The organism is Agromyces cucurbitae, assembly GCF_058349945.1.
The window spans coordinates 825,052-1,053,102 of the sequence record NZ_JBYRES010000001.1; the positions used below are offsets into that span (position 1 = coordinate 825,052).

At 71.7% G+C, this 228,051-nt stretch carries 190 protein-coding genes, 1 tRNA gene and 2 pseudogenes (2 of these 193 cut by a window edge); 103 read left to right on the forward strand and 90 right to left on the reverse strand.

Annotated features, from left to right (window positions below; translation table 11 throughout):
• Together AC3RJ6_RS03950 and AC3RJ6_RS03955 are read left to right on the forward strand one after the other, a co-directional pair.
• A protein-coding gene (locus AC3RJ6_RS03950) for a carboxylesterase/lipase family protein (protein WP_491425566.1) crosses the window boundary here: on the forward strand, window positions 1-1,267 show its 3' portion. 320 nt of this gene lie to the left of the window's left edge; the window shows 1,267 of its 1,587 coding nt (coding positions 321-1,587); its start codon lies off the left edge, out of view; the stop codon is at window positions 1,265-1,267.
• Between the two features lie 493 nt (window positions 1,268-1,760).
• The gene (locus tag AC3RJ6_RS03955) at window positions 1,761-2,177 is read left to right on the forward strand and encodes a DUF7882 family protein (protein ID WP_491425567.1); all 417 of its coding nucleotides are present in this window, start codon (window positions 1,761-1,763) and stop codon (window positions 2,175-2,177) included.
• A 55-nt stretch (window positions 2,178-2,232) separates the two neighbouring features.
• On the opposite strand, the gene AC3RJ6_RS03960 is transcribed toward AC3RJ6_RS03955, so the two are convergent.
• A complete protein-coding gene (locus AC3RJ6_RS03960; protein WP_491425568.1) occupies window positions 2,233-2,817 on the reverse strand; it encodes a dihydrofolate reductase family protein in 585 nt (194 codons plus the stop codon).
• A 194-nt stretch (window positions 2,818-3,011) separates the two neighbouring features.
• A complete protein-coding gene (locus AC3RJ6_RS03965; RefSeq protein WP_491425569.1) occupies window positions 3,012-3,605 on the reverse strand; it encodes a dihydrofolate reductase family protein in 594 nt (197 codons plus the stop codon).
• 198 nt (window positions 3,606-3,803) lie between these two features.
• On the opposite strand from AC3RJ6_RS03965, the gene AC3RJ6_RS03970 reads away from it, so the two are divergent.
• Window positions 3,804-4,037, forward strand: coding sequence for a hypothetical protein (locus AC3RJ6_RS03970; protein WP_491425570.1), 234 nt, complete (start codon window positions 3,804-3,806; stop codon window positions 4,035-4,037).
• A gap of 45 nt (window positions 4,038-4,082) precedes the next feature.
• On the opposite strand, the gene AC3RJ6_RS03975 is transcribed toward AC3RJ6_RS03970, so the two are convergent.
• A complete protein-coding gene (locus tag AC3RJ6_RS03975) occupies window positions 4,083-6,977 on the reverse strand; it encodes an immunoglobulin-like domain-containing protein (RefSeq protein WP_491425571.1) in 2,895 nt (964 codons plus the stop codon).
• Between the two features lie 88 nt (window positions 6,978-7,065).
• Complete coding sequence (locus AC3RJ6_RS03980) at window positions 7,066-10,068, reverse strand: immunoglobulin-like domain-containing protein (protein WP_491425572.1); 3,003 nt, start codon at window positions 10,066-10,068, stop codon at window positions 7,066-7,068.
• A gap of 233 nt (window positions 10,069-10,301) precedes the next feature.
• Between AC3RJ6_RS03980 and AC3RJ6_RS03985 the strand changes: the two genes are divergently transcribed.
• The 24 genes from AC3RJ6_RS03985 (at window position 10,302) to AC3RJ6_RS04100 (ending at window position 43,406) form a co-directional block, all read left to right on the forward strand.
• On the forward strand, window positions 10,302-10,487 hold the full coding sequence (locus AC3RJ6_RS03985; RefSeq protein WP_491425573.1) for a hypothetical protein: 186 nt from the start codon (window positions 10,302-10,304) through the stop codon (window positions 10,485-10,487).
• A gap of 117 nt (window positions 10,488-10,604) precedes the next feature.
• Window positions 10,605-11,243 (forward strand): hypothetical protein, encoded by a 639-nt coding sequence (locus AC3RJ6_RS03990; RefSeq protein WP_491425574.1) that lies wholly within the window; start codon window positions 10,605-10,607, stop codon window positions 11,241-11,243.
• Window positions 11,244-11,367: 124 nt separating this feature from the next.
• Window positions 11,368-14,223 carry a carbohydrate binding domain-containing protein gene (locus AC3RJ6_RS03995; protein ID WP_491425575.1) on the forward strand — a complete coding sequence of 952 codons (2,856 nt, stop codon included), beginning with the start codon at window positions 11,368-11,370 and terminating at the stop codon, window positions 14,221-14,223.
• 119 nt (window positions 14,224-14,342) lie between these two features.
• Entirely contained in the window at window positions 14,343-17,273 is a 2,931-nt protein-coding gene (locus tag AC3RJ6_RS04000; RefSeq protein ID WP_491425576.1) for a family 43 glycosylhydrolase, read from the forward strand.
• Between the two features lie 106 nt (window positions 17,274-17,379).
• The gene (locus AC3RJ6_RS04005; protein ID WP_491425577.1) at window positions 17,380-18,474 is read left to right on the forward strand and encodes a hypothetical protein; all 1,095 of its coding nucleotides are present in this window, start codon (window positions 17,380-17,382) and stop codon (window positions 18,472-18,474) included.
• A gap of 111 nt (window positions 18,475-18,585) precedes the next feature.
• Entirely contained in the window at window positions 18,586-21,231 is a 2,646-nt protein-coding gene (locus tag AC3RJ6_RS04010; protein ID WP_491425578.1) for an immunoglobulin-like domain-containing protein, read from the forward strand.
• Window positions 21,228-21,581, forward strand: a complete 354-nt coding sequence (locus tag AC3RJ6_RS04015) for a hypothetical protein (RefSeq protein ID WP_491425579.1) — start codon at window positions 21,228-21,230, stop codon at window positions 21,579-21,581. The genes AC3RJ6_RS04010 and AC3RJ6_RS04015 overlap by 4 nt, the downstream gene beginning before the upstream one ends.
• Window positions 21,582-21,591: 10 nt before the next feature.
• Window positions 21,592-22,620, forward strand: a complete 1,029-nt coding sequence (locus AC3RJ6_RS04020; RefSeq protein ID WP_491425580.1) for a LacI family DNA-binding transcriptional regulator — start codon at window positions 21,592-21,594, stop codon at window positions 22,618-22,620.
• Window positions 22,617-24,179 (forward strand): sugar ABC transporter ATP-binding protein, encoded by a 1,563-nt coding sequence (locus AC3RJ6_RS04025; protein ID WP_491425581.1) that lies wholly within the window; start codon window positions 22,617-22,619, stop codon window positions 24,177-24,179. The genes AC3RJ6_RS04020 and AC3RJ6_RS04025 overlap by 4 nt, the downstream gene beginning before the upstream one ends.
• 250 nt (window positions 24,180-24,429) lie before the next feature.
• Window positions 24,430-25,428: an ABC transporter substrate-binding protein gene (locus tag AC3RJ6_RS04030; RefSeq protein WP_491425582.1), complete on the forward strand. Its 999-nt coding sequence runs from the start codon at window positions 24,430-24,432 to the stop codon at window positions 25,426-25,428.
• 134 nt (window positions 25,429-25,562) lie between these two features.
• Window positions 25,563-27,191, forward strand: coding sequence for a sugar ABC transporter ATP-binding protein (locus AC3RJ6_RS04035; protein WP_491425583.1), 1,629 nt, complete (start codon window positions 25,563-25,565; stop codon window positions 27,189-27,191).
• Window positions 27,188-28,282, forward strand: a complete 1,095-nt coding sequence (locus AC3RJ6_RS04040; RefSeq protein WP_491425584.1) for an ABC transporter permease — start codon at window positions 27,188-27,190, stop codon at window positions 28,280-28,282. Before AC3RJ6_RS04035 ends, AC3RJ6_RS04040 begins: the two co-directional genes overlap by 4 nt.
• The gene (locus AC3RJ6_RS04045) at window positions 28,279-29,340 is read left to right on the forward strand and encodes an ABC transporter permease (RefSeq protein ID WP_491425585.1); all 1,062 of its coding nucleotides are present in this window, start codon (window positions 28,279-28,281) and stop codon (window positions 29,338-29,340) included. The genes AC3RJ6_RS04040 and AC3RJ6_RS04045 overlap by 4 nt, the downstream gene beginning before the upstream one ends.
• Before the next feature lie 160 nt (window positions 29,341-29,500).
• The gene (locus AC3RJ6_RS04050; RefSeq protein WP_491425586.1) at window positions 29,501-30,550 is read left to right on the forward strand and encodes a LacI family DNA-binding transcriptional regulator; all 1,050 of its coding nucleotides are present in this window, start codon (window positions 29,501-29,503) and stop codon (window positions 30,548-30,550) included.
• A 174-nt stretch (window positions 30,551-30,724) separates the two neighbouring features.
• Window positions 30,725-32,056: an ABC transporter substrate-binding protein gene (locus tag AC3RJ6_RS04055; protein WP_491425587.1), complete on the forward strand. Its 1,332-nt coding sequence runs from the start codon at window positions 30,725-30,727 to the stop codon at window positions 32,054-32,056.
• Window positions 32,057-32,137: 81 nt separating this feature from the next.
• Window positions 32,138-33,085 carry a carbohydrate ABC transporter permease gene (locus AC3RJ6_RS04060; RefSeq protein ID WP_491425588.1) on the forward strand — a complete coding sequence of 316 codons (948 nt, stop codon included), beginning with the start codon at window positions 32,138-32,140 and terminating at the stop codon, window positions 33,083-33,085.
• Window positions 33,085-34,038: a carbohydrate ABC transporter permease gene (locus tag AC3RJ6_RS04065; RefSeq protein WP_491425589.1), complete on the forward strand. Its 954-nt coding sequence runs from the start codon at window positions 33,085-33,087 to the stop codon at window positions 34,036-34,038. The genes AC3RJ6_RS04060 and AC3RJ6_RS04065 overlap by 1 nt, the downstream gene beginning before the upstream one ends.
• Window positions 34,039-34,107: 69 nt before the next feature.
• Window positions 34,108-35,619 (forward strand): arabinosylfuranosidase ArfA, encoded by a 1,512-nt coding sequence (gene arfA / locus AC3RJ6_RS04070; protein ID WP_491425590.1) that lies wholly within the window; start codon window positions 34,108-34,110, stop codon window positions 35,617-35,619.
• Window positions 35,620-35,629: 10 nt separating this feature from the next.
• Window positions 35,630-36,901, forward strand: coding sequence for a D-arabinono-1,4-lactone oxidase (locus tag AC3RJ6_RS04075; RefSeq protein WP_491425591.1), 1,272 nt, complete (start codon window positions 35,630-35,632; stop codon window positions 36,899-36,901).
• 59 nt (window positions 36,902-36,960) lie between these two features.
• The gene (locus AC3RJ6_RS04080; RefSeq protein WP_491425592.1) at window positions 36,961-38,028 is read left to right on the forward strand and encodes a LacI family DNA-binding transcriptional regulator; all 1,068 of its coding nucleotides are present in this window, start codon (window positions 36,961-36,963) and stop codon (window positions 38,026-38,028) included.
• A 257-nt stretch (window positions 38,029-38,285) separates the two neighbouring features.
• A complete protein-coding gene (locus AC3RJ6_RS04085; RefSeq protein WP_491426223.1) occupies window positions 38,286-39,035 on the forward strand; it encodes an L-ribulose-5-phosphate 4-epimerase in 750 nt (249 codons plus the stop codon).
• Window positions 39,032-40,744 carry a xylulokinase gene (locus AC3RJ6_RS04090; RefSeq protein ID WP_491425593.1) on the forward strand — a complete coding sequence of 571 codons (1,713 nt, stop codon included), beginning with the start codon at window positions 39,032-39,034 and terminating at the stop codon, window positions 40,742-40,744. Before AC3RJ6_RS04085 ends, AC3RJ6_RS04090 begins: the two co-directional genes overlap by 4 nt.
• A 161-nt stretch (window positions 40,745-40,905) precedes the next feature.
• Complete coding sequence (gene araA / locus AC3RJ6_RS04095; protein ID WP_491425594.1) at window positions 40,906-42,429, forward strand: L-arabinose isomerase; 1,524 nt, start codon at window positions 40,906-40,908, stop codon at window positions 42,427-42,429.
• 5 nt (window positions 42,430-42,434) lie between these two features.
• Window positions 42,435-43,406 carry an aldose 1-epimerase family protein gene (locus AC3RJ6_RS04100; protein WP_491426224.1) on the forward strand — a complete coding sequence of 324 codons (972 nt, stop codon included), beginning with the start codon at window positions 42,435-42,437 and terminating at the stop codon, window positions 43,404-43,406.
• Window positions 43,407-43,433: 27 nt separating this feature from the next.
• On the opposite strand, the gene AC3RJ6_RS04105 is transcribed toward AC3RJ6_RS04100, so the two are convergent.
• The 4 genes from AC3RJ6_RS04105 to AC3RJ6_RS04120 form a co-directional block, all read right to left on the reverse strand.
• Window positions 43,434-43,865 (reverse strand): DUF1761 domain-containing protein, encoded by a 432-nt coding sequence (locus AC3RJ6_RS04105; protein ID WP_491425595.1) that lies wholly within the window; start codon window positions 43,863-43,865, stop codon window positions 43,434-43,436.
• Between the two features lie 161 nt (window positions 43,866-44,026).
• Window positions 44,027-46,954 carry a GH32 C-terminal domain-containing protein gene (locus tag AC3RJ6_RS04110; protein WP_491425596.1) on the reverse strand — a complete coding sequence of 976 codons (2,928 nt, stop codon included), beginning with the start codon at window positions 46,952-46,954 and terminating at the stop codon, window positions 44,027-44,029.
• Between the two features lie 548 nt (window positions 46,955-47,502).
• Complete coding sequence (locus AC3RJ6_RS04115) at window positions 47,503-48,546, reverse strand: PfkB family carbohydrate kinase (protein WP_491425597.1); 1,044 nt, start codon at window positions 48,544-48,546, stop codon at window positions 47,503-47,505.
• 3 nt (window positions 48,547-48,549) lie between these two features.
• Entirely contained in the window at window positions 48,550-49,551 is a 1,002-nt protein-coding gene (locus tag AC3RJ6_RS04120; RefSeq protein WP_491425598.1) for a LacI family DNA-binding transcriptional regulator, read from the reverse strand.
• A 171-nt stretch (window positions 49,552-49,722) separates the two neighbouring features.
• Here AC3RJ6_RS04120 and AC3RJ6_RS04125 point away from each other — a divergent pair, with 171 nt between their 5' ends.
• From AC3RJ6_RS04125 to AC3RJ6_RS04140, 4 genes are all read left to right on the forward strand, one after another.
• On the forward strand, window positions 49,723-50,817 hold the full coding sequence (locus AC3RJ6_RS04125) for a substrate-binding domain-containing protein (RefSeq protein WP_491425599.1): 1,095 nt from the start codon (window positions 49,723-49,725) through the stop codon (window positions 50,815-50,817).
• Between the two features lie 151 nt (window positions 50,818-50,968).
• Complete coding sequence (locus tag AC3RJ6_RS04130; protein ID WP_491425600.1) at window positions 50,969-52,045, forward strand: ABC transporter permease; 1,077 nt, start codon at window positions 50,969-50,971, stop codon at window positions 52,043-52,045.
• Complete coding sequence (locus AC3RJ6_RS04135; protein WP_491425601.1) at window positions 52,042-52,836, forward strand: ATP-binding cassette domain-containing protein; 795 nt, start codon at window positions 52,042-52,044, stop codon at window positions 52,834-52,836. The genes AC3RJ6_RS04130 and AC3RJ6_RS04135 overlap by 4 nt, the downstream gene beginning before the upstream one ends.
• A gap of 29 nt (window positions 52,837-52,865) precedes the next feature.
• A complete protein-coding gene (locus tag AC3RJ6_RS04140; RefSeq protein ID WP_491425602.1) occupies window positions 52,866-53,207 on the forward strand; it encodes a putative quinol monooxygenase in 342 nt (113 codons plus the stop codon).
• 147 nt (window positions 53,208-53,354) lie between these two features.
• Here the strand turns inward: AC3RJ6_RS04140 and AC3RJ6_RS04145 are convergent.
• Window positions 53,355-53,654, reverse strand: a pseudogene (locus tag AC3RJ6_RS04145) (DUF7882 family protein); the annotation flags it as partial.
• Window positions 53,655-53,772: 118 nt separating this feature from the next.
• On the opposite strand from AC3RJ6_RS04145, the gene AC3RJ6_RS04150 reads away from it, so the two are divergent.
• Window positions 53,773-54,819 carry an aldo/keto reductase gene (locus AC3RJ6_RS04150; protein WP_491425603.1) on the forward strand — a complete coding sequence of 349 codons (1,047 nt, stop codon included), beginning with the start codon at window positions 53,773-53,775 and terminating at the stop codon, window positions 54,817-54,819.
• 196 nt (window positions 54,820-55,015) lie between these two features.
• Here the strand turns inward: AC3RJ6_RS04150 and AC3RJ6_RS04155 are convergent, their stop codons facing one another.
• The 6 genes from AC3RJ6_RS04155 to AC3RJ6_RS04180 form a co-directional block, all read right to left on the reverse strand.
• A complete protein-coding gene (locus AC3RJ6_RS04155) occupies window positions 55,016-55,531 on the reverse strand; it encodes a hypothetical protein (RefSeq protein ID WP_491425604.1) in 516 nt (171 codons plus the stop codon).
• Between the two features lie 156 nt (window positions 55,532-55,687).
• Window positions 55,688-57,214, reverse strand: coding sequence for an aldehyde dehydrogenase family protein (locus AC3RJ6_RS04160; protein WP_491425605.1), 1,527 nt, complete (start codon window positions 57,212-57,214; stop codon window positions 55,688-55,690).
• Window positions 57,211-58,380 (reverse strand): M20 family metallopeptidase, encoded by a 1,170-nt coding sequence (locus AC3RJ6_RS04165; RefSeq protein WP_491426225.1) that lies wholly within the window; start codon window positions 58,378-58,380, stop codon window positions 57,211-57,213. The genes AC3RJ6_RS04160 and AC3RJ6_RS04165 overlap by 4 nt, the downstream gene beginning before the upstream one ends.
• A 49-nt stretch (window positions 58,381-58,429) precedes the next feature.
• Entirely contained in the window at window positions 58,430-59,116 is a 687-nt protein-coding gene (locus AC3RJ6_RS04170) for a DUF1028 domain-containing protein (RefSeq protein WP_491425606.1), read from the reverse strand.
• Window positions 59,113-59,577: a RidA family protein gene (locus AC3RJ6_RS04175; protein WP_491425607.1), complete on the reverse strand. Its 465-nt coding sequence runs from the start codon at window positions 59,575-59,577 to the stop codon at window positions 59,113-59,115. The genes AC3RJ6_RS04170 and AC3RJ6_RS04175 overlap by 4 nt, the downstream gene beginning before the upstream one ends.
• Window positions 59,574-60,965 carry a flavin-containing monooxygenase gene (locus AC3RJ6_RS04180; protein WP_491425608.1) on the reverse strand — a complete coding sequence of 464 codons (1,392 nt, stop codon included), beginning with the start codon at window positions 60,963-60,965 and terminating at the stop codon, window positions 59,574-59,576. The genes AC3RJ6_RS04175 and AC3RJ6_RS04180 overlap by 4 nt, the downstream gene beginning before the upstream one ends.
• A 118-nt stretch (window positions 60,966-61,083) precedes the next feature.
• Here AC3RJ6_RS04180 and AC3RJ6_RS04185 point away from each other — a divergent pair, with 118 nt between their 5' ends.
• Complete coding sequence (locus AC3RJ6_RS04185) at window positions 61,084-62,007, forward strand: LysR substrate-binding domain-containing protein (RefSeq protein ID WP_491425609.1); 924 nt, start codon at window positions 61,084-61,086, stop codon at window positions 62,005-62,007.
• 260 nt (window positions 62,008-62,267) lie between these two features.
• Here the strand turns inward: AC3RJ6_RS04185 and AC3RJ6_RS04190 are convergent, their stop codons facing one another.
• Both AC3RJ6_RS04190 and AC3RJ6_RS04195 read right to left on the reverse strand, forming a co-directional pair.
• Entirely contained in the window at window positions 62,268-64,301 is a 2,034-nt protein-coding gene (locus tag AC3RJ6_RS04190; protein ID WP_491425610.1) for a primary-amine oxidase, read from the reverse strand.
• Entirely contained in the window at window positions 64,298-65,809 is a 1,512-nt protein-coding gene (locus tag AC3RJ6_RS04195; RefSeq protein ID WP_491425611.1) for an APC family permease, read from the reverse strand. The genes AC3RJ6_RS04190 and AC3RJ6_RS04195 overlap by 4 nt, the downstream gene beginning before the upstream one ends.
• A gap of 313 nt (window positions 65,810-66,122) precedes the next feature.
• Here AC3RJ6_RS04195 and AC3RJ6_RS04200 point away from each other — a divergent pair, with 313 nt between their 5' ends.
• The 3 genes from AC3RJ6_RS04200 to AC3RJ6_RS04210 are packed head-to-tail and all read left to right on the forward strand — an operon-like array spanning window position 66,123 to window position 69,471.
• Window positions 66,123-67,625, forward strand: a complete 1,503-nt coding sequence (locus tag AC3RJ6_RS04200) for an APC family permease (RefSeq protein ID WP_491425612.1) — start codon at window positions 66,123-66,125, stop codon at window positions 67,623-67,625.
• Window positions 67,625-68,302, forward strand: a complete 678-nt coding sequence (locus AC3RJ6_RS04205; protein WP_491425613.1) for a TetR/AcrR family transcriptional regulator — start codon at window positions 67,625-67,627, stop codon at window positions 68,300-68,302. The genes AC3RJ6_RS04200 and AC3RJ6_RS04205 overlap by 1 nt, the downstream gene beginning before the upstream one ends.
• On the forward strand, window positions 68,299-69,471 hold the full coding sequence (locus tag AC3RJ6_RS04210) for a DmpA family aminopeptidase (RefSeq protein WP_491425614.1): 1,173 nt from the start codon (window positions 68,299-68,301) through the stop codon (window positions 69,469-69,471). The genes AC3RJ6_RS04205 and AC3RJ6_RS04210 overlap by 4 nt, the downstream gene beginning before the upstream one ends.
• Before the next feature lie 141 nt (window positions 69,472-69,612).
• Here AC3RJ6_RS04210 and poxB read toward each other — a convergent pair whose 3' ends face one another.
• From poxB to AC3RJ6_RS04255, 9 genes are all read right to left on the reverse strand, one after another.
• On the reverse strand, window positions 69,613-71,337 hold the full coding sequence (gene poxB / locus AC3RJ6_RS04215) for a ubiquinone-dependent pyruvate dehydrogenase (protein WP_491425615.1): 1,725 nt from the start codon (window positions 71,335-71,337) through the stop codon (window positions 69,613-69,615).
• A gap of 114 nt (window positions 71,338-71,451) precedes the next feature.
• Window positions 71,452-72,909 carry a rhamnulokinase gene (locus AC3RJ6_RS04220; RefSeq protein WP_491425616.1) on the reverse strand — a complete coding sequence of 486 codons (1,458 nt, stop codon included), beginning with the start codon at window positions 72,907-72,909 and terminating at the stop codon, window positions 71,452-71,454.
• On the reverse strand, window positions 72,906-74,960 hold the full coding sequence (locus tag AC3RJ6_RS04225) for a bifunctional aldolase/short-chain dehydrogenase (RefSeq protein ID WP_491425617.1): 2,055 nt from the start codon (window positions 74,958-74,960) through the stop codon (window positions 72,906-72,908). Before AC3RJ6_RS04225 ends, AC3RJ6_RS04220 begins: the two co-directional genes overlap by 4 nt.
• A 2-nt stretch (window positions 74,961-74,962) precedes the next feature.
• Window positions 74,963-76,129, reverse strand: coding sequence for an L-rhamnose isomerase (gene rhaI, locus AC3RJ6_RS04230; RefSeq protein WP_491425618.1), 1,167 nt, complete (start codon window positions 76,127-76,129; stop codon window positions 74,963-74,965).
• A gap of 53 nt (window positions 76,130-76,182) precedes the next feature.
• Window positions 76,183-76,572: an L-rhamnose mutarotase gene (locus AC3RJ6_RS04235; protein WP_491425619.1), complete on the reverse strand. Its 390-nt coding sequence runs from the start codon at window positions 76,570-76,572 to the stop codon at window positions 76,183-76,185.
• A 126-nt stretch (window positions 76,573-76,698) separates the two neighbouring features.
• On the reverse strand, window positions 76,699-77,736 hold the full coding sequence (gene rhaS / locus AC3RJ6_RS04240) for a rhamnose ABC transporter substrate-binding protein (protein WP_491425620.1): 1,038 nt from the start codon (window positions 77,734-77,736) through the stop codon (window positions 76,699-76,701).
• Between the two features lie 65 nt (window positions 77,737-77,801).
• The gene (locus tag AC3RJ6_RS04245; protein ID WP_491425621.1) at window positions 77,802-78,860 is read right to left on the reverse strand and encodes an ABC transporter permease; all 1,059 of its coding nucleotides are present in this window, start codon (window positions 78,858-78,860) and stop codon (window positions 77,802-77,804) included.
• Window positions 78,857-79,879 (reverse strand): ABC transporter permease, encoded by a 1,023-nt coding sequence (locus tag AC3RJ6_RS04250; RefSeq protein WP_491425622.1) that lies wholly within the window; start codon window positions 79,877-79,879, stop codon window positions 78,857-78,859. The genes AC3RJ6_RS04245 and AC3RJ6_RS04250 overlap by 4 nt, the downstream gene beginning before the upstream one ends.
• On the reverse strand, window positions 79,876-81,363 hold the full coding sequence (locus AC3RJ6_RS04255) for a sugar ABC transporter ATP-binding protein (protein WP_491426227.1): 1,488 nt from the start codon (window positions 81,361-81,363) through the stop codon (window positions 79,876-79,878). The genes AC3RJ6_RS04250 and AC3RJ6_RS04255 overlap by 4 nt, the downstream gene beginning before the upstream one ends.
• A gap of 276 nt (window positions 81,364-81,639) precedes the next feature.
• On the opposite strand from AC3RJ6_RS04255, the gene AC3RJ6_RS04260 reads away from it, so the two are divergent.
• A complete protein-coding gene (locus AC3RJ6_RS04260) occupies window positions 81,640-82,647 on the forward strand; it encodes a LacI family DNA-binding transcriptional regulator (RefSeq protein ID WP_491425623.1) in 1,008 nt (335 codons plus the stop codon).
• A 3-nt stretch (window positions 82,648-82,650) separates the two neighbouring features.
• On the opposite strand, the gene AC3RJ6_RS04265 is transcribed toward AC3RJ6_RS04260, so the two are convergent.
• The 5 genes from AC3RJ6_RS04265 to AC3RJ6_RS04285 all read right to left on the reverse strand — a co-directional run bounded on the left by AC3RJ6_RS04265 (window position 82,651) and on the right by AC3RJ6_RS04285 (window position 88,300).
• Window positions 82,651-82,782: a hypothetical protein gene (locus AC3RJ6_RS04265; protein ID WP_491425624.1), complete on the reverse strand. Its 132-nt coding sequence runs from the start codon at window positions 82,780-82,782 to the stop codon at window positions 82,651-82,653.
• A complete protein-coding gene (locus AC3RJ6_RS04270; RefSeq protein ID WP_491425625.1) occupies window positions 82,782-83,921 on the reverse strand; it encodes a LacI family DNA-binding transcriptional regulator in 1,140 nt (379 codons plus the stop codon). The genes AC3RJ6_RS04265 and AC3RJ6_RS04270 overlap by 1 nt, the downstream gene beginning before the upstream one ends.
• Window positions 83,918-84,952: a DUF2804 domain-containing protein gene (locus AC3RJ6_RS04275; RefSeq protein WP_491425626.1), complete on the reverse strand. Its 1,035-nt coding sequence runs from the start codon at window positions 84,950-84,952 to the stop codon at window positions 83,918-83,920. The genes AC3RJ6_RS04270 and AC3RJ6_RS04275 overlap by 4 nt, the downstream gene beginning before the upstream one ends.
• Window positions 84,927-86,801, reverse strand: a complete 1,875-nt coding sequence (locus tag AC3RJ6_RS04280) for a glycoside hydrolase family 2 protein (RefSeq protein WP_491425627.1) — start codon at window positions 86,799-86,801, stop codon at window positions 84,927-84,929. The genes AC3RJ6_RS04275 and AC3RJ6_RS04280 overlap by 26 nt, the downstream gene beginning before the upstream one ends.
• A 167-nt stretch (window positions 86,802-86,968) precedes the next feature.
• The gene (locus tag AC3RJ6_RS04285) at window positions 86,969-88,300 is read right to left on the reverse strand and encodes an MFS transporter (protein WP_491425628.1); all 1,332 of its coding nucleotides are present in this window, start codon (window positions 88,298-88,300) and stop codon (window positions 86,969-86,971) included.
• A 100-nt stretch (window positions 88,301-88,400) separates the two neighbouring features.
• On the opposite strand from AC3RJ6_RS04285, the gene AC3RJ6_RS04290 reads away from it, so the two are divergent.
• The 3 genes from AC3RJ6_RS04290 (at window position 88,401) to AC3RJ6_RS04300 (ending at window position 91,833) form a co-directional block, all read left to right on the forward strand.
• Window positions 88,401-88,808 (forward strand): hypothetical protein, encoded by a 408-nt coding sequence (locus AC3RJ6_RS04290; RefSeq protein WP_491425629.1) that lies wholly within the window; start codon window positions 88,401-88,403, stop codon window positions 88,806-88,808.
• A 224-nt stretch (window positions 88,809-89,032) separates the two neighbouring features.
• Window positions 89,033-89,680 carry a hypothetical protein gene (locus AC3RJ6_RS04295; RefSeq protein ID WP_491425630.1) on the forward strand — a complete coding sequence of 216 codons (648 nt, stop codon included), beginning with the start codon at window positions 89,033-89,035 and terminating at the stop codon, window positions 89,678-89,680.
• 116 nt (window positions 89,681-89,796) lie between these two features.
• The gene (locus AC3RJ6_RS04300) at window positions 89,797-91,833 is read left to right on the forward strand and encodes a DEAD/DEAH box helicase (protein WP_491425631.1); all 2,037 of its coding nucleotides are present in this window, start codon (window positions 89,797-89,799) and stop codon (window positions 91,831-91,833) included.
• Window positions 91,834-91,853: 20 nt separating this feature from the next.
• On the opposite strand, the gene AC3RJ6_RS04305 is transcribed toward AC3RJ6_RS04300, so the two are convergent.
• Window positions 91,854-92,924 carry an alpha/beta hydrolase gene (locus tag AC3RJ6_RS04305; RefSeq protein ID WP_491425632.1) on the reverse strand — a complete coding sequence of 357 codons (1,071 nt, stop codon included), beginning with the start codon at window positions 92,922-92,924 and terminating at the stop codon, window positions 91,854-91,856.
• 207 nt (window positions 92,925-93,131) lie between these two features.
• Here AC3RJ6_RS04305 and AC3RJ6_RS04310 point away from each other — a divergent pair, with 207 nt between their 5' ends.
• The 5 genes from AC3RJ6_RS04310 (at window position 93,132) to AC3RJ6_RS04330 (ending at window position 98,060) form a co-directional block, all read left to right on the forward strand.
• Complete coding sequence (locus AC3RJ6_RS04310) at window positions 93,132-94,184, forward strand: putative FMN-dependent luciferase-like monooxygenase (protein ID WP_491425633.1); 1,053 nt, start codon at window positions 93,132-93,134, stop codon at window positions 94,182-94,184.
• 221 nt (window positions 94,185-94,405) lie between these two features.
• The gene (locus AC3RJ6_RS04315) at window positions 94,406-94,921 is read left to right on the forward strand and encodes a GNAT family N-acetyltransferase (RefSeq protein ID WP_491425634.1); all 516 of its coding nucleotides are present in this window, start codon (window positions 94,406-94,408) and stop codon (window positions 94,919-94,921) included.
• The gene (locus AC3RJ6_RS04320) at window positions 94,918-96,057 is read left to right on the forward strand and encodes an amino acid ABC transporter permease (protein ID WP_491425635.1); all 1,140 of its coding nucleotides are present in this window, start codon (window positions 94,918-94,920) and stop codon (window positions 96,055-96,057) included. Before AC3RJ6_RS04315 ends, AC3RJ6_RS04320 begins: the two co-directional genes overlap by 4 nt.
• Window positions 96,054-96,935 (forward strand): amino acid ABC transporter ATP-binding protein, encoded by an 882-nt coding sequence (locus AC3RJ6_RS04325; protein ID WP_491425636.1) that lies wholly within the window; start codon window positions 96,054-96,056, stop codon window positions 96,933-96,935. The genes AC3RJ6_RS04320 and AC3RJ6_RS04325 overlap by 4 nt, the downstream gene beginning before the upstream one ends.
• Before the next feature lie 111 nt (window positions 96,936-97,046).
• Entirely contained in the window at window positions 97,047-98,060 is a 1,014-nt protein-coding gene (locus tag AC3RJ6_RS04330) for an ABC transporter substrate-binding protein (RefSeq protein ID WP_491425637.1), read from the forward strand.
• Window positions 98,061-98,164: 104 nt separating this feature from the next.
• On the opposite strand, the gene AC3RJ6_RS04335 is transcribed toward AC3RJ6_RS04330, so the two are convergent.
• The 7 genes and pseudogenes from AC3RJ6_RS04335 to AC3RJ6_RS04365 all read right to left on the reverse strand — a co-directional run bounded on the left by AC3RJ6_RS04335 (window position 98,165) and on the right by AC3RJ6_RS04365 (window position 105,542).
• Entirely contained in the window at window positions 98,165-99,349 is a 1,185-nt protein-coding gene (locus AC3RJ6_RS04335; RefSeq protein WP_491425638.1) for an LLM class flavin-dependent oxidoreductase, read from the reverse strand.
• A gap of 2 nt (window positions 99,350-99,351) precedes the next feature.
• Window positions 99,352-100,200 carry a DUF1684 domain-containing protein gene (locus tag AC3RJ6_RS04340; RefSeq protein ID WP_491425639.1) on the reverse strand — a complete coding sequence of 283 codons (849 nt, stop codon included), beginning with the start codon at window positions 100,198-100,200 and terminating at the stop codon, window positions 99,352-99,354.
• A gap of 64 nt (window positions 100,201-100,264) precedes the next feature.
• Complete coding sequence (locus AC3RJ6_RS04345) at window positions 100,265-101,683, reverse strand: M20 family metallopeptidase (RefSeq protein WP_491425640.1); 1,419 nt, start codon at window positions 101,681-101,683, stop codon at window positions 100,265-100,267.
• Window positions 101,680-102,462 carry an LLM class flavin-dependent oxidoreductase gene (locus AC3RJ6_RS04350; RefSeq protein WP_491426246.1) on the reverse strand — a complete coding sequence of 261 codons (783 nt, stop codon included), beginning with the start codon at window positions 102,460-102,462 and terminating at the stop codon, window positions 101,680-101,682. The genes AC3RJ6_RS04345 and AC3RJ6_RS04350 overlap by 4 nt, the downstream gene beginning before the upstream one ends.
• Window positions 102,463-102,632: 170 nt before the next feature.
• Window positions 102,633-102,953 (reverse strand): annotated as a pseudogene (locus tag AC3RJ6_RS04355) (LLM class flavin-dependent oxidoreductase); the annotation flags it as partial.
• Window positions 102,943-104,334: an NtaA/DmoA family FMN-dependent monooxygenase gene (locus AC3RJ6_RS04360; RefSeq protein ID WP_491425641.1), complete on the reverse strand. Its 1,392-nt coding sequence runs from the start codon at window positions 104,332-104,334 to the stop codon at window positions 102,943-102,945. The gene AC3RJ6_RS04360 and the pseudogene AC3RJ6_RS04355, both read right to left, overlap by 11 nt.
• Complete coding sequence (locus tag AC3RJ6_RS04365) at window positions 104,334-105,542, reverse strand: LLM class flavin-dependent oxidoreductase (protein WP_491425642.1); 1,209 nt, start codon at window positions 105,540-105,542, stop codon at window positions 104,334-104,336. Before AC3RJ6_RS04365 ends, AC3RJ6_RS04360 begins: the two co-directional genes overlap by 1 nt.
• Window positions 105,543-105,768: 226 nt before the next feature.
• Here AC3RJ6_RS04365 and AC3RJ6_RS04370 point away from each other — a divergent pair, with 226 nt between their 5' ends.
• From AC3RJ6_RS04370 to AC3RJ6_RS04395, 6 genes are all read left to right on the forward strand, one after another.
• Window positions 105,769-107,181: a M20/M25/M40 family metallo-hydrolase gene (locus AC3RJ6_RS04370; RefSeq protein WP_491425643.1), complete on the forward strand. Its 1,413-nt coding sequence runs from the start codon at window positions 105,769-105,771 to the stop codon at window positions 107,179-107,181.
• 119 nt (window positions 107,182-107,300) lie between these two features.
• On the forward strand, window positions 107,301-107,894 hold the full coding sequence (msuE, locus tag AC3RJ6_RS04375) for an FMN reductase (RefSeq protein WP_491425644.1): 594 nt from the start codon (window positions 107,301-107,303) through the stop codon (window positions 107,892-107,894).
• A 183-nt stretch (window positions 107,895-108,077) separates the two neighbouring features.
• Complete coding sequence (locus AC3RJ6_RS04380) at window positions 108,078-109,502, forward strand: NtaA/DmoA family FMN-dependent monooxygenase (protein WP_491425645.1); 1,425 nt, start codon at window positions 108,078-108,080, stop codon at window positions 109,500-109,502.
• A gap of 109 nt (window positions 109,503-109,611) precedes the next feature.
• Window positions 109,612-110,976: an aminotransferase class V-fold PLP-dependent enzyme gene (locus AC3RJ6_RS04385; RefSeq protein WP_491425646.1), complete on the forward strand. Its 1,365-nt coding sequence runs from the start codon at window positions 109,612-109,614 to the stop codon at window positions 110,974-110,976.
• A gap of 91 nt (window positions 110,977-111,067) precedes the next feature.
• The gene (locus AC3RJ6_RS04390; RefSeq protein WP_491425647.1) at window positions 111,068-111,883 is read left to right on the forward strand and encodes a hypothetical protein; all 816 of its coding nucleotides are present in this window, start codon (window positions 111,068-111,070) and stop codon (window positions 111,881-111,883) included.
• Window positions 111,884-111,911: 28 nt separating this feature from the next.
• Window positions 111,912-112,406: an FBP domain-containing protein gene (locus tag AC3RJ6_RS04395; protein ID WP_491425648.1), complete on the forward strand. Its 495-nt coding sequence runs from the start codon at window positions 111,912-111,914 to the stop codon at window positions 112,404-112,406.
• Between the two features lie 144 nt (window positions 112,407-112,550).
• Here the strand turns inward: AC3RJ6_RS04395 and AC3RJ6_RS04400 are convergent, their stop codons facing one another.
• The 3 genes from AC3RJ6_RS04400 to AC3RJ6_RS04410 form a co-directional block, all read right to left on the reverse strand.
• Window positions 112,551-114,065: a hypothetical protein gene (locus AC3RJ6_RS04400; RefSeq protein WP_491425649.1), complete on the reverse strand. Its 1,515-nt coding sequence runs from the start codon at window positions 114,063-114,065 to the stop codon at window positions 112,551-112,553.
• A 405-nt stretch (window positions 114,066-114,470) separates the two neighbouring features.
• Window positions 114,471-115,232, reverse strand: coding sequence for an SGNH/GDSL hydrolase family protein (locus tag AC3RJ6_RS04405; RefSeq protein WP_491425650.1), 762 nt, complete (start codon window positions 115,230-115,232; stop codon window positions 114,471-114,473).
• 81 nt (window positions 115,233-115,313) lie between these two features.
• On the reverse strand, window positions 115,314-115,502 hold the full coding sequence (locus tag AC3RJ6_RS04410) for a DUF1918 domain-containing protein (protein WP_491425651.1): 189 nt from the start codon (window positions 115,500-115,502) through the stop codon (window positions 115,314-115,316).
• A gap of 145 nt (window positions 115,503-115,647) precedes the next feature.
• Here AC3RJ6_RS04410 and AC3RJ6_RS04415 point away from each other — a divergent pair, with 145 nt between their 5' ends.
• Window positions 115,648-117,042, forward strand: coding sequence for a GH1 family beta-glucosidase (locus AC3RJ6_RS04415; protein WP_491425652.1), 1,395 nt, complete (start codon window positions 115,648-115,650; stop codon window positions 117,040-117,042).
• 167 nt (window positions 117,043-117,209) lie between these two features.
• Here AC3RJ6_RS04415 and AC3RJ6_RS04420 read toward each other — a convergent pair whose 3' ends face one another.
• The 11 genes from AC3RJ6_RS04420 to AC3RJ6_RS04470 form a co-directional block, all read right to left on the reverse strand.
• Entirely contained in the window at window positions 117,210-121,550 is a 4,341-nt protein-coding gene (locus AC3RJ6_RS04420) for an alpha-L-fucosidase (protein WP_491425653.1), read from the reverse strand.
• A 208-nt stretch (window positions 121,551-121,758) separates the two neighbouring features.
• Complete coding sequence (locus AC3RJ6_RS04425; RefSeq protein WP_491425654.1) at window positions 121,759-123,318, reverse strand: PucR family transcriptional regulator; 1,560 nt, start codon at window positions 123,316-123,318, stop codon at window positions 121,759-121,761.
• A gap of 233 nt (window positions 123,319-123,551) precedes the next feature.
• Window positions 123,552-124,937 carry a kynureninase gene (locus AC3RJ6_RS04430; RefSeq protein ID WP_491425655.1) on the reverse strand — a complete coding sequence of 462 codons (1,386 nt, stop codon included), beginning with the start codon at window positions 124,935-124,937 and terminating at the stop codon, window positions 123,552-123,554.
• Window positions 124,938-125,146: 209 nt separating this feature from the next.
• Window positions 125,147-126,139, reverse strand: coding sequence for an amidohydrolase family protein (locus AC3RJ6_RS04435; RefSeq protein ID WP_491425656.1), 993 nt, complete (start codon window positions 126,137-126,139; stop codon window positions 125,147-125,149).
• A 5-nt stretch (window positions 126,140-126,144) separates the two neighbouring features.
• Window positions 126,145-126,684 (reverse strand): 3-hydroxyanthranilate 3,4-dioxygenase, encoded by a 540-nt coding sequence (locus AC3RJ6_RS04440; RefSeq protein ID WP_491425657.1) that lies wholly within the window; start codon window positions 126,682-126,684, stop codon window positions 126,145-126,147.
• The gene (locus AC3RJ6_RS04445) at window positions 126,681-127,196 is read right to left on the reverse strand and encodes a RidA family protein (RefSeq protein ID WP_491425658.1); all 516 of its coding nucleotides are present in this window, start codon (window positions 127,194-127,196) and stop codon (window positions 126,681-126,683) included. Before AC3RJ6_RS04445 ends, AC3RJ6_RS04440 begins: the two co-directional genes overlap by 4 nt.
• On the reverse strand, window positions 127,193-128,008 hold the full coding sequence (locus AC3RJ6_RS04450; RefSeq protein ID WP_491425659.1) for a 2-keto-4-pentenoate hydratase: 816 nt from the start codon (window positions 128,006-128,008) through the stop codon (window positions 127,193-127,195). Before AC3RJ6_RS04450 ends, AC3RJ6_RS04445 begins: the two co-directional genes overlap by 4 nt.
• The gene (dmpG, locus tag AC3RJ6_RS04455) at window positions 128,005-129,120 is read right to left on the reverse strand and encodes a 4-hydroxy-2-oxovalerate aldolase (RefSeq protein ID WP_491425660.1); all 1,116 of its coding nucleotides are present in this window, start codon (window positions 129,118-129,120) and stop codon (window positions 128,005-128,007) included. The genes AC3RJ6_RS04450 and dmpG overlap by 4 nt, the downstream gene beginning before the upstream one ends.
• A complete protein-coding gene (locus tag AC3RJ6_RS04460; protein WP_491425661.1) occupies window positions 129,117-130,088 on the reverse strand; it encodes an acetaldehyde dehydrogenase (acetylating) in 972 nt (323 codons plus the stop codon). The genes dmpG and AC3RJ6_RS04460 overlap by 4 nt, the downstream gene beginning before the upstream one ends.
• Window positions 130,085-131,014 carry a 2-keto-4-pentenoate hydratase gene (locus AC3RJ6_RS04465; RefSeq protein ID WP_491425662.1) on the reverse strand — a complete coding sequence of 310 codons (930 nt, stop codon included), beginning with the start codon at window positions 131,012-131,014 and terminating at the stop codon, window positions 130,085-130,087. Before AC3RJ6_RS04465 ends, AC3RJ6_RS04460 begins: the two co-directional genes overlap by 4 nt.
• Complete coding sequence (locus AC3RJ6_RS04470) at window positions 131,011-132,519, reverse strand: 2-hydroxymuconic semialdehyde dehydrogenase (RefSeq protein ID WP_491425663.1); 1,509 nt, start codon at window positions 132,517-132,519, stop codon at window positions 131,011-131,013. The genes AC3RJ6_RS04465 and AC3RJ6_RS04470 overlap by 4 nt, the downstream gene beginning before the upstream one ends.
• An 83-nt stretch (window positions 132,520-132,602) precedes the next feature.
• Here AC3RJ6_RS04470 and AC3RJ6_RS04475 point away from each other — a divergent pair, with 83 nt between their 5' ends.
• The 11 genes from AC3RJ6_RS04475 to AC3RJ6_RS04525 all read left to right on the forward strand — a co-directional run bounded on the left by AC3RJ6_RS04475 (window position 132,603) and on the right by AC3RJ6_RS04525 (window position 148,216).
• Entirely contained in the window at window positions 132,603-133,547 is a 945-nt protein-coding gene (locus AC3RJ6_RS04475; protein ID WP_491425664.1) for a LysR substrate-binding domain-containing protein, read from the forward strand.
• A 237-nt stretch (window positions 133,548-133,784) separates the two neighbouring features.
• On the forward strand, window positions 133,785-135,401 hold the full coding sequence (locus tag AC3RJ6_RS04480) for an LVIVD repeat-containing protein (RefSeq protein ID WP_491425665.1): 1,617 nt from the start codon (window positions 133,785-133,787) through the stop codon (window positions 135,399-135,401).
• An 8-nt stretch (window positions 135,402-135,409) separates the two neighbouring features.
• Entirely contained in the window at window positions 135,410-136,552 is a 1,143-nt protein-coding gene (locus AC3RJ6_RS04485; protein WP_491425666.1) for an ABC transporter ATP-binding protein, read from the forward strand.
• Window positions 136,553-136,653: 101 nt separating this feature from the next.
• Entirely contained in the window at window positions 136,654-137,817 is a 1,164-nt protein-coding gene (locus AC3RJ6_RS04490) for a hypothetical protein (RefSeq protein WP_491425667.1), read from the forward strand.
• A gap of 24 nt (window positions 137,818-137,841) precedes the next feature.
• Window positions 137,842-139,722 carry an ABC transporter permease gene (locus AC3RJ6_RS04495; RefSeq protein ID WP_491425668.1) on the forward strand — a complete coding sequence of 627 codons (1,881 nt, stop codon included), beginning with the start codon at window positions 137,842-137,844 and terminating at the stop codon, window positions 139,720-139,722.
• A gap of 313 nt (window positions 139,723-140,035) precedes the next feature.
• Entirely contained in the window at window positions 140,036-141,394 is a 1,359-nt protein-coding gene (gene gabT / locus AC3RJ6_RS04500; protein WP_491425669.1) for a 4-aminobutyrate--2-oxoglutarate transaminase, read from the forward strand.
• Window positions 141,391-142,689 carry a Glu/Leu/Phe/Val family dehydrogenase gene (locus tag AC3RJ6_RS04505; RefSeq protein ID WP_491425670.1) on the forward strand — a complete coding sequence of 433 codons (1,299 nt, stop codon included), beginning with the start codon at window positions 141,391-141,393 and terminating at the stop codon, window positions 142,687-142,689. The genes gabT and AC3RJ6_RS04505 overlap by 4 nt, the downstream gene beginning before the upstream one ends.
• A 47-nt stretch (window positions 142,690-142,736) precedes the next feature.
• Window positions 142,737-144,206: an NAD-dependent succinate-semialdehyde dehydrogenase gene (locus AC3RJ6_RS04510; RefSeq protein WP_491425671.1), complete on the forward strand. Its 1,470-nt coding sequence runs from the start codon at window positions 142,737-142,739 to the stop codon at window positions 144,204-144,206.
• Window positions 144,207-144,280: 74 nt separating this feature from the next.
• A complete protein-coding gene (locus AC3RJ6_RS04515; RefSeq protein WP_491425672.1) occupies window positions 144,281-145,642 on the forward strand; it encodes a flavin monoamine oxidase family protein in 1,362 nt (453 codons plus the stop codon).
• A gap of 108 nt (window positions 145,643-145,750) precedes the next feature.
• The gene (locus AC3RJ6_RS04520; protein ID WP_491425673.1) at window positions 145,751-146,626 is read left to right on the forward strand and encodes a universal stress protein; all 876 of its coding nucleotides are present in this window, start codon (window positions 145,751-145,753) and stop codon (window positions 146,624-146,626) included.
• A gap of 69 nt (window positions 146,627-146,695) precedes the next feature.
• On the forward strand, window positions 146,696-148,216 hold the full coding sequence (locus AC3RJ6_RS04525; protein ID WP_491426228.1) for an APC family permease: 1,521 nt from the start codon (window positions 146,696-146,698) through the stop codon (window positions 148,214-148,216).
• 387 nt (window positions 148,217-148,603) lie between these two features.
• Here the strand turns inward: AC3RJ6_RS04525 and AC3RJ6_RS04530 are convergent, their stop codons facing one another.
• Both AC3RJ6_RS04530 and AC3RJ6_RS04535 read right to left on the reverse strand, forming a co-directional pair.
• Window positions 148,604-150,241 (reverse strand): amidohydrolase, encoded by a 1,638-nt coding sequence (locus tag AC3RJ6_RS04530; RefSeq protein WP_491425674.1) that lies wholly within the window; start codon window positions 150,239-150,241, stop codon window positions 148,604-148,606.
• Window positions 150,238-151,533, reverse strand: coding sequence for an MFS transporter (locus AC3RJ6_RS04535; protein ID WP_491425675.1), 1,296 nt, complete (start codon window positions 151,531-151,533; stop codon window positions 150,238-150,240). Before AC3RJ6_RS04535 ends, AC3RJ6_RS04530 begins: the two co-directional genes overlap by 4 nt.
• Before the next feature lie 196 nt (window positions 151,534-151,729).
• On the opposite strand from AC3RJ6_RS04535, the gene AC3RJ6_RS04540 reads away from it, so the two are divergent.
• The 5 genes from AC3RJ6_RS04540 (at window position 151,730) to AC3RJ6_RS04560 (ending at window position 155,045) form a co-directional block, all read left to right on the forward strand.
• The gene (locus AC3RJ6_RS04540) at window positions 151,730-152,347 is read left to right on the forward strand and encodes a TetR/AcrR family transcriptional regulator (protein ID WP_491425677.1); all 618 of its coding nucleotides are present in this window, start codon (window positions 151,730-151,732) and stop codon (window positions 152,345-152,347) included.
• Between the two features lie 42 nt (window positions 152,348-152,389).
• On the forward strand, window positions 152,390-152,836 hold the full coding sequence (locus AC3RJ6_RS04545; RefSeq protein WP_491425678.1) for an FAS1-like dehydratase domain-containing protein: 447 nt from the start codon (window positions 152,390-152,392) through the stop codon (window positions 152,834-152,836).
• Entirely contained in the window at window positions 152,836-153,261 is a 426-nt protein-coding gene (locus tag AC3RJ6_RS04550; protein WP_491425679.1) for a MaoC family dehydratase, read from the forward strand. The genes AC3RJ6_RS04545 and AC3RJ6_RS04550 overlap by 1 nt, the downstream gene beginning before the upstream one ends.
• Before the next feature lies 1 nt (window position 153,262).
• Window positions 153,263-154,501 carry a UDP-N-acetylmuramate dehydrogenase gene (locus AC3RJ6_RS04555; RefSeq protein ID WP_491425680.1) on the forward strand — a complete coding sequence of 413 codons (1,239 nt, stop codon included), beginning with the start codon at window positions 153,263-153,265 and terminating at the stop codon, window positions 154,499-154,501.
• Between the two features lie 175 nt (window positions 154,502-154,676).
• Window positions 154,677-155,045: a hypothetical protein gene (locus AC3RJ6_RS04560; protein ID WP_491425681.1), complete on the forward strand. Its 369-nt coding sequence runs from the start codon at window positions 154,677-154,679 to the stop codon at window positions 155,043-155,045.
• A gap of 31 nt (window positions 155,046-155,076) precedes the next feature.
• Here the strand turns inward: AC3RJ6_RS04560 and AC3RJ6_RS04565 are convergent, their stop codons facing one another.
• Both AC3RJ6_RS04565 and AC3RJ6_RS04570 read right to left on the reverse strand, forming a co-directional pair.
• Window positions 155,077-155,517 (reverse strand): hypothetical protein, encoded by a 441-nt coding sequence (locus AC3RJ6_RS04565; protein WP_491425682.1) that lies wholly within the window; start codon window positions 155,515-155,517, stop codon window positions 155,077-155,079.
• A 2-nt stretch (window positions 155,518-155,519) separates the two neighbouring features.
• Window positions 155,520-157,253, reverse strand: coding sequence for a PspC domain-containing protein (locus tag AC3RJ6_RS04570; protein WP_491425683.1), 1,734 nt, complete (start codon window positions 157,251-157,253; stop codon window positions 155,520-155,522).
• Window positions 157,254-157,384: 131 nt separating this feature from the next.
• On the opposite strand from AC3RJ6_RS04570, the gene AC3RJ6_RS04575 reads away from it, so the two are divergent.
• Window positions 157,385-158,626 (forward strand): PspC domain-containing protein, encoded by a 1,242-nt coding sequence (locus tag AC3RJ6_RS04575; RefSeq protein ID WP_491425684.1) that lies wholly within the window; start codon window positions 157,385-157,387, stop codon window positions 158,624-158,626.
• Window positions 158,619-159,287 (forward strand): LuxR C-terminal-related transcriptional regulator, encoded by a 669-nt coding sequence (locus AC3RJ6_RS04580; protein ID WP_491425685.1) that lies wholly within the window; start codon window positions 158,619-158,621, stop codon window positions 159,285-159,287. Before AC3RJ6_RS04575 ends, AC3RJ6_RS04580 begins: the two co-directional genes overlap by 8 nt.
• On the opposite strand, the gene AC3RJ6_RS04585 is transcribed toward AC3RJ6_RS04580, so the two are convergent.
• The 9 genes from AC3RJ6_RS04585 to AC3RJ6_RS04625 all read right to left on the reverse strand — a co-directional run bounded on the left by AC3RJ6_RS04585 (window position 159,253) and on the right by AC3RJ6_RS04625 (window position 169,119).
• A complete protein-coding gene (locus AC3RJ6_RS04585; RefSeq protein ID WP_491425687.1) occupies window positions 159,253-160,869 on the reverse strand; it encodes a bifunctional phosphatase PAP2/diacylglycerol kinase family protein in 1,617 nt (538 codons plus the stop codon). The genes AC3RJ6_RS04580 and AC3RJ6_RS04585 overlap by 35 nt on opposite strands.
• A gap of 68 nt (window positions 160,870-160,937) precedes the next feature.
• Window positions 160,938-161,582: a response regulator gene (locus tag AC3RJ6_RS04590; protein ID WP_491425688.1), complete on the reverse strand. Its 645-nt coding sequence runs from the start codon at window positions 161,580-161,582 to the stop codon at window positions 160,938-160,940.
• Complete coding sequence (locus AC3RJ6_RS04595) at window positions 161,579-162,742, reverse strand: sensor histidine kinase (RefSeq protein ID WP_491425690.1); 1,164 nt, start codon at window positions 162,740-162,742, stop codon at window positions 161,579-161,581. The genes AC3RJ6_RS04590 and AC3RJ6_RS04595 overlap by 4 nt, the downstream gene beginning before the upstream one ends.
• A 73-nt stretch (window positions 162,743-162,815) precedes the next feature.
• A complete protein-coding gene (locus AC3RJ6_RS04600) occupies window positions 162,816-163,619 on the reverse strand; it encodes an ABC transporter permease (protein WP_491425691.1) in 804 nt (267 codons plus the stop codon).
• Complete coding sequence (locus AC3RJ6_RS04605; protein WP_491425693.1) at window positions 163,616-164,599, reverse strand: ABC transporter ATP-binding protein; 984 nt, start codon at window positions 164,597-164,599, stop codon at window positions 163,616-163,618. Before AC3RJ6_RS04605 ends, AC3RJ6_RS04600 begins: the two co-directional genes overlap by 4 nt.
• A gap of 177 nt (window positions 164,600-164,776) precedes the next feature.
• Window positions 164,777-166,051 carry an RNA polymerase sigma factor gene (locus AC3RJ6_RS04610; protein WP_491425694.1) on the reverse strand — a complete coding sequence of 425 codons (1,275 nt, stop codon included), beginning with the start codon at window positions 166,049-166,051 and terminating at the stop codon, window positions 164,777-164,779.
• Window positions 166,052-166,149: 98 nt separating this feature from the next.
• Window positions 166,150-166,977 (reverse strand): YciI family protein, encoded by an 828-nt coding sequence (locus tag AC3RJ6_RS04615; RefSeq protein WP_491425695.1) that lies wholly within the window; start codon window positions 166,975-166,977, stop codon window positions 166,150-166,152.
• Between the two features lie 107 nt (window positions 166,978-167,084).
• The gene (locus AC3RJ6_RS04620; protein ID WP_491425696.1) at window positions 167,085-168,089 is read right to left on the reverse strand and encodes an isopenicillin N synthase family dioxygenase; all 1,005 of its coding nucleotides are present in this window, start codon (window positions 168,087-168,089) and stop codon (window positions 167,085-167,087) included.
• Window positions 168,090-168,393: 304 nt separating this feature from the next.
• Window positions 168,394-169,119, reverse strand: a complete 726-nt coding sequence (locus AC3RJ6_RS04625) for a LysE/ArgO family amino acid transporter (RefSeq protein ID WP_491425697.1) — start codon at window positions 169,117-169,119, stop codon at window positions 168,394-168,396.
• A gap of 72 nt (window positions 169,120-169,191) precedes the next feature.
• Between AC3RJ6_RS04625 and AC3RJ6_RS04630 the strand changes: the two genes are divergently transcribed.
• A complete protein-coding gene (locus AC3RJ6_RS04630) occupies window positions 169,192-170,133 on the forward strand; it encodes a LysR family transcriptional regulator ArgP (RefSeq protein ID WP_491425699.1) in 942 nt (313 codons plus the stop codon).
• A 131-nt stretch (window positions 170,134-170,264) separates the two neighbouring features.
• Window positions 170,265-170,699 (forward strand): hypothetical protein, encoded by a 435-nt coding sequence (locus AC3RJ6_RS04635; RefSeq protein WP_491425700.1) that lies wholly within the window; start codon window positions 170,265-170,267, stop codon window positions 170,697-170,699.
• On the opposite strand, the gene AC3RJ6_RS04640 is transcribed toward AC3RJ6_RS04635, so the two are convergent.
• From AC3RJ6_RS04640 to dgt, 4 genes are all read right to left on the reverse strand, one after another.
• A complete protein-coding gene (locus tag AC3RJ6_RS04640; RefSeq protein ID WP_491425701.1) occupies window positions 170,675-171,442 on the reverse strand; it encodes a hypothetical protein in 768 nt (255 codons plus the stop codon). The two genes, AC3RJ6_RS04635 and AC3RJ6_RS04640, sit on opposite strands and share 25 nt — an antisense overlap.
• Window positions 171,443-171,447: 5 nt before the next feature.
• Window positions 171,448-172,674, reverse strand: coding sequence for a pyridoxal phosphate-dependent aminotransferase (locus tag AC3RJ6_RS04645; protein ID WP_491425702.1), 1,227 nt, complete (start codon window positions 172,672-172,674; stop codon window positions 171,448-171,450).
• A gap of 269 nt (window positions 172,675-172,943) precedes the next feature.
• Window positions 172,944-175,199, reverse strand: coding sequence for an esterase-like activity of phytase family protein (locus AC3RJ6_RS04650; RefSeq protein ID WP_491425703.1), 2,256 nt, complete (start codon window positions 175,197-175,199; stop codon window positions 172,944-172,946).
• A 221-nt stretch (window positions 175,200-175,420) separates the two neighbouring features.
• Window positions 175,421-176,938 carry a dGTP triphosphohydrolase gene (gene dgt / locus AC3RJ6_RS04655; RefSeq protein WP_491425704.1) on the reverse strand — a complete coding sequence of 506 codons (1,518 nt, stop codon included), beginning with the start codon at window positions 176,936-176,938 and terminating at the stop codon, window positions 175,421-175,423.
• Window positions 176,939-177,102: 164 nt separating this feature from the next.
• On the opposite strand from dgt, the gene AC3RJ6_RS04660 reads away from it, so the two are divergent.
• From AC3RJ6_RS04660 to rplA, 5 genes are all read left to right on the forward strand, one after another.
• A tRNA-Trp gene (locus AC3RJ6_RS04660) sits at window positions 177,103-177,175 on the forward strand.
• A 40-nt stretch (window positions 177,176-177,215) separates the two neighbouring features.
• Window positions 177,216-177,491 carry a preprotein translocase subunit SecE gene (secE, locus tag AC3RJ6_RS04665; RefSeq protein ID WP_491425705.1) on the forward strand — a complete coding sequence of 92 codons (276 nt, stop codon included), beginning with the start codon at window positions 177,216-177,218 and terminating at the stop codon, window positions 177,489-177,491.
• A 61-nt stretch (window positions 177,492-177,552) separates the two neighbouring features.
• Window positions 177,553-178,479, forward strand: coding sequence for a transcription termination/antitermination protein NusG (gene nusG, locus AC3RJ6_RS04670; RefSeq protein ID WP_491425706.1), 927 nt, complete (start codon window positions 177,553-177,555; stop codon window positions 178,477-178,479).
• Window positions 178,480-178,678: 199 nt separating this feature from the next.
• Window positions 178,679-179,107 (forward strand): 50S ribosomal protein L11, encoded by a 429-nt coding sequence (rplK, locus tag AC3RJ6_RS04675; RefSeq protein ID WP_491425707.1) that lies wholly within the window; start codon window positions 178,679-178,681, stop codon window positions 179,105-179,107.
• Window positions 179,108-179,254: 147 nt separating this feature from the next.
• Window positions 179,255-179,944 carry a 50S ribosomal protein L1 gene (gene rplA / locus AC3RJ6_RS04680; RefSeq protein ID WP_491425708.1) on the forward strand — a complete coding sequence of 230 codons (690 nt, stop codon included), beginning with the start codon at window positions 179,255-179,257 and terminating at the stop codon, window positions 179,942-179,944.
• A gap of 76 nt (window positions 179,945-180,020) precedes the next feature.
• Here rplA and AC3RJ6_RS04685 read toward each other — a convergent pair whose 3' ends face one another.
• From AC3RJ6_RS04685 to AC3RJ6_RS04695, 3 genes are all read right to left on the reverse strand, one after another.
• Window positions 180,021-180,380, reverse strand: a complete 360-nt coding sequence (locus AC3RJ6_RS04685) for an SPW repeat domain-containing protein (protein ID WP_491425709.1) — start codon at window positions 180,378-180,380, stop codon at window positions 180,021-180,023.
• 240 nt (window positions 180,381-180,620) lie between these two features.
• Entirely contained in the window at window positions 180,621-180,893 is a 273-nt protein-coding gene (locus AC3RJ6_RS04690) for an acylphosphatase (RefSeq protein ID WP_491425711.1), read from the reverse strand.
• A gap of 168 nt (window positions 180,894-181,061) precedes the next feature.
• A complete protein-coding gene (locus tag AC3RJ6_RS04695; RefSeq protein ID WP_491425712.1) occupies window positions 181,062-182,588 on the reverse strand; it encodes an APC family permease in 1,527 nt (508 codons plus the stop codon).
• A gap of 147 nt (window positions 182,589-182,735) precedes the next feature.
• On the opposite strand from AC3RJ6_RS04695, the gene AC3RJ6_RS04700 reads away from it, so the two are divergent.
• The 4 genes from AC3RJ6_RS04700 to AC3RJ6_RS04715 all read left to right on the forward strand — a co-directional run bounded on the left by AC3RJ6_RS04700 (window position 182,736) and on the right by AC3RJ6_RS04715 (window position 186,471).
• Window positions 182,736-183,107 carry an iron chaperone gene (locus tag AC3RJ6_RS04700; protein ID WP_491425713.1) on the forward strand — a complete coding sequence of 124 codons (372 nt, stop codon included), beginning with the start codon at window positions 182,736-182,738 and terminating at the stop codon, window positions 183,105-183,107.
• 156 nt (window positions 183,108-183,263) lie between these two features.
• Window positions 183,264-183,581: a hypothetical protein gene (locus AC3RJ6_RS04705; protein WP_491425714.1), complete on the forward strand. Its 318-nt coding sequence runs from the start codon at window positions 183,264-183,266 to the stop codon at window positions 183,579-183,581.
• Between the two features lie 68 nt (window positions 183,582-183,649).
• Complete coding sequence (locus AC3RJ6_RS04710; RefSeq protein ID WP_491425715.1) at window positions 183,650-185,266, forward strand: LuxR C-terminal-related transcriptional regulator; 1,617 nt, start codon at window positions 183,650-183,652, stop codon at window positions 185,264-185,266.
• Window positions 185,267-185,325: 59 nt separating this feature from the next.
• A complete protein-coding gene (locus tag AC3RJ6_RS04715; RefSeq protein WP_491425716.1) occupies window positions 185,326-186,471 on the forward strand; it encodes a flavin-containing monooxygenase in 1,146 nt (381 codons plus the stop codon).
• 57 nt (window positions 186,472-186,528) lie between these two features.
• Here the strand turns inward: AC3RJ6_RS04715 and AC3RJ6_RS04720 are convergent, their stop codons facing one another.
• The 3 genes from AC3RJ6_RS04720 to AC3RJ6_RS04730 all read right to left on the reverse strand — a co-directional run bounded on the left by AC3RJ6_RS04720 (window position 186,529) and on the right by AC3RJ6_RS04730 (window position 189,607).
• Window positions 186,529-187,320: a tyrosine-protein phosphatase gene (locus AC3RJ6_RS04720; RefSeq protein WP_491425717.1), complete on the reverse strand. Its 792-nt coding sequence runs from the start codon at window positions 187,318-187,320 to the stop codon at window positions 186,529-186,531.
• A gap of 136 nt (window positions 187,321-187,456) precedes the next feature.
• Complete coding sequence (locus AC3RJ6_RS04725; RefSeq protein ID WP_491425718.1) at window positions 187,457-188,821, reverse strand: NAD-dependent succinate-semialdehyde dehydrogenase; 1,365 nt, start codon at window positions 188,819-188,821, stop codon at window positions 187,457-187,459.
• 138 nt (window positions 188,822-188,959) lie between these two features.
• Window positions 188,960-189,607: a M15 family metallopeptidase gene (locus AC3RJ6_RS04730; protein WP_491425719.1), complete on the reverse strand. Its 648-nt coding sequence runs from the start codon at window positions 189,605-189,607 to the stop codon at window positions 188,960-188,962.
• 86 nt (window positions 189,608-189,693) lie between these two features.
• On the opposite strand from AC3RJ6_RS04730, the gene AC3RJ6_RS04735 reads away from it, so the two are divergent.
• Both AC3RJ6_RS04735 and AC3RJ6_RS04740 read left to right on the forward strand, forming a co-directional pair.
• Window positions 189,694-190,383, forward strand: a complete 690-nt coding sequence (locus AC3RJ6_RS04735) for a response regulator transcription factor (RefSeq protein WP_491425720.1) — start codon at window positions 189,694-189,696, stop codon at window positions 190,381-190,383.
• Complete coding sequence (locus AC3RJ6_RS04740) at window positions 190,380-191,492, forward strand: sensor histidine kinase (protein WP_491425721.1); 1,113 nt, start codon at window positions 190,380-190,382, stop codon at window positions 191,490-191,492. Before AC3RJ6_RS04735 ends, AC3RJ6_RS04740 begins: the two co-directional genes overlap by 4 nt.
• 2 nt (window positions 191,493-191,494) lie before the next feature.
• Here AC3RJ6_RS04740 and AC3RJ6_RS04745 read toward each other — a convergent pair whose 3' ends face one another.
• Both AC3RJ6_RS04745 and AC3RJ6_RS04750 read right to left on the reverse strand, forming a co-directional pair.
• Window positions 191,495-192,283 carry a cache domain-containing protein gene (locus AC3RJ6_RS04745; protein ID WP_491425723.1) on the reverse strand — a complete coding sequence of 263 codons (789 nt, stop codon included), beginning with the start codon at window positions 192,281-192,283 and terminating at the stop codon, window positions 191,495-191,497.
• The gene (locus AC3RJ6_RS04750; RefSeq protein WP_491425724.1) at window positions 192,273-193,034 is read right to left on the reverse strand and encodes a FadR/GntR family transcriptional regulator; all 762 of its coding nucleotides are present in this window, start codon (window positions 193,032-193,034) and stop codon (window positions 192,273-192,275) included. Before AC3RJ6_RS04750 ends, AC3RJ6_RS04745 begins: the two co-directional genes overlap by 11 nt.
• 114 nt (window positions 193,035-193,148) lie before the next feature.
• On the opposite strand from AC3RJ6_RS04750, the gene AC3RJ6_RS04755 reads away from it, so the two are divergent.
• The 7 genes from AC3RJ6_RS04755 (at window position 193,149) to AC3RJ6_RS04785 (ending at window position 200,659) form a co-directional block, all read left to right on the forward strand.
• The gene (locus AC3RJ6_RS04755) at window positions 193,149-194,339 is read left to right on the forward strand and encodes a CaiB/BaiF CoA transferase family protein (RefSeq protein ID WP_491425726.1); all 1,191 of its coding nucleotides are present in this window, start codon (window positions 193,149-193,151) and stop codon (window positions 194,337-194,339) included.
• A 43-nt stretch (window positions 194,340-194,382) separates the two neighbouring features.
• Window positions 194,383-195,579 carry an acyl-CoA dehydrogenase family protein gene (locus AC3RJ6_RS04760; RefSeq protein ID WP_491425727.1) on the forward strand — a complete coding sequence of 399 codons (1,197 nt, stop codon included), beginning with the start codon at window positions 194,383-194,385 and terminating at the stop codon, window positions 195,577-195,579.
• 39 nt (window positions 195,580-195,618) lie between these two features.
• A complete protein-coding gene (locus AC3RJ6_RS04765) occupies window positions 195,619-197,136 on the forward strand; it encodes an aldehyde dehydrogenase (NADP(+)) (protein ID WP_491425728.1) in 1,518 nt (505 codons plus the stop codon).
• Window positions 197,137-197,368: 232 nt separating this feature from the next.
• A complete protein-coding gene (locus AC3RJ6_RS04770) occupies window positions 197,369-198,193 on the forward strand; it encodes an amino acid ABC transporter substrate-binding protein (protein WP_491425729.1) in 825 nt (274 codons plus the stop codon).
• 106 nt (window positions 198,194-198,299) lie between these two features.
• The gene (locus AC3RJ6_RS04775; protein WP_491426229.1) at window positions 198,300-198,959 is read left to right on the forward strand and encodes an amino acid ABC transporter permease; all 660 of its coding nucleotides are present in this window, start codon (window positions 198,300-198,302) and stop codon (window positions 198,957-198,959) included.
• On the forward strand, window positions 198,946-199,746 hold the full coding sequence (locus AC3RJ6_RS04780) for an amino acid ABC transporter ATP-binding protein (protein ID WP_491425730.1): 801 nt from the start codon (window positions 198,946-198,948) through the stop codon (window positions 199,744-199,746). Before AC3RJ6_RS04775 ends, AC3RJ6_RS04780 begins: the two co-directional genes overlap by 14 nt.
• A 118-nt stretch (window positions 199,747-199,864) precedes the next feature.
• Window positions 199,865-200,659 carry a Pr6Pr family membrane protein gene (locus tag AC3RJ6_RS04785; protein WP_491425731.1) on the forward strand — a complete coding sequence of 265 codons (795 nt, stop codon included), beginning with the start codon at window positions 199,865-199,867 and terminating at the stop codon, window positions 200,657-200,659.
• Here AC3RJ6_RS04785 and AC3RJ6_RS04790 read toward each other — a convergent pair.
• From AC3RJ6_RS04790 to AC3RJ6_RS04800, 3 genes are all read right to left on the reverse strand, one after another.
• Window positions 200,544-202,112, reverse strand: coding sequence for a flavin monoamine oxidase family protein (locus tag AC3RJ6_RS04790; protein ID WP_491425732.1), 1,569 nt, complete (start codon window positions 202,110-202,112; stop codon window positions 200,544-200,546). The two genes, AC3RJ6_RS04785 and AC3RJ6_RS04790, sit on opposite strands and share 116 nt — an antisense overlap.
• Window positions 202,113-202,360: 248 nt before the next feature.
• Window positions 202,361-203,770, reverse strand: a complete 1,410-nt coding sequence (locus AC3RJ6_RS04795) for an aspartate aminotransferase family protein (RefSeq protein ID WP_491425733.1) — start codon at window positions 203,768-203,770, stop codon at window positions 202,361-202,363.
• A 32-nt stretch (window positions 203,771-203,802) separates the two neighbouring features.
• Window positions 203,803-205,353, reverse strand: a complete 1,551-nt coding sequence (locus tag AC3RJ6_RS04800) for a CoA-acylating methylmalonate-semialdehyde dehydrogenase (protein WP_491425734.1) — start codon at window positions 205,351-205,353, stop codon at window positions 203,803-203,805.
• A 166-nt stretch (window positions 205,354-205,519) separates the two neighbouring features.
• Between AC3RJ6_RS04800 and AC3RJ6_RS04805 the strand changes: the two genes are divergently transcribed.
• The 5 genes from AC3RJ6_RS04805 to AC3RJ6_RS04825 all read left to right on the forward strand — a co-directional run bounded on the left by AC3RJ6_RS04805 (window position 205,520) and on the right by AC3RJ6_RS04825 (window position 210,043).
• A complete protein-coding gene (locus tag AC3RJ6_RS04805; protein ID WP_491425736.1) occupies window positions 205,520-207,103 on the forward strand; it encodes a PucR family transcriptional regulator in 1,584 nt (527 codons plus the stop codon).
• 103 nt (window positions 207,104-207,206) lie between these two features.
• Window positions 207,207-207,662, forward strand: coding sequence for a VOC family protein (locus AC3RJ6_RS04810; RefSeq protein WP_491425737.1), 456 nt, complete (start codon window positions 207,207-207,209; stop codon window positions 207,660-207,662).
• A 10-nt stretch (window positions 207,663-207,672) separates the two neighbouring features.
• Window positions 207,673-208,419 carry a winged helix-turn-helix transcriptional regulator gene (locus tag AC3RJ6_RS04815; protein ID WP_491425738.1) on the forward strand — a complete coding sequence of 249 codons (747 nt, stop codon included), beginning with the start codon at window positions 207,673-207,675 and terminating at the stop codon, window positions 208,417-208,419.
• 104 nt (window positions 208,420-208,523) lie between these two features.
• On the forward strand, window positions 208,524-209,180 hold the full coding sequence (locus AC3RJ6_RS04820; RefSeq protein ID WP_491425739.1) for a hypothetical protein: 657 nt from the start codon (window positions 208,524-208,526) through the stop codon (window positions 209,178-209,180).
• Window positions 209,181-209,182: 2 nt separating this feature from the next.
• Window positions 209,183-210,043 carry a hypothetical protein gene (locus AC3RJ6_RS04825; protein WP_491425740.1) on the forward strand — a complete coding sequence of 287 codons (861 nt, stop codon included), beginning with the start codon at window positions 209,183-209,185 and terminating at the stop codon, window positions 210,041-210,043.
• Window positions 210,044-210,140: 97 nt separating this feature from the next.
• Here the strand turns inward: AC3RJ6_RS04825 and AC3RJ6_RS04830 are convergent, their stop codons facing one another.
• Both AC3RJ6_RS04830 and AC3RJ6_RS04835 read right to left on the reverse strand, forming a co-directional pair.
• Window positions 210,141-211,355 (reverse strand): hypothetical protein, encoded by a 1,215-nt coding sequence (locus tag AC3RJ6_RS04830; RefSeq protein WP_491425741.1) that lies wholly within the window; start codon window positions 211,353-211,355, stop codon window positions 210,141-210,143.
• 55 nt (window positions 211,356-211,410) lie between these two features.
• Window positions 211,411-212,796: a sulfatase-like hydrolase/transferase gene (locus AC3RJ6_RS04835; RefSeq protein WP_491425743.1), complete on the reverse strand. Its 1,386-nt coding sequence runs from the start codon at window positions 212,794-212,796 to the stop codon at window positions 211,411-211,413.
• A gap of 297 nt (window positions 212,797-213,093) precedes the next feature.
• Between AC3RJ6_RS04835 and AC3RJ6_RS04840 the strand changes: the two genes are divergently transcribed.
• A complete protein-coding gene (locus tag AC3RJ6_RS04840) occupies window positions 213,094-213,621 on the forward strand; it encodes a hypothetical protein (protein WP_491425744.1) in 528 nt (175 codons plus the stop codon).
• Window positions 213,622-213,805: 184 nt separating this feature from the next.
• On the opposite strand, the gene AC3RJ6_RS04845 is transcribed toward AC3RJ6_RS04840, so the two are convergent.
• The 3 genes from AC3RJ6_RS04845 to AC3RJ6_RS04855 are packed head-to-tail and all read right to left on the reverse strand — an operon-like array spanning window position 213,806 to window position 217,061.
• The gene (locus tag AC3RJ6_RS04845; RefSeq protein WP_491425745.1) at window positions 213,806-215,182 is read right to left on the reverse strand and encodes an NAD-dependent succinate-semialdehyde dehydrogenase; all 1,377 of its coding nucleotides are present in this window, start codon (window positions 215,180-215,182) and stop codon (window positions 213,806-213,808) included.
• A gap of 44 nt (window positions 215,183-215,226) precedes the next feature.
• A complete protein-coding gene (locus tag AC3RJ6_RS04850; protein ID WP_491425746.1) occupies window positions 215,227-215,592 on the reverse strand; it encodes a cupin domain-containing protein in 366 nt (121 codons plus the stop codon).
• A gap of 17 nt (window positions 215,593-215,609) precedes the next feature.
• Window positions 215,610-217,061, reverse strand: coding sequence for an NAD(P)/FAD-dependent oxidoreductase (locus AC3RJ6_RS04855; protein ID WP_491425747.1), 1,452 nt, complete (start codon window positions 217,059-217,061; stop codon window positions 215,610-215,612).
• Between the two features lie 241 nt (window positions 217,062-217,302).
• Here AC3RJ6_RS04855 and AC3RJ6_RS04860 point away from each other — a divergent pair, with 241 nt between their 5' ends.
• Window positions 217,303-219,579 (forward strand): winged helix-turn-helix domain-containing protein, encoded by a 2,277-nt coding sequence (locus AC3RJ6_RS04860; RefSeq protein WP_491425748.1) that lies wholly within the window; start codon window positions 217,303-217,305, stop codon window positions 219,577-219,579.
• Window positions 219,580-219,582: 3 nt separating this feature from the next.
• Here AC3RJ6_RS04860 and AC3RJ6_RS04865 read toward each other — a convergent pair whose 3' ends face one another.
• Window positions 219,583-219,912: a carboxymuconolactone decarboxylase family protein gene (locus AC3RJ6_RS04865; RefSeq protein WP_491425749.1), complete on the reverse strand. Its 330-nt coding sequence runs from the start codon at window positions 219,910-219,912 to the stop codon at window positions 219,583-219,585.
• 209 nt (window positions 219,913-220,121) lie between these two features.
• On the opposite strand from AC3RJ6_RS04865, the gene AC3RJ6_RS04870 reads away from it, so the two are divergent.
• The 5 genes from AC3RJ6_RS04870 (at window position 220,122) to AC3RJ6_RS04890 (ending at window position 224,595) form a co-directional block, all read left to right on the forward strand.
• Window positions 220,122-220,544, forward strand: a complete 423-nt coding sequence (locus AC3RJ6_RS04870; protein ID WP_491425750.1) for a DUF6325 family protein — start codon at window positions 220,122-220,124, stop codon at window positions 220,542-220,544.
• A 30-nt stretch (window positions 220,545-220,574) separates the two neighbouring features.
• The gene (locus AC3RJ6_RS04875; RefSeq protein ID WP_491426230.1) at window positions 220,575-220,904 is read left to right on the forward strand and encodes an SHOCT domain-containing protein; all 330 of its coding nucleotides are present in this window, start codon (window positions 220,575-220,577) and stop codon (window positions 220,902-220,904) included.
• A gap of 29 nt (window positions 220,905-220,933) precedes the next feature.
• Window positions 220,934-223,288, forward strand: a complete 2,355-nt coding sequence (locus tag AC3RJ6_RS04880; protein WP_491425751.1) for an arylsulfatase — start codon at window positions 220,934-220,936, stop codon at window positions 223,286-223,288.
• A 78-nt stretch (window positions 223,289-223,366) separates the two neighbouring features.
• A complete protein-coding gene (locus AC3RJ6_RS04885) occupies window positions 223,367-224,044 on the forward strand; it encodes a GAP family protein (protein WP_491425752.1) in 678 nt (225 codons plus the stop codon).
• A 146-nt stretch (window positions 224,045-224,190) separates the two neighbouring features.
• Window positions 224,191-224,595 carry a DUF7144 family membrane protein gene (locus tag AC3RJ6_RS04890; RefSeq protein ID WP_491425753.1) on the forward strand — a complete coding sequence of 135 codons (405 nt, stop codon included), beginning with the start codon at window positions 224,191-224,193 and terminating at the stop codon, window positions 224,593-224,595.
• A 61-nt stretch (window positions 224,596-224,656) separates the two neighbouring features.
• Here AC3RJ6_RS04890 and AC3RJ6_RS04895 read toward each other — a convergent pair whose 3' ends face one another.
• From AC3RJ6_RS04895 to AC3RJ6_RS04905, 3 genes are all read right to left on the reverse strand, one after another.
• Entirely contained in the window at window positions 224,657-226,162 is a 1,506-nt protein-coding gene (locus AC3RJ6_RS04895) for a helix-turn-helix domain-containing protein (protein ID WP_491425754.1), read from the reverse strand.
• A 134-nt stretch (window positions 226,163-226,296) separates the two neighbouring features.
• A complete protein-coding gene (locus tag AC3RJ6_RS04900; RefSeq protein ID WP_491425755.1) occupies window positions 226,297-226,851 on the reverse strand; it encodes a cysteine hydrolase family protein in 555 nt (184 codons plus the stop codon).
• A 25-nt stretch (window positions 226,852-226,876) separates the two neighbouring features.
• Window positions 226,877-227,272 carry a winged helix-turn-helix transcriptional regulator gene (locus AC3RJ6_RS04905; protein ID WP_491425756.1) on the reverse strand — a complete coding sequence of 132 codons (396 nt, stop codon included), beginning with the start codon at window positions 227,270-227,272 and terminating at the stop codon, window positions 226,877-226,879.
• Window positions 227,273-227,351: 79 nt separating this feature from the next.
• On the opposite strand from AC3RJ6_RS04905, the gene AC3RJ6_RS04910 reads away from it, so the two are divergent.
• Window positions 227,352-228,051: the 5' portion of an NAD-dependent epimerase/dehydratase family protein gene (locus AC3RJ6_RS04910; protein ID WP_491425757.1), read on the forward strand. It continues 173 nt past the right edge of the window; only the first 700 of its 873 coding nucleotides appear in the window; its start codon is at window positions 227,352-227,354; its stop codon lies beyond the right edge, outside the window.

Below are 228,051 nucleotides of genomic sequence, written 5' to 3' on the forward strand. Positions count from 1 at the left end.
CGGCGACTCCGACGGCTCGCTCAGCGAGAACTGCCTCTACCTCAACGTGTACACGCCTGCCCAGCCGAAATCCGAGAAGCTTCCGGTGATCGTATTCCTCCATGGCGGCGGTCATGTCGGTGGGACCCCGAACATCTACGATGGACGCGATTTCGCCTCGACGGGTGACTCGCTCGTCGTCATCCCGGCCTTCCGCGTGGGGTATTTCGGGTTCTTCGGCACCCCTGGCACGTCTGAGGAAGGTGAGTTCGGCGCCCAAGGCAACTGGGGGATGCTCGACCAGCAACAGGCTCTGCGCTGGGTTCAGGACAACATCGCGGACTTCGGGGGAGACCCGGGCAACGTCACGATCGTCGGTGAGTCAGCCGGTGGTTGGTCAGTCTGCTTTCAGCTCGCTTCTCCCACCGCGAAGGGACTCTTCCAGAAGGCCGTCATCCAATCGAGCGGGTGCAAGGGACCCGAAGGTTCGATGGACACCGCGGCCATCGCGAAGTCCTGGGGATGCGACCCGGCCGACATGCGTTGCCTCCGCAATCTGAGCGCGGCGACGATCGTCGCGTCGTCGTCGGGGTTCCTCTTCGCCCACCCCGTCGCAGGCGGGCTCGACCAGCCGCGAGAGCCACTGGCCGCCGCAGCGGCGGGAGAGCTCGCGGATGTGCCGGTCGTCATCGGTGTCACTCGGGATGAGTGGATCGGGTTCGAAGCTGCGAACTACCCGCTGGACCCGGCGGAGTACGAAGCCCGGGTAGCCGATGAGTTCGGGGCGGACGCGCCCGAGGTCCTCGACCTCTACCCGGCGGATGCGGGCCCCGACCCGGTCTTCGCAGCGGGGTGGCTCCGCGGAGATCTCATGTTCGCATGTCCCTCCGTGTCGACCGCTGATGCGTTCGACCTGGCCGGTCAGGACGTGTTCTTCTACGAGTTCGCGGACCGAACGACACCGGGATGGCGAAACCTCGGCGATCCGTTCCCGCCGTCCTCTCTCGAGCTCGGAGCGACACACACCACAGAGCTTCAATACCTCTTCAACTACGCGGCCGCCCAACGGCCGTTGGACGCCGATCAACGTGCGCTCGCCGAGCTGATGGTCGGAATGTGGTCGGAGTTCGCAACCACCGGCGACCCGTCGGTATCCGACGGTCCCGAATGGACGCGATTCGCCGAGAACCGCGAAGTGCTCGAGATCGTCCCGATCGCAGACGGTGGCCCCAGCATGAGCGCGGAGTTCGAAGACCACCACAACTGCGCCTACTGGAACGCCAAGTAGGAGATGAACGGGCGACGCAAGGTCGTATACGACGAGTTGCAGGAAGCGCAGCGCTGGTCACGATGAACCTGAACTCTTCGAAGGGGTGGCGGTTGCCACCCCTTCGAAGAGCGACATGATGCGCGCACGGTTATTCAACGAATATCGATCCGAGCTCACTCCGATGGCTCCCAGCTGTTCCGAGTAAAGTCGCCTCCGTAGCATCCGTACTCGCAAGGAATCCCGGGCCAGCCCGAGAGGATCCGAGATTTCCGGATCGCGAGCAGAAGGCTCGAGTAAGACCCCGTCGTCTCCGTGGTGTCGCGGGTTCGAGTCCCGCCCTCGCTACCATCGGCCCGGTCTTCTGCGGAAGTGCCGGGCCTTTCGCGTCTCTCGGGCAGGTCGTCGCCACGGGTGGGTGGCGTGTCGGCCGTCCGAGCCACGGCGCGTTCTCATCAAGGTCCATTCGTCCCCCGTTCGGGGCACGCCGATGCGATCGGCGTAGCGTCAGGAAATGGGAACTCTCTATTACGGCGATTCGCAGACCCCGATCGGGATCGAGGATCGCGCGCTGGCCCACCTCAAGGTGGCACTCATCACGAAACTGCGGCGCGGCGAGAGCTTCACCATGTCTTGGAAGCATCCCGATGATCAGCCACGCGGGCGCTCCACCATCTGGATGAACCCCGCCCTGCCCCTGAGATTCGTGTTCGACGTCCCCGATCGCCCGGAGTTGAACCGCGCGTGGATCAACGACCTGATGCGGTCGGCGAACTCCACCGGCGGCGTCGAGCTCGTCGCCGAGAACCTCGACACCTCACCGATCGCGACGGAGCCCGATCAGCCCACGAGCGTCGGCGTCGACGTGCAGCCGCTCGTCGGCAAGACGAATCTCGCGCGTCGGCCGAAACGCGCGAAACAGGGCGCGTGAGCCACGCGGGGTCCGGGTCGAACCGGATTCCCGGTTGAACGCCGGTCGAGCCGGCTTACGCGTGCGAGACATGCAGGGCGGGCCGGTAGACGAGCTCCTGGGTGCGGCCATCGAGCAGCGTGCTCTCGAGCAGCTCGAGGTCGAAGTCGGCCGCGCCCGCGAAGATCGGTTCTGTTCCGGTCCGACCGGTGATCACGGGGAAGAACGTCACCTGGACCCGATCGACGAGACCGGCGGCCATCAACGCCCGGTTCAGTGACAGGCTGCCGTGCGACCGCAGCGGTACGTCGGATTCTTCCTTGAGACGGGCGACGACGTCGACGGCGTCGCCGCTCACGATGGTTGCATCCGGCCAGTCGAGCGGTCCATGCAGGCTGCTCGACACGACGATCGCCGGCAGGTGCACCATGCGGGTCACCCACGGGTCGTGCACCGACTCGTCGGAGGTCGACGCCAGCAGCCCCACGAACGCCCGATACGTGTCGGCCCCGAGAACCATGCGCTGGGGAATGCCATACAGGGCACGGCGACGCTCGAGCAGCTCCGGGCCCTGCTTGCCCCAGTAGCCCGTCCAGTCGCCGGTGGCGGTGCCGAAGCCGTCGATGCTGGAAAAGACGTCCCACGTGTAGGTGACCGTCATGATCCTCTCCTCAGGTGCGTTGTGCGTTCAGCCGATGGCGATACTGCGGTCGCCCCTTTGGCAGCCGCTCACTCACGCAACGAACGCAACCGTCGCGATCGGACAGCTCCGGACGCAATTCTGCGACTCACGCCGGAATCTCGCGGCTGGGGCGAGAGTGGACGGACGCCCCGTCCATCGGCGACGGGCCCGACTCAGCGGCTGACCGTGTAGTGCAGGTGGAGCACGCGGTCGCCCTGCACGATGACGTCGGGATCGTCGAGCAGCACGGTGTCGGTGCCGCTGCCGAAGAATCGCACGCCCTCGCCGAGGACGACCGGGGCGACGTCCATCGCCACCTCGTCGACGAGTCCCGCCGAGAACGCCTGTCCGCCGACATCGCCCGCCGTGACGCAGACGAGCCCGTCACCCGCGAGCTCCTTGGCGGTCGCGATCGCGGCCTCGACGGAGTCGGCCGTGCGGAACGGTGCATCGGGGAACCGCTCGATCCACTCCGACGGCAGCGGGCGATGGGTGACGACGACGAGCTCGTCGCCCGCCGCGGGCACTCCGGCCCAGCCGTCGGTCGTGTCGAACAGGTGGCGGCCGATCACCGTGACCCTGATGGCGTCCCAGAAGGGCTGGACGTACTCCGCGGACGCGCGGCTCACGTGGAACGTCCACTGGTCGTTGGCGTGCACCGGCACGTCGCCGTTCTCGTACCAGTCGAACAGCGGCCCCACCGAGTCGTCGGGAGCGGCGATGTAGCCGTCGACCGACACCACGGCCTGCATGATCACCCTGGCCATCGCCCGCTCCTCTCACGCGCCGGGGCGCACGCCGGAACGCGGTCCGCTCCAAGGTGCGTCGAGGCCGACGCTATCAAGTCGGACGATGCCCCCACAGGGGGTTGCCCGATCGGGGCGGTGCCGTCTCGGGCCGCCCGCCGGGGTGTGTTCGCACCCCGACGGGCGGCCGAGTGCACCGCTCGCGGCTAGGCTGACGTGGTGCAAATCGGCCTGGTCTTCGCCCTCGCGTGGGCGGTGCTCGCCCTTGTCGCCGGTGTCGCGCTCGTCGCCCGTCGCCGGTGGCTCGCCGAGACGATCGCGGCGGAGCGGCAGTCGCGCCCCGGCCGCGCGGCGGCGCGCGCCCCGAGCCGTACCGTCTTCATGGTCATCGGCCTGGTCTTCATCGCGATGGGGCTCTTCATCATCGGCTGGTGGGTCGCGGCCTCCCTGTGATCCGGGACGCGTGGCACACGGCAAGGATGCCGCGGCCCGCGCCCGTCAGCATGAGCGACCCGCGTACGAAGCGGTGGTCGCGATGCCCTCGACCGTCGCCGTGACGGTGCCGGCGGGCACGGCCTGGAGACGGCTCGAGAAGCTCGCCGACTGCGTCGCCCCGGCCGCGAGCTCGAGCACGCGCTCGCCGTAGGCCGACGCGACCGTGACGGTCGTGGACTCGGACGAGCGGTTGGTCGCCGTCGCGACGAGCGCGACCCCGCCGGCGACGCAGCGGGTCGCGGCCGTGACGTCGACGCCGGGCGTGACGGTCACGGTCGCCGTCACGGGCATCCGCGAGTCGTCCTGGGCGATGCCCGAGACGGTGAAGGTGCCGGGCGCCGCATAGTCGGCCGCGTCGACCTCGCCCCACTCGACGTCGACCTGCTTCGTCGCGCCGTCGGCCGTGGTGAGCGAGGCCCCGGGCAGCGCAGGTGCGACGCCGGCGCGCGTGGTGACCTCGATCGGCGCGACGTCGGCGACCGCGACCGCGGGGGCGAAGGCCTCGAGCAGCACCTGGTACTCGGCGCGGGTCACCGGCAGCACGGTGCCGTGGCGGGGCTTGCCGCCGTCGCTGTTCTGCGGCAGGTTCGCGCGCAGCGTCGCGCCGAGCGGCTGCCACGACGACCCGTCGTCGAGGTCGTTCGACCCGAACGGGATGTAGTGGTTCGGCCCGCCGTGGTAGTCGGGCTGGTCGATGAACAGGTACCAGTCGTAGCCGTTCACGTCACCGGGGTTGGCGGGGAAGACGTTCGGCCCCTCGCCGCTCGTGAAGGTGCCGCCGGGCTCGCCGTTGGGCAGGCCGGTCGCGATCTTCTCCTTCACGAGCGTCCACTCGTCGGCGGCGCCCGTCGTGCCGGGCAGCGAGCCGGTGATCCTGTCGAGCAGGTCGGTCGACTTCTCCTCGCGGATCGTCATCGAGGCCTCGTCCTTCGTGAAGCGGTAGTAGGTGTCGTCGACCTTCGCGACCGTCGAGTCGATGAGGCCCTTGCCGGTGCCGCGCTGCACGTCCGACCAGATCTGCGGCTCCGAGAACGTGACGAAGTCGTCGGTCGTCGCGTACATCATGCGGTTGTAGGTGACCGCGGTGCGCGACGAGGCGTCGGTCGTCGGGTACAGGTTCGACGCCCAGAACACGACGTAGCGACCGAGCTCGTCGTCCCAGTAGGCCTCGGGCGCCCACGTGTTGCCGGCGTACGGCGTCGAGACCTGCACGTGGCGCTGCTCCGACCAGTTCACGAGGTCGGTCGACTCCCACACCTCGATGCCGAGCGACCCCGACAGCTGCGCCGTCGTGAACCCGCCCGCGAGGCCGGCGACCTTGAGGTCGGTGGCGAGCATGTAGAACTTGTCGCCCTCGTGCGAGCGGATGATGAACGGGTCGCGCAGGCCCGTCGTGCCCTGCGTCGACGTGAAGATCGGTTCGCCGCCGTTGAGCGTGTTCCAGCGCAGCGCGTCGTCGCCCTTGGAGGCGGCGAGGCTGACGCGCTCGGCGCCCGCACCCTCGCCCGTGAAGAACGCCCAGACGTACGCCTCGGGGTCGGCCTGCTCGGCCGGCGCGGCCGGCACCGTCAGGTCGAAGGCGCGCGCCGCGGTGGCGCTGCCGCTCGTCGCGGTCGCGGTGAGCACGAGGGCGGCGGATGCCTCGGGGCGGGTGATCCGCACGGTCGCGGTGCCCGTCTTCACGCCGTCGACGAGCTCGGCGACGCCCGCGCCGTTCGTCACCGCCCACGCGATCGCCGAGCCGTTCGCGCCGACGGTCGGCACCGAGAAGCTCGTGCGCACGTCGGCCGGGTCGATCGGGAGGGCGATGGCCGCGGCATCCGCATCGGCCTTCGCCTGGTCGCCGAGCTGTGCCGGAACCGTGACCGGGTAGCTGCGGGTCGTGGTCTGGCCGCCCGCGGTGAAGGTCGCGGTGAGCACGACCTCGGCGTCGGGGGAGCCGGCGGCCGGCCGGGTCACGGTCGCGGTGCCTCCCGACACGGCGATCGCCGGGCCGTCGCTCGCCCAGCCGATCGCGGCGCCGTGGTTCGACGTCGGCAGTGCGAAGTCGGCCGTCGCGCTCGCGGGCACGGTGACCGCGGCGGTCGCGCCGGCGATCGCCTGCTCGGCGAAGAGCTGCTGCACGGTGGCGGCGTCGAGCGCCGAGGCGTAGACCGCGTAGTCGTCGATCGATCCGCTCCAGCCGGGGTCGTTGTAGGTCGAGCGGCCGAGGTACGCGACGAGGTTCGCGCCGAACGACGACACGTTGCGGGCGATCGCGACCTGGCTGATCGGGCTGCCGTTCAGGTAGGTCGTGAGCGTTCCGGCGACGCCGTCGATGACGGTCGTGTAGAGCGACATGCCCGACGGGGTCTTCGCGCCCGACGTCGGTGCGCTCGACGAGCCCGCGCCCACCTCGGTCGTCCAGGGGGAGCTCGCGCTCACCGTGTTCGTCACGACGGACTTCACGTAGCCGCTCGGGTTGGCCGGGTTGAGCAGCCAGTAGCCGCTCGAGTACGAGGCGCCCGCGGCGACGGGCGCGCCGATGAAGGCGGCCGCGACGTTCGCGGGCCCCGTGCGGTTCTCGATCCAGGTCGAGACGGTCAGCTGCGTCGTGCCGGCGAGCCCGGCGGTCGGCACCTCGAGGTAGCCGGCGGTCGCACGGGCGCCGCCCGGCAGCGAGAGGATGCCGCCCGAGACGGTCGCCCCCGTCTGCCTGAGCGTGCCGTCGTAGCCGTTGCCCGAGTCGTCGGCGACGACGCCCGACGCGGCGGCGTCGAAGCCGTAGTGGATCAGCGGTGCGGGCGCCGTCGCGGCGCCGGCGGCCTGCGGGGCGATGGCCCCCGCTGCGGCGATCACGGCGGTCGTCGCGAGCGCCGCGGCGCCCGTTCGTACCCGTCGCATGAGCGTGTCGCGCATGTCACTCCTTCGTGTGCGGTGGTCCAGGTGGTCGAGCGAGGGGCGGCACGGATGCCTCGGCGCTGCGCCGAGGCATCCGTACCGGGGGTCAGCCGCAGTTCGCGGCGGGGGTGGCGAGCGCGCCCTCGTACTCGGCGCCGGCCGAGCCGGTGCCCGTGACGGTGACGGTGCCCGCCGCGATCGCGGCGGCGCGGGTCGCGGTGACGGCCGAGCCGGTCGCGCCGGCGGCGAGCGACAGCGTGCGAGTGCCGTAGGGGCCGGCGATCACGACGTCGGCGCGCTGGGCGTCGCCGTTGTGCACGGTGACGACGAGCTGCACCTTGCCGGCGACGCAGCGGGTCGTCGCGGTCGCGGTGAGCTCGAGGTCGCCCGTCACGGCCGCGGCCTCCGAGGTCGACGCCGCGACGAGGCCGTCGGTGTAGCCGTCGTAGCTCGCGGTCACGCTCGTGACGCCCGCGGGCACGGTCGCGCTCGCGACGCCGTCGGCGAGAGCGACGGTCTTGCTCCACGAGCCGCCCGAGAAGGTGACCGTGCCCGCGACGTCGCCGTCGTCGGCCGCGTCGACGCGGGCGGTGACCTCGCGACCGTCGACCGCGAGCGTCGTGGTCGAGTCGACCGCGGTGATCCCGGTCCAGTCGTGCATGGCGGTGAGCACGGTCTGCGGCACGCTCACGAACGCGCCGTGGCGCGGGCTCGCGGGCAGGCCGCCGGCGGGTCGAACGTTCCAGTCGGCGCGCTGCGAGAGCCGGTCGGCCTGGGTGCTCGAGGCGATCGCGCTCGCGCTCGTCACGAAGGCGCGGTAGCCGCCGGCGCCGTAGTTGTCGACGAGGAAGACGTAGCCGTCACCCGTCGTGTTGTTCGGGTCGCCCTCGTTGAGCTCGATGATCTCGGGGCCCTCGCCCGACTGGCCGGTCTCGAGGCTCGTCATGCGGGTGTCGGTGAGCTGCCAGGTGGCGGCGGGGTCGGCGTTCCAGTTCGACGAGGTCGTGGGGGCCGTGAGCACCTTCGACCGCTCGAGGAAGATGTCCTTGCCGGCCTCGAGGGGGCCGGCCGCGCCGCTCTCCTCGTTCTTCGTGAACCGGTAGTAGTAGTCGCCGATCTTCGTGACGGTCGAGTCGATGCGCGCGTAGCCGGTGTCCTGCCAGCTCGCCGGCGGGGCCGTGAAGGTCGTGAAGTCGCGGGTCAGCACCTGGAACATGCGCGCGTAGAGCTTGTCGCTGTTCGTGTGCGACGCGTCGGAGTAGAGGCGCGAGGCGAAGAACACGACGTACGACTGCAGCTCGTCGTCCCAGTACGCCTCGGGCGCCCAGGTCATGCCGGCGGCCGGCTGGTTGACGGTGATGCCCGAGTCGCCGTCGTTGGTGCGGGTCCAGTGCACGAGGTCGGTCGACTCCCACACCTCGATCTTGAGGCTGCCCGCCGACTGCGCGGGGCCCCAGCCGGTGCCGCAGCCGATGCAGAGGTCGGTCGCGAGCAGGTAGTACTTGTCGCCGTCGTGCGAGCGCAGGATGAACGGGTCGCGCAGGCCCTTGGTGTCGGTCGTCGAGGTGATCACGGCGGCCCCGCCGTTGACGGGCGAGAAGGTGAAGAAGTCGTTGCCCGAGGTCGCGGCCTGGTAGATCTTCTCATCGCTGTCGCTCTTGAAGTAGGCGGCGGCGTACCCGGCGTCGGGCGCCCGGCGCCCCTGCTCGGCGACGGTGACGGTGAACGACCGCTCGACCTCGAGCTCGCCGAGCACGGCGTGCGCGGTGAGGGTGACCTCCTCGTCGCCGGCGCCGTAGGCGGGCCGGTCGACGATACCGCCGCCCGCGAACGGATCGGCCGAGCCGACGGCGGGGGCGGTGTAGTCGGGGTCGGTGGGCGTCACGAGCGCGGGGTCCGAGCTCGTCCACGTGATGCGGGATCCGTCGACCGTGCCCGTCGTGACGAGCGGCAGGTTCTCGGTCGTGCGGTCGTCGAGGGTGATCGCGTCGAGGTCGGCCGACGGGTTCGCGGCGAGCACGGTGAACGCGAACGTGATCACGGCGCCGCTCGGCGTCGTCGCGGTGACGGTCACGGGGGTGTCGGCGGTGACGGCGCGCGAGACGACGCCCGTGTTCGAGATGACCGCGGGGTCGCTCGAGGCCCACGTGAGCGCGACGCCGTTCGACGTCGCCGGGAAGTTCAGGTTCTTCGAGACCTGGTCGGCCGAGGGGTTCGCGCCGAGCACGGTCGGCAGCAGGTCGGCGCGCAGCAGTGCCTCGGTCGACGCGGCCTTCGCGGCGGACGTCGGCATCGACTCGGCGAGCTGCGGCTGGGTGAGCGCGACGTCCCACAACTTGACGTCGGTGACGTCGGCCTGCAGCAGCGGGTCGGGCGAGTACAGCGACCGACCGAGGTAACCGAGGGTCGTGCCGCTCGGGATGATCGAGGAGAGCGAGTACGTGTGCGTCGTCGTCGCGATCTGCGCGCCGTCGCGGTAGAGCGTCAGCGTGTTGCCGCTGCCCACCATCGTGAGCGTCGTGAAGCCGGGGTTCAGCCCGCCGCCGTTGGGCAGGCGCACCTCGCCGTTGCTCGTGCCGGTCTTCACGCGGATGCCCGCGAGCATCGCGTTCGCATACGCCGACTCGCCCGAGCGCGGGTTCACGAAGACGTAGTTGCCGAGGGCGGTGGTGTTCCAGGCGCCGATGCCGTCGCCGATGACCCAGCCGAACTGGTTGGCGGCGGTCTGGGTCTGCACGGTGTACTCGACGGTGAAGTCGTTGTCGGCGCCCGTGACGAGCCCCTTCGGCAGGGCGGCGTAGCCGTCCTTCTTGAAGCGCAGCACGGCGTCGCCGTCGGCGTCGGCGAACGACGCGTCGGTCAGGCCCGTGAGGGTGGCGTTGCGGCCGTTGCCCGAGATGTCGAGCAGCTGGTCGCCCGCGTGGGTCATGTCGTAGTGGGCGGTGACCGCAGGCAGGTCGGCGGCGGCTCCACCGCTTGCGGATGCCTCGTCGGAGGCCGTCGCGGTGAGGGGGGTCGCGAGGCACAGACCGGCGGTGAGTGCGCCGGCGAGGCCGGCTGAGAGCAGTCGTCGCGAGCGGTTCGCGGGGGTGTCGGCGGGGGATCGCATGAGGGCTCCTTGCAGTCGCCGTTGACGGGTGGGGGAGCGAGCCACTGGGGCGCGTGCGCTGAATGTTACCGGACACATCGTTGAGAATCCAAGGATCGACCATTCGTGGTCAAGCGAGCGAAATTCGCTGGCGGTGATTCTCGGGCTTGTGCTACGTTCTGCTGTTACCGGGAACAAGCGCCGACCAACCACCCGGACCGACCGCCACGAAGTCGTAGGCACAGGAGCTCTCAATGTCGAAGCACCCCGCCGTCTCCCGCGCGCTCCGCGCACCCTCGCCCGGGTCCCGCACCGCGCTCACGGCGCGCTCCGCCTCGATCGATGCGCTGTCGCTGACGGTCACCGCGGTCGGCGCTGACGACGGCGCACGGGCCACGACCGAGGTCGAGTCCGACCATCCCGCGCTCAGCCGCGGCTGACCGAGACCCGGCGGCCGTCACCGTGCCCGGTGGCGGTCGCCGACCCACCTGAGAACGTGCCAGCTGCTTGCTGGACGACGGATCGGTTCGGTGGATGCCGACCGAGGAACTGGAGAGATGATGATGAGCAAAGGTGCTGCATTGCGTGCGGCCACTGGTGTACTCGGCGGGCTGATGCTCGTCGGCGTCGGGAGTGCGGCGTTCGCCGAGTACCCCGATCCCTCGAGCGGCTCCGACGTCGACGTGAACGTCGACATCGCCGCCGTCGAGAACGGCGCGTTGAGCCTGACCGTCGACAGCGGCGCGACGTCGCTGACGGAGACCGGATCGACCGCGGAGTTCCGGCAGTTCACCGGCACCCTGCCGAACGTCACGGTGACCGACACGCGCACGAACGTGCCCGAGGGCGTGTTCTGGTACGTGACCGGTCAGGCGTCGAGCTTCGTCGGTGCAGCCGGTCAGCCCGACATCACGCCCGACCACCTGGGATGGTCGCCCGCGCTCGTGAACCCCGCGAACGGCGACGACGTCGTCGAGGGCGACGTCGTCGACACGTCGCTCGACCCGACCGGGCCGAACAACGTGGGTCTCGTCGGCGAGGAACTGCTCGCGCTGAACCTGACGGACTCGCAGAGCGCAGCCACGACCGGCCAGTGGACGGCGAACGCGGGCCTCATGCTGAAGACGCCGGTCGACGTCGCGCCCGGCGCGTACACCTCGACGCTGACGCTCTCGCTCTTCGAAGACGCGCTCTGAGCGCTTCGCCTCGGCGGTTCGACCTGTCGCGTGCCGCACGAAATGACCGAAGGAGATCATGATGGCAGCAACACCTGACGTGCGCAGGCGCGCACGATATCGCACCAGAACGTTGGCGGCGACCGTGAGCGGTGCGCTCGCGCTGTCGGCGCTCATCGCCCTCCCGGGCCTCCCGGCGGCGGCCGCAGGGGCCAACCTCGTGGTGAATCCCGGCTTCGAAGCCGGCGCCACGGGGTGGTCCGCGAGCGGAGGAACGCTCAGCCTGAGCGGAGACGCCGCTTCGGGAGCATCGAGCGGCTCGCTGTCGAGCCGCGCGAACTTCTGGGACGGGGTTCGCGGCAGCCTGCTCGAGCCCCTCGCCCACGACGGACAGTACCGCGTCACGGCGAAGATCAAGCACACCGCCGGGAACGCCACCGAACCGTTCGGGTTCGCGTTCTGCCCGCCCTCGGGCGGCTGCGTCGCCGCCGCCGGCGCGATCAAGAACCTGGCGAAGGACGGCTGGCAGACGTACACCCTGGACTTCGTGCCGAAGGAATCGTCGTACTACACGGCGGCGAGCGCTTCGCTCGTGTTCGACCATTTCCAGTTCGAGACCCCCTGGTCGTCGACGGTGCCGTTCCAGATCGACGACGTCACCGTGGAGCGGCTCGACTCGCCGACGGGGATCCTGCCCGACGGCGCGTTCGAGGACGGGAACTTCGACGGCTGGTACGTCGTCGACGACGGCCGCACCGGCCAGCTCGCGCTGAGCACGCCGGGTGCCGACTCCGAGCACGCGTTGAAGATCACCGGGCGGGAGCAGACCAACACCGGCCCGGCGACCGACGTCGCCGGCAAGCTCGAGCCGGGCGCCACCTATCAGCTGGCCGCCAAGCTGAAGTACACGGGCGGCGACGCCACCCAGCAGTTCGCGTTCACCCTGTGCGACGACGCGTTCTCCTACGGCGTGTGCCAGAACGCCGTCGTGAAGACGGCGAGCCAGGGTGAGTGGACCGACTTCTCGGGCGAGTTCGTCGCGAACACGCAGTCGGCCGCGCAGTGGACGAACGCGTTCTTCGAGACCGCGTGGAAGGCCGACCCCGTGGCATCCGATCTCGTCGACTTCGAGATCGACGACGTCTCGCTGATCAAGACGAAGGATGCCCCGGACGACGCCGTACAGTCGGATGTCGAGAACATCCAGACCAAGCCGGTGGGCGACCACAACCCGCTCATGGGGCACAAGTTCGGCGCCGACCCGCACCACGTGATCTTCAACGATCGCCTGTACATCTACTCCACGAGCGACGACCAGCAGTACCGCACGGCGGAGAAGAAGGAGAACGGGCTGCCGGTGCGCGACGGCGGGTACGACCGCATCACGCACCTGAACGTCATCTCCACCGACGACATGGTCAACTGGGTCGACCACGGCGAGGTGCCCGTCGCGGGTCTCGACGGCGTCGCGAAGTGGGCCGGCAACTCGTGGGCGCCTGCGGCGGTCTCGGCCGACTTCGACGGCGACGGCGAAGAAGAGGTCTACCTCTACTTCTGCAACGGCGGTGCGGGAACGGGCGTCATCGTCGGCGACTCGCCGGTGAGCGGCTGGGAGGACCCGAACGGCAAGATGCTGATCTCGCAGGGCAACCCCATCCAGTTCCCGTCGGGCATGTGGCTGTTCGACCCCGAGATCTTCGTCGACGACGACGACCAGCCGTACCTCTACTTCGGCGGCAACTGGGACTTCGCGCAGGACCCGTACCACCCGAAGTCCACGCGCGTCGTCAAGCTCGACAAGAACGACCCGACGAAGCTCGCCGACCCGACCGGCGCCGGCATCACGACCATCGACGCACCCGGCATCTTCGAGGCATCCTCGATGTTCAAGCGCGACGGCAAGTACTACTACTCGTACTCGTCGAACTTCGCCCTGAACAACACCCAGTACGCCGCGAAGAAGATCGAGGGCCAGGCCTACCCGGGCAACGGTGAGATCGCGTACATGATGACCGACGACCCGATGGACCTCACCCGTTCGAAGTTCGCCGGCACGGCCTTCGCCTCGCATGGCAAGTGGTTCCCGGGTTCGGGCGGCAACAACCACTCCGACATGTTCGAGTACCAGGGCAAGACGTACTTCACGTACCACACCCAGGTCGCGGGCCTCGAGTGGGGCCGCGCGCTCAACGACGGACGAGTGGTGAACTACCGCAGCGTGCACCTCGACGAACTGCGGTTCAACGAGGACGGAACGATCAAGGAGGTCGAGGGCACCAACGCCGGCGTCGACCAGATCAAGGAGTTCGACCCGTACCGCACGTTCGAGGCCGAGACCCTGGCCTGGCAGCTCGGGGTGCGCACCGAGGCGGTCGACACCGCCGCGGTGGAGTTCCCGAAGCACAACGGCGACGGCAACACCGTGCTGACGAACATCGACGACGGCGACTTCACCGGCATCTCGCAGGTCGACTTCGCCGCGGGGGCCGCGACGGTGACCGCCCGGGTCAAGCCGCTCGTCGAGGGCGGCTCGATCGAGGTGCGGCTCGACTCGGAGACCGGCCCGGTCGTCGCCACCGTCGACGTCGACACCCCCGCCGGTGAATGGGGCGAGGTCAGCGCCGAGGTCGCCGGGGCGACCGGCGTGCACGACCTGTTCTTCGTCTTCCACGGACCCGAGGGCCAGCGACTCGTGCAGGTCGACAACTGGTCGTTCGAGCAGGGCGCCGACGCGCCCGTGGTCGAGGTCGCTGCGACCACCCGCTGCGTGGCAGGCAAGGAGGTGCTCGTGACCACCGTCACGAACGTCTCCGACGCACCGGCCGTCGTGAAGGTCGAGACCGCGTTCGGGTCGAAGGCGAACGTGTCGATCGCGGCCGGCAAGTCCGCCTCGCAGTCGTTCACGACGCGCCAGGTCGGCATCGCCGCGGGCGAGGTGACCGCGACACCCGCCGAGGGTGCCGCCGCGACCGCCCAGTACGCGGCGGCCAGCTGCGGCTGACCCGCACTGCGGGGCGGCGGACGAACTCCGCCGCCCCGCACCCCGGTCGGCCCGCCGGGCCGGCGGCGCCGCATCTCGGCGACCCACGTTCCATCACGAGTTCCACGGAGGACAGCAACATGAGCAGATCCGGCAGTTTCCGCCGTCGTGCGGCGACGCTCCTGACCGTCGGCGCACTACTCGGAACCGGGCTCGTCGCCGGTGCCACCGCGGCGAGCGGGGCCGAGCCGGCGATCCCGAAGAGTTCGTACACGTCGACCGACGCGGGCGACGGAACCTACACCGTTCCGCTCCTGAACTCCGACGTCCCCGACGTCAGCGTCACCATGGTTCCGGCCTCGGAGAACGACGAGGGCCGCGACCTCTACTACATGATCTCGACGACCATGCACCTGAGCCCCGGTGCACCCGTTATGAAGTCGTACGACCTCGTCAACTGGGAGATCGTCAACTACGTCTACGACCGGATCGGCATCGGCGACGCGTCCTCGCTCCGCAACGGCAAGGAGTCGTACGGCCAGGGCCAGTGGGCATCGTCGATCCGGTACCACGAGGGTCGCTTCTACGTGCTGTTCAACACGAACAACCTCGGCGGCTCGTACCTCTACACGACCGACGACATCGACGACGGGGTGTGGACCCGGACCGGGTACGGCCGTGCCTTCCACGACCCGTCGCTCTTCTTCGACACCGACGGCACCGCGTACATCTTCTACGGATCGGGCGCGACGAGCGCGGTCGAGCTGAGCGCCGACCTGACGACCGTCGTGGCCGAGTACCCGAACATCTTCACCGCCGCGAACTACGCCGGGCAGCCGTTCATCGGCGGGCTGTTCGAGGGCGCGCAGGTCTACAAGATCGGCGACTACTACTACGTGTTCATCATCACGTGGCCGTCGGGCAAGAACCGGCAGGAAGTGGTCTTCCGATCGCCGCACCTGCTCGGCAAGTACGAGTCGGTCGACGGCTCGAACACCTACGAGGCGCGCAGCGCGCTCGACTCCAACGGTTTCGCCCAGGGCGGGCTCGTCGAGATCACGCACGAGGAGGCCGATTCCGACTGGTACGGGTTCTTCTTCCGCGACACCTACCCCGTCGGCCGCATCCCCGCCCTCATCCCTGCGGAGTGGAACGACGGCTGGCCGACGTTCGGCGACGACGGCGTCGTGCCGTACGGCGGCACGTTCGAGAAACCGATCCGCCTGACGCCGGAGCAGGAGAACCTCGAGCGGCAGAAGTCGATCGTCGCCTCCGACGACTTCGACAACGATGCACCGCATCGCGCCTACAGCGATACCGAGTGGGAGATCCCGGACGCACCGGGCCTCGACGAGTCGAAGCTCGGCGTCGAACTCTTCGCCAACGCCGGATTCGAGAACGGAACGACGTCGTGGACCGTCAACGACACGGCGACGCTGACCGCGACGACCGATGCCCGTACCGGGGCGGGTGCGGTCCGGGTGACCGGCCGCGCCACGACGGGGTCGGGGCCGTCGCAGGATGTCACCACGAAGGTGCAGCACGGCGCGACGTACGACATCTCGGCCTGGGTCAAGTACGAGAATGCGAGCAGCCCGGCGAACAAGCAGTTCTTCATCACCGCGCGGTACGGCAACGGCCAGTTCACGAATCTCGGCACCGCCACGGTGCCCCGGGGCTCGTGGGGCAAGCTCACCGGGAGCTTCACGATCCCCGATTCGCAGCCGATCGACTCCGTGCGGATCTTCGTCGAGACGCCGTGGACCTCGAACCCGTCCGCCGATCCGAACACCCACCTGATGGATTTCACCGTCGACGACGTCTCGCTCGTCGGGCATGCCGCCCCGGGCGGCGGCACGTCGACGCTCGAACAGCCGACGGCCGAGGAGGTCGCGTTCAACGGTTCGAACCTCGATCTGGCGTGGGAGTGGAATCACAACCCCGACAACCGGTACTGGTCGCTCACCGACCGCCCCGGCTGGATGCGGCTGACCGCCGGCAAGGTCGTCACGGGCGCCTACACGTACGCCAAGCTCTCGACGCATGACGAGCTGACCTGGCTCGAGGAGGCGCGCAACACCCTGTCGCAGCGATCGTTCGGGCCGAAGCAGTCGGCCGAGACGATGCTCGACGTGTCCGCGATGAAGGACGGCGACGTCGCGGGTATCGCCGTCTACGGCCGCAGCTTCACCTACGCGGCCGTCAAGAAGGTCGACGGGCAGTACACGCTCGGCGTCGTCTACCGCGGACAGCCCTTCACGGCAGCCGTCGACCAGGCGGCGGTCGAGTCGTTCGTGCCCGGTTCCACCATCGCGATGGACGACCACCGCGAGGTGCACCTGAAGGCCGACCTCGACTTCGCATCGAACAACGGCCAGCTCTGGCTGCGCTACTACTACAGCTTCGACGGCGCGAACTGGTCGCAGCTGGGTGAGCGCACCGGCCCCATGACGATGGACTGGAGCCTGTCGCACTTCATGGGCTACCGCGTGGGCCTGTTCGACTACGCGACCGAGTCGGCCGGCGGATCGGTCGATTTCGACCGGTACTACCTCAGCGATGTGCTCACCGCCGACGCCGAGCCGCTCACGACGGCGACGCTCGACGCCGCGCTCGAGCAGGCGGCGACCCTCGAGGAGTCCGACTATCCGGCGGCAGCGTGGGCGTCGTTCATCGATGCCCGCGACAAGGCGCTCGAGGCGAAGGACGCCGGGTTCTCGACGCAGAACCAGATCGACGCGCCGACCCGCGCCCTCGAGCGGCAGCTCGCCGAACTGGCGGTGATCGCGGCCGGCGAGGCGGAGCCCGCCCTCACGGTCGCGACGACGACGCGGTGCGTCGCGGGCAAGGTGGTGCTCGTGACGACGCTCGCGAACGCGTCGGATGAGCCGGTGGTCGCGACCGTCGAGACGCCGTTCGGCACGAAGGCGAACGTGTCCCTGCCAGCCGGCGAGTCCGCGTCGCAGTCGTTCACGACGCGTCGCGCGAGCATCCCCGCGGGGGAGGTGACGGCGACGCCGGACTCCGGTGACGCGGTCACCGTGCAGTACGCAGCGGCGGGCTGCGGGTAGGGCGCGGGTGCGGGCGGGGACCCACCCCGCCCGCACCCGCCTTCGCACCGGCCGCCCGCCGGACGACGGATCGGCCGATGCCGGCCGAGGAACTGGAGAGAAGCAGATGAGCACAGGTGCCGCCTCGACGACGCGCGTCCGTATCGTGGACCGGTCGCGCCTCCTCCGTGCGCTCGTCGTCGTCGCCGCCGTCTCGATGGGCGCCGGCGGTGCGTTCGCGACCGCGGGCACGGCCGCCGCGCAGGAAGCGGCACCCGTGTCGTGGTCGGTCACGCCGGCCGACGCGAGCGGTCCCGACGGCCGATTCTCGATCGAGCACGAGCTCGACCCGGCGGCGAGTGTCGACGACCACCTCGCGGTGCGCAACCTCGGCGCTGAGGAGGTCACGTTCGCGCTCTCCGCCGCCGACGGCTTCTACAACGACGACGGCCGGTTCGACATGCTGCCCTCGGGCCAGGAGTCGGTCGACTCGGGCACCTGGATCGCGTTGCCGGAATCGGTCACGGTGCCGGCCGGCGGCACGGCCGTCGTGCCGTTCACCGTGACCGTGCCCGGCAACGCCGAACCGGGCGACCATGCCGCGGGCATCGCGGCGTCGGTCATGTCGACGAACTCGGGCGACGGCGCCACCGTCGGCGTCGAGAGCCGTGTCGGCTTCCGGGTGATGACCCGGGTCACCGGCGAACTCGAGCCCGACTTCTCGGTGCGGCAGGTGAGCGCCGACTACCGCACCTCGTGGAACCCACTCCGTCCGGGCGACCTCATCGTCTCGTTCGATGTCGTCAACGAGGGCAACACCCGGCTCTCGGTCGCCGGAGTCGTCGAGGTCGCCGGCCGGTCGGTCGCCGTCCCGGCGGCGACCGACCACCCCCAGGACATCCTGCCCGGGGAACGCCACGCGTTCACGGTCGAGGTCGACCGGGTCTGGCCGCTCTTCGGGTTCCCCGGGGAGATCGTCGTCTCGCCGAGCTCGACCACTGCCGCGGGCGAGCCGACGGCGGTCGCGCCGAGCTCGACCGCGCTCTTCGTCTGGGCGATGCCCTGGCCCCAGTTGCTCGTGCTCGCCGGGCTCGTGCTCATCATCGCGGCGCTCGCGTGGCGCCGCGGGCGCTCGAAGCGCCGCCTCGACACGCTGCTCGCCGAGGCCCGCGAGGAGGGGCGCCGGAACGCGACACGGGAAGGGGCCGACACCGTCGCATGAGGCGCCACCCGTTCGAACACGCGGTACCACGCAGGGGCCGATGGCCGGCCTCGTGGCGTTCGCTCTCGCATGCCTGCCCGGCGTGCCCCCCTCGGATCGGAAGGAAGTCAGATGGTTGAGGAAACACCGACTCGGAACGAGCCCCGCGCGCGTCGCTCGCGGCGATGGCTCGCGGGCGCGACCGGCGCCCTGCTCGCGGCGGGCGGTCTCGCGCTCGCCGGCCCCGGCGCGGCGTCGGCCGTCACGGACGGCTCGCTGCTCGTGTCGTACGACTTCGCCGAGACGTCGGGCACGACCGTGCACGACCTGTCGGGCACGGGGCACGACGGCACGGTCGTCGGCGGTGAAGCCTGGCACAACGGCTACCTGCAGCTCAACGGGGCGAACTACGTGAAGCTGCCCGACGGGCTGCTCGCGGGTGAGTCGGCGGCGACGATCGTGGTCGAGACGAACCCGACCGCGCTGAGCGGTGCCAAGTTCCTCTGGAACATCGGCGGTTCGGGCGAGGGTGCGACGGGGCAGTTCTTCATCCAGCCGGTCGCGCCGCGTGTCGCGATCACCAAGACGAACTGGTCGGCCGAGCAGTCGGTCACCTCGACCACCAAGATCGCCCAGGGCCGCTGGCAGTCGGTCGCGGCGACGATCGCGAAGAACGCCGACGGGGTGACGTCGACGTTGCGGCTCTTCATCGACGGGGCGCTCGTCGCCGAGAAGACCGACTCGACGACGAACCTCAGCGACCTCGCCACCCACACGATGAACTTCCTCGGCAAGAGCGCGTACGCCGCCGACTCGCTGTACCAGGGCGGGGTCTCGGCGTTCCGGGTCTACGACGAGGCGCTCACCGCCGCCGAACTCGGTGCCCTCGCCGAGACCGACGCACAGGCCTCGGCCGATGAGACGGCCGCCGCGCTCGACCTCGACGCCGTCAACGACCAGGACCTGGCGAAGGTCGACACCGACCTCGTGCTGCCGACGAGCGGAGGCGTGACGTGGTCGTCGTCGCCCGCGGGAATCATCGCCGCCGACGGAACCGTCACGCTCCCGGCATCCCCGACCGAGGTGACCCTCACGGCCACCGCGACCGTGCGCGGCACGACCGCGACCAAGCAGTTCACGGTGACCGTGCTCGCCGCCCCGACCCCGACCGAGGCCGCCGAGCGCGACCTCGCGGCGATCGCGCTCGCGAACGCCGGCGACGTGCGCGGCGACCTCACGCTGCCGGCGACCGGCTCGCGGTTCGGCTCCACGTTGAGCTGGAGCTCGTCGGCGCCCGAGATCGTCGACGTCACGGGCACGGCGACCGTCGCCCCCGGCGTCGTCACCCGCCCCGCCGACGGCGACACGACCGTCGTGCTCACCGTGACGGCGACGAACGGCGGCGCGACGGCGACGCGCGAGATCCCCCTCACGGTGCGCAGGGCGCACGCACTCGCGACGACCACCGACTACCTCTTCGCGCACTTCACGGGCACCGAGGGCAGCGCGAGCGACGAGCAGATCTACTTCGCCACGAGCCGCGACGCGGCGACGTTCACCGACACCCGCGCCAACGGAAGCCCCGTGCTCTCGCTCAGCAAGGGGCAGGGCGACGGCGGCGTGCGCGACCCCTTCGTCGTGCGCTCGCCCGAAGGCGACCGGTTCTTCGTGATCGCGACCGACCTGAGCATCTACTACCGGGGCGGCTGGGGCAACGCGAACGCGACCGTCACCGGGTCGAAGGACCTCGTCGTGTGGGAGTCGACCGACCTCGTGAACTGGAGCGAGCCGCGCTTCGTCGACGTGGCGAGCGCGATTCCGAACGCCGGCATGGCGTGGGCGCCCGAGGCGATCTGGGACGAGACGACCCAGCAGTACTTCGTCTACTGGGCCACGCGCGCCGACGGCAACACCGAGCTCGGCGACAGCGTCGACGTGTACCTGTCGACGACGCGCGACTTCCGCACCTTCTCGACCCCGGTCAAGTGGATCGACCGCCAGGGGTCGATCATCGACACCACCGTGATCAAGGTCGGCGACTGGTTCTACCGCGCCTCGGGCGACGGGCAGATCACGATCGAACGCTCGAAGCGGCTCGACGCGGTCACGACCTCCGCCACGGCGAAGACCACCGGCACCGACGACGAGTGGGTGCTCGTCGGCACGCTGCAGTCGATCCTCAGCGGCAGCGGCACCTGCTCGGGCGGCACGAACTACACGGGCGCCTGCCTCGAGGGTCCCGAGTTCTTCGAGTACAACGACGACGACCGCGGCGCGGCCGAACAGCTGTGGGGCCTGCTCGCCGACCAGTACGCCGCGGGTCGCGGCTACCTGCCCTTCCGCACGACCGACCTCGGCTCGGCGTCGGCGTCGGCCTGGTCGAAGGCGAGCGGCGTGAACCTCGGCACGCTCAAGAAGCGCCACGGCGGGATCCTGCCGATCACGGCGCAGGAGTACCAGCGCGTCATGTTCCACTACGCGGGCGTCGGAACCGACCCCGACCTCGCGATCGAGGCGAGCACGACCTCGCGCTGCGTCGCGGGCAAGGTGACGCTCGTCGTCTCGGCGAAGAACGCCGACACCCGGGCCGCCGACGTCACGATGACCACGCCGTTCGGTGCGAAGACCTTCGCGGCCGTGCATCCGGGCAAGACGGTCTCGCAGGCGTTCGCCACGAGGCTCGCGGCGATCGGCGCGGGATTCGCCGACGTCTCCGCCTCGGCGAACGGCGCGAGCGCCGACGTCAATGCGGCGTACGGCGCACGGGACTGCGGATGATCGCACTGCGCCCGGTGGTGATCGCGCTGCTGCTCGTCGTGAGCGGCGGCGCGATCGCCGCGCCCGCGGGTCCCGCCGCAGCGGTCGCCGCCCCCGCCGCGGTGAGCGCCGCCCCCGCCGCTGCGGCCGACGAGGGCGGTGCTTCCGGCGCGGTCTCGATCGGCGTCACGATCGCCCCGCGCGACCTCTGCGCCGGCATCCGGCCGCCGTGCAGATGCGCCGACGGCATGCCGACCCTGCCGCCCGGGCTCGTCAAGAAGGGCGGCGAGACGGGCCCGCCCGGCCTGCTGCAGAAGCCCGGCAAGCCGAAGCCCGATTGGTGCGGGACTGCCGCCGCCCCGAACGAATAGGCTGTTGCCCGTGAGTGACCTCGAGACGGGCGAGCGCCCCGAGAAGCTCGGCATCCGCGAGGTCGCCGCGCTCGCCGGTGTGTCGCACATGACCGTCTCGCGCGTGCTCAACGGGCACCCGAACATCCGCCCGGCGACCCGCCAGCGGGTGCTCGACGTCATCAACGAGCTCGACTTCAAGCCCAACAGCGCCGCGCGGGCGCTCGCGACCCAGCGCACGCAGCGCATCGGCGTCATCGTCGACAGTGCGGTCGAGTTCGGGCCGACGAGCACCCTGCGGGGGCTCGAGCTCGCGGCACGATCGGCGGGGTACTCGGTGACGTCGGTCGCCATGCAGGACGACGCCGAGCTGACGCCCGAGAGCGCCGTCAGCCACCTCATCGCCGAGGGCGTCGACGCGCTCTGCATCGTCGCGCCGCGGTCGTCGTCGGTCTCGGCGCTGCGCCGCATCTCGATCGACGTCCCGGTGCTCGTCGTCAAGGCGGCCAAAGACCCGAGCTTCCTCACCGTGAGCGTCGACCAGCAGCTCGGCACGACGCTCGCCGTCGACCACCTGGTCGCGCTCGGGCACCGCGACATCCTCCACATCTCGGGGCCGCTCGACTGGCTCGAGGCACGCGGCCGCGAACGCGCGTTCCACGCCCGCATCGAACAGTGGGGCCTCAAGGAGCGCCCCGTCGTCGTCGGCGACTGGACGGCCGACTTCGGCTACGACTACGCGGCAGGGCTCAAGGGCGTTCCCGAGTACACGGCGGTGTTCGCGGCGAACGACGAGATGGCGATCGGGGTCATCCACGGGTTGCACGATCGCGGCATCCGCGTACCCGATGACGTGAGCATCGTCGGCTTCGACGACCTGCCGCTCGCGCGGCACGTCATCCCGCCGCTCACGACGGTGCGACAAGACTTCCACGCGCTCGGCGCGAAGGCGATGGAGGTGCTGCGCGCGGCCCTCGAGGGGCGCGAGATCCCGCAGCGTTCGAAGATCCCGTCGGAGCTCGTCGTGCGGGCGTCGACGGCGGCGCCGAGGTCGTCATGACCGAGCAGGATGCCGCGGCGCAGACGGCTCCCGAGCGCGAGCCGGTCGTCGAGATGACCGGCATCACGGTCGAGATCGACGGCACGCAGGTGCTGCACGGGGTCGACCTGCGGCTCTACGCCGGCGAGGTGCACGCGCTCATGGGCGGCAACGGCGCGGGCAAGTCGTCGATGGTGAAGGCCCTCACGGGCGCCTACCGCATCGACGGCGGCGAGGTGCGCATCTCGGGGGAGCGGGTGGTGCTCTCGGGGCCGGCGGCTGCCGAGGCGGCGGGCGTGGCGGCGGCCTTCCAGGACGTCGACCTGTGCGGCAACCTCTCCATCGCCGAGAACATCATGATCGGGCACGAGGAGCGCCGCTGGTACGGCATCTCGTGGCGAGCCACCCGCCGCAGGGCGGTGGCCGTGCTCGACGAGCTCGGCCTCGGCGACCTCGACCCGCGCCAGTCGGTGTCGGCGCTGGCCCCGCCCATCCAGCAGCTCGTCGCCATCGCCCGGGCGATGGTCACCCACCCCAAGGTGCTCGTGCTCGACGAACCCACGTCGAGCCTCGACGCCGACGAGGTCGCGACCCTGTTCCGGGCGCTGCGGCGGTTGCGCGAGCACGGCGTCGCCATCCTCTTCGTCTCGCACTTCCTCGAGCAGGTGTACGCGATCAGCGACCGGATCACGGTGCTGCGCGACGGCTCCGGGCAGGGCGAGTACCGCACGCGCGAGCTCGATCGGGCCGAGCTGATCTCGAAGATGATCGGCAAAGACCTGGCCGAGCTGCGACGCATCGGCTCCGAGCGCCGCGCGCATCGCGCCGACCCGACCGGCGAGCCGGTCTACCGGGCGACCGGCGTCGGCCGCCGCGGCGAGTTCGAGGCGACCGATTTCGAGCTGCATCGCGGCGAGGTGGTCGGTCTCGGCGGGCTGCGCGGCTCGGGTCGCAGCGAGCTCGGGCAGCTGCTCGCCGGCGTCGCTCGCCGCGACACCGGCACGATCGAGGTCGACGGCCGGCCGGTCGCGCTGCCCAATCCGGCGGCGGCGCTCCGACGCCGCATCGCCTTCGCGAGCGAGGACCGCCGCGACGGCGGCATCATCGAGGAGCTCAGCGTGCGCGAGAACATCGTGCTCGCGCTGCAGGCGATCCGCGGCTGGGCCCGCCCCATCTCGCGCGCGGAGCGCGACGCCCTCGTCGACCGCTACATGGAGTCGCTCGCCATCGTCGCCCCGGGTCCCGACGCACCGGCCCGCCAGCTCTCGGGCGGCAACCAGCAGAAGGTGCTGCTCGCTCGGTGGCTCGCGACCCGACCGCACGTGCTCGTGCTCGACGAGCCGACGAGGGGCGTCGACATCGCGGCCAAGGTCGAGATCCAGGCGCGCGTCGCCGAGATGGCGAGAGAGGGCGTCGCCGTCGTGTTCATCTCGTCGGAGCTCGACGAGGTCGTGCGGCTCAGCGACCGCATCGCGATCCTCAAGGACCGGCGCAAGATCGGCGAGGTCAGCAACGGTCCGGGCCTCAGCGTCGACACGATCATCGAGATGATCGCGGCCGACGACGAGGACGACGCCTGAGCGCAGACCCTCATCCGACCTGATCCTCCGCCCCGCCGAGCCGCGCAGACGTGCGCGTGACCCGTTCGGGGGCGGCGTGCGGCCACGTGTCCCGAATGTTATGTTTCCGGGAACAATTCGCTTGCGTTCCAGATTTTGTTCCCGGTAACATCACTCGTGCGACACGCATCGAGCGTCGTTGCAATCACCCGAAGCCCCCCACCCGGGCAGTAACCGGCGCATGATCGCCGGGTCTCAAGGAGGAGATCACATGTCAGTTCAGAGGCGATTCGCGAAGGTCCTCGGCCTGGCGGCCGTCGGCGCGATCAGCATCAGCCTCGCCGCGTGCTCGAGCGGCGGCAGCGGCGACAGCGCATCGGGCAGCGAGGGCGACCTCACGACCGTCGGCTTCGTCGCGGTCGGCCCCGAGGGCGCCTGGCGCGAGGCGAACGAGAAGAACATCCAGGAGACGTTCACCGAGGACGCCGGCTTCGAGCTGAAGTACGCGCCCGCGACGAACCTCGACCAGAAGTCGCAGATCGACGCGTTCACGTCGTTCGTCGACGAGGGCGTCGACGTCATCCTGCTGTCAGCCACCGAGGCCTCCGGCTGGGAGGACTCGCTGAAGCGCGCGCAGGAGGCGGAGATCCCCGTGATCCTGCTCGACCGCGGCATCGAGCCCGACGACACGAGCCTCTACGTGACCCGCATCGCGCCCGACAACGTCGAGGTCGCGAAGGAGGTCGGCGCCTGGGCCGTCGAGCAGTTCCCCGACGGGGGCAACTACATCACCCTCGAGGGCCCCGCGGGCGTCGGCGTCGTGAACGAGCGCAACGAGGGCTGGGACGCCTCGGTCGACGGCTCGAAGCTCGTCGAGGTCGCCGCGCAGACCGCGAACTGGTCGGCCGAAGAGGGCAAGAGCGTGACCGAGACGCTGCTCAAGGCGAACAACAACGACGTGCAGCTCATCTTCGCGCAGAACGACGAGATGGGCCTCGGCGCGGCGCAGGCCGTCGAAGAGGCGGGCCTGAAGCCCGGCACCGATGTCAAGATCGCCACGATCGACGGCACCGCTGCCGCGATGGAGGCGCTCGCCAACGGCCAGCTCAGCTACGTGCACGAGTACAACCCGCTCTTCGGCGAGACCGCCCTCGACGTCGTGAACAAGACGCTCGACGGCGAGTCGGTCGACTCGTACATCATCGTGCCGAGCGAGGCGTTCGACTCGCCCGAGGCCGCCCAGGCCGTGCTCGCCGACCGCAAGTACTGATCGGTCGAGCCCACCTCCGGCTGGAGTACGCACGAGTACGGCGGTGCGGGTCTGCTTCCACAGCGGCCCCGCACCGCTCCGGTTCCCACGAAACGGGTCGTGACGACGCGACCCAGTCACAGGATGCGATTCTCATGAGTGAAGCACTGCCCATCGTCGAGATGCGCGACATCTCGATCGAGTTCCCGGGCGTCAAGGCGCTGGACGGTGTGGACTTCCGCCTCTTCCAGGGCGAGGTCCACGCGCTGATGGGCGAGAACGGCGCCGGCAAGTCGACGCTCATCAAGGCGCTCACGGGCGTCTACCGCATCGACGGCGGCTCGATCGTCGTCGCGGGCCAGGAGCGCCAGTTCCACGGCACGGCCGACGCGCAGAATGCGCGGATCTCGACCGTGTACCAGGAGGTGAACCTGGTCACCAACCTCTCGATCGGCGAGAACGTGATGCTCGGGCACGAGGTGCGCGGCGCGTTCGGCGTCAACTGGAAGGCCACCCACAAGGCCGCCACCGAAGCGCTCGCCCGGCTCGGGCTCGAGCACCTCGACACCCACAAGCCCCTCTCGACGCTGTCCATCGCCATGCAGCAGCTCGTCGCGATCAGCCGGGCGATGGCGATCAAGGCGAAGGTCCTCATCCTCGACGAGCCGACCTCGAGCCTCGACGCGGCCGAGGTCGAGGGCCTCTTCCGCGTCATGAGGACCCTGCGCGACGAGGGCGTCGCCATCCTCTTCGTCTCCCACTTCCTCGACCAGATCTACGCGATCAGCGATCGCATCACGATCCTGCGCAACGGCCGCTACGAGGGCGAGTACCTCACGCGCGACCTCGACCGGCACGCGCTCATCTCGAAGATGATCGGCAAGGACCTGAACGTGCTGTCCTCGTTGGGCGGCAACCGCCGCGTCGAGGAGCGCGACTACTCGGCCGAGGAACCCCTGCTCACCGCGAAGGGGATCGGCCGTCGCGGCTCGATCGAGCCCACCGATCTCGACATCCACCCCGGCGAGGTCGTGGGCTTCGCAGGCCTCCTCGGCTCGGGGCGCACCGAGCTCGCCCGCCTGCTCTACGGCGCGGACCGCGTCGACGAGGGCGCCATCACGCTGCGCGGCAAGCGTGCCGAGATCAAGGATCCCGCCGACGGACTCGCCAAGCGCATCGCGTTCTCGACCGAGAACCGGCGCGACGAGGGCATCATCGGCGACCTCACGATCCGAGAGAACATGATCCTCGCGGTGCAGGCCGAGCGCGGTTGGGCGCGCCCGATGTCGCGCAAGGAGCAGGACGAGATCGTCGACCGGTACATCACCGCGCTCAACGTGCGCCCCGCCGACCCGAACCGGCTCATCAAGAACCTCTCCGGCGGCAACCAGCAGAAGGTGCTGCTCGGCCGCTGGCTCGCCACGAAGCCCGACCTGCTCATCCTCGACGAGCCGACCCGCGGCATCGACGTCGGTGCGAAGGCCGAGATCCAGGAGGCGGTCGCCCGGCTCGCCGAAGACGGCGTCTCGGTCGTGTTCATCTCCTCCGAGCTCGAAGAGGTCGTGCGGCTGAGCGAACGCATCGTGGTCCTCAAGGACCACCAGAAGATCGGCGAGATCGTGAACGGCCCCGGGGTGACGGCGCAGCAGGTCGTCGACGTCATCGCCGCGCACGGTGTGGAAGCCGCCGCCCGCAGTGGCATCATCGATGCCGAGGACGACCTGCACCCGACCGCCTCGACCATCAACGGGCTCGAGCCCGAGCTGACGGAGGAACACTCATGAGCACCGCCGCTCGATCCACCTGGCTGCACGACCTCGTGCGCAAGCCGTTCTTCTGGGGCGTGGTCGCGATCATCGCGCTCCTGCTGCTCAACGTCGTGAAGGACCCGACCTACCTGGCGATCTCGGTCAACCCCGACAACGGCAACCTCGTCGGCAACCTCGTCGACATCCTCCGCGCCTCGGCGCCGATCCTCATGATCGCCGTCGGCATGTCGCTCGTGATCGCCACCGGCGGCATCGATCTCTCGGTCGGCTCGGTGATGGCGGTGTCGGGCGCGGTCGCGATGGTGTTCATGAAGGACGCCGGACAGTCCGGTTCGCTCGGCGTTGCCCTCGCCGCCATCGGGCTCGCGCTCGCCGTGAGCGCCGTGCTCGGCGTCGTGAACGGCGTGCTCGTCGCCTACATCGGCCTGCAGCCCTTCATCTCGACGCTCATCATGATGCTCGCGGGGCGCGGCATCGCGAAGGTCATCACCGAGGGGCAGAACACCTCGGCGACGAACGATCCGTTCCGCTGGCTCGCCAACGGCTTCATCGTCGGCCTTCCCGTCGTGTTCCTCCTCGCGCTCGCGATCGTCGGCATCGTCGGGCTCGTGGTCCGCCGCAGCGCCCTCGGCCTCATGATCGAGGCGATCGGCATCAACCCGAAGGCGAGCCGCATGGCCGGCATCCGGCCGAGCGGGCTGCTGCTGACGGTCTACGTGCTGAGCGCCGTGCTGGCGGGCATCGCGGGCATCATGTCGGTCGGCACCGTGATGACGGTCGACGTCTCCCGCACCGGCTACCAGATGGAGCTCGACGCGATCCTCGCGGTCGTCATCGGCGGCACGTCGCTGTCGGGCGGCAAGTTCTCGATCGGCGGCGCCGTGGTCGGCGCCCTGCTCATCGCGACGCTCGACAAGACCGTGGTGTTCCTCGGCATCTCGTCGTCGGCGACGCCCGCGTTCAAGGCGATCGTCATCGTCGTGCTCTGCCTGCTGCAGTCCGACCGGGTGCGCAGCTGGTTCGTGCAACGTCGGAAGCCGCCGAGGGAGCGACCCGTCCCGAGCGTCGTCGCCACCGAGGGCGCGAAAGAGGAGGTGCCGGCATGACCGCGCTGCAGTCCCCCCGTCTCGAGACCCCGGCCGAGGCATCCCCGCTCTCGCGCCTGTGGGAGCGCGTGAAGCGCGTGATCGCGTCGAACCCCTCGGTGCTTCCGACCGCGGCGGCGATCGTGATCTTCATCGGCATGGTGATCTACGGCGAGGTGGCCTACGGCCGCATCGTGCAGTACAACACCCTGTCGAACCTGCTGATCAACAACGCGCACCTCATCATCCTCGCGGTGGCGATGACGTTCGTGATCCTGACGGGCGGCATCGACCTGTCGGTGGGGTCGGTCATCGCGCTGTCGAGCGTCGCGGGGGTCATGCTCTCGAACGCGGGATGGAACCCGTGGGTCGTGATCGTGCTGATGATCCTCATCGGCACGGCGTTCGGCCTCGCGAGCGGCATCCTCATCCAGTACTTCAACGTGCAGCCGTTCATCGCGACGCTCGCCATGATGTTCCTGGGCCGTGGTCTCGCCGCGCTGCTCAGCACGCGGCCCGAGCGGCTCGCCGACGACTCGCCGATCCTGTGGCTCGGCGAGCAGTTCAAGGTCATCGACGGCGAGAAGGTGAACGACGTCGTCATCACGCCGGGCGTCGTCATCGCCGTGCTGGTCGTCGCCGTCGCGTTCTTCGTGCTCCACCGCACCCGCACGGGCCGCACCGTCTACGCGATCGGCGGCTCCGAGAGCTCGTCGTCGCTCATGGGGCTCGCGGTGCCGCGCACCAAGGTGCTCGTGTACGTCATCAGCGGCACGCTCGCGGGCGTCTCGGCGGTCGTGTACACCTCGCGGCTCGGCATCGCGCAGAACATCACCGGCATCGGCTGGGAGCTCGACGCGATCGCCGCGACCGTCATCGGCGGCACGCTGCTCACGGGCGGCTACGGCTACGTGCTCGGGTCGGTCGTCGGCGCCCTCGTGCTCGGGCTCATGAACGTGCTCATCACCCGCGACGGCGGCATCCCGCCCGAGATGACGACGATCATCACCGGCGGCATCCTGCTCGTGTTCGTGCTGCTGCAGCGGGCGGTGACGTCGAAGCGGCGCACGACGACCTAGCGCGGTTCCTCGACGTCCCCGGCGCGTTCGCGACGGCGAGGGCGGATGCCTCGCGGCATGCGCCCTCGCCGCCCGACGTCGCGGAGACTGACGCCGCGCGCCGGCACCGGATCACAACGTTGTACAGTGACTCCATCCGAGTTCGGCGAGGGAGGGCGCGATGGCGGTCACGCTGCACGACGTCGCCCGGCTCGCCGGGGTGTCGATCAAGACGGTCTCGAACGTCATCAACGACTACCCGCACATCCGGCCCGCGACGCGCGAGAAGGTCGAGCGGGCGATCGCCGAGCTCGGCTACACGCCGAACCTGACGGCGCGCAGCCTGCGCTCGGGCCGCAGCGGTGCGATCGCCCTCGCCGTGCCCGACCTCGCCCTCGCCTACTTCGCGGAGCTGGCCGCCTCGGTCATCGCCGCGGCCGAGGCGTCGGGGCTCGTCGTGCTGGTGGAGCAGACGGGCGGCGACCGCGATCGCGAGCTCGAGCTGCTGCGCAGCCCGCGCCTGAAGATGACCGACGGGCTCATCTTCAGCGCGCTCGGCCTCGGGCAGGACGACGCCGACGTGCTCGACGTGCCGTACCCGCTCGTGCTGCTCGGCGAGCGCATCTTCGATGGTCCGACCGACCACGTCACGATGCAGAACGTCGCGGCGGCCAGGGCCGCGACCGAGCACCTCATCGCCGGCGGGCGGCGCCGCATCGCGGTCGTCGGCGTGCACGAGGGCGAGGTGATCGGCTCCGCCGGGCTGCGCCTGCGCGGCTATCACGAGGCGCTCGAGGCGAGCGGCATCGCGTTCGACGAGGCGCTCGTCGGACCCTCGATGGCCTGGCACCGCGAGAGCGGCGCGCGCGCGATGCGCGAGATCCTCGCCCGCGGTGTGCCGTTCGACGGGGTGTTCGCGATGAACGACACCCTGGCGCTCGGCGCGATGCGCGCCCTGCTCGAGGCGGGGCGCCGCGTGCCCGACGACGTCGCTGTGATCGGCTTCGACAACATCGACGAGGCGCAGTACACGGTGCCGTCGCTGTCGACGATCGACCCCGGACGGGAGTGGATCGCGAAGACCGCCGTCGGCACGCTGCTCGAGCGCATCGAGCTCGGGGCGGGGGCCGGCGGTCCGCGCACCCGCCTCGCCGACTTCTCGGTGATCGCGCGCGAGTCGGCGCCCGTGGGCGCGCCCGCGCAGGCGGCGATCGCGTCCGTCGCCGGCTGACCGTCGCGCCGAGCGTCCCGGTGAGGTTGACACGTCGCCGACCGCCGGGCATCATGTCCGTTACAACGTTTACGTACAACGTTGTAAATCCAGCGGATCCCCCCGACCGCGCCGATGTGGGCGCGGCGGCCCCAGAGACACCGGTGTCCCCACCGCGAGAGGAAGCACAGCACAATGAAGTCGAAGTTCCTGGCCGTGGGCGGCGTCGTCGCCGTCAGCGCGGCCGCGCTCACCGGCTGCTCGGCCGGCGGCGCCGAAGAGGCGTCCTGCACCAACAAGATCGTCAACGCCGACGCGACGCAGGTCAGCGTCTGGGCCTGGTACCCGGCCTTCGAAGACGTCGTCGACCTGTTCAACGAGAACCACGACGACGTGCAGATCTGCTGGACGAACGCCGGCCAGGGCAACGACGAGTACACGAAGTTCTCGACGGCCATCGAAGCCGGGTCGGGCGCGCCCGACGTCATCATGCTCGAGAGCGAGGTGCTCTCGAGCTTCTCCATCCGCGACGCGCTCGTCGACCTCACCGAGTACGGCGCGAACGACGTGAAGGCCGACTACACCGACGGCGCCTGGAAGGACGTCTCGAGCGGCGAGGCGGTCTTCGGCATCCCCGTCGACGGCGGCCCCATGGGCATGCTCTACCGCAAGGACATCCTCGACCAGTACGGCATCGCCGCCCCCACCACGTGGGACGAGTTCAAGGCCGCCGCCCAGCAGCTGAAGGACGCGGGCGCGCCCGGGGTGCTCGCCGACTTCCCGACGAACGGCCGCGCGTACAACCAGGCGCTGTTCGCCCAGGCCGGTTCGGTGCCCTACGTCTACGACAGCGCGAACCCGACCGAGATCGGCATCGACGTGAACGACGACGGCTCGAAGCAGGTGCTCGCCTACTGGGACGAGCTCGTGAAGGGCGGACTCGTCGCCACCGACGACGCGTTCACCGCCGACTACAACACCAAGCTCGTCGACGGCTCGTACGCGATCTACGTCGCCGCGGCCTGGGGCCCCGGCTACCTGCAGGGCCTCTCCGACGCCGACAGCGACGCCGAGTGGCGTGCGGCGCCGGTGCCGCAGTGGGACCCGGCGAACCCCGTGCAGATCAACTGGGGCGGCTCGACCTTCGCGGTGACGAGCCAGGCGAAGGACAAGGAGGCCGCAGCAGTGGTCGCCAAGGAGATCTTCGGCACCGAGGAGGCGTGGAAGATCGGCATCGAGCAGGCCGCGCTCTTCCCGCTGTGGAAGCCGATCCTGGAGTCCGACTACTTCCGCGACCTCGAGTACCCGTTCTTCGGCGGCCAGCAGATCAACAAGGACGTCTTCCTCGAGGCGGCGGCCGGCTACCAGGGCTTCACGTTCAGCCCCTTCCAGAACTACGCCTACGACCAGCTCACCGAGCAGCAGTTCGCGATGGTGCAGGGCGAGAAGACCTCCGACCAGGCGCTCGACGACCTGCAGGCCTCGCTCGAGAAGTACGCCACCGAGCAGGGCTTCACCCTCCAGTGATCCGGCGGGGTGGATGCCGCGGGCTCGCGCCGCGGCATCCACCCACCGGCCGACCGACCGTCTCGACGAGGAGAACGAGCCATGACCACCCAGACCAGCGTCGCCGCACCCGCGGTGCCGCGTCGCCGGGCGCCGCGCGCCGGCGGATCCACCCTCCTGCGCCGACGGCAGCGCTGGGGCTGGCTCTTCGTCTCGCCGTTCCTCGCCGTCTTCGCGCTGCTGCTCGTGTTCCCGCTGGCGTACGCGTTCGGCATGAGCCTGTTCACCTCGACGCTCGCCACGGGCACCGAGTTCACGGGCGTCGGCAACTACGTGAAGGCGTTCACCGACCCGCTGTTCCTCGAGGGCATGCTTCGGGTGCTCGCGTTCGCGGTCGTCATGATCCCCGCCCAGCTGATCGTCGCGATCGCCGCGGCGCTCGTGCTCGACACGCTCGCGACGAAGCTCTCGAAGCTCTCGCGACTGCTCATCTTCGCGCCCTACGCCATCCCCGGCGTCATCGGGGCGCTCATGTGGAGCTTCCTCTACAGCCCCCGCTTCGGCCCCGCCGGTACGCTCTTCGAACTCGTCGGGCTGCCGACGCCCGACTTCCTCGCACCGGGCACGATCTTCGGCAGCCTCGTGAACATCGTCACGTGGCAGTGGGCCGGCTACTACATGGTCGTGATCTACGCCGCGCTGCGCGCGATCGACCCGTCGATCTACGAGGCGGCGCGCATCGACGGCGCGAACGGCTGGCAGACCGCGCTGCGCATCAAGGTGCCGATGATCGGGTCGTCGATGGTCATGATCATCATGTTCGCGCTCATCGGCACCCTGCAGTTCTTCACCGAGCCGGTCGTGCTGCGCAACGTCGCCCAGGGGGCGATCGACGCGGCCTACACGCCGAACATGTACGCGTACTCGCTGGCCTTCTCGTACAGCCAGTTCAACTACGCCTCGGCGATCGCCTTCTCGCTCGGCGCACTCGTCTTCGCCGGGTCGTTCGTGTTCCTGTTCCTCACCCGCAAGCAGAGCGGACTGAAGTGATGTCGATCCTCACCCAGCGCACCGACGCGGCCGAGCCGCTCACCACCGCGACCGGCGTGCCGTCGCACGTCGACCGCAGCGTCCACGGCCGGCGCGGCCGCGGCGGCCGGTCGGGCGGCCGGCGCATCGGCTCGCACGTGTTCCTCGTGATCCTCGCGATCTACTTCGTGGTTCCGATCTGGTGGCTCGTCGTGGCCGCCACGAAGGACACGGCGGGACTGTTCTCGAGCCCCGCGTTCTGGTTCTCGGGCGACTTCGCGCTGTTCTCGAACATCGCCGAGCTGTTCACCCACCAGGGCGGCATCTACTGGCGCTGGCTCGGCAACTCGTTCGTGTACGCCTTCGCGGGCGGCATCGGCGCGACCGTGCTCGCGATCCTCGCCGGGTACGGCTTCGCGAAGTACGACTTCCGCGGCCGCGGCGCCGTGTTCACCGTCGTGCTCGGCTCGGTCATGGTGCCGCTCACGGCGCTCGTGATCCCGACGTTCATGCTGCTCAGCCAGTACGGCATCATCAACACGCCGTGGGCCGTCATCCTGCCGAGCCTCCTGAGCCCGTTCGGCGTCTACCTCATGCGGGTCTACACGCAGGACGCCGTGCCCGACGAGATGCTCGAGGCCGCCCGCATCGACGGGGCGGGCGAGCTGCGCACCTTCTTCCAGGTCGCGCTGCCGCTGCTGCGCCCGGCGATCGTGACCGTGCTGCTGCTGTCGGTCGTGGGCACCTGGAACAACTTCTTCCTGCCGCTCGCCGTGCTCACCGACCCGCAGCTGCTGCCCGTCACCGTGGGCCTCAACCGCTGGACCGCGCTCTCGAACGCGGGCGCCGGCGGCGAGCAGGTCTGGAACCTCATCACCTCGGGCGCGTTCATCTCGGTGCTGCCGCTCATCCTCTCCTTCCTCTTCCTCCAGCGGTACTGGCAGGGCGGCCTCTCGGTCGGCTCGATCAAGTAGCGCAGCGGGCGGGATGCCTCTGCCGAGGCATCCGCCCCCTCGAACCACCTCGAAACAGAAAGCACCCGCATGCCCAGCGCACATCTCACCATCGACCCGCACTTCACGGTCGGTCGCATCGACCGCCGCGTCTTCGGCGGCTTCGTCGAGCACCTCGGCCGGCACGTCTACGACGGCATCCACGAGCCGGGCCACCCGACGGCCGACGCCGAGGGCTTCCGCGCCGACGTCGTCGAGCTCGTGCAGGAGCTCGGGGTCTCGACCATCCGGTACCCCGGCGGCAACTTCGTGTCGGGCTTCCGCTGGGAGGACTCGGTCGGCCCCCGCGACGAGCGCCCGCGCCGACTCGACCTCGCGTGGCACTCGACCGAGACCAACGAGGTCGGCCTGCACGAGTTCTCGTCGTGGCTCGACAAGGTCGGCTCGGAGCTCATGCTCGCCGTCAACCTCGGCACGCGCGGCACGCTCGAGGCGCTCGACCTGCTCGAGTACGCCAACCTCGCGGGCGGCACGGCGCTGTCGCAGCGTCGCATCGACAACGGCCGCACCGACGCGTTCGGCGTGAAGATGTGGTGCCTCGGCAACGAGATGGACGGCCCCTGGCAGCTCGGGCACCGGTCGGCCGACGACTACGGCAAGCTCGCGTCGCAGACCGCGAAGGCGATGCGCCAGCTCGACCCGTCGATCGAGCTCGTCGTCTGCGGGTCGTCGAGCGCGCACATGCCGACGTTCGGCGAGTGGGAGCGGGTCGTGCTGACGCATGCCTACGACGACGTCGACTACATCTCGTGCCACGCCTACTACGAGGAGAAGGACGGCGACCTCGGCTCGTTCCTCGCCTCGGCCGTCGACATGGACGGCTTCATCGAGACGGTCGTCGCGACGGCCGACCACGTGAAGGCCGTGCGCGGCAGCTCGAAGACCGTGAACATCTCGTTCGACGAGTGGAACGTGTGGTACCTCTCGCGGTTCCAGAACGTCGACAAGATCGAGGGCCTCGACAACTGGCCGGTCGCGCCGCGCCTGCTCGAGGACGTCTACTCGGTCGCCGACGCGGTCGTGTTCGGCAACCTCCTGATCTCGCTGCTGAAGCACGCCGATCGCGTGACCTCGGCGAGCCTCGCGCAGCTCGTCAACGTGATCGCGCCGATCATGACCGAGCCGGGCGGGCCGGCCTGGCGGCAGACCACGTTCTTCCCGTTCGCGCTCACCTCGCGACTCGCACAGGGCGCGGCCCTCGAGCTCAAGCTCGACGCCCCCACCTACGAGACGAAGGAGTACGGCGTCGTGCCGCTCGTCGACGCCGTCGCGACCCACGACGAAACGACGGGCCGCTCGGCGGTGTTCCTCGTCAATCGCTCGACGACCGAGCCGCTCGAGGTGACCGTCGACCTCGCCGCCCTCGGCGACGTCTCGCTGCTCGAGTCGCACACGCTCGCCGACGACGACGTGTACGCGAAGAACACGCTCGCCGAGCCCGAGCGGGTCGCGCCGCGCGCCAACGAGTCGGTGCGCATCGAGGGCGGGGCGCTCACCGTGACCCTGCCGCCGGTGTCGTGGACGGCGCTGTCACTCGGGTGATGATGGCTGCATGAGCGAGCGCAATTGGGCCGGCAATCTCGAATACCGTGCCGCGCGAGTCGTGCGCCCGAAATCGGTCGACGAGCTCCGCGAGCTCGTCGCCGGCTCGAACGGCCCGTTCCGCGCGCTCGGATCGCGGCACAGCTTCAACGACCTCGCCGATACGGCGGGCACCCATATCGAGACCGACGGCCTGCCGGCCGTCGTCGACTCGGGCAGCGCGCCCGGGGCGGTGCGCATCTCGGGCGGGCTGCGCTACGGCGCGCTCGCGGCGGGGCTGCACGCGCGCGGACTCGCCCTCGCGAACCTCGCCTCGCTGCCGCACATCTCGGTGGCGGGGGCCGTCGCGACGGGCACCCACGGCTCGGGCGACCGGCTCGGCTCGCTCGCGAGTGCGGTGCGCTCGATCGGGATCATCGGCGGCGACGGCGAGGCCAGGAGCCTCACGCGCGGCGACGCCGACTTCGACGGCGCGGTCGTGAACCTCGGCGCCCTCGGCGTGGTCGTCGCCCTCGAGCTCGAGGTCGAGCCGACGTACGACGTCGCCCAGCGGGTGTTCGACGGCCCCCGCTGGGACGCCGTGCTCGCCGACCTCGACCGGGTCACCTCGCTCGCGACGAGCGTGAGCGTCTTCACCACCTGGCAGGGCACCGAACGGGCCGACCTGCTCTGGCTCAAACAGCGAACGGATGCCTCGGGGCCGGGCGCCGACGGCGAGGCATCCGCCTTCGTCGTCGACGTGCTCGGCGCGACGGCCGCGGCCGAGCCGAGGCATCCCGTGCCGGGCGGCGAGACCCGGGCGACGACGGAGCAGCTCGGCGCGCCGGGGCCGTGGCACGAGCGGCTGCCGCACTTCCGGCTTGCCTTCACGCCCTCCGCGGGGGAGGAGCTGCAGTCGGAGTATCTCGTGCCGCGCGACGACGCGATCGCGGCGATCGAGGCGGTGCGCTCGCTCGCCCACATGATCTCGCCGCTCCTCCTCGTGTGCGAGATCCGCACCGTCGCCGCCGACCGGCTGTGGCTGAGCTCGTCGTACGGGGCCGACGCCGTCGGCATCCACTTCACGTGGCGGCGCGAGCAGGCCGCGGTCGAGGCGCTCCTGCCGAGGATCGAGGCGGCGCTCCCGGCGACCGCGCGTCCGCACTGGGGCAAGCTCTTCGCCCTGCCCGGCGAAGAGGTGCGCCGGCGCTACCCGCGGTGGCACGACTTCGCCGCGCTGCGGGAGCGCTTCGATCCCGAGCGCCGCTTCGCGAACGCCTATCTCGAGCGACTCGGGTTGTGACGGATCCTGCCGCCTGACCGGTCACGGTGGTCGTACACTCGGGCGATGGAGGTGACGGGGTGAGCGACGTCGAGCACGAGACGCCTGAGACGCCCGCGGCGGCCACGGGTGATCGCCGGCCGGCGCGCGCCGTCGGCGTACGCGAGGTCGCGGCGCTCGCCGGCGTCTCGCGGCAGACCGTCTCGCGCGTGCTCAACGACCACCCCGAGGTCGCAACGGCGACGAAGGAGCGCGTGCTCGCGGCGATGCACGAGCTCGACTACCGCATGAACAACGCGGCGCGCGCGCTCGGCACGAAGCGGTCGCACACGCTCGGGCTGCTGGCCTCCGACGCGTTGCAGTACGGGCCGTCGCGCAGCATCGCCGCCGTCGAGTCGGCGGCGCGGGCCGCCGGCTACTGGGTCAGCGCGGCCTTCGCCGACTCGGGGGATGCCGCGTCGGTCGCGGCCGCCGTCGTGCACCTGCAGGCGCAGGGGGTCGAGGGGCTCGTCGTCGTCGCGCCGCACGCGCGAACGATCGAGGCGCTGTCGGCGCTCGAGATCGGCGTGCCGGTCGTCACGCTGCACTCGGCCGGCCACGGCGCGAACAGCTTCTCGGTCGATCAGGTCGCCGGTGCCAGGGCCGCGGTCGGCTGCCTCGCCGACGCGGGCCACCGCCGCATCGCGCACCTCGGCGGGCCGGCCGACTGGCTCGAGGCCGAGGCGCGTCGCACGGGCTACCTCGCCGAGCTGGCCGCGCGCGGCATCGAACCGGGTGCGATCTTCGCCGGCGACTGGACCGCCCGCTCCGGTCACGAGGCGACCGCCGCCGTGATCGACTCGGGAGCGACCGCGGTGTTCGTCGCGAACGACCAGATGGCGCTGGGGCTGCTCGGCGGCCTCCGCGAGGCGGGCGTCGACGTGCCGGGGCGGGTCAGCCTCGTCGGGTTCGACGACATCCCCGACGCCGCCTACCTGTGGCCTCCGCTGACGACCGTGCGGCAGGACTTCGAGGAGCTCGCCCACCGCGCCGTCGACGCGGTGCTCGCCGCGGCGAGCAGTGGGGCGGTCACTGCGGGCGAGCCCGGCGCCGAGCGCATCGTGCCCGAACTCGTCGAGCGCGCGTCGGTCACTCCGCCGCATCCCTGATCGAAGTGCCGCCGTTCGCCGTCGACGCGGCGCGCGCCCGCTCGCGAGTGGCGTCGTGCCCGCTCGCGATGTCGTGGAGCCCGGTTCGCGAGCGTCGGACGAATCGCTCGACACGCCGTGCCGGAGCCGACGACGCGCCGCGCACAGGTCGGAAGTTCCTCCACTTCGCCGCCGACCCGGCTTGACGCACCCGCGCGGCCATGGTTCCATGTTCCGTGACCGGTCACAGTGACCGGTCACGGAACCAAAGGTCGCACATCGTGAGCAATGAAGCCCAGACGCCCGCCGGGTCGCCGTCGGAACCGCCGTTCACCCCCGACGTCGAGGCCGCGATCGCCCGAGTGCGCGCCGACGTCGCCCGACTGCACGGCGAGCTCACCCGCAACGGCCTCGTGGTGTGGACGGGGGGCAACGTGTCGGGCCGGGTGCCGGGCGCCGAGCTCTTCGTGATCAAGCCGTCGGGCGTGGTCTACGACGACCTCGCGCCCGAGAACATGATCCTCTGCACGCTCGACGGCGAGGTCGTGCCGGGCACGCCGGGCAGTGACCGCAGCCCGTCGAGCGACACCGCCGCGCACGCCTACGTCTACCGCAACATGCCCGAGGTCGGGGGAGTGGTGCACACCCACTCGACCTTCGCCGTCGCCTGGGCGGCGCGCGGCGAGGAGATCCCGTGCGTGATCACGGCGATGGCCGACGAGTTCGGCGGGCCGATCCCCGTGGGCCCCTTCGCGATCATCGGCGACGACTCGATCGGCCGCGGCATCGTCGAGACCCTGGCCGGTCACCGCTCGCGGGCGGTGCTCATGCAGAACCACGGACCGTTCACGATCGGCACCGACGCGAAGGACGCCGTGAAGGCGGCGGTCATGGTCGAGGACGTCGCGCGCACCGTGCACTACGCCCGCGAGGCCGGCGAGCTGATGCCCATTCCGCAGGAGGCGATCGACCGGCTCTACGACCGGTACCAGAACGTCTACGGACAGGCGGGGGACGCGCGGCGATGAGCGAGTCCACCGGCACCGCGACCACCGGCACGGATGCCTCCGCGCAGGCGATTCTCGACGGGCGCACGGCGCTCGGCATCGAGCTCGGCTCGACCCGCATCAAGGCCTGCCTCGTCGACGCCGACGACCCGACCCGGGTGCTCGCGGTCGGCAGCCACGAGTGGGAGAACGAGTTCACCGACGATCGCCGCTGGACCTACCCGCTCGACGCGGTCTGGTCGGGGCTGCAGGCCGCCTACGCGGAGCTCGTCGACGACGCCGAACGCCGCCACGGTGCCCGGCCGACGACGTACGGCGTGATCGGCGTCTCGGCGATGATGCACGGCTACCTCGCGTTCGACGCGCAGGGCGAGCTGCTCGTGCCGTTCCGCACCTGGCGCAACACGTCGACGGGCCGGGCGGCGGCCGAGCTGAGCGCGGCGTTCGGGCTCAACATCCCGCTGCGCTGGTCGATCGCGCACCTGCACCAGGCGGTGCTCGACGCCGAGCCGCACGTCGACCGCATCGACTTCTGCACCACCCTGGCCGGTTACGTGCACTGGCGTCTCACCGGCCGCAGAGTGCTGGGAATCGGGGACGCCTCGGGCATGTTCCCGATCGATTTCGCCACGGGCGGTTACGACGCCGGGCTGCTCGCGCGCTACGACGACCTCGCCGTCGAGCCGGCCGGGCGCGCCGGTCGCGGTCGCGGGATGCGGGTCGCCGAGCTGCTGCCCGAGGTGCTCGCCGCGGGCGAGCCTGCGGGCGCCCTCACCGCCGAAGGAGCCCGCCTGCTCGACCCGACCGGCGCCCTCGTGCCCGGTATCCCGCTGTGCCCGCCCGAGGGCGACGCCGGCACGGGCATGGTCGCGACGAACTCGGTCGCACCCCGCACGGGCAACGTGAGCGCGGGCACGAGTATCTTCGCGATGGTCGTGCTCGAACGCCCGCTCGCGAGCGCGCACCACGAGGTCGACCTCGTCACGACGCCCGCGGGCGACCCCGTCGCGATGGTGCACTGCAACAACGGCGCCTCCGAGCTCGCCGCCTGGGCGGGCCTGTTCGAGCGGTTCGCGGTCGCGGTCGGCGCGACCCGCGACGGGGCGCCGGTCGACCGCGACGAGGTGTTCGGGGCGCTCTTCCGCGAGGCGCTCGACGGCGAGCCCGACGCGGGCGGCCTGCTCGCCTACAACACGCTCGCCGGCGAGCCGATCGCCGGGCTCGACGAAGGTCGGCCGATGGTCGTGCGCACGCCCGACAGCCGGTTCACGCTCGCGAACTTCATGCGCGCCCAGCTCTACGGCGTCTTCGGCACGCTCGCGCTCGGCATGCGCGTGCTCGACGGCGAGGGCGTCGAGATCGACCGCATGTTCGCGCACGGCGGCATCTTCCGTACGGCGGGCGTCGCGCAGCGCTTCCTCGCCGGCGCGCTCGACGCCCCGGTCGCGGTCGGCGAGACCGCTGCCGAGGGCGGGGCGTGGGGCATCGCGGTGCTCGCCGCCCACCTCCGCGAGCGGGCGGCGGGCGGGGATGCCCCGCTCGGCGCCTACCTCGACGACCGCGTGTTCGCGGACTCGGCGGTCGAGATCGTCGAGCCCGAGGCATCCGACGTCGCCGGGTTCACCGCCCATCTCGAGCGCTACCGCGCGGGCCTCGCCGCCGAGGCGGCCGCGGTGCGCGCGCTCGCGCCGACCCAGACCCCTCCAGACGAGTCGACGAAACGTAAGTAGTCGGCTTCGGTGGCCGCGGCGCGCCACCACCGTTCCGGCGGGGGCCCCGCGCCCCCGCCGGACTCGGACCCGGAGCCGCCGGATCGAGTAGGCGCCCTGCGCCGTATCGAGATCATCCGAACCAGATCGACCGCATCAGCAGACCAGCAGAAGGAACGCGCATGACCCGCACGAAGCTCACCACCTCGCTCGACGGCTACGAGGTCTGGTTCCTCACGGGCAGCCAGCACCTCTACGGCCCCGAAACCCTCGCGCAGGTCGCCGAGCAGTCGCGCGCGATCGCCGAGCAGCTCGACGCGGCCGCCGACGTGCCCGTCAGGATCGACTGGAAGCCGGTGCTCACCGACTCGGCCGCGATCAAGCGCACCGCGCTCGAGGCGAACGCCGACGACCGGGTCATCGGCCTCGTCGCCTGGATGCACACGTTCAGCCCGGCCAAGATGTGGATCGCCGGACTCGACGCGCTGCAGAAGCCGCTCGCGCACCTGCACACGCAGGCGAACGTCGAGCTGCCGTGGAGCGACATCGACTTCGACTTCATGAACCTCAACCAGGCCGCGCACGGCGACCGCGAGTTCGGGTACATCCAGACCCGGCTCGGCGTGCCGCGCAAGACGATCGTCGGGCACGCCTCCGACCCGCTCGTGCAGCGCGAGCTCGGCACCTGGCAGCGCGCCGCCGCCGGCCTCGCCGCGTCGCGCGACCTGAAGCTCGCCCGGTTCGGCGACAACATGCGCTACGTCGCCGTCACCGAGGGCGACAAGACCGAGGCCGAACTGCGGCTCGGCGTGCAGGTCAACACGTGGGGCGTCAATGAGCTCGCCGCCGCCGTCGCCGAGGCGTCCCAAGCCGACATCGACGCGCTCGTCGCGGTCTACGAGGCCGAATACGACGTCGCCCCCGAGCTGCGCCGCGGCGGCGACCGGCACCAGTCGCTGCGCGACGGCGCGGCGATCGAGCTCGGCCTGCGCTCCTTCCTCGAGGAGGGCGGCTTCGGCGCGTTCACGACCTCGTTCGAAGACCTCGGCGAGCTGAAGCAGCTGCCGGGCCTCGCCGTTCAGCGGCTCATGGCCGAGGGCTACGGCTTCGGCGCCGAGGGCGACTGGAAGACCGCCGTGCTCGTGCGCATCGCGAACGTGATGGGCGCGGGCCTGCCCGGCGGGGCGAGCCTCATGGAGGACTACACCTACGACCTCACCCCGGGCGACGAGCTCATCCTCGGCGCGCACATGCTCGAGGTCTCGCCCTCGCTCACGACGGCGAAGCCGACGCTCGAGGTGCACCCGCTCGGCATCGGCGGCAAGGACGACCCGGTGCGCCTCGTCTTCACCGCCGACCCCGGCCCCGCCGTGGTCGTCGCGATGAGCGACCTGCGCGACCGGTTCCGCCTCACGGCGAACGTCGTCGAGAACGTCGCCCCGCGCGAGGCGCTGCCGAAGCTGCCGGTCGGCCGCGCCGTCTGGAAGCCCGCGCCCGACTTCAAGACCAGCGCTGCGGCCTGGCTCACCGCCGGCGCCGCGCACCATACCGTCATGACGAACGCCGTCGGCGTCGACGTCTTCCGCGACTTCGCCGAGATGGCCGGCCTCGAGCTGCTCGTCATCGACGACGACACGACGACCGCCGAGTTCGGCCGCCAGGTGCGCTGGAACCAGGCGTACTACCGGCTCGCGCAGGGCCTGTGACGGCGATGACGACGACGGATGCCTCGGGGCGGTCGACCCCCTCCGTTGTCGTGCCCCGCTCGGGCCGGCAGTTCACGCTGACGGCCCACGGGTACACCGCCGACATCGCGAGCATCGGCGCGAGCCTGCGCGCGCTGCGCTTCGAGGGGCGCGACCTCGTCGTGCCCTTCGACGCCGACGACGTGCGACCCGGCTATCGGGGCGTGACGCTCGCGCCGTGGCCGAACCGCGTCGTCGACGGGCGATACGACTTCGCAGGGGGCGCGCATCAGCTGCCCCTCACCGAGCCCGCCCGCGGGCACGCGCTGCACGGACTCGCCGCGTGGCTCGACTTCGCGCCGCGCCTCATCGAGACCGACCGGGTCGTGCTCGGCGCGGTCGTCGAGCCGCAGGCCGGCTACCCCTTCCGCGTCGGCGTCGAGGTCGAGTACCGGCTCGACGCCGACGGGCTCGGCCAGACGGTGACCGGTCGCAACCTCGGTGCCGACGCCGCGCCGTGGGGCGCCGGCCCCCACCCGTACCTCGTCGCGGGGCCCGGCCGCGTCGACGACTGGACGCTCGAGCTGCCGGCCGCCGAGGTGCTGACCGTCACACCCGACCGGCTGAGCCCAGTCGCCGTCGAAACCGTCGCGGCGCACCCCGAGTTCGACTTCCGAACGCCGCGCGCGATCGAGGGCACGTTCATCGACCATGCCTTCACCGGCCTCGCGGCCTCGGCGACCTCCGATGCGGCATCCGCGCACCGGGTCGTGCTCACCGCGCCCGGCGGCACCGGCGTCGAAATGGCGTGGGATGCCGCCTGCCCGTGGGTGCAGGTGCACACCGCCGACACCCCGGGCGACGAGGCGACCCATCGCATCGGGCTCGCGGTCGAGCCGATGACGTGCCCGCCCGACGCGTTCAACTCGGGCGTCGACCTCGTCGTGCTCGAGCCGGGTGCCGCGCACGCGAGCGGGTGGCGGATCGCGGCCCGCTGAGACGGGGTCGCTCGCGCTGCTCGACCCTCAGACCGTGCCCTCGGGCGGCCAGACGCCGATGATGAGCGCCATCACGACGACGGTGACGAGCTCGTGCGCGATGTTCATCGTCGTGAGCGCGGAGGGTCGTCCCTCGAAGGCGTCGTGCGTGATGAAACGTGCGGCCGTGAAGCCGGCCCACAGTGCGATCGCAGTCACGATCGCCGACAGCAGGAACCCGCCGCCGTAGAAGTGCCAGGCGATCGCGACGCTGCCCGCGAGCACCCACGCCGTGATGAAGCTCACGAGCACGGTGACGACGATCGGCCCGACCGCGCTCGCGCCCGGGCGGTCCATGTCGACCTCGGCGAGCTTGGCCCACCTCGTGCCGAAGACCCCGCGGGCGTACCAGATCGAGCCGACGACCATGCTCGAGACGGTCGCGAGCAGGACGGCCCAGTAGTTGATCTCGGGAACCATGAGTTCACCCTTTCGTCGGAATGCGGCGGTGCATGACGAGCTTCTTGGCCAGAGCATAGGGGTGGCGCGGCGCGCCCGTCGAGCAGACCGCCGCCCGCGCGCGGGCGGGCACGACGGAGGGGCGGGGCGCCCGGTCAGCACGACGGGCGCCCCACCCGGTCTCATCCGGCGACGCGCACCGTGATCGCGCCGCCGTCGGTGACGCCCGCGGAGTTCTCGAGCTCGACCGCGTAGCGGTGCTCGCCCGGTGCGGCATCCTCGATCGTGAACTCCACGACCCGCTCGGCGTCGCCGCCGCGGTAGGCCCGGTCGATCACGCGTCCGCCCTCGAGCAGCCGCACGACCGTGGTCGGCTGGCCCTTGCCGGTCTTCACCTTGACGTCGAAGTCGCCGTCGGCATCGGGGCCGCGGCGCGGCCCGGTGAGCGCCGTCACCTCGGCGGCGGGCGGAGCCGCGGTCGCGTCGTCGGCCCCGGCCTCCTTCCACATCGCGCCGTTGAGGGGCGTCACCGTGAGCGACTCGAGCGTCGCGTCGCCGCCGTCGGCGAAGAGTCCGATGCGGTCGGCCCCGGCGTTCGGGAAGACCTGGTCGGTGATCGTCGTGCGCCCGTCGCCCGTGAACACCTCGACCGAAGCGCGGTCGACCCAGACGGTGAGCGCGATGCGTCCATCGGCGAGCGGCACGGCGACGTCGTCGATCGACGCGAAGCCCGGGTGGAACCCGGTGACTCCCGAGTCGCGGCGGTCGACGAAGAGCCGGTCCGATCGCGTGTCGTAGCCGATGCGCGTCGCCGACTCGTCGTCGCCGAGCACCGTCAGCCCCGCGGCATCCGCGTCGCCCGGATCGATGACGGCGTCGATGCGCACCCGGTCGCCGGCGATCGGCAGGGTCTCGTCGCCCGAGCCGATCGCCCGGCCGCCGGCGGCACCCGCGGGGTCGGTGTAGACGCGGTCGGCCTGCTCGAGCTGCGCGAACTCGGGCACCACCTGCTGCGTCAGGCGCGGACCCTTCGGGGTGCTGACGAGCGCGACCTCGCGGGGGAGCGCCATGGCGCTGCGCCATGAACCCGTGGGGATGTCCTGCGCGTAGTCCCAGTCGTTCATCCAGCCGAGCATCACGCGACGCCCGTCGGGGGCGCCGTTGAACGACACCGTCGCGTAGTAGTCGCGACCCCAGTCGAGCCAGTCGTACCCCTCGATGCGCGGCGTGGCCGCGGCATCCGAGAACATCACCTGGTCGACGAGCACGTGGCCCCAGCCCGACCGGTTGTTGTCCACGACGCGAATGGATGCCTCGTGGCCGGCGAACTCCGAGACGTCCCAGCTGCGCCAGTCGAGGCCCTCGCTGTTCGTGCCGGTCGCCGAGCGCACGACCTCGCCGTCGACGATGAGGTTGACCGTCGTCTCATCCGAGCGCACGATCGCGGGTTCGGCGCCGAGCACGAAGTGGTCGGCCGTGAGGTGCCCCCAGCCGCCGGTGGCGGCGTCGTGCACGCGCAGCCTCGCTTCGCGGCCGGCGAACTCGGCGACGTCCCAGCTGCGCCAGTTCAGCGCGCCCGCCTCGGGGCCGGTCGCCGACCGCACGACCTCGCCGTCGACGACGAGCTGCACCTCGAGCGACCCGTCGGTGCGCTTGCCGCCGCCGAGCAGGAAGCTCAGGTGGTCGTCTCCCGGCTCGATCGTGAACGCGGGGGAGGTGAGGTCGCCGACGTTGTCGTCGCCCTTCGGGCCGCCCTCCCACGTGTTGACGCGCTTCGCGCCGAGGAAGTACTCGCCGCCCGCCGTCGACGGGTTGCGGGCCGGGTCGATCGCGAAGTCGCCCGTGACCTGCCAGCCGCTGTCGGCGAGCGTCGTGCCGTCGGGCAGCTCGAAGTCGAAGAGCGTGCGGCCGGCGGGCGGCTCGTTGCCGAGCTGGGCACCGTCGACGTGCGGGTGGTTGCCGCCGCCGACGAGCAGGTTCACGTAGTCGCTCTCGACGGTGAACGTCGGCGACTCGAGGGTGCCGACCGGCCAGTCGCCGTCGTTGAAGCCGTTGACGAGGCCCGCGCCGATGGAGCCCGACACCGGGTTCTGCCCCGGCAGGGTGCCGGCCGCGGGCGCATCGCCCCACGGGCCGTTCTTCCAGTTGCCGGGTTCGTTGCCCACCGTCCAGTCGCCGTAGGTGCCCCCGTCGAAGCCCGCGAAGAGCGTGCCCTCGGGCAGCTGGTCGGCACTCACCGTGCTCTCGGAGGTGAAGGTCGTGCCGTCGAAGTCGCCGACGAAGTACTGGCCGCCCGAGCCGCCGTTCGGTGCTCCGGGGTTGAGGTTCACGACGAGCACCCACTTGGTGTTCGCGGGGTCGCCGTCGACGGCGAGCGGGAAGAGGTCGGGGCACTCCCAGATGCCGCCCGTGGCGTTCGCGGGGCCGAAGGTGCTGAGCTGCGTCCAGGTCTTGAGGTCGTCGCTGCGCGAGAGGATCACCTGGTAGCTCGTCGCCTCGACGGCGGCCATCACCCAGTACGACTCGCCCGAGTCGGGGTTCGTGTAGCGGAACACCTTCGGGTCGCGGAAGTTCGCCGAGTCGCGGTCGTAGACCGGGTTGCCCTCGTACTTCGTCCAGGTCTGCCCGTGGTCGAGCGAGTAGGCGAGCGACTGCGCCTGCTCGCCCGCGTGGGTCGGGTGGGCGCCCGTGTAGGCGCTCGTGTAGATCGCGACGAGCGGCGGGTTGTCGGCCGTGCCGAACCCGGTCGTGTTCTGCTCGTCGACGACGACCGAACCCGAGAAGATGTCCTCGATCGCGGTGCCCGACTCGTCGAAGGTCTGGGGGATGGCGAGCGGCTGCTCCTCCCAGTGCACGAGGTCGCTGCTCGTCGCGTGGCCCCAGCTCATGTTGCCCCAGCGGGTGCCCTTCGGGTTGTGCTGGAAGAACAGGTGCCAGGTGCCGTTCTCGTAGACGAGGCCGTTGGGGTCGTTCATCCAGTTGCGTTCGGGCGAGAAGTGCAGGTACGGCCGGTACTGCTCGCTCGCGGGGTCGGGTGCCTCATCGGCCAGTGCCGGCGCGGCGGCGGCGAGCGTGCAGCCCGCCGCAGTCACGGCCGCGACTGCGGCCAAACGGAGTCTTGATACCGTCGTCATCGATCGAATCGCCCTTCATTGCGCGGAATTCGTCACCGAAGTGACATCGTTGTCAGGTTCGACGCGGGCGATGCTACGCAGTGTCGACCGGACAATGCAAGCGCGTGTGGACACGTGCCGTGGTGGGTAGCCCGCTCACCCCGCGTCGCGCGAGACCGCCCGGGGCACGGCGCCGTCGCAGAAGTGAGGCTCGCGGCGATCATCGCACCCTGCATCTCGCCGGGGACATGCGGTGTACCCGCGCCGTGGGTCTCGAACGACTACTCGGAGTTCCTCGCCCCGGCGGAGCGAGCGGAGGCAGGGCCAGCGCCCGTCCTGTTCCGCGCCATCGACCGTATTACAGGAACATAGGGGGCCGATGCCCCTGCGTGCGGTGGGCATCGGCCCTATGTTCCTGCAATACTCGCGGGTGCTGCCGCTCGGCTCCTCCCGTTTCGCGTGGTGGGAGTGGCGACGCGTGCGGTGGCGGGCGACCTGCGCGGTGGGGCGTGTCGGTTCCTTGAGACCGGGGGAGGAGGTGCGGCTCAGCTGCCGAACGAGTCGGCCGCGCCGACCGTGTGCGGCACGCGCAGCAGCGCACCCTCGTGGCGCACCGTCGCGGCCGCGATCGTCATCGCGGCATTGAGCGCGAGCGACCAGGATGCCTCGTCGCGGGGCAGTCCGCGCGTGCCGATGTGGTGCGCGACGGCCGAGAGTGTCGCGTCGCCGGCGCCCATCGTGTCGACGACGGGGCCCGGCAGCGGCACGATGCCGGCGTGCACGTGCAGGTCGCCGTGGTGCACAGCGGCCCCGTCTCGGCCGGCGGTCGCGAGCACGGCGAGGGGGCGCAGGCGTCGGCGCCCGGCATCGGGATCGCCGGTTGCCGGGACTGCGTCGGCATCGGGATCGCCGGGCGCCGGGGTCGCGTCGGCTCCACCCGCCGACGGGCGCGGGGGCGCGCCGCGCAGCCGGTCGACGAACGCGTCGAGGCTCGTGCCGAGCAGGAGGTCGGCGTCTTCGTCGCCGACCTTCACGAGGAGCGCGCGAGCGGCGACCGCCTCGAACGCCGCGGTGAAGCCGGCGCGGTCGCGCAGCATGCCGGCGCGCGGGTTGCCGTCGACGACGAGCCGCTGCTCGGGGCGGCCGATCGCGTCGACGAGCGACGCGACCTGCCCGGCGTCGTCGAACGGGAAGCAGCTCACGACCACGAGGTCGGCGTCGTCGATCGCGGCGAGCGTCGCCGGGTCGAAGCGCAGCGCGCGGTGCCGGGCGGCCTCGTTGAACTCGTAGCGGGGCTCGCCGTCGCGCCGGTCGGAGATCGCTCGCGACGAGCCGTGCGGCGACGGGCTCGCCACGAGTCGCACGCCGTAGTCGTCGAGGTAGGCGCGGATGCGCCGCCCCGGCTCGTCGTCGCCGACCATGGCGACGAGGGTGACCTCGTCGCCGAGCAGCGCGAGCCCGACGGCCACGTTGAGGGCGGCTCCGCCGACGAACTCGCGCGCGCCGGTCGGGTCGCGCAGCTCGTCGATGAGCGCGTCGCCGATGACGGCCACGCGCGTGCGATGCGCCTCGGGGCGCTGCGTCGGCACGGGTCAGCCCTCTCTCGGCGCGATCTCGCCGCTGCCGCGCTCGATGAGCTCGGTCGCGACGACGGTGCGCGCCGCGGGGGAGTCGTCGCCGTCGAGGCGCGCGAAGATGCGCTCCGCCGCGACCCGGCCGATCGCGTACGGCTGCTGCGCGACGACGGTCACGCCCGGCTCCAGCAGGTCGGCGAGCGGCACGTCGTCGAAGCCGACGAGCGCGGTGTCGCGGTGCCGGCCGAGCTCGCGCAGCGCGCGGATCACGCCGATCGTGACGAGGTTCTGGCTCGAGAAGATCGCCGTCGGCGGGTCGGGCTGCGCGAAGAGGGCGAGCGTCGCGGCGCGCGCCGACGCCTCGTCGTGCAGCTCGTCGACCATGGGCAGGTCGCGCGTGGCGACGCCCGCGCGGCCGAGCTCCTCGAGGTAGCCGCGACGTCGTTCGCGCGCCGTCTGGATGCGCGTGCGGTCACCGAGGTAGGCGATGCGGCGGTGGCCGCGCTCGATGAGGTGCCGGGTCGCGGCGGCGGCGCCGTCGGCGTTGTCGCTCACGACGACGTCGGAGGAGAGGCCGGCCGGCTCGCGGTCGACGAAGACGATCGGGGTGCCGCGGCGCTGCTCGGGCGCGAGGTACGCCTGGCTGTCGGAGACCGTCGTGAGGATCAGCCCGTCGACCCGTCGCCGCAGGAACGCCGACACGGTGGCCTGCTCGCGATCGGGGTCGTCGTCGAGGCTCGACGCGAAGACCGCGACGCCGCGGCCGAGCGCGACGTCTTCGACGGCGCGGTGCACGGCTCCCGAGAACGGGTTGTCGACGCTGCCGACGAGGAGGCCGAGCGTGCGGGTGCGGCCGTCGGCGCGACGCAGGTTGCCGGCGTGCAGATCGGGCTGGTAGTCGAGCGTTCGGGCGGCTTCGCGCACCTTCGCGATCGTCGCGGGGCTCACGTTCGGTTCGCCGTTGATGACCCGCGAGACGGTCTTGATGCCGACGCCCGCGAGGGCGGCGACGTGGCGCATGGTGGGCCTGGAGCGCGGGCCCGCTTCACTCGACGGCTCTGACAACGGTGTCACGATTCTGTCTCCAATGTGCTCGTTGGACTTGACTATACACAGGGTGATCGACTAGACCTACCTTTGACATCGTTGTCAGGAGGACAACGGGTCCCCCACACCAGAGGAGATTCATCGATGAATCACGCAGCAACCGGCGGGCTCCGCCGACGACTGATCGCCGGCGTCTCGATCACCGCCGCAGCCGCACTCGCCCTCACGGGCTGCGCGTCGGGCAACGGCTCGAGCGCGACGGGCGCCGACGACGAGATCGGCGTCTCGCTCATCGTGAAGACGACGACGAACCCGTTCTTCGTCGCCATGCAGGACGGCGCGAAGACCGCCGCCGACAAGCTCGGCGTCGACCTCACGCTCGCCGCGGGCAAGGAGGACGGCGACGAGGACACCCAGATCCAGGCGATCGAGAACGCGATCTCGAAGGGCGACGCCGGCATCCTGATCACCCCGAACGGTCCCGGCGTCGAGGACGCGCTCGTGAAGGCCCGCGACGCCGGCCTCTACGTGATCGCGCTCGACACTCCGCCCGCCGACCCCGAGGCCGCCGACATCACGTTCGCGACCGACAACTTCCTCGCCGGCCAGGAGATCGGCGAGTGGACCGCTGCGAAGCTCGACGGCGAGAAGGCGACGATCGCCATGATCGACCTCTTCGACGACAAGGTCGTCTCGGTCGACTGGGCCCGCGACCAGGGCTTCCTCGACGGCATGGGCATCGACCTCGCCGACGACCAGACGAACGGCGACGAGGACCCGACCGGCAGCTACTCGGGCGGCGACTACGAGATCGTCGGCAACGAGGCATCCCAGGGCGCCGAGGACGGCGGCCGCACCGCGGCCGAGACGCTGCTCTCGAAGAACCCCGACATCAACGTCGTCTACACGATCAACGAGCCCGCCGCGTACGGCGCGTACCAGGCGTTCAAGGCCGCCGGTGCGACCGACGACCTGATCGTCGTCTCGGTCGACGGCGGCTGCGCCGGCGTGCAGAACGTCGCCGACGGCGTGATCGGCGCGACGAGCCAGCAGTACCCGGTGAAGATGGCCGACCTCGGCGTGCAGGCGATCTTCGACCTCGTGAAGACCGGCGAGAAGCCCGAGACCACCGACGGCCTCGACTTCTTCAACACCGGCGTGGCCCTCGTCACCGACGACCCCCAGGACGGCGTCGAGTCGATCGACACCTCCGAGGCCGGCGAGATCTGCTGGGGCTGATCGCGCCAGCCGCCTGAACCCGGTGCGGGTCGGGTGACGGATGCTGCGGCATCCCGCTCCTCCCCGGCCCGCACCGACCGCCCGGGCGACGCCGCTCCGCGGCATCCCGCCCCTCGCACCACCGCACCGACCGACACGACGGAGTCTCAACGTGAGTCAGCACACCACCGAACCGGCGCCCGCGGCGCCGGCCCAGCCCACCAGCGGGCCGCCGACCTCGGCGCTCGACCTGGCCGAGGAGTTCCTCGACCGCTCCACGCCCCTCAGCCGCATCCGCAACGTCCTGCACCGATACCCGGCGATCAGCCCGGCGATCGTGCTCGTCATCGCGGTGATCGTCTTCGGACTGCTCAACGACCGGTTCCTGAACCCCGCGAACCTCTCGCTCATCACCCAGCAGGTCGCCGTCGTCGGCACCCTCGCCGTCGCGCAGACGCTCGTCATCCTCACCGCGGGCATCGACCTCTCGGTCGGTGCGGCCATGGTGCTGAGCTCGATGGTGATCGCGCAGACCAGCGTCAACCAGGGCGTGCCCGCCGTGATCGCGCTGGTGCTCGGCCTCGTCGTCGGGCTCGCCGCCGGCGCGCTCAACGGCGCGCTCGTCACCCGGCTCAAGCTGCCGCCCTTCATCGTCACACTCGGCACGCTCAGCATCTTCGTCGCGCTCACGCTGCTCTACTCGGGCGGCGCCACGGTGCGCGGCGGCGAGATGCCCGAGCTCCTCACCTGGACGGGCTCGACATTCGACATCGGCGGCGTCAACTTCACCGTCGGCGTGCTGCTCATGCTGCTGCTCTACGTGGTCGTCGCGCTCATCCTGTCGAAGACCGCCTGGGGCCGCCACGTCTACGCGGTCGGCGACGACCCCGAGGCCGCGCGCCTCGCCGGCATCAGCGTGAGCCGCGTGCTCATGAGCGTCTACCTCGCGGCCGGGGCGATCCTCGCGCTCGCCGCGTGGATCCAGATCGGACGCACCAACGCCGCCTCGCCGAACGCGGGCGCCGAGCTCAACCTCGACTCGATCACGGCCGTCGTCATCGGCGGCACGAGCCTCTTCGGCGGTCGCGGCACCGTGTGGGGCACCCTGCTCGGCGCGCTCATCGTCGGCGTGTTCCGCAACGGGCTCTCGCTCGCCGGGCTCGACGTGCTCTGGCAGACCTTCGCCGTCGGCGTGCTCATCATCGTGGCCGTCTCGGTCGACCAGTGGATTCGGAAGGTACGCAAATGACCACCGCAACGCCCGCCTCGTCGGGAACCCAGACGCGCACCCCGGTGCTGCAGGCCCGCCGCCTCGTGAAGACGTTCGGCCGGGTCGTCGGACTCGACGGCGTCAGCCTCGAGCTCTACCCCGGCGAGGTGCTCGCCGTCATCGGCGACAACGGCGCCGGCAAGTCGACGCTCATCAAGTGCCTCACGGGCGCCTACGTGCCCGACGAGGGCGAGCTGCTGCTCGACGGACAGCCCGTGCACTTCAAGCGCCCGCAGGACGCGCGCGCCGCCGGCATCGAGACGGTCTACCAGAACCTCGCCGTCTCGCCCGCGCTCGACGTCGCGTCGAACCTGTTCCTCGGTCGCGAGGTGCGCAAGAAGGGCATCCTCGGTTCGGTGTTCCGGGTCGTCGACCAGAAGGGCATGCGGCAGCAGGCGCGCGCGCAGCTCACCTCGCTCGGCATCTCGACCCTGCAGGACGTCACCGTGCCGGTCGAGAACCTCTCGGGCGGCCAGCGCCAGGCCGTCGCCGTCGCTCGCGCCGCGGCGTTCGGGTCGAAGGTCGTCGTGCTCGACGAGCCGACCGCCGCGCTCGGCGTGCGCGAGTCGAACCAGGTGCTCGAGCTCGTCAAGCGGCTGCGCGACCAGGGCATCCCCGTCATCCTCATCTCGCACAACATGCCGCACGTGTTCGAGGTGGCCGACCGCATCCACATCCAGCGGCTCGGCAAGCGCGCCGCGACGATCACGCCCGAGTCGCACTCGATGACCGATGCGGTCGCGATCATGACGGGGGCATCGCAGGGATGACGCGGGCGGATGCCGCTCGGGAGCGGCCGGTGCGGCTCATCGCCGAGTTCACCGCCCTGCCCGGGCGCGAGGAGGAGGTCGAGCGCCTCCTTCTCGCGCTCACCGACGACGTGCGACGCGAACCCGGATGCCTCGAGTTCACGCCGCACCGGGTCGCCGTGCCGCCCGTGCTCGACGCAGGCGCGACGGTCGCGGTGACGCCCGGCCCGGCGCCGGCGGGTCGCCGCTTCATCGTGACCGAGGCGTACCGGGATGCCGCGGCGTTCGCCGACCACCTCGCGGCGCCGTACGGGGCGGTGTTCAATGCCGCACTCGGCCCGCTCATCGAGGAGGACGGCTCGCAGCTCACGTTCGTGACGCAGCTCGCCTGACCCCGGTCGTCGAGAGTCGTGCGACGTGGGTCACGAGGCGGGCGAGGCGTCTTCTCTCGCGCGGTCGAGCTGCACCGAGCCGACGAGCTGGTGCACGTCGACGTCCGTACCCGGGGGCCGGTCGGGCACGACGGCGATCGACGATGTGTCGAGATGCTCGGGCACGAGCAGCACGCCGCCGGTCGAATTGGCCGACAGCATGAGGTCGTTGATCCACTCCTTGTTGAGCTCGGGGCGCTCGGGCGTCTCGAAGACGAACCGCAGCGGAATGGTCGGGTGCATCCAGACGGTCGACCGGCCGCGGGGCTGATCGTCGGGGTGCTGCCACGAGAGCGTGAAGCTCTCGCCACGGCGCAGCTTGGTGATGAGTGCAACCTTCAGATGGGCGAGTGCGCGATCCTCGATGCCGATAGGAGTCTGCGAGTCGCCGTAATACAGAGTTCCCATGCCGGGATGATAAACGGGAATCGGCACGAAATGCACCCCCTTCGGGGGGTGGTGCGAGGTCATGGCGTGGGCGGCCTCCAGTAGCGTCTCGGTGAACCCCATCATGCCGAGGAGCCCCATGCCCATCCCCGCCGACGACCCCCGACTCGTGACGCCGCACACGGCGGCTGCGACCCGCTACGACGACGTGCCGTTCCGCCGGGCGGGCGCGAGCGGCGTGCGACTTCCGCGCGTCTCGCTCGGGCTCTGGCAGAACTTCGGCCGCGATCGCTCGATCGCGAGCCAGCGGCGAATCATGCTGCACGCCTTCGACCGCGGCGTCGTGCACATCGACCTCGCGAACAACTACGGGCCGCCGTACGGCGCGGCCGAGACGACGTTCGGCAACGTGCTGGAGACCGACCTCGGGCGCTACCGCGACGAGCTCTTCGTCTCGACCAAGGCGGGCTACGACATGTGGCCGGGGCCGTACGGCGACGGCGGCTCGCGCAAGTACCTCGTCCGCTCGCTCGAGCAGAGCCTCACCCGCATGCGCACCGACCATGTCGACGTGTTCTACTCGCACCGCCCCGACCCCGAGACCCCGCTCGAAGAGACGATGCAGGCGCTCGTCGACATCGTGCGCAGCGGCAAGGCGCTGTACGTCGGCATCTCGAACTACCCGGCGCCGCTCGCGCGGCAGGCGTACGACCTGCTCGCGGGTGAGGGCGTGCGGATGCTGCTGCACCAGCCGCGCTATTCGCTGTTCGACCGTGCACCCGAGGCCGAGCTGTTTCCGCTGCTCACCGAGCTCGGGGTCGGCAGCGCCGTCTTCTCGCCGCTCGCGCAGGGCCTGCTGACCGCGAAGTACCTCGACGGCACGGTGCCCGCCGACTCGCGGGCGGCGAACAGCCGGTTCCTCGACGGCTCGGCGCTGACCGACGACTACCTGCGTCGCATCCGGGGCATCGACGGCGTCGCGAAGCAGGCCGGCCTCTCGATCCCGCAGCTCGCGGTCGCGTGGGTGCTGCACAACCCCGCCGTCACCACGGCGATCGTCGGCGCGTCGCGGCCCGAGCAGGTCGACGACGCGGTCGCCGCGAGCAAGGTCGAGCTCGCGCGCGAGGTCGTCGAGGCGCTCGAGGCGTTCGCGGCGCCGCCAGGGGAGACCACCGACGCGGACTGAGGCCGGCCGTCGGGTCGGAGACGAGCGGCGAGTCGATCGGGCCGCGGTGCCGCGGAATCTCCACGACGTCGGGGAGCCGCGGGTAGCCGGAGATACTCAATTGCTCCGATGCCGGTTGCGCCTCATCGATGAGGCGCAACCGGCAGAGGTCGGAACGACGACCCCGAGCCGCGACACCGCCCCGCCCGGAGCCCGCTCAGCGATGGCTGCGGCGCGCGGCGCGGCGTCGAACACCGCCGATCGCGAGCGCGAGCATCGCGACGCCGAACTCGGCCGCCGCGATCACGCCCGCGACCTCGTGCACGCCGGCCGTCGCCGACCCCGTGCCGACCCCGGCCGAGGCATCCGCGCCGATGGCCACCGCCGGCGCACCGTGGTGCCCGCCGACGCCCGCGCCCGAGAGGTGGATGACGAGCATCATGAGCGCCGCCACCGCCATGAGGCCCCATTCGCCCGTCGAGGGCAGGGCCGTGCGGCCGCGATGCAGCAGGCACGCAGCGCAGGCCGCGGCGAGCCCGAGCATGGCGAGCGAGCGCCAGTCGGGCGCGGCGACGGCGAGCCACAGGTGCATGCCGACGCAGAGCACCGCCACCGCGGTGATCGCCGCTCGCGCGGCCCACGCGGCCGGCGAGGTGGTCGTCCGCCGGGTGCGCGGCGCCGATACGTGCGCGTGGGCGGCGCGCGCTTCGGCGATGGCTGCGATGGTCGTCATGGGCGGCTCACGTCGTCGGATCAGGGAATCGGTGCAGTGGGCAGGCAGCCAGCCTCGCACCCGACGTCGCCGCGGTCTTGCCGGTGCCCGCGGCGACCTTGTTCGTTCCTGCACGAAGCGGGCGCACCGGCTCGGCGCGAGCGACGCGGCTCACGCTCACCCCCACTGGAACCACGTCGTCTTCCAGTCGGTGTAGTTGTCGAGCGCGTGGCGCGAGAGGTCGCGGCCGAAGCCCGACTGGCGGAACCCTCCGAACGGCGTCGTCAGCCCGAGCGCGTCGACCGTGTTGACCGAGACGGTGCCGGCGACGAGCCGCTCCGAGACGCGGTGCGCGCGGGCGAGGTCGGTGGTCCACAGCGACGCGGCGAGGCCGTAGTCGGTCGCGTTCGCGAGTCGCACCGCTTCGTCTTCGTCGTCGAACGGCAGCACCGCGACGAGCGGCCCGAAGACCTCGACCCGGTGCAGCTCGTGGTCGGCGCCGAGGCCGGTCACGATCGCCGGGCGCAGGTACGCGTCGGACCCCGTGATCGTCACGCGCTCGCCGCCTGACACGAGCGTGCCGTCGCCGGCTGCGAGGGCGATCGCCGCGCCGACCTCGTCGGCGTGCGCGCGGCTGATGAGGCTGCCGTTGCCGTCGGCACCCGCGAGCGGGTCGCTCGGCTCGTACGCGCGGGATGCCTCGGCCAGAAGTTGCACGAACGCGTCGTGCGCGCTGCGCTCGACGAGGATGCGCGAGTTCGCCGAGCACACCTGGCCCTGGTTGTAGAACGCGCCGAAGGCGGCCTTCGCGGCGGCGAGCTCGAGGTCGGCGTCGGCGAAGACGAGGTTCGAGCTCTTGCCCCCCGCCTCGAGCGCGACGCGCTTCATGTTCGAGGTGCCGGCGTCGACCATGAGCTGCTTGGCGACCGCGGTCGAGCCCGTGAACGCGAGCACGTCGATGCCGGGATGCCGCGCGATGCGCCCGCCGACGGTCGAGCCGCGACCCGGGACGACGTTGAGCACGCCCGCGGGGATGCCCGCCTCGAGCGCGAGGTCGGCGAGCCGCAGGGCAGTGAGCGAGGTCTCGGTCGCGGGCTTCAGCACGACCGAGTTGCCCGAGGCGAGGGCCGGGGCGAGCTTCCACCCGGCGATCTCGAGCGGGTAGTTCCACGGCACGATCGCGCCCACGACGCCGAGCGGCACCCGGCGCACGAGCGCGGTCGATCCGGGCGGGGTCGACGGGATCTCGTCGAACCGCTTGTCGGCCAGCTCGCCGTACCAGCGGAACGTCGCCGCGGCGCCCGGCACGTCGACGACCCGGGTCTGCGCGATCGGCTTGCCCGAGTCGAGCGTCTCGAGCAGGGCGAGCTCGTCGAGGTGCTCCATCATGAGGTCGGCGAGGCGCACGAGCACGCGCCCACGTTCGGCCGCGTCGGCGCGGCTCCAGCGGCCGTCGTCGAAGGCCCGGCGGGCGTGGTCGACCGCCACGTCGACGTCGCGCTCGGTGCCTGCGGCGAGCTCGCCCAGCTGCGTGAGCGAGCCCGGGCTGATCACGGGAAGGGTGCCGCCCTCCGCGGCATCCACCCGGCGGCCGTCGATGACGGCGCGGCCGTCGATGGCGAGTTCGCGGCTGCGTGCCGCCCAGTCGGTCGTGCCGCCCTCGGCGTCGGCGCGGTCGGAGGTGATGCTGTCGGTGGTGGTCATGATGCGTGCTCCCGGGTGTTCGAGGCGGGGGTGTTCGGGCTGGCGGCGTTCGCGGCGACGACGTCGATCGTGGTCCACGCCATGAGCACGGCCGCGTCGACGAGGGCGCGTTCGGCGGCGGCGCCGACGCACGCTGCCGCGAACTCCTTCTGGTGGTTGGTGTGCGGCAGCGAATCGACCCCGACGTAGGGGTGGATCGCCGGCACGACCTGCGACACGTTGCCCATGTCGGTCGAGGCGCGGTTCATGCGTCCGGCCACGAGCGGGTCGGCGAAGACGCGCCCGCGGTCGAGGGCGTTCGCCCGGTACGCCGCGAGCGCCCGCTCGTCGGTGCGGAACTCGGCGTACGGCTTCGACTCGGGGGTGATCGTGAGGCTCGCCCCCGACGCGAGCGCGCCCGCCTCGAAGCAGCGACGCACCCGCTCCTCGAGCACCTCGAGCTCGGCGAGCGTGTTCGCCCGCGTGTACCAGCGGCCCTCGGTGCGTTCGGGGATCGCGTTGGGCGCGAACCCGCCGAGGGTCTGGATGCCGTGCACCCTCGTGTCGGTGGGCAGCTGCTGGCGCAGCATCCCGATCGCGACCTGCGCGATGACGAACGCGTCGTTCGCGTTGACGCCCTCGTCGGGGTAGGCCGCCGCGTGCGCCGAGGCGCCGTCGTAGGCGACGTGGCTGTGCGAGACCGCGAACGGGCGCGCCTCGGCGACGTCGACGGGGCCGGGGTGCACCATCATCGCGAGGTCGAGGTCGCCGAACGCACCCGCCTCGATGAGCTCGATCTTGCCGCCGCCGCCCTCTTCGGCCGGCGTGCCGTACACCCGCACCGTGAGCCCGAGCTCGTCGGCCACCCGCGCGAGCGCGAGGCCGGCGCCGACCGCGCTCGCCGCGATGAGGTTGTGCCCGCACGCGTGCCCGAGGCCGGGCAGCGCGTCGTACTCGGCCATGATGCCGATCGTCACCGGGCCCGAGCCCGCCTCGGCGAGCAGCGCCGTCTCGAAGCCGAGGTAGGCGGGCGTCACCCGGAACCCGGCCGCGTCGAGCGCGTCGCCGACCCAGCCGGCGGCGCGGTGCTCCTGCCAGGCCGTCTCGGGGTGCGCGTGCAGCGTCTCCGAGAGGGCGATGAGCGAGGGGGATGCCTCGGCCACCGCCGCGTCGGCCGCGAGCTTCATCGCGGCGACGCGCCGGCTCGTCTCGGCGCGGAGGTCCTCGAGCACCGGCTCACTCATCTCCCGGCACTCCGTACGACGGCGCGGCCGACGGGTCGAGGGCGCGCGTGACGTAGTCGTCGCGCTGCGGCAGCCACACCTCGACGAGTCGCTCGAGCTCGCCGATCGGGTCGTCGTCGACCCAGTCGACGCGCAGGTCGGTGACCCGCCAGCCGTCGCCGCGCACGACCGAGAGACCGGCCGAATGGACGGGACCGGCTTCGCCGCCCGCGTCGATCGCTGCCCGCATCGCGGCGACGAGGCGCACCTCGAGGTCGCCCTCGCTCGCGAGGAACGCGTCGACCATCACCTGCGGGACCTCGGCCGAGGCGAGCATGTTGCCGCCCGCGGCGACCCCTTCGCCATGCGCTCCGGCGGCCTGCGCGTCGGCGAAGACGCCGAGCGCGCGCTGCCCCGAGTGCACCGCGGTGCGGCCCTCGGCGTCGACGACGAGCAGCTGCCGGAACTCGACGTGCTCGCGACCGTCGACGACCGCGGCGAGCGCCTCGGCGGCCGAGTCTCCGGCGGCGAGCCGCTCGAGCACGGCGGGCCCGAGCCGCGGGTCGGTCACGTTCTGCGAGTTGACGCCGCCGACCCCGTCGGCGAGGTGCACGCACCGGGCCGCGACCGCGGGCGACGACGAGCTGATCGCGGAGCCGATGGCACCCGAGGCATCCCTCGCGACGATCGAGAAGGTCATGCCGCGCCGCCCTCGGTGGCGGCATCCGTGCCGTCGGCCGCGGTGCGCGTGCCGCTGATGACGGCGGTCGCGTCGATCTCGACGAGCCATTCGGGGCGCGCGAGCGCGCTCACGACGAGCCCCGTCGACACCGGGAAGACGCCCTTGAGCCACCTGCCCATGACCCGGTAGACGGGCTCGCGGTAGCGCGGGTCGATGAGGTAGACGACGACCTTCACGATGTCGTCGAGCGACGACCCGGCCTCCTCGAGCAGCATCGCGATGTTCGCCATGGCCCGCTCGGCCTGCGCCTCGACGTCGCCGATGCCGACCGACTCGCGCGTCTCGAGGTCCTGCCCGATCTGGCCGCGCAGGTACACGACGCCGCCCGCGACGACGGCCTGGCAGAGGTCGTTGTCGAGGTTCTGCTCGGGGTAGGTGACCTTCGTGTTGAAGGGCCGGATGCGGGTGTGGGTGGTCAACGGAGGGCTCCTGTCGTGGTGAGGGCGTCGGCGGGTGCGGCGTCGGCGGTCGGCGCGGCTTCGGCGGCGGCATCCGCTTCGACGGTGCCTGCGGGTTCTGGGGCGGATGCCGCGTCGCCGGCGCTCGCAGCTGCCGACGCCGCCTCGTCGTAGGCGCGGTAGCTCTGCTGGATGCCGATCTGGTCGGCGAGGTACTTGGCGTCGTGCCACACGCCCCAGATGAAGCTCGAGCCGCGCCGCGACTGCCACGGCAGCCCGAGGAAGTAGACGCCCGGCTCGACCGAGACGCCGCGCTGGTGGCGGGGGCGACCCCGCTCGTCGAACGCGTCGACCTCGAGCCAGCCGTAGTCGACCGCGAAGCCGGTCGCCCACACGATCGAGGTGATGCCGGCCGCGGCGAGGTCGAGCTCGAGCACGGGGTCGGTCACGCACGCGGGGTCGGGGCCGAGCACGCGGGCCTCGGGCTCCTCGGGCAGGTCGAGCCCGTTGCGCTCGACGTAGGCGTCGGCCTCGTCGAGGAGCGACAGCAGGTTCGCGTCGCCCCGGGCGATGTTGGCCGCGAGGTCGGGGGCGAACCGCATGACGCCGTCGTCGTACGCCGCCGCGCGGCCCACGAGCGTGATGCCGTCGGCGGCGAGCTTGCGGAAGTCGACCGTGTGCCCGCCGTGCGCCCCGCTCACGGCGATCGTGACGTGCTCGGCGCCGGCCGCGGGCGCCGCGGCATCCCACTTGCCCAGCACGCCCAGCCACCAGCAGAAGTCGCGGTCGCGGTAGGCGCGCGGCGGGCGGTCGTGCGGGCCGACCGCGAGGTGCACCCGGCGGCCCGAGGCGCGCAGCTCGTCGGCGATCTGCACGCCCGACGAGCCGGCGCCGATCACGAGCACGCCGCCGTCGGGCAGCTGCTGCGGGTTGCGGTACCCGCTCGAGTGCAGCTGGTGCACCGGACTCGTCGCGGGCACGAGCTCGGGGATGACGGGCTTCTGGAAGGGGCCCGTCGCGGCGACGACGAAGCGGGCGCGGTACGAGCCGTCGGTCGTGTCGACGTCGAAGCCGGGCGCGCCCTCGCGTCGGCGCACCGAGCGCACCTCGACGCCCGTGCGCACGGGGGCGGCGATCATGCGCGCGTACTCGGTGAAGTACTCGGCGACGCGGTCCTTCGCCGCGAACGCGTCGGGGGAGAGACCCTCGAACTCGAGCCCCGGAAACCGGTCGTGCCAGGCCGGGCCGTTCGCGACGAGCGAGTCCCAGCGCCCGGTGCGCCAGCGTTCGGCGATGCGATCGCGCTCCAGCACCACGTGCGAGATTCCTCGCGCGCCCAGGTGCTCGCTCATCGCGATCCCCGCCTGGCCTGCGCCGACGACGACCACGTCGACCTCGTGACTCGACATCCCGAAACTCCATTCCGACCGGCGCCTTCACCGGTGGAATCAGGCTAGGAAAGGCCGTAGCATCTGTAAACCAGACAATGCTGAGGCAGTGCATCAGATCGATTGATACACTCGTCGCATGGCTCGACTCGGCCGATCAGACCTGACCCTCGTGCAGCTGCGGTACTTCGTCGCGGCCGCGACGAAGCGCTCGATGACCGAGGCCTCGGTCGACCTGCACGTCGCGCAGTCGGCCGTCTCGACCGCGATCGCGCAGCTCGAGCGCACGCTCGGCGTGCAGCTCTTCGTGCGCCAGCGCAGCAAGGGTCTCGCCCTCACCGAGGCCGGCGAGCAGCTGCTGCGCGACGCCCACTCGCTGCTCGCGCAGGTCGACGAGATGGCCGAAGCGGTGCGGGGTCACCACTACGACGTGCGCGGCACGCTGCGGCTCGCGTGCTTCGTGACCATCGCCCCGTTCGTGCTGCCCACGCTCATCTCGCGTGTCGAGGCCGAGCACCCGCACCTGCGCATCGAGGTCATCGAGGCCGACGCCGACGGCACCGTCGCGATGCTGCTCAACGGCTCGGTCGAGGCGGCGATCGCGTACGACTTCGGGCAGTTGCACGACCTCGCGTTCGACCACCTCTACTCGGCGCCGCCGCACGTGATCCTGCCGGCCGGGCACCCGCTCGCCGCACGCGAGCGCATCGAGCTCGCCGAGCTCGCCGGGCTCGACCTCGTGCTGCTCGACATGCCGCACTCGCGCGAGTACTTCCTCGGCATGCTGGCCGCGGCCGGGGTCGAACCGCAGATCCGCTACAGCTCGCGCAGCTACGAGACCGTGCGCTCGCTCGTCGCCCGCGGGCAGGGGTACTCGATCCTCAACCAGGTGCCGCGCTCGCCGCAGACCTACGACGGCGGAGAGCTCGCCGCCGTGCCGATCGCCGACGAGGTGCCACCGCTCGACGTGTGCCTCGTGCGGGTCGCCGGGGTGCGGCCGACGGCGCGGGCGCGGGTCGTCGCAAGCCTCGCGCGGGAGCTGTTCGGTGCGCCGCGGGCGTAGGACTCGACGTGGTCGGGTCGTCGAGGGTGCCGCGCGCGCACCGTTCGCCGGCGGGCGCTGGTGGCGGCATCCCGAGGCATCTGGGCGGATTCCCGTGCGCGGGTGGCGGCATCCCGAACGTATTACAGGAGCATGGGGCCGATGCCCCCGAATAGCGACCCCATCGGCCCCATGCTGCTGCAATTCGCAACGGCGTGGCGGGCCGGCGGGGGTGTACGCACCCCGCCGACCCACCGCTCGTGGCCCTCAGCCGTCGGCCGTCAGCAGTGGCAGGCGTCGCCCTCCGCACCGCAGTGCCCGGCGGCGGGCTGCGACGGCGGCACGTCGAGCGCCGGGTTCTGGTCGAAGAATCCCGTGGGCTTCAGCGTGAAGCCCGTGTAGTCGACGGGCATGATCGGCCAGTCCTCGACGCGCGGGTAGTGGGTGAGGCCGAAGCTGTGCCAGAGCACGACGTCTTCGCCGTCGATCGAGCGGTCGGCCGCGACGTACTCGGGCAGGCCCGGCGAGCCGATGCTCTGGTTCACGAAGTCGCCCGCGGGGTAGCGCTCGTCCTCGGCGAAGCGGGTGACCCACAGGTGCTCGGTCGCGAACGCCGCGCGGCGGCTGATCGACGAGTCGTCGGCCGCGGCGAGCGTCGGCTGGCCTTCGGGGAAGAGCGTGTACGCGACGGGCTCGCCGACGACGTTCGTCTTCTCGGTGTTGACGATCTCCCACACCCGGCCCACCGAGCCGTCGGCCTTGCGGCGCCCGTCGGCCTCGCTCGCGAGCACGCGCCGCGAACGGGTGAACGCGTTGCCGTGCGGGTTGCCCTCGCCCTTCGGCACGCGCTGCAGGTCGAGCTCGTGCACGGCGTTCGCGTCGCCGTCGACGGCCATGTCGAGCCGCGCGCAGAACAGGTGCTGGTGGTACGGCGCGGCGAGTCCGGGCGCGATCTGCGACGCGTACGGGTAGCCCTCGCCCGGGTAGCGCGCGGTGAACACGATGCCCGTCGCCTTCGCCTCGAACTCGATGGTGCCGTCGAGGTAGAAGTACCAGTAGAACCCGTAGTCGTAGTTGCCGACGGTCGTGAAGAAGCTCACGACGAGGCGGCGCTGGCGGCGGGTCGACTTGTGGCCGGCCCAGCCGTCGGTGTGCTTCCAGAGCAGGCCGAAATCCTCCTCGTGGATGCAGATCGCCTGCGGGATCTCGCGCGGGTTGCCGCAGTCGTCGGCGACGACGGGCGTCAGGTAGGTGATCTCGCCGAGGCAGTCGCAGCCGAGCTCGAGCGAGTTCGCGTCGCGGCCGACGAGGTACTCGCCCGTGTCGAAGTAGTTCTGCCACGACCGGTACGGCGCGGGGTCGCCGTACGGCACGACCATCTCGGCGATCGACGCGCGGTCGATGATCGAGCGGCGGCGCCCCCGGTCGTCGAACCCGATGCGGCTGAGCACGAGGCCCTCGCGCGCGTCGAAGCCGACGTGCAGGTCCCACTTCTGCCAGCTGAGCACGTTGCCGTCGAGCGTGAAGCTCGGCCCCTCGGGCTGGGTGATGACGAGCGGCTTGAGGTCGGTGCGCAGCGGGCCCGTGAGCTCGGGGTCCTCGAAGTTGCCGTTGTCGAGCGGGATCTCGGCGGGCCCGTCGTCGATGATGCGCACGACGCGGCGCTCGATCATGTCGACGAAGGCGACGAGCTGGTCGACCGGGTGGCCCCAGGCGTAGTCGCCGGGCTCGCGCTCGACGAACGCGAGGCCGCGCAGCAGGCGCTTGCCCTCCTCGCCGGGGTAGTCGAAGATGCCGGCCGAGAGCGGCGCGACGCGCACCCGCTCGGGCGTGAGTCCGCGCGAGGCGAGGGCGGCGATCCAGCCCTCGTCGGCGGCGAGGATCTCCTCGATCGCGTCGAACTCCTCGAGCAGCACGGGTGCCTGCCCCGCGACGGCCGGGTCGACCGCGACCGACGCGGTGATCGCGCCGGCGGTGAGGTCGAGCACGAGATCAGTGGTCTCGCCCGTCGCGGTGTCGAGCAGGATGACGCGGGCCTCGCGGTGCGGCGCCTCGCCATGCGGCGCGGTCCCGCTCGCGGCATCCCCGCTCGCCGCAAGCGCCGCCGCGACGAGTCGCTTCGCGGGCTCCTTGAGCGAGAGGTACGCGACGCGCACCGTCGCACCGAGCCGACCCTCGGCGACGAGCAGGTCGCGCGCGGCGAGGATCTCGTCGGCGCCGAGCGGGTCGAGCGGGTGCACCCGCCGCAGGGTCGGGGTGGCGAGGTCGGTCACTGTGTTCTCCGTATCCAGGTCGATCAGTGTGTTCGAGTTCATGAGGCGGTCTTCTCGAGGGCGTCGAGCTCGTCGATCACGTCGAGGTCGGCGGCCCGGTCGCGGCTGCGCTGCCACAGGTAGCCGACGATCGCGAGCAGGGCGATGACGACGAGGGTGCCGATCGTGAAGAGCTCGAAGGTCAGCCGGTCGACGCCCCAGACGTCGACGAAGTCGTAGTCGATGCCGAGGAGGGGTTCGAGCGTACCCGGGAAGACGGCGACCCACGAGCCCAGCAGCACCCACGCGTAGATGACCGCGAAGCACACCCACAGGCCGGCCTTGCCGCCCGGCACCCGGAACGGGCGCTCGACGTCGGCGTACTTGCGGCGCAGCACGACGACGGTCGGGAAGATCACGAGGTACGAGAGCAGCAGGGTCGAGATCGCGACGATGAGCACGATCGTGAAGATCGTCGCGGCGCTGCCCTCGAGCAGCACGGTCGCCGCGAGGCAGAAGACGGTCGCGACGATGCCGCTGAGCAGGTTCATGCGCACGGGGGTGCCGAGGCGCTCGGAGAACTTGCCGAAGTAGCGGAAGAACGCGCCGTCGGCGCCGGCGGCGGCCTGCACGCGGTCGGAGGCGATCATCCAGGCGCTCGCCTGCGTGAAGGCGATGAAGACGAAGAGCAGCGCGGCGACGGCCATCACCGGCTCGGATGCTCCGCCGTAGACCCGGAACACCTCGCGAAGGGCCTCGAGGAAGCCGCCGGCGCCCTCGATCTTGTCGGCCGGCACGACCGCGAGCAGCGCGAAGATCGGCACGAGGTAGCAGAGCATCGAGATCGTGCCCGAGGCGGCGATCGCGCGCGGCACGTCGCGCTGCGGGTTGCGCATCTCCTCGGCGGCGCCGTTCGGCGCCTCGAAGCCCACGACGGCGAAGAGGATGACGGGGGTCACGGCGAGGAAACCGGCCGTCGTCGGCGAGAAGTCGCCCGCGGCGAAGCCGTTGATGCCGTACTGCATGCCGTAGAGCACGACCGTGACGACGAAGATCGCCAGCAGGCCGACCTTGACGATCGCGCCGGCCGCGAGGATGTGCTTGCCGTAGTTCAGGCCGATCACGGCCGTCGCGATCGCGAGCCAGATGAACGCGATCTTGAACACGTAGTCGCCGATGCTGCCGGGGGCGAGCGGAGCGATGTACGCGTCCCAGGCCGCCGCCGAGATGAAGACGAGCGAACCGCCCATCCACAGCGGGTTGGTGATCCAGTAGAACATCGTCGCGACGGCCGCCGTCGCCTTGCCGAAGGCGAGGCGCACCCACACGAACGGGCCGCCCTCCTCGTGGAAGGCGCTGCCGAGCTCGGCGATGACGAGCGCGTACGGGAACAGGAAGGTGATGCCGATCACGAGCGTCCACGTGAACGCCTCGGCGCCGGCGCCCGCGATGAGGGCGATCGTGTCGATGGCGATGATCGCGCTGATCGACATCAGCACGATGTCGGCGCGGCCCAGCGTCTTGCGGAAGTGCTGGGCGCGGAAGTTCGAGGTCTCCAGTTGCACGCTCATCGAGGACTCCTCTGTCCGTCATGGCTCGGGGGATTCGCGGGCCGGCGACGCATCGTCGCGCCGGGTCGACCGATCGCGAGACGAGTCAAGCGCAGCGCGCTCGATCGCGCCAATACATGTCTTCGGTCCAGCAGATCAATTCATTTGATGCGGATGCCGCGAGCGGGGGAAACGCTCGAGGCGAGGTTGACTCTGCACAATCGTATAGATCTCGATGAGGCATTCATATCAAGCAGTGCTTGACACAGGATTCGAAAACGATACGGTTGTTCAGTCCTCATCTCACAACGCTGTGCCAAGGAGGTTCCCCCGCATGACCACCACTCCCGCCGACGCCACCCAGAACGGCGCCCTCGCCACGGGCAGGCTCGGCACCTTCGACATCGTCTTCTTCGTCGTCTCCGCAGCCGCGCCCCTCACCGTCGCGGTGAGCTCGGCGCCGCTCGCCTTCCTCGTCGGCGGCGTCGGCGCACCGGGCGCGATGCTCGCGAGCGGCGTCGTGCTCATCCTGTTCGCGATCGGGTTCACCGCGATGTCGCGCTTCGTGCGCAACACCGGCGCCTTCTACGCGTACGCGGCCGCCGGCCTCGGCAAGCCCGTGGGCATCGGAGTCGCCTTCACGACGATCGTCGCCTACGCGTTCCTGTGCATCTGCTTCTACGCCCTGCTCGGCTTCTACGCGAACCTCACGTTCACGAACCTCTTCGGGTTCGACCTGCCGTGGGGCGTCTGGTCGGTCGTCTCGGTGCTCGTCATCGGCTACCTCGGCTACCGCCGCATCGACGTCGGCGCCAAGGTGCTCGCGGTGCTGCTGAGCGCCGAGATCGCCATCCTGCTCATCATCGCGGTCGCGATCATCGTGCAGAACGGCGGCACCATCGGCGAGGCGACGGCGGCGTCGTTCGATCCGAAGAACGTGTTCTTCGCGGCGGGTGCGAGCGCGCTCTTCGTGTTCGGCTTCGGGGCGTTCCTCGGCTTCGAAGGCACCGTCATCTACGCCGAGGAGGCGAAGGACCCCGACCGCACGGTGCCGCGGGCGACGTACATCGCGATCGCGTTCCTCGGCATCTTCTACGCCTTCACCTTCTGGGCGCTCACGGTCGCCTTCGGTGCCGACGGCGTCATCGCGCTCGCCAACTCCGAGAACTTCGAGGAGATGCAGTTCATCGCCGGCGAGAACGCGCTCGGCGCCTGGGCCGGGGTCGTGCTCGAGGTGCTCATCGTCACGAGCTTCTTCGCCTGCACCCTCGCGTTCCACAACGCGTGCTCTCGGTACCTGTTCTCGCTCGGGCGCGAGCGCCTGCTGCCCGCACCGCTCGCCCGCACCCACCCGCGCATGCGGTCGCCGCACGTCGCGAGCATCACGCTCACGGTGATCTGCCTGATCGCGGTGCTCGCCGGTGCGCTGTCCGGCGCCGACCCGTTCCTCGGGCTCGGCCTGTGGACCTACGCCATCGGCGTGGCGGGCCTCATCTTCGCCCAGGGCGTCGCCGCGGTCTCGGTGATCGGCTTCTTCTGGAAGGACCGCCGCGGCTACGGCGTGTGGCGGGTGCTCGTCGCGCCCGTGCTCGGCGCCGTCGGACTGCTCGTCGCGTTCATCGTGATCATCGCCAACTTCGACCTCGTCTCGGGCTTCACCGATCCCGTCGTGAACTGGGCGCTCATCGGGTGCGTGCCGGCCGTCTTCGTCGTCGGCATCGTGGTCGGCCTCGTCATGCAGCGGCGGGCGCCCGAGCGCTACGCCGCCCTCACCCAGTCGGTTACCGTCGTAGAGCCGGAACGCAGCGTCGACCCGGAGAACGCGGAGGTCCAGTAGTGGCGGCAGAGAAGGTGCAGCAGCGCAAACGCGACCTGCTCCGCGCGGCGAGCCAGGTCATCAGCGAGCGCGGCATCGCCGGTGCGAGCGTGCGGTCGGTCGCCGAGCGGGCCGAGGTGAGCTCCGGCAGCGTGCTCTATCACTTCGACAGCTTCGACCACCTCGTCGAGACCGCCGTGCGCGGCGCGATCGACGAGTTCATCGAGCGGCGTCACGCACTCGTCGACGGCATCACCGACCCGGTCGAGCGTCTGCGCGCGACCATCGAGGCCGGCATCCCCGAGGTCATCAGCGACGACCTGCGTATCACCTACGAGGCATCCGCCACCCTGCGCGACCACCCGCAGTACCGGCTGCACATGGCGGTGCTGCTCGAGCGCCAGGTCGCGCTGTACCGCACGAACATCGAGGTCGGCGTCGCGCTCGGCGCGTTCCGCCCGCGCATGCCGGCCGACATGATCGCCTCGAACCTCGTCGCCCTCGAGGACGCGTACGACCTCTACCTGCTGAACCCCGACAACTGGGAGCGCGGCCGCTACCTCGAGTGCACGGTGCGGTACGCCGAGCTCGCGCTCGACTGCGACCTCGGCGGGGATGCCGCCGGCGAGGCCGGCGACGCCCGCCGCGAGGCCGATGCAGCCGCCGACCACGACGAATCACCGAAGGACCCGCAGTGATCGACCGCCCCACCGCAGCACCCCGCGCCCGCGACCTCGGCATCCCCTTCGACGGCGAGCCGGGGCGATGGAACGCGATCACCGATGTGCCCGGCCTCGAGGTCGGGTACGCGACGATCGTCGGCGACGAACCGGTCGTCGCGCGCACCGGCGTGACGGCGATCCTCCCGCGCGGCGCGGCGGCGCCCGGCGTGCCCTGCGCGGCCGGCGTGGCGGTGCTCAACGGCAACGGCGAGCTCACCGGCCGCAGCTGGATCGAGGAGGCCGGCCAGTTCCAGACGCCGATCGCGATCACGAACTCGCACGCGGTCGGCGCCGTGCACCGCGGCATCGACCGGTGGATGGCCGAGCACGACCCGGCGACGGCCGCGCAGTGGATGCTGCCCGTCATCGGCGAGACGTGGGACGGCTACCTCAACTCGATCAACGCCGACACGGTGACCCCCGAGCATGCGATCGAGGCGCTGGATGCCGCGGCCGCCGGCCCGATCGCCGAGGGGAACGTCGGCGGCGGGACGGGCATGAACTGCTACGGATTCAAGGGTGGCACGGGCACGGCCTCGCGCATCGTGCGATCGGGTGACCGCAGCTGGACGGTCGGCGTGCTGCTGCAGGCGAACTTCGGGTCGCGCAGGGAGCTGCGCGTCGCCGGGCGCACGCTCGGACGCGACTCGCAGGCGCCGAACCCGATTGAGACGACCGACTGGTTCGAGCGCGACCTGGTGAACGCGGGTGCCGCGGATGCCCCCGGCGTCGGCGGCGCGGCAGCCCCGCGGGCGGTGCCGGGCGCCGGCAGCGTCATCGTCGTCGTCGCGACCGACGCGCCACTGCTGCCCGACCAGTGCCGCGCCCTCGCGCGCCGCGTGCCGCTCGGCCTCGCCCGCACGGGCACGACCGGCAGCCATTTCTCGGGCGACATCTTCCTCGCCTTCTCGACGGCGAACCACGGGGCGCTGACCTCGCGCATGCGGAACGGCGGCATCGGCGTCGAGCAGCTCGAGCACGTCGCATGGGGGAGCATCGACCCGTTCTACGCGGCGGTCGTCGAGGCGACCGAGGAGGCGGTGCTCAACGCCCTCGTCGCCGCGCGCGACACGGTCGGGCGCGAGGGCCACGCGAGCCACGCGCTGCCGCACGACGAGGTGCGCGCGGCATTCGCGGGCGCCTGAGGCGGCGACCTTCGCGAGACTCCGTCACTGCTCCGCCCAGCGGAGCAGTGACGGAGTCGCGCGCGGCCACCGCTGTCGCGGCATCCGGGCCATCGCCTCGCAGCCCGAGCCGTGGCGCGCCGCGCCGGCCGACCGTCCGGCTCAGAACAGCTGGCGCGCGTTCGCCTTGGCGAGGTCGACGAGCTCGTCGCCGCGCCCCGAGAGGACGGTGCGGAGCGCATAGAGCGTGAAGCCCTTGATCTGCTCGGCCGTGATGGTCGGCGGCATCGACAGCTCCTGGCGCTCGGTGACCACGTCGAGGAGGGCCGGACCGTCGTGCGCGATGACGTCGGCGAGGGCCTCGGGGAGGTCTTCGGAGCGCTCGACGCGGCGCGCGTAGACGCCGAGCGCGCGCGCCACCTCGGCGAAGTCCGGGTTCACGAGGTCGGTGCCGTAGTTGACGAAGCCCGCCGCCTTCATCTCGAGCTCGACGAAGTTGAGCGAGGAGTTGTTGAAGACCACGATCTTCGCGGGCAGCTCGTTCTGCGTGAGCGTGATGAGCTCGCCGAGCAGCATGGTCAGGCCGCCGTCGCCCGCGAGGGCGATGACCTGTCGATCCGGATGCGCGGCCTGTGCGCCGATCGCGTGCGGCAGCGCATTGGCCATCGAGCCGTGCGCGAAGGAGCCGATCATCCGTCGGCGTCCGTTCATCGTGAGGTAACGGGCGGCCCAGACGACCGGGGAGCCGACATCGGGGATCAGGATCGCATCGTCGTCGGCGGCCTCGTCGATGAGCCGGGCGAGGTACTGGGGGTGGATCGGCTTGCCTCGTTTCGAGGGCGTGGCGAGGTCGTCGAGCTTGGCCCTGGTGCGTCGATAGTGGTCTCGCGACTCGTCGAGGTGGCGTCGATCCGTCTTGCGGGTGAGCAGCGGGAGCAGCGCGGCGGCGGTGTCCTTCACGCTGCCGACCAACCCGAGGTCGACCGGGTGCCGACGCCCGAGCTGTTCGCCGCGGATGTCGACCTGGATCGTCGTCGCGTTCTCGGGATAGAACTGGCGGTACGGGAAGTCGGTTCCCAGCATCAGCAGCGTGTCCGCGCGCTCCATGGCCCGGTAGCCGGAGGCGAAGCCGAGCAGCCCGGTCATGCCGACGTCGAACGGGTTGTCGTACTCGATGTACTCCTTGCCGCGCATCGCGTGGACGATCGGCGCACCCAGCGCGTCGGCGAGCGCGACCACCTCGTCGTGCGCGCCCGCGGTCCCCGCGCCGGCGAGGATGGTCACGCGGCGCCCGGCATCGAGCAGTTCGGCCGCACGGACGATCTCGCCCTGCGCGGGCACGACGTGCGAGATGCTCGGCGTGATGGTCGATGCCCGGTCGGTCATCGACGGGGCCAGTGCCACGTCTCCGGGGATCACGACGACCGCGACGCCCCGCTTCTCGATCGCGGTGCGCATCGCGACCTCGAGCACGTGCGGCATCTGGCTCGGGCTCGCCACGTACTCGGCGTACACGGACGCCTCACGGAAGAGCTCCTGCGGATGCGTCTCCTGGAAGTACGCGGTGCCGATCTCGGCGGTGGGCACGTGGGCGGCGATCGCGAGCACGGGTACCCGTGAGCGGTTCGCGTCGAAGAGGCCGTTGATCAGATGGAGATTGCCCGGTCCAGCGCTCCCGACCGTGACGGCCAGCTCGCCCGTGGTGGCGGCGTCGGCCGCGGCCGCGAACGCGCCTGCCTCCTCGTGCCGCACGTGCACCCACTCGATGGTGCCGTCCTTGCGCAGGGCGTCGGTGAAGCCGTTGAGCGAATCACCCGGGATGCCGTAGATACGGCGCACGCCGCTCGCTGAGAGTGTGGCGACCATCTGTTCTGCCACCGTCGACATCGGGATCCTCCTCGGAACATCAATCCATGCAAACGAATCAATATTGCGAACGGTCGAGGACCGCGTTTCATTCCGCGGCGGGCACCTGCCCCGCCCCGGATCCGGATCGTCGACTCAGGCGTCGTGCCGGGTCGCGCGCGGTTCGTACCGCACGGGCGCGAAGGCGCGGGCGACGAGTGCCCGCAGGTCGTCGAGCTCGCCCGTCGCGGACCCCTGCGCGCGCGCCTGCACGAGCACGTTGCCGATCGCCGTCGCCTCGACCGGGCCCGCGAGCACCGGGATGCCCGCGCGATCGGCCGTGCGCCGGCAGAGCAGCTCGTTGAGAGCGCCGCCCCCGACGATGTGGATCGTGGACACGTCGACGCCCGACAGGATCGACGCCTCGCGCACGGCGTCGGCGAAGGCCTGGGCGAGGCTCTCGACGATCGAGCGGGCGAACTCGGCGCGGGACCGCGGCGGCGCGACCCCGTACTCCGCGCACCACTCGACGATGCGGCCGGGCAGGTCGCCGGGCGCGAGGAACCGGGGGTCGTTCGCATCGAACAGCGCGACCGGCCGGTCGACGGCGGCCGCGGCATCCAGCAGCTCTGAGAGGACCACGGTCGAACCGTCTCGCTCCCACCAGCGCACCGACTCGCTGAGCAGCCACAGCCCCATGACGTTGTGCAGGAACCGCACGCGCCCGTCGACGCCGCCCTCGTTCGTGAAGTTCGCGGCGCGGGCCGCGTCGCTCGTGACGGGCCGTTCGAGCTCGACGCCGACGAGTCCCCACGTGCCGCACGAGATGTAGGCGGCCGACTCGGCTCGCATCGGCACGGCGACGACGGCCGAGGCCGTGTCGTGGGAGCCGACGGCGATGACGTCGACGCCGTCGGACGCCCCGAGCTCGGTGGCGACGGCGGGGCGCAACGGCCCGATGAGGGCACCCGGCGACACGAGTTCGGGCAGCAGGGATGCCTCGAGCCCGAGCCGCTCGACGAGCTCGAGGTCCCACTCGCCGGTCGTGACGGCGAGGAGGCCCGTGGTCGACGCGTTCGTGCGCTCGGCGACGCTCGCGCCGGTGAGCTGGTAGGCGACGAGGTCGGGGATGAGGAGCAGCTCGTCGGCGAGGCCGAGCCAGCCGCCGGCCCGCTCGGCCGCGAGCTGGTAGACGGTGTTGAACGGCAGGAACTGCAGCCCGCTGCGATGGTACAGCTCGGCGAACGGCACGAGGGCGTGCACGTCGTCGACCGCGTTCGCGTTGCGCTCGTCGCGATAGTGGAACGGTTCGCCGAGCAGGCGCCCGTCGCGCAGCAGCCCGTAGTCGACCGCCCACGAGTCGACGCCGATCGACGTGATCGCGGGCTCGCGGCGGAACGCCTCGGCGAGTCCCAGCGACAGGTCGCGGTAGAGACCCGTGAAGTCCCAGTGCAGTCCGGAGGCGAGTCGCACGGGCCCGTTCGGAAAGCGGGCGACCTGCTCGAGGTCGAGGCGCCCCGCCGCCTGGTCGACGTGGCCGACGACGACGCGTCCGCTCGTCGCGCCGAGGTCGACGGCGGCGACGGCGCCCGCGTCCGACGAGCCCGGGGTCATCGCAGGAAGGCGGCGGCGACGCCGGAGTCGACGGGGATGTGGAGCCCGGTGGTGCGGCTGAGCTCGGGGCCGGTGAGCACGTACACGGCGTCGGCGACGTTCTCGGGCACGACCTCGCGCTTGAGGATCGTGCGGTTCGCGTAGAACTGGCCGAGGTCCTCCTCCTTCACCCCGTAGGTCGCGGCGCGGTTCGCACCCCAGCCCGAGGCGAAGATGCCCGAGCCGCGCACGACGCCGTCGGGGTTGATGCCGTTGACGCGCACGCCGTGCTCGCCGAGCTCGACCGCGAGCAGTCGTACCTGGTGGGCCTGGTCGGCCTTCGTCGCCGAGTAGGCGATGTTGTTGGGGCCGGCGAAGACGGAGTTCTTCGAGGAGATGTAGATGATGTCGCCGCCGAGCTGCTGGTCGATGAGCACGCGGGCGGCGGCCTTGGACACGAGGAACGAGCCCTTGGCCATGACGTCGTGCTGCAGGTTCCAGTCGGCCTCGGTGGTCTCGAGCAGGGGCTTCGAGAGCGAGAGGCCGGCGTTGTTGACGACGAGGTCGACGCCGCCGAACGCGAGCACCGCCTCGTCGAGCGCGGCCTGCACGGCGGTGGCGTCGGCGACGTTCGCGGCGACGCCGATCGCGACATCGGTCGAGCCCAGCTCGGCGGCGGCGGCCTGCGCCTTGCCGAGGTCGAGGTCGGCGACGACGACGCAGGCTCCCTCGGCGGCGAGGCGGGTCGCGATGGCCTTGCCGATGCCCGACGCGGCACCGGTGACGAACGCGATGCGGCCCTGGTGGGTCTTGGGCTTGGGCATGCGCTGGAGCTTCGCCTCTTCGAGCGCCCAGTACTCGATGCGGAACTTCTCGGCGTCGGAGATGGGGGAGTAGGTCGACACCGACTCCGCGCCGCGCATGACGTTGATCGCGTTGACGTAGAACTCGCCCGCGACGCGCGCGGTCTGCTTGTTCGCCCCGTACGAGAACATGCCGACGCCCGGCACGAGCACGATGAGCGGGTCGGCGCCGCGCATCGCGGGCCACTCGGGTTGGCCAGCAGAGCCTGCGGTGGCGTGGGCGTCGTAGTACGCCCGGTAGTCGGCGCGGTACGCCTCGTGCAGCTCGTGCAGGCGCGCGATCTGCTCCTCGGCCGTCGCCGTCGCGGGAACGTCGAGGATGAGCGGCTTCACCTTCGTGCGGAGGAAGTGGTCGGGGCAGCTCGTGCCGAGCGCCGCGAGCGCCGGGGCCTTCTCGCTCGCGAGGAAGTCGAGCACGACCTCGGTGTCGGTGAAGTGGCCGACCATCGGCTTGTCGTGCGATGCGATGCCGCGGATCGTCGGCGCGAGGGCGGCGGCGCGCTCACGGCGCTCGGCCTCGGGCAGCGCCTCGTAGCCGGGGCGCACGCCGCCGAACGGCTGCGGGTCGCCGTGCTCGGCGAGGTAGGCCGCGGCGGTGTCGATGATCCAGAGCGAGTTCTGCTCCGCGGCATCCGAGGTGTCGCCCCACGCGGTGATGCCGTGACCGCCGAGGATGCAGCCGACCGCCTGCGGGTTCGCGGCCTTGATCGCGGCGATGTCGAGCCCGAGCTGGAAGCCGGGGCGCCGCCACGGCACCCACGCGACCTTGTCGCCGAAGATCTTCGCGGTCAGCTGCTCGCCGTCGGCGGCGGTCGCGATCGCGATGCCCGAGTCGGGGTGCAGGTGGTCGACGTGCGCCGCGTCGACGAGGCCGTGCATGGCCGTGTCGATCGACGGGGCGGCACCGCCCCTGCCGTGCAGGCAGTAGTCGAACGCGGCGACCATCTCGTCCTCGCGGTCGACACCCGGGTACACGCCGACGAGCGCCCGCAGGCGGTCGAGCCGCAGCACCGCGAGGCCCTGCTCGGTGAGCGTGCCGAGGTCGCCGCCAGACCCCTTCACCCAGAGCAGGTCGACCGGCTCGCCCGTGACGGGATCGGTCGCGGTGCCCTTGGCGGAGGTGTTGCCGCCGGCGTAGTTCGTGTTCTTCGGGTCGGCGCCGAGGCGATTCGACCGCGCGATGAGCTCTGCAGCTGCGGGGTTCGTCATGATCACGCCCCCCAGCCGGCCTGCACGCCGCCGACGCGGTCGGCCGCGATCTGCGCGAGGTAGCCCGACTCGGCGAACGCGGCCATCGGGTCGGCGGGGAGGCCCCGCGACTCGCGCCACTCGGCGAGGGCCGGTCGCACATCGGTGTAGAACGCGTCCATGAACACGCGGTTCGCCTCGAGCACGTCGCCCGAGAGCTGCGCGGCGCGCAGCGCCCCGGCGTCGACGAGGAGGGCTCGCGCCGTCATCTCCTGCACGTTGAGCACGCTGCGGATCTGGCCGGGCACCTTGTCCTCGACGTTGTGGCACTGGTCGAGCATGAACGCGACGTCGGGGTCGTTGAAGCCGCCGCCGCGGATCACCTCGAAGATGATGCGGAACAGCTGGAACGGGTCGGCCGCGCCCACGATGAGGTCGTCGTCGGCGTAGAACCGCGAGTTGAAGTCGAACGAGCCGAGCTTGCCGAGGCGCAGCAGCTGCATGACGATGAACTCGATGTTCGTGCCGGGCGCGTGGTGGCCGGTGTCGAGGCAGACCATGGCCTTGTCGCCGAGCGCGGCCACCTGCGCGTACGAAGTGCCCCAGTCGGGAACGTCGGTGTGATAGAACGCCGGCTCGAAGAACTTGTACTCGAGCACGAGGCGCTGGTCGTCGCCGAGGCGCGCGTAGATCTCCTGCAGCGAGTCGTGCAGGCGGTCCTGCCGGCCCCGCAGGTCGGCCTGGCCCGGGTAGTTCGAGCCCTCGGCGAGCCAGATCTTCAGGTCGCGGCTGCCGGTCGCGTGCATGATGTCGATGCACTCGAAGTGGTGGTCGATCGCCTTGCGGCGCACGGCGGCGTCTTCGTGGGTGAGGGCGCCGAACTTGTAGTCGTCGTCCTGGAAGGTGTTCGAGTTGATCGTGCCGAGGGCGACCCCGTGGTCTTCGGCGTGGCGCTTGAGGCCCTCGTAGTCGTCGACGCGGTCCCACGGGATGTGCAGGGCCACGGTCGGCGCGAGCGCCGTGTACCGGTGCACCTGCGCGGCATCCGCGATCTTCTCGTACGGGTCGCGCGGCGTGCCGGGCGTCGCGAACACCTTGAAGCGCGTGCCCGAGTTGCCGAACGCCCAGCTCGGCAGCTCGATGGCCTGCGCGGCCAGCTGCGCCTGGATGTCGTCGGTGAGGATGCTCACTGTGGTCCTGCTTTCGTGAGGGTGGTCGGATGCCGCGCCGGCCGTGCGCCGGGTCAGCGGCCCGTCGGGGTCGTCGGCTCGGTGTCGAGCCGGGCGAGCTGGTCTTCGAGGTGGAACACCTCGGGGAGTCTGGGGGCGCCCTGGTCGGGGCGGCCGCCGTCGAGGGCGACGAAGAAGGGGGCCATCTCCGCCTCCCACGCGGCGGTGCGCGGGTCGGCCGCGAGGGCGGTCTGGGATGCCTCGTCGTCATCGGTCTCGTAGTAGCCGATGAGGAGGCCGTCGTCGCGCAGGTACAGCGAGTAGTTGCGCCGGCCGGAGGCCTCGATGGCGCGCAGCATCTCGGGGGCGACCGCGGCGTGCCGCTCGCGGTACTCGTCGAGGCGGTCGGGGTCGACCTGCAGCTGGAAGCAGATGCGCTCGGTGCGCGGTGCTGATGCGGTCATCGCGTGCTCGGCTCCTCGGTCGCGGCGCGTGCGGTGGGGTGGGATGCCTGTGCCGAGGAGGGGAGGCGCAGGCCGGGCCCGGGGAGCCCGGCCTGCGGCATCCTCAGCGGATCAGGTCTCTTCGACTCAGAAGTCGAAGTCGCCGATGTTCTCGGCGTCGAACACGAACGGGTCGCCGAGGAGCACGACGCCGTCGGCGCCGACCTCGTACTCGCCGAGCTTGCCGGCCTCGAACGAGTCGCCCTCTTCACCCGTGATGTCGCCCTCGATGAGCGCCTTCGACGCGTACGCGGCGAGGTAGCCGAGGTCGGCCGGGTTCCACAGCGCGAACGACGTGACGGTGCCGTCCTCGACGTACTCGCGCATCTGGTTCGGCGTGCCGAGGCCGGTCAGCGCGACCTTGCCCTTGTACTCCGACGTCGAGAGGTAGCGCGCCGCGGCCGCGATGCCGACCGTGGTGGGCGAGACGATGCCCTTGAGGTTCGGGTGGGTCTGCAGCAGCGCCGCCGTCTTGTCGAACGAGGTCTGGTCGTCGTCGTCGCCGTAGACGGTGTCGACGAGCTTCACGTTCGGGTGGTTCGCGGCGAGCTCCTCCTTCATGAGGTCGATCCACGCGTTCTGGTTCGTCGCGTTGGCCGAGGCCGAGAGGATGGCGATCTCGCCCTCGTCGCCGATCTGCTCGGTGATGAGGTCGACCTGCACCTTGGCGATGCCCTCGGCGGTCGCCTGGTTGATGAACACGTCGCGGCAGTCGGGGTTGGTGTCGGAGTCGAACGTGACGACCTTGACCCCGGCGTCACGGGCCTCGTTGAGGGCGTCGCAGATCGCCTCGGGGTCGTTCGCCGACACCGCGATCGCGCCGACGCCCTGCTGGGTGAGTGTGTTGATGTAGCTCACCTGCGCGTCGGGCGTCGCCTCGGCAGGGCCGACCTCGGCGAAGGTGCCGTCGAACTCGCCGATGGCCTCCTTCGCACCCGACGACGACGTGTCGAAGTACGGGTTGCCGAGGTTCTTCGGCAGGAAGGTGATCGACAGGTTGCCGGCGTCGCCGCCGTCGGTCGACTCGCCGCCGGTGCCGCTGTCGACCGCGCAGCCCGTCAGCACCAGTGCCGCGGCCGCCGTGAGCGCGACGAGCGCGCCCGCGCGGGTCTTCTTCTGAAACATCGTTGTTCTTCCCTTCATCGGAATGAGGTCGACGAGTGATCGCCTCGACTGGTCGCGCGGCCCGGTCACCCTGCTGTGGAGGCCTCGACGCGCGGTGTTCCCCCTGGTGCCCTCCGGCGCTTGCGCAGCCAGGCCAGGAAGCTGGTGGTCACCACCGAGAGCACGAGCAGCGCCCCGGTGATGATGTTGATGACGTCGCTCGTGACGTTCGCGAGTCGCAGCGCGCTCGAGAGCACGCCGATGAGCAGCACGCCGGCGATGACGCCGTGGATGGCCCCGCGGCCGCCGAATACCGAGACCCCGCCGAGCACGACCGCGGCGATGACCTGCAGTTCGAGGCCGGTCGCGTTGTCGCCGCGGGCGCTCCCGAAGCGCAGCGTGTAGAAGACGCCCGCGAGGGCCGAGATCACGCCGGCGAGCACGAAGAGCACGAACTTCGTGCGCTCGACGTGCACGCCCGAGAACCGGGCGGCGGCCTTCGACAGTCCGATCGCGTAGATGCCGCGACCGAACGGCGTGAAGTGCAGCAGCACGATGAACACGACGAGCAGCACGAGGAACACGAACAGCACGACGGGCACGTTGCTGCCGCCGACGCGCGCCTTGGCGAGGTCGGTCCAGAAGTCGGGGAAGTCGGTGATGGCGGTCGTGCCGAGCAGCCCGACGGCGAGTCCGCGGAAGAGCGCCAGCGTGCCGATCGTCACCGCGAGCGAGGGGAGCCCGACCACCGTGACGAGGAACCCGTTGACGGCTCCGCACACGGCGCCGGCGACGAGCGCGACGACGATCGCGAGCTCGAACGGCATGCCGCCCGCGGTGAGCACGCCCGTGAGCACGCTCGAGAGGCCGACGATGCTCGCGACCGAGAGGTCGATCTCGCCCGTGATCATGATGAGCGTCATCGGGAGGGCGATGAGCAGGATCGGCATGACGTCGAGCAGCAGGTACGTGACGGTGATGGGCTGGCCGAAGCCGCGCACGGTGGCCGCGGCGACGAGCGAGACGACGACGACGAGGGCGACGATCGCCATCTCGCGAGTGAGCAGCACCCGCTGCCAGAGCGGACGGTCGTAGTCGCGGTACGTGCGCGCGATGGCGGCGGCCGCGGTGGTGGTGGCGGTCATCGTTCGTCCTCCCTCGCCTCGAGGAGCTTGCGTTTCTGTCGCACGGCGAGCACGCGGTCGAGCACGATGGCGCCGATGATGAGGGCGCCGACCACGGCGCGCTGCCAGAAGTCGGGGATGCCGAGGATGGGCAGCGCACGGTTGATCGTGAGCAGCAGCCAGGCGCCGATCGCGGCGCCCCAGACCGAGCCCACGCCGCCGGTGATGGCGACGCCGCCGATGACGGCCGCGCCGACGGCGTCGAGCTCCCAGCCGGCGCCCGCCTGCGAGTTGATGGTGCCGTAGCGCGCGGCGTAGAGCACGCCCGCGAGGCCCGAGAGCGCGCCCGAGACCACGAAGGCGATGAGCAGGCGTCGGGTGACGCGCAGGCCGTAGAGCTCGGCCGCGGCGGGGTCGGAGCCGATCGCGTAGAATTCGCGGCCGCCCCGGGTGTTCTTCATGATCCAGCCGGTCACGGCGAGCACGACGACGGCGATGATCGTGAGGATCGGGATCCACAGGATCTGCCCGGTGCCGAGCGCGAGGAAGTCCTTCGGGAGGTCGGAGGCGTTGATGCGGTCGCTGCCCGTCCACAGCACGTTGATGCCGCGGTAGGCGTAGAGGGTGCCGAGCGTGATGACCATGGCCGGCACCTTCGCGAACGCGACGAGCGCGCCGTTGATGAGGCCGAGGAGCCCGCCGAAGACGACGGCGATCACGAACACGGCGACGATCGGGATGCCCTGCAGGTCGATGAACAGCCGGCCCGTGAGGTAGGCCGACAGGCCGAGGATCGAGCCGACCGAGAGGTCGACGTTGCGCGTGATGATGACGATCGCCTGCCCGATCGCGACGAGCACGAGGATCGCCGGGGTGAGCAGCAGGTCGCGCCAGCCGTCGGCGCTGAACAGGAAGTTCGGGTTCGCGACGGTCGCCGCGAGCACGACGAGCGCGAGGGCGAGCAGGATGCCGAACTCGCGCACGGCGCCGATCGCGTGGAGCCGCTTGGTGACGGCGGTCTTCTCGATGGTGGCGGTCACTGGTGGGCCCCCTCGGCGTGGGTCGCGGCGAACATGACGTTCTCGCTCGTCGCGGCGTCGCGGTCGATCTCGGCGGTGATGCGGCCCTCGCGCATGACGAGCACGCGGTCGGCCATGCCGAGCACCTCGGGCAGCTCGGAGGAGATCATGAGGATGCCCATGCCGCGCCCCGCGAGCTCCGAGAGCAGGCGGTGCACCTCGGACTTCGTGCCGATGTCGATGCCGCGGGTCGGCTCGTCGATGATGAGCACCCGGGGCTCGGTCGCGAGCCACTTGCCGAGCACGACCTTCTGCTGGTTGCCGCCCGAGAGGGTGCCCGCGACGGTCGAGAGGGCGTTCGTCTTGACCTCGAGCCGGCTCGCCCACTCCTTCGCGGCGCGGTTCTCCATGCCCGAGGTGATGAGGCCGGCCTTCGCGATGGTCTCGCGGATCGCGAGCGTGACGTTGCGGGCGACCGACGAGTCGAGCACGAGGCCCTGCTTGCGACGGTCTTCGGGGACGAGCGCGAGACCGGCCTTCATCGCGGCATCCGGCCGGCCCTTCGGCACCGCGCGACCGCCGAGGCGCACGGTGCCCTCGTCGTAGCCGTCGACGCCGAACACGGCGCGGGCGACCTCGCTGCGACCGGCACCGACGAGGCCGGCGAGACCGACGATCTCGCCGGCGCGCACGGTGAACGAGATGTCGTGGAAGAGGGGGCTCGACAGCCCCTCGACCTCGAGCAGCGGCTCGCCGATCTCGGCCTCGAGCTTGGGGAAGAGCTCGGTCACGTCGCGGCCGACCATCTGGCGCACGAGCTCGTCGACCGTGGTCTCGCCGATGGGGGTCGTCGCGATGTAGGCGCCGTCGCGCATGACGGTGACGGTGTCGCAGAGGGCGAAGACCTCGTCGAAGCGGTGCGAGATGAACAGGAGCGCGCGACCCTCGTCGCGCAGGCTCCGCGCGATCTGGAAGAGACGGTCGACCTCGACGCCCGAGAGGGCGGCGGTCGGCTCGTCCATGATGAGCACGCGCGCGTCGAGCGAGACGGCCTTCGCGATCTCGATGACCTGCTGGTCGGCGATCGACAGGCCCTCGGCCGGGCGGTCGGGGTCGATGCCGACCCCGAGCCGGGCGAACAGCTGCTCGACCTCGTGCCGCATCGCCTTGCGGTCGATGCGACCCCAGCGGTTCACGGGCTGTCGGCCCATGAAGACGTTCTCGGTGACGGTGAGGTCGGGGAAGAGCGTGGGCTCCTGGTAGATGACGGCGATGCCCGCGGCCTTCGACTGCGCGGTCGACCCGAAGTCGACGCTCTCGCCGCCCAGGCGGAGGTCGCCGGCATCGCGGCGGTAGAGGCCCGCGACGATCTTCACGAGCGTCGACTTGCCGGCGCCGTTCTCGCCGATGAGCGCGTGGATCGATCCGCGCTCGAGCCGCAGGCTGCCGGATCGCAGCGCGACCACTGCTCCGAACGACTTCGCCACGTGCTCGAGTTCGAGCATCGGCGGAGTCGCCGCAGGCGTGGGCGGGGTGTCCGTCACGGGGGCCTCCTCGTCGAGGTGGAGCGGGGGATGCGCTCGTTGTCACAGGTGGTGATGAATCGATTCAAAATCGACCCACGGTTACTGTAAGGTCAGGTCGGGCGAGTGGTCAAGTCACGATATTGAAACGACTCAATCCGCGTGCCGACCGCCCGTCGGGTTCGATGTCATGATCGAATCGGCTCGATGCCGAGCGGTCGCGACCGGTTCGGTGGGGAAACCAGGAGGGGAACGGCAATGGCAGTGAGTGTTCGTGACGTCGCGGCCGCCGCGTCGGTGTCGGTCGGAACCGTCTCGAACGTGCTCAACCGGCCCGACAAGGTCGCGCCCGCGACCGTCGAGCGGGTGCTCGCGGCCATCGAGGAGCTCGGGTTCGTGCGCAACGACGCGGCCCGCCAGCTGCGCGCCGGCCGGAGCCGCTCGATCGGCTTCGTCGTGCTCGACGTGCGCAACCCGTTCTTCACCGAGGTCGCTCGCGGCGCAGAGACCCGCGCCGCCGACGCCGGCCTCACCGTGCTGCTCGGCACGAGCGACGAGGACATCGAGCGCGAGCGCGTCTACGTCGACCTCTTCGAGGAGCAGCGTGTGCACGGCGTGCTCATCTCGCCGCTCGCCGACGACCTGCCCCGGCTGCAGCGCCTGCGCGAGCGCGGCACCCCCGTCGTGCTCGTCGACCGGCAGGCGCACGACCGCAGCTTCTCGTCGGTCGCGGTCGACGACGTCGCGGGCGGACGGCTCGCGGCCGAGCACTTGCTCGGCATGGGTCGGCGTCGCATCGCGTTCGTGGGCGGCCCCGAGTCGATCCGCCAGGTCGCCGACCGCCTCGAGGGTGCCCGGCGTGCGATCGCCGAGGTGCCGGATGCCTCGCTCGAGGTCGTCCCGACCGAGAACCTCACCGTGCTGCAGGGGCGGGCTGCCGGAGAGGCGCTGCGCGCGCGCCCGCCCGCCGACCGGCCCGACGCCGTGTTCGCCGCGAACGACCTGCTCGCGATGGGCGTGCTGCAGGCGCTCGTGATGCGGGGCGACGTCAGCGTGCCGGGCGACATCGCGCTCATCGGCTACGACGACATCGACTTCGCCGCAGCCGCGGTCGTGCCGCTCTCCTCGATCCGCCAGCCCGCCGCCCTCATCGGGCACACCGCCGTCGACCTGCTGCTGCGCGAGGCCGACGCCGACGAGGGGTTCGAGCCCGAACAGGTGGTCTTCCAGCCCGAACTCGTCGTGCGGGCGTCGACCGCAGGGTGACGGTTACTTGCGGCGTCGCTTCTGGATCCGCCAGTCGACGATGATGACGGTCGCGATCACGAGAAGCCCGATCGCGATGATCGGCGCCACAGCGGCGCCCGCCATCGAGAACGGCGGAGCGGCGAGGGTGGGCATCACCCGGAGCGTACCGCGCCCGACGGCGCCGACTGGCGCACGACGAGCCGGTACGGCGCCTGCTCGACGCGCGGCGGCGAGTGCGGGTGGTCGACGAGGCGCAGCACCGAGTCGACGGCGAGCCGGGCGATCTCGCCGAGGTCGGGGGCGATGCTCGTGAGCGACGGTGCCGCGAACGCCGACTCGGGGGAGTCGTCCCAGCCGACGACGGCCACCTGCCCCGGCACGTCGACGCCCGCCTCGCGGAAGGCGCGCAGCGCGCCGATCGCGAGCAGGTCGTTCGCGCAGACGAGTCCGTCGAGCCCGTCGAGTGCGTCGAGCCCGCTCGATCCGCCGCCGACGGCGCCGAGCAGCGCCCGCACGCGCGCGTACCCCTCCTCGCGCGAGTAGTCGCCGTCGGGCGAGGCCGGATCCCACGGGGACACTTCGAGCACGTGCCGTGGGGAGGCGTCGAGCCCGGCCGTGCGCAACGCCTCGCGGAAGCCCTCGAGACGCAGGTCGGCGGCCGCCGCCCCCGACGAGGCATCCGGAACCGTGCCGAGGAACCCGAGCGTGCGCCGACCCGAGGCGATGAGGTGCGCCGTCGCGTCGCGCGACGACACCACGCTGTCGACGACGACCCGGTCGACGCGCGCACCGCGGATGCGTTCGCCGAGCACGACGAGCGGGGTGGTGCCGCGCGCGGCGTCGAGCTGCGCATCGCTCAGCGACATCGGGCTCAGCACGATGCCGTCGGTGAGCATCGTGCCGAACCCGCTCGCCGCGCGCAGTTCGCGCGCGGGGTCGCCGTGGGTCTCGTCGACGACGACGTCGTAGCCGACCCGTTCGGCGGCGCCGACCACGGCGTGCGCGAGCTGTGCGAAGTACGGCAGCGAGAGGAACGGCACCGAGAGCGTGAGCAGGTTCGTGCGGCCGACCCGCAGCTGGCGCGCCGCGAGCTGGGGCCGGTAGCCGACCTCGGCGATCGCCGCCTCGACCTTCAGCCTCGTCGCGTCGCTCACGGGGCCGCGGCCGTTGACGACGTTCGAGACCGTGCGGTACGAGACGCCGGCGATGGCCGCGACGTCCTTGAGGGTGGGGCCCGCCGAGCGCCGGCCCGGACGAGTGCGCGGGGCCTCGGCGCCGTCGTGCCCGCTCACCAGCGGTTCCTCACGTCCTCGGCCCAGCCGAGCAGGCCGTCGACCGCGATGCGCTCGTCGCCCGCGTCGACCCAGCCCGAGTAGTGCCCGAAGCACTGGTGGCCGTGCGAGCCGAACACGACGAGCTCGGTCGCGCTCACCCGGTCCCAGAAGGGCTCGAACCACAGGTCGGCGTGCTCGCCGCGGATGTGCCACGGCGCGAGCCAGTCGTGCACGTCGTAGTCCCAGTCGAGTTCCTCGCTGATCTTGTGCAGCCGGCCGTCGACGACGACCGCGTTCTCGGTCGAGCCGGTGCCGTCGGTCCACTTGCCGCCGAGCTGCAGGCCGATCGTGCGCCCGCCGACGACGCCCGAGGCGGCGCCCCAGTTCCACACCATGCGATAGGGCCAGCGGCCGCGGCCGTGGTCGAGCACCGCCCAGCTCTCGCCCTCGGGCAGCTCGATGCGCTCGCCGCGACGGCCGTCACCGGCCCCGACCTCGAGCCAGCCGGTCGCGGGCCGCGCGACGTCCTTCACCGTGTACTGGAACCGGCGGTCCGACCAGGGCACCACGACGCCGAGGCACTCGTGCCCGGCAGGCCGGTGCGCGACGATCTCGAACCGCACGCCATCGGCCGTGCCGCGCAGGCGCGTGCCCGCCGCGTCGGGCAGCTCCTCGAGGTCGATCTCGATCGCGGCGGTGCGCGCGCGAGCCGGCCCGTCGCCGAGCGACGCCGGCAGCGTCGCGCTCGAGCCGAGCGGTGCGATCGCCGAGCGGTCGATCGTCGACCCGTCGCGCCGGTCGTGCACGAGGATCGCGTGCACCGCCGCGTAGTCGATCGACGAGACCGTGACCGCGACGATGTGGGTCGGCGTCGTCACCGCCCAGTACTCCCAGCGCTTGTTGCGGCCCCAGACCCGACGGCCGTCGATGCCGGAGGTGTCGTGCAGCGGCGTGCGCGTCCAGCCGACGGCATCGCGGTCGAGCCTGCCGTCGGGACGGCAGAGGGCGACGGGGGCGGTGAGCTCACGCTCGACGATCGTTCGGGCCATGGGGTTCCCTTCTCGGGTTCGGTGCGGTCGGCCGGGCGCCGATGGGGTGCGGGGCGGTGGGCGAGGGGGATGCCGCGGCCGTGGCCGCGGCGAACTCGGCGAACAGCTCGCCGAGGACCTCGCGCACGCGGCCGGCGTCGACCTTCACGACGGTGCGGTCGGCGGTCAGCAGCCCGTTGAGCTCGTCCTCGACGTCGGAGAGCTGCGTGTAGACGATGCCCGACAGGCCCGCCGCGATCGCGGGCAGCACCTCGCGTCGGTGCAGGTCGACGAACCCGTCGGTGAGCTGCGCGATCGATCTGAAGCGCCGGTAGCCGAACTCCTTCGGCGAGAACTCGTGTCCGGGCAGCCGCAGGCTGTAGCCGCCGTACTCGGAGACGACGACGGCGCGACCGTCGCGACCCCAGTCGCGACCGGGCTTCAGCCGGCGGAAGTAGACGTGCAGGCTCTCGAGGTCGCCGCCGCCCTGGTCGTGCCAGCCGCTCGCGTGGTCGATCACCCGATCGGGGTCGATCGCACGCACCCGCTCGACGGCGTCGAGCGCGTCGAACTGGCCCCACCCCTCGTTGAACGGCACCCACACGACGACGCTCGGCGTGTTCTGCAGCAGGCGCACGGTCGCCTCGAGCTCGGCGGTGTACTCCGCCCGCCCCGCGGCATCCTGCCGGCCGAACAGCCGATGCCTGCGGTCGTCGAGCCGCACCGGCAGCTTGACCGGCGCCGTGATGACGGCCGGGTTGTAGCGGCGTCCGCCGTTCACCATGTCCTGCCAGACGAGCAGGCCCAGCCGGTCGCAGTGGTGGTACCAGCGCAGCGGCTCGACCTTGATGTGCTTGCGCACGGCGTTGAAGCCGAGGTCCTTCATCGCGACGAGGTCGTGCACCATCCCCGCGTCGGACGGCGGCGTGTAGAGGCCCTCCGGCCAGTAGCCCTGGTCGAGCACCGCCGCGTGGAAGACGGGCTCGCCGTTCAGCACGAGCCGCGGCCGGCCGAACGCGTCGGGCGCGACGCCGACCGAGCGCATGCCGACGTAGCTCCGCACCACGTCGTCGCCGAGGCGCGCCTCGACGTCGTAGAGGAACGGGTCGTCGGGGCTCCAACGTCGCGGCTCGGGAACGGGCAGGGTGAGGGTGCTGCCGGCAGGGCCCTCGGCGCGGGCGATCTCGCGGCCGCCCGCGAACACGACGACGGTCGCGAGCGGTGCGGCAGCCGGACCGGTCGCCGGAGCGCCGCCCGACGACGGCGCGCGAGGGGCGGATGCCTCGACGACGACCTCGACCGTCTCGTCGGCGAGCCTCGGGCGGAGGTCGAGGCGCCGCACGTGCACGTCGGGCACCGACTCGATCCAGACGCTCTGCCAGATGCCCGACTGCGCCGTGTACCAGATGCCGCCGCGCTTCAGCGACTGCTTGCCGCGCGAGTGGAACGAGGTGTCGCTCGCATCGACGACGTCGAGCACGAGCTCGTGCTCGTCGCCGTCGCCGAGCGGATCGGTGACGTCGATCGAGAACGGCAGGTAGCCGCCCTCGTGCTCACCCACGAGCCGGTCGTCGACGAACACCCGGCAGCGCTGGTCGACCGCGCCGAAGTGCAGGATCACGCGGTCGACGAGGAACCCCTCGGGCAGTCGCACGGCGCGCCGGTACCAGAGGTGTTCGCCCGGCTGCAGCTGCCGGCCGACCCCCGAGAGCCCGGCTTCGGGGGAGAAGGGCACGAGGATGCGGCCGTCCCAGTCGTCGGGCCGGCCCGCGTCGCCCGCTCGGGCGTCGGTGAACCGGTAGTCCCAGTACCCGTTGAGGTTGAGGTGGCTGTCGCGTGCGAGCTGCGGTCGCGGGTACTCGGGGAGCACCGCGTCGGGGTCGATCGCGTCGGCCCACGGCGTGCGGCGGTCACTGAGGCGGGTTGAGGAGGGAGCGGAGCGACCGTCTCGTGCGGAGTGGGTTGAGGAGGGAGCGGAGCGACCGACTCGTGCGGAGCGGGTTGAGGAGGGAGCGGAGCGACCGTCTCGAAACCCGTTCATTCGCCCGCCTCACGTCGCAGCACCCGCCGGCGCAGCATCGCGAGCACCGGCACGAGCAGCAGCACGGCGGCCGCCACGGGGAAGATCTCGGGCCCGGGCACCGGCTGCTCCCGCCCGAGCTCGATGTAGGTGTGCGCAGCACCCGAGACGATCGCGGCACCGATCGCCGGACCGATCACCATCGGCAGCATGACCGCCATGATCATGCGTGCCCCCTGCACGCCGCCGGCGCGGTCGGCCGGGGTCTGGTCGCGCGTCATCGCCGAGACCGCGGCGATCGAGCTCATCATGCCGGCCATCATGAGCGTCGCCGCCACGATCACCCCGGTGAAGTCGCGGGCGAACCACATCGCGACGAGGCCGACCGCGAAGACCGCGACGACGGGCAGCAGGTAGCGCTCCTTGCCGACCCGGTCCATGACGCGTCCGCCGATGACGCTCAGCACCGACGCGAGCACGAGCACGATGCCGAGCACGATCGCCGAGCTCTCGAGCCGCAGCGAGTACCGCAGGTAGATGAGCACGAACGGGATGAACACCTGCGAGCTCACGCCGACGACGCACCAGATCGCGAGCGTCAGGAACAGCGCGGGCTCGCGGCGCACGGTCGCCGGGCGCAGGCCGTCGACGACCGAGCGCCAGACGCCCGACTGCCGTGGCGCGACTCCTCGGTCGCGCACGAGGAACCACGCCGCCACACCCGTCGCCGCGGTGACGCCGCCGACGATCGCGAAGAACGCGGCCCACCGGCCGCCCTGCGTCAGTGGATCGAGCAAGCCGAACACGAGCAGCATGGCGACGAGCGGCATCGTCGCGAGCCACCCGTCGACCCGGCCGCGGTTCGCGGGCACCGTCGAGTCGGTGACCCAGGCGGCGAACGCGGCGTCGTTCGCCCCCGAGCCGATGAAGCTCATGATGCAGTCGAGCGCGATGATCGCCACGACCGCGACGACGACGGCCGGCGCGGCCTCGGCCGCGGCATCCGGTGCGCCCACGAGCCCGAAGGCCGCGGTGACGGCACCCCACGCGACGTAGCCCGCCGCGATGAGCTCACGGCGCCGCGCGAGGCGGTCGCTCCAGGCGCCGACGACGAGGGTCGCGACCGTGGCGGCGACCGCGCTCGTCGCGACCATGACCGCGAGCACGACGGGGTCGGTCGAGATCGTGTCGTAGACGAACACGTTGAGGTACATGTTCTCGATCACCCACGCGAGCTGGCCGACGAGCCCGACGAGGATGACGGCGGCCCACGTGCGGGCGCCGAGCGGATGGGTGGTGCGCGCGGCACGGGCCGCAGCGGCCGAGCTGGAGTCGGTTCGGGTCGTCATCGTCCTCGGGTCTCTCGGTTTCAACGTTGAAACTGCGTCGAAGACTAGCAGGAACGCGTGCCTCCGGTCGTGCGAGGGAGCCGGCCGATAGGGTGGCCGCATGACCAGCCAGGAACCCGTTCACGGCTCGCCCGCAGCGCCCGCTCCCGGGTACGCCGCCGGTTCCGCGCCGTCGACGCGCAAGCCCCCCGCCGACACCCGTCGCAGCGAACCGGTCGGCGTCGTCGCCCTCGTGTTCGGCGTCTTCATCGTCGTGCTCGACTTCGTGATGATCTTCGTGAACGCGTCGATCATCCGTTCGGCCGACTACTCGGCGTACTCGACGGTCGCGCTCGTGTCAGCCGCCGTCATGGTCGTGCTGGCGCTCGCCGCCATCTCCGTCGGCATCGTCGCCTTCGTGCGCGGCGGGGCCACGCGCGTCTACGGCGCGATCGGCGCGACCATCGGGGCCATGGCGCTCATCCAGCAGTTCGGCTCGCTCATCTACGGGCTGCTCGTCAGCGCCTGACCGGCACCGCGCCGCCGCGCCGTGGCCGGCGGCGTGCCGCGATGCCGCGACCGCCGGCGTTTTCGCCCCTGCCACGACCGCCGGGGGTGCGGCGGCGCCGATCAACGCCTATCCTCGTTGGGGACATCCCCCGTTCGCGGGTCATGGTGCGCCACGTCGGCACGGTGTCGGCACGACGGCGCACGACCCGACGTCGACCGACCCGAGCATCACCCGAGGCCCCCGTGACCGACGAGCACCCCGACGAGCCCCTGCGCCGCCCCCGCGGCCGGCGGGCCGCGCCGAAGCGCACGCTCGGCGCCGCGCTGCTCGCACGCGTGACGACGCTCGCGGCCGCGCTCGTGGCGTGGATGGTCGCGCGCGGCTCCGCGCTCCTCGTTCGGGTGCGCACCCTGCCCGGCCGGGTTCCGCAGCTCGGCCGCGCCGTCGCGTGGCTGCGCGGGCGATTCGCCCCGATCGGCCGCGCCCTCGCCCCGGCGACGGCCTGGGTGCGGGGACACCGGCAGGCCGCGGTGATCGCCGGTGCCGGCCTCGTCGCGGTGGCGATGCTCGGCGGCGCCGTCGCGGTCATCGGGTCGACCGCTGGGCAGGTCGACGAGGCCGCTCCGGCCGTCGAGTCGCCGCGCCCGACGCCCGACGCCCCGACGCCCACGCGGGCCTATCCGCCGATCCTGCCGACGGCGACGCCGCCGGCCGACCCGACGCCGACGGCCGAGCCCGACGACTCCGCCGGCGAGCCCGGCGCACCCACCGCCGAGCCGACCGTCGAGCCCGAGCCGACCGAGACCGCCGAGCCCACGCCCGAGCCGACTCCCGAGCCCGAAGACGACCACCCGGGCCGAGGCCAGGGACCGAAGAAGCCGAAGGGCTGAGCGGGGCTCGAGACGCGTCGATCGGTGGGGGCGCCCGTACTCGGGGTGGCGCCGGCCACGCGGCATCCGCGAGCCCGACTCAGGTTCTGCGCAGGGGTCGGGCGGTACCCTGAAGGGTGACCACAGGCGATGCCCCCGTCGAGGCCGCGGCTCCGGAGGAGCCCGCCGCGACCCCCACGACCACGTTCGCGGACCTCGGGCTCGGCGACGCCGTGCTCCGCGCACTCGACGACGTCGGGTACGAGACGCCCTCGGCGATCCAGGCGGCGACCATCCCGACCCTGCTCTCGGGGCGCGACGTCGTCGGCCTCGCGCAGACGGGAACCGGCAAGACCGCGGCGTTCGCGCTGCCCGTGCTCGATCGGCTCGACGTCGACCAGAAGACGCCGCAGGCGCTCGTGCTCGCCCCGACCCGCGAGCTCGCGCTGCAGGTGTGCGAGGCGTTCGAGAAGTACGCCGCCCACCTGCGCGGCGTGCACATCCTGCCCGTCTACGGCGGCCAGGGCTACGGCGTGCAGCTCTCGGCGCTGCGCCGCGGCGTGCACATCGTCGTCGGCACCCCCGGTCGCATCATGGACCACCTCGACAAGGGCACCCTCGACCTCTCTGAGCTCAAGTACCTCGTGCTCGACGAGGCCGACGAGATGCTCAAGATGGGCTTCGCCGAAGACGTCGAGACGATCCTCGCCGACACCCCCGACGACAAGCAGGTCGCCCTCTTCTCGGCGACCATGCCGCACGCGATCCGGCGGATGTCGCAGCAGTACCTGCACGACCCCGAAGAGATCACCGTCAAGGCCAAGACGCAGACCTCCGCGAACATCGCCCAGCGCTACCTGCTCGTCGCGCACGCGCAGAAGATCGACGCGTTGACCCGCATCCTCGAGGTCGAGAACTTCGAGGGCATGATCATCTTCGTCCGCACGAAGAACGCCACCGAAGAGGTCGCCGAGAAGCTGCGCGCCCGCGGCTACTCGGCCGCCGCGATCAACGGCGACGTCGCGCAGGCGCAGCGCGAGCGAACGGTCGACCAGCTGAAGAGCGGCAAGCTCGACATCCTGGTGGCGACGGATGTCGCGGCGCGAGGCCTCGACGTCGAGCGCATCTCGCACGTGGTCAACTACGACATCCCGACCGACCCCGAGCCCTACGTGCACCGCATCGGCCGCACGGGTCGCGCCGGACGCTCGGGCGACGCGATCAGCTTCGTGACGCCCCGCGAGCGGGGCCTGCTCAACCGCATCGAGAAGACCACGAAGCAGCCCCTCACCCAGATGCAGCTGCCGAGCGTGGAGGACATCAACGTCACCCGCCTCGCGCGCTTCGACGACCGCATCACCGCGGCGCTCGGCGAGTCCGACCGCATCGAGGGGTTCCGCGACATCATCGCGCACTACGTGCGCCACCACGACGTGCCCGAGACCGATGTGGCCGCCGCGCTCGCCGTGGTCGCGCAGGGCGAGTCGCCGCTGCTCATGGAGCCCGAGCCCGAGCGACCGGCGCGGTTCGACCGCGATCGGGACCGCGGGGATCGCGGGTCGCGCGATTCGCGCGATTCGCGAGGCGACCGCTACGACCGCGACCGCGGAGATCGCGGTCGCGATCGCTACGAGCGCGACGGCTCCGACCGGCGTCACTCGCACCCGCCGTTCAAGAACTACCGAATCTCGGTCGGGCGACGCCAGCACGTCGACCCCCGGCAGATCGTCGGAGCGCTCGCGAACGAGGGCGGGCTGCGTCGTGAGGAGTTCGGCAAGATCCAGATCCGCGGCGACTTCTCGCTCGTCGAACTGCCCGCCGACCTTCCCCGCGAGGTGTTCGACCGGCTCGCCGGCACGCGCATCTCGGGCGAGCTCATCGACCTGCGCCCCGACAAGGGCGGATCGTCGCGCGGGGGCTACGACCGCGACCGGGGCGGGCGCGGTTACGACCGCGGCGACCGGGGCGGACGCGGTTACGACCGCGACGACCGGGGCGGACGCGGGTACGACCGCGACCGCGGTTCGCGCGGGTACGACCGCGACGACCGTGGGCGCCGCGACGACCGTGACCGAGACCGCGGCTACGACCGCGACGACCAGGGCAGCCGTGGAAACGACGGCGGCGACGACCGTCCGCCTCGCAAGCCGCGGCACAGTTCGTCGCGCGACTGACGACCGCGGCATCCGCCGGCTCAGCCAGTCACACCGCGGAGGAACTCGAGGGTCTCGTCGAGCGCGGCCTGCGCCTCGTCGAGGTCGAGGTGGAACTGGTACTCGTGCGCCAGCTTCGGCTCGTGATCGGCGGGCCAGAACAGTTCGGTCGTCTCGACCCCCTCCTCGGCCAGCCGATCGCGCATCGGCAGCGACTGGATCCAGGTGAGCGCGTCGCCGTTGCCGCCCGAGATGTACGTCGGCGGGAAGTCCTCGGTGATGAAGTCGATCGTCGACATCGTCGCGCCCGATGACTCCTGCGACCAGTCGCGGGTCCCCGTGTACGCCCACAGCGCGATCTTGAACCCCCACGCGCCGATGCCGGTGAGCTCCGACATCGCGTCGAGGTCGTAGACGCCGCAGTTGAGCACGACCCCGACGAGCTGGTCGGCGTCGAGCGCGGGGTCGATGCCGAGCAGGCGGGCGTAGTCGGCGTTCGTGGTGAGCGCGGCGAGCTGGCTCGCGAGCTGGGCGCCGGCCGAGTCGCCGGCGAGCACGATGCGGTCGCGGTCGATGCGCAGGTCGTCGGCGCGCGCGTCGAGCTCGAGCAGCGCGTCGTTGAGCTGGTGCACCGCGGTCGGATACGTCGCCTCGGGGCCGAGCCCGTAGTTCAGCCCGACCGTCGTGTAGCCCTCGCCCGCGAGGATCCGCAGGTACGGGTCGACGTTCGTCGACGACCCCGAGATCCAGGCGCCGCCGTGCACCCACACGATCGTCGGCAGCGGCTCGTCGCCGCTGTCGGCCGGCGAGAACACGTCGTAGCGCATCGCGGCGTCGGCCTCGTCGCCGCCGACGTACTGGTCGACGGATGCCTCGAGCGGGGTGTCGCGCACGTGCCGTCGCATCTCCGCGGCGGTCTCGGCGCCGCCGCGTTCGAAGAGCGACCGGATCGCCATCGCCGACGGGGTCGGGGTGAGGGTCAGCAGCCACCCGACGAGCGCCGCGACGACCGTGACGGTCGTGACGATGCCGATGAACCGGCGCTGACCGCGCGACAGCCAGAGCTCGTTGCCCCACGACGGCAGGGCGTTGCGGACCTTCTTCGATGACACCGGTCGTCCCCCTCGAACAGTCGATGCCGTCATCCTGTCGGAGAACCCGGCGCGCCCGCGCCCGCCGCACCGCCGATGCCGAACCGGCCGGCTCGCTCCCGTGACCTGCGACGCGTGACCCCGTGTGACCGTCGGTTCCCCCATGTGACGGGCCGGGTGGCGGCATCTCGACGTCGTGCCTAACGTCGGGTGCCGGGAGGGCTGAACATGACCGAGCACGAGGGCGGTCGCACGACCCGCATCGGATTCTTCACCCGCCTGCTCGACGACGCGGGCGCGGCCGAGCGCTATCGCATCGCGAGCGAGCAGATCGTCGCCGCCGAGCGACAGGGGTTCGACTCGGCATGGGTCGCGCAGCATCACTTCCGCGTCGCCGAGGGCGGCCTGCCGTCGCCGTTCGTGCTGCTCGCGCACGTCGCGGCGCAGACCTCGCGCATCCGACTGGGCACGGGGGTCGTGACCCTGCCGCTCGAAGACCCCGTACGGGTCGCCGAAGACGCCGTCGTGCTCGACCTGCTCTCGGGAGGACGGGTCGAGCTCGGCCTCGGCTCCGGGGCGACGCCCGCTGCGTTCCTCGCCTTCGGGGCGAACCCCGACGACCGTGGGCGCAGCTTCGACGAGAAGGTCGACGCACTCGTCGCCGCGCTCGCCGGTGGCGCCCTCGGCGACGAGGCGAATCGCCTGCAACCGCCGGGCAGGGGCCTGCTCGGCCGGGTCTGGCAGGCGACGTTCTCACCTGCGGGCGGCACGCGCGCCGGGCGGGCCGGGCACGGCCTCATGCTCTCCCGCACCCAGCCGAGACCGGCGGATGCTCCACGCGCGAGCCTCGCGCACGTGCAGCAGCCGATCGTCGACGCGTACCGCGCGGCGCTGCCGCACGGGGTGCCGCCGCGGATCGTCGCGTCGCGCACCGTGTTCGTCGCCGACTCTCGCGCGGAGGCCCGCCGCCACGCGGAGATCGGTCTGCGCCGCGCCGTCGTCGGGTTCGCCCGCGCAGGCCAGATGCCGCTCGGGGACCGGCTCGACGACCTCATCGCCGCCTACGACACCCATGTCGGCACGGTCGACGACGTGATCGAGTCGCTCGCCCGTGACGACGTCGCCGCGCAGGCGACCGAGGTGGCGTTCCAGGTGCACTCGGTCGACCCGCCGCACGAGCTCGTGCTGCGCTCGATCGAGCTCATCGCGCGCGAGGTCGCTCCCGCGCTCGGGTGGGGCGCGGCCGTGCCGGCGCTCGCGCCCGCCCGCATCGTCGGCTGATCCGCGCCGAGCCGCGCCGCGCAGCGCGACGAGGAGTGTGCGGATTGCGTCGCGTGACGCGCGCCGCATGACTCCCCGCGACGCCGCCGGCGCCGGGCGTGACGGCCGGTGACGGTATCGGTCACCCCGTGAACCGGGCGATTGCACGGGCCCGCGTGGCCTCCATACCGTCGTGGTCACGCGCCGGGAACGTCCCGGCCGAACGACCCAGGGAGGCCACGATGAGCGACACGACCGTGCGGTTCATCGCCGCAGACGATCGGCTGGCGAAGCCGCTCTTCGCCGACCTCGAGCGCGAATACGACGCGCGCTACGGCGACTTCTTCGGCGAGGCGGCGAGCACCGAGCTCAATCGCTACCCGCTCGCGGAGTTCGCGCCCCCGCACGGCGCGTTCCTCGTGCTCACCGAGTCGAGCGCGGGCGGAGAGGAAGCGGCGGTCGCCGGCGGTGCGTTCCGCCGCTACGACGAGCGCACCGCCGAGCTCAAGCGCATCTGGACGCGCCCCGACCGTCGCGGTCAGGGGCTCGCCCGGCGCGTCGTCGCCGAGCTCGAGGCCGAGGTCCGCCGCCGTGGATACGAGGGGACCTTCCTCACCACGGGGCCGCGCCAGCCCGAGGCCGTCGCGCTCTATCTCGCGAGCGGGTACGAGCCGCAGTTCGACCCGGCGCTGCCGGCGGCCGAGATCGGCGTGCACGCGTTCCGCAAGTCGTTCGCCCGGGCGGAGGCCGTCGCATGACCACCGTCGCGAACGCCGCCGAGCAATCTGCGACGGCGTCCACGCAGCCGGCCCACGGACTGCCCGTCGTCGCCGTCAAGCACTGGGGGCGGTGGATCGCCTCCGCCGTCGTCGCGTTCCTCATCCTCCAGTTCCTCTGGTCGCTGGCGTCGAACCCCAAGTGGCAGTGGGACGTCTTCGCCGAGTACTTCTTCTCGCCGGCCGTCGTGCAGGGGCTGCTGCTCACGCTCCAGCTGACCGTGATCTCGGGCGTCATCGGGTTCGTGCTCGGTGCCGTGCTCGCCGTGTTCCGGCTGTCGAAGTCGCCGCTGCTCGGTGCGGCCGCGTGGTGGTACATCTGGTTCTTCCGCTCGGTGCCGCTCGTCGTGCAGATCCTCGTCTGGTACAACCTCGGGTACCTCTACCCGACGCTCGGCCTCGGCACCCCGTTCACGACCGACTTCTGGCTCGCCGAGTTCCAGACGACGACGCTCGTCAGCAACTTCGCGGCCGCGACCATCGGGCTCTCGCTGCACCAGGCCGCGTACTCCGCGGAGATCATCCGCGGCGGCATCCTCTCGGTCGACCAGGGCCAGCTCGAAGCGGCGGCCGCGCTCGGCCTGCCGCGTCGGGTGCGGTTCTTCCGCATCATCCTCCCGCAGGCCGCGCGCGCGATCGTGCCGAACGCGTTCAACGAGGTGATCGGACTCGTGAAGGGCACCTCGGTCGTGTTCGTCGTCGCGCTGCCCGAGCTCTTCTACAACGTGCAGGTCATCTACAACCGCAACCAGCTCGTCATCCCGCTGCTGCTCGTCGCGGTCGTCTGGTACGCGCTCATCACGACCGTGCTCTCGATCGCGCAGTACTACATCGAGCGTCGCTACGCCCGTGGAGCGGTGCGCGAACTGCCGCCGACGCCGATCCAGCGCGCCCGCCGGTGGGCGGCCGCGCAGTGGGCCCGGCTCGGTGACGCGCCGGCCGAGACGAACACGGATGCCTCGGCGGCAACAGCCGCGACTGCCGGCGACGATCGGGGTCGAGCCGTCGAAGCGGTGACGTCCGAGGCATCCACCCCTGAGAACGACGACGTGCCCGCGCTCGCCGCGGCCGGCCGCGGCGGCGCGACCGCCCAGACCCGCACCGGAGGTGCCCGATGAGCCGTACCGCCCCGACCAGCCGACCCGACACGACCGATCCGGATGCTGCTGACCGCACTGGCATCGTGCTCGCACCGTCGTTCGACGAGCAGTGGGTGTCGTCGCGCAAGCTCGCGACCGTCGGCCGCATCGAGATCGACGAGGTCTCGAAGTCGTACGGATCGCACCAGGTGCTGCGCGACGTGTCGCTCACGATCGCGCCGGGCGAGGTGATCGCGCTGATCGGGCCGTCGGGATCGGGCAAGTCGACCCTGCTGCGCGCGATCAACCACCTCGAGACGGTCGACCGCGGGTCGATCACGCTCGACGGCCAGTACATCGGCTACGAGCGCAAGGGCGACCGGCTCCACGAACTGCGCGAGGCCGAGATCCTGCGGCGGCGCACCCAGTTCGGGCTCGTCTTCCAGAACTTCAACCTCTTCCCGCACCTCACGGCGATCGAGAACGTCATCGAGGCACCCGTCGCGCTCGGCCGGCAGTCGAAGCACGAGGCGCGCGAGCTCGCGAAGGCGCTGCTCGCGCGGGTCGGGCTCGCCGACAAGGCCGACCACTACCCGCGCCAGCTCTCGGGCGGGCAGCAGCAGCGGGTCGCGATCGCTCGGGCACTCGCGCTCTCGCCGAAGGTGCTGCTGTTCGACGAGCCCACGAGCGCGCTCGACCCCGAACTCGTCGGCGAGGTGCTCGACGTCATCCGCGGGCTCGCCCGCGACGGCACGACGCTCGTCGTGGTCACCCACGAGATCGGCTTCGCCCGCGAGGTCGCCGACCGCGTCGTGTTCCTCGACGGCGGCGAGATCGTCGAGCAGGGGCCGCCCGCGCAGGTGCTGCGCTCGCCGAAGCACCCGCGCACCAGAGACTTCCTCGCGAAGGTGCTCTAGCACCGGCCCTCGCGAGGGGAAACGAGCCCGGTGCGGCATGGCCGTGCCGCACCGGGCGAACCGAGAAACCGACCGGTCATCGGAACAGCACAACCCTAGGAGAGTCCTCTCATGGCGATCAACAAGAAGCAGGCGGGGGTGATCGTCGCGGGCGTCGCGGCGGTCGCGCTCGTCGGCGGCGGCATCTGGTGGGCCGTCGGCTCGAACGGCTCGTCGGCCGAAGCCGCCGGCACGACCGAGGAGCAGGTCGAGGCGGCGACGACGTTCGACCTGACCTCGCAGAACGCGAAGGACCGGCCGCACATCGACCCGGTCGACGAGGCGGTGGCGGCGCTCGAGGCGAGCGGCTTCGAGCCGATCGAGCCCGGCAAGCTCACCGTGGCGATCTCGCCGTGGGCGGCACCGCTCGGCGTGCTCGCGAGCGACGACAACACGACCGTCATCGGCACCGAGGCGGACTTCGGGTCGCTCATCGCCGACGGGCTGGGCCTCGAGTACCACCCCGTCGCGGTCGACTGGGCCGACTGGCCGCTCGGCGTGCAGTCGGGCAAGTACGACCTCGTCGCCTCGAACGTCACGGTCACCGAGGAGCGCAAGGAGCTCTTCGACTTCGCGAGCTACCGGCAGGACCTGCTCGGCTTCTACGTGAAGGCCGACAGCGACATCGACGAGATCTCCGAGGCGGCCGACATCTCGGGCCTGAAGATCGTCGTCGGCTCGGGCACGAACCAGGAGAAGATCCTGCTCGCGTGGAACGAGGAGCTCGAGGCCGACGGCGAGCAGCCGGCCGAGCTCGTGTACTATGACGACCAGGCGGCCGCGAACCTCGCGCTCTCATCGGGACGCGTCGACGCGACGCTCGGCCCGAACGCCACCGCCGCCTATCGCGCCGCGACGACGGGCGAGTCGAAGCTCGTCGGCACACTCGACGGCGGCTGGCCCGAGACCGCCCCGATCGCGGCCGGCACCGCGAAGGGCAACGGGCTCGTCGAGCCCGTGCAGATCGTGCTGCAGTCGATCATCGACGACGGCACGTACGACGAGGTGCTCGAGCGCTGGGCGCTCACGTCGGAGGGCGTCGACGCGTCGGAGGTCAACCCGCCGGGCCTGCCCAAGGCCGAATAGGCGAAACCACGAAAGGATGCCGCGCGGCGAGGCCGCGCGGCATCCTTTCGTGTCTCGTGCCCGACGGGTGAGGCGGACCGCCGGCCCGCCCCACCGTGCCCGGACTATCGGCCCGACGACGGCACGCCCGCCAGGCGGCCCGCGGCGGCGACGGGGTCGGTGCCGGTGCCGCCCGTCGACTCGACGGCGGCCGCCGCGTCGGGCTGCGCCGCCCCGGCGAACGCCGGCCGCGCCGCGTACGGGTCGCCGGCGCCCCAGAGCGTCGTCGGGAACTCGCGGCGCAGCACCGGGAGCACCTCGCTCGCGAGCCGTTCGAGCTGCTCGTGCTGCTGCTCGACGGGCAGCGTCGTCGGCAGGCTCACCGACTGCAGGTCGTGCCCGAACCGCTCGTGGAACCGGCCGATCTTGTCGACGACCTGCTGCGGGCTGCCGACGAGCGCGGGGCCCTCGGCGATCGCGTGGTCGATGTTGCGGAAGGGCGTGTTGTTGCCCGGCACGTTCGTCGCCCGCACGAGCGCGTCGTAGACCGGGCCGTAGAGCTCGCGGGCCTGCTGCGTCGTGTCGGCGATGAAGAGCGCGCCCGACCCGGCGCCCACGTAGGCGTAGCGCGGGTCGTGGCCGTGCCGGGCGTACTCGTCGCGGTAGTGGCGAACCAGCACGGCGTAGTTCTCGAGCGGCTGGATCGCGTTGGCCGTGAACAGCGGGTCGCCCCACTTCGCGGCGAGGGCTGCCGAGGCGAGCGTCGTCGCCGACCCGTGCCAGACGCGCGGCGCGCCGGCGAACGGACGGGGGAGCGTCGTCGTCGCCCGCTGCGCGCGCGTGTACGGGGTCGCGTCGTGGTCGACGTCGGTCTCGCGCCAGAGCCGGCGCAGCAGCGCGTACTTGTCGGCGAGCAGCTCCCACTGGTCGTCGATCTCGAGGCCGAACAGCGGGAACTGCGCGACCTCGTTGCCCTTGCCGATCGTGAGCTCGAGCCGGCCGCGGGAGAGCAGGTCGACCGTCGCGTAGTCCTCGGCGACCCGCACGGGGTCGAGCACCGAGAGCACGGTCACGCCCGTGTGCAGGCGGATGCGCGACGTCGACGCCGCGATCGCGCCGAGCAGCACCGACGGCGACGACGACAGGAACGAGCCCGCGTGGCGCTCGCCGACCGAGAACGCGTCGAACCCGAGGCGTTCGGCACGGCGGGCCGCGTCGACGGTCTGCTCGAGACGCTCGGCGGGGCTCACGAGCCGACCGGTGACCGGGTTCTCGACGTACGGGACGATGTCGAGCAGCTGGAACCGCATCGTCAGGCCGCCTGGCGCGCGAGCGGCGTCTTCTCGCCGGCCTCGATGCCGACGGGCAGCCGGTTCTCGGCGGGCGGCAGCGGGCAGGTCGCGTAGTCGGTGTAGGCGCACGGCAGGTTCACGGCGCGGTTGAAGTCGACGACGAGGCCGCCGTCGGGGCCGGGCGCGTCGATCGACAGGCTGCGGTTCGCGGCGTACGTCGTGAGGCCGCTCGTCGCGTCGGTGAACAGCACGAACAGGCTGCCCGGTGCCGAGCCGTTGAACGCGGTGAGCCGGAACGTCTCGCCGCGCAGTTCGAACTCGATCTCGCCCGGCGCCTCGTAGACGTGCTGCAGACCTTCGACGGCGGCGCCGACCGTGACCTCGCGCGGCTCGGCGAACGGCACGAAGCGCCCGCGTGCAAGCCAGCGGGGGTTGGGCAGGTAGGTGGGCGTGCCGGTGTAGGCGACACGGAACGGGAACGCCGGGTCGCGCGGTCGCAGGATGTCGCTGCCGCCGCGTCGGGCGAGCTCGATCGCGAGGTCGCCCGAGCGCAGCGTGCGGCCGTCGCGCTCGGCGATCGGGCCGAACTCGTGGCGGCCCTCGAGCGCGACGCCGTCGAGCTCGAGCACTTCGCCGGGCTCGAGCTCGACGACGGGTCCCGCTTCGCTCGTCGACCAGGCGCCGGGGGCGCCGTCGAAGCGCTGGGGCTCGGCGGTCAGCCAGTGCAGGCCCGTCACGGCGAGGAAGCCGTGCTCGCCCGCTCGGGCGGCCTCGTGGGCGCGGTGCCACTTCTCCCACTCGCGGGCGAAGGGGGCGCGGTCGATCGAGGCGGTGTCGGTCGTGGTCGGGTGGTTCAGTGTGTCGGTCATGTCGGCATGCTAGGCAGGCGCCGGGGCGCCTTCGGCGGTCGTGACGACAGGTTTCCGCGGCCCGTCATCGGGCGTCACCATGCGTCGTCGCGTGTCGCCCGCCGAAGGCCGACTCGACGTCGACGACGCCGCCGGCGGCCTCGAAATCGGCGCGCACGTCGGCCGCGAGCGCTGGATCGGCGAGCACGTCGGCGGCGACCGCCGCGAGGCCGTACGCCGCGTCGACGATCGCGCCGTTCGCCCCGGTGTCGCCCGCGAACGCCGCGAACTCGCGCGTGTGCAGTGCGACGCCGGGCGGTGCGACCCGGAAGACCGGGTGGATGCCCGGCACCCGCACGCTCACGTTGCCGAAGTCGGTCGAGGCCGACTGGGCGACTGGGGCGTCGGCCGCCCGGTGCACCCGTCGGCCGCGCTCGGCCTGTGCGAGCGCCCACCGGGCGGCGAGCGGACCGTTGTGGCGGATCGGCAGGCTGAAGGGCTGCGGGTCCCAGTGCACCTCGACGCCCGTGCCGGTCGCGAGCGCGATGCCGTGCGCGATGTCGTCGACCCGCTCCGAGAGCTCCTGCAGCGTGTCGAGGCCGTTCGAGCGCACGTAGTACTCGAGCTCGGCGCGCTCGGGCACGACGTTCGGGCGGGCACCGCCGTCGACGACGACGCCGTGGATGCGGTCGCCGGGCGGCAGGTGCTGGCGCAGCAGCCCGACCGCCTGGTAGTTGAGGGCGACGGCGTCGAGCGCATTGCGGCCCTGGTACGGCGCCGCCGCCGCGTGGGCGGCGACCCCGTGGTACACCACCCGCACGATGCGACGGCCGATGAACACGGGGTCGGCGAGATCGGCGTCGAAGGGGTGCGCCATGATCGCGACGTCGACGCCGTCGAACACGCCCGCGCGGGCGAGCAGCTCCTTGCCGTTGCCGCCCTCCTCGGCGGGCGTGCCGATGAGCAGCACGCGCCCCGGCGTCGCGCCGGCGAGGGGCTCAGGCAGCCCGGCGAGGGCGAGGAACGCTCCCGTGGATGCGGCGGCGATGAGGTTGTGGCCGCAGGCGTGGCCGACACCCGGCAGTGCGTCGTACTCGGCGAGGATCGCGACGGTCGGCCCGTCGGAGCCGACTGCATCCGCGGCCCGACGGGCCGTGAGCTCGGCCCGGAAGGCCGACGGCAGCCCTCCGATTCCGTGCTCGACGACGATGCCGTGGTCGGCGAGCAACCGGGCGATCGCCGTGACGCTGCCGTGCTCGGAGAAGCCCGGCTCGGCGAGCTCGAAGAGCTCGGCCGCGAGCCCGCCGAGGTCGGGCGCGAGCTGCTCGACGGCGACGCCGAGGCCGGCCCGCACCGCGTCGGGTGCGCCGCGGTGCGGCGAGCCGATCGCGGGTGCGGCGTCGGCCCGCTGCGCCGCGGCCCGGGCCGAGGCGTCGAGGTGGAGCCGGCTCGGCACGGTCGGCCGGCTGCCGACCCGCAGCCCGTGCCACGCGGCGCCGGTCACGTCGTCGCGGCGGCCAGGGCCGGTTCCGCCGGAGCATCCGCGGCCCGCCACGCCTCGGCGAGCAGGCGGTACGAGTCGACGCGGCGGGCGTGGTCGTGCGTGATCGTCGTGACGAGCAGCTCGTCGGCGCCGGTGACCCGCTGCAGCGTCTCGAGCTGCGCGACGACGGTCGCGGGGGAGCCGACGAACCGGGTGTCGAGGCGGTCCTGCACGGCGGCCGCCTGCTCGGGAGCGAGCGCCTCGACCGGGATCGCGCGCTCGGGCGCGGGGTACGGCACCGCGCCCTGCCCCTCGCGGATCGACAGCACCCACTCGGCGTAGCCGGCGGCGAGCCGGTGCGCCTCGGCATCGGTCGGCGCCACGACGACGTCGACCGAGACGATCACGTGCGGGCGGGCGAGGTCGGCCGACGGGGTGAAGTGGGCGCGGTACTCCTCGACGGCGGCGAGCACGCCGCTCGGCGCGACGTGGTAGTTCGCACCGAACCGCAGGCCCAGCCGGCCGGCGAGACGGGCGCTCTCGCCCGCGCTCGAGCCGTGCACCCAGACCTCGACGCCGCTGCCCGGCGCGGGCTGGGCGACGACGCGCACGCCGTCGGCGTACTCGACCGGCCCGGCGAAGAAGCCGCGCAGGGCGTCGACGTCGTCGGCGAAGCGCGCCGCGTCGCCCGGCACCCGGCCGAGCAGGCGCGCCTGCACCGCGAACCTCGCTCGGTCGAAGCGGAACGGCCGGTCGGCCGGCACGACGAGGCCGTCGACGACGGTGTTCGAGCCGGGCACGGCCGGCGCGCCCGGCGCCCCGTGCGCGGCTTGCGCAGCCGGGGCGGTCGGCCCGGCCGCCGGTGCCGCCGGCTCGGCTGCCGCGCGCAGCCCGGTGATGCCGCGGCCGACGTGCCGCCACCCGCAGTGGGCACCGGCGGCACCCCCGACCGCCCGAGCCCGAGGTCGACCCGGCCGGGCCACAGTGCGGCGACCGTGCCCAGCGCCTCGGCCACCTGCAACGGCTCGTAGTTGCCGAGGATGGTCGCCGCGGTGCCGACTCGGATGCGCTCGGTCGAGGCCGCGAGCACCCCGAGGAAGGTGTGCGGTGCCGCACCCGCGACACCCGGGTTGAGGTGATGCTCGGCCAGCCAGTAGCGGGCGTAGCCGAAGCGCTCGGCGGCGCGGGCGAGGTCGATCGACCGGTGCAGCGCCTCGCCGGCGGTCGATCCGTCGGCGATCGGCACGAGGTCGAGCACCGAAAGGGGCACTCGGGTGGGCTCAGCCGACACGACGCACCTCCTCGTCGCCCGTCGAGGCCGGCTCGGGCAGGCCGAGGTTCTGCCGCAGCGTCGCCCCCGGCTCGTACTCGGTGCGGTACACGCCGCGCTCCTGCAGCTCGGGCACGACGCGGTCGGTGAACTCGTCGAGGCCGTGCGGCGACGTGGTGCCGACGATGACGAAGCCGTCGACGGCGCGCTCCTGCACGTAGCGGTCGAGCTCGCCGGCGATGTGCGACGGGGTGCCGACGAACGACTGGCGCCCGGTGACGGCGACCACGAGCTCTCGGATCGAGAGCCCCTCGGCCTCCGACCGTGCTCGCCATGCCCGGGCGATCTGCACGGCGTTCGGGTATCGCGGCGCCCAGCCCTTCGTGAGCTTGCCGGCCACCGTGTCGGCGGGGCCCTCGCCCGGGTCGAACGCCGGCAGCGGGCCGTCGGCGTCGTAGCCCGAGAGGTCGGTTCCCCAGAGCTGCTCGAGCACGGTGATCGCGTTGCGCGGGGTGACCTGCGCGAGCGACACCTCGCGCGCGACCTCGTCGGCCTCGGCCTGCGTGTCGCCGATCGCGAAGGTCACCGCGGGCAGGATCTTCAGCGAGTCCTCGGTGCGGCCCCAGCCGGCGAGCCGGCCCTTCACGTCGTCGTAGAACGTGCGCGCCTCGTCGAACGCGCTGTGCCGCGAGAAGATCACCTCGGCGTGCTCGGAGGCGAAGTCGCGCCCGTCGGCCGAGTCGCCCGCCTGCACGATGACGGGGTGGCGCTGCGGGCTGCGAGGCGTCGTGAACCGGCCGCGCACGTCGAACTGGGGGCCGTGGTGGGCGAACTCGCCGGCGGAGCCGTCGGCGAGGAATCGGCCCTGCGCCCGGTCGGCGACAATCGCTCCGTCGGCCCAGCTGTCCCACAGCTGCTTCGCGACGCGCACGAACTCGTTCGCGCGGGTGTAGCGGTCGGCGTGGTCGAGGTACCCGCCGCGGCGGAAGTTCGCGCCGTGGAACGCGTCGGAGCTCGTCACCACGTTCCAGCCGGCCCGGCCGCCCGAGAGGTGGTCGAGCGTCGAGAGCTGGCGGGCGAGCTCGTAGGGCTCGTTGAAGGTGGCGCTGAGCGTGCCGACGAGGCCCACGTGCTCGGTGACGGCCGCGAGGGCCGCGAGCACGGCGAGCGTGTTCGGCCGCCCGACGACGTCGAGCTCGTGCAGCTCGCCCTTGTGCTCGCGCAGCCGCAGCCCCTCGGCGAGGAACACGTAGTCGAACCGGCCGCGCTCGGCGGTGCGCCCGAAGTGCTCGAACGCGGTGAAGTCGATCTGGCTCTTGTGGAGCGGGTCGGCCCAGAGCGTCGTGTTGTTCACGCCCGGGAAGTGGGCGGCCAGGTGCACCCGGCGTTTCGTCGTCGCCATCAGGCGGCCTCCTCGTTCGTGCGGGCGGCGACGCGCGCCGCGGTGTACCGGTTCACGGCGGGCGCGAGCCCGAGCCGCTCCCGAAGGGTGTCGCCGGGGGTCTCGCGCCGTCCGAGCGCGGGCAGCACCCAGTCGGCGAGCTGCTCGAGATCGCGCGGCAGGCGGGCCGGGCGCAGGCGCACGCCCGCGTACCCGGCGGCGCCGAGGGCGTCGACGTGCTCGACGAGCCCGGCGGGCGTGCCGGCGAACACGTGCGCGTCCGACGCGAGCGGCGTGCCGTGCTGCTCGTCGAGCCGGGCGAGCGCGGCCCGGGCGGCGGCTTCGGTCGACTCGAGCACGACGACGACGTCGGCGAGCACCGCGAGCGGTTCGCCCTCGCGCGAGACGCGACGCTCGGCGTCGCGCACCTCGTCGAGGATCGCGGCGGCCTGCGCCTCGTCGTGCGGCGTGACGAAGACGAGGTCGGCGCTCGTCGCGGTGAACTCGTAGGGGATGGCTGCGTGCGCGAGCGCGGCCACGACGGGCTGGCCCTGCGGCGACCGGGGCACGATCGAGGCGCCCTTCACGCTGAACCAGGCGCCCTCGAACTCGGCGCCGTGGATCTTCTCACGGTCGATGAACCGCCCGGTCGCGGCATCCCGGATGATGGCGTCGCCCTCCCAGCTGTCCCAGAGGCGGCGCACCACCTCGACGGCGTCGCGCGCCTCGTCGAAGACGGGGCGGACCTGCTCGGAGTCGCCCCGCTGGAGCGCGGCGACGTCGACGGGCGGCAGCGTGCGCCGCCCGAAGTGCGCGGCCTCGTGCGGCGCGCCCGAGACCTGCACCCGCCAACCGGCACGGCCGCGGCTCGCGAAGTCGAGCGTCTGCAGCCCCGTCGCGACGTGGAACGGCTCGGTGTGCGTCGTGGTCACGGTCGGCACGAGCCCGACGCGGCTCGTCACCGGGGCGACGAACGAGGCGATGAGCAGGGCGTCGAGCCGACCGCGCGCCTCGTCGGTGCGCTCGTCGGGCGTCCACAGCGCGCTCGACTGCAGCCCGAGGGCGTCTTCGATCGTCACGAGGTCGACGTCGGCGCGCTCGGCGAACTGCACGAGGTCGCGCCAGTAGCGGGCGGTGAACAGCTCGGCCGGGCGGGCCGAGGGGTCGCGCCAGGCGGCGGGGTGCCAGCCGGCCCCGTCGAGCGCGACGGCGATGATGGGTCGAGTCATGCCGATCACCTTCGGCGGGCTCCTGCCGGGTGCGCAAGTGGTGCTGTCACGCGGGGCAGCCAGGGGTCACACGGCTTCACCGGATGCCCCGGCCCGCGGTCACACGCGGTCATGGTGCGGTTCGCGGAGCGTCATGCGGCGTCGCGAGGCGCAACGTCGCTACCCTGGTCGCCACGGTTCGCGTCCCGGGGTTGCCGGTGGCCGGGCGGTTCGCGACAGTGGTCGCATGAGCTCCCGATCGCCCCGTGACGAACCGCCCGGCCACGCGACCCGGGCTGCCTCGCCCGCCGACTCGACGGATTCCACCGAGCCGTCGCGACCGCGCCTCCTGGAGGAGGAGGCGCTGCGGTACACCCGCGAGCTCATCCGCATCGACAGCGTCAACACGGGCGACCCGGCGACGATCGGCGACGGTGAGACGCGTGCCGCCCGTCTCGTGCAGGCCGCGCTCGCCGAGGTCGGCATCGACGGCGAGCTCATCGAGTCCCTGCCGGGGCGCGGCAGCCTCGTCGCCCGGGTCAGGGGCGCCGACCCGACGCTCGGCGCGCTCGTCGTGCACGCCCACCTCGACGTCGTGCCCGTCGCAGGGCAGGACTGGACGCGTCCGCCGTTCGGCGCCGAGATCCACGACGGCCTGCTCTACGGTCGCGGCGCCGTCGACATGAAGAACTTCGCCGGCGTGCTCGTCGCCGTCGCGCGGGCGTTCGCCCGCGACGGCGTCGTGCCGGGCCGCGACCTCGTGTTCGCGTTCTTCGCCGACGAGGAGGCGGGCGGCACGTGGGGCGCGAAGTGGCTCGTCGAGCACCGCCCCGAGCTCTTCGCCGGGGCGACCGAGGCGCTCAGCGAGGTCGGCGGGTTCTCGGTGCCGCTCGGCGACGGTCGCCGTGCGTACCTCGCCTCGACTGCCGAGAAGGGCGTCTCGTGGGCGCGCCTCACTGCTCGCGGGCGGCCCGGTCACGGGTCGCGGCCCACTGACGACAACGCGGTGGTACGGCTCGCTCGCGCGGTCGCCGCGATCGGCGAGCACCGGTTCCCGGTCGACGCGACCCCCGCCCTCGAGGCCTTCCTGCGGCGATTCGGCGAGGCGCGCGGGCGGGCATTCCCCGATGCCTCGGCGCCCGCGGCGCTCGAACGCGAGCTCGCCGACCTCGGGTTCACGGGGGCGATCGTCGGGGCCGGCCTGCGCGACACCGCGTCGCCGACCGTGCTCGCCGCCGGATCGAAGACGAACGTCATCCCCGGCGTGGCCACGGCCGACGTCGACCTGCGAGTGCTGCCCGGGCATGAGGCATCCGTCGTCGCCGAACTCGAGCGCCTCGCAGGCGAGGGCGTCGACGTCGAGATCGTCAGGTCGATCGCGCCGATCGCGGCGCCCGTCGATGCGGCGATCCTCACCGAGATGCAGCGCGCCGTCGAGGCCGACGATCCCGACGGCGTCGTCGTGCCCTACCTCCTGCCCGCGTCGACCGACAACAAGCACCTCGCCGCGCTCGGCATCGCCGGGTACGGCTTCGTGCCGCTGCGGGTGCCCGACGGGTTCGACGTGTTCGGGCAGTTCCACACCGCCGACGAGCACGTGCCCGTCGACGCGCTGCGCTTCTCGGCGCGCGTCACAGAGCGACTCCTGAGGTCGTTGTGACGCCGTCGGGGCGCGGGCGTCGTGTCGTCGTGCTGCGATGTGCGACGGCAGGTTGCGCGGGCTTACCGTGCGCGACGGGCCCGGTCGCGGCATCCCGGCCGTCGATCTAGCTTCGAGCCATGTCGAACATCTCACTCGTCGCCGTGTCGGGCAGCCTGCTCGCCCCCTCGAAGACCACCGCGCTCAGCCGCGAGCTCCTCGACCGCTTCGCCGAAGCGCTCGGCGGGTCGCCGGGCGGGCACGAGGTCGACACCCGCCTCATCGAGCTCTCGGAGATCGGGCGCGAGTTCTCGGGGGCCCTCACCCGCGACGAGCTCGGCCCGGTCGCGGAGGAGGCGATCAGGGCGATCGAGCAGTCGACCCTGCTCATCGTCGCGAGCCCCGTGTACCGGGCGAGCTTCACCGGGCTGTTCAAGCACGTGTTCGACTTCGTCGGACAGTACGCGCTCATCGACAAGCCCGTGCAGCTCGCCGCGACGGGCGGCAGCAACCGGCACGCGCTCATCATCGAGCACCAGTTCCGGCCCCTCTTCTCGTTCTTCCAGGCGCTCACGCTGCCGATCGGGGTCTACGCGAGCGACGGCGACTTCGTCGACTACCGCGTCGCGTCGGAGCAGCTGCACGAGCGCATCGGCCAGGCCGTGCAGCGGGGCGCGCCCGTCGTGCGCGGCACGCTGCCAGACCGGGTGTCGGAGTACGTCTCGAACTGGTGATCGCGCGGGCCGCGCGGCGCGTGCCACGGTCTGATCGCGCGGGCCGCGCGGCGCGTGCCACGGTCTGAGCACGCGCCGCGCGCTCGCGAAAGCGTCCGAGTGTGACCTTCCGTGCCCCTGTGTGACGGGTGCGCTCGCGGCGCCATCGGGCGTTCCCTACCGTCAGTCCTCGGAGGTCGACACATGACACGTCTCATCATCGGCGCGATGGTCCGCGCGATCGGCGCCTACCCGTCGGGCTGGCGCTATCCGGGGGCGCACCGCGATCCGCGGGGGGATGCCGCGGTGCTGCGCCGTGCCGCCGAGGTCGCCGAGCAGGCCCGCCTCGACTACCTCTTCTTCGGCGACTGGCTCGCGACGGGGCACGACCTCGAGTACCGCGACCCGTACCTGGTCGCGCGCATCGACCCGCTCTCGGCGGTCACCTATCTCGCCGGGGTCACCGAGCGTATCGGCCTCATCGCGACGGCGAACACGAGCTACTCCGACCCCTTCACGCTCGCGCGGGCGACGGCCTCGCTCGACCTGCTGAGCGGCGGCCGAGCGGGTCTCAACCTCGTCACCGGCGCCGAACCCCGTGCCGCCGCGAACCACGGTCGCGACTTCCACACCGCGAGCGAGTCGCGCTACGACCGCGCGGTCGAGTTCGAGCACGTGCTGCGCCGCCTGTGGGACTCGTTCGAAGACGACGCCATCGTCGCGGATGCCTCGTCGGGCGTGTTCCTCGACCCGTCGAAGCTGCACGCGACCGACTTCAACGGGCATCACCTGAGTGTGAGCGGCCCGCTCAACGTGACCCGCCCCGTGCAGGGGCACCTGCCGATCGTGCATGCCGGGACCTCGCCCCGCTCGCGACTGTTCGCCGCCCAGAACGCCGACGTCGCGCTCGTCGCCGTCGGCGATCTGCGTCACGCCGTGGAGGTCCGCGAGGAGCTGCGGGCGCTCGCGTTCGAGTCGGGTCGCGACGATCGCACGCTCAAGGTCATCGCGCCCGTGCTGCCCATCGTCGGCGAGACGCGCGAGCACGCGCAGACGATCGCCGACGAGTTGAGCGAACTCGTGCAGATCGCCGAGGACTGGCCCGACGGCCCGCCCCCCGCGTTCCCCGCGAACCGGTCGCTCGCGCAGCTGTCGACGCTGCTCGGGGTCGACGTGTCGGGGCTCTCGCCCGACCGCGGCGTCACGCCCCTGCTCGTCGCCGAGTTCGGCGAGCTCGGACAGGAGCTCGTCGAGATCGTCGCCGAGCGAACCGGTCGCAGTCCCTCGGGCGAGCGGCCGCCGACGCTCAGGCACCTCGTGGTGGCGGCCTCGGTGAACGCGTCGATGATCGTGGGCACGGCCGACGACATCGCCACCGAGTTCGAGGCGTGGGGCGACGCCGGGGCGGTCGACGGGTTCAACGTGCTCTCCGCGATCCAGCCGGCGCAGTTCGAGGCGTTCGCACTCGGGGTCGTGCCCGAGCTGCAGCGACGCGGCGCGTTCCCGACCGAGTACGCGGGCACGACGCTGCGCGAGCACCTCGGGCTCGATCGCCCCGACAACGTGCATGTCTCGGGGGCGCCGCGCCTCGAGTATCCGGTCGACTCCTCGTACGCCTGGATGATCTGACCGGGCATGTGTCCGAATGTTGCGCGGCGTGACGGCCCGCGACATCGAGGGTTGAGGCGGCCATGGGCGGCTCGTAGCCTCGACCCACCATCGCACCGAGGAGAGTCCAGTGATCGCCACCGACCAGGCCGCCGTCCGCCCCGCGCGCACGTCGGAGGCGGCGAGCATGATGGCCGGCTCGGCCCCCGCACTCCCCGACGGATCCACCGCGCTCGCGCTTCTCGCCGACGCCGGGCTCGAGGTACCCGTGCTCGGCGGCCGCACCGTGCGGCACGTCAACCTCGACGTCGCCGCCTCGGCGCCCGCGTTCGCCGTCGTGGCCGAGCAGGTCGCGCGAGTGCTGCCCTACTACGCGAGCGTGCACCGCGGCACCGGCTACCCGTCGCAGCAGACGACGGCGCTCGTCGAGGGCGCCCGTGCGACCGTCGCCCGCCATGTCGGCGCTCGCGACGACGATCTCGTCGTGTTCACCCGCAACACGACGGACGCGCTCAACCTGCTCGCGGCCGCGGTGCCGGGCGACACCGTGGTGCTCGACCTCGAGCACCACGCGAACCTGCTGCCGTGGCGCGACGGCGCCCGCCGCGTCGTCGTCGCGCGCCCGACGATCGCCGAGACCATCGACGCGCTCGACGCCGAGCTCGCCCGATGTCCCGCGGCGCTCCTCACCGTCACGGGCGCGTCCAACGTCACCGGCGAGGTGCTCCCGATCGACCGGCTCGCACGGATCGCCCACGCGCACGGCGCCCGCATCGCCGTCGACGCCGCGCAACTGCTGCCGCACCGCCGGGTCTCGCTCGAGGCATCCGGCATCGACTACCTCGCCTTCTCGGGCCACAAGGCCTACGCGCCGTTCGGGGCCGGCGCCCTCGTCGGCCGCGCCGACTGGCTCGACGCGGCGCCCGCCCATCTCGCCGGCGGCGGCGCGGTCGAAACGGTGCGGCTCGACCGCGTCGAGTGGAAGCACGGGGCCGCACGCCATGAGGCCGGCACGCCGAACGTCGTCGGCATCGTCGCCGTCGCCCGCGCGCTCACGGAGTTCGAGCGACTCGGCGAGGCCGCCCGCGAGGCGCACGAACGCGCGCTGACCGACCGCCTGCACGCCGGGCTCGCCGTGCAGCGCGGCATCCGCGTCGTGCGCGGGTTCGACGACGCCGACGACCGCCTCGGCATCGCGACGATCGAGCTCGAGCGCGGCTCGGTCGGCCTGCTCGCCGCCGCCCTCGGCGCCGAGCACGGCATCTCGGTGCGCGCCGGCCGATTCTGCGCGCATCCCTTCTTCGACCGGGTCGGCAGCCGGGCGAACGGACTGCGCGCGAGCGTCGGTGCGGGCTCGACGGCGGGCGACGTCGACCGCTTCATCGCGGCGCTCGCGAAGCTCATCGCCGACGGGCCGGCGCACGCGTACGACCGCGGACCCGAGGGCTGGCACCCCCTCGTCGACGACCGCCCGCGCCCCGCGTTCGCCTTCTGAGGCGTCCTGACGAGCGGTGTGCCTGAGCCGCCCGTCAACGGGGGCTGGCCGCGCGGATCGCCGCGGGCTAGCGTCGTCAGCGGAGGCTCCCGTGACGGGCGACGATGCTGAACTCGAGGCGCGTGCCGACGCGCTCAGGCGCGTCGTCTACGGAACGCCCGACGGCTACGAGACGGATGCCGCGACCGAACTCGAACGCGTCGAGGCCGAGCTGGCTCGCCGGGCCGAGGAGCGCCGCGCCGCGGCATCCCGCCCGCTCACGCCCGCCGCCGTCGCCGGATTCGGAGATTCCGGCGACACGCCGGGCCGAGCGGCCCCGGAGACGGCGCGTCGCGATGAATCTCCGAATCCGGCGACAGCGACGTCGGAGCCGCGGCGCCCGCCACGGCGCTGGCCCGCCGCGGTCGCGATCGCGGGGATGTTCGGCGTGTTCGGCGTCATCGCGGCGACGGCCATCGCCTCGCTGCTCGCCCCGCCGCGCGGGCTCGCGGTGTTCGACCGTCCGCAGCAGCCCGAGGACGAGAGCCTCGTCGTCGCGCTCGGTGCGCAGGCCGACACCGTGCGCAAGCTCGACGAGGTGTTCGGCCGCGGGTTCTGGGTCTACCTGAACGGCGCCGACCAGGTGTGCCTCTCGGTCGTGCCGATCGGCGGCACCAACCTCGTCGAGCGCGGCGAGTGCGCCTCGCGCGAGCGCTTCGCCGAGCACGGCATCGCCGTGCAGTACGTCGTGGCCGAGCTCGGCGAGCATCGTCCGGCCGGCTCGGGCGATCGCGACGTGGTCGTCGTCTCGTGGCTGCCCGACGCCGACGAGATCGACTGGGAGCTCGTGATGATCGACCCGCCCGAAGACAACCGCATGACCTACGAGGAGTGGTCGTCGGGTCACGACGACGGGACGCGTTCGTAGACTGGGGGAGTCGCACGAGGGGAGACCGATGCAGCCACTGGTCGAGTCCGACGTCAGGGCAGCGCTCGCGAATGCGAGCGAGACGGAGCTCGCCCAGCTCTCGCTGCCGGTGAAGTTCTTCGTGACCGAGTGGGCGCACCTCGACGCGTTCGCGTGGCGCGACCCGCGCATCGCCTCGCGCGGGTACCTCGTCACCGAGCTCGACGGCTCGCCCGCGGGGGTCGTGCTGCGGGCGTCCGAGCGCACCGGCTCGCGCCACCGCGCCGCGGTCTGCAACCTCTGCCACACGCACCAGCCCGGCGACCAGGTCGCGCTGTTCTCGGCTCGGCGCGCAGGCGAGGCGGGTGAGCGCGGCGACAGCGTCGGCACGTACATCTGCAGCGACCTCGCCTGCCAGGAGACCGTGCGGCTGGGTCGTCCGCCGGCGCCGTCGGAGGTGCTGCCGAGCGTCCACGAGCTCGAGCGCATCGAGGGGCTCGCGCGACGCACCAAGGCGTTCGTCGCCGACGTGCTCGGCGCGTAGGCGGCTCGCCTCTCGACCTCGAATGCCGGGGCGGATGCCGCTGCCCGCGTGCGACGCCTCGCTGGGGCATCCCGTCCGGGAGGCGACGGTGGGCGGCCCCGAAGGACCGCCCACCGTGCGACTGCGTCGAGATGCCGCGACGGGTTATCGCGCGTTGATCGTGTTCGACTGCACCGCGAACGAGACGTACTTCGTGGTGCCCGTGACCTTCACCGAGACCGACTTGCCCTTGGCCGACGACGGCACGAGGTAGGTCGACTTGGTCGCGCCCGACACGGCCTTGCCGCTGAGGTACCACTGGTACTTGACGTTCGTGGCGGTCTCGAGCGTGCCGAGCTTCGTCACACCGACCGACTTGCCGGCGACCGGGTTCGACGAGAGCAGCGCACGCGCCCAGCCGATGTAGGTGCCGTCGGCCGTGTGGTGCGTGTTCTTGTAGCTCGTGAGCGAGGCGACCTGGCCCTTGAGGGTCGTGATCTGGCCGTTGAGGCTCGTGATCGTGGCGTTGCGGGCGTCGAGCTGCGACTTCAGCGTCGTGATCTGGCCGTTCAGGTCGTTGATCTCGACGATGTTCGCCGTGATCTCCTCCTGCAGGCCGCTGATCTTGTCCTGAAGCTCGGTGACCTTCTCGAGCGCCGCGATCAGCTTGGTCGACCGCTCGGCGAGGGCGGCCTGCGCGTCGGCGAGTTCGGCGGCCTTGGCCGCGCCCGCCGCAGTGAGGTTCGCGACCTGCTGCTCGAGCCCGTCGACCTCGGCCTGGAGGTCCTCGATCGTCGCGTTCGCGGTTTCGAGCTGCCCGTTCAGGTCGTCGATCTGGTCGGTCTTCGCCGCGTTGTCGGTGGTCAGGTCCTCGATCGCGTCGTCCTTCGTGGCGGCCTCGGCCTTCAGCGCGTCGACCTCGCCGTGCAGCGTGGTGATCTCGCCCTTCAGCGTGGTGATCTCGGCGTTCTTGGTGGTGAGCTGGCCCTGCAGATCGGTGATCTGGCCGTTGAGCGGGCCGGTCGCCGCAGCGACGGCGACGGCGACGGCAGCGTCGAGGGCGGCCTGGTCGAACGGCGTGGTGTCGGCGTTGCCGAGCGGCACGGCGGTGCCGTTGTACGACAACGACGTGACCGTGCTCGTGCTCTCGGTCGTGGTGCCCTGGTGCAGGGCGATCGCACCGACGACGACATTGGTCCAGCCGGCGCCGCCGCCGTCCGCGAAGAACGAGAGGGCCTGCGGGTCGGACTGGCTGCCGGGGCCGCTCGCGATCTTGTTCGACCACCACTTGCCGTCTTCGAGGTCGGTGTACGCGCCCGTGTTGGGGTCGACGCCGTTCTGGTTCGCCTCCCACGTGACTCGCGCGTACGTCTTCTGGTCGGACTTCGTGACGAGCTGGAACGCCGGCGCGTACGACGTGCCGCCGGTCACCGTGTAGGCGAGGGAGTCGACGTCGGCGATGGGCTGGTTCACGATCCAGCCCATGTCGGCGGCCTTGTAGAAGACGAGCCCGTTCGTCACGTTGAGCGGGTTGGGCGAGTCGGTCTCGTCGTAGGGGGCGAAGCTCGGTGCATCCGCGGCGTACGCGGCCTGGGCCGAGAGTCCGGTCGCGCCGATGGCGAGTGCCGCGACGGCTGCGGTCGCGGTCCAGCGGGCGACGCGCGTGGTGTTCATCGTCATTGATTCCTCGTTCTGATCGGGTGGTTCACGCGACGACGCATCCACCGTCAGAACGGTGGATGCGTCTCGCGCGTGTGTGCTTCACCGTTCAGATGAGTGTCGGGGGCCGCCATCCACGGGAATGCCCTTCCATTCATGCACATGAGTTCATCGCGTGATCGTCCGGAGGTCGCCCCAATACGGGGGCCATGGTCCGTTTTCGATCGGCGCTCCTGAAGTGCGAATGCTCACTCGGCCTCGCCGTCGCCGTCGGCACGACCGGAAGCGGCGGCGCCTTCGCCGTGCTGGTCGCGGGCGCGTGGTATTCGGCGCGCAAGCCCGAATGCGGTGAGTTGCTCCGAGCCGAGCCGAGCCGAGCCGAGCCGAGCCGAGCCGGGCCGAGCCGAGCCGGGCCGAGCCGGTGCCTCAGCTCGGCGTGATGACCTCGAGCGTCGCGCGCTTCGCGACGCGCCCGTCGCCCGACGAGCGGCCGGTCAGTCGGCGCCCGATCCAGGGCAGCACGAACTCGCGGTAGTACGCGGCCGTGTTGCGGCTGCGCGGCCCGGCCGGTGCCGCGGCGACCTCGTCGACGCCCCACTCGGGCGGCACGGGCACGTCGAGCGCGGTGAGCACGTTCGAGGCGACGCGGGCGTGGCCGAGGGCGTTGAGGTGAAGTTTGTCGGGCGACCAGTACCGGATGTCGCGGAGCGCCCGGTCGTTGAAGTTGTCGACGAACGTGACGCCCTCGAGCGTGCCGAGGTCGACGAGTGCCGCAGTCAGCCGTGCGCCGCGGGCGTCGAAGACCTTGCCCATCGGCAGGTGGTCGGTCGGGTTCGCACCGCTCAGCATGAGTACGTGGATGCCGGCGTCGCGGATGCGGTGGATCGCGTCGCGGAACCGCGCGGCCGTCACCTGCTCGTCCATGCGGGGGCGCAGCATGTCGTTGCCGCCGCCGTTGAAGCTCAGCAGTTCGGGCTGCAATGCGATCGCGGCATCCAACTGCTCGTCGATGATGGGGCCGAGCTTGCGCCCGCGGATCGCGAGGTTCGCATAGCCGATCGGCTCGCGGGCATGCTGCGCGAGGCCGAGCGCCACGAAGTCGGCCCAGCCGCGCACGCTGCCGTCGGGCAGCTCGTCGCCCACGCCCTCGGTGAAGCTGTCGCCGATCGCCGCATACGAGTGGAACATGCCCTCCACGCTAGCGCGGCGCGAGGCCGAGGCATCCCGTCCGCCACGACGTGACGAGCACGAGGATGCCGCCGCAGGCGCTTACTCGGCGGCGTGCTCGACCTCGCAGTCGGCGCCCGGGTAGAGCAGGGTCTCATGCCCGTCGTCGAAGCGCACGAGGTACGGCGGCCCGCCGTTCTCGCCGCGCACCTCGAGGATCTCGCCGTGCCGGCCGGGCTGGCCGACCTGCTTTCCGTGGATGACGAGGCGTTCGCCCACCGTGGCCTGCATTGCAACCCCCTCCGACGGTTACAGCGTACGCCGGGGTGCGGGCGCGGAGAAGTGCTTCCGGGGCACGGCTTCGCCGGGTAGGGTGTCAGAACTGGGTCAAGCGTCCCAGTTCTTTCCGGTGTCAGTGAGAACAGCGAGGTTCACGATGGATGCTTCGAGCGCGCGTGCGGCGGGCCTGCCGCGATTCCCGCGGGGATTCCGCTGGGGCGCCGCGACCGCGGCCTTCCAGATCGAGGGGTCGACGACGGCCGACGGGCGCGGGCCGAGCATCTGGGACACGTTCACGGCCGAGCCGGGTCGCGTCGTCGACGGGTCGAACGCGCTCGTCGCGGCCGACAGCTACCGGCGCTACCCAGACGACATCGCGCTGCTCGCCGAGCTCGGTGCGACCGACTACCGGTTCTCGATCTCGTGGCCGCGCGTGCAGCCGGGCGGCTCGGGGCCGGCGAACGCGGCCGGGCTCGACCACTACGAGCGGTTCGTCGACGCGCTCGCCGAGGCCGGCATCGCCCCGCTCGCGACGCTCTACCACTGGGACCTGCCGCAGCCGCTCGAGGACGCCGGCGGCTGGCTCGTGCGCGACACCGCCTCGCGCTACGCCGACTACGTCGGACTCGTGCTCGACCGGCTCGGCGACCGCGTCGGCCGGTGGATCACGCTCAACGAACCGGCGATGACCACCCTCGAGGGGTACGCGCTCGGCACCCAGGCTCCGGGGCGCCGGCTCATGCTCGGCGCGCTGCCGACCGTGCACCACCAGTTGCTCGGGCACGGGCTCGCGGTCGCCGCGATCCGCGCTGCGGCGCCGTCTGCGGAGGTGGGCATCACCAACAACCACACGCTCGTCGTGCCCGCCTCGTCGGAGCCGGCCGACCTCATGGCGGCTGGCGCCTTCGACCTCGTCTACAACCGCATCTTCATCGACCCCGTGCTCACGGGCGCCTACCCCGACCTGTCGGCGTTCGGGCTCGAGACGTTCCCGGGGCTCGAGCCCGGCGACCTCGAGGTGATCTCGGCGCCGCTCGACTTCTACGGCGTCAACTCGTACAACCCGACCTACATCGCCGCGCCGGCCGAGGGGTCGGAGTTCGCGCTCGCCGGACTGCCGTTCGAACCGGTGGCGCCGCCGTCGGGTGTTCCCGTGACCGGATTCGACTGGCCCGTCGTGCCGTCGGCGTTCAGCGAACTGCTCGTGGGGCTCCGCCGCGACTACGGCGACGCGCTGCCGCCCGTCGTCATCACCGAGAACGGGGCCTCGTACGTCGACGAGGTCGTGCCCGGCACCGACGGCGCCGCCGCGGTGCACGACGACGAGCGCATCGCCTACCTCGACGGGCACCTGCGGGCCGTGGCCTCGGCGGTCGATGCGGGCGTCGACGTGCGCGGCTACTTCGTCTGGTCGCTCATGGACAACTTCGAGTGGGCGCAGGGCTACACGCAGCGGTTCGGCCTCGTGCACGTCGACTTCGAGACGGGCGAGCGCACGCGCAAGGACTCGTTCGGCTGGTACCGCGACCTCATCGCGGCGCAGGAGCGCTGAGGCGGGCGGCTCCGCCGCTTGGCCGCCGCGACCTCGGAGATCGTCACGATCTCGGACCGACCCTTCCCGAACCGGTCCGACCTCGTGGCGATCTCCGAGATCGTGGCGGCCCCCGACACGGCAGGGCCGGGGACGCGCGTGCCCCCGGCCCTGCCTCACCGACGGCCTCAGCCGCCCGTCGGCGTCCCGAGCACCTCGACCTCGGCGAGCGAGAGCGGCAGGGTGGTGGACTCGAGCTGGATGCGCACGTAGCGTCCGGTCGCCCCGTCGGGGAGATCGATGACCGACGGGCGGCCGGCCTGCTCGGCGACACGGATCGCGACCCCGGCCTCGGCGCGGGCGTCGGCGAGCGAGCTCGCGGTGAACGGCTCGTCCGACGTCATCACCCAGTAGTTCGAGAGCCGCTCGCCGCAGCAGTCGGTGCGGTTGTAGATCTCGACCCGGTCGAGCTCGGCGCTCGCACCGAGGTCGACCTGCCACCAGGCCTCCGTCGACGGCTCCGAGGTGTGGGTGACCGAGTTGCCCGAGAAGGCGCCGTTGCGGTTGCCGTCGACGGCCCGCGCGGGGACGCCGTCCCAGGCGGTGCTCGACTGCGTCGCCGGCTTGCCCTTGGCGAGATTCGGCAGCGCGATCTTGACGGTCGCGCCCGCCGAGGTCGAGACGCCGCTCATCGTGGTCGTGACGACGATGCGTCCGCTCGCGGCGTCGGCGCCCGCGGGCACCGAGATCGTGATGGGAACGACGTACGACTCGCCGGGGTCGAGTGCGGGCACCGACGCGGTGCCCGCGGTCACGGTCCAGCCGTCGGGGCCGGTGATCTCGACCTCGGCCTTCGCCGACCGCTCCGACGACGTGTTCGCGACGACGGCCGAACCGACGACCGTCGTTCCGCGCTGCACGGCCTCGGGCACGCGCACCGTCGTCCGCAGCAGGCTGTCGACGCCCCGAGTCGAGATCTCGAAGGTGAACGCGTGCGTCGACGTCGTGGCCTCGGCGCCCTCCTGCGGCATCTCGATCTCGATCTCGCCGGCGTCGTTGCGCCGCCAGTCGAGTGCCGTCCCGTCGCCGCCCAGCAGCTCGACCGTCGTGTCGTCGCCGAACGGCAGGTCGGCCCCGAGGGTCAGCCGCTCACCCGGCCAGTCGAGTGCGGTGGCGTAGAGCGATCCGTCGCGCTGCGTGTACCGCACGGGCACGTCGGCGGCGGGCTCGTCGGCGCGGTTCCAGTAGGTCGTGCCGTAGATCGCCTCGCCGTTCACGTCGAGCCAGGCGCCGATGTCGCGCAGCCGCTCGGCCTGCAGCTCGGGGATGGTGCCGTCGGCCTTCGGGCCGACGTCGAGCAGCAGGTTGCCGTTCTTGCTCACGATGTCGACGAGCGACTCGACGAGCTGGTCGCTCGTGAGGTAGTCCTCGATCGGCTCGTTCTGGTTGTAGCCGTACGAGTGCGCGATGCCGCGGCTCGACTCCCACTTGTTCGTGTCGATGTCGGGCTTCACGGTGTACTCGGGCGTCTGGAAGTCGAGCTCGGTCGAGTCGAGGGCGCCGGAGTCGATCTTGCAGCGGTTGGCGACGGCGACGCCCTTCGGCTCCTCGCGGTTCTTCGCCTGGTTGTAGTACTCGGCGATGACGCCCGCGGTCTTCCAATAGGAGGCGGGCTTCTCCCACTGCCCGTCGCACCAGAGGATGTCGGGGTCGTACTTGTCGATGAGCTCGCGCATCTGCGGCAGCATGTAGCCGTCGACGTAGTTCACCCCGGCCGGGGCGCCGGTGTACGGCACCTCGGCGCCCGTGTACGGGTTGCGGGCCGGCTTGCCGGTGTACGCCGGGTTGTACCACTCGTAGAGGGAGTAGTAGAAACCGGCCTTCAGGGCGCCGTCCTCGCGCGCCGCCGAGAACAGCTCGCCGGCGAGGTCGCGCTGCGGCCCGAGGTCGACGGTGTCGCGACCGCTCACGTCGCTGTCCCAGAGCGCGGTGCCGTCGTGGTGCTTCGAGGTGAGCACGAAGTACTTCGCACCCGCGTCCTTGAAGAGGTCGACCCAGGCCTTCGGGTCGAACTCCTCGGCCTTCCAGTCCTCGATGAACCGGTCGTACGGCACATCGGCGCCGTACGTCGCCTTGTGGTACTGGTTCGTCGCCGACCCGTTGGAGTTCATGTAGTTCCAGTACCACTCCGCGTAGGAGCCGCGCGGTCCCCAGGCGGGCACCGAGTACGGACCCCAGTGGATGAAGATGCCGAACTTGTCGTCGTCGAACCACTCGGGGCTGTCGTGCGAGTTGAGCGACGCGGTCGACGCCGTGTAGTCCCATGCGGGCACGTCGTACCCGCCGAACCAGTCGGCGACCTGGTTACCGTCGAGCGCCTCGTCCCACGTCGTGAGCTCGTCGAGGTCGCCGCGCAGGCTCGCCGTCGGCGTCCCCACCGAACGCATCGGCAACGGGATCGACGCGCCGACCCGGCCGACCCGGCTGCCGTCGGCGTACAGCGTCGTCTCGCCCTCGGTCGCGACCCAGGTGAGGTTCACCCAGCGGCCGATCGGCAGCGTGAACTCGAACGAGTGGTCGGCGACGCCGTACTCGGTGAAGCCCACCTTGCCGGTGCCGGCCTGGCGCAGCTTCAACGCGCCGTACTTCGAGCTCAGCAGCACCTGGTCGGCCGTCTCGGCAGAGAGCTTCACCCAGGTCGACACCGTCCACGGCTCGGCGACGTCGACGCCGCCGAATCCGACGCCGTCGCGGTTGTGGTCGAAGCGGAACGCCTCGCCCTTCACGCCGTCGTCGACGAGGGTCGGATTGTTGATGATGTAGGTCGATCCGGGCAGTTCGCCCGCGGCATCCTCGGCGAAGATCGTGTTGCCGGGGCTGCCCGCCCACGTCCAGCCCGACGGATAGTCGGCCTCGTCGAACGTCCAGCGGTGCGACGGCTCGCCGTCGTCGACCCGTTCCGGCGCATCGGGCGTCGTGAGCCCGGCCGGGTCGGCGAGCGCGCCGAACCGCGCGGTGAACGCGGCGAGGTCGTCGGGTGTCGCCGAGCCGTTCCACGAGCGGTCGGCGAGCACCGCCCGGGGCAGTGCGCTCAGCTGCTCCCAGTACGCGTCCTCCGACCAGAAGTTGTAGTCGGCCCAGTGCGGCATGCCCGAGCCGAGCATGTCGGCCTCCGTGTTCGGCGCCCACTCGTCGTACATCCACGCGGTGTCGGGGTAGAGGTTGTGGTAGTTGTTCGGCGTCAGGTAGAACGGCCCGATCGCGATCTCGTCGTGCCCGGGAACGGCCGGGCCGGCGCCGGTGCCCTCCCACGTGAGGTCGACCACCGAGGCGTTGAGGTCCTGCTTCGGCGTCGACATGTGCTCGACCCCGTTGTAGATCGCGGTGCGCGCGCCGTTCTCGGTGATGACCTCGTCGAGCGTGTTGATGTAGCGCGTCAGCATGTCGCCGAGGGAGTCGATCTCGGGATCGTCCGCGATCGCGTTCGCGACCCGGGGGCAGTTCGCGAGCTGGCCCGGCAGTTCGTCGGCGCCGATCGAGAAGAGCGGTGCGTCGAACCACGACGAGAACTCGTCGACGATCTCGGCGGTCTTCGCGACGGCCTCGTCGCTCGTCATGTCGATGATCCAGTCGGGCGTGAGGTGCGAGTGCGTGTGCGCCTGCGTGCATGCACCCTCGCCCGAACCGAAGCCGATGTCGAACGCCTCGCTGATGACGGTCGCGTGACCGGGCACGTCGATGCCGCCCATGAGCTGCACGTGCTGCTCGGCCGCGAGCGCCTTCAGCCGGTCGATGTCGTCACGGCTGTACGAGTGCTCGGGGTCGGCGAGGCCCGGGAACTTCTCGCTGTACAGCCGGAAGCCCTCGGAGTCGGAGAGGTGCAGGAACAGCGTGTTGAGCCGCAGCTGGCCCATGCGGCGCAGCAGGTTCTCGAGCGATTCCATCGACCAGTGCTTGCGCCCCGCGTCGAGCTGGATCATGCGCACGGCCTGCGTCGGCACGTCGGTCGCGGTCGCCTTCGGGACATCGCGGTGGTCGTCGTCGGCCTCGAGCAGCTGCACCAGGGTGCGGGAGCCGTAGAAGAGGCCGTTCGTCGTCGCGGCCTCGATGACGATGGGCCCGTCGCTCGACCAGCGATACCCCTCGGCGCCGAGCGCCTCGTCGTCGACGAGGCGGAGCACGATGTCGCCGGCGCCCGCGTCCTTCACCTCGCCGGTGGCCTTGAGCGGCAGCCCCGTGAGCTCGCGCAGCTCGGCGCCCAGGCGCTTCGAGAGGTCCTGCGTGATCTCGCCGACCGGGCCGGGGAACGCCGCCTCGCCGGCCGGCCGCAGCGCGAGGTCGCGCGAGGGGCCGTCGACGAGCAGCCGGGAGGAGCGGGTCAGCGCGACGGTGCCGTCACCGGCGGTCCAGTCCGTGGGACGCGGGATGACGGCATCGATTCCGGTCGGGCCGGGCGGCGCCGCCGTGATCGATCGAACATCGGGAACCGCGTTCGCCGGTGCGGCGACGATGGCCGCTGCTCCGATCATTGCTCCGATGATTGAGGTGGAAATCAGGGTCTTCATTGGCCGGATTCGCATCATCGCGGTCTCCTTGGTAGGGAAAGATAGGATGACCGTAGCGACTCACCGCCACAGCGGCAAGGGTTTGCGTGACGGAATCTGAATGTGAAGAACGCTTTTCGCGCAGAATTCGTCAGTGTGGTGCGACAGCGGAGTCGACGCCGTGCGCCCGCTCCTACTCGACCGCGAGCAGCGCCGCCCACAGGTCGGCGCGCGCGTGGAATCCCGAGAGGTCGCGCCCGAGCAGCCGTTCGGCGAGCGCGATGCGGCTGCGCACGGTGTGCCGGTGCACGCCGAGCTCCTGCGCCGTCGCATCGAACTGGCCGCCGTGCTCGAGCCACGTGCGCGTCGTCTCGACGAGGGTCGTGCCGTTCGCGGCGTCGTGCTCGGTGAGCGGGGCGAGCGTCGCGAGGGCGACCGCCCGGGCGTCGGTGCGCGCGAGGAACGCGAGCACGCCCTGCCGGCTGATCTCGTCGAAGTTGACGACGCCCGCACCGCTCTCGCGGGCCCGGTCGAGCGCCCGCAGCGCCTGCTCGTGGGCCTGCGGCACGCCCGCGTCGGGCACGGGATCGGAGACGCCCACGGGCAGCTCGAACTCGGCGGCGAGCTCTTCGGCGACCGGGGCGTCGGCCTCCTCGACGATGAGCACGAAGCGCTCGTCGTCGCGGCCGAAGAACAGGCGGCCGCCGCGCTCCTCGACGCGCAGCTCGAGCAGCTCGGTCATGCGGTCGACCTGGGCTGGGGCATCCGTCACGATGACGCGCACCGGCGCTTCGGGAAGCGGGCCCCACATCTCGGCCGAGACGCGCTCGGCCAGTGCCGTGTCGCCGTCGAGGATGCCGCGCAGGAGGCCCGATCGCAGGTGGCCGCGCGCGCGGTCGAGGTCGCGGTTCTGCTCGAGGGCGAGCCCGGCGAGGGCGATGACCGAGTTCACCACCTCGCGGCCCGCGGCGTCGAGCTCGGCGGAGTCGCCGATCGCGAGCACGCCGCGCAGCGATCCGCCGCCGCCGAGGGTCTGGAGGGTCATGCGCTGCGGGGCGTCGGTCGACTCGGCGGCGAGCAACGTGCGGCTCGCGCGCTGGCCGCGGCGCAGCATCGAGCGCGCCTCGCCGACGACCTCGCCGAGGGCGGGCTGGGGGAGTCCGTCGACCGGTGCCTCGCGGTCGAGCGAGCCGGTCGCGTCGATGAGCCCGACCCACGCGCCGAGGCGGTGCGACAGCTCCGCGAGCGTCGCCGACAGCCCGTCGGGGCGGAGCGCGGCGAGCGAGATCGCGCGCTGCGCGGCGAGGGCCCAGGCCTGGCGCGCGTACGCGTCTTCGGCGATGAGGTCGGCGACCGTGCGGGCGATCGCGATGAACGGCACCCGGTAGGGCACCTCGAAGAGCGGCAGGCCCTGCGCCGTGCACGCGGCGACGAGGGCGTCGGGCGTGCCCGCGCGGATCACCTCGGTGCCGAAGCCGAGCGCGGCGATGCCGGTCTCGCGCAGGCGGGCGACGTACGCCTCGGCGAACCCCGCGTCGCCGGGCTCGTCGCCCACGACGCCCTCGGCGAACTGCGTGCCGGTCGTCAGCAGCACGTGGCCGGCGTCGAGGAACGGCGTCGGGTCGGCGAGGTCGGAGCTGTGCGCCCAGACGACCGGCACGTCGAGCGCGCCGTCGGGCAGCGACGCGGCGGGCGTGAGGAGGCCGAGCGCGAGCTCCGGGTGGGACAGCAGGGTCTGCACGGTGGGCTTCATGCGGCGCGCCTCGGATCGGTGGGTTACCCGCCCGGCGCGGTGTACACGCCGGCGAACATCATGCCCTGAGTGTACACATCGTCGTCGAGGCATCCCGCTGTGTTTCGCCCCGTGCCTGCCGCGCATTCGTCACGCGGATGCGACTGCAGGAAGAACTGCGGACACGCCGCCGCGAGGCGGGCGACACGCCGCGATGTCGGCAGAAGTTCCTCCGCCTGCGACGACCGGCCGCGTCAGGTGACCGCGCCGCGACGGGCGAAGCGCTCGTCGCGCCACGCACCGGTCTCGAGCACCTCCTCGAGCACGGCGACGGCGTCCCAGACGTCGGTGTGCGAGACGTAGAGCGGCGCGAACCCGAACCGCATGAGGTCGGGCGCGCGGAAATCGCCGATCACGCCGCGCTCGATGATCGCCTGCATGACCGCGTAGCCGTCGGCCGCCTCGGGCAGGCCGGGCGCAGAGCCCGCACCGCCGAACCGCAGCGCGACCTGGCTGCCGCGCCGCGCCGACTGCCGCGGCGAGACCACCTCGACGCCGAAGCGTGCGAGCCGCGCGTCGACGAGCGAGATGAACAGCTCGGTGAGGCGCAGGCTCTTCTCGCGCAGCGCCTCGAGGTCGACCTCGTCCCAGATCGCGAGGCTCGCCTCGAGCCCGGCGACCGAGAGCAGCTGCGGCGTGCCGACGCGGAACCGGGTGATGCCCTCGGCCGGTGCGTAGTCGATGCCGAAGTCGAACGGGCGGGCGTGCCCGTGCCATCCGGTGAGGGCGGGCCGGGCATCGGCCTGGTGGCGCCCGGCGACCCAGATGAACGAGGGCGAGCCGGGTCCGCCGTTGAGGTACTTGTAGGTGCAGCCGATCGCGAAGTCGGCGTCGGCCCCGTTGAGGTCGACGGGCACGGCCCCGACCGAGTGGCAGAGGTCCCACACCATGAGCGCGCCGGCCTCGTGCACCCGCCGGGTGACCTCGGCCAGGTCGTACATGCGTCCGGTGCGGTAGTTGACGTGGGTGAGCACGACGACCGCGACGTCGTCGCCGAGCACCGCGTCGAGGTCGGCCTCGCCGTCGATGAGCCGGCGGTCGAGCGCCGCGCCGCCCGTGGTGCGCGCGTCGCCGTCACCGACGCCGCTGGTGCCGCCGATGCCGCCGGCGCCGCCCACGCCGCCGGCGCCGCTGCCCGCGAGCTCCTGCACGCTCTCGAGGATGTAGAGGTCGGTCGGGAAGCTGCCCCGCTCCGACACGATGACGCGCCGCTCGGGTCGCAGCCGCGCGGCCGCGATCGCGACCTGGAAGAGGCTCGCCGACGTCGAGTCGCCCAGCACGACCTCGCTCGCCGCCGCGCCGATGAGCGGTGCGATGCGGTCGCCGAGCACGCGCGGCTTGTCGAACCAGCCCGCGTCGTTCCAGCTGCGGATGAGCCCCGTGCCCCACTCCTCGCGGATGACCCGCTCGACGTGCGCCGGCGTCGACCGCGGCAGGGCGCCGAGCGAGTTGCCGTCGAGGTAGACGACCCCCTCGGGCGGGTCGAACCGCTCGCGGAACGCGGCGAGCGGGTCGGCGGCGTCGAGGTCGGCGCACGTCGCGCGGTCGATCGAGTGCTGGGTGGATGTCGCGAGGCTCATGTGCGCTCTCCGTGGTGGTGTTTCGGGGTGATGGTCTTCCCGAGAGTGCACTCGTGGCCCGGATTCGGGCGACGAGTGCACTTTCGGCGCTGGTGATTCGGTGTGGAGTGCCGAGCGCGGTACCGAGTGTGCAGTCGTCGCCCGAATCCGGGGCCGCAACTGCACTCTCGGCGCCGGGCGTGGTTCGTGAGGCGTCCCGCGGGCCGCGCTCAGCGCCCCAGGAACCGCAGCGCGTTGCCGCGCCGGATCGCCTCGGCTTGTTCGTCGGTGAGGAACGAGGCGCGATCGACGACCGCCCCGACGGGGCGCTCACCGAGCGGGTAGGGGTAGTCGCTGCCGACCATGACCTGCCGGGCGCCGAGGGTGTCGACGAGCAGCCGCAGCGCGGCCGGGTCGAACACCACTGAGTCGACGCTGAACCGGTCGAGGTAGGCCGACGGCGGCCGCTCGCTGACGCCGATGAGGTCGCGCCGCTGGTGCCAGGCGTTCTCGAACCGGCCGAGCCAGAACGCGAACGACCCGCCGCCGTGCGCGAAGGCGATGCGCAGCGACGACGGCACGCGGTCGAACACGCCGCCGAGGATCATCGAGATGATCGAGAGGTGGGTCTCGGCGGGCATGCCGGCGAGCCAGCGCGCCATCCAGCGGTCGAGCCGGGGCGAGCCCGGCATGTCCCACGGGTGCACGAACACCGGGATGGACTCGGCGGCGCAGTGCTGCAGGAAGGTGACGATGCCCTCGTCGTCGAGGTCGCGGTCGCCGACGTGGTTGCCGATCTCGACACCCGCATGCCCCGAGGCGATCGCGCGCGAGGCCTCGGCGCACGCCGCATCCGTGTCCTGCAGCGGCACCTGTGCGAACGGCACGAACCGGTCGGGCGCCGGCGCGCACACCTCGAGCGCGAGGTCGTTGAAGATGCGCGCGACCTTGACGGCCTCGTCGGCCGCGGCGCCGTAGGAGAAGAACACCGGGGTCGGTGAGACGACCTGCAGCTCGACGCCGTCGGCGTCCATGTCGGCCAGGCGCGCCTCGGCGTTCCAGCAGCGATCGTCGATGCGACGGAACTCGGCCGAGCCGAGCATGATCGTCGCCTCGCGCTCGGAGTCCACCCGCAGCGACGGCCAGACGCCGGGCCCGACCTCGGTGGCGAGGTCGGGCCAGGCGTTCGGCACGAAGTGCGTGTGGACGTCGATCGTGCCCAACGGGTTCAGCCCTTGCCGGGGTGGACGGTGCCGCACTTCGGGCACGTCCGACCCTCTTCGCTCTCGTAGAACTCGCGGAAGACGGGCGGCAGGTCCTCGACGATGTCGCGCACCTGCAGCTCGACCTCGTGCACCTTCTCGTTGCAGTTCGGGCAGAACCAGGCGAACTTCTCGAGCGTGCCCTCCTCGCGGATGCGCTCGATGACGATGCCGATCGAGCCGGCCTCGGGGCGCTGCGGCGAGTGGTACACGTTGCCGGGCAGCAGCCACATCTCGCCCTCGCGGATGTCGATGCGCTGCATCCCGTCCTGCGTCTGGATGTTGACGTGCATGTTGCCGCGGTACTGGTAGAACCACTCCTCGTACGGGTCGAAGTGGAAGTCGGTGCGCTGGTTCGGCCCGCCGACGACCTGCACGATGAAGTCGTTCATGGGGATGAACGCCTGCTTGTTGTTGACCGGCGGCTTGAGCAGGTGCTCGTGCTCCGTGATCCAGGCCGGGAAGTCGATGACCGGCGGAACGGTGAAGGGGCGGATGTTGCTCATTTCTCCTCCTCGAGAGTGGCGGTAGTGGGAACGGTTCGGGTCTCGGATGCCTCGGGCGAGCCGGATGCCGCGGCCGGGGGTGAGTCGGATGACGCGGCGGGGCGTCGCGCGATCGCCTGGATCTCGATGCGCAGGTGCGGGTGCGGCAGCTGGTGCACGGCGACGGTCGTGCGGGCGGGTCCGCCCTCGTCGAAGTACTCGGCCCACACGGCGTTGTACCCGGCGAAGTCGTTCATGTCGACGAGGTAGCTCGTCGCCTGCACGAGGTCGGCGAGCTCGCAGCCGGCCTCGGCCAGGATCTCGCGGATGTTCTCGATCACCGCACGGGTCTGCACGGCGATGTCGAGGCGCGTCGCGCCGAACTCGTCGGCGTCGGCGCCGGCGATCGTGTTGTCGGGCCGTCTGCTCGACGTGCCCGACACGAAGACGAGGTCGCCCGACACGCGCGCGTGCGGGAACCGGCCGCGCGGGGTGGCCTTGCCGGTGACGAGGATGCCTCTGCCGTCGGTCATCGCGCACCGCCTTCGCCGTTCGCGGCGACGGCGGCTGCGCCGCCCGTGCGCACCGACACCTCGCCGAGCCCCGCGACGTGCGCCGTGACGACGCCACGTGCGGGCAGCGGCACCGCGACCGTCGCGGCTCCGGCGAGCAGCACCATGCCGGCGCGCAGCGCGAAGCCGTGCGCGCGCGCCAGCCGGAGGGCGGCGTCGAGCGCGCGCACGGGGTCGCCGAGGATCGCGGCGGTCGAGCCGGCCTGCGCGAGCCGGCCGTCGATCTCGAGGCGCACCGCCCGGTTGTCGAGACCTCCGAGCGCGTCGGGCGAGCGCCACGGCCCGACCGCGAAGGCCGCGGCCGAGGCGTTGTCGGCCACGACGTCGTCGAGGCTGAACGTGAAGTCGCGGTAGCGCGAGTCGATGATCTCGAGCGCCGGCGCGACCCCGGCGATGGCGCCGATCACGTCGGACGCGGGCCGCGCCCGGTCGTCGAGGTCGTCGCCCAGGAGGAACGCGACCTCGGGCTCGATGCGGGGGTGGATCGCCGTCGACACGTCGAACACCCCGCCGTCGTCGAGCCGCATGGCGTCGGTGACGGTGCCGATGATGACGTCGTCGACGCCCATCTGCTGCGCCTTCGCACGCGACGTGAAGCCGAGCTTCAGGCCGGCGATGCGCTCGCCGCGGGCGACCCGCCGCGCGATCAGCGCGTGCTGGGTGGCGTACGCGGCGTCGAGGCCGATCGCCGCGTCGGCCGCGAGCTGCGAGGTCGGCGACGCGGTGCGCTGGGCGCGGTCGAGGGCCGCCGCGAAGGCCGAGGCGGCGGTCACGCCGCACCTCCGGCACCGGCCGCGACCGAGGCGCTCTCGTCGATCCGTTGAGCCGTGGCGCGCGCCTCGACGAGGTCGAGCGCGACGTCGACGATCATGTCCTCCTGGCCGCCGACCATGCGGCGCTCGCCGAGCTCGACGAGGATGTCGCGGGCATCGAGCCCGTGTCGCGCGGCGGCGCGCTCGGCGTGCAGCAGGAAGCTCGAGTACACGCCCGCGTAGCCGAGCGTGAGGGTCTCGCGGTCGACCCTGACGGGGCGGCGCTGGAGGGGGCGGACGAGTTCCTCCGCGGCATCCTGCAGGGTGAAGAGGTCGCAGCCGTGTTCGAAGCCGCTGAGGTCGGCGACGGCGACGAACGCCTCGATCGGGCAGTTGCCGGCGCCGGCGCCCTGCCCCGCGAGCGAGGCGTCGACGCGGTAGGCGCCGTGCTCGACGGCGGTCACGCTGTTGGCGACGCTCAGCGAGAGGTTCTCGTGCGCGTGGATGCCGATCTGCGTCTCGGGCGCGAGCACCTCGCGGTACGCGTCGACGCGCGCCGCGACATCCCGCATCGTGAGCCGGCCGCCCGAGTCGGTGACGTAGACGCAGTGCGCGCCGTACGACTCCATGAGCCTCGCCTGCGCGGCGAGCCCCTCGGGGGAGTTCATGTGGCTCATCATGAGGAAGCCCGACACGTCCATGCCGTGTTCGCGCGCCCAGCCGATGTGCTGCGCGGCGACGTCGGCCTCGGTGCAGTGGGTCGCGACGCGCACGCTCGCGACGCCGAGGTCGCGTGCGCGGGCGAGGTCGTCGATCGTGCCGATGCCCGGCAGGATGAGGGTCGTGAGCTTCGCCCGGTCGAGCACCGACGCAGCGGCCTCGATCCACTGCCAGTCGGTGTGCGCGCCCTGCCCGTAGGCGACGCTCGAGCCGCCGAGGCCGTCGCCGTGCGCGACCTCGATCGCGTCGACGCCCGCAGCCTCGAGGGCGCGCGAGATGTCGCGCACCTGGTCGAGCGTGTAGCGGTGCGCCATCGCGTGCATGCCGTCGCGCAGGGTGACGTCCTGCACGTAGATCTTCGGGCCGGCGGCGGGGCGGGATGCCGTGTCCGGGGTCTCGACGGTGGAGGTCATGCGGTCGCTCCCTGGGGCTCGGCGCTCGCCCGTTCGGCGGTCGCACGTTCGGCGAAGAGTCGCTCGGCGGTGCGCAGTGCCGCCGAGGTCATGATGTCGAGGTTGCCCGCGTACTCGGGCAGGTAGTGGCCGGCGCCCGCGACCTCGAGGAGGACGGTGACGCGCGTGCCGCGGAACGGACGGTCGAGCGCGGGCACGTAGGGCTCGTCGACGGCGTCGAACTGCACCTGCTGCTTGAGCCGGTAGCCGCCGACGTAGCCCTGCACGTCGGCGACCATCGCGTCGACCGAGGCGCGCACGGCGGCCTCGTCGAGCGGGGCGGCGTCATCGTGCTCGACGAGGCAGTACACGGTGTCGCGCATGATGAGCGGCGGTTCGGCGGGGTTGAGCACGATGATCGCCTTGCCCCGCTCGGCACCGCCGATGACCTCGAGCGCACGCGCGGTGGTCTGCGTGAACTCGTCGATGTTCGCCCGGGTGCCGGGGCCCGCCGAGCGCGACGAGATCGACGCGACGATCTCGGCGTAGGCGACGGGCGCGACGCGCGAGACGGCCGCGACCATCGGCACGGTCGCCTGGCCGCCGCACGTCACCATGTTGACGTTCGCAGCGGTGAGGTGCTCGCCGAGGTTCACGACGGGCACGACGTAGGGGCCGATCGCGGCGGGCGTGAGGTCGACCATGATGCGGCCGGCGTCGCGCACGAGTGCGTCGTTGCGTGCGTGCGCGCCCGCGCTCGTCGCGTCGAAGACGAGCTCGACACCCGCGAACTCGGGCATCGCGACGAGGCCGTCGACGCCCTCGTGGGTCGTGGCGACGCCGAGCCGGCGCGCGCGGGCGAGTCCGTCGGAGTCGGGGTCGATGCCGGCCATCGCGACGACGTGCAGGGTCTGCGAGAGGCGCTTGACCTTGATGAGCAGGTCGGTGCCGATGTTGCCGGATCCGATGATGGCGACGCCCGTCGTCATGCTGCGGCTCCTTCCGTGGGGGCGGTGGTGGTGGATGCCGCGGCAGGGGCGGCCGCGATGAAGTCGGCGCGAACCTCGCCGAGGCCGGCGAGGCGGGCGTGGAAGACCCCCTCGGTCGCCGCGACCATGGGGCCGAGCGCGCCCGAGAGGATGACCTCGCCGGCGCGGAGCGGCCGGCCGTGCCGGGCGACCGCGCGTGCGAGCCACGCGACGGCGATGACGGGGTTGCCGAGGCAGGCTGCGCCCGACCCGGTCGAGACGGGCTCGCCGCGGTGGTCGAGGCGCATGCCGACGCCCGCGAGGTCGAGCCCGTCGAGCCGGTGCGGCGTCGTGCCGAGCACGAGCGCCCCGCTCGACGCGTTGTCGGCGATCGTGTCGGTGATGCGGATGTCCCAGCCCGCGATGCGGGAGTCGACGACCTCGATCGCGGGCAGCACGAAGTCGGTCGCGCGGATCACGTCGGCGACGTGGGTCGTGGGGGAGTCGAGGTCGCGGCCGAGCACGAACGCGACCTCGGCCTCGACGCGCGGCTGCAGGAACCGACCGAGGTCGACGGGCTCGCGGTCGGCGAAGACCATGTCGTCGAGCAGCACGCCGTAGTCGGGGGTGTAGACGCCGAACTGCGCCTGCACGGCGGGCGAGGTGAGCCCGATCTTGCGGCCGACGACGCGACGTCCGGAGGCTGTGAGCCGGTCGATGCCGAGCGACTGCACGGCGTAGGCCGCGTCTTGGTCGACCTCGCCGATGAGCTCGCGCACGGGGGCGCACGCGACGCCCGTCAGCGCGGCGCCGCGGAGGCGTTCGTCGGCCGCCAGCCACGAGGCATCCGCCTGCTGCGAGACCGCACGCTCCTTCGAAACCGGCGCGCCCGCGGCATCCGCCACCGTGTCGTCGCCCGGCCAGGCCGGCGTCGCCTGCCCGCTCACAGCTGCACGCACACGTTCGTCGGCTCGGTGTAGAACTCGAGCGAGTGGCGGCCGCCCTCGCGGCCGACGCCCGAGAGCCCGACGCCGCCGAAGGGGCTGCGCAGGTCGCGCAGGTACCAGGTGTTCACCCACGACATGCCGACGCGCATGCGCTGCGCGACGCGGTGGCCGCGGGTGAGGTCGCTCGTCCAGGTGACGGCGGCGAGCCCGTAGTCGGTGTCGTTCGCGAGCGCGATCGCCTCCTCCTCGGTGTCGAAGGGTACGAGCGCGGTGACCGGTCCGAAGACCTCCTCGCGCATCGTGCGGTGGGAGTTGTCGAGGCCCGTCCACAGCGTGGGCTCGATCCACGAACCGCCGTCGAGGCCGTCGCCGAGGGTCGGCACGCCGCCGCCGGCGAGCACCGTCGCGCCCTCTTCGCGGGCGAGCTCGAAGTAGCCGAGCACCTTGTCCCGGTGCGCCTGCGAGATGAGCGGGCCGGTCGTCGTCGCCGGGTCCTCGGGGCGACCGAGCCGGAGGCGCGCGGCCTGCTCGGCGAGGCCAGCCGCGACGTCGGCGAAGACCGACCGCTCGACGTAGATGCGCTCGGTGCAGAGGCACACCTGGCCCGTGTTGAGGTAGGTCGAGCGGGCGAGGCCCGCGACCGCCGCGTCGAGGTCGGCGTCGGCGAACACGACCGCCGCGTTCTTGCCGCCGAGCTCGAACGAGACCGGCCGCACGCGCGGGGCCACGGCCCGCATGATCGCCGAGCCGGTCGACGACTCGCCCGTGAAGGTCACGCCGTCGATGCCCGGATGCCTCGTGAGGAACTCGCCCGCCGACCGGGTGCCGAACCCGTGCACGACATTGACGACGCCGGCCGGGACGCCCGCCTCCACGAGGATCTCGGCGAGCAGCGTCGCCGACGACGGCGTCTCCTCCGAGGGCTTGACGACGACCGTGTTGCCCGCCGCGAGGGCGGGGGCGAGCTTCCAGGTGAGCAGCAGCAGCGGCAGGTTCCACGGCACGATCACCGCGACGACGCCGAGGGGCTTGCGCACCGCGTAGTTGAGGGCGCGCCGCCCGTCGGGCATCTCGGTGAGGAACGAGTCGAGGCCGGCCGACGAGACCGTGTCGGCCGCGGCGCGGAAGTTCGCGGACGCCCGGGCGACGTCGAGGTCGCGGGCGAGGGTCTCGGGCTTGCCGGTGTCGCCCACCTCGGCGGCGACGAGCTCGTCGGCGCGGCGGTCGATGACGTCGGCGACGCGGCGCAGCAGACGGGTGCGGTCGGCGACCGTCATGCGGCCCCACGGGCCGTCGAGCGCCGCGCGGGCCGCGGCCACCGCACGGTCGACCTCGTCGGCGCCGGCCTCGTGCACGACGGCGACGATCGAGCCGTCGACGGGGTTCGTCTTCTCGAAGCCGCGCACGCCGTCGACGGGCTCGCCCGCGATGAAGTTGCGGAGCCGGTTCGGGGCGGGCGGAGCGGCGGGAGCCGCGACCGCCGACGTCGTCGTCTGCGTTGGCATGGATTCAGGCTAGGAACGCAGAGGGATGCCGACAAATACTCTCTTGCTGCGCTGCCATGCCCTTTCGGCTATAGTCCTGCGGCATGGCCACCGATCGCCTCCTGGACGGCCGGCTCAAGATCCGGCATCTCGTGCTCGTCACCACCATCGCCGACGAGGGCACGCTCGTGCGCGCCGCCGAAGCGCTGCACATCACCCAGCCCGTCGTGACCCGAGGATTGCGCGAGGCCGAGGAGATCCTCGGCGTGCCCCTCTTCGAGCGGTTGCCGCGCGGCGTGACGCCGACCGAGTACGGCCGGCCGTTCATCGAGCGGGCCCGATCGGTGCTCGCCGAGCTGCGCGTCGCGGGCGAGGAGGTGCGGCTGCTGCAGTCGGGCCAGCTCGGCACCGTGACCGTCGGCACGCACCTCGCCGGCTCGAACCTGCTGCTGCCGCGGGCGATCGCAGGACTCAAGCAGGAGCATCCCCGCCTCACCGTCGTCGTGCGCGAGGGTACGCCCGACACCCTGCAGCAGCTGCTGCTGAGCGGCGACCTCGACCTCACCGTCGGGCGGCTCTCGCCGACCGTGCCCGTGCGGCTCGAGCAGGAGCGCCTGCACCAGGAGCCGATCCGGCTCGTCGCGCGGGCCGGGCACCCCGTGCACCACCGGTCGACCGCGCTCGCCGACCTCGTCGCGTACCCGTGGATCTTCCCCGTGGCCCAGACCGCGCTGCGCGCCGAACTCGAGGCCGTGTTCTTCCACGAGGGGCTGCCGCTGCCGGCCGACCGCGTCGAGTGCACCTCGATGCTGACGCTGCGCAACCTGCTCGTGACGACCGACGTGATCGCCGCGCTGCCCATGTTCATCGCGGTCGACGACAAGGAGCTGCGCATCCTGCCGACGCAGCTGAGCTCGATCCGTCGCTCGGTCGGCGTCACGATGCCGAAGGACCGGACGCCGTCGGCCGCCGCGGCCGCGCTGCTCGCCCACCTGCGCGAGGAGGGCGCCCGGCTCGCCGAGTTCGAGCGGGCTTCGGTGGTCGAATAACGACGAACGCTCGGTCGGTCGAGTAGCGCGAAGCGCGTATCGAGACCACCGTCCGCGGCATCCGTGGTCTCGATACGGCGCTGCGCGCCTACTCGACCGACGGAGGGGACGGTATGCCCGTCCGGTCATGGCTTCGAGCCGTATAGATATTGGACAGCATCGCTGGGTCGGGATGACGCTGAATCTACGACGCCCCCGCGTCCGACGATCTCACTCACTGCTGCCAATGGAGGCGACATGGCCGGCTCACCGTACGTTCCCCACGCGAAGAAGTACCGCCCCGAGGACTTCCAGCGAGTGGCCGGCGAACCGAGCGACCCCGAGCCCGGCACGTGGGGCATGCAGCCCGACGGCACCTTCCTGCCGCCGGCGTCGACCCCGTCGGTGCCCCGCGACGTCTTCGTCGACTGGCCCGGCCAGCTCGACTACCGCGACCCCGAGACCTACGCGCTCAACGCGACCGCCGAGGCGTTCTACCCGATCGTCGTGAACACGAGCCACTCGTGGCAGTGCATCTACGACTGGGACGGCACGCGCTACATGCTGCACTACGGCGGCGGCAACCACTGGAAGCTCTACGACATCACCGACCCGCGCGACCTGCAGATCGTCGACGAGGAGCAGTGGGGCTGGGACGACCCCCGCCCGCAGTTCGGCGCCACCACGGTGCAGTACAACGAGCAGCTCGGCAAGCACATCGCGATCCAGGCGTCGGAGACGCCCCGCTACTTCCTCAAGGGTCGCGTCGCCAACAAGTGGACCGACGACACCGTCGAAGGGCAGCTGCTCGAGTGGGAGGGCCTGCGCGGCTTCCGCACCTGGGAGATGAACGGGCCGAGCCCTCGCGACTGGACGCTCCTCACCGAGGTCTCGACCGACCCGAACCACGGGCCCGACGAGGTCCAGGAGGGCAACGGCGTGCTCGACCTGCCCGTGTACTACGGCGACAAGTACCTCTTCGTCGCGACGGCCCCCGACAACACGTTCACAAACCAGCCCTACAAGACCACGCTGTGGGCGGCGGGCCACGCCGCCTACGACGTCAGCGACCCCGCGAAGCCCGAGCTGCTCTCGCAGTGGTGGGTGCCCGGCACCCGCGCCGGCGAGGAGGCCGACTCGGAGTACCTCGAGGGCAACGACCGGTGGAACAACAAGACGAGCTGGTTCGGCTCGCGCATGGGCGTCTTCATGCCCCGTTCGGTCGAGTCGGGCTACCGCTACGCGTACGCGGCCCAGGGCGGCCAGGGCTTCTTCGTGCTCGACGTCTCCGACCCGGCGAACATCCACCACGTCGGCTGGTGCGCCCTGCCGACGAGCGTCGCCGGCACCGAGGGCGACAACGTCGACACGACCCAGGTCGAGGAGACGGGCTACGTCTACGTCTCGGGCTACCCGATGAACACCGACTGCTACGAGCCGGCGAAGGAGATCTACCAGATCGACGTGAGCGACCCCACGCAGCCGAAGGTCGTGCGCACCCTGCCCCGTCCGCTGCCGCCGGCTGAGGCGAAGTTCACCGACTGGGCGCAGCGCCGCGGCTCGTTCGGGCCGAAGCGCTCGGGCTACTTCACGAACACCGGCACGCCGCACGGCGGCGTCATCCCCTACGCGTTCTACGCCGCGGGCCTGCAGATCTTCGACGTGCGCGACCCCGAGGACCCGAAGGTCGGCGCCTACTTCGTGCCGCCGATGGGCCTCAAGGACGACGACGACCTCGCCGCACCCGTGCACGGCATCTTCGTCGAGTGGGACCGCAACCTCATCTGGCTGTTCGCGAACCACGGCATCTACGCGGTGTCGACGCCGCTGCTCGGCGAGCCCGTCACGGGCCTGCCGGCGAACGCGGGGGAGTGAGCGGGGTCATGGGCGCAGACAACGGAGGCGGCCTGCTCGTCGTCGACGGGCTCGAGAAGCAGTACTCGCTCGACGGCACCGAGGTGCCCGTCGTCAAGGGCGTGACGTTCACGATCGAACCCGGCAGGTTCTACTCGCTGCTCGGACCCTCGGGCTGCGGCAAGACGACCACCCTGCGCTGCGTCGCGGGACTCGAGACGAGCAACGGCGGTGCCATCTCGCTCGACGGCAAGGTGCTGTCGACGGCGACCTCGCACGTGTCGCCCGACAGGCGCGACATCGGCATGGTCTTCCAGAACTACGCGATCTGGCCGCACATGACCGTGTTCCAGAACGCGGTGTTCCCGCTGCAGGTGTCGAACGGCAGGCTGCCGAAGGCGGAGGCGCGCAAGCGTGCGATGGAAGCGCTCGAGCTCGTGCAGCTCGACGGGTTCGCGCACCGGCCGGCCACGGCGCTCTCGGGCGGCCAGCAGCAGCGGCTCGCGCTCGCCCGCGCGCTCGCGCACCGCCCCAAGCTGCTGCTGCTCGACGAGCCGCTGTCGAACCTCGACGCGAAGCTGCGCGACACCATGCGCAACGAGCTGCGCAACCTGCAGCAGCAGCTCGGCATCACGGCGCTCTACGTCACCCACGACCAGTCCGAGGCGCTGTCGATGTCGGACCGCGTCGCCGTCATGAACGGCGGCCGCATCGTGCAGGAGGCGACCCCGCGCGAGCTCTACTACCAGCCGGCCGACCGCTTCGTCGCCGACTTCGTCGGCAGGGTCAACATGATCGAAGCCGTCGTCCGTGAGCGTACGACGGGTGCGGATGCCTCGGCAGAGGCATCCGTCGAGGCCTTCGGCACTCGCCTCATCACCCCGTGCCCGTCGGGGCTCGGCACCGGTCGCGAGGTCACCGTCACGTTCCGCCCCGAGAGCGTGCGCTGGCACGAGACCGCGCCGGCCCGCCCGAACGTGCTGCCCGCCAGGGTCGTGCGGGTCGAGTTCCTCGGCGAGATCGTCGAGTACGAGGTCGAGGTGCTGAGCGCGGCGTCGGGCGCCGTCGTCGGCACGCTCGTCGGCCGGGGCGCCCCGCTCGACTCGCCGACCACGGGCAGCGACGTGTTCATCGAGCTCGCGCCGCACGCCTGCCGCGTGCTCGCCGACTAGGGGCCGCTTCCGAAGGCGTTCCTCCAGGACGTTCCACCCGCACCACCCGCTCCATCCGTCCCCCAACCCACGAGATCCACGTCAGAGAGGACACCCGGATCATGAAAGCAACCACAGCACGCGGCGGCGCCATCGCCCTCGCCGCGACGGGCATGCTGCTGCTCAGCTCGTGCAGCACCTCGTCGACCCCGCAGGCCATCGAACCGTCGGGCGACGCCGCGAAGGCGGGCGCCTGCGACGCCGTCGAGGTCGGCCCCGTCACCCGCTGCGAGAACTTCTACGAAGACATCTGGCCGGCGATCGACGAGCAGATGGACGCGCTCTACGAACAGGCCAAGGAGACCGACGGCGGCCGCCTCGTGATCTGGGACTGGTACGAGCTCTCGCCCGAGGTCATCGCCGAGTTCAACAAGAAGTACCCCGACCTCACGATCGAGACCCAGGGCCTCACGTACAACCTGTCGTCGGCCATCATCTCGGCGAAGGCCACCGGTGCGCGCAACACCGACGTCATCTCGGGCTCGATCGTCTCGGCCGCCGCGATGACCGACGAGGGCTACTGGGCCGACGTCGACTGGACGAAGTTCGGCGTGCCCGAGGAGTTCCTCGAGCTCGGCTCGACCGGCATGCTGCCCGACAGCATCAACGGCTCGCTCATGCAGGTCAACACCGACAAGATCGAGGCGCCGCCCACGCTCGACGGGCTGCTCGACCCGGAGTACGAGGGCAAGGTCTCGGTTGCGAGCTACAACGCCAACGTGTTCTCGGGCTACGGCATGGACAAGGGCGAGCAGGCGATGACCGACCTCATCGGCGAGCTCAAGTCGTCGGGCACGCTCAAGGTGCTCGAGGACCAGGACTCGCCCCTCTCGAACGGCGACGTGCCGATCGCGCTCGGCCAGACCCTGTTCAACCCGAACCCGAGCCTCACCGTGCAGCCCTACGAGGACGGCCCCGTGTTCGCGCAGTTCTCGGGCGTCAACGTCGACGCGAAGAACCAGGCCGGCGCCATGCTGTGGGTGCTCTGGAACGCGTACAACCCCGACTGGCTGCACCTGCGCATGACCGACGAGCAGTTCTCGACCACCCAGGTGCCCTACGCGGGCCTGCCGTCGACCGTCTTCGACGAGGCGACCGGCCTCATGAAGACGAACGCCGACGCACTGCTCGAGGGCCTCGACGGCACGACGAACATCGAGTCGCCCGACAACCGCGACGAGTGGATCGCGATGATCAACGCCGCCGACGCGGCACTGAACGGATAACGCATGTCGACGGCAGGACGGACCATGAAGGCCGAACGCACCCGGCCGACCACGATGAAGGTCGCGACGATGATCGCCGGAGCGGTGATCTTCCTCCTCCTCGCGATCCCGCTGGCCGTACAGGTGATCACGGCGTTCCGCGGTCCGTTCCTGCCGTTCGGCGTGTCGACCGCGAAGTGGTCGGCCGACAACTTCGTCACCCTCTGGGAGCTCCGCGAGGACTTCTGGGCGGTGCTCGGCTCGACGGCGGTCTTCGTCGGCGGGTCGACGATCATCTCGCTGCTGCTCGCGTTCGGGCTCGCCTGGGCGACGGTGCGCACCGACATCCCGTTCAAGCGGGTGATCTCGGTGCTCGTCGTGGTGCCGTTCATCATCCCGCCGATCGTGAAGGCGCAGGCCTACCAGCTCATGCTGTCGCCCGAGTCGGGCGTGCTGAACCAGCTGCTGCGGCTGCTGCCGGGCGACCTCGTGATCGACCCGTACTCGTTCGCGACGATGACGGTCGTGCAGTCGCTCACGAACGTGACCTTCCCGTTCCTCATGATCGTGCCGATCCTCACCTCGATGGACGGCTCGCTCGAGGAGTCGGCGCGGGTCTCGGGCGCCTCGTGGGGCAAGACGCTGCGCCGCGTGACCCTGCCGATGCTGTGGCCGGGCCTGCTCGGCGTCGCGGTGCTGACCGGCATCCTCGGGCTCGGCTCGCTCGAGATCCCGCTGCTGTTCGGCCAGGAGGCCGGCAAGAACATCTTCGCGCTGAAGCTCTGGAACCTCATCAGCGCCGGCGCCGGCGAGCTGCCGCAGTACGGCCTCGCCGCGGCCTGGGGCTGCGTGTTCCTCGTGATCACGACGATCGCGTTCGTCGTGTACCTGCGGGCGACCCGCAACGCCGAGCGTCGCGCGTCGATCTCGGGCAAGGGGTTCCGCCCCACGATCATGAAGCTCGGCGCGTGGAAGGCGCCCGTGCTCGTGCTCGTCGTCGTGTTCGTGCTGCTCACCGCGGTGCTGCCGATGTTCGCGCTGCTCTGGTCGGCGATCACGCCGTACCCGATCGCGTTCTCGTTCGAGGCGCTCGCCTCCCAGACGCGGTGGGGCGCGTTCGGCGAGGTGCTCGCCGACCCCGAGTTCTGGGCGTCGCTCGGCCGCACGCTCGTCATCGCGGGCGGCAGCGCGACGATCGCCGTGGGGGCGGCCACGGTGCTCGCGTACGGCATCGCCCGCAGCCGCCGCACCGGGTGGATGCGCGGCATGGACCTCTTCGCCTCGTCGTCGGTCGCCATCCCCGCCGTGATCGCGGGCTTCGCGATGTTCCTCACCTTCCTCGTGATCAACCCCGTGATCCCGCTCGCGGGCACGATCGTGGCGCTCATCATCGCCTACTCGTACCGGGTGTCGATCGCGTACCGCTCGGGCTACAGCGCGACGCTGCAGATCCGCACGGAGCTCGAGGAGGCGGCGCTCGTGAGCGGTGCGAGCCCGCTCGAGGGGTTCCGCCGGGTCGTCGTGCCGCTCCTCATGCCGACGGTGTTCGCGGTGTGGATCCAGATGTTCATCCTCGGCACGAACGAGTTCACACTGCCCGCGTTCCTCGCGACGCCTGAGTCGCGCCCGCTCTCGGTGTACATGTACGCGATGATCAGCCCCCGGTCGGCGCAGCTCTACCAGCCCGACCAGGGTGCGGCGATGGCGCTCATCTTCACCCTGCTCGTCTTCGTGATCGGCTACGGACTGCAGTGGGCCGTCTCGCTGCGCGCGATCGGCCGCGCGAGGCGCCGCCCGGCGATCCCCGGGCTCGGCACGCGGGCCACCACGGCCGTGCCGAACGACCCGCCGGCGCCCGCGACCCGTGCGGTCGCCGCCCAGGACCTCGAGGACCAGCAGCGAGAGCTCGCCGCCGTGGCCGAGTAGCGACGACCCCGGTGGTCGAGTAGCGACGAAGGAGCGTATCGAGACCCGATCGAGAGTGCACTCGTGGCCCCGTCAAGGGGCGATGAGTGCACTCTCGACGTTCATGGGGCGGATGCCTCGGGGTGAGGCCGCTCGTGGGCGGGGTCTCGAGACGCGTGCTCCTTCGTCGCTCGCTCCTCGACCACCGGGGGCGCGCTTGTACGTGGCGGCGAAGAAGGTGCCCCTTGGTGTACACGCGGGCGCTGAGGCATCCATGTTCGCCGACCTACCATCGACGCAACACGCCACCGTCGTCACTTGCATCGGAGCAGACATGACCCTCGTCGACACCCCGGCCACCACGACCGGAGGCCCCGCCCTCACCCAGGAGCGCCGCCTCGTCACCGCCATCCCCGGACCCCGCTCGCAGGAGCTGATGAGCCGCAAGGCCGCGGCCGTTGCCGCCGGCGTGGGCCACACCCTGCCGATCTCGGTCGTCGCCGCGGGCGGCGGCGTCGTCGTCGACGCCGACGGCAACTCGCTCATCGACCTCGGCTCGGGCATCGCCGTCACCGGCGTCGGCAACTCGGCCCCGCGCGTCGTCGACGCGGTCGCCGCGCAGCTCAACGCCTTCACGCACACGTGCTTCACCGTCTCGCCGTACGAGGGCTACGTCGCCGTCGCCGAGAAGCTCAACGAGCTCACCCCGGGCGACCACGAGAAGCGCTCGGCCCTCTTCAACTCGGGCGCCGAGGCCGTCGAGAACGCGATCAAGATCGCGCGCCACTACACGAAGAAGCAGGCCGTCGTCGCCTTCGACCACGCCTACCACGGCCGCACGAACCTCACCATGGGGCTCACCGCGAAGAACATCCCGTACAAGAGCGGCTTCGGCCCGTTCGCCCCCGAGGTGTACCGCGCCCCCCTCAGCTACCCCTTCCGCGACGGCGGCCTCGACGGCCGTGAGGCCGCGGCCCGCGCGATCCTCCAGATCGAGAAGCAGGTCGGCGTCGAGAACCTCGCCGCGATCATCATCGAGCCCATCCAGGGCGAGGGCGGCTTCATCGTCCCGGCGAACGGCTTCCTCGCCGCGCTCGTCGAGTGGGCGAACGAGAACGGCGTCGTCTTCATCGCCGACGAGGTGCAGACGGGCTTCGCCCGCACGGGCGCCTGGTTCGCGAGCGAGCACGAGGGCATCGTGCCCGACGTGATCGTCACCGCCAAGGGCATCGCCGGCGGCCTGCCGCTGTCGGCCGTCACCGGTCGCGCCGAGATCATGGACTCCGCCATGGCCGGCGGCCTCGGCGGCACCTACGCGGGCTCGCCCATCGCCTGCGCCGCCGCGCTCGCGACGATCGAGACCTACGAGGCCGACGGCCTCGTCGAGCGCGCCAAGGAGATCGGCTCGGTGCTCATCGGCCGCCTCAACGCGCTGCGCACGGCCGACCCGCGCATCGGCGACGTCCGCGGTCGCGGCGCCATGGTCGCGATCGAGCTCGTCGACCCCGCCACCGGCGCCCCCGACGCCGCGCTCACCAACAAGGTCGCGAAGTTCGCGCACGAGCAGGGCGTCATCCTGCTGACGTGCGGCACCTACGGCAACGTGATCCGCTTCCTGCCGCCGCTCACCATCTCCGACGAGCTCCTCGTCGAGGGCCTCGGCGTCGTCGCGGAAGGCCTCAAGCAGGCATGAGCATCGTCATCGACAACGCCGTCGCCCCTGCCGCCCACGCAGCATCCGCCCCCATCGCCACCCCGCTGACCGACGCGCGCTCGCAGCTGGCCGAGGCCATCGCGCTGCTCGGCTACTCGGAGGGCACGCACCAGATGCTCGCGACCCCGCGTCGCGAGCTCACGGTGAGCGTGCCCCTGCGCCGCGACTCGGGCGAGACCGTGCTCTTCACGGGCTACCGCGTGCAGCACAACTTCAGCCGCGGCCCCGCGAAGGGCGGCCTGCGCTACGCGCCGAACGTCGACATCGACGAGGTGCGCGCGCTCGCCATGTGGATGACCTGGAAGTGCGCCCTGCTCGACGTGCCGTACGGCGGCGCGAAGGGCGGCATCGCGATCGACCCCCGCGAGCACTCCAAGGCCGAGCTCGAGCGCGTGACCCGTCGCTACACGAGCGAGATCCTGCCGATCATCGGCCCGGAGCGCGACATCCCCGCGCCCGACATCGGCACCGACGAGCAGACGATGGCCTGGATCATGGACACCTACTCCGTGAACAGCGGCTTCACGGTGCCCGGCATCGTGACCGGCAAGCCCATCGCGCTCGGTGGTTCCCAGGGGCGCGCGAGCGCGACCAGCCGTGGTGTCACGCACATCGCGCTCGCCGCCCTCCGCCACGCCGGCATCACGCCCTCGCAGGCGACCGGTGCCGTGCAGGGCTTCGGCAAGGTGGGCGCCGACGCGGCGCGCTTCCTCGCCGAGGCCGGCGTCAAGGTGCAGGCCGTCAGCGACCAGTACGGCGCGGTCTTCAACGCCGCGGGCCTCGACATCGAGGCGCTCAGCGCCCACGTGCGCGAGACCGGCGCGGTCGTCGGCTTCGCCGGCGCCGAGGCGCTCGACGGTGCGGCCCTGCTGCAGCTCGAGGTCGACCTGCTCGTGCCCGCGGCCGTCGAGGGCGTGCTGCACGAGGGCAACGCGGCCGACGTCAAGGCGAAGGTCATCGTCGAGGGCGCGAACGGCCCGACCACCCCCGCGGCCGACCGCATCATGCGCGAGCGCGGCATCCTCGTCGTCCCCGACATCCTCGCGAACGCGGGCGGCGTCATCGTCTCGTACTTCGAGTGGGTGCAGGCCAACCAGGCGTACTGGTGGCGCGTCGACGAGGTCGAGGCCAGACTGGAAGAGCGGATGCTCAGCGCGTGGCAGCACGTGCTCGGCTACGCGACCTCGCGGGGTCTGTCGCTTCGCACCGCCGCCACCGCACTCGCGGTCGAGCGCGTCGCCGAAGCGCACAAGCTGCGCGGCCTCTACCCCTGATCGATGCGTCGCCCACGCCACGCAATCATCGAACGGAAAGCACATACATGACGAACGCAACGCTCGAAGCCACGGTGCTCGACAAGGTCGAGGCCCGGCTGTTCATCGGCGGCGAGTGGGTCGAGGCCGAGGGCGGCAAGACCCTCGCGGTCGCCGACCCCGCCACCGGCGACACCATCAAGGAGATCGCAGACGCCTCGGTCGCCGACGGCAAGAAGGCGCTCGACGCCGCCGTCGCCGCGCAGGACGCGTGGGCGGCGACCGCCCCGCGCGAGCGCGGCGAGCTGCTGCGCCGCGCCTTCGACACGCTCATGGCGCGCAAGGAGGAGTTCGCCCTCCTCATGACGCTCGAGATGGGCAAGCCGCTCGCCGAGGCGCGCGGCGAGGTCGCCTACGGCGGCGAGTTCCTCCGCTGGTTCAGCGAGGAGGCCGTGCGCATCTCGGGCCGCTACGGCCTGAACCCCGAGGGCACCGGCCGCATGGTCGTGTCGCAGCGCCCGGTCGGCCCGTCGTTCTTCATCACGCCGTGGAACTTCCCGCTCGCCATGGCGACCCGCAAGATCGCGCCCGCGCTCGCGGCCGGCTGCACCGTCGTGATCAAGCCCCCGGCCCTCACGCCGCTCACGACCATCGCGTTCGTGCAGCTGCTCGAGGAGGTGGGCCTCCCCAAGGGCGTCGTCAACGTCATCGCGACGTCGACGTCGTCGAAGGTCTCGGGCCCGATCATCGCCGACCCGCGCCTGCGCAAGCTGAGCTTCACGGGCTCGACCGAGGTCGGCCGCAGCCTCATGAAGGAGGCCGCCCAGGGCATCCTCCGCACGTCGATGGAGCTCGGCGGCAACGCCCCCTTCGTCGTCTTCGAGGACGCCGACCTCGACAAGGCGGTCGACGGCGCGATGCTCGCGAAGTTCCGCAACATCGGCCAGGCCTGCACGGCGGCCAACCGCTTCATCGTGCACGAGGCGGTCGCCGCCGAGTTCTCGAAGCGCGTCGCCGAGCGCGTCGCCGGGTTCTCGGTCGGCCGCGGCACCGAAGACGGGGTCAACATCGGCCCGCTCATCGACGACAAGGCGGTCGCCTCGACCGACGAGCTCGTGCAGGACGCGGTCGGCAAGGGCGCGAAGATCCTCACGGGCGGCACCGTCATCGACGGTGCGGGCTCGTTCTACGCGCCGACCGTGCTCGGCGACGTGTCGGCCGACGCACGCCTGCTCCGCGAAGAGATCTTCGGACCGGTGCTCGGCATCACCACGTTCTCGACCGAGGACGAGGCGGTCGAGCTCGCCAACAACACCGAGTACGGCCTCGTGTCGTACGTGTTCACGCAGGACCTCGCGCGCGGCCACCGCATGATCGACCGCCTCGCGACCGGCATGATGGGCCTCAACACGGGCCTCGTGTCGAACGCGGCCGCCCCCTTCGGCGGCATCAAGCAGTCGGGCATCGGCCGCGAGGGCGGCTTCGAGGGCATCCACGAGTACCTCGACACCAAGTACACGCTCATCCCGGTGGGCTGAGCGACGAGGGCGGATGCCGCGGCTCGAGCTGCGGCATCCGCCTTCGTCATTTTCGCAAGCAAGAGAGAAGCATCATGGAACGCATCGATACCGACGTCGTCATCGTGGGCGCCGGCGCATCAGGCCTCACGGCCGCGAACAAGCTCAAGGAAGCCGGCAAGTCGGTCGTCGTGCTCGAGGCGCGCGACCGCATCGGCGGCCGCCTCTGGACCGACGACATCGACGGCGCCATGCTCGAGATCGGCGGCCAGTGGGTCTCGCCCGACCAGGACGCCCTGATCGAGACGATCGCCGAGCTCGGCCTCGAGACGTACTCGCGCTACCGCGAGGGCAAGAACGTCTACATCGCGGAGGACGGCGAGCGCCGTCTCTTCGAGGGCGAGATCTTCCCCGTGCCCGCGAAGACCGAGGGCGAGATCGTCGGCCTCATCGAGAAGCTCGACGAGCTCGTCGCCGAGATCGACCCCGACGCGCCGTGGGGCCACCCGCGCGCCAAGGAGCTCGACGAGATCTCGTTCGCCGAGTGGCTCGGCACCCAGACCGACGACGAGGAGGCCAAGCTCAACATCGGCATGTTCATCGCCGGTGCGATGCTCACGAAGCCGACCCACGCGTTCTCGGCACTGCAGGCCCTGCTCATGGCGGCCTCGGCCGGCTCGTTCTCGCACCTCGTCGACGCCGACTTCATCCTCGACAAGCGCGTCATCGGCGGCCTGCAGCAGGTGCCGCTCGGCCTCGCGGCGAAGCTCGGCGACGCCGTGCGCCTGAACCAGCCGGTGCGCACCATCCGCTGGAACCCGGAGCACCCCGAGCAGGGCGTCACCGCCGTGACCGAGTCGCTCGAGGTGCACGCGCAGCGCGTCATCCTCGCCGTGCCGCCGATCCTCTACAGCCGCATCTCGTACGAGCCGCCGCTGCCCCGCCGCCAGCACCAGCTGCACCAGCACCTCTCGATGGGCTTCGTCATCAAGGTGCACGCCGTCTACGAGACGCCGTTCTGGCGCGAGCAGGGCCTGTCGGGCACCGCGTTCAGCCCCTACGAGCTCTCGCACGAGGCGTACGACAACACGAACCACGGCGACACTCGCGGCACGCTCGTCGGCTTCGTCTCCGACGAGGAGGCCGACGGCGTCTTCGCCCTCCCGGCCGAGGAGCGCAAGGCCAAGATCCTCGAGTCGCTCTCGCACTACTACGGGCCCGAGGCCCTGAACCCCGTCGTCTACTACGAGAGCGACTGGGGCAGCGAGGAGTGGACCCGCGGCGCGTACGCGGCGAGCTTCGACATGGGCGGCCTCGCCCGCTACGGCGCCGACCTGCGCAAGAACGTCGGCCCGATCCACTTCGCGTGCTCCGACATGGCCGGCAAGGGCTACCAGCACGTCGACGGCGCGATCCGCATGGGCCGCCTCGTCGCCGAGCAGATCCTCTCGGCCTGAGCCGACCCGGCCGAGCCCCACGTGGCCTGAGCCGACTCGCCCGCGCTCCGGGGCCGTGAGGCCCCGGAGCGCAGCACCACCCAGCACCACCGAGCGGAGAACGCGAGCATGACCGAACCCCTGCGCATCGTCGTGGGCTACACCGCCGACGACTCGGGAGCCGACGCACTCGCGCTCGGCGCCCGCATCGCCCGGGCGACCGAGGCGTTCCTCGAGGTCGTCATGGTGCTGCCCATCGAGGCCCGAGGCGGCGTCGTGCCGCGCGACCCCGGCTACGAGCGCCACGTCAAGGCGCGCTCGCAGGGCTGGCTCGCCGACGCGAGCGCGAAGCTCGACGACGACGTCGCCCAGTCGCTGCACATCCGCTACGCCGATTCGTTCGCCGAGGGGCTCCTGGCCGCGGCGCACGAGTTCGGCGCGGCGCTCATCGTCGTCGGCGCCGCCCGCGGGGGCCTCCTCGGCCGTTCGCGCATCGGCTCGGTCGCGAGCGCCCTGCTGCACTCCTCCGACGTGCCCGTCGCGCTCGCCCCGGCGGGATCGCGCGAGGTGCCGACCGCGCGGGGCATCACCCGCATCACGGCGGCGATCGGCCTGCGCGCCGGGGCGAGCGCCGTGCTCGAGGCATCCGTGCGCCTCGGCCGCGCCGCCCACGCACCGCTGCGCCTCGTGTCGCTCGTGCCGATCGACCTGCCCTCGGGCATGGACGAGGAGCTCGCCGACCTCACGTCGACCGCCCACGCCGAGGAGGTGCTGCTCGCCGCCCAGCGGGCGCTGCCGTCGGGGGTCGACGCCACCGTCTCCACCGCGACGGGCTCGAGCATCGAGGAATCGGTGCGCGCGCTCGAGTGGCACGCCGGCGAGATCGTGCTCGTCGGCTCCTCCAGGCTCGCCACCCCGAGCCGCCTCTTCCTCGGGTCCACCGGCTCGAAGATGCTCCGCGAACTGCCGGTGCCGATGATCGTCGTGCCGCGCCCGACCGACTGAAAGACTGCGATGACGCACCCCCACGAACACCACACCGAGCCGCACGCGCCGCTCACGACCGCGAGCGCGATGGTCGACGGCGCCGACCCCGGTCTCTCGAAGAAGGGCCTGTCGGCGGGTTCGGTCGGCCTCATCGGCGCAATCGTCATCGGCATCTCGTGCATCGCCCCGGCGTACACGCTGACGGGCGCGCTCGGCCCGACCGTCGCCGAGGTCGGCACGCAGCTGCCCGCGATCTTCCTGCTCGGGTTCATCCCGATGCTGCTCGTGGCGTTCGGCTACCGCGAGCTCAACAGCGCGATGCCCGACTCGGGCACGTCGTTCACGTGGGCGACGCGCGCGTTCGGCCCGTGGCTCGGCTGGATGGGCGGCTGGGGCCTCATCGCGGCCACCGTCGTCGTGCTCTCGAACCTCGCGGGCATCGCGGTCGAGTTCTTCTACCTCGCGGTCTCGCAGGTCGTCGGCTTCTTCGGCGGGGATGCCGCGGCCGTCGCCGATCTCGTCGGCAACCCGTTCGTCAACGTCGCGACCTGCCTCGTCTTCATCGTCGGCGCGACCCTCATCTCCTACCGCGACATGCAGACGACGCAGAAGGTGCAGTACTGGCTCGTCGGCTTCCAGCTGCTCGTCATGATCGGGTTCGGCGTCGCCGCGTTCTGGCACGTCGCGAACGGCACCGCGTTCGACGCGACGCCCGTCGAGCTCAGCTGGTTCAACCCGTTCGAGGTCGGCTCGTTCTCGGCGGTCGTCGCGGGCCTGTCGGTCTCGCTCTTCGTGTTCTGGGGCTGGGACGTCACGCTCACGATGAACGAGGAGACGAAGGGCTCGCGCACGACCCCCGGCAAGGCGGCGACCCTGACCGTCACGATCGTCGTCGCGATCTACCTCTTCGTCGCGATGGGCTCGCTCGCGTTCGCGGGCGTCGGCACCGAGGGCGTCGGCCTCGGCAACGAGGCGATCCAGGAGAACGCGTTCTTCTACCTCGCGGGCCCCGTGCTCGGCCCGCTCGCGATCTTCATGTCGCTCGCCGTGCTGTCGAGCTCGGCGGCGTCGCTGCAGTCGACCTTCGTGTCGCCCGCGCGCACGCTGCTCGCGATGGGCCACTACGGCGCGCTGCCCGAGAAGTTCGCCCGCGTGAACCCGCGGTTCTTCACGCCCGGCTACGCGACCGTCGTCGCGGCGATCGTCGCGGCCGTCTTCTACACGGTCATGCGCTTCGTGAGCGAGGACGTGCTGTGGGACACCATCACGACCCTCGGCATGATGATCTGCTTCTACTACGGCATCACGGCGTTCGCGTGCGTGTGGTTCTTCCGCAAGACGCTGTTCTCGAGCGCGCGCAACGTGTTCTTCCGGTTCCTCGCGCCGCTCATCGGCGGCACGATCCTCGCGGTGCTGTTCTTCACGACGCTCATCGACAGCATGGACCCCGACTACGGCTCGGGCTCGGAGGTCTTCGGCGTCGGCCTCGTGTTCGTGCTCGGCATGGTGATCCTGCTCTCGGGCGTCGCCATCATGTTCTGGCAGCGCTGGAAGCGCCCGGCCTACTTCCGCGGCGAGACGCTCTCGCGCGCGGTGGCGGAGGACTGACGAGACTCGCCCTCGAGTCGGTTCCTCCGAACGCAACGACGAGGCCGCCCCCTGCGACACCAGGGGGCGGCCTCGTTCTGTCGGTACCTCCGCCGGTCGAGTAGCGCGCGACGAAGGCGGTGGGTTGAGGAGGCGCGCCAGCGCCGTCTCGAAACCAGCACGCGTATCGAGGCCGGACCCGGAACGAGCGACCTCGCCCGAGCGACGCCCGCCTGTCAGGGCGCGATTCGGCCCGGGAGCCTCCCGAACGAGCTATGCCAGTTCCGCCTCACGATGAGGCGGAACTGGCATTGCTTCGAAGCGATCGCCTCGCCCGGCGGCCCGCCGTTGGATGACGGACCCCGCTGGTCGAGCGGTCGCGGCGACGTCGAGCTCGCAGTGGAGCGACTACCCCTCGTACGCGGTGCGCCCCGCGACCACCGTGCGCACGACGCGGGCGTCGAGCAGCGCGGCGTCGCCCGCCTCGAACGGATCGACGTCGAGCACGGCGAAGTCGGCGGCGAGCCCGGCCGCGAGCCGCCCGCGCACGTCCTCCTCGCGGATCGACGCCGCCGCATCGCGGGTCGCGTGGCCGAGCGCCTCGGCGAGCGGCAGCGCGAACTCGGGCGCGTAGGCCGGCAGCGACGGGTCGAGCGCCGACTTGCGGGTCGTCGCGATGTAGAGGTTCGGCAGCGAGAGGTGCGGCGCGGTCGGCGCGTCGGTCGAGAACGCGAGCAGGGCTCCGGCGTCGCGGTACTCGGGCCACGCGAAGCCGCGTTCGACGCGGTCGTCGCCGAGCTGCGCGATCCAGTTGTCGATGATCGACGGGTCGCAGTGCACGGGCTGCATCGACGCCGTCACGCCGAGTCGCGCCATCCGCTCGGCGGTGCCGGGAGCGGCGTACTCGAGGTGCTCGACCCGGTGGCGGCGCGGGCGGTCGGCGGGGCGCTCGCCGTTGACCTCGATCGCGTGCTCGATCGCGTCGAGCGCCGACGAGCTCGCGGCATCCCCGATCGCGTGCAGCGCGACCTGGAGGCCCGCGGCGTCGGCCGCGGCGACCACGGGTGCCATCTGCTCGAACGGCCAGATCGGGTCGGCGTTCGTGCCGTCGGCGTAGGGCGCCCGCATCGCCGCGGTGCACGCGTCGATGACGCCGTCGGTGATGAGCTTGATGCCGGCGACGCGCAGCCATGGCGTGCCGCCGCCCTGCGCGAGCTCGACGGCGCGGGCGACCTGCGCGAGGTTCTTCGCGTCGTCGCCCGTGTTGTCGATGAGCCAGTACGCCACGAGGTGGAACGGCAGGCCGCCGCGGCGCGCGACGACCCGCTCGAACGACTCGAGCTCGCGCTCGCCGAACGCCATGTCGGCCGCGCCCGTGACGCCCGTTGCGAGGTAGGCGTCGAGCGCGCGCTCGACGGCGGCGTCGCGGTCGGCGTCGGTCGCGACCTCGGCGAGGTGCGTCCACACGTAGTACTGCGAGGCGGTCTCGTAGAGCATGCCGTCGGGTTCGCCGTCGGCGTCGCGGCGGATGCGGCCGCCGAGCGGGTCGGGGGTGTCGCGCGTGATGCCGAGCAGGGCGAGCGCCGCGCTGTTGACCCAGGTCGAGTGCAGGTCGTTCGCGTCGAGGAAGACGGGCACGTCGTCGACGACCTCGTCGATCATCTGCCGGGTCGGCGAGCCGCCCGGCACCGAGTCGAACAGCCACGAGACGCCGAGCACGCGCGGGGCGTCGGGCGCGGCATCCCGCGCCGCCCGCAGGCGGGCCTGGATCTCGCCGAGGTCGCGTGCGTCGCGCAGCTGCACCCGGCCGAGCGCGTCGCCGAGCATGTGCAGGTGGGTGTGCACGTCGAGGAACCCGGGCACGACGAGCCGGCCGCCGAGGTCGAGCACCTCGGCATCGGCGCCGGCGGCCGCCGCGGCGGCCCCGGCGTCGCCGACGAAGGCGAGCGTCTCGCCGTCGACGACGAGGGCCTCGGCCCACTCGGCGCCGTCGCCGGGCCGGTTCGCGGTGAAGATGCGGGCGTTGGTGACGAGCGTGCGGCTCACGCGGTGACCTCCTGGGTCGGGGTGGATGCCTCGGGGCGTGCCCCGGCCGACGGGACGGCCTCTGCACGTTGGAGGCGGGTGGACAGTCGGGCGACGAGCACCGCCGGGACGGCGAGCACGAAGCTCGCGATGCCGAGCGCGACGGCGAAGCCCTGGTAGCCGAGCGCGGCGACGAGCGCCGCGCCGATCACGGGGGTGAGGCTCGAGCCGACGAGGTAGACGGCGAGCAGCGGGCCCGACCAGCGGCCGTCGGCGTCGAGAGCCGCCGAGGTCGAGACGAAGTACATGAAGGCGAGGGCGTAGACGGTGTTCCACGCGATGAACACGACGATGAACGAGGTCTCGTCGGTCGTGAAGCCCTCCACGATCTTCAGGATGCCACCGAGTGCGAGCAGGACGCCGAGCGGCAGCGCGCGCCCGAAGCGGTCGCCGACGATCATGAGCAGCACCGAGCCGATGAGTCCGCCCGCGGTCGCGCCGCTGAGCGCGAGGCCGAGGCCCTCGGGGGTGAGCCCGGCCTGCTCGGCGCCCATGGCACCCGCCATCGCCCAGAGCGAGTCCTCGCTCGCGGCCCACAGCGCAAACGTCACGAGCAGCGCGAAGCCCGCGATCGTGACGAGCCTCGTGGTCGCGGGGCTGCGCTCGGGCACCGCGCGCACGACGCCGGTCGGCGGCACCTCGACGGGCACGGCCTCTGCGACGGCCGCGCCGGCCTGCGGCGCGTGCACGGGGGCGGCCGGCAGCCAACCGCTCACGGCGATGCCGATGAGGCTGAAGAGCGCGAGCGCGCCGAACACGTCGATCGGGGCGAGCCCGACGAGCGGGATCGCGAAGAGCACGATCGTGATGACGCCGCGGTTCGCGAGTCCGTTGAAGCCCGCGACCCGGTCGGGGTTGCGGAAGGCCGCGAGCGCGGCGCCGGCCGCCGCGACCGCGCCGCCCGCGCCGGCACCGCCGACGAGCAGCCCGCCGACGACGACGCCGGGCTCGGGCACGAACGCGGCGGCGCCGAAGCCGACGACGCCGAGCGCGAGTCCGGCGCGCGCCACGAGCAGGCGGCGGGGGCCGGCGCAGAGCGGCGCCGCGGCGAGGCCGACGATCGCGGTCGCGAGCAGGGCGCCCGTGACGATCCAGCTCGCGGTGAGCAGGTCGGCGCCGAGCGCCGTCTGCAGGGCCGTGATCATGTACGGCGAGAGGTTGACGCCGAGGTAGCCGGCGATGGCGATCGCGAAGGTCGCGGTCGCGGTGGGCAGGCGCAGCGGGACGCGTGCGCTGAGGTCGGAGTGCGACATCGGGGCTCCGGTGGGTGATCGGGGCACATCGGCGTGCCGTGGCTGACGCGGCGGGGGAGCCGCATTAAATGAATGGTGTTCGTTTATTATCCACGGGGTCGTCTCATCCGCAACCCCCGGCCCCGCGGCATCCGCGTAGGCTGACCTGATCGCCCGATGCCGTTCGATCGCGAACGGACGAGCCGAGGAGGAGCGCATGGCGAGGCCCAAGGTGCCCCTGCTGTCGACCGAGCGCATCGCCGACGCCGCGATCGACCTCGTCGACTCGGGCGCGCCGTTCGGCGTCAACGCCCTCGCCCGCAGCCTCGGCGTGACCCCGTCGTCGCTCTACAACCACGTCGACGGACGCGACGGCATCATCGAGCTCATGCGCGGCCGGCTCGTCGAGCGCCACCTCGCCGACCTGCCGGGCGGCCCCTGGGACGCGGCCATCGCCGAGGCCATGCGCGCGCAGCGCCGCATGTACGCCGAGCACCCGCTGCTCGTGCCGCTCATCGTCGGCAAGACGATCACGCACCCGCGGGTCATCGTGAGCTACGACCAGATCGCGACCGTGCTCGTCGACGCCGGGTTCCCCGACGACGAGGTGCTCATGGTCGTCGCGATCCTCGACTCGTTCGCGATCGGCTTCGGCCTCGACCTCGCGGCGCCCGACGACATCTGGCAGCCCGGCGAGACGGCGACCCGGTCGCTCGGCCGGCTCCTCGCCGACGCCGAGCACGGCGCCGCGCGCAGCGACCGGGCCTTCGAGGTCGGCCTCGAGCTCGTGCTCGACGCGCTGCGGCTGCGCCTGGCCCGGCTGCAGGGCGACTGACCGGTCGGCCGAACCGCAGATGCCGCCGAATAGACTGTCGGGGTGTCTGTGAACCCCGAGCTGCAGGGGCGGGTCTTCCCGTCCACCGAGCCGTACCTCGTCGGTCGTGAGAAGGTGCGCGAGTTCGCCCGCGCCGTGTTCGCCACGAACCCGATCAACCTCGACCCCGAGGCCGCGCGCGCCGCGGGCCACGCCGACGTGGTCGCCCCGCCGACCTTCGCGGTCGTCGTGCAGGAGCACACGCTCGCGCAGCTGCTCGCCGACCCCGACGCGGGCATCGACTTCTCGCGCGTCGTGCACGGCGACCAGCGCTTCACGTCGTCGCGCGCGATCGTCGCGGGCGACCTGCTCACGGCCACCCTCACCGTCTCGAGCGTGAAGACGCTCGGCGCCCACTCGATGGTCACGGCCGAGTCGGTCGTCACCGACGAGGGCGGCGCCCACGTCGTCACCGCGATCTCGACGCTCGTCATCCGAGGAGAAGACTGATGCCGACCCCCGACCTCGCCTCCCTCGCCGTCGGCGACGTCGTCGCCGAGCGCACCTTCTCGCTCACGCGCGACTCGCTCGTGCGCTACGCCGGCGCCTCGGGCGACTTCAACCCGATCCACTACCGCGACGACGTCGCCGCGTCGGTCGGCCTGCCGGGCGTGCTCGCCCACGGCATGCTCACGATGGGCTTCGCCGTGCAGCCCGTCGTCGACTGGGTGGGCGACCCCGCCCGCGTCACCGACTACCAGGTGCGCTTCACGCGTCCCGTCGTCGTCGATCCCGAGCAGGGCGCGGAGGTGTCGGTCGTCGCGAAGGTCGGCCAGCTCGACGCCGACGCGTCCGAGGCCCGCATCGACCTCACCGTGTCGTTCGACGGCGCGACCGTGCTCGGCAAGGCGCAGGTGCGCGTCGCGCTCGGCTGAGATGACCGACGCCACGACGTTCTCCGAGCTCACGACCCTGCGGGTCGGCGGGCCGATCACCCGACTCGTCTCCGCGACGACCCAGCGCGACCTCGTCGACCTGGCCCGAGAGGCCTGGCAGGCGGATGCCTCGTGGCTCGCCCTCGGCGGCGGCTCGAACCTGCTCGTCGGCGACGCCGGGTTCGACGGCACCGTGATCCGCATCGCGACGCGCGGCATCGAGGTGCTGCCCTCGGGCGCCGGCGGCCTCGAGACGCCTCGCTCATCGACCACCGGAACGCCCGCCGACGGGTCCGTGCGCCTGCGGGTGCAGGCCGGTGAGACGTGGGACGACCTCGTCGCATGGACGGTCGAGCAGGGCTACTCGGGCATCGAGGCGCTCTCGGGCATCCCGGGCTCGGTCGGGGCCGCTCCCGTGCAGAACATCGGCGCCTACGGGCAGGAGCTCGAGGCCGTGCTCGTCGCGATCGAGTTCCTCGACGAGGGGGCCGAGGCCCCGCGCCGCATGTCGGCCGACGAGCTCGAGCTCGGCTACCGCACGTCGGTGCTGAAGCAGGGCCTCGCAGGCATCGTCGTCTCGGTCGAGCTCGACCTGCACGACACCTCGGCCGAGCACGCCGTTCTCGGCGAGGCGCTCGGGCAGCCCATCGCCTATGCGCAGCTCGCGGGCGCGCTCGGCGTGCAGCTCGGCGACCGGGTGCCGATCGCCCGGGTGCGCGAGACCGTGCTCGCGCTGCGCGCCTCGAAGGGCATGGTGCTCGACCCCGACGACGCCGATTCGGTGAGCGCCGGCTCGTTCTTCACCAATCCCATCGTGACCGAGCGCGTCGCCCGTACGATGCCCGCCGACGCCCCACGCTGGTACGTCGAGCCCGACGAGCCCGACGAGGTGACGCCGCTCTCGACGCTCGCCTCGGGCACCCCGCTCGACGCGTTCCTCGAGCTGCAGGCCTCGCTCGAGGCATCCGAGGTCGAGAACCCGGCGGAGGCGACGACGTCGGAGCCGCTCGTGAAGCTCTCGGCCGCGTGGCTCATCGAGCACTCGGGCATCCGTCGCGGTTTCGCGCTGCCCGGGTCGCGGGCCGCGATCTCGTCGAAGCACACGCTCGCGCTCACGAACCGCGGAGGTGCGAGCGCCGACGAGATCGTGCAGCTCGCCCGCTTCGTGCAGCAGCGGGTGCAGGCCGAGTTCGGCATCGTGCTGCGCCCCGAGCCGGTGCTCGTCGGCGTCGAACTGTAGGTCGTGCGACCCGACACCCGCGTGCGAGTCGGAAGCCGCAGCCGTCGGGACATGAGCGGACGAGTAGCTACGTCACTGCTCCGGCTCGCGGAGCAGTGACGTAGTCGCGACGAGGCACACCGGAGTCGGCGAACCGGGCTGCGGTGTGAGCGGGCGCCGCACTAGGGTCGGACGGGTGGACCGCACCGACTTCATCGAACACCGCCGCCCCGACGGCGAGCTCGTCGGCTGGCTGCGCCCCGACGGCGAGGGCTTCGTGCCCGTCGACCTGCTCGGCCGCGAGCTCGGCGACGCCGTCGACTGGCTCACGGGCGAGGAGCTGCTCGAGCAGCACGGCATCGGCTACCTCGCCGACCCCTACGTGCTGCGGCTCGACGACGGCACCGACCTGCGGGTGCGACTCACCGAGGTGAGCACCGAGCGCATCGTCGTCAAGAAGGACGACTTCGGTGCGATCGACGTTCCGCTCATGCGGTTCGAGCTCGCGTGGCCGATGCCGCCCGAGCTCACGCCGCTCGGCGAGCGCGAGCTGCCGGTCTGGTGACCCCGCGGGGCGGCGAGGATGCCTCGGCGCCTCAGCCCCGCGCGGCGCGACGCTTGCGCTCTGCGCGCCGGATGAGCCCGACGATGCCGAACAGCACGACGACGACGCCCACTGCGAGCACGCTGTAGAGCAGCACGGAGACCGGGTCGAGCGCCATTGCGACGGCGAGCGCCTCATCGCGGTTGGCCCCCCACCCGAGCATCCAGAACACGAGGCCGGCGGTCGTTGCGAACAGCAACCCCCAGACGAGCGCTCCCCAGCGGATCGTTGGGCGTTCGACGTGTGCGGTGGCGGCTCCTGCGCCCTCGGCGGCGTCCGTGTCGCGCACCGACCCGTCCGGCGTCGCCGTGGCGAGCGACTCCGCATCGAGGAGCTCGCCCTGCAGTACCTCGGTCCTGACGAGGTCGGCGTCGCTGTTGGCGAGCTCCAACGCGGTGGTCGGCTCGGCGTCGTGGTCGTCGTTGCGGATCATGCTCATCCCTCCTGGATCTCGATCGTGACCGAGCCCGACCCCTGGCGAAGGATCAACCAGGCGTCGATCGCGCCGCTCGACGGGTCGGAGACGACGTCGCCCTCTCCTCCACCGAGGCGGTAGACCCGCCCGTCCGCATCGCCGTGCTGAACCTGCGAGCGGCTGCCGTCGGGTCCGACGACGGTGATGTCGACGTCGCCGGCCTGCGTGGCGTCGAGGGCGATGCTCGAGTACGGGTCGACCATCAGGTAGGCGTCGCCGGTGCCCTGGGTGAGCGTGACGACCTGCGCCTGATCGGGGTAGCCGTCGTACGAGCCCATCGTGATGTAGGCGTCCCCGATCGGCTGCACGAGCTCCTGCGGGTACCCGAGCGAGATCGAGGCGTTCGGACCGATCAGTGCGCCGTTCGGCGCGTAGACCGTCGCGACACCGGCGAGTGCGGCTGCGAGACTCACAGCCGTGAGCGCGGCGAGCGCTCCACTGCGGCGGCGGCGAAGCGCGGCGATGATCATGCCGAGCGCGAGGGCCATCGTCGCAGCAGAGATCGCGAGCGGCACCGCGAACTCCCCGGTATCGGGCTGTCCGATGGCCCAGATGGCTGTGGCGGCTCCGACGATGATCGCCAGCCCGAGCATCATGAACACGAACGCCGCGCTCGCCCGGGGCCGTGCCGCCCGTCGGGCCGCACGTGCCGCGTCGGCCTGCGCCGCGAGCTCGCGCGCCTTGGCCCGGTTCTCTTCTGCGGCCTGCTGGCGGGCGAGGCGGGCGGCCTCGGCAGCCTCCGCCTGGCTCGCCTTCCATGAGGCCTGCGACTCGCGCCACGCCTCCTGGCGTGCGCGCCAGTCGGCGATCTCCGCGGCGTCGGCACCCATCGGCGGGATCTCGGGTTCGGCGGCCGGCACGGCGGGGCCGGCGAGCGCCGCCGACGTCGTCGCCGCTGCAACCGTCGTCGCTGCGGCCGCGTGCGGGGCGGCAGCCGGGGGAGCGGCCTCAGCCGGGGCATCCCCGCTCGGATGCCCCGGGCCGGCGGCGGGCGCGGAAGCCACGCGCTCGGCACCGCCGGCCGGGGAGTTCGTGGTGGCCCGATGCACGAGCCAGACGACGAGGGCGATGATCGCGCCGATGATCGCCAGCGTCCAGATGACACGGATCGGCGTGACGAGGTCGAGGCCGCCGAGATACAGCGACGGCCAGTCGGGCCACCAGCGCCAGCCCAGCCAGCCGCCCTGCACGAGCGGGATGAAGCCGATGACCCCCATCACCGCGATGCCCACGATCGCCGGGTCGACGGTGCCGCGCATGAGGCGCTCGAGGTGGATCTCGCCCTCGGTGTCGGGCAGCAGCAGCCAGGCGATCGCGTACACGAGCACGAACGGCGCACCGAGCACGGCGATGACGACGACGATGCCGCGCACGACGATCGGGTCGACCCCGATGCGGGCGCCGACCCCGGCGCACACGCCGCCGAGCCAGCCGGCGCGCCGCGGAACGCCGAGGCGGCGGAGCCAGGCGTAGAAGCCCGGCCCCGCGGCCCGGTCGGCGGGTTCGCCGTGCGCATCTCTCGAAGGGTCAGGAGACGAACCGGCCGCGCCTCCGGCTTGCGGGCCGGCGGCCGCGCTCCGGCCGGTCGAGTCCGCCGCCCCCGCAGCGTCGTCGTGGCCCCTCGCGTCCTCCGGCGCTGGGCCGGTCCCGGTTGCCTCCGGGTCCGCCTCGGGCGCGGTCTGGTTCGTCTCCATGCCTTCGATGCTCGCAGTCGACGGCGGACGCCCGCCATGGGGTGGATCCCTGATTCGACCCTGAACGGGCCCAGCGGCCGGTGGCCGCGGCATCCCCGTCTGGTTTGATGGCTGGCATGGAGACGCCCCGCATGACCCGCCCGCGCGCATGCGTGGCGACCGGGGTCGCGGCGGGGCTCGCGACGCATCTCGGCTGGCCGGTCGCCCTCGTGCGCGCGGCATTCGTCGTGACGAGCCTCGCGTGGGGCGCGGGGCTGCTGCTCTACCTGTGGCTGTGGGCGCTCACGCCGTGGGAGGACGGTGACGCCCGGCCGACCCGTCGCGCTCCGGTCGCGTGGCTGCTCGTCGCGGCGTCGGCCGTGCTGCTCGTGCTCGGCTGGACGACGCCGGGCGGGGTCGTCGAGGCCGGCGGCAACGGCCTCGGCTGGTGGTTCGGTGCGCTCGTCGCGGGCGTCGCGCTCGCCGTGGGTGCGGGCGCGTGGGCGACGCTCATCGACCGGCCCGACCCCGAGCGGGGTCCGCGGCAGGAGTTCGCGATCCGCGTCGTCGTGACCGCGCTGCTCGGCATCACGGTGCTCGTGCTCGTGCTCGGCCCGACCGCGTCGTGGTACCCCGTGCCGACCTTCGCCGCGGCGCTCGTCGTCGTGCTCGGCATCCTGCTCGTCTACGTGCCGACCCTCATCGCCAAGTGGCGCGAACTCACCGAGGAGCGCACGAAGCGCATCCGCGAGGAGCAGCGCAGCGAGATCGCCGCGCACCTGCACGACTCGGTGCTGCAGACGCTCGCGCTCATCCAGAACCGGGCCGGCGCGACGAGCGAGGTCGCCCGCATCGCCCGCGCCCAGGAGCGCGAGCTGCGCGACTGGCTGTTCGCGGGCGACGCCCCCGCCGACCGCGACCTCGGCTCCGACCTCCGCGAGTTCGCCGCCGACCTCGAGATCGAGTTCCCGGTGACGGTCGACGTCGTCGCCGTGGGCGAGCAGCGCGAACGGGCGAGCGGCGAGCTCGCCGCGGCCGCGCGCGAGGCGATGCTCAATGCGGCCCGGCACGCAGGCGGCGAGGTCTCGGTCTACGTCGAGTCGACCCCCGATGCGGTCGAGGTGTTCGTGCGCGACCGCGGACCGGGCTTCGCGCTCGCCGACGTGCCGAGCGACCGGCTCGGCGTGCGGCAGTCGATCATCGGGCGCATGCGGCGGGCCGGCGGCTCGGCGACGGTCGCGCCAGGCGCGGGCGGCATCGGCACCGAGGTGCGACTGCGGTTCCCGGTCGACCGCGCGTCGGCGGATCGGCCGGCCGCCGACCAGCAGGCTGCCGACCCGTGGGCCGCGCGGCAGGCCGCCGACCGCACCGGAGTGGAGCATCAGAATGGCTGACCGCGTACGGGTCGTCGTGGTCGACGACCACTCGATCTTCCGATCCGGGCTGAAGGCCGACCTCGACGAGAGCGTCGAGGTGGTGGGTGAGGCCCACGACGTCGAGAGCGCCGTCGCCGTCGTCACGGATGCCGCGCCCGAGGTCGTGCTGCTCGACGTGCACCTGCCGGGGGCCGCCGTGCCGGCGGGCTCGACGGGCGGCGCCGAGGTCATCCGCCGCGCCGCGCCGGCCGTGCCCGGCACGAGGTTCCTCGCGCTGAGCGTCTCCGACAAGGCGGAGGACGTCGTCGGCGTCATCCGGGCCGGAGCCCGCGGGTACATCACGAAGGGCTCGTCGGGCGCCGACGTCAGCCGCGCGGTGCACGCCGTCGCGAGCGGCGACGCCGTGTTCTCGCCCAAGCTCGCGGGCTTCGTGCTCGACGCGTTCGGCGCGGCCGTCGGCGAGACCGCCCAGGCGAGCGACGAGCTCGACCGGCTGTCGGCGCGCGAGCAGGAGGTCATGCGCCTCATCGCCCGCGGGTACGCCTACAAGGAGGTGGCGGCCGAGCTCTTCATCTCGACGAAGACCGTCGAGACCCACGTGTCGGCCGTGCTGCGCAAGCTCCAGCTCTCGAGCCGGCACGAGCTCACCGCCTGGGCGAACGCGCGCCGGCTGCTCTGAGGCCCCGGGGCCGGTAGACGTCGAGCGCGCCCGGCACGATGCGCACCGTCGTGCGATAGCCCGGCACCTCGGTGTGCGCCGATGCGTCGGCCGCCGCGTCGATCGCGACCTCGCCGTCGTGCGCGAAGCCGGGCGGCTGGCCGTTGCGGGGCCGCACGAGCACGTCGATCGACTCGGCCGTGAACGACTCGAACCGCTCGGGCAGCAGCCGCACCCGTCGCAGCAGCGCGCTCGTGCGCCGGCCGAAGGCGAGCGTGCCGGCCGCGCGGAACCGCGACCCCGCGTGCAGCACGCGCACGTCGAGCACGCCGCCGTCGAGCCTCCTGCGCCGCATCGGCGCCGGAACGCCGGGGTCGTTCGGCCCGACGCCGAGGTAGAGGCTCCAGACGCGGGCCCGACGCCCGCCGACGACGACGTTCACGGGGTCGGAGCGGTGCAGCACGCGGGCGGCGGCGACGACCGCGGCGAGCCACTTGCCCGAGCGGGGCTCGCGGCGCTCGCGCTCGGCGACGAAGTCGGGGTAGAGCCCGACCGACGCCGTGTTCAGCACCGTCACGGGCGGGCCGCCCGCGAAGCTCAGCTCGGCGACGTCGCAGCGCACGCCCTCGCCGCGCTGCAGGGCGTCGACGGCGAGGTCGACCGTGCTCGCGCCGACGGCGCGTGCGAAGTGGTTGAACGTGCCGCCCGGCACGACCAGGAGCGGCACGCCCGCGGCCCGCGCCTCGTGCGCGACCGACGCGACCGAGCCGTCGCCGCCGCAGACGCCGATGATCCGCGGCGGGTCGGCGCGGTCGAGCGCCGCGCGGGCGGCGGCGCCCGGATCGTCGCCGTCGCCGCCGTCGAGCACGTGCAGCTCGGCGCGCGGCAGGCGCCGCTCGAGCACCCTGAGGGGGTCGCTGCGGAGCACGCTCGTTCCCGACGACCGGTTGACGACGATGAAGACGCCCTCGCCGTCGTGGGAGGCGGGAAGCCGTTGATCGGGGCCGCTCGCCGCGGCCTCGTGGCCGCCGTGGCTGCGCGGCGGCGCGACGGCGGCGCTGAGCCCGCCGACGGCGGCACCCAGCGCGAGCCCGCCGACGACGTCCGAGAGCCAGTGCGCCCCCGTGTGGAGGCGCGAGTAGCCGACGCCGAGGGCGGCAGGGGCGAGCACGGCGCCGAGTCGGGGCGACTCGATCGCGACGCCCGTCGCGAACGCCGCCGCGCTCGCCGAATGCCCCGACGGGAACGACGGGGTGATGGGTGGCTTCGGCAGGTGCCGGGCGATCGGCACGTCGGCGAGCAACGGGCGGTCGCCGCCGAACACGCGCTTCGCGATGACGTTCGTGAGCGCGCTCGCGACGAGCAGCGATCCGAGACCCCGGGCAGCGGTCGGCCGCCGGCCGGTCACGGCCAGCACCCCCGCGATCGTCCACCACAGCACGCCGCGGTCGGCGAATCCCGAGACGCGCGACCAGAAGCGGTCGGCCATCGGGTGCGTCCGGCGGGAGTTCACGCGGCGCGCGGCCGACGCGTCCGCCCGCCGGACCCAGGCGGGCAGGATTCTCGTACGCTGTACGGCGACCCGTACGTCGCGGAACACCACGCCGTCATCGTAGGTGCGGGCGTCGGCCCCGTCGACGGGTTGCGGAAGAGCGCTCGAGCGGGTTCGGGCTACAGCAGCCCCAGCTCCATCGCGCGGGTGACGGCGCGTGTGCGGTCGTTGACCGCGAGCTTCTCGAACACGTGCAGCAGGTGCGTCTTCACCGTCGCCTCGCCGATGAACAGCTCGCCCGCGATCTCGGGGTTCGACCGCCCCGCGGCGACGAGGCGCAGCACCTCGAGCTCGCGCGGCGACAGCGCGGGCACGGGCGGGGCCGCCGACGCGGCCGCCTCCGACCGCACGCGGGAGACGAGCTTCGCCGCGATCGACGGCGCGAGCACCGTCTCGCCCGCCGCGACGGCCGTGATGCCCGCGACGATCTCCTCCTGCGGCGCGGCCTTGAGCAGGTAGCCGCCCGCGCCCGCCTCGATCGCCGCGAGGATGTGCTCGTCGGTCTCGTAGGTCGTCAGCACGAGCACGCGCGTACCCGGCACGGTCGCGACGATCTCGGCCGTGGCGGTCGCGCCGTCGACGACCGGCATGCGCAGGTCCATGAGCACGAGGTCGGGATGCCGCGACCGGGCCAGTTCGACGGCCTCCGCGCCGTTCGCCGCCTCGCCGACGACCTCGATGCCGGCCGCCTGCTCGAGCAGGCCCACGATGCCCGCGCGCACGATGGGGTGGTCGTCGGCGACGACGACGCGGATCGGGGTCATTCCGGCTCCTTCGCGGGTACGGTGATGCGCAGCACCGAGCCGCCGCCGGTCGCGGCGCCGAACTCGAGGGTGCCGCCGACGAGCGCCGCCCGGTCGCGCAGGCCGGCCAGCCCGAAGCCGCCCGGCTCCGCGCCGGGCGCGGGGCCCCGCCCGTCGTCGCGCACGGTGAGCACGACGTCGTGGCCGTCGTGTGCCACCGTGATGGCGACCCGGCCCGCCGCCGAGTGCTTGCGCACGTTCGCGAGCCCCTCCTGGGCGCTGCGCAGCAGCACGACCTCGAGCTCGCGGTCGAGACCCGAGGCCTGCGCCTCGACGTCGACCCGCACGCCCGTCTCGCGCTCGAACGCCTCGCCGAGCCGGCCGAGCGCGGCGGCGAGGCCGCCGTCGGCGGAGACGGGCGCGAGCGTCGCGACGAGTCCGCGCGCCTCGGTGAGCGCCTCGCGCGCCATCTGCTCGATGAGCTCGACGTCGGCCCGGGCGGAGACCGTCTCCGGCGAGGCATCCCCGGCGGCGGCGAGTCGGTTGCCGGCGCGCTGGGCGACCATGACGAGGCCCGTGAGGCTCTGCGCGATCGTGTCGTGGATCTCGCGCGCGAGCCGGGCGCGCTCGTCGTTCACGCCGGCCTCGCGGTGCAGTGCCGCCAGCTGGCCCTGCGTCGCCTGCAACTCCTCGAGCAGTCGCGCGCGCTCTTCGCCGACCGAGGCGATGTGGGTGATCCACAGGCCGAGCGCGAGGCTGAAGGCGAGCGAGAGGCCGACGACGGCGACGCCCGTGACGAGGCCGCCCCATCCGAAGTGCGCGACGTAGCCGATGAGCAGCGCGAGGCCCATCACGACGTTCGCGACGATCGCGCGGCGGGTCGTCGGGGCGGTGACCCACAGGAACGGGTAGGCGTACGCCTGCAGGATGGACGCGCCGGGGTCGAACCCGACGCCGACCCCGACGACGATCGACAGCACGATCGTGATGAGTACGAAGTGGCGCGGGTCCTCGCTGCCGATGCGGCCGCGCAGGTACGCGAAGTGGATCACGAGGAAGACGGCCGCGACCGCCCAGGCGCCGTAGTCGGGCGGGCCGTACGGCGGGTCGGACAGCCCGAAGAGCACGGTGACGACCGCGACCGCGATCGCCGCGGCATCCCACCACCGCCGGTTCAGCATGCCGCAATGCTCTCACGCACGGGAGGAGCGGGCGCGGCCCCCAGCGCACCCGCCCCGGTCCGTCGGCACCGGCTCACGCATCGCGGCGGATCCAGCGGAACGTCAGCCGGCTCAGCACGAGCCCCACCACGAGCCAGATGCCGAGCACCACCGCGACCCAGCCGAGCTCCCACGCGCCGTTCATCTCCTGGGCGGCGAACTCGTCGGGCAGGAACGCCGCGCGCATGCCCTGCGCCATCCACTTCAGCGGGAAGAGGCTCGCGATGTTCTGCATCCACTCCGGCAGCATCCAGAACTGCAGGTAGACGCCCGAGATGAACTGCAGCACGAGCACGATGGGGATCACGACGGCCGTGGCCGACCGGCCGCTGCGCGGCACCGACGAGAGCGCGATGCCGAGCAGCGCCGAGGTCGTCGTGCCGAGCACGAACACCCACGCGAACGTGAACCACTGCTCGGGCGTCGACGGCATGGCGATGCCGAACGCGAAGGCGGCGACGACGAGCAGCAGCGCGGCCTGCAGGGCGCCGGTGACGAAGACCTGCCCGATCTTGCCGAAGAAGTACGACACGGGCGAGAGCGGCGTGCCGCCGAGTCGCTTGAGCGTGCCGTCGCCCTTCTCGGTCGCGATGTCGACCGCGAGGTTCTGCACGCCCGAGAGCAGCATGCCTGCGGCGAGCATGGCGGGGAGGTAGTACGCCCCGACGCTGATCCGTGCGCCGTCGGGCCCGACGTCGCCCTGCGAGCTGAACGCGGTCGTGAAGATGCCGAGCATGATGACCGGGAACAGGAACGTGAAGAACACGGTGTCGAGCGAACGGAAGTAGCCCTTCGTCTCGTAGCCGACGCGCGAGGCGCCGATGACGACGGTGCTCATGCCAGTGCCTCCTCGGTCGCTGTCGCTGCCGCTGCGGCCGCGCGGGCCGGAGGGAGGTCGCGGGCCGCGTCGGGCTCGCGCGCCCCCGCGCCCGTCGCGCCGGCGCCGCCGACGAGCCCGAGGTAGATGTCCTCGAGGCTCGGACGGATCACCTCGAGGCCGGCCGGCTCGCCGCCGAACTCATCGACGAGGGATGCCACGAGCCGGGCCGGCAGCTCGGTCCGCGCCTCGCGGGGCCGACCGTGCGCGTCGCGCCACCTGACGATCGGCACCCTGGCGGCCTCGCCGCCGAGTGCGTGGATCGGTGCGACGTCGACGAGCCGCCCGCCGACGATGATGCCGGCCCGGTCGCCGAGCTGCGCCGCCTCGTCGAGGTAGTGCGTCGTCAGCACGATGGTGGTGCCCTCGGCCTTGAGCCGGCGCACGAGCTCCCAGAACCCGCGGCGGGCCTCGGGGTCGAATCCCGTCGTCGGCTCGTCGAGGAAGAGCAGCTCGGGCCGGCCGATGATGCCGAGTGCGACATCGACCCGCCGACGCTGGCCGCCCGACAGCTTCTGCAGGCGGGTTCCGGCCTGCGCCTCGAGGCCGACCGCCTCGATCACCTCGTCGACGTCGCGCGGGTTCGGGTAGTACCCGGCGAACTGCCGCAGCTGCTCGCGCACGGTGTACTGCCCCGTCTCGCCCCCCGACTGCAGCACGATCCCGATCCGTGCCCGCCAGCTGAGGCCGCCGCGCGCCGGGTCGACGCCGAGCACGACCACCTGGCCCGCCGTGCGTGCGCGGTAGCCCTCGAGGATCTCGACCGTCGTCGACTTGCCCGCCCCGTTGGGCCCGAGCAGCGCGAAGGTCTCGCCGCGCGCGATGTCGAGGTCGATGCCGTCGACCGCGACCGTGTCGCCGTACTGCTTGCGAAGCCCTCGCACGCGCACCGCGTTCTCCGGCAGTCGCTCGAGCGGGGCACGAGTTCGTGTGTTGTCCATGTGCTCGAGCGTGCCGTGGGCGCCGCGCCCGCGGCACCCCCGGCCGTTCGATTCCGGCATCCACCGATCGGTGGATGCCGCGCCCGTGGGAACCGCCTTCGGCCGGCAGAACCACGTTCGCTCGTGGTTCTCGTGGCCGAACGTGGTTCTCGCGCATCGGGGTGCCGTCGCCCGCGCTCAGGCGAGCCCGCCGAGTCGACGTTCCAGGAACCGCGCCTCGGGCGCCGTCGGCGCGAGCACGATCGCCTCGCGGTAGCGGTCGGATGCCTCGGCGGTCCGCCCCGCGCGGCGCAGGAACTCCGCCTGCGCCGCCGGCAGCAGGTGATAGCCGGCGAGGCGTCCCTCGGCCTCGAGATCGGCGAGCGCAGCGAGCGCCGCCTCGGGCCCGTCCGCCTCGCCGACGGCGATCGCCCGGTTGAGCCGCACGAAGGGCGAGTCGGCGAGCGCCGCGAGCGCGTCGTAGCGCGCGACGATCGCCAGCCAGTCCGTCGCCTCGGCGGTCGTCGCCCGGGCGTGCACGGCCTGGATCTCCGCCTGGAGGCGGTAGGGGCCCGCGGTCGCGACCGGGCGGGCGGTCGTACCGCTCGGGCCCGCGATCGCGCCCGGCATGCCGAGCAGCGCGAGCCCCTCGGTGATCTCGCCCGCGTCCCACCGCGACCGGTCCTGTTCGGCGAGCGGCACGAGGTCGCCCGCGTCGTCGACGCGCGTCGCCGCCCGCGCGTGCTGCAGCAGGAGCAGGGCGACGAGCGCCCGCGCCTCGTCGGCGTCGGGCATGAGGGACACGACGAGCCGCGCGAGCCTGATCGCCTCGGCGGCGAGGTCGAGGCGCTGCAGCCGTTCGCCCGACGACGCGAGATAGCCCTCGTTCGCGATGAGGTAGATGACCGCGAGCACTCCGCCGAGGCGTTCGGGCAGCGCGTCGGCGGGCGGCACTCGATAGGGGATGCCGGCGTTCCGGATCTTCTGCTTCGCCCGCACGATGCGCTGCGACATCGTCGGCTCGGGCACGAGGAAGGCACGGGCGATCTCCCGCGTCTCGAGGCCGCCGACGGTGCGCAGGGTGAGCGCGACCCGCGACTCGAGCGGCAGCGCGGGGTGCGCGCACGTGAAGACGAGGCGCAGCCGGTCGTCCCACGCGGGGTCGTCGCCCTGCGCGACGAGCTCTGCCGGATCGGTGGGTCCGGCGGTGCGGCCGTCGGCCTCGGCGTCCATGAGCCACTCCCTCACCTTCTCGGTCTCGACGCCCCGCCGGCGCAGCCGGTCGAGTGCGAGGCGGCGAGCGGCCGTCGTGAGCCACGCTCCGGGATTCCGCGGCACCCCGTCGCGCGGCCACGTCGTGGTCGCCCGTTCGAACGCCGCGGCTGCGGCCTCCTCGGCGACGTCCCAGTCGCCGGTCACCCTGATGAGCGTCGCGACGACGCGGGCCCACTCGCCCTCGAACGCCTCGCGCAAGGCGCGGCCGATCTCGCCCGGGCCGTCGCCCGGCGCGTCGCCCGAGGCGGCTCCGCCCCGGTCGGGCGGAGCCGCCTCGCGCGCGGTGCCGGGCTCCGTCAGGTCCTCGCCCCCGCGATCGCGCCGACGACGTCGGCGGCGTGCGGCTCGAGCCGCACCCCGAACTCGGCCGCCTCCCGCTCGTCGCGGGCGGCGTGGTCCTCGTGCGGGTCGAACGGCCAGATCGGGCGGAGCTCGAGCGTGCCGCCGCGGGCCATCGGGTGCTTCGAGGCGACCTCGATCGCCTCGGCGAGATCCTGCACCTCGAGCAGGTCGAAGCCCGCGAGCCACTCCTTCGCCTCGGCGAACGGCCCGTCGGCGACGAGCACCTCGCCGTCGCGGCGGCGCACGAACGTCGCGTCCTCGGGCCCGCGCAGCGCCTCGCCGAAGAGCCGCACGCCGCGGCCGTCCATCTCCGAGACCCACGCCTCGGGGTCGGCGCCGTCGTCGAGCCGCTCGCCGTCGGGGTCGGCGATCACGAAGAGCACGTACTGCCGACCCTCCGCGGCGCGCTCGTGGAGGCCCGCCGGCACGATCCGCCCGGCCGGCTCGGCGTCGGACCAGTGCCTGAAGGGCCGCACCTCGACCCGGCCGAACGCGGCGACCGGATGCCGCGACGCGACCTCGATCGCCTCGTCGAGGTCGCGGGCGTCGATGATGTCGAAGCCGCCCACCGACTCCTTCGACTCGGTGAACGGCCCGTCGCTCACGAGCAACTCGCCCTTCCGCACTCGCACGGTCGTGGCATCCACGTCGGGCCGCAGCCGCATGCCGAACTCGGCGATGCCGCGTGCGACGACGTCGTCGACCCACTCGCCGATGTTGTCGTCGGCGGCGACGTAGGGCAGCGCATCGGCGCCCTCTGCGTACAACAGCGCGTATTCCATGGCGGAATCCTCTCTCTCGGTCACGCTACGCAGGTACGACGAACGGCGGAAGCCGATTTCGACACCTCGCGCAGGTTCGCGGGCGATCGGCGCTCGGCTCACTCCGATCAGGCGCCCACGAGCAGCCTCGGGTGCTGCGCCTCGACGACGTTCGGGTGGGCGCGCAGCCGGCTCTTCAGCCAGTTCTCGCCGAACACGGCGTGCAGCGGGTTCGCGGGGTCCTGGGTGACGCCGGGCGCCTCGGCGGCGAGCTCGGGCGCGAGCTCGATCGTCGGGATCACGGCGTCGAGCGCGGGCCCGTGGAAGTACGGGATGGAGATGCGCTCGGTGCCCGGCGCGGGGGAGACCACCCGGTGCTTCGTCGCCTTGAGGTAGCCGTCGGTCGCGATCTCGAGCAGTTCGCCGATGTTCACGATGAAGGCGCCCGAGGGTGCGACGACGTCGATCCACTCGCCGTCCTTCTCGACCTGCAGGCCGGCCTTGCCGTCCTCGACCGAGAGCAGGGTGAGCACGCCGAGGTCCTTGTGTGCGCCGACGCCCTGCGCGGGCTGCTCGGCCGAGACACCCGGGTAGCGCACGAACTTGAGGTACGGCGACGGGCGCTCGAAGGCGGCGTCGAACGTGTCGGGCGCGGCGCCGAGCGCCTCGGCCCAGCTGCGCAGGAGGCGCGTGCCGACCTCGTCGAGCCGGGCGATCCACTCCTCGGCGACCGCGCGGAACTCGGGTAGCGCCTCGGGCCAGAGATTCGGTCCCTCGAGGATCCAGTAGTCGGGGGTGTCGGCCGTCATGGCCACGGCCGGGCGCTCGGCGCCGAGGTCGATCTGCTCGCGGATGTCGACGCGGCCGAGCGTGCGCTCGCCGCCCATGCGGGTGTACCCGCGGAAGTGCGGGCTCGTGACGTTCTCGATCGCGAGCTTGTGCGACTCGGGCAGGGCGAAGAACGCCCGCGCGACCGCGTACGCGCGGTCGATGAGCTCCGCCGGCACGCCGTGGCCGATGAGCGAGAAGAAGCCGACCTCGTGGGTCGCGCGGCGCAGGTCGTCGCGGAACTGCGCCTGCTGCTCGGTCGTGCCGTTGAGCAGGGAGAGGTCGAGAACGGGGATGCCGGACATGGGATGGTCCTTTCGAGTGCCGGGTGGTGCGCCGACGATGCAGCGGCCCCGGCATCCGTTGACGTCGGCTGCGTGGCATCCGGTGATTCGAGTGCGATGCGGGAGATCGGTTCGAGGCGGATGCCGCGGAGCTGACGCGGACGCGTCGGATGCGGCGTGAGCATGGGGCTGCGGTCGGCGGCGCGGGGAATCGCGCCTTGGGGTCGTCGGGGAGACGACCGCCTAGCGGCGACAGCAGCGACAGGTGAAGGTGCTCACGATGTCGGAAACGGTAGCACGGTCGCGGGCCGCCCGCGATTCCCCGTCAGTGGGGCAGCACGAGCGAGGCGGCGATCGCGAGCATGACGACCGCGATGACGCCGTCGAGCACCCGCCAGGCGCGCGGCGTCGAGAGCACGCGGCCGAGCAGGCGCGCACCGTAGGCGAGGGCGAAGAACCAGATCACGGATGCCGCTCCTGCGCCCAGCGCGAACCACCAGCGGCCCTCGGGGCCGTGGCTGTTGGCCACCGACCCGAGCAGGAACACGGTGTCGAGGTAGACGTGCGGGTTGAGCCAGGTGAGCGCGAGGCACGTGAGCACGGCGCTCGCGAGGCTCGTGCGCGTCGCGATCGCCGGTCGCGCGTCGACGGCGACGGACCCGCCGCGGCCGTCGGCGGAGGGCGTCCCCACACCGTCCGCCGACGGCCCCGGCGTGCCCGCCGCGACGACCGTCTCCTGCCCCTCGCCCGTGACGAGCGCGTCGCCCGTCGGGCGCAGCGCGCGACGCGCGGCGAGCAGCCCGTAGCCGACGAGGAACGCCGCGCCCGCCCACCGGATGACGTCGATGAGCCACGGCACCGCCACGACGACGGCGCCGATGCCCGACACCCCGACGACGATGAGCGCGAGGTCGCTCAGCGCGCAGATCGCGGCGACCGCGAAGACGTGCTCGCGCCGGATGCCCTGGCGCAGCACGAACACGTTCTGCGCGCCGATGGCGACGATGAGCGAGAGGCCGAGACCGAGGCCGGCGAGCACGGGGGAGATCACGCCATCGACGCTACGTCGCGATCTCGCATCAATCCAGCTCAAGATCCTTCAGAACCATTAGCGTTGCTTCAGATGCAGATTCCGCTCGACCTCGCCCGCACCCTCGCCGCCGTCATCGACGAGGGCACCTTCGACGCGGCCGCCCGCCGGCTGCGACTCACCCCGTCGGCCGTGTCGCAGCGCGTGAAGACCCTCGAGCAGCAGCTCGGCCGGGTGCTCGTCGTGCGCTCGAAGCCCGCCCGTGCCACCGACGCCGGCGCCGCCGTCGTGCGGCTCGCCCGCCAGCTCGCCCTCCTCGAGCACGACGCGCTCGCCGAGTTCGGGCTCGACGCCGACGACGCCGACGACGCCGGCGGCCCGAGGGGGTCCGGGGCCGGGTACCGGCCCGTGCCGATCCCGCTCGCGGTCAACGCCGACTCGCTCGCCACGTGGTTCCTCCCCGCGCTCGCACGGGTCGCCGAGGAGCATCCCGTCGTCTTCGACCTGCACCGCGACGACCAGGACTTCACGGCCGGCCTCCTCGAGTCGGGCACGGTCATGGGCGCGGTCACCTCGCAGGCGACCCCGGTGGCCGGATGCCTCGTGCGACCGCTCGGCGTCATGCGGTACGAGGCCGTGGCCACGCCCGGGTTCGCCCGCCGCTGGAGCGACGGCGCCCGCCACGGGGCATCCGCCCTGCCCGGCTGGATCGCCCGTGCGCCGCTCGTCGACTTCGACCGACGCGACCACCTGCAGCACGACGCGCTGCGCGCCGCCGGGCTCGACCCCGAGCACGCCCCCCGCCACTACGTGCCCGCGTCGAACGACTTCGCGAGCGCCGTGAAGCTCGGGCTCGGCTGGGGCATGCTGCCCGAGTTCCAGTCGGCCGACGAGCTCGAGCGGGGCGAGCTCGTGCGGCTCGGCGGCGCGCCCGTCGACGTGCCCCTGTACTGGCAGCAGTGGAACCTCAGCTCGCCCCTGCTCGACGCCGTCGCCGACGCGCTCGCGACCGAGGCCCGGCGCACGCTCGCCTGAGTCGCCACCCGCCCTCGCGGCCCGACTCCGCGGCGGAGGGCAGTGCTCCGCGGCGGAGGGCAGTGCTGGCACGCATGCGGGCCGCCGCCGGCCGGGCTAGCCTCGCAGGCGATCGGGGGCTGGGAGGGCCCATGAAGTTCTGGATGGTCGCGGCGGCGGTGACCGCGGCGACCCTCATCGCGATCGCGGCGGCGTACGGCGTCGGCGTGGTCGCCGGCATGCAGGCGGGAATCCCCGGGGCGGCTCCGATCGGGCAGGAGCCGCCCCGTGGTCGGGCCGTCGCGGTGCACGACATGGGTCTCGTGCGTGATCTCTACCTGCGCGACGGCGCGGCCATGATCGGTCCGTTCGACGTCGCAGGCACCGCCGAGGCGCGCTGCGATCGCGGCGACGTCGCGCTCGGCGGCGGGCGTCTCGGAGCGGGCGGCGGGCTGCGCGCCGTCGACGACGGGCCGGTCGCCGCCGGCGCTCATCGGGCGGTCGGATGGCGCGTCGAGTGCGCGCGCACCGACCTCGACCGCAGTCCGCGGTCGTTCGCGGTCTACGTCGTGTGCCGACCCGGCTGAGGCTCGCGAACCAGCACGCGCAGCGGGCCGATCGTCCGGAAGCCCGCGGCGAGCGCGTCGTCGAGCGCTGCACCCGACTCGTAGCCGGCGACGGGCAGGCCGGCCCACCGCGTTCCGGCCTCGCGCCGGAGTGCGCGGTACAGCTCGGGTCCGCCGCCGAAGGCGTTCGAGAGGCCGACGATCCCGCCCGTGCGGTTGAGCACCCCGCCCGCCGCGACTGCGCCGTTCGGCTCCGTCGGCGCTGCCGGCGACCCGGCGGTCTCTGCCGCGGTCCCTGCCGCGGCGAGCACCGTCACGTCGGGCGCGGCGAGCAACGGCTCGGCGAACGCATCGGCGAGGCCGTGGGCGCGCCCCCACGCCTCGAGTGCGGTCGCCGTCGTCACTTCGACGAGCGCGGGGGCGTCGGCATCGTCGCCCGTCGACGACGGAGTGACCGGGTCGGCGATGATCCACGTCGCGTCGAAGAGCGGCGCCCAGCCCCCGGTGAGGGGCTCGAGGTCGGCGAACGAGTCCTTCAGGGCGGTCGCCCCCGGCGCGAGCGCGGCGAGCACGGCCGCGGGATCGAGCCCGGCTTCGAGGGTCACCGCTTCGGGGTAGCCGGCCGGCGTCGGCGCCGCCGCCGTCCACAGCGCGCCGTCGAGCGCGAGGCTCGATGCGATGCCGTGGCTCGCGGCGACCGCGCGGCACCATTCCGCGTTGTTGCGCGCGGCGAGGCGCGCGAGCTCGGCGTCGCCCAGGGGCACGCGCCTCAGCCGAACAGTCGCTGCAGGCGCTGCACGCCCTCGAGCAGCGGCTCGTCGCCGAGCGCGTAGCTGAACCGCAGGAAGCCCGAGGGCCCGAACGCCTCGCCCGGCACCGCGGCGACCTCGGCCTGGTCGAGGATGAGGTCGGCGAGCTCGAGCGACGAGGTCGGGGTCACGCCGCCCCACTCACGGCCGAGGAGGCCGGTGACGTCGGGGTAGACGTAGAACGCGCCCTCGGGCACGGGCACCGTCATGCCGTCGATCTTCGAGAGCTCGGCGACGATGAGCCGCCGTCGGCGGTCGAACGCCCGGCGCATCTCCTCCACGGGCTCCTGCGGGCCGGTGAGCGCGGCGATCGCGGCGCGCTGCGAGATGTTCGACACGTTCGACGAGAGGTGCGACTGCAGGTTCGCGGCGCCCTTGATGACGTCGGCGGGGCCCACCATCCAGCCGAGACGCCAACCCGTCATCGCGTAGGTCTTCGCGACGCCGTTGACGAGGATCGTCTGGTTCGCGAGCCCCGGCACGGCCTCGACGATCGACACGGCGCGCGGTGCGGGGCTGCCGACCTCGGAGTCGAGCGAGCCGTAGGTGAGGTTCTGGTAGATCTCGTCGGCGATGACCCAGATGCCGTGCTCGAGCGCCCACTCGCCGATCGCCTTCACCTGGTCGGGCGCGTAGACGGCGCCGGTCGGGTTCGACGGCGAGACGAACAGCAGCACCTTCGTGCGCTCGGTGCGCGCGGCCTCGAGCTGCTCGACGGTCACGAGGTAGCCCTGGTCGCTGCCCGCGAAGACGTCGACCTGGCGGCCGCCCGCGAGCTTGACGGCCTCGGGGTAGGTGGTCCAGTAGGGCGTCGGCACGAGCACCTCGTCGCCTTCGTCGAGCAGCACCTGGAAGGCCTGGTAGACGGCCTGCTTGCCGCCGTTCGTCACGACGACCTGCGACGCGGATGCCTCGAGGCCCGAGTCGCGCAACGTCTTCGCGGCGATCGCCTCGCGGAGGTCGGGCAGGCCCGCGGCGGGCGTGTACCGGTAGTTCTTCGGGTCGCGGGTCGCTGCGAGGGCGGCCTCGACGATGTGCTCGGGCGTCGCGAAGTCGGGCTCGCCGGCGGCGTACGAGATGACCGGGCGGCCCTCGGCCTGGAGGGCCTTCGCCTTCGCATCGACCTTCAGGGTCGCGGACTCGGCGATGGCGGCGATACGGGCGGAAAGGCGCGGCTTCTCGGTCACACGGGTGAGTCTAACCGCGTGGCCCGACGGCCGTGAGGCGCGTTTCGACCGGTGTCGTCCGGGCCTCCGGACGGTCCGCCCGACGGGCTCGCCGCCGTGCCCTCGCGACCCGACCGATCGCCCCTGTCGCCGTCCCGAACGCTCCGGGGGTGCATTCCCGACGCCCGAGCCCGCGACACGCCGAACAGGCGTCGGTAATGCACCCCCGGAGCAGAACGCGAGCCGGATGCCGGGCGTCGTGCCGCGGCATCCGCCCCACGTTCGAGACGTCAGCCGACCGTGGCGGCGACGTCGGGCTGGTCGCTGAAGATGCCGTCCATGCCCGCGCCGACGAACACCCGGATCTCGCCGGGCAGGTCGCCCGGCGCGATCGGGTCGGCCGACGAGCGGAACTCCGCCGGCAGGAACTGGTTCTCGAGGCGGAACGTCCACCCGTGCACCGAGAGCCCCGCCGCGTGCGCGTCGGCGATGACCGGGGTCGGCGCACCGAGCGTGCCGGCGGCCGTGCGCGGGATCATGACCGACTTCTCGAGTCCGACGCCGTCGGCGTAGCCCGCGATCTCGGCGAGCCCCTCGGGCGTCACGAGGTCGGCGTAGGTGCGCGGGTCGCCGGCCGCGGTGAAGTCGTAGGGGCGGCCCGACGAGCTCACGAGCTGGGCGAGGGCCACGTCGGTCATGCCGTCGAGCTCCTGCAGGTTCGAGACCTCGAAGCTCTGCACGATGACGGGGGCGTCGGCGTCGTCGACGCCGTTCGCCTCGAGGGCCGCGACGAGCGGCTCCTCGAGCGAGAGGCCGATCGAGTCGAAGTACGTCGGGTGCTTCGTCTCGGGGTAGACGCCGACCTGGCGGCCGTCGCAGCTGATCGAGTGGCGGGCGAGGTCGATGACCTCGTCGAGGGTCGGCACCTGGTAGAGCCCGTCGAACGCGGTGTTGGCGGGGCGGGTCTGCGGCAGGCGCTCCTTGGCGCGGAGCGTGCGCAGCTCGGCGAGCGTGAAGTCCTCGGTGAACCAGCCCGTCACCTTGGCGCCGTCGATCGTCTTCGTCGTCTTGCGGCCCGCGAACTCGGGGCGGGCGGCGACGTTCGTCGTGCCGCTGATCTCGTTCTCGTGGCGGGCGACGAGCACGCCGTCCTTCGTCGAGACGACGTCGGGCTCGATGTAGTCGGCGCACTGCACGATGGCCTGCTCGTACGAGGCGAGCGTGTGCTCGGGCCGGTGGCCGCTCGCGCCGCGGTGGCCGATGACGGTGACGAGCTCGGGCTCGATCTTCGAGCGGCCCAGGTCGATCACGGCGAACTCGGTGTCGTCGGGCGTGCCCGGCACGCGCGCGTCGTTGCCGGGGTAGTTGTTGTCGTTGCCGATGAGCAGGCGACCGTCTTTCAGCTGCACGATCGTCTCGAACGACTGCACGGGCAGCGAGAACACCTCGCCGGTGCCGTAGCCGTCGCCGGCGCCGAGGCCGTCGGGGTTCGCGATGCGCAGCGCATCGAGCACGAGCGTCTTCTCGAGGTAGCCCTCGGCGGAGGTCTGCTTCAGGTCGACCCGGTAGACGCGCTTCGTGACCGCCTGGTCGCCCTCGAAGTCGTCGCGCTCGACGACGAGCAGCACGCCGTTCTTCACGGTGAACGCGTCGCCGAGGACATTGGCCTCCTGGTCGGTCTGGTAACTCCAGGTGCGACCGGTGTAGGCCCCGCGCTTCGTGTCGAACTCGTGGATCTCGCGGCGACGCAGGTCGGCGTCGTCGGCATAGGAGCCCTCGATGATCGGGTAGAGGTAGCGGCCGCTCACCGAGCCCGCGAGCGCCTCGAAGCCGCGGCTCGCCCGCACGCGCGGGGTCTCGCCGGGTTCGAGGTACGGGTTCTGCGGCGACTTGGCGCCCGCGAGCGAGAAGGGCTTCTCGAGCAGCGTGCCGTCGGCGTCGAAGTGCAGCAGGAACGGCCCGAACTCCTCGCCGACCCAGAACGTGCCGTCCTTCGCGCGCACGACCGACTCGATGTCGAAGTCGGCGCCGGTGAGCAGCCGCTCGTCGGTGGCGCCGTTGACGATCGGGAAGTCGAGCACCCCGTTGCGGTCGTTGTACGAGATGAAGCGCTCGACCTCGAGCGAGCCGTCGCCGCCCTCGGCCGTCTGCCACGCGGGGCGCACGAGGTAGTTGCGCAGCAGGAAGTCGGCCGAGTTGCCCTTCGAGCCGAACCCGTTGTCGGGCTGCGCCCAGAACGTGCCATCGCCGTTCTCGATCACGGCCGAGAACCCGGGGATGACCTGGCCGTCCCACGGGCCCTTCCGCCCGTTCGCGGCCGAGGCCAGGGCTCCCGAGGCGGGGCCCTCGGCGAGGAAGTCGGCCGACAGCGTCGCCCGTGCGACGAGGGTCGGCTCGAACGACTGCATGGGCGAGGTCGGGGTGGTCTGCCCGTTGCCGACGGCCAGGGCGGCCGGGGCGGTGAGCAGCGTGGCGACCGCCGTGGCGGTCGCGGCGGTGACGGCGATGGCGCGCGGCAGGGCGCGTCGCGTGAGGTTTCGGCTCATGTCGCGAGCCAATCGGCCGCGGTCTGCGGCACCGTGTCGGCCGGGCGACGGTTCGGCGACGACCCGGTGAACGGATGCCCCGTGCTGAGTGCACCGGCACGAGGCATCCCGCCCGACGTCTCATTCCGGGGGCGCTTTCCCGACGTCCGAGCCGGCGACACGCGGGGCGAACGTCGGAAATGCACCCCCGGAACGCATCGCGGGGGCGGGCCGAAGGCGGCTCAGAGGTTCTGGCCGATGTCCCAGAGGCGGTCTGGGCGCCCGTCGATCGCCTCGGAGACGGCGAGCGCCTGGTCGTCGGAGAGCGACGCGACGTAGTCGACGACCCCGCGGCCGACCGCGAGCCGCAGGAGATCGGCGGCCTCGGGAACCGGCACGCCCTCGGGCCGGGTGCGGCGCAACTGCGAGTACCCCTCGGCGGCGATCTCGATGAGCTCGCGCAGCCGCTGCGGCACCCGGTGCCGGTCGTAGTCGTCGGTCGCCCACGCCGTGAGCCCCTTCACCGCTCGGGTGAGCACGCGGCTGAGGCCCCGCTGGTACATGGCGATGTCGGCCCGGTCGAGGATGAAGTGCCGGTGCACGAACTTCAGGATCTCGACCTCGTGCCACGCGCCGCGGTCGAGCGTCACGAGGCCCGTGCGGGCGACGCCCTCGGGGGCGGGCACGACCGAGGTCTGCAGGTGCCCGATCCACCGGTTCGTGAACGACGAGAGCGCGCGCTCGGAGGCGATCGACCCGTCGAACGGGGTCGCGAGCAGTCCGTCGACGAGGTCGTCGGCGACGACGTCGACCGCCGCGGCGAAGGCGTCGTCGTCGGCGATCCACCCGTCGGAGCGGCCGAGCTTGCGCCGCAGGGCCTCGAGTGCGGCTCCGGCGGGGGCGGTGCGCTGCGCGAGCGCCTCGTCGTCGAGCTCGCGCAGGGCGCTCGACCCCTCCATCCAGCCGCGGAACTCGCGCGCGACGGCGCCCTGGCTCAAGAGGCCGGCCCGGTAGAAGTCGTCGACGTCGTGGATCGAGTACGCGATGTCGTCGGCGGTGTCCATGATCGAGCACTCGAGCGACTGCACCATCGGTGCGAGGCCGCGCCGCGCCTCGGCCAGGTCGGCCGCGTCGAGGTCGTAGGCCGAGAACTTCGCCGCCTCGACGACGTCGCCGTCGCGGCGCCAGCCGCGGGGCAGCCCCCCGTCGGCGAACGGCGCCGGGGTCGCGAAGCGGGTCCACGGGTACTTCGCGACGGCCGACCGCACGGCCGCCGTGAGGTTGAGCCCGTGCGGTGCCGCCGCGCACACGTCGAGGGTCGCGATGATGCGGTAGCTCTGCGCGTTGCCCTCGAACCCGTCGGGGAGGCCCAGCGTCTCGAGCGCGAGGCGGTCGAGCACGCGCTCGCCGAGGTGGCCGAAGGGCGGGTGGCCGAGGTCGTGCGCGCTCGCCGCGGCCTGCACCACGACGGCGTCGCAGCCGTGCTCGAGTGCGAGCGCGTGGCCCGGCGACGAGGCATCCGCGAACCCGACGGCGATGGCGCGCGCGACGGCGGTGACCTTGATCGAATGGGTGAGCCGGTTGTGGATGAGGGGGCCGGCGCCGGGCTGCGCGATCACCTGCGTGACGGCCGACAGCCGCGAGAAATAGGGCGAGAACCGGATGCGCTCGAGGTCGAGCCGGAACTGCGAGTGCTCGCCGACGACCTCGACGCTCGAGCTCGGTTCGGGGGTGCGGCGGGCGGCGCGATCGGGGCTCATGGCTCCAATGTAGGCGTCGGTTCGCGCGAGGCGCTCGCGTCGCCTACACTGGTTGAGGTTGCTTGCCTCGGCAAAGCTTCACTGCGCCCGAAATCACGGTTTCAGGATGCGGCGATGCGATGTCGAGCGGGTGATTCCGAGGCGTCCCGAGCAACCGGGGCCCTAGGGCGGTGGCTCAATTGGTAGAGCAGCGGTCTCCAAAACCGCAGGTTGCAGGTTCGAGTCCTGTCCGCCCTGCGAGCCGGCAGCGATTGCCGGCCCACGAAAGGTGTACGAGGTGGCACGGAAAGTTATCGACGAACCCAGTGAGGACGTCGTCGCCAACGCGAAGCGCGATCGCGCGGCGCGTCGGAATCCCTTTTCGCGCATCGCCCTGTTCATCCGGCAGGTCATCGCTGAGCTGAAGAAGGTCGTCACCCCCACGCGGAGGGAGCTTGTCAGCTTCACGGTCGTGGTGCTCGTGTTCGTCATCATCATGATGGCGCTCGTCTGGGGCCTCGACCAGCTGTTCGGGTGGCTGGTGCTGTACGTCTTCGGAACACCGGGGGTCTGATCTGGCCTTCGGCCACACGACCCGCAGGGCGCCGGGGGCGCACGAAGAGAAGGATCGAGAAGTGTCAAGGACTGAGCGCGACGACGTCGACTGGGCCACCGCTGCAGAGCAGTCGGCTGAAGACGACGAGGCGCAGACGGGCAACGTCAACGAGCACGAGGAGCAATCCTCGGAGCCGGCCGAGCACCGCGCCGTGCACCTCGTCGACGACGAGGGCAACGACATCGACCTCGAGGCCGTGCTCGACGCGATCGCCGAGGCGGGCGACCCCGAGGCCGACGCCGTCGTCGACGACGCCCTCGACATCGACTCCGCCGAAGAGGCCGAGGCGGCCCTCGAGGCCGTCGAAGAAGAGGCCGACAGCGAGTTCGACCCGTACGAGGAGTTCCGCAACGAGCTGCGCTTCCTCCCGGGCAAGTGGTACGTCATCCACTCGTACGCGGGCTTCGAGCGCCGTGTGAAGGCGAACATCGAGCAGCGCCGCGAGTCGATGGCGATGGCCGACTACATCTACCAGGTCGAAGTGCCGATGGAAGACGTGGTCGAGATCAAGAACGGCCAGCGCAAGATGGTCACCCGCGTGCGCATCCCCAGCTACGTGCTCGTCCGCATGGAGCTGAACGAGGAGAGCTGGTCGGTCATCCGCCACACCCCTGGTGTCACGGGCTTCGTGGGCAACGCCCACAACCCGACCCCGCTGCGCTTCGAAGAGGCCTTCGGCATGCTGAAGAGCCTCGTCGAGCCGAAGGACGTCGCCCCCGCCAAGGGTGCGAAGGCCGGCGCCGCCTCGGGCGCCGCCCGCCAGATCCCCGCCGAGGTCGACTTCGAGATCGGCGAGACGATCACCATCAAGGACGGCTCGTTCGCGGGCCTGCCCGGCACGATCAGCGAGATCAAGCCCGAGAGCGGCAAGCTCACCGTGCTCGTCTCGCTCTTCGAGCGCGAGACCCCGGTCGAGCTCAGCTTCGACCAGGTCACCAAGCTCTAGCACCGCTGGTTGAGGAGCGCCGCGCGAAGCGCGACGCGTCTCGAAACCGCTCACCGAATCCACACAGCCAGCCCTCCGGTATACTCGGAGGGTTGTGCTGCGTTCGGCCCCGCCGAACCCACACGAACCACCGCCGCCCGGAACCGCCGGAACGACGGGAGAGTGCCCGCCAGGGCGTTCGAACAGAAAGAGAGAAATCATGGCACCGAAGAAGAAGGTCACTGGTCTGATCAAGCTTCAGATCAACGCCGGCGCCGCCAACCCCGCACCGCCCATCGGTCCGGCGCTGGGTCAGCACGGCGTGAACATCATGGAGTTCTGCAAGGCCTACAACGCGGCGACCGAGTCGCAGCGCGGCAACGTGATCCCCGTCGAGATCACGGTCTACGAGGACCGCTCCTTCACCTTCATCCTGAAGACCCCGCCCGCCGCCGAGCTCATCAAGAAGGCCGCCGGCGTCGCCAAGGGCTCGGGCGTCCCGCACACGACCAAGGTCGGCAAGCTCACGCAGGACCAGGTCCGCGCGATCGCCGAGCAGAAGATGGTCGACCTCAACGCGAACGACCTCGACGCCGCGTCGAAGATCATCGCGGGCACCGCTCGCTCGATGGGCATCACGGTCGAATAAGGCCACTCGGTGATCGAGTAGCGCCGGCGCAGCCGACGCGTATCGAGATCCCGTGGATGCCTCGCCCCGAGGCATCCGTCTTCAGAACTCTCATTCGTGGCAGCGCCCGCCAGGCGCGATGACCACACTCTCGCAAGGAGAACCAACATGGCACAGAAGTCCAAGGCCTACCGGGCCGCGGCCGAGAAGATCGAGGCCGGCAAGTACTACACCCCGACCGACGCCGTCGCGCTCGCGAAGGAGACCGGCTCGGCGAAGTTCGACTCGACCGTCGAGGTCGCGCTGAAGCTCGGCGTCGACCCCCGCAAGGCGGACCAGATGGTGCGCGGCACCGTCATCCTCCCGCACGGCACCGGTAAGACCGCCCGCGTCATCGTCTTCGCGACGGGTCCCGCGGCCGAGGCCGCCATCGCGGCCGGCGCCGACGAGGTCGGCGGCGCCGAGCTCATCGAGAAGGTCGCCGCGGGCTACACCGCGTTCGACTCGGCCGTCTCGACCCCCGAGCTCATGGGCCAGGTCGGCCGTCTCGGCAAGGTGCTCGGCCCCCGCGGCCTCATGCCGAACCCCAAGACCGGCACCGTCACCCCGAACGTCGGCCAGGCCGTCTCCGACATCAAGGGCGGCAAGATCGAGTTCCGCGTCGACAAGCACGCCAACGTGCACTTCGTCGTCGGCAAGTCGTCGTTCTCGACCGACCAACTCAACGACAACCTGAAGGCCGCCCTCGAAGAGGTGCTGCGTCTCAAGCCGTCGAGCGCCAAGGGCCGCTACATCCAGAAGGGCGCCGTGTCGACCACGTTCGGCCCCGGCATCCCGCTGGACGTCAACGCCATCTGAGTCCTCTGACTCCACCACGAAGGCCCCGCCGGTTCGCCGGCGGGGCCTTCGTCGTTCCCGTTCGGGAGCGGCCGGTTCAGTGGGTGACGGCGTCGTGGTGCGCCTGCATGCTCGGCCGAATGGCGAGCAGGGCGGCCACGAGCGCGACCGCGCCGCAGATCCACGACATCCAGGCGGCCCCGAACGTCATGGCGTCGGCGTAGCCGCCGATCCACGGCGAGATGAGGAGCAGCGCGCCGAGCGCAGCCTGGATGTACTCCATCGCGACCAGGCCGGGTGCGGCGAGGTTGACGATTCCGGAGATGACCAGGAGCGCTCCCAGCGTGAGCATCAGGGCGACCGAAGCGCCCATCGGAGGGACGAACAGTGTGGAGATCATCGCGGCGGCGCCGGCCGCGATCGCGACCCAGTCCTCCCAGCGTGTCCACTTCTTCATAGAAACCAGCCTCCTCAAGGTGGTGGCTCCCATTCGGGGGTCACTACAACGGTATTCCTGACCGATCGGCCGGTCAATGAGCGGGATGCCTCGTGCTCGCGCGGCGCGACGGCGAAGCATCCCGCCCGGTGCGTATGACGGGCCCCGATCTCTCGAGTGGGCACTCGTCGTCCGGAATCAGGCCGAAACCGGGCGACGAGTGCCCATTCGATTCGTGGGCGGCGCCGCGCTGGCATCCCGTCAGCGCACGATCTGGAAGCCCTCGTCGTCGTCGCGCGGGTCGAGCTCGGCGACCTCGACGCCCGTGACGTGCGAGCCGGGCGGGCCCTGCTCGAGGCGCCGGATCATCTCGCGCACGGTGTTCGGCGGCCCCTGCACCTCGGCCTCGACGGTGCCGTCGGGCAGGTTGCGCACCCAGCCGGTGACCTCGAGGCGCTGGGCGTGCTTGCGCGCGAGGTAGCGGTAGCCGACGCCCTGCACGCTCCCGGTGACGATGACATGCCGACGGATCACCCGCTCACCCTACACGCGCGGCACGCGCCGACCGCGTCCGGGCGCGAACGCACTCCGGGGGTGCTTTCCCGACGATCCGAGCGCTCGAACGGCTCGAAAGTGTCGGAAATGCACCCCCGGAGTGGAGGAACGCCGCGAGGGCGCAGGCGCGCGCCAGCGCGCGGCGCGTCAGCGAGTCGGCGCGCCGACCGCGGCCACCGCGCCGGTACGGGCCCGGATCTCGTCGGCGACCGCGATCGCGTCGCCCGACGGGGCGTCGGACTTGCGGTCGGGGCGCGCGATGAAGAGGTACAGCAGGCCGCTCACGACGACCACGCCGAGGCCGATGAGCACGATCCAGTCGGTGAAGAACGTGCCGCTCGTGCCCGGGGTCGCGAGCAGGATCATCGCGAAGACGCCGTAGGCGAGCGCGACGATGTTCACGACGAGGCCGAGGCCGCCGAGCGAGAACGGGCCAGCCGGCTTCCACCCCTTGAGCCGCTGCCGCAGGGCGGCGAGCACGACCATCTGGAACGCGACGTAGATGCCGAGCACCGCGAACGAGGTCACGGCGGTGAGCAGCGTCGCCTCGAAGTAGATGAGCACCGCGAGGATGACGGGGATCGTGCACGCGACGATGAGCGCGTTCGTCGGCACCTTGCTGCGCGGCGAGACCTTGGAGAGCCAGCGGTGGCCCGGGATCATGCCGTCGCGGGCGAACGAGTAGAGCAGCCGGCTCGCGGCGGCCTGCAGGCTCAGCACGCAGCTGATGAACGCGGTGACCGCGACGACGAGGAAGATCTTCGCGCCGACGGGCCCGAGGGTCGCCTCGAGGATTCCGGGGATCGGGTCGGCGTCTTCGCCCGCGACGATCGACGCGAGGTCGGGCGCCGCGAGCACGTAGCCGCCGAACGAGAAGAGCGCCGAGACGCCGCCGACGAGGATCGTCATGATCATCGCCTTGGGGATGCGGCGGGCGGGGTTCGCGACCTCTTCGGCGACGTCGCCGCAGGCCTCGAAGCCGTAGAAGAGGAAGAGGCCAGCGAGTGCCGCACCGAGGAACGCGGCGGCGTAGCTGCCGTCGCCCTCGACGCCCATGGTGTCGAAGAACACGCTGAACTCCTGCTTGCGCTGGAAGATCAGCAGGTAGAGGCCGACGCCGATGACGCCGACGAGCTCGGCGGCGAGGCCGATCTGCGCGACCCGGGCGAGCGTCTTCGTGCCCGAGAAGTTGAAGATCAGGGCGAGCACGAGCAGGCCGAGCGTGAGCAGCAGCGTCGACATCGGCGTGATCTCGATGCCGAGCAGGCTCGCGAGGAAGCCCGAGCCGTACTCCGACACGGCCGTGATGGTCACGATCATGGCCCAGATGTAGACCCACGCGGCCATCCAGGCGTAACGCCGGCCCCACAGCCTGCGGGCCCAGGGGTAGATGCCGCCGTGGATCGGGTACTGCGACACGACCTCGCCGAACACGAGCGACACGAGCAGCTGCCCGGCGCCCACGATCACGATCCACCAGATCGACGGCGGACCGCCGACCGAGAGGGCGAGCGCGAACAGCGAGTACACGCCCACGAGGGGGGAGAGGTAGGTGAAGCCGAGCGCGAAGTTGGCCCAGAGGCTCATCGAGCGGTTGAAGGAGCCCTCGTAGCCGAGGACTCCCAGGTGCTCGTCGTCGCCGAGGTGCTTCGGCTGGGTGGTTTCTTGCGACATGTCGCCCTTTCGATCGACGTTGATCTCGCGCCCGCCCCCACGGGCGCACGGTACGGGACAGCATAGTCATACCTGCGGCGCTAAAGCTATAGCACCAGATGATTAATTGGGATGCCCTCGGCGCCGGCGCCGTGGCAGGATGCCGCCATGGGAACCGTCACCGACTACCTGGCCTCGATCGACGGCGAGAACCGCGCCGCGCTCGAGCACGTCATCACGGTCGCGCGTGAGCTCTCACCCGACGCGACCGAGGGCGAGAGCTACGGCATGCCCGCGCTGCTGCACCGCGGCAAGGCGTTCGCGGCGGCCCTCGAGGCGAAGAAGCACCTCGGGCTGTACCCGTTCAGCGGGCAGATCCTGCCGGGCCTCGCGGCCGAGCTCGACGCGGCGGGGCTCACCTGGTCGACGGGCGCGCTCCAGTTCACGGCGCAGCATCCGGTGCCCGACGACCTGCTGCGTCGCATCCTCACCGAGCGCATCGCGCAGATCGACGCGCAGCTCGACAAGACGCGGCGCTGAGCCGCGGCCGAGCCTGCTGCGCCCGAGCCCTGCTGCGCCCGAGCTTTGCTGCGGCCGAGCCCTGCTGCGGCCGATGGGGGAGATCCCCCACGCGGGGCGAACGGCATCGGTGATCCGACCGATGCGCCCGGGGGGCGTGAGTCGTAGCTTCGGCGCATGGACATTCCGATGATCGCCGGGGCGGCCTCGACCGTGGTCTTCGCGGTCAGCAACCTGCCGATGCTTCGCAAGGCGCTGCGCACCGGGGATGTCTCGTCGTACAGCCTCATGAGCGTCGTGCTCATCAATGCGGCGAACCTCGTCTATTCGCTCTACGTGTTCAGCCTCCCGCTCGGACCCGTCTGGGCGCTGCACGCCTTCTACCTGGTGTCGTGCGCGATCCTGCTCGCCCTCTGCGTCCGGTCGGCGCGAATGGGCCGAACGCGGAGCGACGGGCGCCCCGCCTCGTTGCCGCGCGAGCCGGTGCAGGGCTAGCCTGAGGGCGGACGCTGCCGGAGAGGCCGCACCCGTCGACCTCGGCGACGCCCGCTGCTGGAGGCGTCATGGACGGTGCCGCACTCGACCTCGGTCGCGCCGCGTATCGCGATCACCGCTGGCACGATGCGATCGACGGCCTCGACCTCGCCGACCGCGAGACGGCCGCGACCGCGGCCGACCTCGAGAACCTCGCGACGGCGGCGTTCCTCGTCGGCCGGGCCGCCGAGGGCGTCGACTGGCTCACGCGGGCACATCAGCTCTACCTCGCCGCCGACGACCGCGCCGGGGCCGTCCGCTGCGCGGCCTGGCTCGGCATGGTGCTGTCGAACGCCGGCGACCGCGCACGCGGCGGCGGATGGTTCGCGCGAGCCGAGCGCATCGTCGGCGAGAGCCCGGCCGATCATGTCGACCACGGCTTCCTGCTCATCCCACGGGCGCTGCAGGCGCTCTACGGCGGCGACGGCGCAGGCGCCGCGCGCCTGTTCGACGAGGCGGGGCGGCTCGCGCGCGCGGCGCACGACGCCGACATCGCCGCGCTCGCCGCGCTCGGCCTCGGGCAGTCGCAGATCATGGTGGGCGACACCGCGGCGGGCATGGCGCTGCTCGACGAGGTGATGGTCGCCGTCACGGCGGGCGAGGTCTCGCCGGTCGCATCGGGCATCGTGTACTGCGCACTGCTGCAGTCGTGTCGGCTAACCTTCGACCTGCATCGTGCCCAGGAGTGGACCCGGGCGCTCGACCGCTGGTGCGCCGAGCGACCCGACACCGTCGTCTTCACCGGGCAGTGCCACGCGAACCGGGCGGCCCTCTACCTGATGCACGGCGCCTGGGCCGAGGCCGAGGCGGCCGCCGAAGAAGGGTGGTCGCGGTCGGAGCGCGGCGACCACGACGGCAGTTACGCCTCCGCCTACCTCCAGGGTGAGGTGCATCGACTGCGCGGTGAGGAGCCGGAGGCCGAGGCGGCGTACGAGCGGGCCGCGCGCACGGGCTTCGATCCGCAGCCGGGCCTCGCGCTGCTGCGGCTCGCGCAGGGCGAAGCCGCGACCGCGCGCCGGATGATCCTCGCCACGGCCGATCGCGTCGACCCGTCCGAACGCCGGGCGCTGCTCGGCGCCATCGTCGAGATCCAGCTCGGAGCCGGCGACCCCGGCGCGGCGCGTGAAGCCGCCGACGAGCTCGCCGCCCTCGTGCGAGCGGGCGCGACGCCCATGCTGCGCGCGATCGCCGAAGCGGCCGAGTCGCAGGTGCTCCTGGCCGAGGGCGACGCCGCCGCGGCCCTCGTGACCGCGCGGCGGGCCTGGGCGAGGTGGCGCGACCTCGACGTGCCGTTCGAGGCGGCGCGCTGCCGCGTGCTCGCGGCGCGCTGCTGCCGGGCGGCCGGCGACGAGGCCTCTGCGGTCATGGAGCTCGACGCCGCCCGGGCGACGTTCGACGACCTCGGCGCAGCATCGGCGTTCGCGGCGCTGGAGCCCGAGGTGCGCGCACCGGGCGGCCTGTCGTCGCGCGAGGTGGAGGTGCTGCGGCTCGTCGCCGCCGGGCGCACGAACCGCGAGATCGCGGCGACCCTCTACCTGAGCGAGAAGACCGTCGAGCGCCATCTCAGCAACATCTTCGGCAAGCTCGGCCTGACGTCGCGCTCGGCGGCGACCGCGTACGCCTTCCGTCACGGCCTGGCCGACTGAGGGCCGGATGGGGGATTCCTCCGACGCGGCGCCGTCGGGCGTCGGCCTACCGTGCCGCCATGAACGAGACGAACTACGAATCGCCGGCCTCGCCGCGACCGCTCGACACGGTGATCGTCGGCGGGGGCCAGGCCGGGCTGGCCATGGGCTACCTGCTCGCACGGCGTCAGCGACGAGACGTGCTCATCCTCGATGCGCATGAACGCGTGGGCGACGCCTGGCGGGGGCGCTGGGACTCGCTCCGGCTGTTCACGCCCGCGAAGTACGACGGCCTGCCCGGCCTGCCGTTCCCCGGTGATCGCCTCGCCTTCCCGACGAAGGACGACATGGCCGACTACCTCGAGTCGTACGCGCGGCGCTTCGACCTGCCGATGCACCTGGGCGTGCGGGTCGAGCGGGTCGGCCGTGGCGAGGGCGGCTTCGTCGTCGAGGCGGGCGCACGCTCGTGGACCGCCCGCAACGTGGTGATCGCCTCGGGCGGGCATCAGGTGCCGCGGATCCCGGCGTTCGCGGCAGACCTCGACCCGTCGATCCTCCAGCTGCACTCCGACGACTACCGGAGCTCCGCGGAGCTGCGCCCCGGGCCCGTGCTCGTCGTCGGACTCGGCAACTCGGGTGCCGAGATCGCCATGGACCTGCGCCGGGAGCACCCGACCACCGTCGCGGGCACCCCGAGCGGCCAGCTGCCCTTCCGGCACGGTCGCGCGCTCGCGCGATTCGGGCTGCCGGTCATCCGCTTCGCGGGCCTGCACGTGCTCTCGTACGGGAGCCCGATCGGGCGGCGCGTCCTCCCCGGGTTCGAGCACCGCGCGGCGCCGCTCATCCGGACGAGGCTCGGCGATCTCGAGGCGGCCGGCATCGCACGCGTCGGCCGCGTGACAGGGGTCGACGGCGGACTGCCCGTCGTCGATGGGCAGGCGCTCGAGGTGGCCGACGTCATCTGGTGCACGGGATACCGCGACGACTTCGCCTGGCTCGACCTTCCCGCGTTCGACGACGAGGGCCGGCTGCGGCAGCGGCGGGGCGTGGTCGACGACGTGCCCGGGCTCTACGCGGTCGGGCTCGACCTCCTGTACGCGCTCGTCTCGGCGACACTGCCGGGGCTCGGGCGCGACGCGGCGTACCTCGCCCGTCGGATGCGCCGCGACGCGGTCGAGTCGGCCGGCGCCGCGCGGCCGAGCCCACGTCGGGCGGTGCGCGCGTAGGAGCACGGATGCCTCGGGGCCGCGCGACCCCGAGGCATCCGTTGCTCGTACTGCCGCTTAGGCCGCCGCGGCCGCCTGCCCGGCGAGGCGGGCGCGCAGCGCGCCGAGCTCGTCGCCGGAGAGACCCGCCGCCGCGAGATAGCCGGCCGCGCCGCCGTGCTCGCGATCGACCCAGGCGAGTGCGGTCTCGATCGCCTCGGGTGGCGTGCCCGTGACGAGCGCCTCGAGCTCGGGCGTGAGCGGGATGCCGAACGATGCCACCATGCGCAGCATGCCGTCGGCCCACGCGCCCGACAGGTTGGCCTGCGAGGCGGAGTAGTCGGCGACGATCGCCTCCCGTTCGACGCCTGCGGCGTCGAGCATGAGCGCCGTCGCGACGCCAGTGCGGTCCTTGCCGGCCGTGCAGTGCACGAGCACGCCCGTCGGGGTGTCGACGGTCGAGGCGGCGATCAGCCTGGCGACCTGCGCGAACGCCTCGCCGCCGTGCTGCAGCATGCCGACGTACAGCTCGCCGAGCGTGGGGATCGCGGTCGCCATCTCGGCGGCCGATGGGGCCCCGCCCTTCATGAGCTGCTGCATCGAGTCGGCCACGGCCCCCTCGAGGATCGAGAGGTCGACGACCGTGAACGGGCGCGAGTCGGGCACGCGGTCGGGTGCCGACTCGCGCTCGGCGGGCGTGCGGAAGTCGACGATCACGCCGACCTGCGTCGCCGCGAGCTCGTCGAGCCCCTGCGCGCTCAGCGCGGACAGCGCGTCGGAGCGGAAGAGCACGCCGCTCGCCGTCGTGCCGCCGCCCCGCAGCGGCATGCCGCCCGTGTCGCGGAAGTTGTACAGGCCATCGATGCTCACGGTTCCCCCAGTTCGTCCGGCGATGCGGTGCGAAAGGCGACCGCCGTTCGGCATCCTAGCCACGCCAGGGCGGGAAACGACGGATGCCTCGGGGCACGCGGCCCCGAGGCATCCGGATTTCACACGAACCAGGTGATCAGCCGATGCGGATCATCTTCTTGTTGACGAACTCGTCGGCGCCGAAACGGCCGAGCTCACGGCCCGAACCCGAGCGCTTGACGCCGCCGAACGGCAGCTCGGCGCCGTCGGCGCCGACCACGTTCACGAAGACCATGCCGGCATCGATCTTGTCGGCGACGCGGAGCGCCTGGTCGCCGTCGGTCGTGAAGACGTACGAGCCGAGGCCGAACGGGGTGTTGTTCGCGAGCTCGACGGCGGCGTCCTCGTCGGCGACCTTGAAGACCTGCGCGACCGGGCCGAAGAACTCCTCGTGGAAGGCGTCGGAGTCGGGCTTGACGTCGGTGAGGATCGTGGCCGAGTAGTAGTTGCCGTTCTTCGTGCCGCCCGAGTGCAGGGTCGCACCCTGCGCGACGGCGCGCGAGACCTGCTCGGCGAGCCCCTCGGCGGCCTTGGCCGACGAGAGCGGGCCGAGGGCGGTGCCCTCCTTCGACGGGTCTCCCTCGACGACCTCGTTCATCTTCGCGGTGAACTTCTCGAGGAACGGCTCGTACAGGTCTTCGACGACGATGAAGCGCTTGGCCGCGTTGCAGGCCTGGCCGTTGTTGTCGACGCGCGCGAAGACGGCCTGGTCGACGGTCGCGTCGAGGTCGTCGGTCGAGAGCAGGATGAAGGGGTCGGAGCCGCCGAGCTCGAGCACGACCTTCTTCAGGTGGCGGCCGGCGATCTCGGCGACGATCGCACCGGCGCGCTCGGAGCCGGTGAGCGAGACGCCCTGCACGCGCGGGTCGGCGATGACGGTCTCGATCTGCGCGTGCGAGGCGTAGATGTTGACGTACGCACCCTCGGGGAAGCCGGCGTCGCGGAAGATCTGCTCCATCGCGGCGGCCGACTCGGGGCACTGCTCGGCGTGCTTGAGCAGGATGGTGTTGCCGATGATGAGGTTCGGGCCGGCGAAGCGGGCGACCTGGTAGTACGGGAAGTTCCACGGCATGATGCCGAGCAGCACGCCGAGCGACGAGCGGCGGATGAGCGCCGAACCCTCGCCCGCGAGCAGGTCGATCTTCTCGTCGGCGAGCAGCGACTCGGCGTTGTCGGCGTAGTACTCGTAGATCGCGGCGGCGAACTCGACCTCGCCGACGGCCTGCTCGATCGGCTTGCCCATCTCGCGGACGATGATCTCGCCGAGCTCCTGGGCGCGCTCGTTGTGCAGCTCCGCGACGCGGCGGATGAGGGCGGCGCGCTCGGCGACGGTGGAGTTCTTCGACCAGTTGCGGTGCGCCTCGGTCGCCGACGCGATCGCGGCCTGCAGGCCGTCGTCGGTGATCGTCTCGTAGGTCTTGACGACCTCGCCGGTGGCGGGGTTGGTCACTGCATAGGGCATGGGGTTTCTCCTTCTCGGGTGCACTCGCGCAGCGGCTCCACCGAGGGGTCGTCTGCCGCGGTGCATACGCTCGAGGTCAAAGATATAACAACGGATGATTCTTCTCGACCCGATCGCAGGGGATGCTCAGGGAGGCCCTCACCACATCCTCGGGTCCTCGGTCGGATCGAAGTACTTGGCGGGGCAGCCGACCTCGGCGGCGTCGGTGCGCAGTTCGAAGTGCCACGCCTCGTTGTCGTAGACCTGGCAGAGTCCGTACGCCGTACCATGTTCTGCCAGCCAGTCGACGGCGTCGTAGTCGCCGATGTCGACGGCATCGCCCGAGACGTGGGAGGACTTCTCCGGCGTCGCGACCCAACGGGCCGCCTCGGCCGCCGATCCGTACTCGGCCACCGCCTCGTCGAGCAGCCGGTCCTGGTAGGCGGCCGAACGCCAGCCGCTGTTCACCAGGATCTCGACGCCGTCGGCCCCGGCGTCCGTCGCGGCCCGGCGCAGGGCGTCGAGGAGCGCCGGGTCGAGCCCCGTGATCGCCGGGTACTCGTCGAACGGCGTCGCGCCATCGGGCAGGTCGCCACCGGCTTCGCCCGTCGCAGCCGCATCGTCGGCGGCGGTCGCCACCCCGCGGTCGCCGCCGATCGTCTGCGCCGACGACGCGAGCGACTGGAGGACGAGGCCGGCGGCGATCGCCACGCCGACGAGGGCGAGCCCGGCGACGATCGCCGCGACGGCCCGTCGGGCGCGCATGGCGCGGCGACGGCGGGAGGATGCTGATCGAGCGGAGTGCATGCCTCCAGCCAACGTCGCGCGATGTTGCGAGGGCGTCTGCGGATTCGCATATGCCCGCGATACGCGCCCGCTCCTAGCATGGGGGCATGCGGGTACTGGTCGTCGAGGATGAGCCCTTCATGGCCGAGGCCATCCGCGACGGGCTCCGCCGGGAGGCGATCGCCGCCGATCTCGCGGGCGACGGCGACACCGCCCTCGAGCTGCTCGCGGTCAACGCCTACGACATCGCGGTGCTCGACCGCGACATCCCCGGCCCGTCGGGCGACGAGGTCGCCGCGGCGATCGTGGCGTCGGGCAGCGGGCTGCCGATCCTCATGCTCACCGCGGCCGACCGCATCGACGACAAGGCCAGCGGGTTCGAGCTCGGCGCCGACGACTACCTGACCAAGCCGTTCGAACTGCGCGAACTGGTGCTGCGGCTGCGCGCGCTCGATCGCCGGCGCGCGCACGCCAGGCCGCCCGTGCGCGAGATCGCGGGCCTGCGGGTCGACCCGTTCCGCCGGGAGGTCTACCGCGACGGCCGGTACGTCGCACTGACCCGCAAGCAGTTCGCGGTGCTCGAGGTGCTGGTCGCCGCGGAGGGCGGCGTCGTCAGCGCCGAGGAACTGCTCGAACGGGCGTGGGACGAGAACGCCGACCCGTTCACGAACGCCGTGCGCATCACGGTCTCGGCGCTGCGCAAGCGGCTCGGCGAGCCCTGGGTCATCGCCACGGTGCCGGGGGTCGGGTATCGCATCGACGCTGGCACAGACCCTTCGGTCGAGGGGCCGGCATGACCCGCGCGCCGGGCATGAGCGTGCGCCTCAAGCTCACGCTCAGCTACGCGGGCTTCCTCATGGTCGCCGGGGCCCTGCTGCTCGCCGTGGTCTGGGCGTACCTGCTGCGCTACGTGCCCGCCGACGCGATCGCGACCGACCAGGGTTTCGTGCCGGGACGGGACGACCTCGTGCGCGCCTTCGCCCCGGCGGTCAGCTGGGCGCTGCTGTTCCTGCTCGCCTTCGGCCTGCTCGGCGGCTGGTGGCTCGCCGGGCGCATGCTCGCACCGCTCACCCGCATCACGAGGGCCACCCGCAAGACCGCGACCGGCTCGCTCGGGCACCGCATCGAGCTGGAGGGCCGCAGCGACGAGTTCCGCGAGCTCGCGGACAGCTTCGACGACATGCTCGCCCGGCTCGAGGCGCAGGTGGCCGAGCAGCAGCGCTTCGCCGCCAACGCCTCGCACGAGCTGCGCACCCCGCTCGCGATCACGCAGACCCTGCTCGATGTCGCCGACGACCCGAACGCCGACCGTGCGGTGCTGCTCGAGCGACTGCGCATCGTCAACGCCCGGGCGATCGACCTCACCGAGGCGCTGCTGCTGCTCTCGCGAGCCGACCGGCGGTCGTTCGGCCGCGAGCGGGTCGACCTCTCGCTCCTCGCCGAGGAGGCCGTCGAGACGCTCCTGCCCATCGCCGAGGAGCGCGGCGTCGCGATCGAGGCGGCGGGCGACGTCGCCCCGACGTTCGGGTCGCCGCCGCTGCTGCTGCAGCTGACGACGAACCTCGTGCACAACGCGATCGTGCACAACCTGCCCGAGGGCGGCACCGTGCGCATCGACACCGCCGCCGCAGGCGATTCGGTGACGCTCACGGTCGAGAACAGCGGCCGGCACCTGGGCCCGCAGTCGGTCGCGACCCTCACGGAGCCGTTCCAGCGCGGCGCCGAGCGCATCCGCGACGACCACGCGGGAGTCGGGCTCGGACTCGCGATCGTGAAGAGCATCGTGCAGGCCCACGACGGCTCGCTCGCCATCGAGGCCCGGCCCGAGGGCGGGCTCCGGGTCGCGGTGCGACTGCCGGTCGCGCCGCCGGAGGTCGCTGCCGGCGTACAGCCCGGCGGCGCCTGACGCTACGGCCGCGAGCCCGCGACGAGCACTCGGAACGGAGTGCCCCGGCATTCGAGCGACGTCGCCGCCGAGGCATCCGCGAGCCGGCCGACCTGCACGAGCGGGTCGGTCGACAGCACCACGCGGCCGTCGGCGTTCACGAGGGCGAGCGGCGCGTCGACCGCCAGGAAGCGGGGCAGCAGTTCCTGCTCGAGGCGGCGCACCGAGATGTCGGCCCCGACGACGCCGACCATGCGCTCGCCGTCGGGCGCGTGCACGGGCATCGTCAGCGTGAGGATGTAGTCGCACGTGCACAGGTGGTCGACGTACGGGCCGGTCACGTGGGCGTGTCGGGTCGTCGCGGGGATGCGGTACCACTCGAGCGCGCGGAAGTCGCGCAGGTACTCGGTGTAGCCGCGGGTCGACAGGTCGAGCCGGGTCGGCGCGTCGGTCGAGCCGAGCACGGGGTTGTCGTCGAGCGGGCCGAGCCACCACGCGAAGTGCACGTCGCGGCCGCGCACGATCTCGCCGTCGGCGATGAAGCCGGCCCCGACGAGCAGCGGCTCGGCCTCGGTCAGGCGGGGCAGCACGAGCCCGGCGACGACCTGGTCGAGCTCGGCGGGGCGCACTTCGCCGACGGCGGCGTCGGTCGCCTGCGCGGCGGCGTCGGCGACGGCGCGGATGCCGGGCGCGATCGCCTGCTCGATGGGGGTGCGCCACTCGGCGAGCAGGTCGAACGCGCCGGCGAAGAGGGTCGCCACGGCATCGGCGGCCTCGGTCGCGCCCGCGGGGAGTTCGCGTTCAGTGCTCATCGAGGGCGCCTCCCCGTTCGACGCGGGCCTTCGCCTGCAGCAGGTGGGTCGCGAGCGACTCGACGAGCGAGCCGGCCGCTTCGCGGGCCTTCGTGGGCCGGCCGGCCGCGACCGCGCGCACGATGCGGCGGTTCGCGGCCTCGGCCTCGGCACGCTCGCGGTCGTCGTCGAGTCCGAGCAGCAGCAGGGGGCCGAACTCGGCCTGCAACCTGATCTGCTCGCGCACGAGCCGGGCCGACTGGCTGAGCACCGCGAGCTCGAGGAAGAAGCCGCCCTGATTGGTGCGTGCCGCCGCGGCGGTCGAGAAGTCGGCGGCGTCGAGCCAGGCGCCGAGTCGCTCGGCGTCGGCGTCGCTCGCGCGTTCGGCGGCTCGCTCGGCGACCCCCGCGAGGACGGCGCCGAAGTACACGGCCATGTCGCTGAGCTCGACCTGTGCGAGTGCGCGCAGGCGGGCGGTGAGGATCGTGCGGTGCTCGGCGTCGTCGTGCACGACGAAGCTGCCGCCGTCTCGGCCGCGGCGCGTCTCCACGAGTCCGGCCTCGCGCAGGATGCCGAGTCCCTCGCGCACGGTGATGAGGGCGACGCCGAAGCGGCGCGCGAGCTCGGGCTCGCTCGGCAGTCGCTCGCCGGGGTCGAGCACGCCGAGCACGATGCCGTCGGTGAGGCGCTGCGCGACCTGCTCGGCGCGGCCCGCGTCGGCGAGCTGGGCGAACACGGCCTCGCGTGCGCCCGGGCCCACCCTCGTTTCCATGGGGTTCACGATAGTCGAGGGTCCGGCGGCCGAGTGGCGACGCGCGCAAAAAAGATTCACTATAGGATGAATGAACGTGCGGCCGGTCGGCCGCGCACATGCGAAGGCGGATGGATGATGAGCGAGCGACCCGATCAGGCGACCGAGGGCGTCCTCGACGGACTGCGCGTCGCGGACTTCTCCCGCGTGCTCGCCGGCCCGTACGCGACGATGATGCTCGCCGACTTCGGCGCCGACGTGGTCAAGATCGAGCCCCCGGCCGGCGACGACACCCGGCACTGGAAGCCGCCGGTCGACGCGAGCGGCATGGCGACCTACTTCGGCAGCGTCAACCGCAACAAGCGATCGGTGGCGCTCGACCTCACGACCGACGAGGGCCTCGCCGAGGCCGGGCGGCTCGCCGCCACGGCCGACGTCGTCATCGAGAACTTCCGCCCCGGCGTGATGGGCCGGTTCGGCCTCTCGTACGACGAGGTGCGCGAGCTCAACCCCGGCGTCGTCTACTGCTCGATCACGGGCTTCGGCGCGGGCGAGGGCGCGGCGCTCGCCGGCTACGACCTGCTCGTGCAGGCGGTCGGCGGGCTGATGTCGATCACGGGCGAGCCCGAGGGCGAGCCCGCGAAGGCCGGGGTCGCCCTCGTCGACGTGCTGTGCGCGCAGAACGCGCTCGCGGGCATCCTGCTCGCGCTCCGCGAGCGCGACCGCACCGGTCGCGGCCAGCTCGTCGAGGTGAACCTGCTGCAGAGCCTGCTCTCGGCGCTCACGAATCAGGCCGCGTCGACCCTCGCGACCGGGCGGGCGCCCCGCCGGCTCGGCAACGCGCACCCGTCGATCGCGCCCTACGCCGTCTTCCCGGCACGTGACCGCGATCTCGTCATCGCCGTCGGCAACGACAAGCAGTTCCGCTCGCTCGTGGGGCTGCTCGCCGAGGCATCCCCGCAGGCCGCCTCGCTCGCCGACGACGAGCGGTATGCGACCAACGAGGCCCGAGTCGCCCATCGCGACCACCTGCACGCCGAGCTCGAGGCCGCGCTCGCGACCGCGCCCGCCGCGCACTGGGTGGCGTCGTTCAGCGCCGCGGGCGTGCCGGCGGGCCTCGTCAACGACGTCGCCGAGGCGATCGCCTTCGCCGACGGACTCGGGCTGGGGCCCGTCGTCGAGCTCGGGCACAGCCGCACCGTCGCGAACCCGATCGGGCTGCGCGGCGAGGCATCCCCCCGCTACCTGACCCCGCCGCCCGCGCTCGACGAGCATGCCGGCGCCGACTGGCGACAGCCCGTCGGCCGGCGCGAGGCGGCCGAATAGACCCGCGCACCGCGCGATCCGAGATCCACCCGAAAGGAACCCCATGACCACCGCACCCCGCATCGACCAGGTCTTCGACTTCGACGCGCTGCTCACCGAGGAGGAGCGCGAGTGGCAGCAGAAGGCGCGCGCCTTCGCCCAGGAGCGCATCCTCCCGATCATCGAGGAGGACTTCGAGAACAAGCACTTCCGCAAGGAGCTCGTGCGCGAGCTCGGCGAGGCCGGCTTCCTCGGCATGCACCTCAAGGGCTACGGATGCGCCGGGGCCGGCGCTGTCGCGTACGGCGCGGTCTGCCTCGAGCTCGAGGCCGCCGACTCGGGCTGGCGCACGCTCGTCTCGGTGCAGGGCTCGCTCGCGATGAGCGCGATCTACAAGTACGGCTCGGAGGAGCAGAAGCAGCAGTGGCTGCCCGGCATGGCGAAGGGCGAGCTCATCGGCTGCTTCGCCCTCACCGAGCCGCAGGGCGGCAGCGACCCCGCCGCGATGACGACCGTCGCCCGCCGCGAGGGCGACGAGTGGGTCATCGACGGCGCGAAGCGCTGGATCGGCCTCGCCGCGCTCGCCGACGTCGCGGTCGTCTGGGCCCGCGTCGAGGACCCGTCGGGTGAGTTCGGCGAGGGGGCGAAGGCCGTGCGCGGGTTCATCGTGCCGACCTCGACGCCCGGCTTCACGGCGACCGCGATCGACGGCAAGCTCTCGATGCGCGCGAGTGTGCAGTGCGACATCGACCTCGACGGCGTGCGCCTGCCCGCCGACGCGATGCTGCCCGACGCCGCCGGGCTCTCGGGCCCGTTCGGCTGCCTCAACGAGGCCCGCTACGGCATCGTCTGGGGCGCGATGGGCGCCGCCCGCTCGTGCCTCGAGGTCGCGCTCGAGCGCTCGATCACGCGCGAGGTGTTCGGCAAGCCGATCGGCGCCAACCAGCTCACGCAGGCCAAGCTCGCCGACATGCTGCTCGAGGTCGAGAAGGGCATGCTGCTCGCGCTGCACCTCGGCCGCCTGAAGGAGGCCGGCAAGCTCACCCCCGCGCAGATCTCGGTCGGCAAGCTCAACAGCGTGCGCGAGGCGCTCGAGATCGCGCACCAGGCGCGCACGATCCTCGGCGGCGACGGCATCACGAACGCGTTCCCGGTCATGCGGCACGCGGCCAACCTCGAGTCGGTGCGCACCTACGAGGGCACCGACGAGATCCACCAGCTGATCCTCGGCCGCGCGATGACGGGCCTCAACGCGTTCTGACGCGCACGGCTCCGAGACCGCAGAGAGAAGAGTAAGAGCATGAACACGGATGCCTCGGGCATCGCGCCGCGCACCGAGCCGGCGTTCACCGCCGACGAGCGGGTCGAGCTGACACCCGAGAACGAGGTCGAGCTCGCGGTGGCGCTCGCCGCGGCATCCCGCCTCGAGCGCGCGAGCCGTGCTGAGCGCGGCCGCTGGCTGCGCGCGATCGCCGACGCCGTCGAGGCGAACCGCGACGAGCTCGTCGCGATCGCCGGGGAGGAGACCCACCTCTCGGTGGCGCGACTCAACGGCGAGGTCACGCGTACGGCGACGCAGCTGCGCTTCTTCGGCGACGTCGTCGACGAGGGCTCGTACCTCGAGGCGACGATCGACTCGCCCGACCCGTCGCTCATCCCGCCGCGGCCGTCGCTCAGGAGGATGCTGCGGCCGCTCGGCGTGGTCGCGGTCTTCGCGGCGTCGAACTTCCCGTTCGCGTTCTCGGTGCTCGGCGGCGACACCGCCTCGGCGCTCGCGGCCGGATGCCCCGTCGTCGTGAAGGCGCACCCCGGTCACCCGCGGCTGTCGCGCCGCATCACGTCGATCGCGCGTGACGCGCTCGCCGCGGCCGGCGGCCCCGCCGACGCGCTGCGGCTCGTCGAGGGCATGGAGCAGGGCACCGCGCTCGTCGAGCAACCGCGCGTGACCGCGGTCGGATTCACCGGGTCGACGCGCGGCGGTCGCGCGCTGTTCGACCTGGCCTCGGCCCGGCCGGCGCCGATCCCGTTCTACGGCGAGCTCGGCTCGATCAACCCGGTCGTCGTGACGCGAGCGGCCGTCGCGACCCCCGATTCGGTGGCGAGCGTCGCCGCCGGGCTCGCCGGCTCGTTCACGCGCGACGGCGGGCAGTACTGCACGAAGCCGGGGCTCGTGTTCGTGCCTGAGGGCGCCGGGTTCGAGGCGGCGCTCGTCGACGCGCTCGACACGGCCGCCCCGCAGCGCCTGCTCACCGACGGCATCGCCGCGGCCTTCGACCGCGGCTCGGTCGCACTCGCCGAGCGCGACGACGCCGAGCTCGTCTTCGCGGGGGAGCGTGCGGCCGATGTCGCCGCACCGGTCGTCGTCGCGACCTCGGTCGCTGCGTTCGCGGCCGCGCACGAGACGTTCCTCGAGGAGTGCTTCGGGCCGTTGACCGTGCTCGTGCGGTACGCCTCCGACGACGAGCTCGCCGCCGCGCTCGGCGTGCTCGAGGGCTCGCTCACCGCGTCCATCCAGCACGCGCCCGGCGAGGATGTCGCCGAGCTCGCCGACCGCCTCGTGCAGGTCGCCGGGCGACTCGTCTTCAACGGCTGGCCGACGGGCGTCGCGATCGCGTGGGGACAGCACCACGGCGGCGGCTGGCCCGCGACCACCGCCTCGGTGCACACGTCGGTCGGTGCGACGGCGATCCGCCGCTGGCTCACCCCGGCGACCTGGCAGGACGCCCCGGCATCGGTGCTGCCGGCCGAGCTCGCCGACGGCAACCCGCTCGGCGTGCCCCGCCGCGAGGACGGGGTGCTCGTGGTTCCCGCTGGTTGAGGAGCGCCGACGCGAAGCGGCGACGCGTCTCGAAACAATGGTGAGCCGGTCTCGAGACCGGGTCACGAGGTTTCGAGACGCGTGCTCCTTCGTCGCTCGCTCCTCAACCAGCGGATGCAGGGAATGCAACGTGGGGTAACGCCGTTTCACCTTGCGGCCGGGTCGTGATGGACTCGTCCGCATCGAAGCCGCTCACGCGCGGCCGCACCCCTCCCCACGAACGGAGCACCACATGTCACGCGCCCCCCGCGCCCGCACCCTGCTCGGCCTCGCCGCCGCATCCCTCGCCGTCGTCGCGCTCGCGGCGTGCTCGTCGGGCGGGTCGAACGACGCCGGCGCCGACGCATCGGCGAAGGGCGACGAGTACGGCCTCGTGACCCCCGGCACGCTCACGGTGGCGACCGAGGGCACCTACAAGCCGTTCACGTACCACGAGGGCGGCGCGGGCGACCTCGTCGGCTACGACGTCGAGGTGGCCGAGGCGGTCGCCGACAAGCTCGGCCTGAAGGTCGAGTTCCAGGAGACGCAGTGGGACGCGATCTTCGCGGGCCTCGACGCGGGCCGCTTCGACGTGATCGCCAACCAGGTCTCGATCAACCCCGAGCGTGAAGAGAGCTACCTCTTCTCGACGCCGTACACGGTCTCGCCGAGCGTCGTCGTCGTGAACGAGGGCGACACCTCGATCACGAGCTTCGACGACCTGAAGGGCAAGACCACCGCCCAGTCGCTCACGAGCAACTTCTACCAGCTCGCCGTCGACGCGGGCGCGAACGTCGAGGCCGTCGAGGGCTGGGCCCAGGCCGTCGCCCTCCTCCAGCAGGGCCGCGTCGACGCGACCGTCAACGACAAGCTCACCTACCTCGACTACGTCAAGCAGACCCCCGACGCGAAGCTCGCCGTCGCGGCCGAGACGGACCCCAGCGAGAGCGCCCTGGCCTTCACGAAGGACAAGACCGCGCTCGTCGAGGCCGTCGACGGCGCCCTCGCGGAGCTCCGCGAGGAGGGCGTGCTCGCCGAGCTCGGCGAGAAGTACTTCGGCGAGGACGTCTCGCAGTAACGTTCGTCAGCATCCGGCGGATGTCGCGTTCCGCCCCCGGTTCCCGAGTGGAATCATGGGGTGACGCGGCATCCGCCGTCATTTTTCTGAAGGCGGTGAAGCGATGATCGACTGGCAGCTCGTGGCCGAGTCCTTCTGGCCCCTCTTCCTCGGCGGGCTGACCGGCACCATCCCGCTCGCGATCGCGTCGTTCGCACTCGGGCTCGTGATCGCACTCGGCATGGCGCTCATGCGCATCTCGAAGAACCGGGTACTGAACGGCATCGCGCGGTTCTACATCTCCGCGATCCGCGGAACGCCCCTGCTCGTGCAGCTCTTCGTGATCTTCTACGGCATGCCGTCGGTGGGCATCACGATCGACCCGTGGCCGAGCGCGATCATCGCCTTCTCGCTCAACGTCGGCGGCTACGCGGCCGAGGTGATCCGGGCCGCGATCCTCTCGGTGCCGAAGGGCCAGTGGGAGGCCGGGTACACGATCGGCATGTCGTCGGGCACAACGCTGCGGCGCCTCATCCTGCCGCAGGCGGCGCGCGTCTCGGTGCCGCCGCTCTCGAACACGTTCATCTCCCTCGTGAAGGACACCTCGCTGGCCTCGACCATCCTCGTGACCGAGATGTTCCGGGTCGCCCAGGAGATCGCCGCGTTCAGTCAGAAGTTCCTCCTCATCTACATGGAGGCGGCGCTCATCTACTGGATCTTCTGCTTCGTGCTCTCAGGCGCGCAGAACCTCGTCGAGAAGAGGCTGGACCGCTATGTCGCCCACTGACCCGCTGGCCCCCACGGAGGCGCCCGACGACCGCGTGCTGCTCGAGGCCCGGGGCCTCCGCAAGTCGTTCGGCGACAACGAGGTGCTGCGCTCGATCGATCTCGAGGTGCGTCGCGGCGAGGTCGTCGTGCTCATCGGCCCGAGCGGCTCCGGCAAGACGACCGTGCTGCGCTCGCTCAACGGCCTCGAGACGCCCGACGGCGGCACGGTCTCGATCGCGGGCGGACCCTCGCTCGACTTCTCCGCCCCGATCCCGAAGACCGAGCGCTACGCGCTGCGCGACCGTTCGGCGATGGTCTTCCAGCAGCACAACCTCTTTCCGCACATGACGGTGCTGCAGAACGTCATCGAGGGACCCGTGCGGGTGCAGAAGGTGCCCCGCGCGCAGGCGGTCGCGGGGGCGACGGCACTGCTCGAACGCGTCGGGCTCGCCGAGAAGCGCGACGCCTACCCGTTTGAGCTCTCGGGCGGCCAGCAGCAGCGCGTCGGCATCGTGCGCGCGCTCGCGCTGAAGCCCCAGCTGCTGCTCTTCGACGAGCCGACGAGCGCGCTCGACCCCGAGCTCGTGGGCGAAGTGCTCGAGGTCATCAAGGAGCTCGCCGACGAGGGCTGGACGATGGTCGTCGTCACCCACGAGCTCGGTTTCGCCCGGCACGCGGCCGACGAGGTGCTGTTCATGGACGGCGGGGTCGTCGTCGAGCGCGGCGCGCCGAAGCAGCTGTTCGCGCACCCGCGCGAGGAGCGGACGAAGCGGTTCCTCGAGCGGATCCTGCGGCCGCTCGACTGAGCCGAGGTCGGTCGAGTAGGCGCGCAGCGCCGTATCGAGACCACCGGTTCGTGGTCTCGATACGCTCCTTCGTCGCTACTCGACCGACGGGGTGGGCGCGCGGGGATAGCGTGGAGGCATGGCCGCCCCGCGTTCCGAGAGCGACGCGGCGGTGGTGCGCGCGGTCGAGGCCCGCGCACGTCGGGTGCGCCGGGCGCGCGTCGCGCTCGGGGTGTTCCGGCTCGGCATCGCGACGCTCGAGGTCATCGCACTCATCGGCAACTTCCAGTACGTGCTCGGGTTCCGCTTCTTCGCGACCACGAACTTCTTCAGCTACTTCACGGTGCAGTCGGCGTTCCTCGCCGTCGTGACGCTCGGCGTCGCGGGCGCGTTCGCGCTGCTCGCGACGCACGATCCGCCGTGGCTCGGCATCGTGCGCACCATGGTGACCGTGTACGTGCTCGTCTCGGGCATCGTGTTCGCGCTCATCGTGACGCAGGCCTCCACGCGCGACTACCGGGTCGACGTGCCGTGGTCGGACACGCTGCTGCACTTCGTCGTTCCCGCGCTCGCCGTGATCGCGTGGCTCGCCGACAGCATCATCGGCGTCAACCCGCCCGTGCCGTGGTCGACCATCGGCTGGGTGCTGGCGTTCCCGTCGGTCTGGCTCGTGTACACGCTCCTCCGCGGTGCCGACGTCGGCTGGTACCCGTACTTCTTCCTCGACGAGGCGCAGGTCGGCGGCGCGGTCGGGGTGGCGTTCTACTGCGCGCTCGTGCTCGTCATCTTCGTGACGCTCGCGGCCGGACTCGTCGCCGTCAACCGGTGGCTGTGGCGGGCGGCGCAGGCGCGAAGGGCACGAGATCATCGAGCACCGCAGCCTGGAACGCCCGATCGTCGAGATCGTCGAGCAGGCGAGCCTGTGCCGCGGTGAGGATGCCGATGAGCACCGGCGGGCCGCCGGTGAACGGAACGGTGGACTCGCCGCCGTCGACCTCGGGCGCCTCGGGATTCGGGTACCCGTTCGCCGCGCCGAGGTCGATCCACGCCGACACCTGGGTGCCGACGCCGACGACCGTGTAGAGATCGGGCGCCGACGCGGATGCATCGCCCGTCGTCTCGCCCGACCCGGGCTGCTCGGGCCGCCAGAACGCCTCGTCGAACCGCAACCACACGAGATCGACGGCGCCCGTGCGCAGCTCGGCGAGCGATCGCAGGTGCCCGGCCGGCAGCGGCGGGTCGAACACGAACGCGTCGGACTGCAGCACCCCGAGCGGCACCGCGACGATCGCGCGGTCGGCCGAGACCGACTCGCCCGAGTCGAGTCGCAGCGACACGCGGCGTTCGGTCGCGGTGAGCCGCGTGACGGCGCTGCCGACCGCGATGTCGAGCCCGTCGGCGAGCAGGTCGGCCACGTCCGACAGGCGGCCGGTCACGAGCCGGCGCGGCGCCTGTGCGAGCGCGGCGAAGTCGGTGTTCGCCGACACGAGCGTCGACCCGGCACCCGTGAACGGCTCGACGCCCGTGCGCACCGTGTGACTCAGCCACTCGCCGGGGTCGACGCCCTCGACCTCGCCGCCCGAGGGCGGCAGCATCCCCGCGCCCATGAACGCCGCCGCGAGCGAGACGTCGTCGGGTTGCTCGGCCGCCCACGCGTGCGCGGCCTCGACCGCGTCGGGCCCGGTGGCCGGCACCGCGACCGTGCGGCCGTCGAGCGTGCGGGTCTCGGTCTGCGCGGTGAAGGGCACGGTCGTGACGGATGCCTCGTCGAGGAGCGCCGCGAGGGCCTCGTCGTCGTCGACGAACAGCGGGCCGAGCTCGACCGGGCGGCCGAACGCGTCGTCGGCGACCGTGTCGATACGCCCGCCGATGCGCGTGCGCGCCTCGACCACGATGACCTCGAACCCGGCGCGATCGAGCTCCCGCCCGGCGGCGAGGCCGGCGAGGCCCGCGCCGATCACCGCGACGCGCTCGCCGGGCTCGGCGACCGACATGAGCGACGCGGCGGCGTCGATGCCCGAGCGCAGCGCGCCCTGCAGGGTGCCCGGTGCGTCGGCCGAGCAGGCCTCGCCGGCGAACCAGACGCGGTCGCCGACGGGCTCGGCGAGCGCTTCGCGCAGCTCGGGCGTCGTGTCGACGGCCCGGAACCCGAAGGCGCCGCGGGCGAACGGATCGGTCGCCCAGCGCGACCGGCGCATCGCGGTCGGCAGCGGCACCCCGCCGGGAGTGGCGGTCGGACCGGGCGTCGACGGCGTCGGGGTGGGTGTGGGGGAGGGCTTCGGCTCGGGGCCGGTGCAGCTCGCGAGCACGACGGTCGCCGTGCCGGCGAGCGCCGCGGCGAGGAACCCGCGACGGCTCACGCCGCCCCCGCCACCCCGCTCTCGCATGCTCTCAGGCTATCCGGCCCCCGCTGGTTGAGGAGCGAGCGACGAAGGCGGTGGGTTGAGGAGGCGCGCCAGCGCCGTCTCGAAACCAGCACGCGTCTCGAAACCCGGTGACCGGGTGTCGGGATCGGCTCACGAGGTTTCGAGACGCGTCGCCGCTGCGCGTCGGCGCCCCTCAACCAGCGGGCGGGTGAAACGACGGATCGCCCGCATCCGGAGGGGATGCGGGCGATCCGGTTCGGGTGGTGCGGTTACGCGGTGACGTAGCCGTCGGCGACCGTGAGCGCCTCGTCGATGATGTCGAGTCCGCGCACGAGCTCCTCCTCGCTGATGACGAGCGGCGGGGCGACGTGCATCCGGTTGAAGTGGATGAACGGCCACAGGCCCGCCTGCTTGCACGCGGCGGCCACGGCGCCCATGGGCGCCGCGTCGGCGCCGGCGGCGTTGAACGGGACGAGCGGCTCACGGGTCGAGGCATCCTTCACGAGCTCGATCGCCCAGAAGAGGCCGAGGCCGCGCACCTCGCCGACCGACGGGTGCTTCGCGGCGATCTCGCGCAGGCGCGGGCCGACGACGCGCTCGCCGAGGTCGCGCACCCGCTCGAGGATGCCGTCGCGCTCGAACACCTCGAACGTCGCGACGCCCGGGGCGCACGCGAGCGGGTGGCCCGAGTACGTGAGTCCGCCCTGGAACGCGACCGTGTCGAAGTGCGCGGCGATCTTCTGCGAGATCACGACGCCGCCGAGCGGCACGTATCCCGAGTTGACGCCCTTCGCGAAGGTGATGAGGTCGGGGGTGACGCCGAAGTGGTTCACGGCGAACCACTCGCCGACGCGACCGAAGCCGACCATGACCTCGTCGGCGATGTACACGATGCCGTACTTGTCGCACAGCGCGCGGACGCCCTCGAGGTAGCCGGGCGGCGGCACGAGCACGCCGTTGGTGCCGACGATCGTCTCCATGATGATCGCGGCGATCGTCGAGGCACCCTCGAGCACGATGACCTGCTCGAGGTGCGCGAGCGCGCGCTGCGCCTCCTCTTCGGGCGTGGTCGCGCCCCACGAGGAGCGGTACTCGTACGGGCCGAAGAAGTGCGCGACGCTGCCGTCGCTCGGCTCGTTCGCCCAGCGGCGCGGGTCGCCCGTGAGCGAGATCGCCGTGGCGGTGCCGCCGTGGTAGCTGCGGTACATCGAGAGCACCTTGCGGCGACCGGTGACGGCACGCGAGAGGCGCACGGCGTACTCGTTGGCGTCGGCGCCGCCGTTGGTGAAGAACACCTTGTCGAGGTCGCCGGGGGCGGCCTCGGCGATGCGGCGGGCGAGCTCGCCGCGCACGTCGGACGCCATCGAGGGCTGGATCGTCGCGAGACGACCGGCCTGCTGCTGGATGGCGGCGACGAGGTCGGGGTGCTGGTGGCCCAGGTTGAGGTTCACGAGCTGCGACGAGAAGTCGAGGTACTCGTTGCCCTGGTAGTCCCAGAAGGTTGCGCCCGCGCCGCCCGCGATGGGCAGCGGGTCGATGAGGGCCTGCGCGCTCCACGAGTGGAACACGTGCGCCCGGTCGTCGGCGCGGACCTGCGCGTCGGCCGCGGCGTCGGGCAGCTGGTGCACGTCGCCGTGACGGTCGGTGTACGCCGGTCCGTCGATGAGGGTGTCGGTCATTTCGGATGCCTGTTCAGTCGTGTGCCGAAGGGTCAGTGGTTCTGGGGGAAGCCCAGGTTGATGCCGCCGTGCGTGGCCGGGTCGAGCCAGCGGCTCGTGACGGCCTTCTCGCGGGTGAAGAAGTCGAAGCCGTGCACGCCGTAGGCCTTCGAGTCGCCGAACAGCGACTGCTTCCAGCCGCCGAACGAGTGGTACGCGACGGGCACGGGGATCGGCACGTTGATGCCGATCATGCCGACCTCGACCTCGTTCTGGAAGCGGCGGGCCGCGCCGCCGTCGTTCGTGAAGATCGCGGTGCCGTTGCCGAACTGGCCCGAGTTGATGAGGTCGACGCCCTCCTGGAAGGTCTCGACGCGCACGACCGAGAGCACCGGGCCGAAGATCTCTTCCGTGTAGGCGCGCGACGTGGTGGGCACGCGGTCGAGCAGCGTCGGGCCGAAGAAGAAGCCGTCCTCGTGGCCGTCGACCGTGAAGCCGCGGCCGTCGACGACGATCTCGGCGCCGTCCTGCTCGGCGATGTCGACGTAGGACGAGACCTTGTCGCGGTGCACGCCCGTGATGAGCGGGCCCATGTCGGGCTCGACGCCGTCGACGCCGGCGCCGTTGCCGATGCGCAGCTTCGCGATGCGCGCGGTGATCTTGCCGATCAGCTCGTCGGCGACGGGCTCGACCGCCAGCACGACCGAGATCGCCATGCAGCGCTCGCCCGCGGCGCCGTAGCCCGCATTGATCGCCATGTCGGCGGCGAGGTCGAGGTCGGCGTCGGGCAGCACGAGCATGTGGTTCTTCGCGCCGCCGAGGGCCTGCACGCGCTTGCCGTGCTTCGAGGCCGTCTCGTAGATGTACTGGGCGATCGGGGTCGAGCCGACGAACGAGATCGACTGCACGTCGGGCGAGGTGAGCAGGCCGTCGACGGCGAGCTTGTCGCCCTGCAGCACGGTGAACACACCGTCGGGCAGGCCGGCCTCCTTCCAGAGCTCGGCGAGCCAGAGTGCGGCCGACGGGTCCTTCTCGGAGGGCTTCAGCACGACGGCGTTGCCCGCGGCGATCGCGATCGGGAAGAACCACATCGGCACCATGGCCGGGAAGTTGAAGGGGCTGATGATGCCCACCACGCCGAGCGGCTGCTTGATCGAGTACACGTCGATGCCCGTCGAGGCGTTCTCGCTGAACGCGCCCTTGATGAGGTTCGGGAAGCCCGTCGCGAGCTCGACGACCTCCTGGCCGCGGGCGATCTCGCCGGCGGCGTCGGAGAGCACCTTGCCGTGCTCGGCCGTGATGATCGCGGCGAGCTCGCCCTTGCGTGAGTTGAGCAGCTCGCGGAAGGAGAACAGCACCGCCTGGCGCTTCGCGATCGAGTACTCCGACCAGATCTTGAAGCCGGCGACGGCCGACGCGATGGCCGCGTCGATCTCGGTCTGGTCGGCGAGGGCGACCTCGGCCTGCACGACGCCCGTGGCGGGGTTGTAGACCGGTGCCGTGCGACCCGAGGTCGAGGCGCGCAGCGCGCCGTCGATCCAGTGCCCGATCACGCGCGGTTCGGGGGTCGTGGTGGGTGACGAGGCCGTCTCCGTGATGCTCATCGCAGCTCCTTCAGCTGGTCGTGCGGGGCCGGGTCGGACAGAATGCCCGATGCTCGGCTAAGCTTCTGTTTCCAAGTGTTGCAGAGGCGAAGTGAGCGGAGCGATGGCAGTTCGTCGCGAAGATGAGTCGATCCGAACGGATCGTCCGACCGACCAGAACCCGGCCGTGGCGGCCGAGGGAGACGGCTCGGCGATGCCGACGGTGCGCGAGATCCTGGCGCTCCAGGCCTTCGCCGACGGCGTGCCCGAGGTGCTCGTCGGCGGCGAAGCGCTCGACGCCCTCGTGCGGTGGGCGCACGTCTCCGACAGCGCGGGCGTCGCGCGTCTGCTCGACGGCGGCGAGTTGCTGCTTTCGACCGGGTCGGGCTGGCCCACCGAGCCCGCAGAGCTCGAGGCGTTCGTGCGCGGGCTCGTCGAGGCCGGGCTCTCGGGCCTCGTGCTCGAGCTCGGTGCGCACTACCGCTACGTGCCGGCGGTCGTCGTCGAGGCCGCCCAGCAGCACGGCCTCGCGCTCGTGGCGTTGCACCACGAGGTCAAGTTCGTCACGCTCACCGAGGCGGTGCACAGTCGCATCATCTCCGAGCAGACCGCCGCGCTCCGCGCGCGCGACGAGGTGCGCGAGCGGTTCACGGCGCTCAGCCTGCGCGGCTCGCCCGCCGACTACATCGTGCAGCAGCTCGCCCAGACGCTCGGCGCACCGGTCGTGCTCGAGAACCTCGCCCACGAGGTCGTGGCGGCCGAGGTGCCGGGCGGCGGCGAGGCCGAGCTCTTCGCGAACTGGGAGAGCCGCTCGCGGCACGCGCACCACGACGACGCGCTGCTCATCGTGCCGGTCGAGGCCCGCGGCATCCGGTGGGGACGGCTCATCGCGCTGCCCGGTCCGCAGCATCCGGCGGGCCGTACCGGCGTGCTCGAACAGGGGGCGATCGCCCTCGCGCTCGGTCGGCTCGCCGACGGCAGCGAGGTCGACGAGTGGGTGCGCACCGGGCGCCAGCGCCTCGTCGACGCCCTGCTCGACGGCCGGTTCACGGGCCTGCCCGCCGCGGTCGGCCGGCTCGCCGCCGCCGGATTCCCCGTCGAGAACGCGAGTCTCTACGGGCTCGTCGCGACGGGCGTGCCCGTCGCCGACCGCCTGCTCGACGCCGCGGCGCGCGAACTGCGCGGGCGTGCGCTCGCCGGAGTCGCGCCGGGGGCGTCGACGCCGACCACGATCGTACTGCTCTCGCTGCCCGAGGGCGCCGTGCTCGACGACGACGCCGCGCGCCGGTTCGCCCGGGCGATCGCCGGGTCCGACGCATCCGCCGAACGCATCGCACTCGCGATCGGCTCGCCTGCCGCGGGCCTCGATGCGCTGCTCGGCTCGGTGCAGGAGGCGCTCGACCTCGCACGTGCGCCGGGCCCCCGGGGGGTGCGCGGACCGGTGCTCCGCCGCGCCGACGACCGGCCGCTCGTGCGGCTCGTGACCTCGATGCGCGACGACCACCGGCTGCAGCGCCACAGCGAGCAGATGCTCGCGCCGCTCATCGAGTACGACCTCGCGCGCGGCGGAGACCTGCTCGACGTGCTCGCGGCCACGCTCGCGCACCCGGGCAATCGCACGGCGGCGGCCACGGCGTCGCACCTGTCGCGTTCGGTGTTCTACCAGCGGATCGCCCTGATCGGCGACCTGCTCGACGTCGACCTCGACGACGGCGAGACCCAGACGGCCCTGCACCTCGCGCTCCTCGTGCGGCGGAGCGGCTCGCGCTGAGGCATCCCGAATCGGTTGTTACTTGCTATTGACAAGTGAACTTGTTAAGAGCAAGCTGATGCTCGGAAGCACGACAACGACGACGATCCCGATGGAGGAGATCATGACCGCGACCAGCATCTTCGTGAACCTGCCGACGACCGACCTCGACCGCGCGAAGGCGTTCTACGAGGCCCTCGGCTTCAGCATCAACCCGCTCTTCACCGACGAGAACGCCGCGTGCGTCGTGCTCGACGAGAACATCTACTTCATGGTGCTCACGCGCGAGTACCTCGGCACCTTCACCGACAAGCAGATCATCGACCCGAAGACCCAGGCGCAGACGAGCATCTCGTTCACGCGCGACTCGCGCGACGAGGTCGACGCGGTGCTCGCGAAGGGGCTCGCCGCGGGCGGCAGCGAGCCGCGCGAGGCGCAGGACTACGGGTTCATGTACTCGCGCGACCTCGAAGACCCCGACGGCAACATCCTCGGCTTCCTCTTCATGGAGCAGGCCGCGGTCGAGCAGGGCCCCGACGCCTACCTGGCGCAGCAGGCCGGCGGCGCGGCCTCGGCCTGAGGCATCCGGCATGGCGACGCGCGCCGCTCGCGGCTTCGGCCAGTACAGCGGCGTGGCCCGGGCCCTCGAGCGGGTCGGCGAACGGTGGGCGCTGCTCATCGTCCGCGACCTGCTCGGGGGCGCTCGGCGTTACAGCGACCTCAAGGCGTCGTTGCCGCGCATTCCGACGAACATCCTGAGCGATCGGCTGCGCGAACTGGGTGAGGCGGGCGTGATCCGGCGGGTGCCGATGGTGCGCGGCGGGTACGAGCTCACCGAGCTCGGCCGCGAGCTCGCCCCGGTCGTCGCCGCGCTCGAGCGGTGGGGCTGGGCAGTGCTGGGCGACCCCGGCGACGGGGAATCGGTGAGCGCCGACTCCGTCGCCTTCGCGCTGCGATCGGCGTTCCGGCCGGATGCGGCGGCGTCGATGCCGCCCACGGAATACGTGCTGCACCTGGCCGACGTGGGCGCCGCCGACCGGGCGATCGATCCCGCCGTCGTCTCCGTGTCGGCGATCGTCGTGGGCAGCACGCTCGACGTCGCGCCCGTCGGCCCCGGCGCGCTACCGCAACCCCGGCGATCGGCGTTCGAGCCCGTGCCGCAGGCCGTGCTCGAACTCGAGCTCGCACCAGGCCGGCTGCGAGCGCTGCTGGCGGGCGAGGCATCCGTGTCGAAGTCGTTCGCAGGTGACGCCGAGCTGCTCGCGCGGTTCAGCGAGACGTTCCGCATCGAGCCGGCGGGGCCGCCGCAGGGGGCGTCCGACGCGGCGGTCGCGTGAGGCGGGCGTTATCCAAGCGATACGGAGAACTCCTTCCGGAGGGCGCGAGCGGGCCGATACGTTGATCGGACACGGCCGGGGGGCCACGTGCATGAAGGAGACCCATGCCTCGCTACGTATCTTTCGTCAGATCGTGGGCCGGAGCCGTTCTCGCAGCGGGTGCAGCGCTCGCGCTCGTCGGGTGCGCGACGTCGGGCGACGCGATCGAGCCCGAGCCGACGGCCGCGGTCACGACCGCGCCGACACCCGTCGAGACGCCGACGGCCACGCCGACGGTCGCGCCAGTCGCCGTCGATCCGGCTGAGGTGTCGACCTGGACGATCACGACGAGCGGCATGGGGCCGATCCAGCGAGGGGCCTCGGCCGAGGCGGCCATCGCCGAGCTCACGGCCTTCGAGTCACAGGAGTACTGTCCCGGGATCGTGCAGCTCTCGGCGGAGGGTTCGGCCTCGATGCTGTTGACCCACCCCGAGGGCGATGACGCGATCGGCGGAGTGTGGGCCAACGGCCGCGCCGACGCCGACGGACTGGTGCCCGCGTCGCCGAAGACCGAGACCGGTGTCGCGCTCGGGTCGACCATGGACGAGCTCGCAGCCGCCTACCCCGACCTCGCGCCGTCGAACCAGACGGGCGCCGAGTCGTACGGTTACGCCGTCGGCGACGAGGCGAGCGGTTTCATCAACTTCCTCGTCGAGAACGACGTCGTCGTGATGATCGGGGTGCAGGACCGGGCCGGCGTTCCGAAGGAGTTCTGCGGTTGAACGTGCCGACCGTGAGTGGCCGACCCAGAGGAGTCCTCGCGGCGCTCGCGGTCGCGGGCGTGCTCGCCGCCTGCTCGGGTTGCGCGATCAACGCGGGCGGCGCCGCGACCTCGCGGGCGTCCGAGCGGTTCAGCGGCGTCGCCGACGTCGACGAGGTCGCGGTCAGCGGTTCGAACAACCTGCCGTTCATGGGGTCCGCGAACGTCGTGCTCCGCGTCGACGACGCAGCGTCGCCCGAGCGCGCCGTCGAGCTCGGTCACGAACTCGGGGCGTTCCTGGCGCACGACGGCGGCGGCGCCGTGTCGTGGGAGGGTGCGATCGAGTATCAGCGCTTCACGGTGGAGATCACCGACGACCGCACGCTCAACGACCGGCGGCTCGCCGTCGCAGAGCCGATGTGGAACACCGGCGTCGAGGGAGTCCTGAGCGAATCGGAGGTGCTGATGTCGGCGGCGGACGCCGACGGGCTCGAGCCCGCGGCACGCCATGCCCAGGTACTCGCGGTCGACGATTCGCTCGACATCTTCCAGTTCGCGGAGGTGGGCGCGTTCGTGCCGGTCGAGGGTGAACCGGCCGACGGCTACGACCAGGTCCTGATGCAGGGGCGATACGGCATGCCGACGCGGTTCGAGGCCTTCGCCGACCCCGGCGTCTCCCTCGAGGCCGAGTTCGACGTCTTCGACGACGTGCGAGCCTCGTATCCGGTCGAGGCGGGCCGGATCAGGGAGGGAGAGGTCGGCCTCCTCGTGGCGGCCACCGACCTCGACTCGGCGACGGCGTTCGCCGAGCAACTCGCAGCCGCATCGGGCATCGAGGTCGAGATAGACCGGGCGGGGCCCGGCGACGTGCCGCTCTGGGGCTAGACGCTCCGAGCGACTCCGAGGGGAATCCCGTCGACGGCCGACAGCGTGCCGAGCATCGCGTGAGTCAGACCCGGAGCACCTCCGTTGCCGGAACCTGTCAGCCCGATCGGCTCGTATTGAGCTTCATGCCTCCGGGCGCGGCGTCGAACCGGACGACGAGCTGACTCGAGTCCGTCGTCGTGAGTTCAGCAAGACCTTCGGACCGCAGGCCGCCGCCTGCCCAAGCGAGGATCAGGGAGGTTCCCGGGGTCAGGAGTGGGCCGATCGGCCTGAGTCGTCGAGCCGACGCGGACCGTCCGGCCCACAGCCCGTAGAGCATTCCAGCGAAGAAGCCGAAGACGCCGCAGATTACTCCGGCGACGATGCCGACCTCGACGCTGCCCCAGAATCCGTTCCCCATCCAGCCGACGATCAGCCCGCAAATGGCACCGAAACCGGCCCAGCCCGAGATGTCCCCCTTGGCGACTGCCATCGGGCCGACGTTGGGGTCGTACACACGGCGTTTACCCGCTGCGTCAGTGCGAATGACGAGGTCGACCTCGGGTTCTGCGCCGGCGGCTTCTGCCTCCGCAACGGCGGTTTCGAACGCCTGCACGGCATCGGCGCCCGCCTTCTTCGCCGCCGTTTCGGCGGGCTTGAGCTGCTTCAACTCGTCGGCCGTCTGGGCCTGGAGCGTGTCGGAGATTTTTCGAGCTGTGTCCGGCTGGGGATAGCGAGTGAGGATCAGGTTCACCAGCGTCTTCGGCGCTGAGGATGGTTGTTCGGTCGCTCCGTGGGTTGCGCCGCGGGGGTCGCCGGTCCAGTGCATGACCTCGCCGGCGAGATCGTCGTGGATCGACACGACGCTCGCCACAGATGGAGCGAACGAAGCTGCAGCCGTCAGCTGGCTCTCGGGGTTACGGGCTCCGGCGAAGACCAGCAGAGCGGACGAGTTCGGTGGGAGCCGGCTCCCGAAGTAATCGAGCTGCGCCTTCGTCGCGAGGCGTACTTTGAAGTAGGTGTAGAACCCGCCCGCAATCGCCCCGAGCAAGCCCCAGAAGATCGCGCTCACCCAGCCGCCGCTGAGCAGCCCGCACACCCCCCACGTGAGGAGCGGAGTGAGCGTCCCGGCGAGCACACGACGGGGACTATGCGTTCGTGCCGTGCGTTTCTCGTCGACGTCGATCACGGTCGTGTCGAGCAGGACCGCGCCGGTCGAGCGCATTGCCTTCGCGAGCGACCGGCGGTTCCTTCCTGCTGACTTCCGTCCTGCGAAGCAGGCGATCAGGACGGTGAGCTCGCTGCGTCCCCCCTCGCGAGTAGTCGTTGACATTCCGCTCCCTCGACGGTGATACCGATGTCGTCAGTCCGAGTGGCACAGCACGGGATCAGGCGGATTGCTTGTAGCCCTCGAAGTCCTCACCCGGCTTGGTGTTCGGGTACTGCGCGACGCTTCGGAGGTAGGTGCCGACCTCCCTGAACGCCGGCGCGAACATCCACCCCATATCGAGCTTTTCGTTCATGAGGTTGTACTGCTCGCCGGGATCGCTGCTGAGGTCGTACACGTGCGGGAACATGGGCTTGCAGATGGGTTCACCGATTCCCTCGGCGTACCGGAGGACGACTTTGATGTCGTGCCACTTGACCGACATGGGCTCGCCGTCGGGGCCGCAGAAGAGGATCGATTCGCGCCCGGTCGAGTCGGCAGTGCCGAGCAGGAATTCTGACACGTCGATGCTGTCGATCGGCCGGTCAGTGGGCACGCGGTCGGCCGCGCCGGCGAGTGCTGCGAGCGTGCTGAACCAGTCCACGGCCGACAGCAGTTCATCGGTGACGATGCCCGCCGGGATCTTGCCCGGCCAGCGAACCATTCCTGGCACGCGCATGCTGCCCTCGAACGGCGGGGTCATGAAGTTCCCGTGCCAGGGGCCGTTCGACCCACCGAGGGTCGCGTTGACGCCTCCGGCGGCGTTGTCGCTCAGCAACAGCACGATCGTGTTGTCGGCAATGCCCGCAGCGTCGATGGCGTCGAGGATCTGCCCGAAGCGGTAGTCGGTCTCCGCGATGATGTCAGCGTACAGGCCGTTCCGGTCTGCCGAGGTCTGGTCGAAGTCAGGGTGAGCCGCCTCCGGGGGGTGCACGTGCGAGAAAGCGACGTAGGTGAAGAACGGCTCTCCGGCCTTTGCCTTGCGCTGGATGAAGTCCGTCGCGAGGCCGGCGATCTTCTCGTCCACGAACGGTCGAATCGCGAGGTCGAGGTCGGCCACCGCGACCGGCTGTTCGCCGCGCTTCGCCTCCCAGATCTTCGGTTGCTCTTCGACACCGGACGCGACGAGTTCGCGGAATCCGGCGTAGGAGGAGTACCCGGCCTCATCGATGGTGTTCCGATAGCCCCACCATTCGTCGAAGCCCTGGTCGGTTGGTAGCCGGCCTTCCACCTCTCCGAGATGCCACTTGCCCCACGCCGACGTCGCATAACCGGCATCGGAAAGCAGCTCGGCCAGTGTGTACTCCCAGGGGCTGAGCCCATAGGCGCCCTGCCCTGGCAGGGGGACCGCGTACGTGCCGGAGCGGGACGGCAGCCGACCGGTCAAGCAGGCCGCCCGCGTCGGCGTGCATTGCGATTCGACGTTGTAATTGTTGAAACGGATCCCCTGTCCGGCGAACTCGTCGATCCGCGGCGTTGCCGTCGTTCCGCCGTAGACGCCCCAGTCGCCCCACCCGATGTTGTCGTACAGTACGAAGACGATGTTCGGCTTCTCTGTGTTCGGCATAGCCCCCTCCTCCACATTGCGTCCCGTACGCGGCGCTGCGTCTCGGTCGTGAACTCAGGCGGATTCGCCGTCGTCGACCTGATGCGCTCCACCCCTGCCGCGTTGGTACGCGTCAGCGTAGGCAGCGTGGGGAGTGCCGACATCACTTAGATGGAATGAACCGCCGCCCCGAGCTTGATGCCGCTGTTCCGCGCGCGCAGAAATCGTCGATTCTGGGTGATGGCGACGGGTGGGACGTGTTCAAGACTCGGCGCCGGGGGTAGGAATTCCGCCCTTCATGCAAACAGGAGGTGCATTTTGAACAAGGACACTCCGATCACGCTCGCTGCGGCGAAGTACGCGGATCGAGACGCGGCAGTGAAGGACTTCCACGCGGTCTGGGACGCCCGGCACGATGGCGAGTTCGACCACACGGCGGTCGCGGTGCTGACCAAGGACGCGAACGGCGACCTGCGCATGGACCGTCACGACAGCACCACCAAGCACCTCATCTGGGGCGGCGCGGTGCTGGGTGGCGCGCTCGCGCTGCTGGTGCCGCCGCTGGGCATCGCAGCGGCCGCTGGTACGACCGCGGGCGTCGGCGCGATCGTCGGCCACTTCCACCACAACATCCCGAAGAAGGAGGTTCGCGAGCTCGCCGACCTCCTCGACGCCGGGGAGTCCGGGCTCGTGATCGTCGCGGTCAACCAGAAGGGGAGCGACATCACGCCGCTGCTCAGCAACGCCGAGGCGAGCAAGGCCTTCGACACGACGTGGGGTGACCTCGACGCGAAGCTCGCGTCGGAGATCGACGCCGCCGAGGCGAGCAAGGGCGCATCAGCGTAGACACGCCCCGACGAAGGCCCCGCATGCTGAACTGGTCGCCGAATGTCGGACGGGCCAGGGAAAGTCGAGGGGTCTCGGCCGTGAGGGCCTGGGTCCGGTTCTGCACCGGGCTCAGGCCCTTCGGCGTCGAGTGGCCTCGGGGGTTCGGCCGGACCGCTCGATCGGACGGCGCGGCGGCGTGCGACTACTTCGCGACGAACGAGAGCCGCTTGTTCGAGAACTCGCCGATGCCGACGGGGCCCATCTCGCGGCCGAAGCCCGAGCGCTTGACGCCGCCGAACGGCAGCTCGGCGGCCTCGGCGGCGATCGTGTTGACGTGCGTCATGCCGACCTCGAGGCGCGAGGCGACGCGAGCCGCGCGTGCCTCGTCGGTCGAGAAGACCGAGCCGCCGAGGCCGAGCGCGCAGTCGTTCGCGAGCTCGAGGGCCTCCTCGTCGCTGTGCACCCGGTAGACCGTCGCGACCGGTCCGAAGATCTCCTCGCGGTACGACTCCGAATCGCGCGGAACGTCGGTGAGCACGGCGGGGGAGTAGTACGCCCCGGGGCCGTCGGCGAGGACGCCGCCCGCCTGGAGCTTCGCACCCTCGGCGATCGCCTTCTGCACCTGGGCGTGCACCGTCTCGGCGGCGGTGCGCGTCGACAGCGGGGCGTACTGGCCCTCGCCGAGGTCGAGCTGGTCTCCCGGTTCGAGGCCCGTCGCGAGCTTCGTCAGCTCGGCGACGAACTCGTCGTAGATGTCGTCCATGACGATCATGCGCTTGTTCGAGTTGCAGACCTGGCCGCCGTTGTAGACGCGGAAGTCCCACGCCGCCTTCGCCACGGAGGCCACGTCGTCGGCGTCGAGCACGACCATCGGGTCGATGCCGCCGAGCTCGAGCACGGCCTTCTTGAGGTGGCGGCCCGCCTGCTCGCCGATGATGGCGCCGGCGCGCTCGGAGCCCGTGAGCGAGACGCCCTGCACGCGCGGGTCGGCGATCATGGTCGCGATCTGGTCGTGCGAGGCGAACACGTTCTGGTAGCCGCCGACCGGAACGCCCGCCTCCTCCATGATCTCCTGGATCGTGAGGGCCGAGCGCGCGCAGATGTCGGCGTGCTTCAGGATGATCGTGTTGCCGAGCACGAGGTTCGGCGCCGCGAAGCGGGCGACCTGGTAGTAGGGGAAGTTCCACGGCATGACGCCGAGCAGGGCGCCGACGGGCAGTTGCTCGATGACGGCCTTGCCGGGGATCGTCGACGGGATCTCGTGGTCGGTGATGAGGCTCGGACCGTACACCGCGTAGTACTCGATGATCGAGCGGGCGAACTCGACCTCGTCGAGCGACTCTGCGATCGACTTGCCCATCTCGACGGCGATGAGGCGCGCGAGCTCGTCACGGCGCTCGCCGAAGAGTTCGGCGACGCGCTTGACCACGGCGGCGCGCTCCTGCACGCTGCGTTCGCGCCACTCGCGGTAGGCGGCGTCGGCCGCCGCGAGCGTCCGCTCGATCTCGGCGTCGGTCGCCGACTCGAACGTCTCGACGATCTCCCCCGTCGCGGGGTTCTGCACCCGGTACTTGGCCATGTCTGCTCCTCCTGAAGCCTGAATACTGAAACCTGAAACGCGCCTCAGCGCGAGATGAACACCTTGCGGAGCGGTTCGCGGACCGTCCAGATCGTCCGCATGCCCGCCTCGAGGCGCACGACGGCACCCGGCGCCAGCACGATCGGGTCGCCGGGGCGGCCCGTCGACGGCACGTGCTCGAACTCGACCGTCGCGGCGCCCGCGAGCACGACGAACACCTCGTCGACCTCGACGTCGCGCATCGCGCCGACCGACATCTCCCACACGCCGATCTCGCCGGCCGCCGACTCGTCGAGGGCGAGGTAGGCCGTCGTCGGGCTGCCCGCGACGACCTGGTCGGCCGGCACCGGCTCGTGCTCGAGCGCCAGCCCCGGGGCATCCGTCAGCGCACCGGCGACGAGCCGCAGCACGCCGGACTCCTCGCCGCTCACGAGTCGAACCCCAGGCCGAGGGCGTCGAGCGTCTTGAGCAGCACGTTGCGCCGGCCGCGGTTGTGGTCGGCGCGATCGAGCGACCAGCGCGTCGCGTTGATGCCCATCGCCGCGGCCGGCTCGGGCGGGAAGGGGAGGGGGCGCTTGCGCACCATCTCGAGTGTGGTGCGCTCGTTCTCGCGGCCCTCGAGCAGGTCGAGCATGACCTCGCCCGCGAAGCGGGTCGAGCCGACACCGAGGCCCGTGAAGCCCTGCGCGTAGGCGACGCGGCCGTCGCGGGCGGTGCCGAAGAAGGCGGTGAACTGCGTCGACGTGTCGATCGCGCCGGCCCACTGGTGGCTGAACTGCAGGCCCTCGAGCTGCGGGAAGGTCGTGAAGAAGTGGCTCGCGAGCTTGCGCCACGTCTCGGGGCGGTGCTCGTACTCCTCGCGCACCTTGCGGCCGTAGTGGTAGATCGCGTCGTACCCGCCGAACAGGATGCGGTTGTCCTTCGAGAGGCGGTAGTAGTGGAACTGGTTCGCCATGTCGCCGATGCCCTGGCGGTCGTTCCAGCCGATCGAGGCGAGCTGCTCGGCCGACAGCGGCTCGGTCATGAGCACGTAGTCGTACACGGGCACGGTCATGAGCCGGTTGCGCTTGAGCAGCGACGGGAAGACGTTGGTCGCGAGCACGGCGTGCTTGGCGTCGACGCGGCCGCCGGCGGTGACGACGCTCACGGCGCCCGTCGACCCGGGGGTCTCGAGGCGGCGCACGGGCGAGTTCTCGAAGATCTCGACGCCGCGCTCCTCGGCCACGCGCGCGAGCTCGGCGGCGAGCCGGGCCGGGTGCACCATCGCGTTGGTGCGCTTCTCCCAGACGCCGGCGAGGAAGGTGGGCGACTTCACGGATGCCTGGACCGCGGCCTCGTCGAGGAACACGACATCGTCGGCCTCGCCGTGCTGTGCGGCCTCGTCGGCCCAATCGCGCAGCCACTCGACCTGGTGCTCCTCGATGGCGGGGGCGAGCTGGCCCGTGCGCTCGAACTGGAAGTCCATGCCGTACTTCGCCTCGCTGGCCTCGATCGCGTCGAGGTTCTCGAGTCCGAGGCGGTGGAGCAGCTCCATCTCCTTCGGCCAGCGGGCCTTGCCGTTCTCGTCGCCGTGCGTGAGGCTCGCCTCGCAGAAGCCGCCGTTGCGGCCGGAGGCCGCCCAGCCGATGCGCTTCGCCTCGACGAGCACGACCCGGGCGTCGGGGTTGCGCTCCTTCGCGAGCAGGGCCGTCCAGAGGCCGGTGTAGCCGCCGCCGACGACGACGAGTTCGGCGACCTTCGTGCCGGCGAGCTTCGGCCGGTTCGGCTTCAGGGCCTCGGGCAGGTCGTCGCGCCAGAACACCGAGTGGCCGGTGGCGGCGAGCGAGTGCTCGATGACGGATGGGTTGGGGGTGCGTCGTTCGAAGACGGTGGTGCCCACGGGGAATCACTCCGATGCGATTTGGTTGTCATCCATCCTGTCCGGGTCGTGCGCCCGTCGCCACCGGCGGGTGTCGCGATCTGGCCGCGGCGCCGAACGACTTGTCCGGTCGGCGGGCGGGCGATGCGCGGGGCGACCCGTTCGACGGGCGCGGGCTGTACCCCCCGTTCGTGGGCCAAGGCCCGGAACCGCGCGGAATTTCGTGGCGGGGCGTCCCCCGTCGGTGAATAGACTCCACCGTATGGACGGTATGACGGCCGTGCGGGGGGATGCGTCGTCGGGATCGACTGCCGAAGCGATCCCGGCGATCGACGCGGTGCCCGCGCTCGAGCAGGGCGAACGGAAGTTCGCACCGCCCCGCACCAGAGGCGCCACGGTCAGCCGTCGGCGACTGATCGAACGCGCCCGCACGTCGCGCGCCCCGCTCGTGAGCCTCGTCGCGCCGGCCGGCTACGGCAAGACGACCATGCTGCGCGAGTGGGCCGAGCTCGACGAGCGGGTGCTGGTGTGGGTCTCGCTCGACCGCTTCGACGACGACCCGGCGGCACTCGTGAACCTGCTCGCGCAGGGCTTCGAGCATGCGCTGCCGGGCGACGACCGGCTCGCGGCGGTCGTCGCGCTGCCCATGACCGGCCCGGCGGTGCTCGGACGTGCGGCGCCGCTGCTCGCCACCGCGATCGAGCGCATCGAACTGCCGTTCGTGCTCGTGCTCGACGACCTGCACGAGACCGACTCGCCCGACTGCCAGGACGTGCTCGAGGTCGCGCTCGCCCGCATCCCCGACGGCTCGCAGGTCGTGATGGCGAGCCGTCATGTTCCGCCCTTCCTCTCGCGACTCCGCCTCGGCGGCGATGTCGTCGAGATCGGCGCCGATCAGCTGCGGCTCGGCGTCGACGACGCCCGGCGGGTGTTCGAGGTCCTCGCGGCGGGCGCCGACGACGCGGCGCTCGAGCAGCTCGTGGAGCACACGGAAGGCTGGCCGACGGGCATCACGCTCGCCGCGCTCGTCGCGCGTGACGGCGGCGACCCGGTCGACGTCGGCGGCGACGACCGATTCGTCGCCGACTACCTGTACCGCGCGTGCTACGCGCGGCTCGAACCCGACGACCGGTCGTTCCTGCGGCGTACGGCCCTGCTCGAACACCTGTCGGCAGGATGCTGCGACGCGGTGCTCGACCGCCACGACTCCCGGGCACGGTTGCGCGACCTCGAGCGGCGGGGGCTCTTCCTCGTGCCGATCGACCGTCGCCGCGGCGAGTACCGGTACCACCAGCTCTTCCGCGAGTTCCTGCTCGCCGAGCTCGACCGGGTCGAACCCGGAGCCGACCGCGAGCTCCACCTGCGGGCGGCGCACTGGTGCGAGACGCACGACCACGTGGATCTCGCGATCGAGCACCTGCTCGCTGCGGGAGAGCACGGGCAGTCGGTCAGGCTCGTGGCCGAGCGCGGGCTCACGGCCTACCAGGCCGGAGACCTCGCCGCCGTGACGAGGTGGATGGAGGAACTCGGCGATGACGCGATCGCCTCGTTCCCGCCGCTCGTGGTGCACGCGGGGCTTCGCGCGATCCTCGCCGGCGAGGCGGCGGAGGCCGACCGGTGGGCGCGCATGTTCGACGACATCGAATACGACGGCCCGCCCGAGTTCGGGCTGCCCCAGTACGACTCGGCGCGGGCGATGGTGCGCGTGATCATGTGGCGGGAGGGCCTCGCCGCGGCGACTGCCGACGCCGACTACGCGCTCAGCGTCGAATCGCCGTCGAGCCTCTGGCGCGACCAGGCGCTGCATCTCGTCGGCTGGACGAAGCAGCTCGGCGGCGACGCCGAGGCCGCGAGAGGGGTGTTCGAACAGGCGACCGCGCAGGCCGAGTTGTTCGGCAACTCCGACACGATCCTGCTGAGCGAAGCCGAGCTCGCCGTCATGGCGCTCGACCGCGGCGCGATCGACGAGGCCGCGGTGCACGCCGAGCGGGCGATGACGGTCATCGAGTCGAGCAACATGCACGGTTACGCGACGACGATGCTCGCCGTCGCGGTCAGCGCGCACATCGCGATCCGCCGGCGCGACCTGGCGACCGCCGAGCGGCTGCTCGCGGCGGCCATGCGCGATCGCGGCCTGTGCACGCACGTGATGCCGGTCTTCGCCGTCAAGGTGCGCCTCGAGCTCGCGCGCTCGTTCGCGGCCCTCGGGCGCAACTCGACGGCCGCGCACCTGCTGCAGGAGATCGACGAGCTCCTGCGGGCCCGGCCCGACCTCGGCACGCTCGTCGACGACGTCGCACGCCTGCGCATCTCGATCGAGCACTCGCGCGAGGTGCTCGGCACCTCGCCCCTGACGCCCGCCGAGCTGCGCCTGCTGCCCTACCTGCAGACCCACCTCACGATCGGCGAGATCGGCGAGCGCCTGTTCGTCTCGCGCAACACCGTGAGCTCGCAGGTCGGGTCGATTTACCGCAAGCTCCAGGTGACGACGCGCGGGTCCGCGGTCGAACGTGCCGCCGAGCTCGGCCTGCTCGGCTGAGCGTCACACGTCGCCGGTGACGAAGGTCTCGAGGTCGAGCCCGAGGGCCACCGCCAGGTGCTGCGCCGCGGCGACGGCGCGCGGCACGCCCACGACCGGCGTCACGCAGACGATCACGTGCACCATCTCGGCCGACGAGGCGCCCGCCCTCGTGGCCGCGTCGGCGACCGCGGCGAACGACGCATCGGTGCCGCCGACGCCGACGAGTGCCGCCAGGCGCGACAGCGCGTGGGTCTTCGCGGTCAGGGAGCTCGCGTCGGGTTCGCCGAAGACGTCGATCGAGAGCCGGTCGTCGGCGATGGCGAGTCGGCGCAGCGCTTCGATGTGGTCCATGTCGGATGCTCCATTCGATGCATTCGATTACATCGCCCGACGTCCGCGCGCGCATCATGCAGATCAGGCGAACGTGCGCGCCGTGGCTCATCACGCGATCTGCGTGATGCACTGCACCCGGCCCGTCAGCACGATGGAACGCGGGCGCGACTTCGCGCCGGATCCCGGGGTGCACGGCTCCGGGCCGAACTGCCGAGGGGGCGCGATTCATGGATGATCTCGAGTTCGGGCCGGTCGAGCTGGTGCTCGCCGCCTACGAGGGCGACACGCCCGACGCCGGGGTGATCGAGGCGGTGCTCGACCTCGTCGAGGCCGGCACGGTGCGGCTGCTCGACCTGGTGCACGTGTCGCGCACCGGCGAGGGCGTCGAGTTCCTGGAACTCGACGAGTCGGGCATCACGCTCGGCGAGATCGAGCTCGCCGGCGAGGGACTCGTCGGCGAAGAAGACGTGCACGAGCTCGGCGGGCGGCTTCCGGTCGGGGCATCCGCCCTGCTGCTCGTCGTCGAGCTCGTGTGGGCGAGGCATCTCGCCAGCCGCCTGCTGGCGGCCGGCGGTGCCGTCGTCGATTCGGTGCGGATCCCCGCGCCGGTGGTCAACGCGGTCGTCGCAGAAGCGCGCATCGCGGAGTAAGGGGGAGAGACGATGCCACTGTTGAGAAGGATGGCTCGGCCCGGGCTGATCGGAATGGCGGCGCGCACGGCCGTGGTGGCCGGCACGGCCACGGCGGTCAGCGGTGGCGTCATGCGCCACCAGCAGCGCAAAGAAGAGGAGCGCTACGAGGCGCAGCAGTACGAGATGCAGCAGCAGGCCGCCGCGCAGCAGCAGTACGCCGAGCCGCAGTACGCCCCGCCGCCGCCCGCGCCCGCCCCCGCAGCGCCCGCAGGCGGCACCGACGTCGTCGCCGAGCTCCAGCAACTCGCGACGCTCAAGGAGCAGGGCGTCCTGAGCGACGCCGAGTTCGAGGCGGCCAAGGCCAAGCTGCTCGGCTGAATCGCCAGGAACCACGAGGAGACATGAACATGGCCGACCACGACCGCAACTCCGTCATCGGGGCCCCGCTGCCCCCGGCCCGAACGCTTCCGTTCCCGCCGAAGCCCTCGGGCAGCTACGCCGGGCGCACGCTCGCCGAGTCGACGTACTCGCCGTTGCCGCCGCAGCGTCACCTCGCCGAGGGCGCGCCGAACGTGCTCGTCGTGCTCATCGACGACGCCGGCCCCGCGCTGCCCGCGCCGCTCGGCGGCAAGGTGAACACGCCCACGCTCGAGCGCATCCGGCAGAACGGCCTCGGCTACAACCGGTTCCACACGACGTCCATGTGCTCGCCGACGCGTGCCTCGCTGCTCACCGGGCGCAACCACCACCGCGTCGGAGCCGGCCAGATCGCCGAGCTCGCCAACGACTGGGACGGCTACTCGGGGCACATCCCGAAGTCGAGCGCGACGATGGCCGAGGTGCTGCGCAACTACGGCTACTCGACCGCCGCATGGGGCAAATGGCACAATACGCCCGCCGAGGAGACCACCAAGGCCGGGCCCTACGACAACTGGCCGACGGGCAACGGCTTCGAGTACTTCTACGGCTTCCTCGCGGGCGAGGCCTCGCAGTACGAGCCGAACCTCGTGCGCAACACGACGAGCGTGCTGCCGCCGAAGTCGCCCGAGGAGGGCTACCACCTCTCGGAGGACATCGCCGACGACGCGATCGCCTGGCTGCGCGACCACAAGGCGCTCGCACCAGACCAGCCGTTCTTCATGTACTGGGCGACGGGCGCGATCCACGGGCCGCACCACATCATGAAGGAGTGGGCCGACAAGTACGCCGGCGTCTTCGACGACGGCTGGGACGTCTACCGCGAGGAGGCGCTCGCCGGAGCGAAGGCGGCCGGATGGATCCCCGAGGACGCCGAGCTCACCCCGCGGCCCGAGTCGCTGCAGGGCTGGGACGAGATCCCCGACCACCAGAAGCCGTTCCAGCGGCGCCTGATGGAGGTGTGCGCCGGCTTCGGCGAGCACGCCGACGTGCAGGCCGGTCGACTGATCGACGAGGTCGAGCGCCTCGGCTACCTCGACAACACGATCGTCATCTACATCTGGGGCGACAACGGATCGTCGGGCGAGGGTCAGAACGGCACGATCAGCGAGCTGCTCGCACAGAACATGATCCCGACGACGATCGACCAGCACATCGCCGCGCTCGAGGAGCTCGGCGGCCTCGACGCGCTCGGCACGCCGGCGACCGACAACCAGTACCACGCCGCGTGGGCCTGGGCGGGTTCGACGCCCTACCAGGGCATGAAGCTCATGGCCTCGCACCTCGGCGGCACGCGCAACCCGATGTTCATCCAGTGGCCGGGGCGCATCGCCCACGACCCCGCGCCCCGTACCCAGTTCCATCACGTGATCGACGTCGCCCCGACGATCTACGAGATCCTCGGCATCTCGCACCCCGAGACGGTCAACGGCGTTCACCAGGACCCGATCGACGGCACGAGCTTCGCCTACTCGATCGAGGATGCCGCAGCCGAAGGCCGTCACCGGGTGCAGTACTTCGAGGTCATGGCCAGCCGGTCGATCTACGAGGACGGCTGGATGGCGTCGACGACGGGGCCGCGCCTGCCGTGGGTCCCGGGCGCGCCTCCCGGTATCGCCACGTGGACGCCCGACGACGACAAGTGGGAGCTCTACAACCTCGACGAGGACTGGAGCCAGGCCCACGACCTCGCCGAGGAGCATCCCGAGAAGCTCGCCGCGCTCAAGGAGGCCTTCGCCATCGAGGCGGCGAAGAACGACGTGCTGCCGATCGGCGGCGGCCTCTGGGTGCCCGTCTACCACCCCGAGCTGCGCATCTCGTCGCCGTACACCGAGTGGGAGATGACGGGCGACACGGTGCGCGTGCCCGAGTTCGTCGCGCCCGCGCTCGGCAACAAGCCGAACGTGGTCACGATCGACGCGAAAGTCGGCGACGGCGCGAACGGCGTGCTCTACAAGCTCGGCGGTGCCGGCGGCGGCCTCACGGTGTACGTCGAGGACGGCGTGCTGAACTACGAGTACAACCTGTTTCTCGTGCAGCGCACGAAGATCGCCGCGTCGGCACCCCTGCCGGCCGGTGACGTCACGATCGAGATCGAGACCGACTACGTCGAGCCCCGCCCCGGCGGTCCGCTGAGCGTCGTGCTGCGGGTGAACGGCTCGGAGGTCGGCTCGGGCACGGTGCCGGTCAGCGCGCCGCTCCTGTTCTCGGCGAACGACTGCCTCGACATCGGCCGCGCCTACGGCGGTGCCGTGTCGCGCGCCTACGCCGACAAGATGCCGTTCGCGTTCGACGGCGACATCGGCCGGGTGCACATCGCGTATAGGCTTCCGGCCAAGGCGTGACTCTCTCGCCCGACGACGAACGAGGAAGGGCCTGAGCGGTCTGGACGAGGCGAGGACTGATTCCGCGATCGGCGCGGCATGAGCGGGATGCTCGAGGCATTCGCACATGTCGTGCCGATCGCGATCGCCGTCGCGGCGAGTTCGGTGCCGATCCTCGTCACGCTGACGATCCTGCTGTCCCCGAACGCCGACCGGTTGTCGGGGCCGTTCCTCGCCGGCTGGCTCGTCGGCATGACGACGCTCGTGATCGGCTGCACGATGCTGGCCGAGGCGCTGCCCCGCGAGGGCTCGAGTCGCAAGCCCAATGAGGCGGTCGGCATCGCCGAGATCATCGTGGGCGCGCTCATCATCGTCATCGCGGTGATCGGGCGCCTGCGCAAGCAGGGTGTCGTCTCCGACGCACCGCCCAAGTGGCTCGCCACGATGAATCGGCTCGGACCGTGGGAGGGCTTCGCACTCGGGGTGGTGCTGAACATCCGGCCGAAGAGCCTGCTGCTCATCGTCGCCGCAGCGCTGTCGGTGCGCGGTGCGGAACTGTCGCCCGTCGACACCGCCGTCGTGCTCGTCGTGTTCGTCATGATCGGCGCCTCGACCGTCGCCGTGCCGATCGTCGCCGCCAAGGTCTCACCGGCCCGCACCGCGCCGAAGCTCACGGCGATGCGCGACTGGATGGCCCGCCACAGCCGCACGGTCACCGGCCTGATCCTCGTCGTGATCGGCGTCTTCGTCATCGTGACCGGCATCGGCCGGCTCTGACGCCGACGCGCCCGGTGCCGGCGCTCAGGAATCACTTAACCTGAGTGATGCCTGTGCGATTCCCCCCTCGATAACGTGACGACGAACGGATGCGACGCGCGACGCCCCGTCGCGCGAGCCGCCGTACCCCACAGGGAGGAACCGAAATGAGCGAAACCGAAACCACCGGCTGGGTCGGCTGGGGCTACTTCGCAGCGATCGTGCTGCTGATCGCGGGCATCTTCGACGCGATCTACGGCCTCATGGCCGTGATCGGGCCCGACACCGCCTACTTCCTCACGAGCGAGAACCTCTTCATGATGAACGTCGCCGGGTGGGGCTGGTGGCACATCCTGATCGGTGCGCTGCTCATCATCACGGCCATCGCCCTCTTCGGCGGTGCGACGTGGGCGCGTGTGATCGCGATCATCCTCGCGATCCTCAACGCCATCGGTCAGCTGTTCATGATCCCCGCACAGCCCTGGCTGTCGATCATCCTGATCGTGCTCGACATCCTCGTGATCTACGCCCTCACGGTGCACGGTCGCGAACTGAAGCGCGCCGCCGCCTGAGCGGACTCGACCGACGCCCCGGGCGGGCCGGCCTCGTGCCGGTCCGCCCGGGGCGTTCTCGTCAGCCGGCGGTGGGCGCGTGCTGCTCGAGGAATTCGTAGACCTCGGTCTGGTCGACACCCGGGAAGGTGCCCGTCGGCAGCGCTGCGAGCAGCGACGTCGGCGTGCGGGCCGCCGGCCACGAGGCATCCGCCCATTTCTCTGCCAGCCCCGTCGGGGCCTGGCAGCAGGCGGGGTCGGGGCAGCGCGACACCGCACGATGGGGTGTCTCGCGGCCGCGGAACCACTTGACGTGCTCGAACGGCACGCCGACCGAGACCGAGTACTCGCCCTCTTTCGCCTTCTCGATGCGCGACGTGCACCAGAACGTGCCCGACGGGGTGTCGGTGTACTGGTACCAGGGGCTGAACCGGTCCTCGACGTCGAACACGGTGCGTGCCGTCCAGTTGCGGCACACCGTCGTACCCTCGACGGCGCCGAGCGCGTCGGACGGGAACCGGACCCGGTCGTTCTCGTAGGCTTTGATGATCGTGCCCGACTCGTGCACCTTCATGAAGTGCACCGGGATGTCGAGCCGGGCGGTCGCGAGGTTCGTGAACCGGTGCGAGGCCGTCTCGTACGAGACGGCGAAGTGGTCGCGCAGCTCCTCCATCGAGATGCGGCGCAGGTTCTTCGCCTCGGTGAGGAAGCGCACGGCCGCCTGCTCGGGCAGCAGGATGGCGGCGGTGAGGTAGTTCGTCTCGATGCGCTGGCGCAGGAAGTCGCCGTAGCTCTCGGGCTCCTCGTGCCCGAGCAGGTGGCTCGCGAGCGCCTGCAGGATGGGGGAGCGCGAGTCGCGTGACGGCGATTGCTGCGTCGGCAGGTAGATGCGGCCGTTTCGCTTGTCGGTCACCGAGCGGGTCGAGTGCGGCAGGTCGCCGACGTAGTGCAGCGAGTAGCCGAGGTGTGACGCCATGTCGGCGACGAGCTGGTGCGACACCGGCCCGCCCGTGTGCCCGACGGCCTCGAGCAGCTCGGCCGCCTTCTGCTCGAGCTCGGGGTAGAAGTTGTCGCGGGCGCGCATCTCGGCACGCAGCTCGGCATTCGCGCGGCGTGCCTCCTCGGGGGTCGCGGCCCGCTCGCGGTGCAGCCGGTCGATCTCGTTGTGCAGCGCGAGGATCGTCTGCAGCGTCTGGTCGCTCATCGTCTTCGCGACGCGGAACGGGTCGAGGCCGAGGGCCGAGAACACCGGGCCGCGCTGGGCGCGCTCGACGGCGATCTCGAGGGCCGCGCGCTCGCTCGGCGCGTCGGCGCGCAGCAGCTCGTCGACGGTGGTGCCGAGGGCGAGGGCGATCGTGCGCAGCATCGAGAGTCGGGGCTCGCGCTTGCCGTTCTCGATGGCGCTCACCTGGCTGGGGGCGCGGTCGACGGCCTGCGCGAGCTGCCCGAGCGTCATGCCGCGGGCGGTGCGGCGTTCGCGGATGCGTCGGCCGAGCGTGAGCGCGTCGACGTCGGTCGAGGATGCCTCGAGCGAGGCGGCGTCGAGCTGGTGGTCGGGCGTCGGGTCGAGTCGATCGGCGGTGATCATGCCATCGATGGTCACACGCGAGCGACGTTCACGCAAACGGAAGAATTACAGAAGTTCTGTGAATCAGCCGCATCTGGCGCACTCTGAAGGCAGTTTCGGGTGGCTCACGGCCGAAGAACCGAGAGAATGCTGCGTCAGCCGGCGATGATCTCGTCGGCGCTCGCCACCATGGCGTAGCTGTCGCCGAGCGCCGCCATGAACGCGGCGTGCACCTGGGCCGCGGGCACGACGACCCCGCCGAACTCGAGGTCGGGGGCCGCGCAGGCGTCGTGGGCGACGGTCACCGTGTGCCCGCGGTCGGCGGCCGCTCGCACGGTCGCGTCGACGCACATGCTCGACATCATGCCCGCGACGACGAGCTCGACCGGGGCCTCGAGCGAGAGCCCGGCGAGCCGGTCGGCGAGATCGGTCTCGAGGAACGAGTTCGGGAACGCCTTCGTGACGACGGGCTCGTCGCCCTGCGGCGCGACGAGCGGGTGGAACTCGACGCCCGGCGTGCCCGGCTGGAAGAACTCGGCGTCGGGCGAGTCCCAGACGTGCCGCACGTGCACGACCGCTTCGCCGCGCTCGCGCCAGTCGGCGAGCAGGCGGGCCGCGGCGGCCGCCGCCTCATCGGGGCCGACGAGGGGGTGGCGCCCGCCGGCGAAGTAGTCCTGCTGGATGTCGATGATGAGGAGCGCGCGGGTCACTCGCCCACCGTAGCGCGCGGCGGCCTCAGCCGACTGCGCGCTCGCGCGACGCGAGCACCTCGGGCACGTGCTGCTCGGCCCAGTCGCGCATCGCGCCGATCGGTTCGAGCAGCGATTCGCCGAGCGGGGTCAGCGAGTACTCGACGCGCGGCGGCGAGTCGGCGAAGGCCCGCCGCTCGACGAGCCCGTCGCCCTCGAGTGCGCGCAGCGTCTCGGTGAGCACCTTGGGGGTGACCTCGCCGACCCTTGCGCGCAGTTCGGTGAAGCGCAGCGTGCCGGCGCGCGAGAGGGCGAGGATCACGAACATCGTCCACCGCTCGCCGATGCGGCCGAAGATGACCCGGCTCGGGCAGTCGGGCGCGAGCACGTCGCGGGGCTCGTCGGTCGTGGGCGCGGCCCCGGTCGGGTTCGGCTCGGACATCGGACCCCCGTGTCGGTCGCGGTTCCCTCGAGGGAACTTCCGTTGAAGTAACCGGCGACGCGTCCGTAGCGTCTCGGGCATGAGGATTCTACTGACCGGGGCGACCGGATACATCGGATCGGCGGTGCTCGAGGAGCTCGTCGGCGCAGGGCACGACGTCATCGCGGCGGTTCGCAGCGAGCGGGCGGCCGACGAGGTGCGTCGACGCGGCGCGAGCGCAGTGGTGGGCGAGCTGACGGATGCCTCGTGGCTGGCGCCGCACCTCGAGGGCGTCGACGCGGCGATCCACACCGCTGCGTCCGCGGCCGACGCGGCCGCGTTCGACACCGCGATCGTCGAGGCGGTGCTCGACGCGTTCGCGGGCACCGGGCGCCGCTACGTGCACACGGGCGGCATCTGGGCCTACGGCGACGGCGACGACCTCGTGGACGACGCCGCCCCGAACCCGCCCGCGCTCGTCGCGTGGCGCGTGCCGATCGAGGAGCGCCTGCTCGCGGCATCCGACTCGGTGACCGTCGTCGTGCCGGGCGTCGTCTACGGACGTGAGCGCGGGCTCGCCGGGCTCGTCGTGGATGCCCCGCGCGACGCCGCGGGCCGCCTCGAACTCATCGGCGACGGCGACCAGCACTGGACGTGGGTGCACGTCGACGACCTCGCCCGTCTCTACCGGATCGCGGTCGAGCACGAGTCGGGACTCGGGCGGGTCATCGGCTCGGACGGTGCGCCCACGACCGTGCGCGCGCTCGCCGAGGCGGTCGTGGGGCGCGGTGATACGACCG

What these genes read in the sequence shown, in the direction of transcription:
- AC3RJ6_RS03955 (WP_491425567.1), top strand. Translation starts at nt 1,761, where the DNA reads ATGGGAACTCTCTATTACGGCGATTCGCAGACCCCGATCGGGATCGAG.
- AC3RJ6_RS03960 (WP_491425568.1), bottom strand. Translation starts at nt 2,817, where the DNA reads ATGACGGTCACCTACACGTGGGACGTCTTTTCCAGCATCGACGGCTTC.
- AC3RJ6_RS03965 (WP_491425569.1), bottom strand. Translation starts at nt 3,605, where the DNA reads ATGGCCAGGGTGATCATGCAGGCCGTGGTGTCGGTCGACGGCTACATC.
- AC3RJ6_RS03975 (WP_491425571.1), bottom strand. Translation starts at nt 6,977, where the DNA reads ATGCGCGACACGCTCATGCGACGGGTACGAACGGGCGCCGCGGCGCTC.
- AC3RJ6_RS03980 (WP_491425572.1), bottom strand. Translation starts at nt 10,068, where the DNA reads ATGCGATCCCCCGCCGACACCCCCGCGAACCGCTCGCGACGACTGCTC.
- AC3RJ6_RS03985 (WP_491425573.1), top strand. Translation starts at nt 10,302, where the DNA reads ATGTCGAAGCACCCCGCCGTCTCCCGCGCGCTCCGCGCACCCTCGCCC.
- AC3RJ6_RS03990 (WP_491425574.1), top strand. Translation starts at nt 10,605, where the DNA reads ATGATGATGAGCAAAGGTGCTGCATTGCGTGCGGCCACTGGTGTACTC.
- AC3RJ6_RS04000 (WP_491425576.1), top strand. Translation starts at nt 14,343, where the DNA reads ATGAGCAGATCCGGCAGTTTCCGCCGTCGTGCGGCGACGCTCCTGACC.
- AC3RJ6_RS04005 (WP_491425577.1), top strand. Translation starts at nt 17,380, where the DNA reads ATGAGCACAGGTGCCGCCTCGACGACGCGCGTCCGTATCGTGGACCGG.
- AC3RJ6_RS04010 (WP_491425578.1), top strand. Translation starts at nt 18,586, where the DNA reads ATGGTTGAGGAAACACCGACTCGGAACGAGCCCCGCGCGCGTCGCTCG.
- AC3RJ6_RS04015 (WP_491425579.1), top strand. Translation starts at nt 21,228, where the DNA reads ATGATCGCACTGCGCCCGGTGGTGATCGCGCTGCTGCTCGTCGTGAGC.
- AC3RJ6_RS04025 (WP_491425581.1), top strand. Translation starts at nt 22,617, where the DNA reads ATGACCGAGCAGGATGCCGCGGCGCAGACGGCTCCCGAGCGCGAGCCG.
- AC3RJ6_RS04030 (WP_491425582.1), top strand. Translation starts at nt 24,430, where the DNA reads ATGTCAGTTCAGAGGCGATTCGCGAAGGTCCTCGGCCTGGCGGCCGTC.
- AC3RJ6_RS04035 (WP_491425583.1), top strand. Translation starts at nt 25,563, where the DNA reads ATGAGTGAAGCACTGCCCATCGTCGAGATGCGCGACATCTCGATCGAG.
- AC3RJ6_RS04040 (WP_491425584.1), top strand. Translation starts at nt 27,188, where the DNA reads ATGAGCACCGCCGCTCGATCCACCTGGCTGCACGACCTCGTGCGCAAG.
- AC3RJ6_RS04045 (WP_491425585.1), top strand. Translation starts at nt 28,279, where the DNA reads ATGACCGCGCTGCAGTCCCCCCGTCTCGAGACCCCGGCCGAGGCATCC.
- AC3RJ6_RS04050 (WP_491425586.1), top strand. Translation starts at nt 29,501, where the DNA reads ATGGCGGTCACGCTGCACGACGTCGCCCGGCTCGCCGGGGTGTCGATC.
- AC3RJ6_RS04055 (WP_491425587.1), top strand. Translation starts at nt 30,725, where the DNA reads ATGAAGTCGAAGTTCCTGGCCGTGGGCGGCGTCGTCGCCGTCAGCGCG.
- AC3RJ6_RS04060 (WP_491425588.1), top strand. Translation starts at nt 32,138, where the DNA reads ATGACCACCCAGACCAGCGTCGCCGCACCCGCGGTGCCGCGTCGCCGG.
- AC3RJ6_RS04065 (WP_491425589.1), top strand. Translation starts at nt 33,085, where the DNA reads ATGTCGATCCTCACCCAGCGCACCGACGCGGCCGAGCCGCTCACCACC.
- arfA (WP_491425590.1), top strand. Translation starts at nt 34,108, where the DNA reads ATGCCCAGCGCACATCTCACCATCGACCCGCACTTCACGGTCGGTCGC.
- AC3RJ6_RS04075 (WP_491425591.1), top strand. Translation starts at nt 35,630, where the DNA reads ATGAGCGAGCGCAATTGGGCCGGCAATCTCGAATACCGTGCCGCGCGA.
- AC3RJ6_RS04090 (WP_491425593.1), top strand. Translation starts at nt 39,032, where the DNA reads ATGAGCGAGTCCACCGGCACCGCGACCACCGGCACGGATGCCTCCGCG.
- araA (WP_491425594.1), top strand. Translation starts at nt 40,906, where the DNA reads ATGACCCGCACGAAGCTCACCACCTCGCTCGACGGCTACGAGGTCTGG.
- AC3RJ6_RS04100 (WP_491426224.1), top strand. Translation starts at nt 42,435, where the DNA reads ATGACGACGACGGATGCCTCGGGGCGGTCGACCCCCTCCGTTGTCGTG.
- AC3RJ6_RS04105 (WP_491425595.1), bottom strand. Translation starts at nt 43,865, where the DNA reads ATGGTTCCCGAGATCAACTACTGGGCCGTCCTGCTCGCGACCGTCTCG.
- AC3RJ6_RS04120 (WP_491425598.1), bottom strand. Translation starts at nt 49,551, where the DNA reads ATGCGCCACGTCGCCGCCCTCGCGGGCGTCGGCATCAAGACCGTCTCG.
- AC3RJ6_RS04125 (WP_491425599.1), top strand. Translation starts at nt 49,723, where the DNA reads ATGAATCACGCAGCAACCGGCGGGCTCCGCCGACGACTGATCGCCGGC.
- AC3RJ6_RS04135 (WP_491425601.1), top strand. Translation starts at nt 52,042, where the DNA reads ATGACCACCGCAACGCCCGCCTCGTCGGGAACCCAGACGCGCACCCCG.
- AC3RJ6_RS04150 (WP_491425603.1), top strand. Translation starts at nt 53,773, where the DNA reads ATGCCCATCCCCGCCGACGACCCCCGACTCGTGACGCCGCACACGGCG.
- AC3RJ6_RS04155 (WP_491425604.1), bottom strand. Translation starts at nt 55,531, where the DNA reads ATGACGACCATCGCAGCCATCGCCGAAGCGCGCGCCGCCCACGCGCAC.
- AC3RJ6_RS04160 (WP_491425605.1), bottom strand. Translation starts at nt 57,214, where the DNA reads ATGACCACCACCGACAGCATCACCTCCGACCGCGCCGACGCCGAGGGC.
- AC3RJ6_RS04165 (WP_491426225.1), bottom strand. Translation starts at nt 58,380, where the DNA reads ATGAAGCTCGCGGCCGACGCGGCGGTGGCCGAGGCATCCCCCTCGCTC.
- AC3RJ6_RS04170 (WP_491425606.1), bottom strand. Translation starts at nt 59,116, where the DNA reads ATGACCTTCTCGATCGTCGCGAGGGATGCCTCGGGTGCCATCGGCTCC.
- AC3RJ6_RS04180 (WP_491425608.1), bottom strand. Translation starts at nt 60,965, where the DNA reads ATGTCGAGTCACGAGGTCGACGTGGTCGTCGTCGGCGCAGGCCAGGCG.
- AC3RJ6_RS04185 (WP_491425609.1), top strand. Translation starts at nt 61,084, where the DNA reads ATGGCTCGACTCGGCCGATCAGACCTGACCCTCGTGCAGCTGCGGTAC.
- AC3RJ6_RS04190 (WP_491425610.1), bottom strand. Translation starts at nt 64,301, where the DNA reads ATGAACTCGAACACACTGATCGACCTGGATACGGAGAACACAGTGACC.
- AC3RJ6_RS04195 (WP_491425611.1), bottom strand. Translation starts at nt 65,809, where the DNA reads ATGAGCGTGCAACTGGAGACCTCGAACTTCCGCGCCCAGCACTTCCGC.
- AC3RJ6_RS04200 (WP_491425612.1), top strand. Translation starts at nt 66,123, where the DNA reads ATGACCACCACTCCCGCCGACGCCACCCAGAACGGCGCCCTCGCCACG.
- poxB (WP_491425615.1), bottom strand. Translation starts at nt 71,337, where the DNA reads ATGTCGACGGTGGCAGAACAGATGGTCGCCACACTCTCAGCGAGCGGC.
- AC3RJ6_RS04220 (WP_491425616.1), bottom strand. Translation starts at nt 72,909, where the DNA reads ATGACCCCGGGCTCGTCGGACGCGGGCGCCGTCGCCGCCGTCGACCTC.
- AC3RJ6_RS04225 (WP_491425617.1), bottom strand. Translation starts at nt 74,960, where the DNA reads ATGACGAACCCCGCAGCTGCAGAGCTCATCGCGCGGTCGAATCGCCTC.
- AC3RJ6_RS04235 (WP_491425619.1), bottom strand. Translation starts at nt 76,572, where the DNA reads ATGACCGCATCAGCACCGCGCACCGAGCGCATCTGCTTCCAGCTGCAG.
- rhaS (WP_491425620.1), bottom strand. Translation starts at nt 77,736, where the DNA reads ATGTTTCAGAAGAAGACCCGCGCGGGCGCGCTCGTCGCGCTCACGGCG.
- AC3RJ6_RS04245 (WP_491425621.1), bottom strand. Translation starts at nt 78,860, where the DNA reads ATGACCGCCACCACCACCGCGGCCGCCGCCATCGCGCGCACGTACCGC.
- AC3RJ6_RS04255 (WP_491426227.1), bottom strand. Translation starts at nt 81,363, where the DNA reads ATGCTCGAACTCGAGCACGTGGCGAAGTCGTTCGGAGCAGTGGTCGCG.
- AC3RJ6_RS04260 (WP_491425623.1), top strand. Translation starts at nt 81,640, where the DNA reads ATGGCAGTGAGTGTTCGTGACGTCGCGGCCGCCGCGTCGGTGTCGGTC.
- AC3RJ6_RS04265 (WP_491425624.1), bottom strand. Translation starts at nt 82,782, where the DNA reads ATGCCCACCCTCGCCGCTCCGCCGTTCTCGATGGCGGGCGCCGCTGTG.
- AC3RJ6_RS04275 (WP_491425626.1), bottom strand. Translation starts at nt 84,952, where the DNA reads ATGGCCCGAACGATCGTCGAGCGTGAGCTCACCGCCCCCGTCGCCCTC.
- AC3RJ6_RS04285 (WP_491425628.1), bottom strand. Translation starts at nt 88,300, where the DNA reads ATGACGACCCGAACCGACTCCAGCTCGGCCGCTGCGGCCCGTGCCGCG.
- AC3RJ6_RS04290 (WP_491425629.1), top strand. Translation starts at nt 88,401, where the DNA reads ATGACCAGCCAGGAACCCGTTCACGGCTCGCCCGCAGCGCCCGCTCCC.
- AC3RJ6_RS04310 (WP_491425633.1), top strand. Translation starts at nt 93,132, where the DNA reads ATGACCGAGCACGAGGGCGGTCGCACGACCCGCATCGGATTCTTCACC.
- AC3RJ6_RS04315 (WP_491425634.1), top strand. Translation starts at nt 94,406, where the DNA reads ATGAGCGACACGACCGTGCGGTTCATCGCCGCAGACGATCGGCTGGCG.
- AC3RJ6_RS04320 (WP_491425635.1), top strand. Translation starts at nt 94,918, where the DNA reads ATGACCACCGTCGCGAACGCCGCCGAGCAATCTGCGACGGCGTCCACG.
- AC3RJ6_RS04325 (WP_491425636.1), top strand. Translation starts at nt 96,054, where the DNA reads ATGAGCCGTACCGCCCCGACCAGCCGACCCGACACGACCGATCCGGAT.
- AC3RJ6_RS04330 (WP_491425637.1), top strand. Translation starts at nt 97,047, where the DNA reads ATGGCGATCAACAAGAAGCAGGCGGGGGTGATCGTCGCGGGCGTCGCG.
- AC3RJ6_RS04335 (WP_491425638.1), bottom strand. Translation starts at nt 99,349, where the DNA reads ATGCGGTTCCAGCTGCTCGACATCGTCCCGTACGTCGAGAACCCGGTC.
- AC3RJ6_RS04340 (WP_491425639.1), bottom strand. Translation starts at nt 100,200, where the DNA reads ATGACCGACACACTGAACCACCCGACCACGACCGACACCGCCTCGATC.
- AC3RJ6_RS04360 (WP_491425641.1), bottom strand. Translation starts at nt 104,334, where the DNA reads ATGGCGACGACGAAACGCCGGGTGCACCTGGCCGCCCACTTCCCGGGC.
- AC3RJ6_RS04365 (WP_491425642.1), bottom strand. Translation starts at nt 105,542, where the DNA reads ATGACTCGACCCATCATCGCCGTCGCGCTCGACGGGGCCGGCTGGCAC.
- AC3RJ6_RS04370 (WP_491425643.1), top strand. Translation starts at nt 105,769, where the DNA reads ATGAGCTCCCGATCGCCCCGTGACGAACCGCCCGGCCACGCGACCCGG.
- msuE (WP_491425644.1), top strand. Translation starts at nt 107,301, where the DNA reads ATGTCGAACATCTCACTCGTCGCCGTGTCGGGCAGCCTGCTCGCCCCC.
- AC3RJ6_RS04380 (WP_491425645.1), top strand. Translation starts at nt 108,078, where the DNA reads ATGACACGTCTCATCATCGGCGCGATGGTCCGCGCGATCGGCGCCTAC.
- AC3RJ6_RS04395 (WP_491425648.1), top strand. Translation starts at nt 111,912, where the DNA reads ATGCAGCCACTGGTCGAGTCCGACGTCAGGGCAGCGCTCGCGAATGCG.
- AC3RJ6_RS04400 (WP_491425649.1), bottom strand. Translation starts at nt 114,065, where the DNA reads ATGACGATGAACACCACGCGCGTCGCCCGCTGGACCGCGACCGCAGCC.
- AC3RJ6_RS04405 (WP_491425650.1), bottom strand. Translation starts at nt 115,232, where the DNA reads ATGTTCCACTCGTATGCGGCGATCGGCGACAGCTTCACCGAGGGCGTG.
- AC3RJ6_RS04410 (WP_491425651.1), bottom strand. Translation starts at nt 115,502, where the DNA reads ATGCAGGCCACGGTGGGCGAACGCCTCGTCATCCACGGAAAGCAGGTC.
- AC3RJ6_RS04415 (WP_491425652.1), top strand. Translation starts at nt 115,648, where the DNA reads ATGGATGCTTCGAGCGCGCGTGCGGCGGGCCTGCCGCGATTCCCGCGG.
- AC3RJ6_RS04420 (WP_491425653.1), bottom strand. Translation starts at nt 121,550, where the DNA reads ATGATCGGAGCAGCGGCCATCGTCGCCGCACCGGCGAACGCGGTTCCC.
- AC3RJ6_RS04425 (WP_491425654.1), bottom strand. Translation starts at nt 123,318, where the DNA reads ATGAAGCCCACCGTGCAGACCCTGCTGTCCCACCCGGAGCTCGCGCTC.
- AC3RJ6_RS04430 (WP_491425655.1), bottom strand. Translation starts at nt 124,937, where the DNA reads ATGAGCCTCGCGACATCCACCCAGCACTCGATCGACCGCGCGACGTGC.
- AC3RJ6_RS04440 (WP_491425657.1), bottom strand. Translation starts at nt 126,684, where the DNA reads ATGAGCAACATCCGCCCCTTCACCGTTCCGCCGGTCATCGACTTCCCG.
- AC3RJ6_RS04445 (WP_491425658.1), bottom strand. Translation starts at nt 127,196, where the DNA reads ATGACCGACGGCAGAGGCATCCTCGTCACCGGCAAGGCCACCCCGCGC.
- dmpG (WP_491425660.1), bottom strand. Translation starts at nt 129,120, where the DNA reads ATGACCTCCACCGTCGAGACCCCGGACACGGCATCCCGCCCCGCCGCC.
- AC3RJ6_RS04460 (WP_491425661.1), bottom strand. Translation starts at nt 130,088, where the DNA reads ATGACGACGGGCGTCGCCATCATCGGATCCGGCAACATCGGCACCGAC.
- AC3RJ6_RS04470 (WP_491425663.1), bottom strand. Translation starts at nt 132,519, where the DNA reads ATGCCAACGCAGACGACGACGTCGGCGGTCGCGGCTCCCGCCGCTCCG.
- AC3RJ6_RS04475 (WP_491425664.1), top strand. Translation starts at nt 132,603, where the DNA reads ATGGCCACCGATCGCCTCCTGGACGGCCGGCTCAAGATCCGGCATCTC.
- AC3RJ6_RS04480 (WP_491425665.1), top strand. Translation starts at nt 133,785, where the DNA reads ATGGCCGGCTCACCGTACGTTCCCCACGCGAAGAAGTACCGCCCCGAG.
- AC3RJ6_RS04485 (WP_491425666.1), top strand. Translation starts at nt 135,410, where the DNA reads ATGGGCGCAGACAACGGAGGCGGCCTGCTCGTCGTCGACGGGCTCGAG.
- AC3RJ6_RS04490 (WP_491425667.1), top strand. Translation starts at nt 136,654, where the DNA reads ATGAAAGCAACCACAGCACGCGGCGGCGCCATCGCCCTCGCCGCGACG.
- AC3RJ6_RS04495 (WP_491425668.1), top strand. Translation starts at nt 137,842, where the DNA reads ATGAAGGCCGAACGCACCCGGCCGACCACGATGAAGGTCGCGACGATG.
- gabT (WP_491425669.1), top strand. Translation starts at nt 140,036, where the DNA reads ATGACCCTCGTCGACACCCCGGCCACCACGACCGGAGGCCCCGCCCTC.
- AC3RJ6_RS04505 (WP_491425670.1), top strand. Translation starts at nt 141,391, where the DNA reads ATGAGCATCGTCATCGACAACGCCGTCGCCCCTGCCGCCCACGCAGCA.
- AC3RJ6_RS04510 (WP_491425671.1), top strand. Translation starts at nt 142,737, where the DNA reads ATGACGAACGCAACGCTCGAAGCCACGGTGCTCGACAAGGTCGAGGCC.
- AC3RJ6_RS04515 (WP_491425672.1), top strand. Translation starts at nt 144,281, where the DNA reads ATGGAACGCATCGATACCGACGTCGTCATCGTGGGCGCCGGCGCATCA.
- AC3RJ6_RS04520 (WP_491425673.1), top strand. Translation starts at nt 145,751, where the DNA reads ATGACCGAACCCCTGCGCATCGTCGTGGGCTACACCGCCGACGACTCG.
- AC3RJ6_RS04525 (WP_491426228.1), top strand. Translation starts at nt 146,696, where the DNA reads ATGGTCGACGGCGCCGACCCCGGTCTCTCGAAGAAGGGCCTGTCGGCG.
- AC3RJ6_RS04535 (WP_491425675.1), bottom strand. Translation starts at nt 151,533, where the DNA reads ATGTCGCACTCCGACCTCAGCGCACGCGTCCCGCTGCGCCTGCCCACC.
- AC3RJ6_RS04540 (WP_491425677.1), top strand. Translation starts at nt 151,730, where the DNA reads ATGGCGAGGCCCAAGGTGCCCCTGCTGTCGACCGAGCGCATCGCCGAC.
- AC3RJ6_RS04550 (WP_491425679.1), top strand. Translation starts at nt 152,836, where the DNA reads ATGCCGACCCCCGACCTCGCCTCCCTCGCCGTCGGCGACGTCGTCGCC.
- AC3RJ6_RS04555 (WP_491425680.1), top strand. Translation starts at nt 153,263, where the DNA reads ATGACCGACGCCACGACGTTCTCCGAGCTCACGACCCTGCGGGTCGGC.
- AC3RJ6_RS04565 (WP_491425682.1), bottom strand. Translation starts at nt 155,517, where the DNA reads ATGATCCGCAACGACGACCACGACGCCGAGCCGACCACCGCGTTGGAG.
- AC3RJ6_RS04570 (WP_491425683.1), bottom strand. Translation starts at nt 157,253, where the DNA reads ATGGAGACGAACCAGACCGCGCCCGAGGCGGACCCGGAGGCAACCGGG.
- AC3RJ6_RS04575 (WP_491425684.1), top strand. Translation starts at nt 157,385, where the DNA reads ATGACCCGCCCGCGCGCATGCGTGGCGACCGGGGTCGCGGCGGGGCTC.
- AC3RJ6_RS04580 (WP_491425685.1), top strand. Translation starts at nt 158,619, where the DNA reads ATGGCTGACCGCGTACGGGTCGTCGTGGTCGACGACCACTCGATCTTC.
- AC3RJ6_RS04590 (WP_491425688.1), bottom strand. Translation starts at nt 161,582, where the DNA reads ATGACCCCGATCCGCGTCGTCGTCGCCGACGACCACCCCATCGTGCGC.
- AC3RJ6_RS04595 (WP_491425690.1), bottom strand. Translation starts at nt 162,742, where the DNA reads ATGCTGAACCGGCGGTGGTGGGATGCCGCGGCGATCGCGGTCGCGGTC.
- AC3RJ6_RS04600 (WP_491425691.1), bottom strand. Translation starts at nt 163,619, where the DNA reads ATGAGCACCGTCGTCATCGGCGCCTCGCGCGTCGGCTACGAGACGAAG.
- AC3RJ6_RS04605 (WP_491425693.1), bottom strand. Translation starts at nt 164,599, where the DNA reads ATGGACAACACACGAACTCGTGCCCCGCTCGAGCGACTGCCGGAGAAC.
- AC3RJ6_RS04615 (WP_491425695.1), bottom strand. Translation starts at nt 166,977, where the DNA reads ATGGAATACGCGCTGTTGTACGCAGAGGGCGCCGATGCGCTGCCCTAC.
- AC3RJ6_RS04620 (WP_491425696.1), bottom strand. Translation starts at nt 168,089, where the DNA reads ATGTCCGGCATCCCCGTTCTCGACCTCTCCCTGCTCAACGGCACGACC.
- AC3RJ6_RS04630 (WP_491425699.1), top strand. Translation starts at nt 169,192, where the DNA reads ATGCAGATTCCGCTCGACCTCGCCCGCACCCTCGCCGCCGTCATCGAC.
- AC3RJ6_RS04635 (WP_491425700.1), top strand. Translation starts at nt 170,265, where the DNA reads ATGAAGTTCTGGATGGTCGCGGCGGCGGTGACCGCGGCGACCCTCATC.
- AC3RJ6_RS04650 (WP_491425703.1), bottom strand. Translation starts at nt 175,199, where the DNA reads ATGAGCCGAAACCTCACGCGACGCGCCCTGCCGCGCGCCATCGCCGTC.
- dgt (WP_491425704.1), bottom strand. Translation starts at nt 176,938, where the DNA reads ATGAGCCCCGATCGCGCCGCCCGCCGCACCCCCGAACCGAGCTCGAGC.
- rplK (WP_491425707.1), top strand. Translation starts at nt 178,679, where the DNA reads ATGGCACCGAAGAAGAAGGTCACTGGTCTGATCAAGCTTCAGATCAAC.
- rplA (WP_491425708.1), top strand. Translation starts at nt 179,255, where the DNA reads ATGGCACAGAAGTCCAAGGCCTACCGGGCCGCGGCCGAGAAGATCGAG.
- AC3RJ6_RS04685 (WP_491425709.1), bottom strand. Translation starts at nt 180,380, where the DNA reads ATGAAGAAGTGGACACGCTGGGAGGACTGGGTCGCGATCGCGGCCGGC.
- AC3RJ6_RS04695 (WP_491425712.1), bottom strand. Translation starts at nt 182,588, where the DNA reads ATGTCGCAAGAAACCACCCAGCCGAAGCACCTCGGCGACGACGAGCAC.
- AC3RJ6_RS04700 (WP_491425713.1), top strand. Translation starts at nt 182,736, where the DNA reads ATGGGAACCGTCACCGACTACCTGGCCTCGATCGACGGCGAGAACCGC.
- AC3RJ6_RS04705 (WP_491425714.1), top strand. Translation starts at nt 183,264, where the DNA reads ATGGACATTCCGATGATCGCCGGGGCGGCCTCGACCGTGGTCTTCGCG.
- AC3RJ6_RS04710 (WP_491425715.1), top strand. Translation starts at nt 183,650, where the DNA reads ATGGACGGTGCCGCACTCGACCTCGGTCGCGCCGCGTATCGCGATCAC.
- AC3RJ6_RS04715 (WP_491425716.1), top strand. Translation starts at nt 185,326, where the DNA reads ATGAACGAGACGAACTACGAATCGCCGGCCTCGCCGCGACCGCTCGAC.
- AC3RJ6_RS04725 (WP_491425718.1), bottom strand. Translation starts at nt 188,821, where the DNA reads ATGCCCTATGCAGTGACCAACCCCGCCACCGGCGAGGTCGTCAAGACC.
- AC3RJ6_RS04730 (WP_491425719.1), bottom strand. Translation starts at nt 189,607, where the DNA reads ATGCACTCCGCTCGATCAGCATCCTCCCGCCGTCGCCGCGCCATGCGC.
- AC3RJ6_RS04735 (WP_491425720.1), top strand. Translation starts at nt 189,694, where the DNA reads ATGCGGGTACTGGTCGTCGAGGATGAGCCCTTCATGGCCGAGGCCATC.
- AC3RJ6_RS04740 (WP_491425721.1), top strand. Translation starts at nt 190,380, where the DNA reads ATGACCCGCGCGCCGGGCATGAGCGTGCGCCTCAAGCTCACGCTCAGC.
- AC3RJ6_RS04745 (WP_491425723.1), bottom strand. Translation starts at nt 192,283, where the DNA reads ATGAGCACTGAACGCGAACTCCCCGCGGGCGCGACCGAGGCCGCCGAT.
- AC3RJ6_RS04750 (WP_491425724.1), bottom strand. Translation starts at nt 193,034, where the DNA reads ATGGAAACGAGGGTGGGCCCGGGCGCACGCGAGGCCGTGTTCGCCCAG.
- AC3RJ6_RS04755 (WP_491425726.1), top strand. Translation starts at nt 193,149, where the DNA reads ATGATGAGCGAGCGACCCGATCAGGCGACCGAGGGCGTCCTCGACGGA.
- AC3RJ6_RS04760 (WP_491425727.1), top strand. Translation starts at nt 194,383, where the DNA reads ATGACCACCGCACCCCGCATCGACCAGGTCTTCGACTTCGACGCGCTG.
- AC3RJ6_RS04765 (WP_491425728.1), top strand. Translation starts at nt 195,619, where the DNA reads ATGAACACGGATGCCTCGGGCATCGCGCCGCGCACCGAGCCGGCGTTC.
- AC3RJ6_RS04770 (WP_491425729.1), top strand. Translation starts at nt 197,369, where the DNA reads ATGTCACGCGCCCCCCGCGCCCGCACCCTGCTCGGCCTCGCCGCCGCA.
- AC3RJ6_RS04780 (WP_491425730.1), top strand. Translation starts at nt 198,946, where the DNA reads ATGTCGCCCACTGACCCGCTGGCCCCCACGGAGGCGCCCGACGACCGC.
- AC3RJ6_RS04785 (WP_491425731.1), top strand. Translation starts at nt 199,865, where the DNA reads ATGGCCGCCCCGCGTTCCGAGAGCGACGCGGCGGTGGTGCGCGCGGTC.
- AC3RJ6_RS04790 (WP_491425732.1), bottom strand. Translation starts at nt 202,112, where the DNA reads ATGCGAGAGCGGGGTGGCGGGGGCGGCGTGAGCCGTCGCGGGTTCCTC.
- AC3RJ6_RS04795 (WP_491425733.1), bottom strand. Translation starts at nt 203,770, where the DNA reads ATGACCGACACCCTCATCGACGGACCGGCGTACACCGACCGTCACGGC.
- AC3RJ6_RS04800 (WP_491425734.1), bottom strand. Translation starts at nt 205,353, where the DNA reads ATGAGCATCACGGAGACGGCCTCGTCACCCACCACGACCCCCGAACCG.
- AC3RJ6_RS04810 (WP_491425737.1), top strand. Translation starts at nt 207,207, where the DNA reads ATGACCGCGACCAGCATCTTCGTGAACCTGCCGACGACCGACCTCGAC.
- AC3RJ6_RS04815 (WP_491425738.1), top strand. Translation starts at nt 207,673, where the DNA reads ATGGCGACGCGCGCCGCTCGCGGCTTCGGCCAGTACAGCGGCGTGGCC.
- AC3RJ6_RS04820 (WP_491425739.1), top strand. Translation starts at nt 208,524, where the DNA reads ATGCCTCGCTACGTATCTTTCGTCAGATCGTGGGCCGGAGCCGTTCTC.
- AC3RJ6_RS04830 (WP_491425741.1), bottom strand. Translation starts at nt 211,355, where the DNA reads ATGTCAACGACTACTCGCGAGGGGGGACGCAGCGAGCTCACCGTCCTG.
- AC3RJ6_RS04835 (WP_491425743.1), bottom strand. Translation starts at nt 212,796, where the DNA reads ATGCCGAACACAGAGAAGCCGAACATCGTCTTCGTACTGTACGACAAC.
- AC3RJ6_RS04845 (WP_491425745.1), bottom strand. Translation starts at nt 215,182, where the DNA reads ATGGCCAAGTACCGGGTGCAGAACCCCGCGACGGGGGAGATCGTCGAG.
- AC3RJ6_RS04860 (WP_491425748.1), top strand. Translation starts at nt 217,303, where the DNA reads ATGGACGGTATGACGGCCGTGCGGGGGGATGCGTCGTCGGGATCGACT.
- AC3RJ6_RS04865 (WP_491425749.1), bottom strand. Translation starts at nt 219,912, where the DNA reads ATGGACCACATCGAAGCGCTGCGCCGACTCGCCATCGCCGACGACCGG.
- AC3RJ6_RS04870 (WP_491425750.1), top strand. Translation starts at nt 220,122, where the DNA reads ATGGATGATCTCGAGTTCGGGCCGGTCGAGCTGGTGCTCGCCGCCTAC.
- AC3RJ6_RS04875 (WP_491426230.1), top strand. Translation starts at nt 220,575, where the DNA reads ATGGCTCGGCCCGGGCTGATCGGAATGGCGGCGCGCACGGCCGTGGTG.
- AC3RJ6_RS04880 (WP_491425751.1), top strand. Translation starts at nt 220,934, where the DNA reads ATGGCCGACCACGACCGCAACTCCGTCATCGGGGCCCCGCTGCCCCCG.
- AC3RJ6_RS04885 (WP_491425752.1), top strand. Translation starts at nt 223,367, where the DNA reads ATGAGCGGGATGCTCGAGGCATTCGCACATGTCGTGCCGATCGCGATC.
- AC3RJ6_RS04890 (WP_491425753.1), top strand. Translation starts at nt 224,191, where the DNA reads ATGAGCGAAACCGAAACCACCGGCTGGGTCGGCTGGGGCTACTTCGCA.
- AC3RJ6_RS04895 (WP_491425754.1), bottom strand. Translation starts at nt 226,162, where the DNA reads ATGATCACCGCCGATCGACTCGACCCGACGCCCGACCACCAGCTCGAC.
- AC3RJ6_RS04905 (WP_491425756.1), bottom strand. Translation starts at nt 227,272, where the DNA reads ATGTCCGAGCCGAACCCGACCGGGGCCGCGCCCACGACCGACGAGCCC.